Source organism: Methylobacterium carpenticola (assembly GCF_042748905.1).
Lineage (GTDB): Bacteria > Pseudomonadota > Alphaproteobacteria > Rhizobiales > Beijerinckiaceae > Methylobacterium > Methylobacterium carpenticola.
Map to the genome: position 1 here is coordinate 1401858 of NZ_JBHZEO010000001.1, position 222130 is coordinate 1623987.

Consider the following 222130-nt stretch of genomic DNA (forward strand, 5'->3'; position numbering starts at 1 on the left):
ACGGGCCCGAGCGGGTCTTCGGCGAGTGGTGGCGCAGCGACGACGAGGTCTCGGCCCTGCGCGACTATTACCGGGTCGAGGACCGCACCGGTGCCCGCTACTGGCTCTTCCGCGACGCCGCGGCCGACCAGGGCGGGCGGTGGTGGCTGCACGGCTTCGGGGAGGCGTGATCATGGCCCTGGCCGGCCCCCGCGCGGCGTCTGATACGGTTTCCGGAAGATCACTTTCGGAAACCGTATCACGAGCCCGCGCGGCGCCTGAGCGAGGCCGGTTTCCGCATCGCGAAGCGATCATCCGGAAACCGTATGAATCGAGCGGACGGATTCTGGAAGCCGCTTCATGCCTCATGCCGAGGGGGCGGGCGATCGAAGATCGCGCGCCCTCGAAGCATCCCGGGGCGGCGCTCCGGCCCTCCGGTGCCCGGGAGCGAGGGTCAGGGGTGCTTCGAGGCTGCTTCGCAGCACCTCAGCATGAGGCGCGGGGTGGGGGCCAGGGGGGCTGCCCCCCGCCATGACCGCCGAGCTTCAGGTCACCACGCATTACTCCTTCCTGCGGGGCGCCTCCTCCCCGGAGGAGCTGTTCGCGACCGCCGCCCTTCTCGGCCTCACCGCCCTCGGCGTCACGGACCGCCACTCCGTGGCCGGCCTCGTGAAGGCCCACGAGGCCGCGCGGGCGACGGGCTGCCGCCTCGTCGCCGGCTGCCGGCTCGACCTCTCCGGGCCGGACCAGGGCACGGCGCTCCTCGTCTATCCCACCGACCGCGCCGCCTATGGCCGCCTCTGCCGCCTGCTCACCCTCGGCAAGGCGCGGGCGGGCAAGGGCGGCTGCACGCTCGATCTCGGCGATGTGGCGGAATGGAGCGACGGGCTGATCGCGATCCTCCTCGCGGACAGGCCCGACGCGGCGCTGCCCGGACGCCTCGGCCGCCTGAAGGCGGTCTTCGGGCCGCGGAGCCATTGCGCCCTCACCCGCCGCTTCGGCGTGAACGATCACCTGCGGCTCGACGCGATCGCGGCCCACGCCCGCGCCGCGCGCGTGCCCACCGTGGCGACCGGCGACGTGCTCTACCACGTGCCCGACCGGCGCCTGATGCAGGACGTCGTCACCTGCATCCGCCTCGGCACCACCATCGAGGCGGCGGGCTTCGCCCGGGAGCGCCATGCCGGACGCCACCTGCAGCCGCCCGCGGAGACCGCGCGCCTCTTCGCCCGCCATCCGGAGGCGGTGGAGCGGGCGCGAGCCATCGCGGAGCAATGCCGCTTCTCCCTCGACGACCTCACCTACACCTATCCGGACGAGGCCGGGGAGGATGGCCGCTCGGCCCAGGAGCGGCTGGAGGCCATGACCCTGGAGGGCGCCGCCCGGCGCTTTCCCGGCGGCCTCTCACCGGAGGTCCGCAAGCAGATCGGGCACGAACTCGCCCTCGTCGCCCGCAAGGGCTACGCCCCGTACTTCCTCACCGTCGAGGCGATCGTGCGCTTCGCGCGGCGGCAGGGCATCCTCTGCCAGGGGCGGGGCTCGGCGGCGAATTCGGTGATCTGCTACTGCCTCGGCATCACCGCCATCGATCCGGTGCAGCAGCAGCTCCTCTTCGAGCGCTTCGTCTCGGACGAGCGCGATGAGCCGCCCGACATCGACGTCGATTTCGAGCACGAGCGGCGCGAGGAGGTGATCCAGTGGATCTACGCGACCTACGGGCGGGACCGCGCGGCGCTCACCGCCACCGTGATCCGCTATGGCGCCCGCGGCGCGGTGCGCGAGGTCGGCAAGGTGCTGGGCGTGCCCGAGGACGTGACCGGGGCGCTGGCCCGGCTGGTCTGGGGCTGGTCGCGCGACGGGGTCGGCGAGCGGGAGGCGAGCGCCCTCAACCTCAACCTCGCCGACCGGCGGCTGCGCCTGACCCTCGACATCGCCAAGGCGCTCATCGGCACGCCGCGCCATCTCGGCCAGCATCCGGGCGGCTTCGTGCTGACCCTCGGCCGTCTCGACGAACTCTGCCCGATCACCCCCGCCACGATGGAGAAGCGCCAGACCATCGAATGGGACAAGGACGACATCGAGGCCCTGAAGTTCATGAAGGTCGACGTGCTCGGCCTCGGCATGCTGGGCTGCCTGCGCCGCGCCTTCGCGCTCCTGAAGGAGCACCGGAGCGACGAGGATCCGCCGCAGGACATCGCCGCGATCGAGCACGATGATCCCGACACCTACGCGATGATCCAGCGGGCCGACACGCTCGGCGTGTTCCAGATCGAGAGCCGCGCCCAGATGGCGATGCTGCCGCGGATGAAGCCGGAGAACCTCTACGATCTCACCATCGAGGTGGCTCTGGTGCGGCCCGGCCCGATCCAGGGCGACATGGTCCATCCCTATCTGCGCCGTCGCCGGAACCCCGGCGCGGTCACCTATCCGAGCGAGACGCTCAGGGCCGTGCTGGAACGGACCCTCGGCGTGCCGTTGTTCCAGGAGCAGGCGATGCGGGTCGCCATCGTGGCGGCGGATTTCACCCCCGCCGAAGCCGACGGCCTGCGCCGGGCCATGGCGACCTTCAAGGCGAACGGCAAGATCGGCCTCTACCGCGACAAGCTGATCGCCGGCATGGTCCGCAACGGCTACGCGCCGGATTTCGCCGCGCGCACCTTCCGGCAGCTCGAAGGCTTCGGCTCCTACGGCTTCCCGGAGAGCCACGCGGCCTCCTTCGCGCTCATCGCCTACGCCTCGTCCTGGCTGAAATGCCACCACCCGGACGTGTTCGCCTGCGCGCTCCTCAACGCGCAGCCGATGGGCTTCTACGGCCCGGCCCAGATCGTGCGCGATGCCCGGCTGCACGGGGTCCCGGTCCGCCCCGTCGACGTCAACGCCTCGCGCTGGGACTGCACCCTCGAACCGGCGGAGGGCCATGTGATGGCCTTGCGGCTCGGCCTGCGGCTGGTGCGCGGGCTCGGCAACCCGGAGGGCGCCCGCATCGCGACCGTGCGCGAGGCGGATCTCTTCCGCTCCGTGGAGGATCTCTGGCGGCGCGCGGCCGTCTCCCTGAAGGCCCTGGAGAGCTTGGCCGCCGCGGATGCCTTCCGCTCCCTCGGCCTCGGGCGGCGGGAGGCCCTGTGGGCGATCCGGGGCCTCGCCCCGGTGCCCCTGCCCCTGTTCGCGGCGGCGGATGCGCGGGAGGCGGCGATCCGGCCGGAACTCGACGAGCCCGCGGTGGCGCTCGCCCCGATGCCGGAGGGGCAGGCCGTGGTGGCGGATTACCTGACGACGGGCCTGAGCCTCGGCCGGCACCCGGTCGCCTTCCTGCGCGCCGATCTCGCCCGCGACGGGATCAGCGCCTGCGCGGCCCTGAAGCGCCTGCGGGACGGGGCCCGCATCACCGTGGCGGGGCTGGTGCTGGTGCGCCAGAAGCCGGGCTCGGCCAAGGGCGTGATGTTCATCACCCTGGAGGACGAGACGGAGGTCGCCAACCTCGTGGTCTGGCCCGCCCTGTTCGCCCGCCAGCGCAGCCTGATCCTGTCGGCCGGGATGATGGCGGCGCGCGGCCGGGTGCAGCGGGAGGGCGCGGTGATCCACCTCGTCGCGGAGCACCTGATCGATCTCTCGGACCTGCTGGCCGGGGTCGGTGCGCGGGGCACGGCCCTGCCGCCGGCCGGCCGGGGCGACGAGGCGCGCTCCGGCAGCGGCGATGCCCGAGGAGTGGCCCGCCCCGGCTTGCGGATCAGGACGCGGGACTTCCGGTGAAGGGCTTGGAACCGGCGAAACGCGCTTGATCGAAGGGCCGCAGCAGCTCCGGGGTCCGGAAATCCTTCGGGACCGCGAAGTCGCGCGCCGCCCCCCGCATGGCGTTCGGGGCGCGCGGGAAGCCGCTGCGGTCGCTGAAGTCGCGATACGGGCCGCGATGGGTCTCGCGCTGCTCCTCCAGCGCCTTGGCGCAGACGATATCCGCCGCGGTCACGCCCGCCACCGCCGCGACGGCCAGCATCACGTGCGGCTTGCGGGCCTTGTCGTTGTCGAGGCCGGTGGCGAGCGTCGCGAGGTCGAGGGCGTCGCCCCCGACCCGGGTCCAGATCCAGGGCGTCGGATCGGGCGAGGCGAGGATGGCGACGCCGGTCGCGATCTCGCGCACGCCGTAGGCCTGCACCACCCCCTCGAAGCCCGGCATGCCGAGGGCGCGGGTGAGGCGGCGCGGGGCCAGGAGCTCGACGAGCCCGAGCCCGATCGAGAACAGGCCGAGTCCCTTGGCGAGGGTTTCGGCCGAGCGGCGGGAGAGGAGCGTCTGGTCGGGGCGGGTGGCGGGCATGAAGACGGTTCCTTGCAGGCTCTGAGCGGGAGGATGTCTCGTCCGCGGGCGGACGCGCATCTTCCGGATCCAGACGGCCGGGTATCGGCTAAGGCTTCAGCACGACCTTGATGCAGTTGTCCTTCTTGTCCCGGAAGGTCTTGTACATCTCCGGCCCCTGCTCCAGGCCGACGCTGTGCGTGATGACGAAGGACGGATCGATCTGCCCCTCGTCGATCCGGCGCACGAGGTCGTCGGTCCAGCGGTTCACGTGGGTCTGGCCGGTGCGCAGGGTGAGCCCCTTGTTCATCAACGCCCCGAACGGGATCTTGTCGAGGAGGCCGCCATAGACGCCCGGGACCGACAGGATTCCGGCCGGGCGGCAGACATAGATCATCTCGCGCAGCACGTGCGGGCGGTCGGTCTCGAGCATCACCGCCTGCTTGGCCCGGTCGTACATCGCGTCGAGGGTCGCGGTGGCGTGGGATTCGAGGCCGACCGCGTCGATGCACTTCTCCGGGCCCTTGCCGTTCGTGAGATCGTTGAGGCGCTCGACCACGCTCTCCTCGCGGAAGTCGATCGTGGTGGCGCCCCCCGCCCGCGCCATGCTCAGCCGTTCCGGCACGCAATCGATGGCGACGACCTGCCGGGCCCCGAGCAGGATCGCCGAGCGGATCGCCATCTGGCCCACCGGCCCGCAGCCCCAGATCGCCACCGTGTCGGTCGGCTCGATGTCGCATTGCACCGCGGCCTGCCAGCCGGTCGGGAAGATGTCGCCGAGGAACAGCACCTGCTCGTCGCTGAGGTTCGAGGGCACCTTGATGTGCGTCCTGTCGGCGAAGGGCACGCGCACGTACTCGGCCTGGCCACCCGGATAGCCGCCGGTGAGGTGCGTGTAGCCGAACAGCCCCGCCGTGGTGTGCCCGAAGACCTTGTCGGCGATGGATTTGTTGCGGTTCGAGCGCTCGCAGACGGAGAAGTTGCCGCGCCGGCACTGATCGCACTGGCCGCAGATGATCGTGAAGGGAATGACGACCCGCTCGCCCTTGCGGAGCGCGCCGTTCACGCCGCGCCCGGTCTCGACCACCTCGCCCATGAACTCGTGGCCCATGACGTCGCCCTTCTTCATGCCGGGCATGAAGTGGTCGTAGAGGTGGAGGTCGGAGCCGCAGATCGCGCAGGTGGTGACGCGGATGATCGCGTCGCGATCGTCCTCGATCACCGGATCGGGAACCGATTCACAGCGGATATCCGCCGTCCCGTGCCACACCAGAGCTTTCATGCGGGCCTCTCCCCTCCGGCCGATCCACGCGGACCGGCGACCTTTGTCCCGGGACAACGCCGCCGCGGGAAGGGGAGCCATGCGCTACATACTTGGGGGGAGTTATGAGGTCTGCGCGGGATTCAGATCTGGGACGGGGTGGCCGGACCGGGGACCGGATCTGGGCACCGCGATTCATCGATCTTGGAAACCCTCTTCTCTCACGCGCTCCGGCCGGGGCAGGAAATCTTCCACCGGTCCGTTCTACAAAAAGAACGTTTCGATTGACATGGCGGTCCATTCGCGGTTCTTGTGCACCGCGACAGACAGCCGACGGATCACGATGCTCCTCGTTCCTCCCCCCGCCACCGCGGTGCGGCCATGACGGCCCCGGTGCGCGTTCCCGCGCCGGCCGATCTCGGCGACCGCATCGGAGCGGCCGATGCGCTGGTGCGGCTCGAAGGCGTGGCCAAGACCTACCCGGCCCGCCGGGGCGCCGCCTCCGTCACCGCCCTCGACGGCATCGATCTCACGGTGCGCCGGGGCTCGGTCGTCGGCGTGATCGGACGCTCCGGCGCCGGCAAGTCGACCCTGATCCGGCTCGTCAACGGGCTGGAGCGGCCCACCAGCGGACGTGTCGTGGTGGACGGTGCCGAGATCTCCAGCCTCTCCGAGGCGGCCCTGCGCCATGAGCGGCGCGGCATCGGGATGATCTTCCAGCACTTCAATCTGCTCTCGTCGCGCACGGCCGCGGGCAACATCGCCGTCCCGCTGGAGATCGCCGGCTACGACAAGGCCGCGATCCGTGCCCGGGTGAGCGAACTCCTGGCTCTCGTCGGGCTCACCGACCGGGGCGACCGCTACCCGGCCGAGCTGTCGGGCGGGCAGAAGCAGCGGGTCGGCATCGCCCGGGCGCTCGCCACCAACCCGAAGGTGCTGCTCTCCGACGAGGCCACCTCCGCCCTCGACCCGGAGACGACGCAGTCGATCCTCGACCTGCTCGGGCGCATCAACCGCGAACTCGGCCTTACCATCCTGCTGATCACGCACGAGATGTCGGTGATCCGCGCCATCGCCCACGAGGTGGCGGTGCTCGATGGCGGCCGGATCGCGGAGAGCGGCGACGTGTTCGAGGTCTTCACCCGGCCGAAGACGGCGATCACCCGCACCTTCCTCGACCGCGAAACCGGCCGCGCCCTACCGCCGGTGCTGGCCGCCCGGCTGAAGCCGGACGGCGTGGGCGAGACCACCGTGCTGCGCATCACCTTCCGGGGCCCGCACGCCACCGATCCGGTGCTGGCGCAACTCGCGCACGAGGCCGGCATCGAGCCCTGCATCCTGTCCGGCACGGTGGACGAGATCGCCGGCCGGCCCTTCGGCACCCTGGTGGTGGGCGTCTCGTCGGCCCCCGGCATCGCCGCCCGGGCCCAGGATTTCCTGGCCGCGCGCGGCCTCGACGTGGAGGTGCTGGGCTCGCTCCCCGCCGCCGCGTGGCCGCCCGCCTCCTGAGCAGACCTGCGTTGGCGTGCCAACGCGTCGTCCGCTCAGGTTTTCGATCTGCCGCAGGGTCTCGACGCCGACCGCACGACACTCCTGCGAAACCTGCCTGGACCGCACCATGTCGCCTGAACTCCTGCGCCTCCTCCTTCTCGCCACCGGCGACACCCTGCGCATGGTGGCGATCGCCGCCTGCCTGGGCACGCTGTTCGGCCTGCCGCTGGGCGTGTTCCTCGCCACCAGCGGCCGGGGCGAACTCTTCGCCGCGCCCTGGGCCAACCGCGTGCTCGGCATCCTGGTCAACGCCACGCGCTCGACGCCCTTCATCATCCTGGTGGTGGCGATCATCCCGTTCACGCGGCTCGTCGCCGGCACCTCGATCGGCACCAGCGCCGCGACGGTGCCGCTCACCGTGGCGGCGACGCCCTTCATCGCCCGCCTCGTCGAGGGCGCGATCCGCGAGGTCGATGGCGGCCTGGTGGAGGCCGCCCGCGCCTTCGGAGCGAGCCCGCTCCAGATCGTCGTCAAGGTGCTGATCCCCGAGGCCCTGCCCGGCATCGTGCTCGGCCTGACGCTCGCGGTGGTCTCGCTGATCGGCTTCTCGGCCATGGTCGGCGCGGTGGGCGGTGGCGGTCTCGGCGACCTCGGCATCCGCTACGGCTATCAACGCTTCATGCCCGAGATGATGGCGGCGGTGGTTGCCGTGCTGATCGTCCTCGTGCAGGCGGTGCAGACGATCGGCGACCGGCTCGCGCGCCGTCTCAACAAGCGCCTGCGCCACGCCTGATCCCTCATCCTCCCTCGGAGTGTCCCGACCGATGTTGCGTATCGTCACAATCCTGGCGGCCCTCGCCGCCGCCCTGCCCGCCTCCGCCGCCGAGCGCGTGCGGATCGGCGCGACCCCGGGCCCCCACGCCCAGATCCTCGAAGCGGTCAAGCCGATCGCGGCCAAGCGCGGCATCGACCTGCAGATCCAGGAATTCTCCGACTACGTCATCCCGAACGAGGCCCTGGCGGCCGGCGAGCTGGAGGCGAATTCCTTCCAGCACCAGCCCTATCTCGACAACCAGAAGGCCGATCGCGGCTACAAGATCGAGAGCGTCGCCCAGACGGTGAACTACCCGATGGGCATCTACTCGAAGAAGCACAAGTCCTGGGACGCGATCCCCGACGGCGCGACGATCGCGATCCAGAACGACCCGACCAATGGCGGGCGCTCGCTGCTGCTGCTGCAGGACAAGGGCGTGATCACCCTGAAGGAGGGCGTGGGCTTCAAGCCGAGCGTCGCCGACATCGTGAAGAACCCCAAGAAGCTGCGCATCATCGAGGTCGACGCCGCCCAGGCCCCGCGCTCCCTCGACGATGTCGATGCGGCGGCGGTGAACACCAACTACGCGGAGCCGGCCGGCCTCAAGCCCACGGACGCGATCCTGCGCGAGGCGCCGAAGGGCCCCTACGTGAATGTCATCGCGGTGCGCAGCGCCGACAAGGACAAGCCCTGGGTCAAGGCCCTGGTCGAGTCCTACCGCTCGCCCGAGGTGAAGGAGTTCGTGGAGAAGACCTTCAAGGGCGCCGTGCTGACGAGCTGGTAAGGCCGTCGTCCCATGCCTCCGCCCCGGTGACCCCTCAATCACCGGGGCCTTCAGCCGCCATGGGCCAGGAACTGCCGCAGCCGCTCCGAGCGCGGCGCTCCGAACAGGGCCTCCGGCGGGCCCTCCTCCTCGATCCGGCCCTCGTGCAGGAACACCACCCGGTGGGCCACCTCGCGGGCGAAGGCCATCTCGTGGGTCACGATCAGCATCGTGCGGCCCTCCTGCGCCAAGGCCCGCATCACCCGCAGCACCTCCACCACCCGCTCCGGATCGAGGGCCGAGGTCGGCTCGTCGAACAGCAGCACCTGCGGATGCATGGCCAGCGCCCGGGCGATCGCCGCCCGCTGCTGCTGCCCGCCCGAGAGATGGGCCGGGTAGTGATCCCGCTTCTCGGCGATGCCGACCTTGGCGAGCAGGGCCTCGGCCTCGGCGACGCACTCGGCCCGCGGACGGCCCTGGACGTGCACCGGCGCCTCGATCACGTTCTCCAGCACCGTGCGATGGGACCAGAGGTTGAAGCTCTGGAACACCATGCCGACCCGCGCCCGGAGCTGCTCCACCTGATGGCGGTTCGCGGGCACGCGCCCGCCGCGGCGGACGCGCCACGCCACCGTGTCGGCACCCACCGTGATCTCGCCGGCCTCCGGCACCTCCAGGAGGTTGATGCAGCGCAGGAGCGTCGACTTGCCCGAGCCGGAGGAGCCGAGGATCGCCACCACCTCGCCCTCGCGGGCGGAGAGGGACACGCCGCGCAGCACCTCGTGGCTGCCGAAGCGCTTGGTCAGGTCGCGGACCGCGACGGCCTCCGAACGGAACGGGGCGGGAGCAAGCACGGGAGACTCCGAAACGGTCACGCGGCCCGCGGCGCAGCCAGCGGCCGCGGGCGAAGATCGGGGGAGAGCCACGCCTCCGCGAGCCGCACCAGGGCGATGATGGCGCTCACGATGACGAGGTAGAAGGCGGCGGCGCAGAGGAAGATCTCCAGCGCCCGGAAGCTCTGCGCGATCAGCTTCTGGGCGATGCCGGTGAGTTCGAGGATGGTGACGGTCGAGGCGAGCGCGGTCGCCTTCACCACCGAGACGATCTCGTTGCCGTAGGCCGGCAGCGCCTGGCGGGCGGCGAGCGGCAGGGTGACCCGGCGAAACAGCGTCAGCCGCGACATGCCGCAGGCCCGCCCTGCTAGCAGCGCCCCGTGCGGCACCGCCAGGATCCCGCCGCGGAAGATCTCCGCCGTATAGGCGCCGGTGTTGAGGCTGAGCGCGAGCAGCGCGCACCAATACGGCTCGCGGAAGAACCACCACAGGCCGAGCGCCTGCAGGTCGTGGCGGAACTGGCCGAGCCCGTAATAGATCAGGAAGAGCTGCACCAGGAGCGGCGTGCCGCGGAAGACGAAGACGTAGCCCCGCGCCAGGAGGCCGAGGCCGGGGATGCCGGAGAGGCGCGCCGCCGCCGCGAGCGCCGCGAGCACCGCCCCGCAGGCGACCGACCCCGCCGTGAGGCCGAGCGTCACCGGCAGGCCGCGCGACAGGGCGACCAGGGTCTCGCCGAGGAAATCCGGATCGATCACGGCGATCCCCTGCGCGCATGGGCCTCGGCCCGGGCGAAGCCCCAGCTCGAGAGCGAGGTGATGGCGAGGTAGAGGGCGCCCGCCGCGAGATAGAAGGTGAAGGGCTGGCGGGTCGAGCCCGCCCCGACCTGCGCCTGCCGCAGCAGTTCCACCAGCCCGGTCACCGAGACGAGGGCCGAATCCTTGAGCAGGATCTGCCAGACATTGCCCAGGCCCGGCACAGCCGTGCGCGCCACGAGGGGCGCCAGGACCCGCCGGAACAGCAGCGCGGGCGACATGCCGACCGCCCGCGCCGCCTCGATCTGCCCGCGATCGAGGGCGAGATAGGCCCCGCGGAACACCTCCGCCTGATAGGCCCCCGAGATGATGCCGAGCGCCGCGACGCCGACCGCGAAGGGCGGCAGGCCGATGAAGCCGGTGGCGCCGAACAGGGCGCCGATGCTGCCCAGAGCCGCGCTGCCCCCGAAATACAGGAGGTAGATCACGAGGAGGTCGGGCACGCCGCGCAGGAGCGTGGTGTAGACGTCCGCCACAGCCCGCAGGGGGACCAGCCCCGAGAGCTTGGCCGCGGCAGCACCGGTCCCGATCACGGCCCCGACGAGGAAGCCGCAGACCGCCAGCGCCACCGTGGTGCCGGCCGCGAGCAGCAGGGCCGGGCCCCAGCCGCCCGGGCCCAGGAGCGTGAGGAGGTCCACGCCGCGTCAGCCCTGGGGCGTCATGTCGGCCTTGAACCACTTGGTCGAGATGGCCTTGAGGGTGCCGTCCGCGATGACCGAGCCGATGCCCTCGTCGAGGCGGGCCTTGAGCGCCGCCTCGCCCTTGCGCAGGCCCATGGCGACGCCCTGCCCGAGGACGCCGTTGCGGAAGCGCGGGCCGGCCAGCACGATGCCGCCCTTGAATTCCGGCTTCTCGGCGGTGGTGCGCAGCACCGCGTCGTTGGCGAAGATCGCGTCGATGCGCCCGGCCGCGAGGTCGAGGTCGTGCTGCTCGGTGGTCTTGTACTCGCGGATCTCGACCGTGCCCTTGAGGTACTTGTCGAGGAAGGCCGCGTGGATGGTCGAGACCTGCACGCCCACGGTCATGCCCTTGAGGAGCGGCTTGAGCGTGTCGATGGCCTTCTGGGCCTGCGTCGCGTCGGCGGTGAGGCTGAGCTTCTGATCGGCCAGGGGCAGCTTGGCGAGGGGGCCGTTGCGGTCGACGGCGAGCCCCGAGAAGTCGCTGCTATAGGGCCGGGTGAAGTCGACCACCTTCAGGCGCGCCTCCGTGATGGTCATGCCCGACATGATCGCGTCGAACTTCTTGGCCTGGAGGCCGGGGACGACGCCGTCCCAGTCCTGCACCACGAACTCGCAGGTGAGCTTGACCCGTTTGCAGACCTCCCGGGCGAGTTCGATCTCGTAGCCGTCGAGGCTGCCGTCCGGCTTGGTGAAGTTGTAGGGCGCGTAGGCCCCCTCGGTGGCGATGCGCACGACCGCGGGGACCGTGTCCTCGGCGGTCGCCGGCCGCGCCGCGCCGAGGGCCGCGACGGCCAGGGCGGCGAGTCCGAGGAACGGCCGGAGCATCGGGGAGATGGGGAATCCTGGCATGATCGAGTCCGTGGCTGGTCCGCGTGCGGTGCTTGCAATGAACCCGCGGACGGCCCCGCTCCGCAAGTCCCGCAGGCGCGCGGTCCCCCGGGATGCCAGCCGCGTGCCAGCGACGGTTTGCACCGGACGGTCCGGCCTGCTATCGGGCGGCGCGGCTCGGAGAATCGGGCCGGAGGGGAGCCAATCCATGGGAGTCCGGCGCCGGGAAGCGCGACGACGGCCGTAACGCGGCCATCCGTCTTCCGTCCCATCGAGAGGCCATCCCGTGAGTTCCCTGCCCCTGGTCATCCGCCTCGAACGCGCGGGCGATTCCGACGCGGTCGATCGCCTGCACGAGCGCGCCTTCGGTCCCGGCCGCTATGCCCGCACCGCCTTCCGGCTGCGCGAGGGCGTGCCGCACCTGCCCGATCTCTCCTTCACCGCCGTGGTCGGTACGCTGCTCGTCGGCTCGGTGCGGGTCTCGCCCGTCCGCGCGGGCGGCGCGCCGGCCCTGGTGCTCGGCCCGCTCACCGTCGACCCGGCCTTCGGCAGCCGCGGCATCGGCGGCGCGCTGATGAGCGCCTCCATCGAGGCCGCGCGGGCGGGCGGTCACAGGCTCGTCCTCCTCGTCGGCGACGCGCCCTACTACGCCCGGTTCGGCTTCCGCCCGGTGCCGCCGCGGCGCCTGACCCTGCCCGGCCCGGTCGATCCGGCCCGGTTCCTGCTCCTCGAACTGCACGAGGGCGCCTTCGACGGCGTGGCGGGCGCGGTGGTGGGCGGCGCCTGAAGCGTCAGGCCCGCCCGCGCCGGCCCTCCGTCAGCCACATCGCCAGCACCGCCGCCGCCAGGAGGGCGAGCGCGACGAGGCCGAGGGCGAGGGGGTAGACCGAGACGCCCCGCACCACGGCGCTGTCGCTCGGCCGGAAGCCGATCCACTCGGCGCCCGCGAGGCGGCCCGAGCGCGCGACCTGGAGGCGTGGCACGGTCACGGCGTCCCCCGCCTCGGCGACGCGGCGGACGGACCCGCCCGTGGCTTCCGCTACCGGGCGCAGGCGCTCCGTGTCGCTGAACACGTCGATGAGTTCGCGCGGGTTGGCGGGGCCGACGCTCACGAAGCTGACGAGGCTGCCCGACCGCAGGGTGTGCAGGCCGAGTTCGCCCGCCTCGAAGGTCGCGGCGAACAGCCCGGGCTTGTCGGGCCCGAGGGTGAGGCTGCGCGTGGCGCCGCTCGGCGCCGTGACCGTCACGGGCTCGGCGTCGTCCGCCATGGTCTGGCGCTCGACGCGCACCTCGCGGCCGTGGCCGGTGGTCATCGCCCGCAGCGCCTCCTCCTCGAGGGCGGGCTCCTTCATCAGCCAGTGGCCGAGCCGGCGCAGCAGGTCGAGATGTGGCCCGCCCTCCTGGTAGCCGCGGGCCCAGAGCCAGGCGTGATCCGAGAGGAGGAGCGCGACGCGGCCCTTGTCCTCGCGGGAGAGCGCGAGGAGCGGTTGCCCGTCGGCGCCGCCCATGATCGGCGTGATGCCGGGCCGCACCTCCGCCCCGATCAGCCGCAGCCAGTCGCCCCAGGCCGGAGGGCTCGCCTCCGAGCCCGGCAGGTCGCGGGTGACCGGATGGCGCTGGCCGCTGCCCGTGAGCACCGCCTTGTAGGGCCGCTCGATCACGCGGCCGTTCGGCTCGCCCGGCAGGATCGCGGCGAGGCGCGTGCGCGCGAGGCTCGCCGCTGAGGCGAATTCCGGCCCCGCCGCGATCAGGAGCGCGCCGCCCTCGCGCACGTAGCGCACGATGTTGTCGAAGTAGCTCGACGGCAGCACGCTCTGGTTGGCGTAGCGGTCGAAGATGATCAGGTCGAAATCCTTGATCTTCTGCTGGAACAGCTCGCGGGTCGGGAAGGCGATCAGCGAGAGTTCGGAGATCGGGGTGCCGTCCTGCTTCTCGGGCGGGCGCAGGATGGTGAAGTGAACGAGATCGACGTTGGCGTCCGATTTGAGCAGGTTGCGCCACGTGCGCTCGCCCGCATGCGGCTCGCCGGAGACGAGGAGGACGCGCAGCTTCTCGCGGATGCCCTCGATCGGCAGCACCGCCCGGTTGTTGGCGGTGGTCAGCTCGCCGGGCAGCGCCTCGGCCTCGATCTCGACCACGTTCGGCCCGCCATGCTCGATGCGCAGGGTCAAGGCGAAAGGCCGGCCGGTGCGCACGGTCTGGCGGACCACCTCCTCGCCGTCGCGACGCACGGTGACGACCGCCGAACCGGTGCCGCCACGCTCCATCACCTCGGCGCGGATCGTCTGCTCGCGCCCGACGATGCCGAAGCGCGGCGCCTCGATCAGGTGGATCTGACGATCGCGCTCGTCGGGCCGGCCGGTGACGAGGACGTGCAGCGGCGCCTTGAAGCCGAGCGCCGCGGCATTGGCCGGAATGTCGTGGACGACGCCGTCCGTGACCATGACCACGCCGGCGAGCCGGTCCGGCGGCACGTCCGCGAGGGCGTTGGAGAGGGCGGTGAACAGCTTGGTGCCCTCGTCGCTGCCGGCCTCCGGCACCTCGACGAAGCGCGGCTCGATCTCGGCGAGGCCGCCGAAGCGCCGCTGCAGCTCGGCCTTGACCTGCTCGGTCATGGCCGGGCGCTCGCCGAGCATCTGCGAGCCCGAGCGGTCGATGACGACGGCCGCGATGTCCTTGACCGGCTCGCGCTCCTCCTGGACGAGGGAGGGGTTGGCGAGCGCCGCGAGAACGAGGGCGAGGACGAGGACGCGCAGCAGCGACACCGGCCCGCGCGCCAGGAAGGCGACCACGCCGAGGGCGGCCGCGAGCGCCAGGAGGCCCCACAGCGGAGGGACCGGGACGAGGGGCGAGAAGCTCAGGCTCAGCATCGGTGATCCTCACCGGCGGGCGACCAGGGTCCGCGGACCGGCGACGGGCCGCGCGGCGGAACCCCGCCCCCCGTGTCCCACCTCCGACGCCGCATCGCGAATCCGATCACTGCCCCAGCCGCTCCAGCAGGGCCGGCACATGCACCTGATCGGCCTTGTAGTTGCCGGTGAGCGCGTACATCACGAGGTTGACGCCGCCGCGGAAGGACATCTCGCGCTGGCGCGGATCGCCGCCCACCACCGGATAGAGCGCCTCCCCGCGCCGGCCCACCGCCCAGGCGGAGGCGAGGTCGTTGCCCGTGATCACGATGGGCGAGACCCCGTCGCCGGCCCGGGCCGGGCGCCGCTCGGCCCCGTCGCCCGCAGGCGGCAGCGCCTCCACCCAGGTCTGGCCGTTGGCGTAGCGCCCGGGGAAGCTGTCGACGAGGTAGAACGCCTTGGTCAGCACGTGGTCGCGCGGCACCGGTTCGAGTTCCGGCACTTCCAGGGTCGCCAGCATGCGCTGGAGATAGAGCGCCTCCGCGGTCGGCGGACCGCCGGAGCGGGCGGTCATGGCGTCGCGGGTGTCGAAGATCACCGTGCCGCCGTTCTTCATGAAGGCGTCGATGCGCCGGATCGCCTGCTCGCCCGGCTGCGGACGGCTCGGCACGATCGGCCAGTAGATCAGCGGGTAGAAGGCGAGTTCGTCCTTGCCCGGATCGATCCCGGCCGGTTCGCCCGGTTCGAGGGCGGTGCGGCTCGACAGCATCTGCGTGAGGCCGCTGAGCCCGGCACGGCTGGTCTCGTCCACCGTGGCATCCCCGGTGAGCACGTAGGCGATGCGGGTGACGAGGGCGGATTCGATGCCGTTCGGCCGGTTGGCCTGCGGCTCGGCGGCCCGGGCCGGATCGGGCGCACCGGCGAGGAGGAGTCCCGGCAGCAGCAGGGCGGCCGCGGCCGGGCGCCGCCAGCGGGCCGCCATCAGGCCGAAGAAGCCGCCGAGCCAGAGCGTCGCCAGGGTGTCGAGGGCGAGGAGGCCGAGGGCCGCGAGGAACAGGGGCCCGCGCAGGTCGCGGCGGTCCGCCTGCGAGAGGCCGCCGAAGCGCGCAGTCTGGAGGGCCGCGAAATCGAGGGGACGCAGCCGGTCGTCGGGCTTGAGGGCGTTCACCGCGAGCCCGCCATCGACCGGGCCGTAGAAGCCGGGCGGATGCTCGGGCGTGGCGCGGTCGGTGTAGGTCGCCGGGATCGCCCGGGCGGTGGCGGGCGGCGGATTGAGCGTGCCGAACCCGTCGAGGGCGAGCCGCGGGGCGAGCACGGGGGGCGGTCCCGCCTGGGGGCCGCCCTCGGCGGGCGGCGTGGTGCCGGCGAGGGCCACCGTTCGGCGCAGCATGTCGAGGAAGAGCCCCGACAGCGGCAGGTTCGACCATGTCGTGTCGGCGGTGACGTGGACCAGAACCACCAATCCCTCCCCGCGCTTGGCGGCCGTGACGATGGGAGTGCCGTCCTGCAGGGAGGCCCAGGTCTTGCGGGCGAGGTCGCCGTCCGGCTCGGCCAGGATCTGGCGCCGCACCCCGATATCGGCCGGTGGCTTCAGGCCGGCGAAGGGGCTCTCGGCCGCGAAGGGCGCCAGCGTCTTCGGGCTCTCCCAGGAGAGGGCGCCGCCGAGCACCCGGCCGCCCCGGCGCAGGCGCACCGGAACGAGGTCGTCGCTGCCCGCGGCGAGGCGGGGGCCGGCGAAGCGCAGGAGCAGCCCGCCCTTCTCCACGAAGCCGGCGACGCGCTCCTGCGTCGCCGGATCGAGGGCGCCGACATCCGCCAGCACCAGCACCGAGACCTGGGCGTCGAGCATCTGGCCGATCGACTCGGCCGCGCCCTTGCCGCCGCGCGGCTCCTGCACGTCGGCGAAGGGGGAGAGCGCCCGGGACAGATAGTAGCTGGGCGAGAGGAGCGGCTGCGCCTGATCGGTGGTGCCGCCGAAGACGAGGCCGACGCGCCGCCGCCGCCCGCGCTCGTCGGCGAGGGTCACCGCCCCGGCGGAGCGCTCGCCCGCGATCTCGAAGCGCGCGATGGCGTTGCGGATCTCGACGGGCAGGTCGAAGCCGGTCTCGGCCTCGGTGGCGTTCGCCGCGAAGCCGAAGGCGCCCTCGGCCAGCGGGAGACCCTTGGCGTCGAGGGCCCGCACGGTCCCGGCGTCGCGGCCGTTCGCCTCGGCCCGCAGCACCCGCACGCCGATGCGTCCGCCGGAGCCCTCGGGGCCGGCGAGCGCCAGGGCGGGCGCGCGGTCCCCCTTCAGCACGGTGAGCGCGGCCGTGCCCTTCGCCACGGCCTCCGCGAGACCGGCCGGGAAGCGGCCTTCGTCCACGCCGGCGATGCCGTCGCTGATCCAGACCACGGCGCTGCCCGGATGCTGCTCCAGGAAGCCCGCCAGTGCGGGCAGGTGCGCGTCCCGCGCGGCGAGGTGCGGCAGGGGCTGGATCGCCCGCAGGCGCTCCAGGGCCGGGCCCGGCCCCGTCGCCTCCAGGCCCGCGGGGGCGGAGGCGGTGGCGAGGAGCGCGACGGGCCGCCCCGCCCGGGCCGCCCCCTCGACCTCGTCGGTGGCGATGCGGATGCGGTCGCGCCAATCCTGGGCGGCGGTGGCGCCGTTGTCGAGGATGAGCACGAGCGGCGCCCGCCCGTCGCCGACGCGGGTGGCGGCCGGGTTCCAGACCGGGCCGGCCACCGCGAGGATCAGGCAGGCGGCGGCGGCGAGCCGCAGGAGCATCAGCCACAGGGGCGTGCGGGCCGGCGTCTCGCGCTCGGGCAGCAGGTCGGCGAGGATGCGCAGGGGCGGAAAGTCGATCCGGCGCGGGCGCGGGGGTGTCACCCGCAGCAGGTACCAGAGGGCGGGCAGCGCCAGCAGCGCGGCGAGGGCCAGCGGCGCGGCGAAGCTGAGAGGAAGTCCGAACATGGCGCGGTTGCCTCCTCAGCCCGCGCCGCGCGCGGCCACGAGCGTGACGAGGCGCAGGGCCGCCTCGCTCGCCGGCCGGTCGGTGCGGTGCAGGCTGACGGTCCAGCCATGCCCGCGGGCGACCTCGGCCAACGCGTCGCGATGCGCCTGGATCCGTGACCGGTAGGCCCGGCCCCAGGCCGCCGCGTCGCCGACCCGCAGCGAGAGGCCGGCTTCGAGATCGTGCAGCTCGGCCTCGCCCGCGAAGGGAAAGGTCTCCTCCACCGGATCGACGACGACGACGAGGTGGCCGCGCCCGCCCGCCGCCGCGATGCCGGCCACCGCCGAACGCACCTCGTCCACCGGGGTGAGGAAGTCGCCGATCAGGATCACCTCGTCGAAGCGGGCGACGGGCGCGCGGGGCGGCAGATCCTCGTCGAGGCCGCCCGTATCCGCCACCAGCGCCTCGGCGACGCGCTCCACGATGGCCCGGGAGGCCTGCGGCCGGGCGAGGCCGAGGAGCCCCACCCGCTCGCCCGCCTCCACGAAGGCGTCCGCGAGCGCGAGGCCGAGCACCAGGGCCCGCTCCACCTTCGGCGCCTGCGCCAGCGACGAGGCGAAGCCCATCGAGGCGGAGCGGTCGATCCACAGCCACACCGTGTGGGCCGCCTCCCATTCGCGTTCGCGCACGTAGAGGCGCCCGTCGCGGGCGGAGCGGCGCCAGTCGATGCGCGAGGCCGCCTCGCCGGCCACGAAGGGGCGGAACTGCCAGAAGCTCTCGCCGGGGCCCGCCCGCCGCCGCCCGTGCAGTCCGTGCGAGAGGGTGGAGGCGACCCGGCGCGCCTCCAGGATCAGCCGCGGCATCCGCTCGGCGAGCGTGAGGGCGCTCTCGGTCTCCGTCCGTCCCGGGACGCGGCCGGTCGCGTCGAGGACGCGGGTCGAGGCCATGCGGAGCCTAGAGGCGCGAGGCCAGCCGGCCGACGAGACCGGTGATGGTCTCGCCATCCGCCCGCGCCGCGAAGGTGAGCGCCATGCGGTGCTTCAGCACCGGCTCGGCGAGGGCCGCCACGTCCTCGACGGAGGGGGCGACCCGGCCCTCGATGAGGGCGCGGGCGCGCACCGCCAGCATCAGGGCCTGGCTGGCGCGCGGCCCCGGGCCCCAGAGGAGCTTCGGCGCCACGGCGGCGTCGCCCCCCTCGGGGCGCGCGGCGCGCACGAGGTCGAGGATCGCGTCCACCACGCGGTCGCCCACCGGCAGGCGCCGCACGAGGCGCTGGGCGGCGAGGAGCGCGTCGGTGGTCATCACGGGCGCGGCCCGGTGCTCCTCGGCGCCGGTGGTCTCGATCAGGATGCGCCGCTCGGCGGCCCGGTCCGGATAGCCGACGTCGATCTCGAGGAGAAAGCGGTCGAGCTGGGCCTCGGGCAGCGGATAGGTGCCCTCCTGCTCGATCGGGTTCTGGGTGGCGAGGACGTGGAAGGGGCGCGGCAGGTCGTGCCGCTCGCCCGCCACCGAGACGAAGTGCTCCTGCATCGCCTGAAGCAGGGCCGATTGGGTGCGCGGGCTGGCGCGGTTGATCTCGTCGGCCATCAGCAATTGGGTGAAGACCGGACCGCGCACGAAGCGGAAGGAGCGGTGGCGGTCCTGGTCCTCGTCGAGGATCTCGGTGCCGAGGATGTCGGACGGCATCAGGTCGGGGGTGAACTGCACCCGCCGGGCATCGAGGCCGAGCACGGTGCCGAGCGTCTCGACGAGCTTGGTCTTGGCGAGGCCCGGCAGGCCGACGAGGAGGCCGTGGCCGCCCGCCAGGATCGTCACCAGCGCGAGGTCGACCACCTGCTCCTGGCCGAAGATGACCTGATGGATCGCCTCGCGCGCTTGGCCCACCGAGGCGAGGCAGGCTTCCGCGGCGGCCACGATGCCGTCATCGAGGGAGGTCGCGGGGGCCGGCGCGCTGCCATGGGTCATGCGGGGATCCTCTGCTCGCGATGGGTCTTCGGATCCGCCCCGATCCGCACCTGAACGGGGAGTGTGGGACCCTTCCCCCCGCGTGGCAAGGTCGGCGCGACGACGCAGGGTTGCCGCGGGGTCGTGCTCTGGGCCGGAGCGTGGCCGTTGCGGCCGGTGCTCCGGCCCTGCCGGGACGTTTCCCGCCGAAGTGGATCCGGTTCGGCGGAGGGAAGCGCGTCCGGTCCCGAGCAACGAACGATTGCACCGCGATCGGGCGCTGCTCTAAGCCGCTGCCATGATCGACCTCTCCCCCGCCGCCGGCTGGCAGCCCTTCACGGATCCCGGCTTCGTCGACCTCGTCGGCCCGATCTTCGTGCGCGAGGGCGACGGCCCGGCTGCCTATGCGTTCCGCGCCGAGCCCAAGCACGCGAACCTGATCGGGGTCGTGCAGGGCGGCATGCTGATGACCTTCGCGGACCGGGCGCTCGGCGTCACCGCCATGGCGAGCGCAGACGGCGCCAACTGTGTCACGGTGCAGTTCGAGATGCAGTTCATCGCCGCGGTGCGGATGGGCGAGGTGGTGAGCCTGACGCCGCAGGTCGTGCAGCGCACCGGCACCCTCGTCTTCCTGCGCGGCGACCTGACGAGCGACGGCCGCGTCGCCGCCACCTGCACGGGCGTGTGGAAGATCCTGCGGCGCAGGCCCGAGAGCCCGGTCTGATCCGGCAAGATCCGTTCCGGCCCGTAAGAGACGGTGACGTCCACACCTGCAATAATCCCTGGAAAATCTGGTAAGCGATTTGCTTGTGCCGGAATCCGATGTCGATCGGGCATCTGGGACGGGGCCAGCCATGCCGACCAGTCTGCTTGCTTCCCTGAGCGGATTCGAGCTTCCGAAGGAAGCTGTGGTGCCGATGTTGAAGGCTTTCCGCCTGACCAACACGATGCTGGATGCGGCCTTCTACGACACCGCGATCCTCTATGGCGCTCTTCTCGAGCGAGGATCGGTCATCGTTGCGCAGGCCCAGAACAGCACGGCCGACATCTCGGCCCGAGCCGCGCTCAACAAGCTCGATCTCAGCGCTCTCGCCAATCCGGAAGATGCCATCTTGGTGGTGGACCCTCGCCGCCCCCCGTTCATCTCGCAGCCTTATCATACCGTCGAGGCGTTCCTGCGCGACAGCGCCGGGGTGCAGACGCTCTCGCTGACTGGCGTCGGCAGTTCCGCCCTCGGGTCGGCGGCCTTCGCCTGGAATATCTCCGAGGCCTTGAGCAAGCCGGTGGCCGCCATCGTCCCGGGCTACGGTCTCGCCGACGTCGTCCATCAGGCGCTCGGCGGCTGGTTCGGCTTCGGGCTCCACGACTGGATCCGTCGCGAGACGCAGGAGATCCTCGCCGCGACGGCGCCGGAACTTGCGAAGCTCGGCCGCAACCTTCTGGCGGCAGATCCCGACCGCCCGCGCAACGCTGACACCGGCGCCCCGCTCTTCCGGCAGGGCAGCGTCGGTTCCGACACCTTGCATGCGATCCTGCGCGGGTCATCCGGCATCACCCAAGTCGTCGGCCACAGCAAAGGCGCCCTCTCGATCGCCAATGCGATCCGCTCTCTGCCCGCATCCACGACGCAGCCGCTCTCGGTGGTCACCTTCGGCTGCACGATCGCTCCGGAGATCAAGGTCGCCCGATACGACCAGCATCTCGGCTGGATCGACGGGCTCGGCATCCTGAACTCGTGGAAGAACAAGCCCAACCACTGGCTGTTCTCGCATCACAGCACGAACACGCTGGTGCCGCTGTCGATGGCCGTGAAGACGCTGATGCCGCCAAGCGCGTAGGCGCCGTTCAAAACGGCGCAGGCTCGCCTATCTTACGGAGCATGGATCAGCCCCCCTCCGCAACCCTCGACCGTCTTGCCGCCGCCCTCGGAGCCGAGGGCACGCGGCGCGGCCCGCCGCCGGTCGAGCGATGGAACCCCGATTATTGCGGCGAGATCCCGATGCGGATCGCCGCGGACGGGACGTGGCACTACAACGGCAGCCCGATCGGCCGGCCGGCCCTGGTGCGCCTGTTCGCCTCCATCCTGCGGCGCGACCCCGACGGCCGCATCGTCCTCGTGACCCCGGTGGAGCGGGTCGGCATCACGGTCGAGGACGCGCCCTTCCTCGCCGTCGAGATGGCCGTCGAGGGCGAGGGCGACGCGCGCAGCCTCGCCTTCCGCACCAATGTGGACGATCTCGTGCCCGTGGACGACGATCACGCCCTGCGCTTCGAGCGCGACGCCGAGGGCGGCTTCAAGCCCTATCTCCACGTACGCCACGGGCTCTGGGCCCTGGTGACGCGCGCCCTGGTCTACGACCTCGTGGACCTCTGCGAGGAGCGCGAGGTGGACGGGGCGCGCTGGTTCGGGCTCGCCGCGGGCGGGCGCTTCCAGCCGATCCTGCCGGCCGCGGACCTGTCGTGACGGCGGCGCTCTCGCCGCATCCCTCCGCCCTCGAGGCCTTCCTGGCCCGGGCCGCGGCGGGCCTGCGCCCGGACCCGCCGGGACCGCTCGATCCGACCTCGAACCCGCGCGGCGACCACGACCTCGAACCGGACGTGCTCGGCGCCGCCCTCGCCCGCCCGCCGCGCCTCGCGGCGGTGCTGGTGCCGGTGCTGGCCCGGCCCGATTCCGTCACGGTGCTGTTCACGCAGCGCGCCGCCCATCTGCGCGACCATTCGGGCCAGATCGCCTTCCCGGGCGGCAAGATCGACCCGGCCGACCCCTCGCCGCTGGCCGCCGCCCTGCGCGAGGCCGAGGAGGAGATCGGCCTCGCCCGGGCCCATGTGCGCCCGCTCGGCTACCTCGACCCCTATCTGTCGGGCACCGGCTTCCTGGTCACCCCGGTGGTCGGGCTGGTGGATCCGGCGGCACCGCTCACCCTCAACCCGGACGAGGTGGCGGACGCCTTCGAGGTGCCCCTCGCCTTCCTGCTCGACCTCGCCAACCACGCCCTGCACAGCCGGGAATGGCGCGGCCGGCAGCGGCGCTACTACGCGATCCCCTTCGGCGAGCGCTACATCTGGGGCGTCACGGCGGGCATCGTGCGCAACCTCTCCGACCGGCTCTCCGAGGCGGCCCCGCGATGATCCGCGCCGTCGCCGACGACCTGATCCTGTTCTTCCTGCCCTTCGTCGCGTTCGCGTTGTACCTCGTGCTGCGCCAGCGCAGCCCCTTCCGCTGGATCCACTGGAGCGACCACGCCCTGCGGCTCGCCGTGGCGGGCGGGCTCCTCGTCATCGCCTCCCTCGTCGTCGCCGGGCTGTTCGCGGAGCGCCACGGCCAGGGCTTCGTGCCGACCCATATCGAGAACGGCCGGGTGGTGCCGGGGCAGTTCCGATGAGTCCGGGCCTCGACCGGGCGGCGCTTGACGCCCTCATCGCCCGCCCGCGCCTGCAACGGGTGCTCGCCGCCCTCGACGCGCCCGGCGAGGAGACCCGGCTCGTCGGCGGGGCGGTGCGCGACGCCCTGCTCGGCCGCCGCGTGGCCGATGTCGACCTCGCCACCACCCTGCTGCCGGACGAGGTGGTGCGGCGGGTCGCCGAGGCCGGCCTGAAGCCGGTGCCCACGGGCATCAGCCACGGCACCGTCACGGTCGTCGCGGAAGGCGAGCCCTTCGAGGTCACGACCCTGCGCGAGGATATCGAGACCGACGGCCGCCACGCGGTGGTGCGCTTCGGCCGCGACTTCGCCCGCGACGCCGAGCGGCGCGACTTCACCATCAACGCCCTGTCGGCGGATCCGGCCGGCGGCCTCCACGACACGGTGGGCGGCATCCCGGACCTCGCGGCGGGCCGGGTGCGCTTCATCGGGGCGGCGGCCCAGCGCATCCGCGAGGATTACCTGCGGGTGCTGCGCTTCTTCCGCTTCCATGCCCGCTACGGGCGCGGCGCGATGGATCCGGAGGGGCTCGCCGCCTCGATCGCGGCGCGCGAGGGCCTGGGCCTGCTCTCCCGCGAGCGCGTGCGCGGCGAGTTGCTGAAGCTCCTCGTCGCGCCGCGCGCCGCGGAGGTGGCCGCGATCCTCTCCGGCACCGGATTGCTGCAGCGGTTGATCGGCGGCATCGGCGATCTCGGCCGGCTCGGCCGGCTGTGCGGCCGCGAGGACGCGCCGGATGCCGTCCGCCGCCTCGGCGCCCTGGCGGTGCTGGCACCGCCCGACGCGGACCGCCTGCGCGAGGGCCTGCGGCTGTCCAAGGCCGAGCATGCCCGCCTCGCCGCCTATGCGGACGCGGCAGCGAGCCTGCACGGGGCGCCGGCGCCCCTCGACGTCGCGGCGATCCGCCGGCAGGTGGCGCGGTTCGGCGTTCAGGCGGTCTCGGATGCGGTTCTCGTCCTGGCGGGCGAGCCGACCCCCGTCCTGACAGACCCGGCCGCGCGCGCGCTCGCCGCCTTCACGGCCGGGGACGCGCAGGCCCCGGCCTTTCCGCTGACGGGGGCCGGCCTCGTCTCCCGCGGCATCCGGCCCGGCCCGGGCCTCGGGCGGGCCCTCGCCGCGGCCCGCGCGGCCTGGCTCGCCGAGGGCTGCCCGGAGGATGCGGCCGCGCGCGAGCGCCTCGCCGCTATCGCACTCGCGACGGCCTGAGACGGTTTCCGGAAGACCACTTTCGGAAACCGTATCACGAGCCCGCGCGGCGCCTGAGCGAGGCCGGTTTCCGCATCGCGAAGCGATCATCCGGAAACCGTATGAGACGGACCGCCTCTCCCTCTGCCACAGACCTCATACGATTTCCGGTTGATTGCTTCGCAATGCGGAAATCGGCTTCGCTCAAGCGCCGCACGGGCTTGCTGATACGCAATCCGCTTCGATCAAGCGGATTGCGTATCATACCGATGGATGCGCGGGATCGTGCCCCGCCCTGCGGCGCGGCTGGAGGGCCCCCGCGGCCCAGGGGTCCGGCGCCCGCAGGGCCGGAGCAGCCGCCATGACGGCGCGCAGCAACTCGGCCTGTCGCCGGGTGCCGGTCTTGTCGAACAGGCGCGCCAGATGCGTGCGCACCGTCGCGATGCCGATGCCGCAGGCCTCGGCGATCTCGCTCAGCGTGAGGTCGCGCATCAGCCCGTGCAGCACCCGCAATTCGCCCGGCGTGAGGCCGTAGAGCCGCACCAGCGCCTCGCTCGGCACCGCGCAGGGCCGCTCGGGATCCTGCACGAAGAGGGCGGCCACCGCCTTGCGCTGCGGATCCTCCTCGGCGCCGCAGACCGGGCTGCGCGCCACGGCGATGGCCTCGTGCAGAGGGATGATCTGCCCCACCAGCCCGCCGCGCGGACCGGCCTTGCGCCGCGAGGGAAACGGGATCGCCGGCCGCGGCCCGTCGCCGCCGGATCGGCAGGCCGCGAGCGCGGCCTCGAACGCCCCCTGCGACCAGGGCTCCGCCGCCGCCAGGGTGCCCGCCGGCATGCGCCGCAGCGCGTCGCCTTCGCGCAGGATCGCATCCGCGGCCGCATTGGTGCGCAGCACGCGGCCCGCGGCGTCGAGCAGGATCACGCCCGCGCTCAGGGCATCCATCGCCGCCGAGAGGCAGGCGGTCTCGCCACTCCGTTCGGCGAGCAGGCGCCCGGTCTCCACCGAGCGGCGCAGATGCGGCAGCAGGAGGCGCATCAGCTCCCGCGTCTCGGCCGCGGCGGGCCGGTCGAAGGAGACCGACAGGCTGCCGCAGCCCGCCGGCGAGCGGGACAGGATGCCGGCGATCAGATCCTCCACCCGGTGCGGGCGGCACCATTGCTCGTAGAAGGCCGTGCCGCGGAAGGCCGCGCGGTCGACGATGTCCGAGAGGGCGACGACGCCGTCCGCCGGCATGAACCGGGTCGTGAGGGCGACGGGGCTGAGGCTGACGAAATGCTCGGTGTAGCGGGCGCGCTGCTCCGGCGAGAGGCCGACCTCGACGGCGATCCGCTCCGTGCGGCGGGCGGGATCCTGCAGGCCGATCCAGCCCGCCAGGGCGCCGAGGGTCTTGACGAGCCGGGCGAGGGTGTCGGGCCACAAAGCCGGATCCTGCCCGCAATCGTAGATGCGGCCCACCAGATCGGAGAAGGCGCACTGGGTCAGCGGCATGGATGAGCCCCCCGGCAGCTGTTCCCGTCGCGCCGGCTTCCTCCCGCCCCCGGGAGACGAACCGGCCTTCGTGAACAATGACCGACCTTCCTCAAATCGGCCGGAGTGAAGATTGGTATCTTTTTGGCCTCTCTGGCAAGACCGCTTCAGGATGCTCCGGGAGCTTTTCCCGCGGCGGCGTGCGTTGGCGCACCCGACGACTTGAAATGAGCTTTTTTGACAACAGAAGGTCCGGAGAAGCCGTGGTATGGTGCGCACCGGTTCGGCTGGTTTCGACTTGTCCAAATCAGCCGGCGCGGCTTCCTGCGGCGCAGGCGGAGCGGTGCGCGGTGGCGCGCTCCGGCACCCCGCTTGACCTCGGAGCGCGAAACCCCACCTGCTCCCGGTATCCCGACTCGCGGCGCCAGGAGATCGAACGGCCGATGTCCCATTCCTCCATCCCGCGCCGCCTGGCCCTTGCGGTGACGGCGGTGGTGGCACTCGCGGCTTTCGGGGAGCCCGCCGCTGCGCAGCAGCACGATCTGTGGATCACGCTCAGCACACCGGAAGCGGGCCCGCAGCTGCGGGTGAATTTCGGTGCGCCGCGGCAACGACTGATGCCGTCGAAGCCGAAGCTGGTGGAGCTTCAGGCGATCACGCCCGACGAGACCGCGGGCCTCGCGACGGCGCTGACGCCGAGCCCGCCGGACGTGCCGCCGGCCCTGGTGGCCCCGCTGCCGACCAAGCCGAACCGCACCCTCGCCGCCGCGACCTACGACAGCGGCTACTGGGTGACCCTGAAGGACGGCAGCGGCCGCAACACCAGCCGCCGCCTCGCGCCGGACGCCGCGGCGAGCCGCTGGTCCGTGCGCTTCGCCAAGGCGGCTTTCGGGCCCGCCGCGCCCTGGCTGAAGGTGGTGGGGCACACGCTGGAGATCGTGCCGCTCGAGATTCCGGCGCCGACGGCGGGGGCGATCCGCGTGCGGGTGCTGTTCCGCGGCGCGCCGCTTCCGGGAGCGAGCATCCTCTACGGCGAAGGCAGCGCCGACCTCGATCCCACCCAGGCGCCGCACGTGGCGACGGATGCGGACGGCGTGGCGACGGTGCCCATCCGCAAGGCCGGCGCGCAGCTCCTCACCGCGCGCCACAGCGTCGGCCCCTCGGCGACGCCGGATCTCGCCGACCGCGACGATTACAGCGCGACCTTCGCGTTCCGCCTCGACGAGGTCTCGATGAACTGACATCCGCCCCGGGGATGGTGAGATCGACGGTGAGATTCATGGGGAAACGCCCCGGCCCGGCGGGCCGGCCGCCGCGCACGGCCACATCAGGCCCTTGATTTCGCTTCAATCCTTCTGCGAACCGCGGGACACGCCGCGGAATGATGCGTAGGATCCCCGTATGAGTCGCGCCCTCCTCCCCATCGTCGCCCTGTCCCTCCTGGCCGCCGCTCCGGCCCTCGCCAAGCCGAAGGCCAAGCCCGAGGCCTCGGCACCGCCGAACCTGCAGGCGAGCCCGATCGGCAGCTTCGGAGTCTGGAACGTCTTCGCGGCCGGCGAGGGCAAGGGCCGGATCTGCTACGCGATCAGCCAGCCCCAGGCGCGCCTGCCGAAGAGCCTGAAGCGGGACCCCGCCTACCTGTTCGTCACGGTGCGCAAGGGCGAGCGGGTCTCGAACGAGATCGCCCTGATGCTGGGCTTCGCGCCCAAGCCCGGCAGCAACCAGACCGGGGCCGGCGCCGAGACCGCCGCCGCCGCGCCCGCGGTGCCCACCCCCTCCGCCGCGAACGACCCCTCGCTCGCCATCGGCAGCGCCCGCTACGCCCTGGTGGTGAAGGGAGCGAATGCGTGGCTGCAGAATCCGGCCGATGAGGGCCGCGTCGTCACCGAGATGGGCCGCGGCAAGAAGCTCGTCGTGAAGGCGGTCTCGCAGCGGGGCAACCCCTCGACCGACGAGTACGGGCTCGACGGTTTCGGGGACGCGCTCAAGCGCACCCGCGAGGAGTGCAAGTAGGGGGCGACATCCCCGAATTCGCGTTTCGGCCGCAAAGCCCCTATATCGTCGGCAATCTGCACTTCCGAAGGTTTCCAGATGGCGACGGCGTCCCTCGACACCGCGCGGCCCGAGCGCCGTGGCGGTCCCTCCCTCCTGATCGAGAAGACGCCCGAGATACGGCCCGAGGCGATGGTCGCGGCCGGCCGCCCCTCCCTGGTCGGCCTCACGCGCAACGCGCTGCGCGAGCACCTCGCGGCGATCGGCGTGCCGGAGCGCGAGCAGCGCATGCGCACCGGCCAGCTCTGGCACTGGATCAACGTGCGCGGGGCGACCGCCTTCGAGGCGATGACCAATGTCAGCAAGGCCCTGAAGGCGCAGCTGGAGGAGGCCTACACCCTCGACCGGCCGGAAGTGGTGAGCGAGCAGGTCTCCCGTGACGGCACCCGCAAGTGGCTGCTGCGCATGCCGCCGACCGGGCGCCACGACCACAACCGCGGCGCCGAGATCGAGTGCGTCTACATCCCGGCCAACGATCGCGGCACGCTCTGCGTCTCCTCGCAGGTCGGCTGCACGCTGACCTGCTCGTTCTGCCACACCGGCACGCAGCGCCTCGTGCGCAACCTCTCGGCGCAGGAGATCACGGCGCAGCTCGTGGTCGCCCGCGACCGTCTCGGCGACTGGCCCGGCCAGACCCCGCCCAAGGGCACCTTCGTGCCCGTGGACGGCTCGCGCTTCGTCTCGAACATCGTGTTCATGGGCATGGGCGAGCCGCTCTACAACGTCGACAACGTCGTCGACGCGGTCGGCGTGATGAGCGACAACGAGGGCCTCGGCCTCTCGCGTCGCCGCATCACGGTCTCGACCTCGGGCGTGGTGCCGCAATTCGAGCGGCTCGGCATCGACGCGAACGCCATGCTGGCGATCTCGCTGCACGCGGTGCGGGACGACCTGCGCAACGAGCTGGTGCCGCTCAACCGCAAATACCCGATCCGCGAACTGCTCGACGCTTGCCGCAACTATCCGGGCGTGTCGAATGCGCGGCGGATCACCTTCGAGTACGTGATGCTCAAGGGCGTCAACGATTCGGATGCGGAGGCGCGCGAGCTGGTGCGGCTGCTCAAGGGCATCCCGGCCAAGATCAACCTGATCCCGTTCAATCCCTGGCCCGGCTCGAAATACGAGTGCTCGGACTGGGAGCGGATCGAGCGCTTCTCCGAGATCGTGTTCAACGCCGGCTACGCCTCCCCGGTGCGCACGCCGCGCGGCCGCGACATCCTGGCCGCCTGCGGCCAGCTCAAGAGCGAGACCGAGAAGCTGCGCGCCCGCGCCCGGCTGATGCTGGAGGACGGCATCGGCGCCGAGGGCGTCTACGGCGCCGTGGACGACGACTGAGCGCGGGAGCTTTCCTCCGATGCGCCTGATCGGCCGCCTCCTCGTCGTGGGATTCGCGCTGCTGCTCGCGATCCCGTCCGGGGCCGCCCTCCTGGGCCTCGGCGCGCTGGTCGATCCGGTCCTGCGCGACCTCATGGGCGGGCTCGGCCTCTACGCGATCGAGGCGGTCGCCTCGGAACTCGCGGCGGGCTATCCGCCGGATGCCGGCATGGTGGAGGCGGTGCTCGGCGTCGGCCGGGCGCTGCTCCTGCTCCTCGCCGTGCCGCCCGCCCTCAACGCGGTCGTCGGCGAGGTGCTCGGCTGGCGCTCCCTCGCGTGGTACGCGGGTGCGACCGGCCTCCTCACCGCGCTCCTGCCCTGGCTGATGCGCGGCGCCCGCGAGGTCGGCGCGACCGGACCGGCGGGCCTCGCCGAGGGGCGCGTCACGGCGCTGCTGTTCGTCTCCGGCGCCGCGGCCGGGCTGGTCTACTGGCTCTTCGCAGGCCGCTGGGCCGGGCGGCCACCGGTGACGATGATGGTGCCGGACCGGCGCTGACGCGTCGGGGCGGTAAACTTACTCCGTACTTTCGAATGCCGGCTGAATGGACGCCATGCGTCATTGACGTATGTGCGTCAGCGCCGCATGAAAGCGCATGGCGGGCGCGCTTCACACAGTCATAGAGACGGAGATTTACCTTCGCTCGGCAGAGCGGCTGATGACCGAAGCGGAACGGATCGCAATCGTCAACTTCTTCGCGGCCAATCCTCAGGCGGGTGACGTCATCCCCGGAGCGGGCGGTCTCCGCAAGGCCCGGGTTCCGCTAGCCGGTCGTGGCAAGCGCGGTGGAGCACGTGTCATTTCTTATTTTGCCATGAAGCATGGCGTCTACCTGCTCCTCGCCTACGCGAAGAACGATCAGGTTGATCTAACTCCGGAGCAAGCCCGCATCCTTGGCCGTTTGGTGGAGACTTTGTTCTGAGGCGTATCATGGACGACAGGACCTTCAACGACCTGATGCGAAGCATCGAGCAGGCCGGAGCCCATGCTCGTGGCGAGGCCGTGCCCGGGATGCACCTGCATATTCCGCGCGAGATCGACGTGGCAGCCATCCGCAAAGCGTCCGCCCTGTCCCAGGACGCCTTCGCGCGGGCGATCGGTGTTGCCGTTGGAACCTTGCGCAACTGGGAACAGCGGCGGCGGCAGCCGGAGGGGCCGGCACGCGTCCTCCTGGCACTGCTGGAGAAGAACCCGCGCTTGGTCGAGGAGATGCTCGGTCAGCCCGGCTGACCGCCCGTCAGCGCGCCGTTGCCAGGATCCGCGCCGCGAAGGCGCCGAACATCCCGGCGAAGAGCCAGTCCATCGCCCGCAGCACGCGCGGCCGGGCCTGGAGGGAGCCGGTGATCCGCTCGGCCCCGAGCACCAGGAGCAGGCCGAGCGGCAGCGACAGCGCCACGAAGGTCGCGCCCAGGAAGGCGAGCTGGCCGGCCGGGTTCGGCGAATCCGCCCGCACGAATTGCGGCAGGAAGGTGATGAAGAACAGGACGACCTTCGGGTTCGTCAGGTTGACGCCGACGCCCTTCCAGTAGGTGCGCCAGATCCCGCCCGTGACCCGCGCCTCGGGCCGCACGCTCAGCGCCGAGCCGTGCCGCAGGGCATCGATCGCGAGCCACGCGAGGTAGAGCGCGCCCACCACCTTCAGCACCAGGAAGGCCGTGGCCGAGGCGGCGAGGAGCGCCGAGATCCCGAACGCCGCGGCCAGCGTGTGGCCGAGGGTGCCGGTGCTGGTGCCGAGCAGGGTCGCGATCCCGGCCCGGCGTCCCGCCGCGATGGTGCGGGCGAGCATCAGGCTCATGTCCGGCCCCGGCGTCACGAACAGCACGAGGCAGGCGCCCAGATAGGCGACGAGCGTCGGGGTTTCGGGCAGGAAGGTCATGACGGCATCCGGTGAGCGCTCCACCGACCGCATGCCCCGGGCGGCGTGCCGGTGCAAGCCGAGGGTTGTGGCGGACGGCCCCGGTCCCACCTTGACCGGATGGAGGCCCGTCCCATGCCGCTGCGCCGCACCTTAGCGCTCCTCGTCGTCCTCGCTCTGGCCGGCCCGGCCGCCGCCCAGGGCGCGCCGCCCGGCATGCCGGGAGCGACGGCGATCCAGTCGGACAGCGCCCGGCTGCTGCCGGCCTTCGCCCCGCACGGCATGGTCTCCTCGCAGGAATCCCGGGCGACGCGGATCGGCGTCGACATCCTGCGCCGGGGCGGCAACGCCGTCGATGCGGCGGTGGCGGTGGGCTTCGCGCTCGCCGTGACCCTGCCGCGGGCGGGCAATCTCGGCGGGGGCGGCTTCATGCTGGTGCATCGCGCCGCCCGCAACGAGACCGTCGCGATCGACTACCGGGAGACGGCGCCCGCGGCGGCGACCCGCGACCTCTTCCTCGGCCCGGACGGCGAACCGGATCCCCGGCTCTCGACCGCCACCGGCAAGGCCGTCGGCGTGCCGGGCACCGTCCGCGGGCTGGCCGAGGCCCTGGCGCGCTACGGCTCGGGCCGGTTCGGCCTCGCCGACCTGATCGCCCCCGCCGAGGCGCTCGCCCGCGACGGGATCACGGTCGAGGAGGATCTGGCCGATTCGCTGCCCCGCGCCGCCGGGACCCTCGGGCGCTGGCCGTCGAGCCGCGCCGTCTTCTTCAACGGCGACAGGCCCTTCGCCTGGGGCGAGCGGCTCGTGCAGGCGGATCTCGCCGCGACCCTGCGGGCCATCGCCGAGCGGGGACCCGACGCCTTCTACACGGGCGCGATCGCCGGCAGGCTCGTCGCCGCCGTGCGCGAGGCCGGCGGCGTGATGAGCGAGGACGACCTCGCCGGCTACCGGGTGGTCCTTCGCGAGCCCGTGCGCGGCACCTACCGCGGCGATGCGATCGTGGCGATGCCGCCGCCGAGTTCCGGCGGCGTCCACCTCATCGAGATCCTCAACATCCTCGAAGGCTACGACCTCGCCGCAATGGGAGCGGGCAGCGCCGAGGCGGTCCACATCCTCGCCGAGGCGATGAAGCAGGCCTACGCGGACCGCGCGGCCTTTCTCGGCGATCCCGACCGGATCCACGTGCCGGTCGCGGGCCTGACCGCCAAGGCCTATGCGCAGACCCTGCGGTCACGGATCGACCCGGACCGCGCCCGGCCGGCCGAGGCGGTCCGGGCCGGCGATCCCCTGCCCTTCGAGCCGGACCAGACCACCCATTTCTCGGTGGTGGACCGCGACGGCAACGCGGTGTCGAACACCTACACGCTCAACTTCTCCTACGGGCTCGGCCTCGTCGCGGCGGGCACCGGCGTGATCCTCAACAACGAGATGGACGATTTCTCGGCCAAGCCCGGCGCGCAGAACGCCTACGGCCTCGTCGGCAGCGCGGCCAACGCCGTGGCGCCCGGCGCGCGGCCCCTGTCGAGCATGACGCCGGCCTTCGTGTTCCGGGACGGGCGGCTCCTCCTGGTGACCGGGAGCCCCGGCGGCAGCCGCATCATCTCGACGGTGCTGCAGGTGGTGACGGGGGTTCTCGATTTCGGGCTCAGCCTCGCCGAGGCGGTGGCGGCGCCGCGGGTGCATCACCAGTGGCGGCCCGACGCCCTGCTGGTGGAGGGCGGCCTGTCGCCCGACACCCTGGCGCTCCTGCGGGCACGCGGTCACCGGGTCGTGGTGGGATCCAGTTCCGGCTCGGCGAATTCCATCATGGCGGTGCCCGGCGGCTGGGTCGGCGCCGCCGATCCGCGTCAGCGCGGCACGCTCGCCGCCGGCCCGTGAGGCGGGGTCCGTAGGGATCGAGGACCTCCGAGGGATTAAATCCGCCGCCCGAACCGTTCATTCATCAGAAGCCCCTCGAACCGACCGGGATCATGAGACCTCGCAAGCGCCTCGACGTCGTGGACCTGATCGTGCCGCTGCGCCGTTACGCCCGCGCGCTCACGCGCGACGCGACGCAGGCCGACGATCTCGTGCATGATGCGCTGGTGCGCGCCCTGGAGCATCAGGGCGCGCTGAAGACCGGCACCAACCTGCGCACCTGGCTGATGACGGTGCTGCACAACGCCTTCATCGACGGCCAGCGCCGCCGTCAGGTGGAGGCGCGCTACGCCGACACGCTGGAGCATCTCTCCGACGAGGCGGTGCCCCCGGCCCAGGACAGCCACGTGCGCCTCGCGCAGATCCGCGAGGCCTTCGCCCGGCTGCCCGAGGAGCAGCGGGCGGCGCTCCACCTCGTGACCATCGAGGGGATGGCCTACCAGGAGGCCGCGGACGTCCTCGGGATCCCGATCGGCACGCTGATGTCGCGTCTCGGACGGGGACGGGCGGCGTTGCGGAATTTCGAGAGCGGACAGGGCCGCCTGCCCTCCCCGGAGCCCGAGACGCCCCGCGCCCCGCCGCGGTTGCGCGTCGTCCAGGGGGGAAGCTCGTCCGTGGAGATGGACCGATGATGGACCCGGTTACCGAGAGCGACCTGACGGCCTATATCGACGGCCAGCTCGACCTCGCGCGTCGCATCGAGGTCGAGGAGCATCTCGCCGCGCATCCCGACACCGCCGCCCGGGTGATGGCGGACCTGCGCACCCGCGACGCCCTGAGCGCCGCCTTCGCGCCCGCTCACCCGATCGTGCAGCCGGGTCCGGTGCCGGAACGCATCGCGCTGGCCGCCCGGCGGCTCGACCGCTCGCTGACGTGGCGGCGCATCGGCCAGCGCTTCCAGCGCGCCGCCGTGGTGGCGCTGCTCGTCGGGGCGGGCTGGCTGATGCATGCCGAGACCGGCGGCTTCGGGGTGCCGATGACGATCGCCTCGACGCATTCCCCGCCCTTCGTGGAGGACGCGATCCAGGCGCGCCAGACGGCGCAGCTGCGGGCACGCGTCGCCTCCTTGCGCCCGACGCCGGCCTATGACCGCAGCGGCATCGAGGCGGCGACCGGCATCCGGCTTCCGGCCCTGCCGCAGGATTGGCGGGTGCACGACCTGCAGATCTTCCCCTCCCGCTCCGGCGCCGGGGTTGAGGTCGCCATCGACGCCGCCGCCCTCGGCTCGGTCGCCCTGTTCGCGACCCGCGCCACCGACGAGGAGGCGCTCGCCCCCGAGGTGACGCGGTCGGGCGAGGCCGTGACCGTCTACTGGAAGGCGGGCCGTACCGCCTTCGCGCTCAGCGGGGGCGACGAGCTGGCGCTCGGCCGGGCCGCCGCGGCGCTCGGCGCGCCCAAGCCCTGAGCCCCGCCGCCTGAGCCGCTTCGTCTTTTTTTCGAATCCCACCGGGCCGCCCCCGCGGCTCCGGTGGATCCCACGCGAGGATCCTGATCCATGAACACGCCTTATGCTTGGCAGACCGGGGCGGCGCCGTCCGCGGCTGCCTTCGACGCCGGCCTGCGGCAGCACATGCTGCGGGTCTACAACTACATGGGGCTCGGGCTCGCCCTCACCGGCCTCGTCGCCTTCGCGGTGGCCTCGACCCCGGCCATCGCCCAGCCGCTGTTCGGCACGCCGCTCAAATACGTGGTGATGCTGGCACCGCTCGGCTTCATCCTGTTCCTGTCGTTCCGCATCGAGCACATCTCGGCCGCCACCGCCCAGACCCTGTTCTGGAGCTTCTGCGGCGTGATGGGCCTGTCGCTGGCCTCCGTCTTCCTGGTCTTCACCGGGACCAGCATCGCCCGCACCTTCTTCATCACGGCGGCGATGTTCGGCGCGACCAGCCTCTACGGCTACACCACCAAGCGCGACCTCTCGCAGATGGGCTCGTTCCTGATCATGGGCCTGATCGGCCTGGTCATCGCCAGCCTCGTGAACATCTTCCTGGCCTCGAGCGCCCTGCAATTCGCGATCTCGGTCATCGGCGTCGTGGTCTTCGTCGGCCTGACCGCCTACGACACGCAGTCGATCAAGGAGCAGTACGCCGACCATTGGGGCCAGGAGGCGAACAGCAAGCTCGCGGTGTTCGGCGCGCTGTCGCTCTACCTGAACTTCATCAACCTGTTCCAGATGCTCCTGAATCTCACCGGCGAACGCGAATAGGCGGGCCTGCGCCGACCTTTGACGCCGGTCGGACGAACGACCTCCCCCCGCCCTCACGGGCGGGTTTTTTGTTGCGGACCATCGGCCCTTCCCGCGCTGCGGGATGCGAGAGGAAAGGCCACGCTCCGGCCATCCGCCGAGCGAGCGCCGGGATGGCTCGATCTTGGCCACGGGGGCGGTCCTGGAAACTCCCTCCTTGCTTGAGGGCCGGGGCGCCACACTCATCCAAGGGCCTGGTGGCCCGCCCATCCCCGCCCTCGCCCTCCTCCCGAGGTGCCCCGAAGGAGGAGGGCGAGGGTGGGAGAGGCCGCGAGCATCGATCCAACCAGGGCTCTGAATGCGTGAAGCCCCGCCCGGCGATGCCGGGCGGGGCTTCACGATGAGACGTGAGGGCGGAGCGGCTCAGAAGGTGAAGCCGGTCTCGACCAGGTAGCGGTCCTGCGAGGTCTTGTTGCCGCCGCGGCCGAAGCCGAAGCCCGCCGTGATGTCGTAGAGCTGCACGTGGGCGTATTCGGCGCGCAGGAAGTAGCGGCCGAACGTGAAGGTCGGCGTCACCGTGACGGACAGGGCGGAGCTGCCCGGGCCGTAGAGCAGGCTGGTGGTGCCGGTGAGGCGGTTGCCGGTCTGGGTCTCGTACTCGACGCGGCCGGCGAGAGCGAAGTTCTCGTTGAAGGCGTAGCTCGCCAGGATCGCGCCGCCATAGGTCGAGGCGCTCTCGAAGATGCCGATGCGCGGGTCACGCTCGACATTCGTGAACTGGAAGTACGGCGTGACGACCCACGGCCCGTCCGCATAGGTGTAGTTGATGTTGAAGATGCCGCTGTTCTGCTGGAAGAGCGGCGTGGCGAACTGGTAGCGGAAGCTCCGGACGCCGGCATTCGTGCGGTCGACGTTGAAGCCGCCATTCACGCCGATCGTGTTCGCGTCGTTGAGCTTGTAGGTGACCGCACCCGTGAACCAGCTGATCTCGCCCGAGTAGAACCCGTCGGTGCCGGCCACCGAGACCGACCACGGACCCTCGGACCAGTTCACCTGCACGCCGTGGTTGATGATGTTCTCCTGGAAGAACAGCAGGCCGCGGGAGATGTTCAGGTTCTGGAAGGTGAAGGGCGCCTCGCTGCCGATCAGGGTCGGCATCCGGCCGCCCTGGATCGACCAGGCGTCGTTGATCTGCCACTTGCCGAAGGCGACCGGGAGCGGGCTGAAGAGCAGGTCGGTCTGGTTGAAGGCGCTGTAGTTCTGGGCCCCGAGAGTCGGGATGGCGTAGGCGCCGGCCGCGATGGTGAACTGGAGCGGGCCGTCGACCTTCTGCACCCAGGTCATCAGGTTGGAGAAGTCGATCCGCGAGGCGCGGTCGCGGTCCGGGAAGATCCCGAGCGGCAGCGCGAGGTCCCGGTTGAACTGGTTCGTCTGCGTATAGGCGTAGCCCGTGAGGGCACCGCCGACGTAGATGTCGCCGAACCCGCCGATGGTGAAGCAGGTCGGATCGGGGTTCTGCTTGATCGGACCGTTATAGGCCGGGAAGGAGAGCGTGGCCTTGCAAGGCTCCGGCGCGGCGGGCACCGGCTTCGGCGCCGCCAGATCGGCCGCCTGAGCGTAGCCCGACATCATCGCGAGTGCGGCCAAGCTGAGGGAAGTATAACGGATCGCCACGGTTCTCACGCCCAGTTGTCGGTCTGACTACGGTTAAGCTGGCAGTCTGGAGCCATTTGCGCAAAGGCATTTTCTAAGCAGGTGCCTAAGATTTATGCAGCCCAAACGGTTGGCGACGAGATGTGGCGATGATGCAACGATCTCCTTCCGACGCAAAGGGAGCGTGGCATTCGCGCGTGACGGGCTTCCGATCGGCGTGAAAAAGGAAGATCAGGAAAGATATCGCCGCTCGCTGCTACGCCCGTCCTGCGGAACCGGTCTCGGTGCGGCCAGCCGGATACATCTTGCCGCTTGTGGGAGCCGCTCGGTCCTCCGTCATGGCCGATCGTCCCGCGTCGCGAATCGGAAACCGGCTTCACTCAGGCGTCCGCAGATCGAACGGCCCTCCGGCGCCTCCCGACGACCGAATCGGCCTCTTCGGACCGGGCGGGATGCCGCATGACCGACGCCGGCTCGCGCCGTTCGCGCGTCCGGCGTCGACCGGGACGATGGGAGCTGCGGGGCGGCTCAGCCCGGCGCGCCGGGCTGCCGGAGGGGATGCGCCCTGGCGAAGGCGTCCTGCGCGAGGCAATCCTCCGCGATGCGCCGCGCGGTCGGATAGGGCGCCGTGTCGACCGAGAAGATCGTGGTGCCGACCCACAGGCTGACGAGGCAGAGATCCGCGTGGCTCACCGCGTCGCCCTGGCAGTAGCGCCCGGTCCCCGGCTCGCGGGTCAGGCGGGCTTCGAGGGTGGCGAGCCCGCTGCCGATCCAGTGGCGCAGCCAGCCGAGCATCGCCTCGCGCGGCAGGCCGAGATCGTCGGTGAGATAGGTGCGCACCCGCGGCACGTAGAGCGGGTGGGTGTCGCAGGCGACGACCTGGGCGAGGGAGCGCGCCCGCGCCCGCGCCCGCGGTTCGCGCGGCAGCAGGGCTGGCTCGGGATGCGTCTCCTCCAGGTAGTCGAGGATGGCGAGCGATTCGATGAGCGGCGGCCCGTCGCCGTCGAACACGGCCGGCACCGCGCCCTGCGGGTTGATGGCGCGGAACGCGGGCTTGTGCTGGTCGCCCGCATCGAGGTCGATGAAGCTCTCCTCGTAGGGGATGCCCTTGAGGTTGAGGGCGATCCGCACCCGGAATGCCGCGGCCGAACGCCAGTTGCCGATCATCCGCAGCATCAAGGCCTCCGGTCAGTGCGACAGGATCTTCGACAGGAAGAGCTGCGCCCGCTCGCTGCGCGGCGAGCCGAAGAAATCCTCCTTCTGCGCGTCCTCGACGATCTCGCCCCGGTCCATGAAGATCACCCGGTTGGCGACCTTGCGGGCGAAACCCATCTCGTGAGTCACCACCATCATGGTCATGCCCTCGCGGGCGAGCTCCACCATCACGTCGAGCACCTCGCCGACCATCTCGGGGTCGAGGGCCGAGGTCGGCTCGTCGAACAGCATCACGATCGGATTCATGGCCAGCGCCCGGGCGATCGCCACGCGCTGCTGCTGCCCGCCCGAGAGCTGGCCCGGGAACTTGTGGGCATGCGCCTTCAGGCCGACGCGGTCGAGAAGCGCGAGACCCTTCGCCTGCGCCTCCTCGCGCCCGCGGCCCAGCACCTTGCGCTGGGCGAGCGTCAGGTTGTCGGTGATCGACAGGTGGGGGAACAGCTCGAAATGCTGGAACACCATGCCCACCCGCGAGCGGAGCTTGGGCAGGTTGGTCTTCTTGTCGGCGATCTTGGTGCCGTCGACCGTGACTTGGCCCTTCTGGAACGGCTCGAGGGCGTTGACGCACTTGATCAGGGTCGACTTGCCGGAGCCCGAGGGGCCGCAGACCACGACGACCTCGCCCTTGGCGATCGAGGTCGTGCAGTTCGTCAGCACCTGGAAGTCGCCGTACCACTTGCTGACCTGATCGATCACGATCATGGGGCCGGTGGTCGTGGTGGCGGGCGGCGTGTCGATGAGCGGCGCGGGCGAGGACATGGCGGCGGGCTCACATTAGCGGATGATGGCGATGCGGCGCTGCAGGCGGCGCACCAGGACCGAGGCGAGAAGACAGATCACGAAATAGACCACGGCGGCGAACAGATACATCTCGACGAGACGCCCGTCGCGTTGCGCCACCTTGGACGCGGCGCCCAGGAAGTCGGTGATCGAGAGCACGTAGACGAGCGACGTGTCCTGGAACAGCACGATGGTCTGGGTGAGCAGCACCGGCAGCATGTTGCGGAAGGCCTGGGGCAGGATGACGTTGCTCATGCTCTGCCAGTAGGTCAGGCCGAGCGCCGAGGCGGCGGCGGTCTGGCCCTTCGGGATCGACTGGATGCCGGCCCGCATGATCTCGGAGAAGTAGGCCGCCTCGAACAGCGTGAAGGTCACGAGGGAGGAGGCGAAGGCGCCGACCTGGATCGGCCGGTCGGCCCCGGTGAGCCACTGCCCGATATACGGCACCAGGAAGTAGAACCAGAAGATCACCAGCACCAGCGGCAGCGACCGCATGAAGTTGACATAGGCTTTCGCGACCACCGGCAGCACCGGCAGGCCGGAGAGCCGCATCATGGCGATCAAGGTGCCGAGGATCACGCCGCCGACCGCCGCGAGGGCGGTCAGCGTCAGCGTGAAGGTCATGCCTGTGAGGAACAGGTAGGGCAGCGCATTGACGATGACGCTGAAATCGAAGTTGGCGAGCATCGGCTCTCACCCGCGGCGGGAGGGAGGAGGAGTCATCGTCAGCGGCTTCCGGGGATCGCGACCTTGCGCTCCAGGAAGCCGGCCGCGGTCACGACCACGAGGTTGATGATGATGTACAGGATGGTCGCGGCCGTGAAGGCCTCGAAGACCTGGAACGAGAATTCCTGCATCGAGCGGGCGCGGGCGGTGAGTTCGAGGAGCCCGATGGTCAGCGCCACCGACGTGTTCTTGAGGTTGTTCAGGAACTCGGAGGTCAGCGGCGGCAGGATGATGCGGTAGGCGTTGGGCAGGAGCACGTAGCGGTAGGTCTGCGCGGTGGTCAGCCCCAGCGCCGTGCCGGCCATGCGCTGGCCCCGCGGCAGGGCCTGGATGCCGGCGCGCACCTGCTCGGCCACGCGCGAGGCGGTGAAGAAGCCGAGGCAGACGACGGCGGTGTAGAACGGCGCGTCGGGCAATTGCTTCAGCCACGTGCCCCAGGCCTGCGGCAGCACCTCCGGCAGCACGAAGAACCACAGGAACATCTGCACGAGCAGCGGGATGTTGCGGAACAGCTCGACATAGCCGTTGCCGATGGCCTGCGCGGCGCGGCTGGGCAGCGTGCGCAGGACGCCGATCACCGAGCCGATCGCGAAGGCGATGACCCAGGCGCACAGGGCCGTGACGATGGTCCAGACGAGGCCCGACAGGAGCATGTCGGCATAGGTGCCCGTGCCCTCCGGCGAGAGGTCGAAGAAGATGCCCCAGTTCCAGTTGTAGTTCATCCCGAGCCCCGCTGGCCCGGCCCTCCCCCGATCGAGGACCGGCGCCGACCGACGTTACGCGATTTCCGGACCAGCCGGCGCCGGATGATCACGTATCCACGGATCCTTCTCGGGGCCGGTGCATCCCCGCATCGGGGCGGGGATGCCGATGCCGCCGCGGCGGTCCCACGCCGCGGGGCGGTGTCGCGCCGCTCGGCGGCGCGCCGTCTTCAGTAGGCCGCCGGATCCGGGCTGTCGCTCGGGTTGGCGAAGGCCTTCTTCATCGCCGCGTCCATCGGCAGGTTCATGTTGATGTTGCGCGGCGGGATCGGCTTGGTGAACCACTTGTCGTAGATCGCCGGGCCCTCCGGGCTCTTGTAGAGCGCCGCGGTGGCATCATTGACGACCTTCTTGAAGGGCGCGTCGTCCTTGCGGAGCATGATGCCGTAGGGCTCGGGCTTGGAGACCGCGTCCGTCGAGATGACGTAGGAATCCGGCTCCTTGGAGCTCGCGGCGAGGGAGGCGAGCAGCACGTCGTCCATCACGAAGGCGACCGCGCGGCCGGTCTCCACCATGAGGAACGCCTCGGCGTGATCCTTCGCCGGCAGGATCGTCATGCCGAGCTTGTTCGCCGCGTTGTACTCGTTGATCTGCCGGATGTTGGTGGTGCCGGAGGTGGACACCACCGTCTTGCCCTTCAGATCCTCGAACTTCGTGACGTTGCTCGCCTTCTTGGCGACGAACTTGCTGGCCGTCAGGAAGTGCGTGTTCGTGAAGGCCACCTGCTTCTGGCGGTCGACGTTGTTGGTGGTCGAGCCGCATTCGAGATCGACGGTGCCGTTGGCGATGAGCGGGATGCGCGTCGCCGAGGTGACCGGGTTCAGCTTGACCTCGAGATTCGGCATGGCGAGCTTCGCCTTCACCGCGTCGACGATCTTGTAGCAGATGTCCATCGCGTAGCCGACGGGCTTCTGGTTGCCGTCGAGATAGGAGAAGGGCACGGACGAATCGCGGTGGCCCAGCGTGATCGCACCGGTCTCCTTGATCTTCTTCAGGGTCCCGGTGAGTTCCTCCGCCGAGGCCGGCATCGCCGCCAGGCCGGCAACCATCAGGGGCAGCAGGCGTTTCAAGGACATCCACAATTCTCCTTTTGGGCGGGCCTTCAGTCCGCCATCGCGGGGCACGGCGTCAAGGGCCACGCCCGGGTTGTGCAATGCGCAGGAACGATCAGGGCCCGTCCATGGCCCACCCGCGGTTTGTCCGTGGGCATGGCGTGAGCGCGGTTGCGGAACGCCAAGGCCCGCGCGAGAAAGGCGGGCGCCGCTCCGCGGCACGTCCCTTGCCCGCCTCGTCCCCTGCCCTTCCTGAACGCTCCCGCGACGGAACCGCGCGCATGCAGATCGCCACGCCCTACCTGATGTTCCTCGGCGACGTCCCCGACCGGCTCGCCGCCAAGACCGCCTACGGCATCGTCGATTGGCGACCCGAATGGTGCATCGGTCAGCTGCGCCTGCCGGGCTGCGCGGCCGATCTCGGCATCCCCGACCTCACCATCGAGGAGGCGCTCGCCAAGGGCGTGCGCACGCTGATCGTCGGCGTCGTGAACGCGGGCGGCGTGCTGCCGGATCACTGGATCGCCTCGATCGTCGCTGCGCTGGAGGCCGGGCTCGACGTGGCGAGCGGCCTTCACACGCGGCTCGGCTCGATTCCCGCCATCGCCGAGGCGGCCGCGCGCCGCGGGCGCCAGCTCCACGACGTCCGCCATTCCGACCAGCGCTTCGACACCGGCAAGGGCGTGAAGCGTGCCGGCCGCCGCCTCCTCACCGTCGGGACCGATTGTTCGGTGGGCAAGAAGTACACGGCGCTCGCCCTCGAAAAGGGCATGCGGGCCCGCGGCTTCGACGCTGATTTCCGCGCCACCGGCCAGACCGGCGTGTTCATCTCCGGCCGCGGCGTCGCCATCGATGCGGTGGTGGCCGATTTCATCTCCGGCGCGGTGGAGTGGATCTCCCCCGAGGCCGCCCCCGAGCATTGGGACCTGATCGAGGGCCAGGGCTCGCTCTTTCACCCTTCCTTCGCGGGCGTGAGCCTCGGCCTGCTGCACGGGGCGCAGCCGGACGCCTTCGTGATCTGCCACGAGCCGACCCGCACCCGCATGCGCGGCGTGCAGCATCCCCTGCCCTCGATCCAGGACGTCATCGATCTCACCATCCGCTGCGGCAGCCTGACCAATCCGGAGATCCGGCCGGTGGGCATCGCGGTGAACACGCAGGAACTGGCGGAGGCCGAGGCGCGGGCGCTGCTCGACCGCCTCGCCGCCGAGCACGACCTGCCGGCGACCGATCCGGTGCGGTTCGGCGTCGAGGGCGTCGTCGCGCGCCTCGCCGCCCTCTATCCGGCGGGAGTCGCCGCGTGATCCGCCTCGCCGTCTCGGTCGAGACCTGGCCGATCGCGGGCCGCTTCACCATCTCGCGCGGCAGCCGCACGGAGGCGACCGTCGTCGTGGCCGAGGTCACGGACGGCACCCATGCGGGCCGGGGCGAATGCGTCCCCTATGCCCGCTACGGCGAGACCGTGGAGGGCGTGCGCGACCTCGTCGCGGCGCAGGGCGCGGCGGTGGCGGAGGGCGCGACTCGGGCCGATCTCCTCCGGCTGATGCCGGCGGGCGCGGCGCGCAACGCCCTCGACTGCGCGCTCTGGGACCTGGAGGCCAAGGCGACGGGCCGGCCCGCCCACGCCCTCGCCGGGATCGCCGCACCCGCACCCGCCACCACCGCCTACACGCTCAGCCTCGGCGCGCCCGAGGAGATGGAGGCGGCGGCCCGGGCGGCGGCGGCGCGCCCGCTCCTCAAGGTGAAGCTCGGCGGCGAGGGTGACCCGGCGCGGATCGCCGCCGTGCGCCGCGGCGCGCCCGCCGCCCGGCTGATCGTCGATGCCAACGAGGCGTGGCGGGCCCCGACCCTCGCCGAGAACCTCGCCGCCTGTGCGGCGGCCGGCGTCGAGCTGATCGAGCAGCCCCTCCCCGCCGACGACGACGGCGCTCTGGACGGGTTGCCGCGCAGCATCCCGCTCTGCGCCGACGAGAGCCTGCACGACACTGCCGGCCTCGACGCTCTCGTCGGCCGCTACGACGCGATCAACATCAAGCTCGACAAGGCGGGCGGCCTCACCGAGGCCCTGGCGCTCGCCCGCGCGGCCCGGGAGCGGGGGCTCACGATCATGGTCGGCTGCATGCTCGGCACCTCGCTCGCGATGGCCCCGGCCATGCTGCTCTCGGGCTTCGCCGCCTTCGTCGATCTCGACGGACCGCTCCTCCTCGCCCGGGACCGCGAGCCCGGCCTGCGCTTCGAGGGCAGCACGATCCACCCGCCGGAACCCGCCCTCTGGGGGTGACCGACCGGAGGTCCGCGATGCTGGGCTGGGATGCCACCGGGGACGCGCTGATCGCGCCCGCCGTCGCCCGCAACAAGGACGCGATCCTGGCCGTCCTGCGGCGGGTGCTGCCGGCCTCCGGCTGCGTGTTGGAGATCGCGAGCGGCTCGGGCGAGCACGCGGTGCATTTCGCGGCGGCCCTGCCCGGCCTCGACTGGCAGCCGAGCGATCCGGAGCCGGCGGCCCTGCGCAGCATCGCGGCGCATGCCCGCCGCGCGGCGCTGCCCAACTTGCGGCCGCCGCTTGCCCTCGACGTGCGGGCGGCGGACTGGCCGGTGACGGAGGCCGCCGCGATGCTGGCGATCAACATGATCCACATCGCCCCGTGGACGGCCACGGACGCCCTGATCGACGCCGCCGCGCGCCTGTTGCCGCCGGAGGGCCCCCTGATCCTCTACGGTCCCTTCACGATCGGCGGCGCCCACACCGCGCCGAGCAACGCGGCCTTCGACGCGAGCCTGCGGGCCCGCGATCCCGCCTGGGGCGTGCGCGACGTGGAGGCGGTGGCCGCGGTCGCACGCACGCGGGGACTGTGCCTCGTCGAGCGCGTCGCGATGCCCGCCAACAACCTGATTCTGGTGTTCCGCGCCCGCGCAAGGCCAACCGGTTAGACCGTCTGCTGCGGCGGGCGACACCGGCCCGTCGCGGAATTTGCCGAAGGAGACGGTGCCGTGATCCGATTCGGACATTCGTACCCCTTCCCGTCGCGCATGCCGTTGCCCACCCTCTCGGGCCGGTATCGCCCCCGCGGGGGTGCGGGCCGAGAGGTTCCGGCGTGACGACGGCAACGGATTGCTCATGATGAGGCGGCAATCCCTGCACCGGATCGTGCGTCATCGGGATCGGCAGAGGGGAAGCAGCGTGGCGGGTCTGCACAAGATCGTGGTGGTGGGCGGCGGTGCCGCGGGGCTTGAGCTGGTGACGAAGCTTGGCGACCGCTACGGCAAGCGCAAGGAAGCGGAGATCACGCTGATCGATCGCTCCCGCACGCATATCTGGAAGCCGCTGCTGCACGAGGTGGCGGCGGGCAGCATGGATGTGGGGCACCATGCGGTCGATTACCTGCACCACGCTCATGCGCATCACTTCCGCTACCGCATCGGCGAGATGACCGGGCTCGACCGCGACCGGCAGGTGGTGCGGCTCGCCGCGAGCCACGACGCGGAGGGGCGCGAGGTGACGCCCGCGCGCGAGATCCCCTACGACACCCTGATCATCGCGATCGGCAGCGCCAGCAACGATTTCGGCACGCCCGGCGTGAAGGAGCACGCCATCGCCCTCGACACGCCGGATCAGGCCCAGCGCTTCCACCGCCGGCTGATCAACGCGATGATCCGCGCCCACGCGCAGGACGGGCCGGTGCGGCCGGGCCAACTCCACGTGGCGGTGATCGGCGCGGGCGCCACCGGCACCGAACTGGTCGCCGAGTTGCACCGGACCACCCGTGCCGTCGCAGCCACCGGCCTCGACCGGATCGACCCCGACAAGGACCTCAAGCTCACGCTGATCGAGGCGGCCGACCGCATCCTGCCGGCAGTGCCGGAGCGCCTGTCGCAGGACGTCATGGCCCTGCTCGCCGGGATCGGCGTCGAGGTGCGCACCCGCGCCCGCGTCACCGAGGTGCGCCCGGACGGCGTCCAGCTCGCGGACGGGAGCTTCATCCCGTCGGAACTCGTGGTCTGGGCCGCGGGCGTGCGGGCGCCGGACGTGCTGCGCGACCTCGGCGGGCTGGAGACCACGCGCAACAACCAGCTCGTGGTTACGCCGACGCTCCAGACCACCCGCGACCCGAACATCTTCGCCCTCGGCGACTGCGCCCACCTGATCGACGCGGCGACGCAGAAGCCGGTGCCGCCCCGCGCCCAGGCCGCCCACCAGCAGGCGACGCATCTCCTCAAGCAGATGCCGAACCGCCTCGCCGGCCAGCCCCTCGCCCCTTTCCGCTACCGGGATTTCGGCTCGCTCGTCTCCCTCGGCGAGTACACCACCGTCGGCAACCTGATGGGCTTCATCCGCGGCCGCAACGTGTTCATCGCCGGACTGTTCGCGCGGATGATGTACCAGTCGCTCTACAAGATGCATCAACGGGCGCTGCACGGGACCTGGAAGGTCGCCCTCGACACCGCGGCGCGCATGCTGACCCGACACACGGTGCCGCGGGTGAAGCTGCACTGAAGCCGCGGTTGCGCCCTGGCCGGATCGGTGCTTCCGTACCGTCCGGCCCAGACGGGCCGGGGAGGACACACGAGCGATGATCCTGGTCAGTGTGATGTATCCGGGCGGCGCCGAGCCCGCCGCCTTCGATCTCGATTACTACCTCAAGCACCACATGCCGCTCGTGCGCGAGCGCTGGTCGCCGCTGGGCTTGGAGAAGGCCGAGGTCGTGAAGGCCGCGGCGACCCCGGACGGCAGCCCGCCGCCCTTCCAGATCATCGCGCTGCTCACCTTCCGCTCGCTGGAGGATTTCCAGAAGGCGGCCGCGACGCATGGCCCGGAGATCTTCGCGGACATCCCGAACTTCACGCAAGCCAAGCCCGTGATCCAGATCAACCAGCCGCAGGCGTGGTGAGCCGCCCCGCATGATCGACATCGTCAAGGTGGTGAAGGAGCAGCACCCGGACCTCGGTCCGTATTTCGTGGTGCTGCGGCCGCTTTCGGGACTGATCGCCCCGGAAGCGCCGGACGCCTTCGCGGAGGAGGTTCAGGTCTGGGCCTCCACCGAGACGCCGAGCGCCCGCCTCGCGCTCCTCGACGTGACCTACGCGCTCTTCCCCGGCTGGCCGGAGGAGACCCGGACGCTGGAGGTGGTGTCGTTCACCGATGCCACCGAACTCGCGCGCTTCGCGGCGCGCTGGACGCACTGACCGCGGCGCGGCCCGATCCGTCCGGACACGACCAGGTACGGGATTCCCTCTTCCAAGCGGGAGAGGGGGATCGCGCGATTCCGCGCCGCGATTGATCGGGCATCGCAGGATCTTGGCGCGCGGCCCGATCAGCGCAGCGCAGCGGGAATCCAGCCGCCCCAGCTGCGGGGATGGCCGGTCTCTGTCGGCACTCGAAGCACCCCGGCCCGATGATCCGTCGACCCGGAGCAGCAATCGGGGCGAGAGCCGGCCAAGGAGGCTTGCTCCGCAAGCGCCCTCGGCGTGAGGAGCGCTGCGGATTCCATCCTCGACCGACGGACGGGCCTCGGGTGGCCCGATCCGCGACGCCCGATCACACCGCTTGACGCGGGCGCTCCGGAACCTTCTCCTCGTCCTTCTTCGGCGGGAACACGACCGGGGTCGCGGTGGCGGCGAAGGGCGGGGCCGAGGTGTCGAGGCCGTTGCCGGCCGGGCGTGGGGCGGGCTTCTCCTCCTTCGCCGTCACGCTCGGCGCGGGCAGCGGGCCCGGCTCGGCGGGGAGCGCCGTCTCCTTCGCCGTCTCCTCCGGCGGAACGTCGCGGCTCGACCGGCCGAGCAGCTCCGGCGGGGTCTGCCACACGAAGGCGTCGAGCCGGCCGCTCACCGGGGAGATCGGCATCCAGCGCTCCGTGACGATCCCGTCCGCGCACCACGCCGGGTCGCGGGGCGCGTGGGTGGCGCGGGCGAGCCATTCGCGGGCCCGTCCCGAGCCGTGGCCGTGCTCGGCCTCCTCGATCTCGGCCATCGTCAGGTAGACGCGCTGCGTCGGGTTGTCCGCGAGGAGCGGGCTCAGCACGTCCCGGGCGCGGCCGAACTCGCGCGCCTCCAGGGCCGCGCGGGCGATGGCGAAGCGGGCTTCCGGATGCCAGGACGACAGCCGGGCCAGGGTCTCGGCGCGGGCGAGCCGGTCGCGGCTCGAATCGCCCGTTCGGAGGTCGAGGTAGACGCGGGCGAGATCGGGATGCGGATTGGCCTTCCAGGCCGCCTCCACCACGCGGGCCGCGCGCTTGAGGTCCCCGCGGCGGGCGAACAGCCGCCCGGCCACGGCGGCGGCCGGCACGAGATCGGGGGCGAGCTTGACCGCCTCCCGCGCCTGGGCGAGCGCCCGTTCCGGATCGCCCGCTTCGAGTTCGAGCGCGCTCGCGGTGAGCAGCACCGCCCGTTGGCGGCGGGCCGCCGCCTTGTCGGCGATGCCGAGGGAGGCGCGCCGCGACACCGTGTCGAGGGCGCTCGACCAGTCGCGGTCGGCGCATTGCGCTTCGAGCACCGCCTCGTTCGCCCAGGACACGCCGGGGGCGAGCCGCGCCGCCTCGGCGGCGTAGGCCCGGGCCGTCGCCTCGTCGCCCTGGCGGCGTGCCTCCACGAACAGGCCGCGCAGGCCGAGCACCCGGGTCTCGGGCTCGTCGGTCATGCGGCGGAAGGCGCTCTCCGCCCCGGCCCGGTCGCCGGAGATCTGCGCCGCCTGCGCGGTCAGCAGCAGGGCGAGCGGCTCGTCGCCGAGCAGGCGCTGGGCCTCGCCGGCATGGCGCCGGGCGGCGGCCGGATCACCCGAGCCCACCGCCACCATGCCGCGCGACAGGGCCTCGTAGCCGCGGGCCCGGCGGCGCGCCCGGTTGCCGACGCGCAGGCGGTGCGGGAAGTGCAGGATGCCGCGGGCGAAGGCCCAGATGAAGCCGAGCACCACGGAGAGGATCAGTACGCCGACCAGAGCCGCCGCGAGGCTGGTCGCCACCTCGTAGCCGCCCCAGGTCACGGTGACGATGCCCGGATGATCCGCGAGCCAGACCGCCCCGTAGGCGGCGATGGCCAGGAGGGCCAGGAAGGCGAGTGCGCGCCACATCGGTTCTTTCACTCCTCAGGTCCGCGCTGGGCCGCGCGGCGGGACGAGAGCGCCCCTTGGATCCCTCGGCAGAATTGCGTGAGGCAATTCTGCTGTCGCTTCTGATGCCGAACGTCGGCGCGGCCGTGCGGGGCGCACCCTGCCGCACCGCGCCGGCCGGGCGGGACCGGTGCACGGCCCCTGCCCGAAAGACCGGGCCTTCGTCCCCGTTCCTCAGCGCGCCGCGCCGGACACGGCGGCGAAGGAGGCCGCGAGCCGCGTCCGCGCCGCCTCGCCGGCGGCGGCCCGCGCCTTGAGCCTCTCGCCGAAGGACGCGGCCTCCTTGCGGGCCGCCTCCGGCATGGCGTCGAAGGCGGCCACCGCCTCGGCAAGGGCGCCGCGATCGAGGGCGTCCTGCACCTTCGCCACCGCCGCCTCGGTCGGATCGCCGCCCGCGGCCGGACCCGCAGCCGCTCCGCCCTCGTCGGCCTTGCGCACCGAGACGATCGATCCGGCCATGCTAGCGAGACGGTCGGTGATGCTGCCGCGCTCGGCCAGGGCCCGCTGCTGGGCCGCCTTCACGCCGGCGACGATCTTCGCCCCGACCGGCTGGAACTCCCGCGACAGGGCGGCGGCCGTCGGCGCGCCGTTCGCCGCGAAGGGTTCGAGCGGCGCGAGCGAGGGGCCGTCGTTCGGCCCCAGCTGCTTGAGCGCCGCCAGGGCATCCGCGTAGGGCGCGCCGGAGGCGAGCGCCGCGGCGATGCGGTCCGTCGCGACGAGGCGCAGGCCCGCCTGGAGCGCCCCGGCCTCGGCGCGGCCGGCCACCTCGCGGGCGAGGTCGGCCAGACGCTGCTCCTGCGCCTTGCCGCGCGCGTCGAAGGCCTGCTGAAGCTGGTCGAGGCGGCCGGCCAGGGCCTTGTCCGTCTCCTGCTCGGCCGCGAGGCGCCGGCCGAGATCGGCCTGAAGCATCTTCAGGCCGGAATCGAGCCCATCGAGACGCGCGCGCAGCTCGCTCGTATCGGCCTTGCCCTGGAGGCTCGCGAGGGACTGGGCGAGGCCGTCGACCTTCTGGCGCAGCTCGGGATTGTCGCTTCGCCCCTGGAGGTCGGCGATGCGCTTGTCGAGGGCGTCGAGCCGCGCCTGGAGGGGCTCGCCGGCGGCCGGAGCGGCGGGGGCGGCACCCGGCGCCGCGGCCGGGGCGGCCTGGGTTCGCCGGAGCGCCTCGGCGGCCCGGTCGGACGCGGCCTTGGCCGCCGCATCGGCGCCGCGCACGGCCTCGGGCAGCGGACGCAGGGCCGATTCCGTCGCGGCGAGGCGGCGGTCGAGGGCCTGCACGCTGTCGCGGGTCGCCAGATCGGCGAGGCGCTGGTCGAGATTCGCCGCCGGATCGGCGGGCTTCGGCAGCAGGCCGTAGGCCGGACCGTAGGTCTGGACCCCGTAGAGGAGGCCCGCGCCGATCACGCCGCCGAGCAGCGACGCGGCGAGGACGGAGCCGAACCCGGCCCCGGAGCGCGTGGGCGGCGCAGCGACGGGCGTGGGCCCGCCCGCCGGGCCGGAGCCCGGCACCGAGGTGGGACGCGGCGGCGTCACCGGGGCGGCGCTCTTCGGGGGCTCCGATTTCGGAGGCTCCGTCTTGGGCGGCTCCGTCTTGGACACGCCCGGCTTCGCATCGCTCTTGAGCAGATCGACCTTGGCAGGCTCCACCTTGGCGGGGTCGGGCTTGCCCGGCTCGAACTCTGGCCGGCTCGACCTTGCCGGGCTCAAACTTGCCGGGTTCGGGCTTCCCTGCCGTGACGGCGGCGGCCGGCCCCGTCTTCGGCACCGACGAGGGCGCAGCGCCGGGCGCGGCCGGGGCGCCTGGCTTGGCGGCACCCGGCGCGGGGGCAGTCGTCGGGGTGGCGGGCGCGGATCCGGGCTTCGCGGCGCCAACGGGGGCGGCGGCCGGTCCCGGCTCCTTCCCGGTACCGGGCGCGCCTGCGGCGGCAGGCTTCGGCGGCTCGCCGGGCCTCGGCGGCGTCGCGCCGCCCGGCTGGGTGCCCGGTCCCGGCTTCGGCGGAGTCGTCGCGGAGGGCGCGGGACCCGCCGGCTTCCCGGGGATGGTGGCGCCCGACGCTGCGGGCTTCGGGGGCTCGCCCGGCTTCGTCGGCGCGGCGGGAGACGGCCCCTTGCCGGGGGGCTCGTTCACGCGGGTGGCCTTCAGGTCGATGATCGGGCCGTCCGCCGGGTTGGGGCCGCGACCGCCGGGTCGGTTGCGGGAATCCTGGGGGTCCTTGTCGGATGGGGTCACGGCCGAAGATCCTCACGACTTGAAGCGGAACGTGAACGAGGGACCGCCCGCCGGCTGCCTCGTTCGCCGATGACGCGGCCTTGCGAGGGGCCGGCGCCGACCGCGGCTGATCTGGTGCGCCGTCCTTAGCACCGCTTCGCGTCCAGGCGCGAGCCTCCTCGCATGGGCAAGGCCGGGCTCAGGGCGGCGAGCAGCGCGTCCTCGGTCGGCTGGGCTGCGACGACATGGGACAGGATGCCCGCCCCGACCAGGGGCGCCGCGCAATCCTCCGACAGGCAGAGATGCGCGAGCCGCGCGAAGGCCGCGTCCCGGCCGGCGGCGCGGGCGAGCCCCAGGGCGGTGGCGGCGCTGCGGCGGGAATAATGCAGCGCCGCGTCGAGGCTCGCCTCGCCGAGGGCCAAGCTCACCGCCTCCGGCAGGACCGGGACCGGCCGGGCCGCATAGGCGACCCAGGCGGCGACCGCGAAACCCGCCGCGGCGAGCGCGGCGGCGGGCTCCGCCTTGCGCTCCTTGCCCGCCGCGTGGAGCAGGCGGGCGCCCGCCGGCAGCGCGGCGGCAACGAGCCGGGCGAGCGCGGCCGCATCGCCCTCCCCCTGGCGCACGTCGGAGAGCCCCGCTGCGCGCGCCGCGGCGGCGGTGCGGGCACCGACGCAGAAGGCCGGACTCCGGGTGAGCCCGGCGGCCGCCACGGCCGGCACCGCGTTGGCGCTCGTCAGGATGAGGGCGTCGAAAGGCCCGTCGGGCGGGGGAGCGTGGCTCGGGGCGAGGTCGAGCACCGGCGCGAGGAGCGGCGCATGGCCGAGACCCGCCAGACGCGCCGCCGTGCGGGCGCCGGCCGGCAGCGGGCGCGCGACCCAAACCCGCAGGGGCGTCCGTTCCAGCCTCAGCGTGTCGCCACTCACGCCGCCTCCCATCTTTGCGGGGCGCATCCCCCGGGTTATCTGAGCCTCAAGCATACCGGGCCCGGCGCTCCGCGCCATCATCCCTTACGCCTGCCTCGCGAGCGCCACCACGATGAACGTCCTCGGCATCGAGACCACCTGCGACGAGACGGCCGCCGCGATCGTGTCCGCCGCGGATGACGGGCGCGGCACCATCCGCGCCAACGAGGTGCTGAGCCAGATCGCCGAGCACGCCGCCTACGGGGGCGTGGTGCCGGAGATCGCGGCGCGGGCCCATGTCGAGGTGCTCGACCGCCTGATCGCCCGCGCCCTGAACGAGGCCGGCCTCGCCTTCGACGACCTCGACGGGATCGCGGTGGCCGCGGGGCCGGGCCTGATCGGCGGGGTGCTGGTGGGGCTCGTCACCGCCAAGACCCTCGCGCTCGTCACCCGCAAGCCGCTCCTCGCCATCAACCACCTGGAGGCGCACGCCCTCACCGCCCGGCTCACGGACGGGGTCGGCTTTCCCTACCTGCTCCTCCTCGCCTCGGGCGGGCACACGCAGCTCGTCGCCGTGAAGGGCGTGGGCGAGTATGTCCGCCTCGGCACCACCATCGACGACGCCATCGGCGAGGCCTTCGACAAGGTGGCGAAGCTTCTCGGTCTCGCCTATCCGGGCGGGCCCGAGGTGGAGCGCGCCGCCGAGAGCGGCAATCCCGAGCGCTTCGCCCTGCCCCGCCCGATGCTCGGCCGGCGCGAGCCGAACTTCTCGCTCTCCGGGCTGAAGACCGCCCTGCGGCTGGAGGCCGAGCGCATCGCGCCCCTCACCGGCCAGGACGTGGCGGATCTCTGCGCGAGCTTCCAGGCCGCCATCGTGGACGTGGTGGTGGACCGGGTCCGGGTGGCCCTGCGGACCTTCGGCGACGTGGCCGGGCACCCGACCGCCCTGGTCGCGGCCGGCGGCGTCGCGGCGAACGGTGCCCTGCGCCGGGCGCTGACCCAGCTCGCGGGCGAGGCCGGGCTGCCCCTGGTGGCGCCGCCGCTGCCGCTCTGCGGCGACAACGGCGCGATGATCGCCTGGGCCGGGCTGGAACGCCTGCGGCTCGGCCTCGTCGACGACATCACCGCCCCTGCGCGGCCCCGCTGGCCCTTCGCCGAGGCGCTGCCCGCGAGCGCCGGATGAGCGCCGTCCGGCAGGAGGCGATGGCGGGCGGGGCCGCGGCGGCGGAGGCCGCGGCCGTGCAGCGCCGCTGGCGCGCCCTGGTGGACGAGCGGCTGCCTGAGGCCGCGGCCCATCGCGGCTGGCCCGTGCGGCTCAACCACTGCTTCGCCCGCATCCTCCTCGACAATGCCTGCGGCGGGCCCTGGCGCGAGAGCGTGGCGCCCCCCGCCTGGGTGAACATGCCGCCGGCGCGCCTCGCCGCGGCGCTCGCCCTCGGCGAGGCGGTGCTGGCGGGCGAGGCGGACCTCGCGGAGCTGAACCGGCGCTCGCTGTCCTGGCGCGGCAAGCTGCGCCGCGCCGCGCCGCCGCCGGAACTGGCGGGGCCGGGTTTCCGCCTGCGGCGCTGGCGGCGCGCGGACGATGCGCCCTTCGCAGCCCTCAACGCCGATCCGGAGGTGATGCGGTTCTTCCCCTCCCTGAAGAACCGGCGCGAGAGCGAGGCCGAGGCGCGCACCCTCGACCGGCGCTTCGAGCAGGACGGCTTCGGCCCCTGGGCGCTGGAGGCGGAGGGGGTCTTCGTCGGCTTCGTGGGGTGCTGGCGTCCGGTGCGGCCCTTGCCCTTCGCGACGGTGCCGGGCAGCGTCGTGGAGATCGGCTGGCGGCTCGCCCGCGCGGCCTGGGGGCGCGGCCTCGCCACCCGCGCGGCCCGTCTCGCCCTCGCCGATGCGTTCGGGCGCTGCGGCCTGACCGAGATCGTGGCCTATACGGCGGTGCTGAACCGCGCCTCGCAGCGGGTGATGGAACGGCTGGGCATGGAGCGGATCGAGGAATTCCTGCATCCGGCCCTCGCCGAGGGCGATCCGCTGCGGCCGCACGTGCTCTACCGGCTCGGCGCGGCCACCTTCACGGGAGATCACCGATGACCCGGCCGGTCGCGGTCGTCGGCGGTGGCTCCTGGGGCACGGCGCTCGCCAATGCGGCCGCCATGGCGGCCCCGCGGGAAGTCGTGCTGTGGCTGCGCGACCCCGCTTCCGCGCGAGCGATGGCGGAGGCGCGCGAGAACGCCCGCTACCTGCCTGGCGTCCCGCTGCATCCCGGCGTGCGGCCGACCGCCGACGCGGCGGCCCTGCGGGACGCCGAAGCGGTGCTGCTCGTCACCCCGGCGCAAACCTTGCGGGGCGTCCTGACCGGCCTGCGCGACGCCCTCGACCCGGCCGCGGCCCTGATCCTGTGCGCCAAGGGCATCGAGCGCGGCACCGACGCGTTCCTCACCGACGTCGCGGCGGAGGTCGCGCCGGGGGCCGCTCTGGCGGTGCTCTCGGGCCCGAGCTTCGCCGCGGACGTGGCCCGCGGACTGCCGACGGCCGTGACCCTCGCGGCGCCGGAGCCGGGTCTCGCGGCGGCGCTCGCCGCGTCCCTGTCGGGGCCGAGCCTGCGCGTCTATCACGGCACCGACATGCGCGGGGTCGAGATCGGCGGGGCGGCCAAGAACGTGCTCGCCATCGCCTGCGGGGCCGTGATCGGCCGCGGCCTGGGCGAGAGCGCCCGGGCGGCCCTCGTCGCCCGCAGCTTCGCGGAGCTGCGCCGCTTCGCGCGGGCCTACGGCGCGCGTCCGGAGACGCTGATGGGCCTCTCCGGCCTCGGCGATCTCGTCCTCACGGCGGCCTCGCCGCAATCCCGCAACTTCGCCTTCGGCGAGCGGCTGGGGCGGGGTGCGACGCCGCTGGAGGCCGCTTGCGGCAAGCTCGCGGAGGGTGCGCTCACCGCCGCGGCGCTGGTGGGCTTGGCCCGCCGCCGGGGCGTCGAGATGCCGGTCGCCGAGGCCGTCGCGGGCGTGGTGGCGGGCGATCTCAGCCTGGACGACGCGATCATGGGGCTGCTCAGCCGCCCGCTGCGGGCGGAGGACGAGCCGGCCGGTTGAGACGGCTTCGGCGGGAAGCGCTCTCGTGCCGGGCAGGCCGGCGCAGCCCGGCGGCGTTCCACCGGGGCAGGATACCGCGCCGCATGCAGGTCTCCTGACATTCATCATTGTCGCCCGGGCGATCGACTGAGAATCTGGCGGCCGGCCGACCCGAATCCTGGAGGCTCGGATGACCAGCCCTGTCATGCGCCGTCGACGCTCTCTCGGGTATGCCTGCCTGATCACCGCGGCGATGAGCGGATCGGTCCTCGCGGGCGCTGCGGCGGCGTGCCCGCTCGGCAGCCATCACGGCCCGCGCGCCCGGCTCCTGCACAGCCTGGCCCAGACCGGCCGGACCGCCGCCGGTGCGCCGATGACGACGGCGCAGGCCGGGCATGCCCCGCATCCGGTTCCGCCGGCCCGCAACGAACTCGGGTCCTACAACCGCGACCTGCCGCGGGGTGCGGCGGCGCCGACGAGCACGCAACCCCCGCCGCTCCACGACGATCTCGGCCAGCTCACCTGGGCGGCGGCCCGCCCCGCTCATCCGCAGGCGCGCGCCTATTTCGATCAGGGCTACCGGTTCGCCTGGGCCTTCAACCACGCCGAGGCGGCGCGGGCCTTCCGGGCCGCGCAGGATCTCGACCCGAGCTGCGCCATGTGCTTCTGGGGCGAGGCCTGGGTGCTCGGCCCCCACATCAACTTCCCGCTCGAGGCGGATGCGAATGCCAGGGCGCTCGCCGCCCTGGCGGCGGCCGAGCGCCTCGCCCCCTCGGCGCCGCCGCTTCAGGCGGACCTCGTCGGGGCGCTCTCCCGCCGCTACGCGCGTGACGGGACTGCGGATCGCAAGGCGCTCGACCAAGCCTATGCGGACGCCATGACGGCGGTGCAGGCCAAGTTCCCGGACAGCCCGGACGTGGCGCTGCTGACCGCCGACGCCCTGATGAACCTGAGCCCTTGGGATTACTGGTCCGACGGGGGACGGACCCCGAAGGGCGAGACCGCGCGGATGATCGAACTCATCGAAGGCGTGCTCGGCGACAGGACAGTGGGCAGCCTCGTTCCCGCCCCCGATCATCCCGGCGCCATCCACCTGTACATTCACGTGGTCGAGGCGTCCGACCGTCCCGAGCGGGCGGCACCGCACGCGCAGCGCCTCGCCGCGCTGATGCCCGGGGCCGGCCACCTCGTGCACATGCCGAGCCACATCTGGTACCGGGTGGGACGCTGGCGCGAGAGCCTGGACGCCAACGTGCAGGCGGCGGCCGTGGATGAGGCGCTGGTTCGGCAGGGCGGGGCGAGCCTGCTCTATGCGGAGGCCTATTACGCCCACAACGTCCATTTCGTGCTCGCCTCCGCGCTGATGGGCGGCGACGGGCGGACGGCGGTGGCCGCCGCGGAGAAGCTCGCCGGGATAGTCTCGGACCGCACGAAGCGCGAGGTGCCGTGGACGCAGCCGATCGCGGCCGCCCCCTACAGCGCCCATGCGCGCTTCTCCTCGCCCGACACCGTGCTGGCCCTGCCCGCCCCCGATGCGGACTTCCCGTTCGTCCGCGCCACCTGGCATTACGCGCGCGGCGTCGCCCTGGCGCGGCTCGGGCGGGCCGACGCGGCGAGGGCCGAGGTGGCGGCCATCGACCAGCTCGCGCGAAGGCCGGAGATCGCGGCGCTCGCGGCGGCCGGCGTGCCGGGTGCCGACGTCCTCACAATCGCCGGCAAGGTGATCGAGGCACGCACGGCCCGGATTGCGGGCGACCCTGCCGCCGCAGCCACCCTGTTCGCACAGGCCGCGGAGATCCAGGACCGCCTGCCCTACATGGAGCCGCCGTTCTGGGATTACCCGGTCCACCAGTCGCTCGGCGCGGCCCTGCTCGCCCAGGGCCGGCTCGCCGAGGCGGAGGCCGCCTTCCGCACGGCGCTGGAGCGGGCGCCGAACAACGGCTGGGCCGCGGCCGGATTGCTCCGGGCCGCGGAGGCGCGCGGCGATCCCGGGGGGATCGAGGCTGCGAAGATGCTGATGAGGGCCAATTGGTTCGGGGACGCGACTCCGCCGCTCGACCAGCTCTGACCGGCAGCCGGCGCAGGTCCTCCGCCCGCCTTCACCGCTGGTCGGTGCGGGGCTGGAACGACGGCACCCGCCCTCCGCCCGCGGGCAGGACGCCGGCGAGGGCCGCGGCGAGTTCCGACAGGGCGAAGGGCTTGCGCAGCACTGCGGCCCCGTCCGGCAGGGAGGCGGCGTCCGCGTAGCCGGTCATCAGGAGCACGCGCAGGCTCGGTTGCAGGGCGAGCGCCCGTGTCGCCAGCTCGCTCCCCGTCATGCCGGGCATGGCGTAATCCGCCAGGAGGAGGTCGATCGCCCCCTCGCCGCCCAGGATGTGCAGGGCCTCGGCGCCGCTGCCGACCGCCACGACCGCGTGGCCCATCTCTTCCAGCAGAGCCTCGGCCGTGGCGCGGACCTGCGGATCGTCGTCGACGAGCAGCACCCGCCGGCGGCTCACGGCACTCGCGGTCCGCGCCCGCAAGGGCTCGACGCGCGCGGTCGCGCCCCTGGCCCGGGGCAGGTAGAGCGACACGGTCGTGCCCTCGCCGACGCGGCTCTCGACCGTCACCTCGCCGCCGAGCTGCTTGGCCGTGCCGTAGACCTGCGCGAGGCCGAGCCCGGTGCCCTTGCCCTGCGGCTTGGTCGTGAAGAACGGCTCGAACAGCCGCTGGAGCACCGCGGGCGGCATGCCCTCGCCGGTATCGGTCACTCGGATGCGGACGAAATCACCCGGGGGCAGCACGGCCGCGCGGGGCTCCGAGGCGCCGATATTGGTGGTCTCGATGCGCAATTCGCCGCCCTCCGGCATCGCGTCACGGGCGTTCACGGCGAGGTTCAGCACCGCGAGTTCGATCCGGTTCGGGTCGGCCAGGGCCGGCCACAGCTCGGCGGAGAGCCGGGTCGCGACCGCGATGGTGCCGCCGAGCGTCCGGTGCAGGAGGTCGGCCATGCCGGAGAGCACGCCGTTCAGGTCGGTCGGGCGGGCCTCCAGCCGCTGCCGGCGCGAGAAGGCCAGCAGCTGCTCGGTGAGCGTCGCCCCCCGCCGCGCCGCCTGATGGGCGTTGCGGAGCAGCCGCAGCACGCGCTCGTCCGTGACGCGGCGCTCGGCCAGCTCGACCGAGCCCATCACGGCGGCGAGGAGATTGTTGAAGTCGTGCGCGACCCCGCTGGTGAGCTGGCCGACCGCCTCCATCTTGCGGTTCTGCGCCTCCTGCTCCTCCGCCTCGCGCCGCAGCCGGGCGAGTTCGAGGTTCGTCCGCACCCGGGCCTGCAGCTCGCGCGCCGAGAAGGGCTTGACGAGGTAGTCGTCCGCGCCGGCTTCCAGCCCCTCCACGCCGGCCTCGGCGCCGGCGCGGGCCGAGAGCATGATCACCGGCACCGTGCAGAGGGCGGGGTCGCCCCGGACGGCGCGCGTGAGCGCGATGCCGTCGAGCACCGGCATCATCACGTCCGTGAGCAGGAGGTCGGCCTTGCCGCCGCGCAGGGCCGCCAGGGCCGCCCCGCCATCGGCGACCGCCACCACATCGTGGTCGGGACCGAGGAGGCGCGCGACATAGGCCCGCATGTCGGCGTTGTCGTCCGCGAGAACGATGCGGCTCCGCGCCTCGGGGCCGGCCCGCGACCCGGCGCCCCGGGGCAGCGGCACGACGTTCGCGGCCGGCAGCCAGCGCAACGCCTCCTCGACATAGGCCCGGGGGAGACCGCCCCCATCGGCCGCCTCCTGCGCCGCGACGATCCGGTCCGGCGGGAGGTGTGCGGTTCCGGTCGGGAGGGTCACCGTGAAGGTGGTGCCCCGGTCCAGCCGGCTCGTGACCGCGACGGTCCCGCCATGCATGCCGACGAGTTCCCGCACCAGCGCCAGGCCGATGCCGGTGCCCTCGTGGGAGCGGCTGCGGCTGCCCGCAATGCGGTGGAAGCGCTCGAAGACCTGCGGCAGCGCCTCGGCCGGGATGCCGACGCCGGTGTCGCTCACGGTCAGGCGGATCGCCCCCCGGACCGGCTCCAGCCGCACGGTGATGCCGCCCTGGAAGGTGAATTTCAGGGCATTCGAGAGGAGGTTGAGGACGACCTTCTCCCACATCTCGCGGTCGACATAGGTCGGCTCGGGCAGCGGCGGGCACGCGACCGTGAGCGTCAGCCCGCCCCGCTCGATCGCCGAGCGGAAGGTGCTGGCGATGTCCGCCGTGAGCGCGGCGAGGTCGGCTTGCGCGAAGCTGGCCTGGGCGCGGCCGGCCTCGACGCGGGAGAAGTCGAGCAGCGTGTTGACGAGGCGCAGGAGGCGCAGCGCGTTGCGGTGGACGACCTCCAGCTCCTCGCGGGCGCGCGTCTCCAGGCCGCCCGCCGCCAGCACCTCCTCCAGGGGACCCAGCATCAGCGTCAGTGGTGTGCGGAACTCGTGGCTGACATTCGAGAAGAACTGCGTCTTGGCCCGGTCGAGTTCGGCGAGCGCTTCGGCGCGACGGCGTTCCTGCTCGTAGGCGCGGGCGCTGCGCAGGGCCGTCGAGATCTGGCCCGCCACGAGGTTGAGGAAGCCGGCATAGCCCGCGTCGAGCGCGCGGCTCGGGCTGACCCCGACGACCAGCACGCCGAGGGGCGCCGAGCCGACCTCGCCCGCGATCGGCATGGTCAGCGCGCCATCGACGGGATCGCCCCAGAAGCCGCCCGTCATCCCGACATGCGGGGCGAGACCGGTCACCGGCACGCTCTCGCCGGCCAGCGCGCGCTCGAACGGCCAGGACGCGGAGGGGGATGCGGCCGGGTGGGCCTCGTCGATGCCGGACACCGCCGCCCGGCGCAGGCCGCCCTCGGCCTCCCTCAGGAACAGGAGCGCGAACGGCACGTCGAGGCGGTCGTCCGAGAGCGCCGCCGCGATGTCGGCGCAGGTCGTCTCGACGCTGCGGCTCTCGCCGGCCTTGGCCGCGAGGTCGCGGAGCAGGCCGAGACGCCGCTCGCCCACGACCTGGGCGGTGACCTCGCTGCACACCGCCAGCATGCCGACGATGCGGCCGTCGTCATCCTCGGCGGGCGCGTGCGAGACGCTGAAATAGGCCTCCTCGCGGTAGCCGGCCCGCTCCATCAGGAGCGGCAGGGCCGGCGTCCAATTGGCCTCGCCCGTCTGCATCACCCGGGCGATCATGGGGCCGAGCGTATCCCATCCTGCGGCGAGCGTGATGCGGATGTCGTTGCCGAGCGCGGCCGGATGCCCGGCGCCGATGAGCTTGGCATAGGCATCGTTGTAGATCTGGGTGAATTCGGAGCCCCAGGTGAGGATCATCGGGTATTGCGACGACAGGAGCGTACGCACGGTCGAGCGCAGGCTCTGCGGCCAGGCGGAGACGGGGCCGAGCGGCGTGCGCGACCAGTCGAGGGCGCGCGCCAGGGCCCGCATCTCGCCTTGCCCGGCGAAGAGGGTGAGGGCCGCGGGGTCCGGGTTGGTCATGAGCGGACCATGGCGATCGCTGCTTCCGATCGCAACAATTTAGGGCGCGTTTGGATTGGGCGAGGTCTCACCGGCGCGGAGCCGCCCGGCGCCGCGGGCCAGGGCCCGGCCGGTTCGGGACACCCGCCCCGACGACGCGATGCAGCGCTTCGAAAGGCGCGCGGGAACAACTTGTGCGGGTTGTGCGCTGATCCCCGGCTCGGATCTCTCCAACTGATCGCCGGCCGGGGCGCCGCCCCGTGCCGGCATTCTTCCGGGTCCTCGATCGCGAGGCGACCGTGCGAGGATCGGCGATCGGCCGCCGCGTCCGGCCGAGACCGTTCGCCTTCGCGATCTCGGAGCGCGTGGCCGTGTAGTTCGCCGCCATGATCGGATGATCCGCCGGCAGGCCCCACTCCCGACGGGACTGCTCCGGCGTGAGACCATCGGTCGCCACGAGCCGCTTCAACGACTTGTACCGTCGTCCGTCCTCCAGGCTGACGATGTCGCCCGGGTGATCGTCCTCCTGATCGGGACCGGGGGCGTGGGCTTGGAAGGCGCCTGCGCCGCGGGCCGACCGGGCGTCACGCGTTGGCCGTACACGCTCTGGATCAGGGCCGGCCGGTCACCCAGTGGAACGTTGTTGCGAGGGACGTGGGCCGACACCATGTCCGCGGTCAGCGTGATCTCACCATGGAGGGATATGTCCATATCGACCATGGAGAACTCCGGGATGCATGAAAATGCAATCTGAGAGTGTATTTCCAGTGGAAAGACAAGCCGCGATTTTGGAAGAATCCGGCCACGCTCCCCCGCCGACCCGGCGCAATCGATTCTCCAGGCTGGCAAGCGGATGAGCCGGTGCGGTCCGGCATTCCGCCGAAACGATCCGGTCGGACCGGCGCCGCGCCGTGGACGAGGCCGGCATCAGTCAAGACCCACCGTCCGACTGCCGGCCCGGCCCCATCAGCCGGCGAGGGCCAGACGCCGTCCCGGATGCGGGCCGTCCGGCCTGACGAGCCAAGCGACGTCGCCGGAGCGCGGCATCGCAGCCTGCGACGGCCGCTCGGGCTTCGCGATCAGGATCGCCGTGCGGAGCGCCAATTCCCGCGCCATTCGGGACACGCCCGCCCACGTCATCATCTGCCGGGTGTGGGGATCGGCATCGATGGCCGCCTTGATGTCGAGGCCGATCCCGTTCGCGATCTCACGCCAAGCCGGCCCGGGGTCGGCAATGTAGGCGTCGACCGCCGCTTGCAGATCATCCCGGCTCAGGATGTCCAGCCTCAACAGGTCGCCGATGGTCGGCCGGTCCGCCTTACCGGTCATGTTGCCCTCCCGCATGGTCTATGGAAGGGGGTATGCACCACGCATATTTCAGCAGGATTGCATGAAAGCGCGTTCATCGCTCGGTCCGGGCCGCATGGCGCGATGCGGCCGTCGAGCGGTGATCAGGATCCTCGAACCGGCTGCCGGGATCCCGCGGGAATGCATCGGGCGGAGGGCGCCGCCTCAATCGATCGAGGTGATCACCCGCCGCGAGCCCGGATCGACGATGTAGGTACCCGTCTCGGCGAGGAAGTAGCCGTAACCCTCCAGGCGCGGGTTCTGCGCGATGACGACCGTAGGCAGGGGGTCGAACGCCACATGCTTCGGAGCGACCGACCCGGCCGGTAGCGGCCGGTCGAGCCAGATCCGGTTGACGTGGTGCTGCCTGGCATATCGCTTGATGAGCGCACGGTGATGCGAAGCGATCTCGACGGCGTCGTGTTGGCGCGCGACCGTCTGGGCAGCCGCGGCGCCACTGACCAGCATCGACACTGCAACAGCCAAGGGAATGCGCTTCATCGCACGATTTCCAATTGATCTTATGCCGATAGCACCACCGTTGATTATGGTAATGCAACCATTGATTGGTCAAGCGAATCCTTTTCAGGTTGCACAGGATCGTTGCGGCTGTCGCCCACGCCCCCACCGGTGTCGGCTTCGGGAGGATCCGATCGCTGGAGCCGTGATGGGCACGACCGAGCGCCTGTCCGCGGCGCCGGATCGGCCACGGCCTTCCTGCGCCTCATTCGCCGCGGCGGTCACCGGTTCGGTGGTGGCAATGATGCGAAACCAAGAACCTCGGCAGAATCGCCCTGTGCAGTTGCGCTCAGGAGATCGGCGGTCTCCTGTGCCGCCACAGGACATCCGTGAACGGCAGGTCGGCGAGCGGTTGACCTTCGGCATCCATGATCATGAAGCCGCAGCACATCGGATCGCACTGCTCTTTGACCAGATCCGCGGCCATTCCCGGCACGGCTTGAAATGCTTCGAGATAGGCATCCTCGAAGCCGCTCAGCTGGAGCCCGAACGCGTCCCGTGCGGCACCTCCGGGTGTGCGGAGATGGAAGAAGTAAAGCGGCATCGGGACCCCGCGGATACGGTCGATGATCTTTCCTCTTCGTCAATACAGCGCCTGATGTCGCTCACGCAGGTTATCGCCCCGATGATCAGGACCCGCGCTCCTGCGCCAGGATCACCGGGCAGGGACCCTGGTGCTGCCGGCCGGGCCGACCGCCGGCGGGCCGGGATGGGTGCCGGCCAACTCGCGGAGCGCGTCGCAAACCTGTAGCAATCTTCCAAGAAACACCGATCGCGTCGGTCGAGACGGGATGGAGATGCCTCATGTCGAAGATCGGCACCTGCCTCTGGTTCGTTCGGGATGCGGAGGACGCCGTTCGCTTGTACGTCTCGCTCGTGCCCGGCTCCAGCCTCGGACAGATCCTGCGCGCGCCGGGACCCTGGCCCGGCGGCGAGCCCGGCGACGTGATCATGCTGACCTTCACCCTGGGCGGGCAGAGCTTCCAGGCCCTGAACGGCGGCATGCCGGCCGATTACGGCACGGCCGCCTCGATCTCCGTCTCCTGCGCGGATCAGGCGGAGGTCGACCGCCTCTGGGAGGCGCTGACATCCCAGGGCGGGTCGGAGATCATGTGCGGCTGGCTGCGGGATCGCTGGGGCGTTCCCTGGCAGATCGTGCCCGAGATGCTGCCGCGCCTGCTCGCCGATCCCGATCCCGCGGTGGCAGCCCGGGTGTTCACGGCCATGCAGGGCATGGTCAAGCTCGATGTCTCGGCCCTGGAGCGGGCCGCCGCCGGCACCGAGTAAGGTGGGCGCCAGATGCGCTGTGCGCGGCCCGGGGCGCTCCCGTCCCGGGCCGTCGGGTCGCGATCCGCCTACAGGGTGGCGGCGAGGGCCGCGAGCTGGTCCGCGCAGCGTCCCCAGCCCTCGTGGAAGCCCATGGCCTCGTGGGCGTCGCGATCCTCGCGGCTCCAATGCCGCGCGCGGGCGGTGTAGCGCGTGCCCCCCGCCTCGTCCGCGAAGGTGATGATCGCGGTCATGAACGGCTTCGCGGACGGCTCCCAGCCCGGCCGGTAGGCATCCGTGACGACGAGCCGCTCGTTCTCCACCACCTCCAGGTAGACCCCGTGATGCGGATGCTCGGTGCCGTCCGGCGCACGGATCACCACGAGGTTGCCGCCGCCCGGGCGCGGGTCGAGTTCGGCCCGGGCGATGGTGTAGGGGTCGGGCGCGAACCAGCGCCGCAGCAGGTCGGGATCGGTCCAGGCGCGGTAGAGCGCAGCGCGCGGCGCCGGGATCAGCCGCGTGAGCACGAGGTCGCGATCGTCCGTCGACAGGGGCGTGTCCATCCGGCGTCTCCCGCTCAGCGCTCGGGCCGGCTCTTGTTCTCGGGCTGCTTCTTGGGCTGGTTCATCGCCCAGGTGATCCCGAACGGGTCGCGCAGCTGGCCGTAGAGGTCACCCCAGAACATCTCCGCCACCGGATTCACCACCTCGGCGCCGGCCGCCACCGCGCGCTCCCACCAAGCCGCGATGTCGTCGACCGGCAGCAGGAGGTTGAAGCCCTGCGGCGTCTTCCAGGGATGGCCGTGATCCGGATAGGCGTCGCTCATCATCAGCGAGCTGCCGTTGACGTGAAGGTGCACGTGCATGGTGCGGCCCTTCTCGTCCACGGGCATGGCGGCGACGATCTCGGCGCCGAAGGCCCGCTCGTAGAAGGCGGCGGCCTTCATGGCGCCGTCGACGGTCAGGTAGGCGACCACTCCGCCCTTCACGGCCGGGGCCGGCTTCGTCTCGGTGCTCATCGCTCTCAGGTCCTCTCGCGTGCGGCCTCTTGTCGGGCCCGCCCCGAGGACGATCGGGGCGGACCGGATCCGACACTCCCCGCGAGGATTTTCTCGGCGCCGGTCCGCCCCGGGTCTCATCCGGTTTCCGGTCGATCGCCCGGCGATTGCCGAGGCAATCGCGTCACGACGCAGGACACCGGCTTCGCTCAAGCGTGCGCCGAGCCCTGCTCCGCGCCGCGCGGGCTGGTGATTCCGGTGTCCGGACGATCACGTCCGGACACCGGATCAGAGCGGCTTCTTCAGCAGACGGGCGAACAGCCCGACGATGCCCTCGCGGAACAGGAGCACGCAGATCACGAACACCACGCCCTGGATGATCGTCACCCAGGCGCCGAACTGCGCGAGGTAGTTCTCCATGGCGACGATCACGAAGGAGCCGATGATCGGCCCGAACACCGTGCCCATGCCGCCCACCAGCGTCATCAGCACCACCTCGCCCGACATCGACCAATGCACGTCGGTGAGCGAGGCGAGCTGGAACACGATGGCCTTGGTGGCCCCGGCGAGGCCCGCGAGCGTCGTCGAGAGCACGAAGACCGCGAGCTTGTACTGGTTCGCCCGGTAACCGAGCGAGATGGCGCGCGGCTCGTTGTCCCGGATCGCCTTCAGCACCTGGCCGAAGGGCGAGTGGATGATGCGGTAGATCAGCAGCATGCCGAGGAAGAAGATCGTCGCCACGAGCGCGTAGAGCACCCGGTCGTCGGCGAGGCTGATCACCCCGAACAGGTTGCCGCGCGGCACCGCCTGAATGCCGTCCTCGCCGCCGGTGAACTTCGCCTGCAGCGAGAAGAAGAACACCATCTGGGCGAGCGCCAGGGTGATCATCGAGAAGTAGATGCCCTGGCGGCGGATGGCGAGGGCCCCGAAGACGAGGCCGAGCAGGGCCGCGGTGAGCGTGCCGGCCAGGATCGCGAGTTCGGGCGTCAGGCCCCAGACCTTGGCGCCGTAGGCCGCGATGTAGCTCGCCATGCCGAAATAGGCGGCGTGTCCGAAGGACAGGAGGCCGCCGTAGCCGAGGAGAAGGTTGAAGGCCAGCGCGAACAGCGCGAAGCACAGAACCTTCATCAGGAAGACGGGATAGAGGACGAGTGGCAGCACCGCGAGGGCGACCGCGATGCCGATGAACACCATGCGGTGGAGCGCCTTGGCGTCCCTGCCCTCCGGCAGGGCGCTGGCGATGGGGGCGGCGTCGGACGCCGTGGCGGCGGAATGGGCCATCTCAGGCGGTCCTCAACAGACGGATGAGCGGGATGATAGACATCAGGCCGTGCGCCCGAACAGGCCGGCGGGCTTCACCAGGAGCACCAGCACCATGATCACGAAGATCACGGTCGAGGAGGCCTCCGGGTAGAACACCTTGGTGAGGCCCTCGACGAGGCCCAGCGCGAAGCCGGTGACGATGGAGCCCAGGATCGAGCCCATGCCGCCGATCACCACCACGGCGAACACGACGATGATGATGTCGGCGCCCATGTTGGGGTTGACCGAGTAGACCGGCGCGGCGAGCACGCCCGCGAAGGCGGCGAGCGCCACGCCGAAGCCGTAGGTGAGCGTGAGCAGGAGCGGCACGTTCACGCCGAAGGCCTGGACCAGGGTCGGGTTCTCGGTGGCGGCGCGCAGGTAGGCACCGAGCTTGGTCTTCTCGATCACGAGCCAGGTGGCGAGGCAGACCACCAGCGAGGCGACGACCACCCAGCCGCGGTAGTTCGGCAGGAACATGAAGGGCAGGCGCTGGCCGCCCGACAATTCGCCGGGGATGGCGTAGGGCAGGCCCGACACGCCGTACTGGTTGCGGAACAGGCCCTGGATGATGAGGGCGAGGCCGAAGGTGAGCAGCAGGCCGTAGAGGTGGTCGAGCTTGTACAGGCGCGCGATCAGCAGCCGCTCCAGGATCACCCCGAACAGGCCGACCAGCAGGGGCGCCAGCAGCAGGGCCCACCAATAGCCGATCCCGGCGTAGTTCAGCAGCATCCAGGCTACGAAGGCGCCCATCATGTACTGGGCGCCATGGGTGAAGTTGATGATGTTGAGGAGCCCGAAGATGATCGCGAGGCCGAGCGACAGGATCGCGTAGAACGAGCCGTTGATGAGGCCGAGCAGGAGCTGTCCGAACAGCGCCTGCATGGGAACGCCGAAGATCATGGTCATGGGGATCAGCGACTCGTGGGTGGGGAGCCGGAAGAGGCGGGGCCGCTCGGGCCCCGCCCGGGGTCAGCAGGTGCCGGGAACGACCTTGGCAGAACTGCTCTGGGCACTTCTGTTAAGGTCCTTGGTTTCGCATCATCGTCTTCGCCGAACCGGTAACCATTCCGGCGAATGATGCTTCGGTCAGCTCTTGCCGACCAGGGGGCAGTTGCCCTCGCTCAGGGGCCGGAAGGCCTCGTTGCCCGGGATCGTCGCCAGGGTCTTGTAGAGATCCCAGGGGTTCTTCGACTCGGCCGGCTTCTTCACCTCGAACAGGTACATGTCGTGGATCGTGCGGCCGTCCGCGCGGATCGAGCCCTTGCCGAAGAGCGGATCGTCGGTGGGCAGTTCCTTCATCTTGGTCACGACCTGCGTGCCGTCCTTGGCCGACTTCAGCGCCTCGACCGCCTTCAGATAGTGGAGAACGCTCGCGTAGACGCCGGCCTGCACCGCGGTCGGCTTCTTGCCGCCGGCCTGCTTGGCGAAGCGGTCCGAGAAGGCCCGGGTGCCGTCGTTGAGGTCCCAGTAGAACGGCTCGGTGAAGACGAGGCCCTGCGCCACCTTCGGCGTCAGCGAATGCACGTCGGAGGAGAAGATCAGCAGGCCGGCGAGCGCCTGCCCGCCCTCGGTGATGCCGAACTCGGCCGCCTGCTTGATGGCGTTGATGGTGTCGCCGCCCGCATTGGCGAGGCCGATCACCTTGGCGCCCGAGCCCTGGGCCTGGAGCAGGAAGGAGGAGAAGTCGGAGGTCGGGAACGGCGTCTTGACCGAGCCCACCACCTTGCCGCCGTTCTTGGTCACTACCGCCGAGGTGTCGCGCTGGAGCGCCTGCCCGAAGGCGTAGTCGGCGGTGAGGAAGAACCACGTGCTGCCGCCGCGCTTGACCATGGCGCTGCCGGTGCCGTTGGCGAGCGCCACGGTGTCGTAGGTCCAGTGCACGGTGGTCGGCGCGCATTGCGGACCGGTGAGATCGGCGGTGCCGGCGCCGGAATTGACGAAGGCCTTGTTCTTCTCGCGGCTGACCTGGGCGACCGCCAGGGCCACCGAGGAGGTCGGCACGTCGAAGATGGCGTCCACCCCGTCGCGGTCGTACCACTGGCGCGCCAGCGAGGCGCCGACATCCGGCTTGTTCTGGTGGTCGGCCGAGACGATCTCGACCTTGAGGCCCTTGTCGGCGGCCTTGAAGTCCTCGACGGCCATGCGGGCGGCGATCACCGAGCCCTCGCCCGAGAGGTCGGCATAGACGCCCGAGCGGTCGTTCAGCACGCCGATCTTCACGGGCGTCTGCGCCAGGGCGGAGCCGGCCGTGAGCGCGGCGAGCGCCGTCGCGGCGAGCAGTCGTTTCAGCATCAGTCTCTCCTCCGGTGGGCGCCCTGTGGCACCGTTGTCGTTAGCCGTGGCCGGTGGCGCGGCGTGCGGCGTCCTGCGTTGCGGCGCGGGGCGATCCGCGCCGGAGAATTGCTATGATGCCGACCGGTGGCCGGACGCGGCTCACACGCCCAGATAGGTGTGGAGCTTGTCGATGTTGGCGTCGAGTTCGGCGTTGGGGATCATGTCGATCACCCGCCCCTGCTCCACCACGAAATGCCGGTCGGCGACCGTCTGCGCGAAGCGGAAGTTCTGCTCGACCAGGATGATGGTGTAGCCCTCGCTCTTCAGCCGGGCGATCGTCCGCCCGATCTGCTGCACGATGACGGGGGCGAGACCCTCGGTCGGCTCGTCGAGCAGGATGAGCTTGGCCCCGGTGCGCAGGATGCGCCCGATCGCCAGCATCTGCTGCTCGCCGCCCGAGAGCTTGGTGCCCTGGCTGCCCGAGCGCTCCTTCAGGTTGGGGAACAGCGTGTAGATCTGCTCCACGCTCATCCCGCCCGGCTTCACCCGCGGCGGCAGCATCAGGTTCTCGTAGACCGACAGGCTCGAGAAGATGCCCCGCTCCTCCGGCACGTAGCCGAGGCCGAGCTTGGCGATGTTGCGCGAGGCCATGCCGATGGTCTCGACCCCGTCGTAGCGGATCGAACCCTTGCGCTTGCCCAGGATGCCGATGATCGCCCGCAGGGTCGTGGTCTTGCCGGCGCCGTTGCGCCCGAGGAGGGTCACCACCTCGCCGGGCTTCACGTCGAAGCTGATGCCGTGCAGCACATGGCTCTCGCCGTACCAGCCCTCCAGCCCCTGCACCGTCAGGAGGGGGGCGGTGCCCGTTGCCGGATTCGTCCTCAGCGCCGCCTCAGCCATGACCCGCTCCGATATAGGCCTCGACCACCCGGGGATCCTTCGAGACGGTGGCGTAGTCGCCCTCCGCCAGCACTTGGCCGCGGGCCAGCACGGTGATGCGGTCGGAGAGCGAGGCCACCACCGAGAGGTTGTGCTCGACCATCAGGATGGTGCGGTTGGCCGAGACGCGCCGGATCAGGGCGGCGGTGCGGTCCACGTCCTCGTGGCCCATGCCGGCCATCGGCTCGTCGAGGAGCAGCATGGCGGGATCGAGGGCGAGCGTGGTGGCGATCTCCAGCGCCCGCTTCCGGCCGTAGGAGAGTTCCACCGCCGGCACGTTGGCGAAGTCCGACAGGCCCACCGCCTCGACGAGGGAGAGCGCCTCGTCGTTGAGGGCCCGCAGCACGCGTTCGGAGCGCCAGAAGTCGAAGGAATCGCCGCGCTTGCGCCGCTGGAGGGCGATGCGGACGTTCTCCTTGACGGTCAGGTGCGGGAAGACCGCCGAGATCTGGAACGAGCGCACGAGGCCGAGGCGGGCGACGTCCGCCGGCTTCATGCCCGTGATGTCGCGGCCGTTGTAGCGGATCGAGCCGGCGGTCGGGGTGAGGAACTTGGTGAGGAGGTTGAAGCAGGTGGTCTTGCCGGCCCCGTTCGGGCCGATCAGGGCGTGGATCGTGCCGCGCTTCACCTGAAGGCTCACGCCGTTCACGGCGCGGAAGCCCTTGAACTCCTTCGTGAGCCCGTCCGTGGCGAGCACGATGTCCGGCGGCGCGGCGGTTCTGGGGGCGGTGGATTCAGCCATCGCGATGCGTCACCCCTGCGTTTCCTCTATTGCGCCTATGCGCCTTTGGTATGCCTCACAGCATGGCGCCAGGGCCCGAGTCAACCGCCGAGCCCGCGTCCGGGCCGGTTTGCGGCTCATCCGTTCGAATGAGGCCGAAACGGTGCGATCGCCGCATGGGTTGCACCGCGCCGCGCGCGGATCGGATGGTTCGAGGGTGAAACCGCGCGATCGGGCGTCGTCTCGGCAGAATTGGCCGCTTCAATCCTGCCGAGCTTCGTGCCGCCGCATCATCCGCCGGGCCCGCGATCATCCCGGGCGAAGAAGGCTTAGCCCGATCGCCGCTCCTCGAAGGCCAAGCGCGCCTCGTCCAAGCGCGCCTCGTCCAAGCGCGCCTCGTCCGCCGGGCCGCGCTCCGGCCCGGCGCCGCAGGGCGTCCCCGCCGCATCCTGGCTCCCGGGCGCGCAGCTCTCCTCCAGCCAGAGGGCGAGGCCGAGCGAGGCGAGCGCCGGCACGGCCAGCGCCAGGAAGGTCCAGGTCCAGCCGAGATGGATCGCGAGCAGGCCGCCGACCCAACCCGACAGGGCCCCGCCGATGCCCTGGACGGCCGAGACCGAGCCGAGGGCGGTCTGGGTGCGGCCCGAACCCCAGGTCAGGTCGGCCACGACCACCGGCATGGCGACGCCGATGATGCCGGAGGCGACGCCGTCGAGCACCTCCGCGAGGATCAGCCAGGCCGGATCATCAAGGAAGGCCGAGAGGAGCGCGCGCACGGGCAGGACCGCGCAGGCCGCGACGAGAAGCTGGCGCCGGCCCCGCCGGTCCGCGAGGGAGCCCGCCGCGAGCGCCACCGGGATCATCACGAGCTGGGCCACCATGACGTAGCGGGCGGTCCAGCCGGTGCCGTCCTGGCCGGCTGCGATGAGCTTCTGCCCGAGCAGGCTGAGCATCGAGCCGTTGGCGAGGTTGAACAGGGCGAGGGCTGCCGAGAGCAGCAGCAGACGCCGGTCGCCCAGCACCGCGCGGATGGCGGAGCGCTCGGGCTTGTCCTCCGGGTCGTCCTCCTTCCAGCCCACCGCCCGGCGCGGGTTCCAGGCGTCGCCCGGCGTCGTCAGCGTCGCCACGATGGCGCCCGCCGCGAGCAGGCCCAGCACCCAGAAGGCGACGCTCGGCCCGAAGAGCGGCGTGCCGAAGCTGATCGCCAGGGCGGCACCGAGTATGCCGACGTGGTTGTAGGCTTGGTTGTGCCCCTGCTGCTTGGGGAAGGCCTTCTTGCCGACGATGCCGAGGGTGAGGGCGGCCACCGCCGGGATCACCAGGGTGCCGCCGAGGGCGGCGACGAACTGCGCCGCCAGCACCGCCGGGAAGGACCGGGCGGGCAGGAGCAGCATGGTGCCGCCCAGGATCGCCGCGCAGGCGACCGCGATCAGGAGGCGCGGCCTCCCCACCCGGTCCACCAGGGCACCGAGCGGGCCGCTGAGGAAGAGGGTCGAGAAGCCGACGAGGGTGGTGACGAGGCCGATCCGGCTCGGGCTCCAATGCGCGGCCTGCGCCAGCCATGTGCCGAGGAAGGGCCCGAGCCCTCCCTGGATGTCGCCGACGAAGACGTTGATGAGCGCGAGGTGGGTGGTGGCCTGCATCGACGCGAAGTCTCCGGCGCCGCGATGCGGCATGGGTCGGACAACGCGCGAACCGTGGCCAGGGTCGCGCGCGCTCGGACCATCAGCTTGGCCGCCCACGACGGATCGCCGGGGGACAGGGATCGTCAGGGGCTCGGAATCACGCAGGCCGCGGCGATGCGGGCGAGAAGCGGATCGGCGACGCCCATGGCGAGAAGGTGCTGATAGGTGTTGCGGACGTAGTCGGGATTGGCGCCGGAACGGCCGAGGCCCTGGCGCACGAGGCGCAGGAGCTCCGGCTCCGGCAGCCGCCCGGCATATTGCGGATGGGTGCGGTCGACGAGGTAGGTCACGGCGGTGACGCGGCGGGCATCCTCCAGGGTGATGCCGAGACGGCGCTCGACATAGACCGCGGTGACCTGCTCGCGGGCGCGCAGATAGGCGAGCGTCGCCCCGGCCTCCTCCGCCGCGACCCGGAAGGCCACGCCCCGGCAGCTGCCGCCCCGGTCGAGCCCGAGCACGAGGCCCGGCCGCTCGGGCGTGCCGCGATGCACGTGCGACAGCACGCAGAGCGCCCGGTGGTAGCCGCGCAACCGCGCGTTGCGCCGCTCGACCACCGGGAAGCCCGGGTTCCACATCAGCGACCCGTAGCCGAACACCCACAGATCCGCGGGTGCGTCGCCATCGCCCACGCGCTCTCCTCCCCGCCTTTCTTGCCGGCCGCGGCCGGTAGCAGCTAGGGAGGCCGGGTTCAATCGTGAGCGGAGATCGGCCGATGACGCAGACGGACGGGAGCACGGCGGTGCCGCGGCGCGCACGCTTCGGCCTCTTCGCCCCCTTCATCCTGCTTCTCGTCGTCGCGGCCCTGTGGTCGGCCGGCTGGTTCTGGCTCCGCGGCCGGGCGGGGGAGGAGATCGATCGCTGGATCGCGCGCGAGGCGCAGGCCGGACGCCAATGGACCTGCGCCGACCGCTCCATCGCGGGCTATCCGTTCCGCCTCGAACTGCGCTGCGCCGCGCTGCGCTTCGCGCGTTCCGACGTGCGCTTCGCGGCCGGCCCGGTGGTCGCGGTGGCGCAGATCTACCAGCCACGCCACGTCATCTTCGAGGCGGCGGGGCCCTTCCACGTCGAGCAGGAGGGCAAGGTCGGCGACGTGACGTGGCGCCTGGTCGAAGGCTCGCTGCACCTGACGGGCGCGGGCTTCCAGCGCGCCTCCGTGGTGGCGGACGACCTGCGCGGCCGGATCAGCGGCGTGGCGCTGACGGAGGGCGCCGCGGAGCCGATCGCCTTCACCACCCGGCATTTCGAGCTGCATGCCCGCCCGACGCCCGGGCGGTTCGAGGCCGACGGGGCGGTCGACCTGAGCAGCCGGATCACCCAGGCGACGCTGCCGCTCCTCGATCCGCTGCTGGGCGGGCCGGAGCCCGCCGACGTCGCCCTCGACGCCACGGTCACGCGGGCGGCGGGGATCCGCACCCGGCCCATCGCCGAGGAGCTGGAGCGCTGGCGGGCGGCGGGCGGCACGGTGGAGCTCACCCGCCTCGCCGCCGAGAAGGGCCGCAGCCGCCTCCAGGCGCAGGGCAGCCTCGCCCTCGACGAGGCGCACCGGCTCGCCGGGCAGCTGGAGGTGCGGACGGCCGGGCTCGACGCGGTGATTGCCCCCCTCGTCAGCGAGCAGCTCGGCGGGCGCATCGGCGGCGCTAATGCGGCGCTGATCGGCAACCTCGTGGGCCAGCTGCTCGGCGGCGGCGGCCGGCGGCGGGAGGCGGCGCCCGCTCAGACCGACGAGGCCGCCCTCAAGCCCCTGCCCCCGGTGCGGCTCGGCGGCGGCAAGGTCGCTGTCGGGCCCTTCGTGATCCCGAGCGTGCGGCTCGACCCGCTCTATTGAGCGGATCGAGCGATTGCCCCGCAAGCCTCTGCCGGCCCCATTGCCGCGCTCGCCGGGGCGGCGTACCCCTTCGGGCATGACGCACGCCCGCTTCCAGACCTTCGACGATCCCGGCCACCGCACGGGAGCCGCCCGCATCGCCGCCTTGCGCGCCGCCATGCTTCAGAAGGGCTTCTCCGGGTTCGTCGTGCCGCGGGCCGACGAGCATCAATCCGAGTACGTTCCGCCCCATGCGGAGCGCCTCGCCTGGCTCACGGGCTTCACCGGCTCGGCCGGCACCGCCGTGATCCTGGCCGACCGGGCCGCCCTGGTGGTCGACGGGCGCTACACGCTCCAGGCGGCGGAGCAGATCGACACTGCCGTCATCGCGGCGGTGCCCCTCGCCGAGACCTCCGTCGAGGGCTGGATCGAGGCCAACCTCCCGGCGGGCGGCGTGCTCGCCTACGATCCATGGCTGCACACGCCGGACGGCGTCGCGCGGCTGGAGCGGGCCGCCGCCGCGGCGGGCGGGCGGCTCGAACCCGTGGGCCTCAACCTCGTGGATCACGTCTGGATCGACCGCCCGTCCGCGCCGCGCGCGCCGGTCGTGCCGCATCCGGAAGCGCTGGCGGGCGAGGCGGCGGCGCGCAAGCTCGACCGGGTGCGCGAGGCCCTGGCGAAGGCGAAGGTCGACGCCCTCGTCGTCTCGGACCCGCACAACCTCGCCTGGGCCTTCAACCTGCGCGGCGGGGATGTCGGCCACACTCCCCTGCCCCTCGGCTACGCCGTCATCCGCCGCGACGGCAGCGCCACCCTGTTCCTCGACGCCGCCAAGGTCACGCCCGAGGCGGCCGCCGCGATCCAGGGGCTCGCCGAGCGCGCGGATCCGGAGGCGCTGCCGGCCGCCCTCGACGCGCTGGGCGCGAGCCGGGCCCGGGTCCGGGTCGACGCGGCCACGGGCGCGGTCGCCCTGCGGCGCCGGATCGAGGAGGCGGGCGGCAGCGTCGATGTCGGGCCGGATCCGATCACCGGCATGAAGGCGGTGAAGAACGCCGCCGAGATCGCCGGGGCGCGGGCCGCGCATCGCCGCGACGGTGCCGCGGTGACGCGCTTCCTGGCGTGGCTCGCCCGCGAGGCCCCGCAGGGCGGCGTCACCGAGATCGCGGCGGTGGAGCGGCTCGAAGGCTTCCGGGCCGAGGGCGGCGACTTGCGCGACGTCTCCTTCCCGACGATCTCGGGCAGCGGTCCGAACGGCGCCATCGTCCATTACCGGGTGACGCGCGCCACCGACCGGGCCGTGCGGCCCGGCGAGCTGTTCCTGATCGATTCCGGCGCCCAGTACGTCGACGGCACCACCGACATCACCCGCACGGTGGCGGTGGGCGAGCCGAGCGCCGAGATGCGCGACCGCTTCACGCGGGTGCTCAAGGGCCACATCGCCATCGCCACGGCGGTGTTTCCGCGGGGCACGACCGGCGCGCAGATCGACGCCTTCGCCCGCCGTCCCCTCTGGGAAGCCGGGCTCGACTTCGACCACGGCACCGGCCACGGCATCGGCTCGTTCCTCTCGGTCCACGAGGGGCCGCAGCGCATCGCCAAGACCGGCACCACGGCGCTGCAGCCCGGCATGCTCCTGTCGAACGAGCCCGGTTACTACCGGGAGAAGGCCTATGGCATCCGGATCGAGAACCTGATCCTGGTGGAGGAGCGCGCGATTTCCGGCGGCGAACGGCCGATGCTCGGCTTCGAGACGCTGACGCTCGCGCCCCTCGACCGGGCGCTGATCGCGCCGGACCTGCTCATGCCCGCCGAGACCGCCTGGATCGATTCCTATCACGCGCGCGTGCGCGACGCCCTGTCGCCGCTCCTCGACCCGCAGACCCGCGACTGGCTCGACGCCGCGACCCGGCCGCTCGCCGACCCGGCGCCTTGATCGGCGCCGCGCGGGAGCCCCGGTCGGCGCTCCCGCGCGCACGAAAAACCCCTCTTCCGGGGGGAAGAGGGGTTCCGAAGGCCGGGACGGCCGAAACGTCCAGGCGCCCTTACTCGGCAGCGGCCGGGGCGGCCTTGCCCTTGTCGCCACCGCGCTCGGCGCGCTCGGCGATACGGGCGGACTTACCGCGACGGTCGCGCAGGTAGTAGAGCTTGGCGCGGCGGACCTTGCCGCGGCGGGTCACCTTGATCGAGTCGATCAGCGGCGAATAGATCGGGAAGACGCGCTCCACGCCCTCGCCGTAGGAGATCTTGCGGACCGTGAAGTTCTCGTTGAGGCCCGCGCCGGCGCGGGCGATGCAGACGCCCTCGTAGGCCTGCACGCGGGTGCGCTCGCCTTCCTTCACCTTCACGTTCACGATGACCGTGTCGCCGGGCTCGAAATCCGGGATGGTCTTGCTAAGCTTGGCGATCTCTTCCTGCTCAAGCTGCTGGATGATGTTCATCGGTCGTGCTCCTGCCGTTACGCCTTGCCGCCTCGTGCGGCCCGACGCAGGATTTCGGCGTCCTGTTGTGAGTTGGCCGGCTCTCTACAGGATGGCGCGGGGCTTGTCGATGCCCTTGCGGAGGCGGGCGCGGAACGGCAGCATCGGGTCCGGCGGAGCCCACCTGTCATGACCGAGATGAAGCGGCGCCGGTCGTTCGAGCCCGGGCATCGGCTCAAGTTCCTGGTGCTGGTCGACGAGACCCCGGAATGCGACCGGGCCGTGCATTTCGCTGTGCGCCGTGCCGCGCGGATCAATGCCCGGGTGGTGATGCTGGCGGTGGTCGAGCCGCCCGAGAGCTTCGAGTGGCTCGGCGTCGGCGATGCCATGCGGGCCGAGGCGGAGGCCGAGGTGTCGGAGCGCCTCGACGCTCTGGCGGCGGCGGCCCGGCAGGCCGCGGGCGTCGATCCGGAATGCGTGGTGCGGACCGGCGAGCGGGCCGACGAGATCCTGCGGCTGATCCGGGAGGACGAGGACATCGCGTTCCTGGTGCTCGCCGCCGCGGCGGGCACGGACGGGCCGGGCCCCCTCGTCACCACCATCGCCGGCAAGGGCGCCGGATCCTTCCCGGTGCCGGTCGTCATCGTGCCGGGCGGCCTCACAGAGGCCGAGATCACCGCGCTCGCCGGGTGAGGGCGTGGGGACGGGCGCACCCGCGCCGTTGCGGTTTTTCCGCGCCGGGTCCACATCACGGACGGCGCGACGGCGCCGTTCCCGGCCGGCCTTGAACCGGCGCTGAGAACCCGAAGGACTGTCCTCATGTTCATCCAGACCGAAGCCACGCCGAACCCCTCCACCCTGAAGTTCCTGCCCGGCCGGGTGGTGCTGACGGACGGCACCTTCGAGGCCCGCTCGCCCGATCAGGCCGCCCGCTCGCCCCTCGCCCGCGCGCTGTTCGGCGTCTCGGGTGTGGCCGGCGTCTATTTCGGCCACGACTTCATCTCGGTCACCAAGGCGGATGACGGCTCCGAGTGGCCGCAGGTGAAGCCCGCCATCCTCGGCGCGATCATGGAGCATTTCCTGTCGGGCGCGCCGGTCCTGGATGCCGGAGAGACCGGCGAGAGCACCGAGGAGGAGTTCTTCGAGGAGGCCGACGCCGACACCGTCGCCACCATCAAGGACCTCCTGGAGACCCGCGTGCGGCCGGCCGTGGCGGGCGATGGCGGCGACATCACCTTCCGGGGCTACCGCGAAGGGATCGTCTATCTGGAGATGAAGGGCGCCTGCTCGGGCTGCCCGTCCTCCACCGCGACGCTGCGCCAGGGCGTGCAGAACCTCTTCCGGCACTTCCTGCCGGAGATCCGCGAGGTGCAGGCGATCTGAGGCTTGTTCACAGCGGCCACGCTTCGCGCTGACGGCGCGGGCCGCATCGGGTAACATGCCGGCTCAAGGCCGGGCGGGCGCTGCCGCCCGGTGGGTGGAGTCGACGATCCTTGCGTATCCTGGCCATCGATACGGCGCTCGAGATCTGCGCGGCCTGCGTCTCGTCCGACGAGGAGGCCGAGCCGCTGGCGCAGGAGAGCCTCGCCCTGCTGCGCGGGCATGCGGAGGCCCTGCTGCCCCTGGTGGAGCGGGTGGTGGCGCGGGTCGAGGGCGGCTTCGCCAGCCTCGACCGGGTCGCCGTCACGGTGGGGCCGGGCAGCTATACCGGCCTGCGCGTCGGTCTCGCGGCGGCGCGGGCGGTCGGTCTCGCCTGCAACATCCCGGTCGTGGGCGTCACCACGCTCTCGGCGCTGCTCGCGCCGCTCCTCGCCTCGGCCGAGGATTTCCTCGGCCAGGGCTATCTCCTCGCCGCGGCGATCGATGCGCGGCACGGCCACGTCTACTTCCAGGCACTCAGCCCCGACGGCGGCATCGTGGTGCCGCCAACCCTGATCCCGCTCGCGGAGGCGGTGCAGCATCTCGGCACCGCTCCGGCAGCCCTCGCGGGATCCGCGGCGCCGGCACTCGCCGCGGCGGCGAACGCGGCCGGCGGGCGCGCCGTCGTGCCGGAGGGGCACACGGCGCCGGAGATCGCCTGGGTCGCCTCGCTGGGCCTCGTGGCCGATCCCGACCACGCGCTGCCCCGCCCCCTCTATCTGCGCGGTCCCGACGCCCAGCCGCAGGATCACGCGCGGCTGCCCCGGCGCTAGCGGCGGGGGCGCCGATGCGAATCCCCTTCCTCACCCCGTCGCCCTCCCACGTGGCGCCGCTGCTCTCGGCCGAGCGCGCCGCCGACCTCGCGGCCCTGCACGCCACCGGCTTCGCGCGGCCCTGGGAAACGCATGAATTCGAGCGGATGCTCTGCGAGCGGGGCCACATGGCCCACGGGCTGATGCGCGGCCGCGACCTGATCGGTTTCATCCTGTCCCGCATCGTGGTGGACGAGGCGGAGATCCTCACGGTGGTGCTGCAACCCGCCGCCCGCGGCTCCGGCCAGAGCCGCACCCTGCTCGCCACCCATCTGCGGGCGCTCGCCGAGGCCGGCGTGCGCGTCGTGCATCTGGAGGTCGACGACGCCAACGCGGCGGCCCTCGCCCTCTACCGCCGCCTCGGCTTCACCGAGACCGGGCGGCGCGCCGGCTACTACCCGCGCCCGGACGGCACCCGCGCGGCGGCGCTCACCATGCGGGCGACGCTGGCGTGATCGCTCCGGCCGTTCTCGCGCGCCACGTCAAGACGGGGCTGCGCCTCCTCGTCTACGCGAGCGCCTTCCTGATCCTGATCGGGCCGCACCGCCTCAGCCTGCGGCGGCGCGGGCGCTTCGCCGGCCTCGCGCCCATGCTGCTGCACCGGCTCTTCCTCGCCCTGTTCCAGGTGCGGGTGCGGGTCACCGGCACGCCGCCCGCCCCGGGGGAGGCGGCTTTGGTCCTCGCCAACCACATCTCCTGGCTCGACATCCCGGTGCTCGGCGCCCTGCGCCCGCTCTCCTTCGTGGCCAAGTCAGAGGTCGCCGGCTGGCCGGTGATCGGCCTCATGGCCAAGCTCCAGCGCACGGTCTTCATCGACCGGGCCCGCAAGCGCCACACGGCGGTGGTCAACACCGAGCTGAGCCGCCGCCTCGCCGTCGGCGAGGTGGTGGTGCTGTTCGCGGAGGGCACCACCGGCGACGGCAACCGGCTGCTGCCCTTCCGCACCTCCCTCGTCGGGGCGGCGCGGGCGGCCCTCACCGAGGGCGGCCTCGATGCCGTCCGGCTGCAACCGCTCTGCATCGCCTATACGCGCCGCCACGGCATGCCGCTCACCCGGCGCGAGCGGCCGGAGATCGCGTGGTACGGCGACATGGAACTCGCGCCCCACCTCGCGGTCTTCCTGGAGCGCGGGCCGATCGACGTGGAGGTGGTCTGGGCGGAGCCCGTGACCTTCGCGGCGGGCACCGACCGCAAGGTCGCGACCGCGCTCGCGGAGGCGGCGGTTCGCCGCGCGCTCCAGCAGGCGGTGACCGGGCGCGTCCCCTCCGGCACCGCGCCTCCCCTGCCGGCCGGCGTGCCGGAGGCCGCGCTCGGCCAGCCCGCGTAGGCGCGCCGTCCCCTTCAACCAAACCTTAACCCTGACGGGGTCTTAACTCGCTCGAACGCGGGCCGGCGATGGAGCGCGGCCCTTACTTTCGACAGATTCGAGCGCGATCGAGGACGAAACCGCTCATTCCAAGGACACAGCACGGGCCGGATCCGCCGCCCGCGACGTGAGGACGACTGCATGAACCCCGCCGACGCCGTCACGGCCATGCCGGTCCACGAGATCACGCTGTTCGGCCTGTTCTGGCAGGCGCACTTCGTCGTCAAGTTCGTGATGATCGGGCTTCTCAGCGCCTCGGTCTGGTGCTGGGCCATCATCGTCGACAAGACCTTGCTGTTCCGCCGCACCAAGGCCGAGATGGACGCCTTCGAGGAGTCGTTCTGGTCCGGCCGCTCGCTGGAAGACCTCTACCGCTCCTTCAACGACAAGGCGCCGACCGGCCTCGCCGCGGTCTTCGTCGCCGCCATGCGGGAGTGGAAGCGCTCCTTCGAGGGCTCGGGCCGCTCGATCCACAGCCTCGGCCAACGCATCGACAAGGTGCTCGACGTCACCATCCAGCGCGAGGTGGAGCGGCTCGAATCGCGCCTGCTGTTCCTCGCCTCGATCGGCTCGGCCGGTCCCTATATCGGCCTGTTCGGCACGGTCTGGGGCATCATGACCGCCTTCACCTCGATCGCGGCCTCCAAGAACACCAGCCTCGCGGTGGTGGCGCCGGGCATCGCCGAGGCGCTCTTCGCCACCGCGATCGGCCTCTTCGCGGCGATCCCCGCCGTGCTCGCCTACAACAAGCTGCAAGCCTCCGTGGGCAAGGCGCAAGGCCGCCTCGAAGGCTTCGCCGACGAGTTCTCCGCCATCCTGTCGCGCCAGATCGACGAGCGCCTCGCGCTCGCCGCCTGACGACCCTCCACGCGAGCCGGGACGAACATCATGGGCATGGCCACCGGAGCGGCACAGGGCGGCGGACGCCGCCGGCGCGGGCGGCGGGGCGGCGCCATCAACGAGATCAACATGACGCCGTTCATCGACGTCGTGCTCGTGCTCCTCATCATCTTCATGGTGGCGGCCCCGATGATGACGGTGGGCGTGCCCCTCGACCTGCCGCAGACCAAGGCGGCCCCCCTTAATTCCGACGCCAAGCCGGTGACGCTCTCGATCCGCCAGACCGGACAGATCTTCCTCGGCGAGGACGAACTCTCCGACGATTCCATCGTGGCGCGCCTCACGGCGACGGCCCGCGAGGGTTTCGACGAGCGCGTCTTCGTGCGCGGCGACAAGCGGGTCGATTACGGCCGGGTGGCCCAGGTGATGGCGATCGTGACCGGCGGCGGCTTCAAGCGGGTCGCCCTGGTGACCGAGCCCGACCAGCGATAGGCGAGGCGCGGCGTGGCCCCTCTCAAACGGTCGGAGCCCGGGGTCTGGATCTCGGGGATCGCCCACGCGGCGCTGCTCGGCGCCGCCCTCTACGCGGCGGCGTCGCACGAGCTGCCCCGCGCCGAGGAGGGCGTGCCCGTCGAGGTCATCACCGAGAACCAGTTCTCCGAGATCACCAAGGGCAGTCAGGACGGGGATGCGCCCGCCAAGACGCCCCGCGCCGACCGGGTCTCCGAGACCAAGCAGGAGCGCGACCCCGGCGAGGCGAAGACCGACGTGCCGACCCCGCCGACGCGCCCGCCCGAGATGAAGGTCGCCAATGCCGAGGAGCCGCTGATGCCGCCCCTGCGGCCGGCCCTGGAGCAGCCCCCGCCGATGCCGCCGAGCCGGCCCGACGAGAGCGAGGCCCGCGAGCAGGCGCGCGCCGAGGCGAAGGCCAAGGCCGAGGCGGATGCCAAGGCGAAGGCCGAGGCCCAGAAGGCCGAAGCCGCCAAGGCCGCCGCGGACGCCGCCAGGGCCGCGGCTGCGGAGGCCGCGAAGGCTGCCGCCGCCAAGGCGGAGGCCAAGGCGCAGGCGGAGGCCAAGGCCCACGCGGAGGCGAAGGCCAAGGCCGAGGCGGCCCGCCGCGAGGAACTCGCGCAGCTCCTGGCCCGCGAGGAGGCGGAGGCGAAGGAGCAGGCCGCCCGCGAGGCCGCGGCCGCCAAGGCGCGCGCCGAGGCGAAGGCCAAGGCGGAGGCGAAAGCCAAGGCCGAGGCCAAGGCGCGCGCGGAGGCGGAAGCCGAGGCGAAGGCCGAAGCGGAGGCCAAGGCTCAGGCTGAAGCGAAGGCTCAGGCCGAAGCCAAGGCGAAGGCGGAGGCCAAGGCGCGCGCCGAGGCCAAGGCCGCGGAGGCGAGAGCGGCCGCGGAGGCCAAGGCCGCGGCGGAGGCGAAGGCTGCGGCCGACGCGAAGGCCAAGGCCGACGCGGCCCATGCCAAGGCCGTGGCGGAGGCCAAGGCCAAGGCGGCCGCCGAAGCGAAGGCGCGGCGGCAGGCCGAACTCGCCAACCAGTTCAATGCCGGCTCGATCCGCGACGCGCTGGCCTCCCGCGCCCCGTCGCAATCGACCGGCGCCACCGGCCGCGAGGTGCAGCGCACGGCGGCGCTCGGCACGGCGAGCGGCTCGGCGGCGCGCCTCAACCCGAGCCAGCGCGATGCCCTCGTCGGCCTGCTGCAACAGCAGATCGAGCGCTGCTACTCGGCTCCGCCCGGTGCCCAGCAGGGCATCGTGCTGCCCCAGCTCGACATCCGCCTGAACCCCGACGGCTCGCTCGGCGCCGATCCGCGCATCCTGCGCGCGGGCGGCAGCTCGGTCGACCGCTCGATCGCCGAGGCCGCCGTCCGCGCGGTGCGCCGCTGCGCGCCCTACCGCATCCCCGCCCAGTTCGCGCCCTTCTACAATGACTGGCGGGTGATCAATGCGGAGTTCGAGCTGCCGCGGGTCTGAGGCGATGCCGAGATCACCCTGGTCAACGACCTTGCGCCGGACGCTCTCTTCCCTCACGGCAAGAGGGCTCCTCGCGCCTCGTCCCCTTCCGACCGCCTAACGGACAGACGCTCCCATGCCTCCTCGCTTCTCGCCGCGATGGCCGCACGCGCTCGCCTCCCTGCTGTGGCTCCTCCTCATCCTCGTCCGGCCGGCCGAGGCGCAGCTGAACCTGCGCGTGGGGCCCGGCGGCGCCTTCCAGCCGATGCCGATCGCGGTGGCGGATTTCTCCGGTGATCCGGCCCTGGCGCCCCTCGTCGCCGGCATCGTCACCAACAACCTGAAGCGCTCGGGCTACTTCGTCCCGGTCGAGAAGGCGCGCTTCCCCGAGAGCCCGAACTTCGATGCCGCCCCGCGCTTCGCCGCCTGGAAGGATGCGGGCGTGCAGGGCCTCGTCACCGGCCGCATCTCCCGCGACGCCTCCGGCGGCATCAAGGCCGAGTTCCGGCTCTGGGACGTGCTCTCCGGCCAGCAGATGATCGGCCAGCAATACGCGGGAAGCGCCGCCAATGCGCGCCGGATGGGCCACCTGATCTCGGATGCGGTCTACACCAAGATCACCGGCATCGGCGGCTACTTCGACACCCGGGTCGCCTTCGTGGACGAATCCGGCTCGAAGGAGCGCCGCCGCAAGCGCCTCGCGATCATGGACCAGGACGGCGCCAACGTGCGCTACCTGACGAGCGGCGAGGCGGCCGTGGTGGCGCCGCGCTACTCCCCGGCGACGCAGGACATCACCTACATGTCGCAGACCACCGGCCAGCAGCCGAAGGTGCAGGTGATCAACCTGGAGACCGGCGCCCGGCAGGTCATCCCGACCACCGCCGAGATGAGCACGAGCCCGCGCTTCTCGCCGGACGGCCGGCGGCTGGTGATGAGCGACCAGGACGGCGGCAACGCCAGCATCTACGTGATGGATCTCGGCTCCAAGGCGCAGACGCGCATCACCAACGCCAACGCCATCGACACCTCGCCCTCCTTCTCGCCGGACGGGCGCGAGATCGTGTTCGAATCCGACCGCGGCGGCCAGCAGCAGATCTACGTGATGGGCGCCGACGGCTCGAACCCGCGCCGCATCTCCTTCGGCGACGGCTCGGCCTCGCAGCCCGCCTGGTCCCCGCGCGGCGACTACATCGCCTTCACGCGCCAGCGGATGGGCTCCTTCGCGATCTGCATCATGAAGCCGGACGGCTCCGGCGAGCGGGTGCTGACGGAGGGGTTCCACAACGAGGGCCCGACCTGGGCTCCGAACGGCCAGTACCTGATGTTCTTCCGCGATCCCGGCGGGCAGGCGGGCGGCAAGCTCTACATGGTCGACATCACCGGCCGGGTGGAGCAGCCGGTGCCGACGCCCTCCTACGCCTCGGACCCGACCTGGTCGCCGCTGATCGATCCGCAGCGCTGAGGCGTGAGCCTCGGCCCGCCGGTATTCTGCGAACGCGGCGAGCCTCGAAGCACGCCGGAACGGGAATCCCGGGCGCCGAGACGTGGATCAGCGCACAGGAATGCTTCGAGGGCGCTTCGCGCCACCTCACCATGCGGATGGGGGTGAATGCCATCCATGGGAGAGGAACCGCTGCACCCTCGGGGTTGGTTCCGCTGACGCACCGGCGACCGGGATGTGTGAGCGGCACCGCCCTCTCGGGAGAGGGGATCCCGCGCCGTCCGGTCACACGCGCAACCCAGGTCCGGACGGCACAAACCCGCATCGCGCACCGATTCAGCGATGATTAACCACGCGCTGCTAATACAGAGGCAGCCGAAGTTGGCACTTCCCGGAATAACGGACCGATCCGCGGCGGCGTGAGCTTGCGTTCCGCCAGCATCTGCTGGCGCGTGCGCGGCAAAGGACCGACCGGCGGCCGTGCGGGAAGCGCGTATCCGAGTAGCGTCCCGATGGTTCAGCGCGCGTCCGCCTCCGATCGTCCGTCCCGGCGCGATCGCACCGCCTTCCCTCCGCGCTGGCCGGCTCCCCGCCGCGGGCTGATCCGCTGCCTCCTGGTGGCGGGCGGCGCGGCGTGGCTCGGGCTCGCGAGCCAGCCGGAGCCGCCGAGGCCGGCCCCGCCCGCCGAAGCCCCGGGACCGGCCGCGCGGCCGGACCCCGCTCCCGCCCCGGCGGCTCCGCGCCAGGCCTGGATGCTCGATCCGAGCCCGGCGCTCGATCCGGCCCTGCTCACGTGGCGGCAGGCCGCCCTCGACACCGTGAGCGGCTTCACGGCGCCGCAGCCGGCCGAGCCCGCCGCGCCCGAGGCGCCCTCCCCTGTGCTGACCGTCGCGGAGGCGAGCGCCGAGCCGTCGCTCGCACCCGATGCGCGGCTCATCCTCCAGCCCGTGCCGCTGCCGGTGCCGCGGCCGGCCGAGTTCCGCATCGCGGCGCGCACCCCCGAGACGCCGCGCCTCACCGCCCGGCAGACGCCGCGCCGCTCGCGGGGCACCCAGAGCACCGCCACCGCCATGGCGGACACGCGCTCGTTCTTCGAGAAGCTGTTCGGCGAATCGCCGAGCCCGGCCCAGCCCGCCCTCGCCTACGCCTCCGTGGGCAGCGGCCGGCTCGACGAGGCGCCCCGCCCGCCGCTCGGCCCATCGCCCTTCCGGCCGGTGGAGGAGGCGACCGCCGTCTACGACATCACCGCGCAGACCGTCACCCTGCCGGGCGGCGAGCGGCTGGAGGCCCATTCCGGCCTCGGCCAGCACATGGACGATCCGCGATTCGTCCACCTGCGCATGCGCGGCGCGACGCCGCCCGGAACCTACCTCCTCACCGAGCGCGAGGCCCTGTTCCACGGCGTGCGGGCGATCCGGCTCAACCCGGTCGGCGGCAGCGGCGCCATCCACGGCCGGAACGGCATCCTGGCGCATACCTACATGCTCGGCCCGAGCGGGGCATCGAACGGCTGCGTATCCTTCAAGGATTACAACCGCTTCCTCCAGGCCTTCCTGCGCGGCGAGGTCCGCCGCCTGGTGGTGGTGGCCGGACGCGGCTGAAGCCGCGGCCGCGGTCCCGCGGCGTCCTGTCGCGGGAACTTTTCCTTGTGCGGGAGATTGGCACCGCGAGACTGAACTCATGAGTTCAGTCGTACGCGAATGACCCAGCCAGTCCGCCCGCTCGACCCCGATCGCAGCCGCCGCATCCTGGAGGCCGGGATGCGGCTGTTCGCGCGCCTTCCCTATGCGGACGTGCACATGGAGGCGGTGGCGGCGGAAGCCGGCGTCGCGAAACCGACCCTCTACCGCTACGTCCCGACCAAGGAGGCCCTGTTCATCGCGGGGCTGGCCTGGACGCTCGCCGATCTGCGCGAGGCCATCTGCGCGACACGCTCGTCGGGTGGCGACGAGGCGGAGCGGCTCGAGAAGGCGGTCGCCCTGATCCTGGAGCGGATCGGGCGGCTCTCGCCCGCCCTCCATGCCATCGAGAGCCGCAGCAGCGATCTCGGCGAGCGGAGCCGGCGCGTCCTGCGCGAGGGCTTCGACGGCCTGCGCGACACTCTGGCGGCGCTCCTGCGCGACGGGGCGGGCGCCGGGCGCTTCGATGTGCCGGATGTCGACCTCGCCGTGCTGATGATGCTCGGCGGCATCCGCATGGCCGTCCACGGCACCGGCCGGCAGGCGCCCTCGCCCGCCGCGGTGGCCGCCTTCTTCCTCAATGGCCTCCGGGCCGGCGCGGCGCGGCCGCAGCCGGCGGCGCGGCGCCTGGGAGCCGTCGCATGATCCGCCTGCTGCTCATCCTCGTGGCCGCCCTCGGCGCGGGAGCCGGCGTGATGATCTACCGGCACGGGGGCGATTCCCGCGCCGCCTGGGCCACCACCCGCGCGGCTCTGCCGCCCTCGGTCGCGCAGCACCTGCCGCTCGCCTACGTGCCGCCGCCCGCGGCCCCCGCGGCGGCGCCCCGGGTGACGGTGGGCACCGTGGCGGCGGGCAGCGTGAACCTGCCGGTGACCCGCAATGCGGTCGGCTGGATCGAGCCCATCGCCACCGTGGTGGTGCGGCCCCGGATCGACGGCGTCATCATGGAGCAGCTCGCCCGCGACGGGCAGATGGTGAGGGCGGGCGAGGTGCTCTACCGCCTCGACGACCGCGAGCTGCGCGCCCAGATCGCCCGCAACGAGGCGGCGCTTGCCCGCGACGAGGCCACCCGCACGCGCACCCAGAACGACGTGCGCCGCGTCGGCGAGCTGCTCGCGCGCAACTCCGCCTCGCAGGCGCAGTTCGACCTCGCTTCCGCCGAGGCGAAGGTTGCGGCGGCCAATGTCGAGGCCGCCAAGGCGACTCTCGAGGCCGACCGCGTGCGGCTCGACTACACCACGATCCGCGCGCCGATCGCCGGGCGCCTTGGCACCGTCCGGGTGACCGCGGGCAACCTCGTGAAGGGCAACGAATCGGCCGGGACCGGCCTCGTCACCATCACGCAGATGAAGCCCCTGCGCGCGACCTTCTCGCTCCCCGAGCGCGAGCTCGACCGGCTCCGCGCCGCCCTCGCCCGGCCGGCCGCGGCGCCGGTGCGGGTCTTCGCCAGCGGCAACGACGCCGTGCTGGCGACCGGCACCCTCTCCTTCGTGGATTCGAGCGTCGATCAGGCCTCCGGCACGGTGACTGCCTGGGCGCTGTTCCCGAACGAGGACGAGCGGCTCTGGCCGGGCCAGTACGTGCGCGTCGAGGTCGATCTCGGGCGCCGGCCGGACACCGTGACGGTGCCGCAGGTGGCGGTGCAGCCGGGCCAGGACGGGAGCTTCGCCTGGGTGGTGAACCGCCAGGGCGTCGCCGAGCGGCGCAGCGTCGAGGTGCTCTCGGCCTCGGGCGGCGTCGCGGCGCTCACCCGCGGCGTGGCGGCCGGCGAGCGCGTGGTCGTCGAGGGGCAGGTGCGCGTGCGCGAGGGGCAGGCGGTGGCGGAGCGCCCGCAGGACCTCTCGCCCGAGGCGCAGGCCGCCGCGGGCCGGCCGACCCGGATCGAGTAGGACGCGCCCGTGAACATCTCGGCCCCCTTCATCCGCCGGCCGGTCGCCACGATCCTGCTCTCGCTGGCCCTCACCCTGTCGGGGTTGTTCGCCTACCGGCTGCTGCCGGTGGCGGCGCTGCCGACGGTCGACTTCCCGACCATCTCGGTGACGGCCCAGCTCCCGGGCGCCTCGCCGGAATCGATGGCCGCCTCGGTGGCGACGCCCCTGATCAAGGAATTCTCCACGATCCCGGCCATCGCCACGATCTCGGCGACGAACTACCAGGGCTTCACCTCGATCACGATCGAGTTCGAGCTGTCGCGCAACATCGACCAGGCGGCGGCGGACGTGCAGGCGGCGATCACCCGCACCCTCCGGCGCCTGCCGATCGAACTCACCATTCCGCCGAGCTTCCGCAAGCTGAACCCGGCCGACGCGCCGGTGATCCTGCTCGCGGTGTCGAGCGACACCACGCCCCTGCCGACCCTCGACGCCTTCGCGCAGACGGTGATCTCGCCCTCGCTCTCCACCATCACGGGCGTCGGGCAGGTGGTGGTTTACGGCAGCCAGAAATTCGCCGTGCGGGTCCAGCTCGACCCCAACGTGCTCGCCGCCCGCGGCATCGGCGTCGACGAGGTGCAGCAGGGGATCTCGAACGCCAACACCTCGACGCCGGTCGGCGTGGTGGAGGGCCGGGGCCAGAACCTCACCATCCAGACCAACACCCAGCTGATGAACGCGGACGCCTTCCGCGACATCATCGTGGCGGTGCGCAACGGCCGCCCGGTGCGGCTCGGCGACGTCGCCCGGGTGATCGACTCGATCGAGAACAGCCGCATCGCCTCGTGGAAGGACGGCAAGCGCGCCCTGGTGCTCGCCGTCCAGCGCCAGCCCGACGCCAACACCGTGGAGGTGGTCGACCGCGTGCGCGCCATGCTGCCGAAGTTCCAGGAGCAGCTCGGCAGCTCCGGCACGATCGGCGTCGTCAACGACCGCTCGGTCTCGATCCGCGAGGCGGTGCACGACGTGCAGTTCACGCTGGTGCTCACCATCGGCCTCGTCGTGGTGGTGATCTACCTGTTCCTCGGCCGGCTCGCCGCGACGCTGATCCCCTCGATCGCGGTGCCGATCTCGATCATCGCCACCTTCGGGGCGATGTACCTGCTCGGCTTCTCCATCGACAACATCTCGCTGCTCGGCCTCACGCTCGCGGTCGGCCTCGTCGTCGACGACGCCATCGTGATGCTGGAGAACATCGTCCGGCACGTGGAGGAGGGCATGAAGCCCTTCGAGGCGGCCCTGAAGGGTGCGGGCGAGATCGGCTTCACCATCCTGTCGATCACCATCTCGCTCATCGCGGTGTTCATCCCCGTGCTGCTGATGGGCGGGGTGGTGGGGCGCATCTTCAACGAGTTCGCCATCGTGGTGACGATCGCCATCGTCGCCTCGGCGATGATCTCGGTCACGCTCACCCCCATGCTCGCCGCCCGCCTGCCCGCCGCCGCCGCGGGCCACGGCGACCACAAGAACCTCTTCGAGCGCGGCTTCGCCCGCCTCCAGGCCGCCTACGAGCGCGGCGTCGACCTCTGTCTGCGCCACCCCTTCGCGGTGCTGATGGTGTTCGTCGCCTCGGTCGGGCTCACCGCGCACATGTTCGCGGCGATCCCGAAGGGCTTCTTCCCCTCCGAGGATATCGGCCAGCTCCAGATCGCCACGGAGGCGCGCCAGGACATCTCCTTCGATGCGGTCGCCGCTCTCCAGCACGAGGCCGAGCAGGTGCTCGCCCGCAACCCGGCGGTGGCGCACGTGGTCAACCGCGCCGGATCGAACGGCTTCACGGGCACGCTCAACCAGGGCTCGTTCTTCGTGGAGCTGAAGGACCGCGACGAGCGTCCGCCCCTCGCCACCACCATCGCGGAACTGCGCCGGGATCTCGCCGAGGTGCCGGGGCTCGCCGCCTTCATCACGCCGGTGCAGAACCTGCGGCTCGGCGGACGGCAGTCGAAGTCGCAGTACCAGTACGTGATGCAGGGCCTCGACCGGGCCGAGCTGGAGCGCTGGTCGGTGAAGCTCACCGACGCCATGGCGCAGGACCGCGCCGTCTTCACGGGCGTCACCAACGACCTCCAGAACGCCGCCCTCCAGGCCACGATCACGGTCGACACCGACAAGGCCCAGGCGCTCGGCATCAGCTCCGACCAGATCCGCCAGACGCTCTATACGGGCTTCGGCACCCGCCAGATCTCGACGATCTACGGCACTTCCGACAGCTACCAAGTCATCACCGAGTTCGACCCGCGGCTGCAATGGACCGCCGACCGGCTCGACGACATCCGCCTGCGCGCGTCGAGCGGGAAGCTGGTGCCGCTCTCCGCGCTCGCGACCATCACCCGCACCCCGGGACCGCTCTCGATCAACCAGCTCGGGCTCCTGCCCGCGGTGACGATCTCCTTCGACGTGCCGCCGGGCGTGGCCCTCGGCCAGGCGGTGGACCGCATCGCCGCAATCAAGCAATCGCTCGGCCTGCCGGGCACGCTCACGACCACCTTCGCCGGCACCGCCCAGGTCTTCCAGGACGCGCTCGCCAACCAGGGCCTGCTCCTCGCCGCCGCCGTGCTGACGATCTACCTCGTGCTCGGCATCCTGTACGAGAGCTTCATCCACCCGCTCACCATCCTCACCGGCCTGCCGGCGGCGGCGGTGGGCGCGCTGGGCGCGCTCCAGCTCTTCGGGATGGACCTCTCGGTCATCGCCATCATCGGCGTGCTGATGCTGATCGGCATCGTGAAGAAGAACGCCATCATGATGATCGACGTGGCGCTGGTGCTCCAGCGCGAGCAGGGCTGGGCGCCGGCCGCCGCGATCCGCGAGGCCTGCGCGCTGCGCTTCCGCCCGATCATGATGACCACCGCCGCCGCCGTGATGGGCACGCTGCCCATCGCTATCGGGCACGGCGCGAGCGCGGAGCTGCGCCAGCCGCTCGGCGTCGCGGTGGTGGGCGGGCTGCTCGTCTCGCAGCTCCTGACCCTGTTCATCACGCCGGTTCTCTACCTCTACATGGACCGGCTCGCCGCGGGCACGACGCGGACGCTGCTCGCCCTGCGGCGGGGACGCCGGCCCTCGGCGCGGGCGCCGGCGGAGTAGCCCCGGCGGAAACGGGTTCGCGGATCAGGGTTCGGTCACGGCTCGATGAGCCGGGGCGGACGGAGTCATACGGTTTCCGGATGATCGCTTCGCGATGCGGAAACCGGCCTCGCTGAGGCGCCGCGCGGGCTCGTGATACGGTTTCCGAAAGTGATCTTCCGGAAACCGTATCACACCGCGTCCCGCACCCGGATCAGCGCGAAGCCGTCCCAGCCCTTCTCGCCGACCGTCTGGACCACGGTGGCGTCGAGGCGCGGCTCGGCGGCGATGAGATCGAGGGCGCGGCGGACGCCCTGCACGTTGGCATCGCCCGCCGGATCGACCACGGCGCCGCGGCGGACCACATTGTCGAGGACGATCACGCTGCCGGGGCGGCTCAGCCGCAGCGCCCACGCGAGATAGTCCGGGTTCGAGGGCTTGTCGGCGTCGATGAAGACGAAGTCGAACGGCGCCTCGTCCACGAGATCCGGCAGGACGTCGATCGCACGGCCCTCGCGCAGCGCGATCACCTCGGACAGGCCGGCGCGGGCGAAGGAGGCGCGCGCGACCGCCGCGTGGCGCGGATCGGCCTCGATGGTCACGAGGCGCCCGTCCGCCGGCAAGGCCCGGGCGAGCCACAGGGTCGAGTAGCCGCCCAGCGTGCCGATCTCAAGGATGCGCCGCGCCCCCTGCATCCGGGCGAGCAGCATCAGCAGCTTGCCCTGGTTCGGCGCCACCGCGATCGGCGGCAGGCCCGCCGCCGCGCTGGCCTCGAGCGCGCTCGCGAGCGCCGCATCCGGCGCGAGCAGCCGCTCGCCGACGTAGCGGTCGACCTCTTCCCAGCGCGCGTCGTCGGTCATCGGCACCTCACTCGATCCAGCCGCGCAGCTCGCGCTGCACGACGTGCGCGATCACCCGCATGCCCTCCGGCCCGTCGTTCAGGCACGGCAGGTAGGCGAAGTGCTCGCCGCCGCCCTCCTCGAAGTAGTGGCGGTTCTCGCCGTCGAGTTCCTCCAGCGTCTCCAGGCAATCCGCCGTGAAGCCCGGCGCCACGATGGCGAGGCGCTTCACGCCCTGGGCCGCCAGCTCCTTCACGGTCTCGTCCGTGTAGGGCTTCAGCCACTCCTCGTTGCCGAAGCGGGACTGGAAGGTCACCCGCATCCGCTCCGGCGAGTAGCCGAGGGCCTCGCGGATCAGCCGGCCGGTCTTCACGCACTGGCAGTGATAGGGATCGCCCTTGAGCAGGTAGGATTTCGGCACGCCGTGGAAGGAGGTGAGGATCACCTCCGGCTCGAAGTCGAGCTTGGCGAGGTCGCGCCGGATCGCGCTCGCCACCGCCTCGATGTAGACCGGGTCGTCGTGATAGGGCGGCGAGACGCGCACCGTCGGCTGCCAGCGCATCTTCATGAGCGCCCGGAAGGCTTGGTCGCAGGCGGTGGCCGAGGTCGCGGCGGCGTATTGCGGATAGAGCGGCACCAGCAGGATGCGGTCGCAGCCCTCGTCGAGCAGCGCCTGGATGCGGCCCTCGACCTCCGGCTTGCCGTAGCGCATCGCCCAATCGACCACGACGCGATCGCCCATCGCGGCCTGAAGCTTCTCCGCCTGACCGCGGGTGATGGTCTTGAGCGGTCCCTCGTCGCGCTCGTTGTTCCAGACCGAGGCGTAGTCGCGCCCCTTCGGTCCCGGCCGCTTGGTCAGGATGACGAGGTTGAGGAGCGGCCACCAGATCGCCCGCGGCACCTCGATGACGCGGCGGTCCGAAAGGAATTCCTTGAGGTAGCGGCGCATCGGCCAGTAGCTGGTGCCCTCGGGGGTGCCGAGGTTCATCAGCAGCACGCCGACCCGGCCCCACGCCACCCGGGGATGTTCCGCGGGCAGCGTGCCGGCGGATTCCGGCGGGGCGGGCGTGGCGCCGCGCTCCAGCACCGCGGTCTTCGTCACCTCGTTCATGACCATCCAGACACGTTCGCCGCGGGGTCGCCCGCGGCCCTTCCTCACACGGGGTCTAAATAGCGCGTCGAGGGCGCGATCCAACGCGTCCTGACGCAGCAGCCCACCTCCCGAGGGTTGCCGTCCCGCGCCGTCCCGCCGAAAGCTTGGCCGCATGACGGGCGCGGCGAATCACCGGCCGCGCCGGAGCCGCGCCCGTCCCCTCCACGGTGGCCTGTGATCGCCCTCCCCTACGATGGTCCCGGCACGCTGCTCGCGGCGGCGCTCTGCCTTCCCCTGCTGCTGGCGCCGGGCGCGGTCTTCGCGCAGGGCCTCGACGCGCCCGGCTGGGCGCAGGCGCGCACCCGCCTCGATCGAATGGCGGTCGCCGCCCTGTGCAGCGTCGCCGGCCTGCCGGTGCTGCTCGATCTCGCCGGCCGGTTCGGCTCGGGGCCGATGCTCGGGCTCACCCTGGCGCTGGCGGCTCCCGGTATCCTGATCCTCGCGCGCCGGGCGCCGGAGCGGACCCCGCCGCGCGTCCTGGCGCTCACCGCCCTCGCCGTCGCGCTCGACGCGCTGTTCGTCGTCGCGATGCTGGTGGACTGGCCCGTCCCGGGCGGTGCGGTGCGCAGCCTGCCGATGGACGATTACGTCAAGCACGCGACGGCGACCTGGATCATCACCCAGACCGGCACGCCGCCGGCCAACCCGACCCTGTTCGAGCCGGGGCGCACGGCCGTCTACTACTACTTCTTCTACACGCTCACCGCCGTGATCGAGCGGGCGGGTTTCGGGCTGATCTCCGGCCGCGAGGCCTCCTTCGGCCTCGCCATCTGGACCGGACCGCTGCTCTTCGCCCTCGCCCGCGTGGTCTACGCGCAGGCGCGGCTGGGGCGCGAGGGCCCTGGTATTCCGCGCGCCGAACCATGGCTCCTCGCCCTGCTCCTCGCGACCGGGCTCGATCTCCTCGGCGTCGGGCTGATCGCGCTCCTGTCGGGCGGCAATTGGCTCGCCAATTTCGAGCAGTGGAACACGGAGGTGTCCGCCTGGCTCACCAGCGCGCTCTGGGTGCCCCACCACGTGGCGGCGCTCATCGCGGCGATGGTCGGCCTGATGGCGCTCGCGGCCGAGCACGAGGCGCCGGCCGCTCGCGGCCTGCGGCGCGTGATCCTGGCGGGGCTCGCCTTCGCGTCCCTGGCAGGCCTGTCGATCTATCTCGCCATGGGCGTCGCGGCGACGCTGCTGCTCTGGCTCGGACGCCTCGTCCTGCTGCGGCACGGGGCGAGCCTCGGCCGCGCGCTCGCATCCGGCCTCCTCGCCCTGCTGCTCGCCGGGTCGTGGCTCGCGACCATCGTGCAGGGGCGGGTTCTCGGCGGCGGTCGCGCGCCGCTCGCCCTTGAGGTGCGGCGGTTCACCATCCCCGACACCGTCATGCCGGAGGGCAGCCTGCTCCAGATGGCGGTCAACCTGCTGGCCCTGCCGCTGAACTACGCCCTGGAATTCGGCCCGTTCCTGGTGGGCGCCCTCGCCTTCTGGCGGCTGGAGCGGCGGCGCGGCCTCACGGGCGAGCTGTCCGTCCTCCTGGTGCTCGGCACCGTCGCCTCGCTGCTGGTCGGCTCCTTCCTGCGGTCGCGCATCCTGTTCAACGACCTCGGGGTGCGGGTGCTGCTGCTCGCGCAGCTCGCGGCCCTGGTCTGGACGCTCGCGGCCGTGCAACGCGGGCTCGTGCGCGGGCCGGTCCCGCCCGGCCTGGGGACGCCGCGCACGCGGATCCTGTTCCTCGGCTGCATCGCCGTCAGCCTCCTCGGGGAGGTCTACGGGTTCACGCGGTATCGCTGGAACTCGGAGATGGAGGCGCGCGACGTCGCCCTGCTGCCGCAGGAGCGCGAGGCCTGGGCCTGGCTCGCGGCGCGAAGGCCGCCCGGGACCGTGGTGCAGGAATTCCCGAACCCGCCGCTCGGCCGCGCCTACGGCTACGGCCTCTACGGACAGTTCCCGACTGCCATCTCCGATCCCTTCAACGGCCTCCTGTTCGGCGGAACGGATGCGGAGGTGAACGCCCGCATCGCTCGCCTGACGCCGATCTTCGAGGATGCGCGGCTGTCCTCCGGCGAGGCCCTGCGGCGCGCCGCGGCCGAGGGGATCGAGATCCTCGTCGTGACCGCCCGCGATCCGGTCTTCGCGGCTCCGGGCGCGTGGCCCCGCACGCTCGCGCCGCTCCACGCCAATCCCGGCGTGATGGTCTTCGCGGTACCGGACGCGGCGCGCGCACCATGATTCCCAGCCTGCCCTACGATGGTCCCGGCACGCTGCTCGCGGCGGCGCTCTGCCTTCCCCTGCTGCTGGCGCCGGGAGCGGTCTTCGCGCAGGGCCTCGACGCGCCCGGCTGGGCGCAGGCGCGCACCCGCCTCGATCGAATGGCGGTCGCCGCCCTGTGCAGCGTCGCCGGCCTGCCGGTGCTGCTCGATCTCGCCGGCCGGTTCGGCTCGGGGCCGATGCTCGGGCTCGCCCTGGCGCTGGCGGCTCCCGGTATCCTGATCCTCGCGCGCCGGGCGCCGGAGCGGACCCCGCCACGCGTCCTGGCGCTCACCGCCCTCGCCGTCGCGCTCCACGCGCTGTTCGTCGTCGCGATGCTGGTGGACTGGCCCGTCCCGGGCGGCGCGGTCCAGAGCCTGATGGCGCTCGACTACGTCAAGCACGCGGCGGCCACCTGGGCGATCGCCGAGGCCGGAACGCCCCCTTACAACCCGGCCTTCCTCGCGCCGGGCGAGCCCGCGAGCTACTACTATTTCTTCTACACGCTCACCGCCGTGATCGAGCGGGCGGGTTTCGGGCTGATCTCCGGCCGCGAGGCCTCCTTCGGCCTCGCCATCTGGACCGGACCGCTGCTCTTCGCCCTCGCACGCCTCGTCTACGCCCAGGCGCGGCTCGCCCCGCCCGATCCCGATGCGCCCCGCGCCGAACCGTGGCTGGTGCTGCTCCTGCTGACGACCGGGCTCGACCTCATCGGCATCGCCGCCCTCGGCCTCCTTCCCCGGGCGGGCGCCGGACTCGCCGGGTTCGAGCAGTGGAACACGCCGGTCGATGCGTGGCTCACCAGCGCCCTCTGGGTGCCCCATCACGTCGCGGCCCTCGCCGCCGCCCTCGTCGGGCTCATGGCGCTCGCGGCCGAGCACGAGGCGCCGCCCCGCCTCGGCCGGAGCCTGCGCCGGGTCGTCCTCGCCGGCCTCGCCTTCGCGTCGCTCGCCGGCCTCTCGATCTACGTGGCGTTGGGTCTCGGCGCCGGCCTGCTGCTCTGGCTCGGACGCCTCGTCCTGCTGCGGCACGGGGCGAGCCTCGCCCGTACGGCAGCGGCCGGGCTCCTCGCCCTCGCCCTCGCCGGATCCTGGCTCGCCACGATCGTCCGCGGACGCGTCCTCGGGGGCGGCCCCGCGCCGCTCGCCGTCGAGATCCGTCGCTTCCCGCTTCTCGACAGCCTCGTGCCCGACGACGGTCCCGCGCAGGGGCTCGTCGACCTCCTGGCCCTGCCGCTGAGCTACGGCCTGGAATTCGGCGCCTTCGCGGTCGGCGCCGCCCTGTTCTGGCGGCTGGAGGGGCGGCGCGGCTTCACGGGCGAGCTGTCGGTCCTGCTCGCCCTCTGCGCGGGGGCGGCGCTCCTCGTCGGATCCTTCGTCAAGTCGGCGGTGCTGTTCAACGACCTCGGGACGCGCGTGATGCTGTTTCCTCAGCTCGCCCTGCTGCTCTGGACGCTCGCGGCGATCCAGCGGGGCCTGCTGCAGCCCGGCCTCCGAGCCCTCGTCATCCCGCCGCGGGCGCGCGACGCCTTCGTCGCCTGCCTCGCGATCAGTCTCGTCGGCGAGGTTTTGGGGATGGTGCAGTTCCGCCGCAACGCCACCATGACCGGACAGGATGTCGCCCTGCTGCCGTTCGAGCGCGAGGCGTGGTCCTGGCTCGCCGCCCACCTCCCCCGCGGCACCGTCGTGCAGGAACACCCGCGGCAGGACTTCGACCGGGCCCTCGGCTACGGCCTCTACGGCCACTTCCCCAGCGCCGTGGCGGATCACGCCAACGCCCTGCTGTTCGGCGGGTCCGAACCGGCGATCCGCGCCCGCATCGCCCGGCTGATCCCCGTCTTCGCCGACACGGAACTCCCGGCGGGAGAGGCCATGGCGGTGTCGGCGGCGGAAAGGATCGGGATCCTCGTGATCACCGGTCGGGATCCGGTCTTCGCCGCGCCCGCGGCGTGGCCGCGAACGATCCGGCCGGTCTATGCCAATCCCGGCGTGATGGTCTTCGCCGTGCCCGGCCCGGAGGCGGCCCGCTGATGTCCCGTCTGCTCCGCGGCGTCCTCGCCGCCGCCCTCGTCTACGGCCTCGCTCTCGGCCTCGGGACGGCCCTGTTCCTCGCCATCATCCGCGCGGGCCTGTTCGCCGGGATCCCGATCCTGTTCTACCGCGGCATCGCCGCCCTCGCCCTGACCTTCGGGCTGCTCGTCGCGGGGTTGGCGGGGCTCGCACGCGTCCCGCGCCTCGGCCTCACGCCGCGCGAGACGGTCGGGGCGAGCGTCACGGCGGTGGCGCTGCTGCTCGCCGCCTTCACCCTCGGGCCCGTCACCGTCGATCGGTCGATCTCGGTCTTCGTCCTCAGCCGCTTCGCGGCGGCGCCCGGCCCCCTCGACGAGCCGGCTCTGCGCGACGCCTTCGTGCGCACCTATGTGGGCGACTGGGCGCAGATCCAGCGCCGGCTCGACGAGCAGGTCGCCTCCGGCAACCTCGTGCGCCGGGAGGGCGGCTACCGGCTCACGCCGCAGGGGGAGCGCTTCATGCGCACCGCCCGGGACACGGCGCGGCTCTTCGACACCGACCGCCGCTTCGTCGGCCTGCCCGAGGCGCCCTGACGGGATGGCGTCCGCGGCATGTCTTCCCCGTCATGTCGTCCTCAGCATGTCTTGCCCGGGACGTCTTCCCTCGGTCAACAAGCTCGGCCACAGAAGAGGCCCGCTTCGAAAACCCCGCGAGCCCTGCTGCGATGCCCCATCCCACCCGCCGCGCGACCTTCGGCTTCGGCCTCGGAGCCGGGCTGACCGCTGCGCTCGCGCCCGGCGCGGCGCAGGCGCTCGGCCCCGACACGGATTTCACCCTGGTCCTCGTCAACGACATCTACCGGATGGGCGCGCTCGACGGCCGCGGCGGCTTCCCGAAGCTGGCCGCGATCGTGCGCAAGGAGCGGGCCCGCGGCGTCCCGGTCCTCGTCTGCCACGCGGGCGACACGCTCTCGCCCTCGCTGATGTCGGGCATCGACAAGGGCCGGCACATCGTCGAACTCACCAACATGATCCAGCCGGACGTCTTCGTGCCCGGCAACCACGAGTTCGATTTCGGCCAGGCGGTGTTCCGCGAGCGGATGGCCGAGGCGACCTTTCCGTGCTTCGCCGCGAATCTGCGGCAGGCGGACGGTTCGCCGATACCGGGGGTGAAGGATTCGACCCTGCTCGATCTCGGCCCGGTGAAGGTCGGCGTCGTCGGGATCGCGCTGCCCGAGACGCCGACGAAATCCCAATCCGGCGACTGGCGCTTCGGCCCGGCCCTCGACACCCTGCGCCGGGAGGCGGGGCGCTTGCGCGCGGCGGGCGCCGCCTTCGTCGTGGCGGTGACGCATACCGACCGGCCGACCGACGAGGCCCTGGTGGCGAGCCGCCTCGCCGATGTGGTGCTGTCCGGCCACGACCACGACCTCGCCCTGCGCTACGACGGCCGCACCGTCTTCGTCGAATCGAGCGAGGAGGCCTACTACGTCACGGCGATCGACATCCGGCTGGAGATGCTCGGCCAGGGCAAGGAGCGCCGGATCGTCTGGACGCCGCGCTTCCGGGTCCATGATTCGAGCGAGATCGAGCCCGATCCGGCGGTGCAGGCGGCGGTGGACCGTCTCGAAGCCGAGCTGTCGCGGGAACTCGACGTGCCCCTCGGCCGGACCGACACCGACCTCGATACCCGCATCAGCGCGGTGCGCGCCGCGGAGACGGCGTTCGGCGACCTCGTGGCGGATGCTTTGCGCGATGCCGCCGGCGCCGAGGTCGCGATCGCCAATGGCGGCGGGATCCGCGGCAACCGGCTCTATCCGGCCGGCAGCGTGCTCACCCGGCGCGACGTGCTGACCGAACTGCCCTTCGGCAACACCCTCGTCCTCGTCGAGATCACCGGGGCGCAGCTCCGCGCCGCCCTGGAGAACGGCTTCCTCGAAGTCGGGCGGACGGCGGGGCGCTTCCCGCAGGTCTCGGGCCTCAGCGTCGCCGTGACGGCGGCCGATCCGGCGGGTCGGCGGGTCGGCGAGGTCCGGGTCGGCGGCGAGCCTCTCGATCCGGAGCGCCGCTACCGGGTCGCCGCGAACAACTTCATGCTGGGTGGCGGCAACGGCTACGGGATGCTCGCCGAGGGCCGCACCCTGATCGGGGCGACGGACGGGACGCTCGTCGCGAACGCGGTGATGACCTACATCCGCAAGTCCGCGCCGCTCACCATCGAGACCGGCCGCATCCGGATCCGCTGACGCTTCGCCGCATGCCTCAGACCGACACCGTCGCGGGGGCGCTCTCCCGCTTCCAAGCCAGCGGATCGCCCTGGCTCGCCCTGCCCTTCTTCCGGGACGGCAGCGCCGAGCGGGTCGCCGCCGCGGTCGATGCCCGCCGGGAGACCGGGGCGACGGTGCTGCCGCCGCCCGAATCGATCTTCGCCGCCCTGACCCTGACGCCCCTCGATCGGGTGCGCGCGGTGATCCTCGGACAGGATCCCTATCCCACGCCCGGCGACGCGCACGGGCTCGCCTTCTCGTACCGGGGCGGGCGGCGGCTGCCGGCTTCGCTCAAGGTCATCCTCGCCGAGATGGCCGAGGAGACGGGAAGTCCCCTGCCGGCCTCCGGCGACCTTTCGGCCTGGGCGCGGCAGGGTGTGCTGCTCCTCAACGCCGCCCTCACGGTGGAGGCCGGCAAGGCCGGCGCGCATCTCAAGCTCGGCTGGTCGGCCCTCACCGATCAGGCGGTGGCGGCGGTCTCGGCGGAGCAGCCGGCCGTCGCCTTCCTGCTCTGGGGGGCGCCCGCCCGCCAGCGGGCGGCCCTGATCGACCGCACCAAGCACCTCGTGCTGGAGGCGGGCCATCCCTCGCCCCTCAACCGGCGGGCGGATTTCCGCGGCAGCCGGCCCTTCGGTCGAGCGAATGTCTGGCTGGCAGAGCGCGGCCTCCCGCCGATCGACTGGCGCCTCGCGTGAGGCTCAGGCCGCCGGGGCCTTCGCGGGTATCCCGGTGACCTGGGCGGCGGGCTCCTCGGAGAGCCAGCGGTAGAGGACGCCGCCGATCATGCCGCCGACGAGGGGCGCCAGCCAGAACAGCCAGAGCTGGGCGATGGCCCAGCCGCCGACGAACAGCGCCGGGCCGGTGCTGCGGGCGGGGTTGACCGAGAGGTTGGTGATCGGGATGCCCACGAGGTGGATCAGCGTGAGCCCGAGCCCGATGGCCAGCGGCGCGAAGCCCACCGGCGCCTTGCCGTGCGTCGCCCCCATGATGATGAACAGGAACATCATGGTCAGCACCCCCTCGGCCAGGAGGCAGGCGAGGAGGCCGTAGCGGCCGGGCGAGTGCTCGCCGTAGCCGTTGGCGGCGAAGCCCTTGGCGAGGTCGAAGCCCGGCGCGCCGCTGGCGATGGCGTAGAGCAGGGCCGCGGCGAGGACGGCGCCGATGAGCTGGGCGGCGACGTAGGGCCCGATGTCCCGGGTCGGGAAGCGCCCGCCTGCGGCGAGCCCGACCGTGACGGCGGGGTTGAGGTGGCAGCCGGAGATGTGGCCGATGGCATAGGCCATGGTGACGACGGTGAGCCCGAAGGCGAAGGCGACGCCGAGGAGCCCGATCCCGACTTCCGGGAAGCCGGCGGCGATCACCGCGCTGCCGCAGCCGCCGAAGGTGAGCCAGAACGTGCCGATCGCCTCAGCCGCGCATCTGCGCATGATCATGATGGCCTCCCCACTCGATCGCGGCGTGGGCAGCCGTCATCGGCATGGCGCGGCGGGTCAGCGGCGCCGCCGATGTGAGGGCCAGTTCAGCCGCTTGATCACGCCTGCCAGCATACGCGGGGGCGGTCGGTTGGCAAGTCGACGGACATGAATGTACTTGCCACGACCTGGGGCGATTGCGCGTCTCCGCGGTGTTTCTCAGTCGGGCTCGGTTTCTCCGGCGACGAAGCGCAGGGTGCGCAGGCGGGCCTCCTCATCGGTGAATTGCCGCGGCGGCGACTTCATGAACCAGCTCGACGGGCCGACGAGGGCGCCGCCGAGGCCGCGGTCGCGGGCGAGCCCCGCGCAGCGCACCGCGTCGATGACGACGCCGGCGGAATTCGGCGAGTCCCAGACCTCGAGCTTGAGTTCGAGGTTGAGCGGCACGCCCCCGAACGCCGTGCCTTCGAGGCGGATATGCGCCCATTTCCGGTCGGTCAGCCAGGGCACGTAGTCGCTCGGGCCGACATGGATGTCGCCGGGGGCGAGCGGCGCATCGAGCTGGCTCGTGACGGCCTGGGTCTTCGAGATCTTCTTCGATTCGAGGCGCTCGCGTTCGAGCATGTTGCGGAAATCGGAATTGCCGCCGAAGTTCAGCTGGTAGGTGCGGTCGAGCCGGACGCCGCGCTCGCGGAACAGGTTGGCGAGCGCCCGGTGGACGATGGTGGCGCCGACCTGGCTCTTGATGTCGTCGCCGATGAGCGGCAGGCCCCGCGCCGCGAACCGCTCCCGCCATTCCGGGTTGGAGGCGATGAAGACCGGGATGCAGTTCACGAAGGCGCAGCCCGCCTTCAGGGCGGCTTCCGCGTAATGCTCGGTGGCGGCCTGCGAGCCCACCGGCAGGTAGGAGACCAGCACCTCCGCTCCGGCCCGCTCCAGGGCCGCCGCCACGTCGACGGGGGGCTCGGGCGATTCCGGAACCACGTCCTGCAGGTAGCGGCCGAGGCCGTCCAGGGTCGGCCCGCGGGCGACCGTGACCCCGGTCGGCGCCAGCTCGGCGAAGCGCGTGGTGTTGTTGGGCGCGGCGCCGATCGCCTCGGCGAGGTCGCGCCCGACCTTCGAGGCGGCGACGTCGAAGGCCGCGACCACGCTGACATCGGCCACGTGGTAGCCGCCGAGCACCACGTTCATCAGGCCCGGCACCACCTCGCCGGGATCGGCGGATCGGTAGAAGCTCAGGCCCTGGACGAAGGACGAGGCACAATTCCCGACGCCCACGATGGCGACCCGCAGAGTCCTCTGTCCCAACGCACGTACTCCCCTGGCGAGCGGTCCGGCGGCTCGGTGCCGGCCCGCGACGAAGCCGCGGCCCCGGACGACGCGCCCAGGGCCCGAATGGAAAGTAGAACACTCTCTGGGAGTATCATCCCCCGCGCCGCACACATCGCCAGCGTGGCCGGAACCCCGTAGGCTCGGCGCGGGAGGACAGCATGCGGATATTCGACCGGCCCGAGGCCCTGATGGCGGCGCTCGGCGAGGAGATCGGCGTCGGCGAGTGGATCACCGTCGATCAGGCGATGATCGACCGCTTCGCGGAGGCGACGGGGGATCACCAGTGGATCCATGTCGACCCGGAGCGGGCGGCGCGCGAATCGCCCTACGGCACCACCGTGGCGCACGGCTACCTGACGCTGTCGCTGGTGCCGCGCTTCATCGCGGACGTGCGCCGGCTGGAGGGATTGCGGCTCAGCCTGAATTACGGGCTCGACCGGGTCCGCTTCCCGGCGCCCGTCCTGTCCGGCGCACGCCTGCGCGGGCGGGTGCGGCTCGCCGCGGCGAGCCCGGTGCCGCCGCGGGGCCTGCGCGTCACCTACGGGGTCAGCGTGGAGCTCGACGGGCAGGACAAGCCCGCCTGCCTCGCCGAGGCCGTGGTGCTGCACCATTGGTGAGCCCGGCCGCTCTCAGCAGACGCGCGTCGTCGTGCCACCGCTTCGTCCGCTCAGGTTCCCGATGTAGCGCGGGTTTCGTCGCAAAACCCGACCCTTGTTGCGCAACCTGCTGAGCGGCCGGGCCGCGGCAGCCTACTTCTTCGCGTCGTCCTTCTTCGGCTCCTCGGCCTTCGGAGCCGCGGCGGTCTTCTCGATCTTCGCCTGCTCGCGCAGCTTGGTGATGATGTCCTGCTGCGTCTTGCGGGTGAGATAGGTGTCGATCTGCTCCTTCATCTCGTCGAAGCCCGGCACCGGCTTGGTGCGCTTCTCCTCGACCTTGATGACGTGCCAGCCGAACTGGGTCTTCACCGGGTCCGAGACCTTGCCGGCATCGAGCTTGAAGGCCGCCTCGGCGAAGGCCGGGACCATGCGCTCCTTGGTGAACCAGCCGAGATCGCCGCCCTCGGCCTTCGAGCCGGGATCCTTCGAGGTCTCCGCGGCGATCTTCGCGAAATCCTCGCCGCCCTTGATGCGGCCGGCGATCTTCTTCGCCTCGGCCTCGCTCTCCACGAGGATGTGGCGCGCATGCACCTCCTCCTCGGGCTTCAGCGTCTTGACGGTCTCGTCGTAGAGGCTGCGGGCGGCCTCGGGCGTCACCGCCTTCTTGGCCTCGCGCTCCAGGTACTCGTCGAGGAGCAGCTTGTCGCGGAAATAGGCGAGCTTGCGGGTGAAGTCCGGGTTCTCGCCGATCTTGGCCTTCTCGGCCGCCTGGGCGCCGAGCTTGAGGTCCACCATGTAGTCGACGAGGAGGCCCTTCTTCTGCTCGTCGCTCACGCCGGGCAGGGAGAGGGCCGGATCGTCGGCCGCCACCGCGAGGTCGCCGGCCGTTACGGGGGCGCCGTTCACGCGGGCGACCACCGCGTCGGGAGCCTGCGCGGGGGCCGCGCCGGTCTGCGCCGCGGCCGGGAGGGCGAGGCCGAGCGCGAGGGCGGCCGTGCGCCAGAGGAGGGAAAAGGTCTGCATCGGACGATCCTTGCGCCTCGTGTCGTGTCCGTCTCGGACGGAGCGCGGCGGACAGGTGGCGCAGATCGCCCGGCAACACAAGAGAGTCGCGGGAGAGTCGCGGGGCCGCGGCGGAACGCCGGGCCGCGGAATCCCGTATGATCGGCGGGGTTGATGACGGACGGGCTTGAGGAGGAGCGGATGGGCGCGAGCGATCGCCCGGCAGGGGCATCCGGGGCCGGGCGGCTCCGGGCGGGCCGCCCCGGGGAGCAGTCCCGATGAGCACCTATCGCTTCGAGCGGATCCTCGCCCCGCGCTCGGTCGCGCTCGTCGGCGCGAGCCCGCGGCCGGGCTCCTTCGGCGCGGCGATCCTGCGCAACCTGCGCGAGGCGGGCTTCCCGGGGCCGATCTGGCCGGTGAACCCGCAGCATGCCGAGATCGACGGCCTGCCCTGCATTGCGACCGTGTCGGACCTGCCGGAGCCCGCCGACCTCGTGGTGATGGTCTCCCCCGCCGAGACGGTGCCGGAGGTGGTCGCGGCGGCGGGCGCGCGCGGATGCGGCGGCGGCGTCATCGTCTCGGCGCGCCTCGGTGCCGGCGAGGGATCCGCCGCCGAGGCCGCGCGGCGCTCGGCGCGGCAATACGGGCTGCGCCTGCTCGGGCCCGAATGCATGGGCCTCGCCATCCCGGGCGCGAAGCTCAATGCCAGCCTCCTCGCCCATCTGCCGCCCAAGGGCGATCTCGCGCTCATCGCCCAGTCGCGCACGGTCGCGGCGGGCATCGCCGAATGGGCGGGCGGACGCGGCTACGGCTTCTCGGCCGTCGTCTCCCTCGGGCTCGCCCTGGACGTCGACGTCGCGGATTGCCTCGACCATTTCGCCGCCGATCGCGGCACCCGGGCGATCCTGCTCCATCTGGAGACCCTGCACGACGCGCCGAAATTCATGTCGGCGGCGCGGGCCGCCGCGCGCGCCAAGCCCGTGGTGGTCCTGCGCTCGGGACGTTCCGAGACCTGGCCCGGGAACGGGCGGGCGGCCACCCACAGCGGCACCCTGGCCAAGCCCGATGCGGTCTACGACGCCGCCTTCCGGCGCGCCGGCCTGCTGCGGGTCAACGCCCTGCACGAGATGTTCTCGGCGGTCGAGACCCTCGGACGCCAGCGCCCCTTTCCCGGCAAGCGCCTCGCCATCGCGGCGAACGGCCGGGGCCTCGGGGCCCTCGCGGTGGACCGGCTGATGGATCTCGGCGGCACGCTCGCCGCGCTCTCCGCCGAGACGCGCGAGCGGCTGGACGCGACCCTGCCCGCCACCGGACTCGAACCCGGGACCTGGAACAACCCCCTCGATCTCGGCGCCGATGCGGGTGGCGCGCGTTACGCGGCCGCCCTCGATGCGCTCCTCGCCGACCGCGAGAACGACGCCGTGCTCGTCATCAACGTGCCGACCGCCCTCTCGACCGGTCAGGCGGTGGCCGGCGCGGTGGCGGAGGCGGTGCGCCGCGGGCGCAAGACGAGCTTCCGGGCGAAACCCGTCTTCGCGGTCTCGGTCGGGGATGGCGCCGCGGCCACGGTGGCGCTCGGCGAGGCCGGCATCCCCCGCTTCGCCACCGACGCGGAGGCCGTCGAAGGCTTCATGCACCTCGTGCGCTACCGCGAGGCGCAGGACGACCTGATGAAGACGCCCGATTCGCTGCCGCAGGACTTCTCCCCGGACGTGGCGGCGGCGCGGGCGATCGTCGGGGCGGCCGTCGCGGCGGGGCGCAGCTGGCTCGATCCCCGCGAGGTGGCCGGGCTGTTCGCCGCCTACGCGATCCCGACGCTGCCGGTGCATTTCGCGGAGGATGCCGACGCGGCCGCCGAGGCCGCTTGGCCGATCATCGCCGCGGGCGGGACGGTGGCGCTGAAGGTCGTCTCGCCCGCCATCGTGCACAAGTCGGATGTCGGCGGGGTGCATCTCGACCTCACGAGCGAGGCCGCCGTGCGCGAGGCCGCGGCCGAGATCCTGGCCCGCGCGGCCCGCGACCGTCCGGACGCGGCCCTCGCCGGCTTCGTGGTCCAGCCGATGCTGCGCCGCCGCAAGGCCCGCGAGCTGATCGCGGGGCTCACCGACGATCCGGTCTTCGGCCCCGTGGTGGTGTTCGGGCGCGGCGGCACCGCGGTCGAGGTGATCGACGACCGGGCGCTCGCCCTGCCGCCCCTCGACCTGCGGCTCGCCGCCGAGCTGATCGGCCGCACCCGCGTCTCGCGCCGGCTCAAGGCCTATCGCGACGTCGCGGCGGCGGACGAGCGGGCCATCGCCCTCGTCCTCGTGAAGATCGCCCAGCTCGCCGCCGACCTGCCGGAGGTGCGCGAACTCGACATCAACCCGCTGCTCGCCGACGAGACCGGCGTGATCGCGGTGGATGCCCGGGTGGCGGTGGCGCCGCCGCAGGCCGCCCCGCGCCGGGACGCGGGGCGCGGCCCGAGCCATGCCCGCTTCGCGGTGCGGCCCTACCCGACCGAGTGGGAACGCCGGATCGCCCTCGACACCATGCGCGTCTTCATCCGCCCGGTGCGGCCGGAGGACGAGAGCCTGTTCGAGGAGTTCTTCCGGCACGTGAGCGAGACGGACCTGCGCCTGCGCTTCTTCGCGCCGGTGCGCGACTTCAGCCACGCCTTCCTCGCCCGGCTCACCCAGCTCGATTACGCTCGCGCCATCGCCTTCGTGGCCATCGACGAGGAGACCGGTGCGATGCTGGGCGCGGTCCGTCTCCACGCGGATGCCAACCACGAGACCGGCGAATACGCGATCCTGATCCGCTCGGACCTCAAGGGCATCGGGCTCGGCTGGCTGCTGATGGGCCTGATGATCGACTGGGCGCGGACCGAAGGCATCCGCCACGTGGAGGGACAGGTGCTGCGCGAGAACAGCACGATGCTCGCCATGTGCCGCAAGCTCGGCTTCACGGTGCGCACCGACCCGTCCGATCCCGAGCTGATGCTGGTGCAGCTGGCCCTGGATTCGGCGCGGCCCGCCGGCGAAAGCTGAGATCAGGACGGCTCCGACCGCTTGCTCCGCGCCGAAAACCTGCTATAGGGCGCGCCTCGCGTTCGCTCCGGCCGGGGGCTGAACGGACGGTGCCGCTCGTCGGCATGGGGGGCCGCAACGCCCCGGCGTCCCGTGTCTCCGCCTTCGAACAACCGCTCGGGCCTTTGCAGGCTCGAAGGGCTTGGCGCCGTGCGACGCGACAGAGAACCGGCCCGACCGCCAGAGATTCCTCCGGCACGACGGCTCCACTCCGACGAAAGGCCCACCATGGCTCTCTACGAGCACGTGTTCCTGGCGCGCCAGGACGTGACCTCGCAGCAAGTCGAAACGATGATCGAGACCTACAAGGGCGTCATCGAGTCGAACGGCGGCAAGGTCGAGAAGACCGAGATGTGGGGCGTGAAGTCCCTCGCCTACCGCATCAAGAAGAACCGCAAGGCCCACTTCACCCTCCTCAACATCGACGCTCCCCCGGCGGCCCTGGCCGAGATGGAGCGGCAGATGCGGATCTCGGAGGACATCCTGCGCTTCATCACCATCCGGGTCGAGGCGCTGGAGACCGAGCCCTCCGCGATGATGCAGAAGCGTGACCGCGACGAGCGCAAGGACCGCGAGCGCGGCCGGCGCCGTGACGATGACGGCTTCAGCGGCGGCGGCGGTGCTGGCGGCGACCGGAACGAGGAGAACTGATCATGGCATTCGGTGCTGGTGGCGGTGGCCGCCGTCCGTTCTTCCGTCGGCGCAAGACCTGCCCGTTCTCGGGCCCGAACGCCCCGAAGATCGACTACAAGGACGTGAAGCTGCTCTCCCGCTACGTCTCGGAGCGCGGCAAGATCGTTCCCTCCCGCATCACGGCGGTGTCGGCCAAGAAGCAGCGCGAGCTCGCCCAGGCGATCAAGCGCGCCCGCTTCCTCGGCTTCCTCCCCTACGTGATCCGCTAACCTGGATCGCAACTCCTGAACCCGGCGGTCACGAGGCCGCCGGGGTCGTTGGGGCATCAGGCCCCTAACCCTGCCATCCTGGCAGCGGGACAGCGGATGGATCGATGGCTTCCTCTCTCGGCATCGGCGTGGTCGCCGGCCTCGCCTCGGCGCTCCTCATCGGAGTGATCGTCACGGCGACGCCGCTCGCGCTCCTCCTCTACCTGCTGGCGCCGGTCCCGATCGTCATCGTGGCGCTCGGCTGGAGCCATCGGACGGGCCTCGTCGCCGCCGCGACCGGCACGCTCGCCCTGATGCTCGCCGCCTCGCCCCTGCGCGGCCTCGCCTTCCTGGTCTCCACCGCCCTGCCCGCGTGGTGGCTCGCCTATCTCGCCCTGCTCGGCCGTCCGGCCGCGGGCGGCCAGCCGGGCGCCCTCGAATGGTATCCGCTGGGCCGGCTCCTCGCCTGGACCGCGGTGACGGCGGCGGTCGCCCTCATCCTCGTCGTGCTGCTCACCTCCGGCGATCACGCGGCCTACGAGGACCGCATCCGCCGCATCGCCCGCGCGGTGATGCAGATCGAGATGCAGAGCGTGCAGCCCGGCGGCGCCCTGCCGGAGGAGGACGTGGTGCGGGTCGCCGACCGCCTCGCGCGCCTTGCGCCGGCGGTGATGGGCGTGACCTTCACGCTGCTCCTCGTGTTCTATCTCTGGGCGGCCGCGCGCATCGTGCACCTCTCCGGCCGCCTGCCGCGGCCGTGGCCGGACCTCCCCGCCACGCAGATGCCGCGGCGGCTGCTGTGGGGGCTCGCGGGCGCCGTGGTGCTCGCTCTCGCGCCCGGCTTTCCCGGCACCTTCGGGGTCGGCCTCGTCGGGGCGCTCTGCGCGGCCTTCGCCCTCCAGGGCCTCGCCGCCATCCACGACCGCAGCCGCGGCCGCCCCGGCCGCACCCCGCTGCTGATCGGCCTCTACGTGCTGCTCCTGCTCACCCAGGGCATCGCGCTGACGGCCCTGACCTTGTTCGGGCTCGCCGACACGCTGCTCGGCCGGCGCCGCGCCCCGGCGGAGGCGCCGACCGCCTGACCTCACGGCGTGCCCTCATGGGCACGCTCCCCTGTCTCCCATCATCAACAAGGAGTGACGACGATGGAAGTGATCCTGCTCGAGCGCGTGGCCAAGCTCGGCCAGATGGGCGAGACCGTGAAGGTCCGCCCGGGCTTCGCCCGCAACTACCTGCTCGCCCGCGGCAAGGCCCTGCGCGCCACCGAGGCGAACAAGAAGCGCTTCGAGGACCAGCGCGCCCAGCTCGAGGCCCGCAACCTCGAGCGCCGCACCGAGGCGCAGGCCGTGGCCGACAAGCTCGGCGGCCAGAGCTTCGTGCTGATCCGGCAGTCGGGCGAGACCGGCGTGCTCTACGGCTCGGTCTCGACGCGCGACCTCGCCGAGGTGCTGACGCAGAACGGCTTCACCGTCTCGCGCGAGCAGTTCAGCCTCAACCAGCCGATCAAGACGCTCGGCCTCCACACCGTCCCGGTGGTGCTGCACCCCGAGGTCGAGGTGACGGTGACCGTCAACGTCGCCCGCAGCCCCGAGGAGGCCGAGCGCCAGGCCCGCGGCGAGTCGACCGTGGTCCGCGAGGAACTCGACCTGGAGGAGCTCGGCCTGGAGGTCGGCGCCGCCCTGGCCGAGGCCGGCCCCGAGGCCGACGACCGCTGAGAACCGTTGCCCCGGGGCCTCACCCCGGGGGACAACCCGGGAGATCGGGGACAAGCCGGCTTGCGGGCTTGACTTGTTCCGCTTTCGTTCCAGCATAGCGGGGTCCGGTGCGCGAGCGCCGGGCCCCGTTCGCGTTCGTCGGGGCGGGATGGCGGGGCGCTCCGAGGCGCCGCACGCCCGTCAAGCTTCGGTCAACCCTGCCGGTGCCATCGTCGCCGGATCTCTGAAGGACAGCGCGCCGATTCGCGGCGCCACACACGGAGTCCCGCCGGATGGCCATTCCCAGCACCCTGACGGCGAACCTGGAGACGGTGGCGCAGGAATACCGCGTCGCCCCCCACAACATCGACGCGGAGCAGGCCCTGCTCGGCGCGATCCTGGTCAACAACGACGCTTATTACCGGGTCTCGGACTTCCTGCTGGCCGAGCACTTCATGGAGGAGGTGCATCGGCGGATCTTCGAGGTGGCGGTCAGCCTGATCAAGGCCGGCAAGCTCGCGAGCCCGATCACCCTCAAGACCTATCTGGGCGACGCGGATCTCGGCGGGCTCACGGTGAGCCAGTACCTCGCGCGGCTCGCCGCCGAGGCCACCACGGTCATCAACGCCGAGCATTACGGGCGCACGATCTACGACCTCGCCCTGCGGCGGCGGCTGATCACCATCGGCGAGGATCTGGTCAACGCCGCCTACGAGGCGCCGGTCGAGACCTCGCCCCGCGACCAGATCGAATCGACCGAGCGGCGCCTCTACGAACTCGCCGAGACCGGCCGCTACGACAGCGGCTTCCAGAAATTCTCCGAGGCGCTCACGGCCGCCGTCGACATGGCGGCCAAGGCCTACCAGCGCGAGGGGCGGCTCTCGGGCATCGCCACCGGCCTCTCCGACCTCGACGGCAAGATGGGCGGTCTCCAGCCCTCGGACCTGATCATCCTCGCCGGCCGCCCCGGCATGGGCAAGACCTCGCTCGCCACCAACATCGCCTTCAACATCGCCAAGGCCTATGCGGGCGAGAAGCAGCCGGACGGCACGCTGAAGACCGTCAACGGCGGCATCGTCGGCTTCTTCTCCCTCGAAATGTCGGCCGAGCAGCTCGCCACCCGCATCATCGCCGAGCAATCGGGCGTGGCCTCCTACAAGATCCGCCGCGGCGACATCCGGCCGGAGGACTTCTACAAGATCACCGACGCCGCCCGGGACATGCAGACGATCCCGTTCTACATCGACCAGACCGGCGGCATCTCGATCGCGCAGCTCGCCGCCCGGGCCCGGCGCCTCAAGCGCCAGCGCGGCCTCGATCTCCTGGTGGTGGACTACCTGCAGCTCCTCTCGGGCGCCTCCAAGAAGGGCGACAACCGCGTGCAGGAGATGACCGAGATCACCACCGGCATGAAGGCGCTGGCCAAGGAGCTGGAGGTGCCGATCATCGCCCTCTCGCAGCTCTCCCGCCAGGTCGAGTCCCGCGACGACAAGCGTCCCCAGCTCTCGGACCTGCGCGAATCGGGCTCGATCGAGCAGGATGCCGACGTGGTGCTGTTCGTCTTCCGCGAGGAGTACTACGTCAAGAACAAGAAGCCGCGCGAGGGCACCGAGGAGTTCTTCAACTGGGAGGCCGAGATGAACCGGGTCTACGGCAAGGCCGAGGTCATCATCGGCAAGCAGCGTCACGGCCCCACCGGCACGGTCGAGCTGCAATTCGACGCCGAGATCACCCGCTTCTCGAACCTCGCGCACGGGGACCGGCTGCCGGACCAGCACTGAGCGGGCCGGCCTGTCCTGCGAGCAGGCCCGCATGCACCGGCCACGGGGGCGCGAGGTGGCCGAGTCAGGTATGACCTACGGGGAGCGGCGGCGATCTCGAGCCGTCGAGTCTCATGATCCGGATTGCGAGGCGATGACGGCCACCTTCTCCCACGGCGCCCGCCTGACGATCGATCTCGGTGCCCTCGCGGCGAACTGGCGCCGCCTCGCGGCGGAGGCGGCCGGGGCCGAATGCGCGGCGGTGATCAAGGCCGACGCCTATGGCTGCGGCATCGCGCGGGCCGCGCCGGCCCTGTGGCGGGCGGGCTGCCGCACCGTCTTCGTGGCGCATCTGCTGGAGGCCGAGCGCGCCCGCGCCGCCCTCCCCGAGGCAACGATCTACGTCCTCAACGGCTTCCCGCCGGGGAGCGCGCCGGCCTACCGGGCGCTCGGGCTGCGCCCCGTCCTCGGCTCGCGCGACGAGATCGCCGAATGGGCCGGGATGAGCCGGGCGGCCGGCGAGCGGCTGCCGGCGGCGCTCCACGTCGATACCGGCATGAACCGGCTCGGGCTCTCCCCCGCCGAGGCCCTCGACCTCGCCGGCGATCCGGTGCTCGGCGCCTTCGCGCCGACGCTGCTGATGAGCCATCTCGTGAGCGCCGAGGTGCCGGGCGATCCCGTCACCGCGCGGCAGGTCGCCGAGTTCGCCCGGGTGCGCGCCGCCTACCCGGCCCTGCCCGCCTCGCTCGCCAACTCGGCGGGGATCTTCCTCGGTCCGGACGCGCGGCACGAGATCGTGCGGCCGGGCTACGCCCTCTATGGCGGCAATCCGACGCCGGGCCGGCCGAACCCCATGCGCCCGGTGGTGCGCCTGGAGGCGGCCATCCTGCAGCTGCGCGACGTCGCGGCGGGCGAGACGGCCGGCTACAACGCGCGCTGGGCCGCCCCCGGTCCGCGGCGGCTCGCGACGCTCTCCCTCGGCTACGCGGACGGCTACCCGCGGTCGGGGACCGGCCGGGCCGAGGCGGTGGTGGGCGGGGTGCGTTGCCCCTTCGTCGGCACGGTCTCGATGGACCTCGTCATCCTCGACGTGACGCAGGCCCCCGCCGCGGCGCTGGCGCGCGGGGCGCCGGTCACGCTGATCGGCGACGGGCTCGATCTCGACGAGGTCGGCAAGCAGGCCGGCACGATCGGCTACGAGATCCTGACCAGCCTCGGATCCCGCTACGATCGTCACTATATCGAGGACGTCTCCCCCGCCGCGTAGGCCGCGGACTCCCCTCTCCCGCCCGGGATCGCGGTTTTCCGCGGGGCCTCCGCCACGAAGGACCTCATGGCCCGATCCCACCAGACCTTCGTCTGCCAATCCTGCGGTGCGGTCTACAACCGCTGGCGCGGGCGCTGCGAGGCCTGCAACGGCTGGAACTCGATCGTCGAGGAGACCGGGGCGGCGAGCCCGGCCGCCGGCCCCGTGGCGACGCGGCCGAGCCGGGCGAAGGGCCGGGTCTTCCCCCTGGAGGGGCTGTCCGGCGAGGTGAAGGACGCGCCGCGCACGCCCTCCGGCATCGCCGAGCTCGACCGCGTCACCGGTGGCGGCTTCGTGCGCGGCTCGGTCATCCTGCTCGGCGGCGATCCGGGAATCGGCAAGTCCACCCTGCTGATGCAGGCCTCCGCCGCCCTGGCCCTGCGCGGCGAGCGCGTCGCCTACATCTCGGGCGAGGAGGCGGTGGGCCAGGTGCGGTTGCGGGCCGAGCGGCTCGGCCTCGCCCGGGCGCCGGTCGAACTCGCGGCCGAGACCAATGTCGAGGACATCGTCGCGACCCTGACGCAGGGCCGCCCGCCCGCGCTCGCCATCATCGACTCGATCCAGACCATGTGGACCGAGACGGTGGATTCGGCGCCCGGCACGGTGACCCAGGTGCGCGGCTCCGCCCAGAGCCTGATCCGCTTCGCCAAGACCACCGGCACCGCCGTGATCCTGGTCGGCCACGTGACCAAGGACGGCCAGATCGCCGGACCGCGGGTGGTGGAGCACATGGTCGACGCCGTCGCCTCCTTCGAGGGCGATCAGGGCCACCACTTCCGCATCCTGCGCGCGGTCAAGAACCGCTTCGGCCCCACCGACGAGATCGGCGTCTTCGAGATGACCGATGGCGGCCTCGCCGAAGTGCCCAACCCCTCCGCGCTCTTCCTCGCGGGGCGCGACCTCGCCGCGCCCGGCACCGCGGTCTTCGCCGGCATGGAGGGCACGCGGCCGCTCCTCGTGGAGATCCAGGCCCTCGTCGCGCCCTCGGCGCTCGGCATGCCGCGGCGCGCGGTGGTGGGCTGGGACCCGAACCGGCTCTCGATGGTGCTCGCCGTGCTCGAAGCCCATGCGGGCATCCGGCTCGGCACCCACGACGTCTATCTCAACGTGGCCGGCGGCCTGCGCATCACCGAGCCCGCGGCCGATCTCGCGGTGGCCGCCGCCCTGGTCTCCTCCCTGTCGGGCACCGCCCTGCCCTCGGACGCGGTGTATTTCGGCGAGATCGGCCTCTCGGGGGCGATCCGGCCGGTCGCCCAGGCGCCGGCGCGCCTCAAGGAGGCGCTGAAGCTCGGCTTCACCCGTGCGCTCATGCCGCAAGGACGGGTCGAGGGCGGGGAACGGGGGATCCCGGCCGAATCCCTGCGCCACATCACCGATCTCGTCGCGGGCGTCGCGGCGGGCCGCATGGCCAAGCGCAACCAGAAGCGAGAGCGGCTGCCGGCCTACGACGAGGACGAGTAGGGTGGCGGGCGCACGGGAGCGCCCGGGTGACGGATCGGCTCCGGGCAGGTATAGGTCTGGAGCGGCGCGGGGCAGCCGCACCCCGAACCCAACGCCGTCCGCTCCCGGTGCGTTCCTGCGATGCCGTTTTCCGTTCTCGATCTGGTCGTCCTCGGCGTGGTGGTCATCTCGGCCCTGCTGGCCGCGGTGCGCGGCTTCACGCGCGAGGTCCTGGCGATCGTCGCCTGGGTCGCCGCCGCCGCCGTCGCCTGGAAACTCCACCCGCTGCTCCAGCCGGTGCTGGCGCAGCACGTCTCCAGCGAGACCGTCGCCCGGGTCGGGTCGATCGCGGCGATCTTCCTCGGCACGCTGCTCGTGGTCTCGATCATCACCGTGAAGATCTCGGACCTGATCCTCGATTCCCGCATCGGGGCGGTGGACCGCAGCCTCGGCCTCGCCTTCGGGGCCGCCCGCGGCTTCCTGATCTGCGTGATCGGCTGGGTCTTCCTCGCGTGGCTGGTCCAGGGCAAGGTGCCGGACTGGGCCCAGCAGGCGCGCTCGAAGGACATCCTCGACAATACGGGGCAGAAGCTGGTGGCGATGCTGCCGGGCAACCCGGACGAGCTGCTCAAGCAGTTCCGCAAGCCCAAGCCCGAGGGCGATCCGGGCACCGACGTGCCGGCCGAGGCGGACACCACTCCGCAGCGCCGGACGGATGCCACCCCTGCGCGCCGGTAGCCTCTCGGCGTCTTGGCTCCGCCCCACTCCTCGCTTACATGACAGTCGCGACACCGGACCAGTTCCAAACTGGCCCGGCCTATGCGTCGTGGACGAGTGTTTGATCGGCCTCGCGCCGGGGCGCAGGGTCGGATAGCCAGGGCCGTGGCAGGACCGGCCGCGAGGATCTTGACATCATGGCAGCACGAGCGGGTTCGGGCCGGTTGGCGTCCGCGGGCAGCGCAGACTATTCCGGTGATCTCGACCTCGATGGCGACACGCTCCGCGAGGAGTGCGGCGTCTTCGGAATCCACGGCCATCCCGACGCCGCCGCGATCGTGGCGCTCGGCCTGCATGCCCTGCAGCATCGCGGGCAGGAAGCGGCCGGCATCGTCTCCTTCGACGGGCGGGTGTTCCATTCCGAGCGCCGGCTCGGCCTCGTCGGCGATTCCTTCTCGGATCTCGCCACGATCGAGCGCCTGAAGGGCGACTCCGCCATCGGCCACGTCCGCTACTCGACGACCGGCGAGACCATCCTGCGCAACGTGCAGCCGCTCTTCGCCGAGCTGGAGACCGGCGGCCTCGCGGTGGCGCATAACGGCAACCTCACCAACGGCCTGCTGCTGCGCCGCCAGCTCGTGCGCGACGGCGCCATCTGCCAGTCGACCTCCGACACCGAGGCGATCCTCCACCTCGTCGCCCGCAGCCGCCACGTGCGCATCGTGGACCGGGTGATGGACGCCCTGCGCCAGATCGAGGGCGCCTACGCCCTCGTGATGATGACGAACAAGAAGCTGATCGGCGCCCGCGATCCGCTCGGCATCCGTCCCCTCGTCATCGGCGAGTTCGACGGCCGCTACATCCTCGCCTCCGAGACCTGTGCCCTCGACATCATCGGTGCGCGCTTCGTGCGCGACGTCGCGAACGGCGAGATGGTGGTGATCGACGAGGAGGGCCTGCGCTCGATCCGCTTCGCGCCCGAGGCGCCGATGCGGCCCTGCATCTTCGAGTACATCTACTTCGCCCGGCCGGATTCGGTCGTGAACGGCAAGAACGTCTACGCGGTGCGCAAGAGCATCGGCGTCGAACTTGCCAAGGAGGCCCCGGCCAAGGCCGACATCGTGGTGCCGGTGCCGGATTCCGGCGTGCCGGCGGCGCTCGGCTACGCGCAGGAGACCGGCCTGCCCTTCGAGATGGGGATCATCCGCAACCACTATGTCGGGCGCACCTTCATCCAGCCGACGCAGTCCGTGCGCGAACTCGGCGTGCGGATGAAGCACTCGGCGAACCGCGCCGCCATCGCGGGCAAGCGCATCGTGCTGGTGGACGACAGCCTCGTGCGCGGCACCACCTCGGTGAAGATCGTGCGGATGATGCGCGAGGCCGGCGCCACCGAAGTTCACTTCCGCATCGCCTCGCCGCCGATCACCCATCCCGACTTCTACGGCATCGACACGCCCGAGAAGGAGAAGCTCCTCGCCGCGACGCACGATCTCGAAGGCATGCGCCGCTACATCGGCGCGGATTCCCTCGCCTTCCTGTCGATCGGCGGCCTCTACCGGGCCATGGGCGAAGTGGAGCGGGATGCGGCCTGCCCGCAATACACCGACCATTGCTTCACGGGCGACTACCCGACCCCGCTGACCGACCTCGCCGTCGCCTCGCCTCGGCGCATGGCGATCCTCGCCGAAGCCGACTGAGCGCCGATGTCCGACACGCCAGACCTGCGGGGGGCCAAGCCCCTCGCCGACCGCATCGCCGTGGTGACGGGCGCCTCGCGCGGCATCGGCCGCGCGGCCGCCCTGGCGCTCGCCGAGGCGGGCGCCCACGTCATCGCGGTGGCGCGCACGCAGGGTGCCCTTGAGGAACTCGACGACGCCATCCGGCAATTCGGCGGCGCGGCGACCCTCGTGCCGCTCGACGTGACCGACTACGACGCCATCGACCGCCTCGGCGCGGCGATCCACGAACGCTGGGGCAAGCTCGACATTCTGGTCGGCAATGCGGGCGTGCTCGGACGGCTGATGCCGCTCGGCCACGTCGATCCCAAGCTGTGGGCGAGCGTCATGGACGTGAACCTCACGGCGAACTGGCGGCTGATCCGCTCCCTCGATCCGCTGCTGCAACGCTCGGATGCGGGCCGGGCGATCTTCGTGAGTTCGGGCGCCGCGTCGAGCTGCCGGGCTTATTGGGGTCCCTACGCGGTCTCGAAGGCGGCTCTGGAGGCGCTGGTGCGCACCTACGCGGCCGAGACCGCGACGACGCCGATCCGGGCGATGCTCGTCAATCCCGGCCCCTTGCGCACGGAGATGCGCCGGGCCGCGATGCCGGGTGAGGATCCGGAGACGCTGCGCACCCCCGAGGAACTCGCCCCCCACATCGTGCGGCTGGCAAGCCCCGCCTGGAACGGGAGCGGACTGATCTACGATTTCCCCACGGACCGCGTGCTGACGCCTCGGAAGCCCGTCTGACTTGCGCGCATGGCCCCGGCGATGGTCTCACCGGGGCCATGCGCCGGCTCACGCCGCCTTCACGTCGGCGAGGAAGCGCCCGATCTCGCGCGCGAGATCCTCGGACTGGCGCGACAGGTCCTGCGCCGCATGCAGCACCTGGCCGGCGGCCTCACCCGTGGTGCCGGCCCCGTCGCGCAGATCGACGATGTTGGCGGTCACGAGTTCGGTGCCGCGCGCGGCCTCCTGGACGTTGCGGGTGATCTCCTGCGTGGCGGCGCCCTGCTCCTCCATCGCCGCCGCGATGCCGGTCACGTGACGCGACATCTCACCGATCACCGCGCCGATCCGCTGGATGTCCTGCACCGCTTCGCGGGTCGCGGCCTGGATCTCGCCGATCTGCGCCGTGATCTCGTCGGTTGCCCGCGCGGTCTGGCCGGCGAGGTCCTTGACCTCCGCCGCCACCACGCCGAAGCCGCGGCCCGCGGCGCCCGCCCGGGCCGCCTCGATCGTGGCGTTGAGGGCGAGCAGGTTGGTCTGCGCGGCGATGTCGGCGATCGCCGCGACGACGCTGCTGATGCGCTCCGCCGTGCCTGCGAGACGCTGCACCGTCGCGTCCGTGCGGCGGGCGTCCTCCACCGCCTGCCCGGCGATGCGCGAGGATTGCGCCACCTGATGCACGATCTCCCGGATCGAGGCCGACATCTCCTCGCTCGCCGCGGCGACCGTCTGCACGTTGGCGGAGGTCTGCTGCGCGGCGCCCGCCACGGTCATCGACTGCCGGGCGCCCTGCTCGGCGGTCGCGGCCATCGAAGCGGCGGTGACCTGCATGGTCTCCGCGGAGCCGAACAGGGATCGGCTCAGGGTCGCCACCGTCGCGTCGAGCGAGCGGGTGAGGTGATCGAGGTGGCTGGCGCGGCGCAGCTTCGCCTCCGCCTCTGCCTCCTGCGTGGCCGCGATCTCGCGGGCCCGCAGCGCATTGTCCTTGAACACCTGCAACGAGCGGGCGAGCGAGCCGACCTCGTCGCGCCGTTCGGTGCCGGTCACCTCCACGCCCAGGTCCCCGGCGGCGAGACGGTTCATCGCCGCCGTCATCCCGGAGAGCGGCTGCGAGACGCCGCGGACCACCACCCAGGCGAGGAGACCGAAGGCGAGGGTGAGGCCGCCGACCGCGAGGCCGGTCAATGTCCGCGAGGCCGAGACGGCCAGCGCATCGGCCCGCTCCTCGGCCGCCGCGAGGTCGTGCAGATTCGCCTCGACCCGCTTGCCCGCGGCCTCGACCACCGCCTGCCGGGCCTCCCGCCCCGCGAAGCCCGAGATCTCGTAGGCCGCCACGGCCTCGCCCTTCAGGGCGAGTTCGACTGCCCGATCACCGTGCGCGAAGTAGGCGCTCAGCCGGCGCTTGACTTCCTCAAGGATCCCGCGCCGCTCGAGAGTATCGGCAAGCGCGATCAGCTGGTCGATGCGCTCGGCCGCGATGCGCTGCGCCCTGCGGTACTGCGCCTGGAAGACGCCGCGCGCATCGGCGCGTGTCTCGATGATGAGGTTCTTCTCCTGGATGGTCGCCTCGTTGAGCGCGCTCTCCATCTGCAGGGCGAGAGCGACCCCGGCCACCTGGATCTCCACCATCCGCTGCGTGCCGTGGCGTAGATCCTCCAGGCTCCCGCGCGCCTGCATCACCAACCCGACCGTGACCGCCAGTACCAGCATGATCGGGATCCCGATCTTACCGATCAGCGGCAAGTGATTCAGATACTTCATGACCCTCAAGCCCCATCGAACCCAATCGCGTTGCCTCCGGTTTTCCCGGATTATCTGGCGGTCCGAATGTCCGGTCGGGTCGTTAACAGTAATTGGACAACGGAATGAAATGACGTGACGGCAGGCGTGGAATTCTCGCGAGTCGGGTTCTCGGATGGCGATGGCAGGTGAGGCGTTGGTCGAGGTTGGCGCCACCGCGGCCGAGCCGCTATGAGGCGCCCGACACGAGGAGTCGCGATGATCGACGTCAGGGCAATGTGCGCCATCGGGCAGCGGGGCCAGCTCGGCCTCAACGGCCGTCTGCCATGGGAGGGCAACACCGATCCGCTCTACGTGGAGGACGTCACCCGCTTCTTCGCCGAGACGCAGGGCCATGTCCTGATCGCCGGCCCGAAGACCATCGAGGCAGTGCCGGACTTCGCCTACAAGGATCGCACCATCCACATCATCCGCTCGCACGAGGACCCGCGGGCGGTGCTCGCCCGCTATCCCGGCCGGCGGATCTTCGTGGGCGGGGGCATCGCGGTGTGGAACGTCTACGCGCCCTACATCCAGCAATGGGACATCACCCGCCTGCCCTATGACGGCGAGGCCGACCGCTGGTTCGATCCGGCTTGGCTCGTCGGCGGCAAGCTGCGAGGGTAGCCGCCGCCAGAGGGGGCGATTCGATGACCGACAACGCGGATCAGTTCAAGCGCAAGCCGCGCCGCAAATCCGAGCGCGGCCGCACGCTGACGGTGTCGGCGGAGCAGAAGGCGGCCTACGAGGCCCTGCTCCGCGAGAAGGAGCAGCGCGAGGCCTATACCAAGCACCTGCCCGCGGATCCGAAGCTGCGCTGAACCGGCCTCATACGGTTTCCGGATGATCGCTTCGCGATGCGGAAACCGGCCTCGCTCAGGCGCCGCGCGGGCTCGTGATACGGTTTCCGAAAGTGATCGTCCGGAAACCGTATCACTCGCCCTTGTCGAACGGGTTCTTCGAGGTGCGCAGCGACAGCCGGATCGGCACGCCCGGCAGGTCGAAGGCGTCGCGCAACCCGTTCACGAGGTAGCGCGTGTAGGATTTCGGCAGCGCGTTGAGCTGGTTGCCGAACAGCGCGAAATGCGGCGGGCGCGCCTTCACCTGCGTGGCGTAGCGGATCTTGATGCGCCGGCCCGACACGGCGGGCGGCGGGTTGGCCTGCACCGCCTCGGACAGCCACTGGTTGATGCGCGCCGTCGGCACCCGGCGGTTCCAGACCTCGAAGGTCCCGACCACCGCCTGCATCAGGCGGTCGATGCCGTCGCCTGCGAGGCCCGAGAGGGGCACCACGGCGGCGCCGCGCACCTGCGGCAGGAGCCGCGTCGCCTTCTCCTTCAGCTCCTTCAGCAGGCCCGGCTGGTCGGCGACGAGGTCCCACTTGTTGAGGCCGATCACGAGGGCGCGGCCCTCCTGCTCGACGAGATCGACGATGGTGAGGTCCTGCTTCTCGAACGGGATCGTCGCGTCGAGGAGCACCACCACCACCTCGGCGAAGCGCACCGCCCGCAGGCCGTCCGACACGGCGAGCTTCTCGAGCTTGTCGTCCACCCGGGCGCGGCGGCGCATCCCGGCGGTGTCGTGCAGCTTGATGCGCCGCCCGCGCCACTCCCAGTCGAGGGAGATTGAATCGCGGGTGATGCCGGCCTCCGGCCCGACGAGGAGGCGGTCCTCGCCGAGCATCCGGTTGATCAGGGTGGACTTGCCGGCATTGGGCCGGCCGACGATGGCGACCTTGAGCGGCTTGTCCGCGCCTTCCGCGTCGTCGTCCTCGTCCGGCTCGGGCAGCACCTCCGCCAGGGCGTCGAGGAGCTGGCCCATGCCCTCCCCGTGCTCGGCCGAGACCGGCACCGGATCGCCCAGGCCGAGCCCGAAGGCCTCGTAGGCGCCCGACAGGCCCGCTCCGCCCTCGGCCTTGTTGGCGAGCAGGATCACCGGCTTGTCCGAGCGCCGGACCAGCTCCGCGAAGGGCTGGTCGGCGGGAAGCAGGCCCGCGCGGGCGTCGATCACGAACAGCACCGCGTCCGCCTCGGCGATCGCCGCCTCGGTCTGCGCGCGCATGCGCCCGGCGAGGGATTCGGAATCCGCCTCCTCCAGGCCCGCCGTGTCGATGATGGTGAAGTGCAGGTGGCCGAGCCGCACCTCGCCCTCGCGCCGATCGCGCGTGACGCCGGGACGATCGTCCACCAGGGCGAGCTTGCGGCCGACGAGCCGGTTGAACAGCGTCGACTTGCCGACATTCGGACGCCCGACGATCGCGACGGTGGGCATCGGCATGGATGAGGATTCCTGATCGTGAAGGTCGGACGGGCGCCGGACGGAGCGCGCCGGACCCGATGATAACGCGAGAACCCCTCTCCCGTGCAGGGACAGGGGCCCGCGCGAAGAACGTTCGGCCTCAGCGCGTGACCTGCGGCGGCGGCGGTGCGGCCGGAGCCGCGGGAGCGGCGTCGCTCACCTGCACCGGGCCGCCCGCCACCAGGGCGATGTAGACCTCCAGGCGCTGGCGCAGGCCGGGCGGCGTCTCGCGGTCGCCGGCGATCTGATCGAACCAGCGGCCGGCCCCCTCGAGATCACCCTTGCGCAGGGCCGTCAGTCCCAGCATCTCGCGGGCCGTGTGCCGGAAGGCGTTCGTCGGCGTCGCGAGACCCTGGAGCGTGTTGAGTGCCTCCGGATCCTCCGCGTCCAGGCGCAGCAGCGCCCCACGCAGGCGGGCCACGTCCCGCAGGCCCTGTCCGATCGCGGTGTCCTGCGCGATCGCCGCGTAGGCCTTGGCGCCGGCCGCCGCATCGGTCTTGCCGGTCTCGGCCGCCGCTCGCAGGCGGGCGAGCACGCGGTAGCCGCCCGGCGCCTCCGCGGCCACCGCCTCGAAGCTCTTGACCGCCTCGGCGCCCTTGTCCTTGGCGCTGCGCACGGCCTCGTCGAAGCGCCGGCTCGCCGTCTCGGCCTGGACCTGCTGCTCGTGCTGCCAGAAGCGCCAGCCGCCGACGCCGAGCACCACGAGCACCGCGATTCCGATGAATACGCCGCTGTAGCGCTTCCAGACCTCGGCGGCCCGGTCTCGCCGGTATTCCTCGTTGACCTCGCGGATGAACTCGTCTTCTTTCATCTCGGACTCGCTCGCCGGAAACGTGCCGCGCGCGCCCGCGACAGGGCGGCCCGCGTAGCACAGACCTGCGGCGAAGGCGAGCGCGTCACGCCTGCCCCGGCCAGACCGGAACGCCGATCAGCCAGGGGTGCAGCACCCGGGCGAAGACCAGCCACGCCGCGACGCCGACGCCCACCGCGAGCGCGTCGTTGCGCCAGCCCGCCGGAGCGGCGGCCGGGCCGCTATGCGGCTTCGCCACGTCGCGCCTCTTGGCGCTGATGCGCGCCGCCACCGCCCAGGCGAGAAAGCCGCCGAACAGGAGGATCGAGCCGAGATCGCCGTTGGCGAGGAGATGCGCGCTCGCCCAGATCTTCACGCCCGCCAGCATCGGGTGCTTGAGCCGGCCCTTGATCCGCCCCGGCAGGTAGGCGGCGGCGAGGCAGATGAAGGCGAGGAGCGTGAGGAGCAGCGCGAGATGGCGCGTCCAGAGCGGCGGCGACCAGAGCTCGATCATGCCGTTCGCACGGTACTGGCCGTAGCCGAGGCCGATCACGACCAAGCCCGCCGCCGCGAGGAGCGAATAGCCGATCTTGTAGGGCCCCTCCCCGATCCGCGCGATCAGCCGCTCGCGCGGCCCGCGCAGCATGGTGAAGGCGTGGGTGCCGAGGAACAGCACGAGGCCGAGCACGAGGACCAGCATGGGGACGACCCGGGGGTTCGGGAGGAATCGGCGGTCCGCGCAAGCAAGCCGCAATCACTTGGTGAACAGGCTCGCGCGGAAAGTCCAGGTTCGCCCGATGCGTTCACTCCTCCTCGCACGCCTCCTCGCCGCTTGCCTGTGCGCCGCGACCCTGGCCGGAGCGCAGGCCGAACCCGGCCCGCCGCTCTCGGCCCTGACCCTGGTCGGAGCGCCGCGTGTGGTGTTCAAGGCGGGGCGCGACGCCTGCGACGGGCACGACGTGCCGGACGCGCCGGCCCGCGCCTTCCGGGACGCCACGGGCGCCCTCGCGATCTTCGGCATGCATTACCGCAACCGCGCCCTGCGCGGTCCGGACGCTGACAGCCTGACGCTCGATTGCCGGATCGTCCTCGATTCGGGGCTCGCAGCGGAACCGGAGCGCTACGACGACCGCACCTGGATCACCGCCACTTGGACCGAGGACGGCCGCACGGTCGTGGCCCTGCTCCACCACGAGTATCACGCCGAGGCGCATCCCGGGCGATGCCGCTCGGCCGAGATGATGGCCTGCTGGTACAATACGATCCTGGCTGCGCGCTCGCCGGATGGGGGGCTGAGCTTCCAGCGCGCGGTGCCGCCCGCCGTGGTCGCCGCCCCGCCCTTCCGCCAGGAGGCCGAGCAGGGCCGCCACCGGGGATTCTTCAATCCCTCGAACATCGTGCATGACGGGCGCCACTGGTACTTCCTCGCCTCCAACACCGGCTGGGCGGGGCAGCCCTTCGGGGTCTGCCTGTTCCGCTCGGACGACGTGCGCGATCCGGGCCGCTGGCGGGCTTGGGACGGGCGGGATTTCGCGGCGCGCTTCCCCGATCCCTACCGCAAGGGGGAGAAGCCGGCGGGCGCCTGCAAACCGGTCGCACCCTTTCCGGCCCCGGTCGGCTCGGTGAGCCGCCATCGCGGCACCGGCGCCTGGATCGCGGTGTTCCAGGCCGCGGCCGGCGGGGCTTTTCCGCGCTCGGGCTTCTACTGGACCACCTCCCGCGACCTCCTGACCTGGGACGCGCCGCGCCTGCTCCTCGCGGGCCCGACCCTGTACGACGATCCCTGCCAGGCGGGCGGCGACCTGATCAGCTATCCGTCGCTCATCGACCGGGAGGCGAAGGGCCGCAACTTCGACGACGTGGGCGACCGGGCGGACCTCTACTACGCCACGCTCGCAGTGAAGGGCTGCAAGGTCACCTCGGACCGTGACCTTCTGCGCCGGCCCGTGGCCATCGAGGTTTGGCCGTGAGGCAGAGCCCCGGCATCAGGCGATCAACCCACCTCTCCGCCTCGGAGAGCGCACCGCGCGCTCACTCCGCTCCCGGCAGGAGCAGACGCTCCGCCGTCTCCCGCGCCGCCCCGTCCACCGGGCGCGGCCGGCGGGTCGCGGCGTCGATGAGGACGCAGGTGGCCTCCGCCTCGCCGACGAGGCGCCCGTCGCCGACGATGCGGTTGCGGAACCCCAGCGAACTCCGCCCCAGCCGCCCGAGCCACGTCCCGGTGCGGACGCGCCCCGGGAAGTGCAGCTCCGCCCGGTAGTCGATGACGAACCGGGCGATCACGAGGACGCTGCCCGGCGGCAGCACCGGCGTGAGGTGCGCGGCGAAGAACTGCACCCGCCCGCTCTCGCAGAATCCGGCGAAGACCGCGTTGTTCACGTGGCCGTTCGCGTCGGTGTCGCGGTAGCGCAGGACGTCCTCGGTCCAGAGGATCCGCGGATCGTCGTCGGGCGGCCGCTCAGCCATGGCGCGGCGCGGCCGTGCCGCCGAGATGGAAGACGCGGTGCGGCACCAGCTCGCCGCGTTCCACATCGCCCACCGCCACCAGGATGCCGTTGCAGGTCGCGTAGGCCTTGCCGCCGAGGGGCGCATCGCGCCCGCGCAGGATCACCGGCTGGCCGCGCATCAGGCGCAAGGCCATGTCGCGCGAGACCGGCACGCAGGGCACCGCGTCGAGGGCCACCTCGACCGGGCGCAGCACGGCCGGGATCTCGACGCCCTCGGCGGCTTCCAGCGCCCCGATCGTGCAGGACTGGTCCTCGAAGAAGGGGCCGACGCGGGTGCGGCGCAGGGCCGAGACGTGGCCGAGGCAACCGAGGGCGCGGCCGAGATCGCGTGCGATCGCCCGCACGTAGGTGCCCTTGCCGCACTCGGCCTCGATGATGGTGCGCTCCTCGCTGTGGGCCACCACGGCGAGCCGGTCGATCTGCACCGGGCGGGCGACGAGTTCGACCACCTCGCCGTCGCGGGCGAGGTCGTAGGCGCGCTCGCCCTGGATCTTGATGGCGGAGTAGCGCGGGGGGACCTGCTCGATCGCGCCGACGAAGCGCGGCAGCACGGCCTCCACCTCCTCGCGCGTCGGACGCTTGTCGGAGGTCGCCACCGGGCGCCCTTCCGCATCGTCCGTGTCCGTCTCGGTGCCCCAGGTCACGGTGAAGACGTAGGCCTTGCGCCCGTCCATCACGAAGGGAACGGTCTTGGTCGCCTCGCCGAGCGCGATCGGCAGGATGCCCGACGCCAGCGGATCGAGCGTGCCCGCATGGCCGGCCTTCTTGGCGTTGAGCGCGCGCTTCACCGCCGCCACCGCGTGGGTCGAGGTCATGCCGACGCCCTTGTCGAGGATGACCCAGCCGCTGATCTCGCGGCGCTTGGGACGATCGCCCTGGGGGCGCCGGCCGCGCGGCGGCCGGCCCTCGCGCGGCGGTGCAGCCGGCATCGTCCCGGCGGCCTGGTCCTCGTGCATCATCGGTCCCTGTCCCCAATAGGAGATCGACGGCGCCGACGGATGCATCCGCCGGGCCGACTCTCGTTGTCAATCAATCGCTGCGGAAGCGCGTCGTTTCAGGCGACGCGATGCCTCATTCGTCCGACGCCCCGTCCGGGTGCTCGGAATCCCGCTCGGGATCGAGGTCCCGTTGCACCTTGTCGCTGCGCAGGAGCTGATCGATCCGCGCGGCTTCGTCGAAGGTCTCGTCGCGGCGGAAGCGCAGGTCGGGGGCGAACTTGAGATTCACCCGCCGCGCCACCTCCTGGCGGATGGTCTTGCGGTTGCGCTCCAGCGCCTCGATCACGGGCGTCTCGTCCTGGCCGCCGAGCGGCATGACGTAGGCCGTGGCGAGCTTGAGATCCGGCGACATACGGACCTCGGGCACGGTGATGACGTGCCGGCTCAGCACCGGGTCCTGAAGGTCGCCCCGGCTCAGCACCTCCGCGATGGCGTGGCGCACGAGTTCGGCCACGCGCTGCTGACGCTGCGAGGGGCCGGCGGTTTCGGTGGGTTTGCGCATGATCTTCACATCCGGGCTTGAACCGGCGCCGCACGGTGGGCGGCAGAGGGTGACGCCTCACGGGCCTTGAACCGACGAGCCCGGGACGACGGGCGTCCCGGGCTCGGCAGAAGTGGGGCCGCCCGGCGAGGCGGCCGAACGGCGTCAGGCGTGGACTCAGAGCGTCCGCCGCTCCTCGTGAACGATGTAGCACTCGATCACGTCCCGGACGCGCATGTCCTGGTAGTTCTCGAACGCCATACCGCATTCCTGGCCGGCGCTGACCTCGCGCGCATCGTCCTTGAAGCGCTTGAGCTGCGAGAGCTTGCCCTCGTGGACCACCACGTTGTCGCGGATGAGGCGAACGTGGGCGCCGCGCTCGACGCGGCCGTCCTCGACGCGGCAGCCCGCGATCTTGCCGACCTTCGAGACGTTGAAGATCTCGAGGATCCGGGCTTCGCCGAGACGCTCCTCGCGGAGCGTCGGCGGCAGCAGGCCCGACATCGCCGCCTTCACGTCATCCACGAGGTCGTAGATGATGTTGTAGTAGCGGATCTCGACGCCCGCCCGCTCGGCGGCCTCGCGGGCCTCCTTGTGGGCGCGGACGTTGAAGCCGATCACCACCGCCCCCGAGGCCTGGGCCAGGGTGACGTCCGACTCGGTGATGCCGCCCACGCCCGTGTGCAGGATGCGGGCCGCGACCTCGTCGTTGCCGAGCTTCTCCAGCGCGCCAGCGATGGCCTCGACCGAGCCCTGCACGTCACCCTTGACGACGAGCGGGAACTCCTTGCGGCCAGCGCCCTCCTTGAGGTCGCGCATCATGTCCATCAGCGAACGTCCGGCACCGGTGCCGGCCGCCGCCGCGCGCTCGCGCTTCACGCGGGCCCGGTACTCGGTGACCTCGCGGGCCCGGGCCTCGTTCTCGACCACCGCGACGCGGTCGCCCGCCTCCGGCGTGCCGTTGAAGCCCAGCACCTCGACCGGAACCGAGGGACCGGCCTCCTTGGTGTTGCGACCGGTATCGTCGATGAGGGCACGCACGCGGCCCCACTCGGCACCCGCCACCACGATGTCGCCGGTGTGCAGCGTGCCGCGCTCAACGAGCACCGTCGCCACCGGACCGCGGCCGCGATCGAGCTTGGCCTCGATCACCGTGCCTTCCGCGGAGCGATCCGGGTTGGCGCGGAGGTTGAGGATCTCGGCCTGAAGGGCGAGGCCCTCCAGCAGATCCTCGAGGCCCTGCTTGGTCTTGGCCGAGACCTCGAATTCGAGGGTCTCGCCGCCCATCGACTCCACCTGCACGTCGTACTGGAGGAGTTCGGTGCGCACCCGCTGCGGGTTGGCGTCGGGCTTGTCGACCTTGTTGATCGCCACGATCAGGGGCACCTCGGCCGCCTTGGCGTGGGAGATCGCCTCGATCGTCTGGGGCATGACGCCGTCATCGGCCGCCACCACCAGCACCACGATGTCCGTCACCTTGGCGCCGCGGGCGCGCATGGAGGTGAAGGCCGCGTGGCCGGGGGTGTCGATGAAGGTGATCTTGCCACCGGAGGGCGACGTGACCTGATAGGCACCGATGTGCTGCGTGATGCCGCCCGCCTCGCCGGAGACGACGTTGGCGTTGCGGATCGCGTCGAGCAGCGAGGTCTTGCCGTGGTCGACGTGGCCCATGATGGTCACGACCGGCGGACGCGGCTGGGTGTCCTCGTCGATGTCCGGCTCGTCGAACAGGCCTTCCTCGACGTCCGACTCCGCCACGCGGCGCACCGTGTGGCCGAGTTCCTCGGCGATGAGCTGGGCCGTGTCCGAGTCGATCACGTCGGTGATCTTGTGGATCTGGCCCTGCTTCATGAGCAGGCGGATCACGTCCACCGCGCGCTCGCTCATGCGGTTGGCGAGTTCCTGGATGGTGATCGTCTCAGGAATGACCACGTCGCGCGACAGCTTCTCCTTCTGCTCCATCTGACGATGGCCGGTGAGGCGCTGCGTCCGGCGGCGGAACGAGGCGAGCGAGCGGGTCCGCTCGTCCTCGCCGGACGTCGCGGTCGCGATGGTGAGACGGCCGCGGTTGCTGCGGTCGGCACCCGGCGACTTCGGCGTCTTCGGCGGGGTGATGATCTTGAGCGGCATGCCGGGCCGCCGGATCACCCGCTTGGTGTCCGCCTCGTCATCCGCCGCAGCCGGAGCCGCGGCCGGACGGCCGGTGGTCGAGCGCGCGGTCGTGGCGCCGGGCGCGGGCTGCGCGCTGGCGGCCGGCTTCGGCTCGGGCTTGGGCTCCGGCGGCTTGGGAGCCGGGCGGGCCATGAAGTTGAGGTCGCGGGGCTTGCGCGCGTCGGCCGTGATGACGCGGCGCGGCTCGGCGGGCGCCGTCGGGCGCTGCACCGGACCGGCCGGACGGGCCGGCGAGCCGGCCGGTCGAGCGGCCGTTGCAGCCGGGCGGGCCGCCGCGGGCGTAGCCGGACGGGCTGCGGCGGGAGCGGCCGGACGGGCCGCCGCCGCCGGAGCAGCGGGGGCCGCGGGCTGGGCCGGAGCCGGAGCCGGCGCCGGGGCGGCGGCCGGAGCGGCAGCGGCCGAGGCGGCACGCGCCGCCTCCTCGTTCATGCGGCGCTCGGCCTCCTCGGCGGCCCGGCGCTTGCGGGCATCCTCCTGGCGGCGGCGCTCCTCCTCCTCGCGCTTGCGCGCTTCGGCGGCCTCCTTCTCGCGGGCCTCGGCGGCCTCGCGCTCGACGCGGCGGCGGGCCTCATCGGCGGCGCGGCGACGCTCATCCTCCTCGCGGCGGCGGGCATCCGCCAAGGCGGCGAGGCGTGCGTTCTGCTCCTGATCGCTCAGGGTGCGCAGCACCACGCCCGACCGCGCCGGGCGCGATTCGGCACGGCTCGGCGAGGCGCCCGCGGCAGGCCGGCTCTGCGCCGGGGCGGGTGCCGTCTCCTTCGGGGAAGCCGGCGCCTGTGGAGCACCGACGACGCGACGCTTCACCGTCTCGACCACGACCGACTTCGAGCGGCCATGGGAGAAGCTCTGGCGTACGATGCCCTGCTCCACCGGACGCTTCACGGAGAGCGTCTTGGCAGAGCCGGCATGCAGCGTCTTGTCGCCCGGATTTTTCGTCTCACTCATTCAGTTCAGATCCTGGGGGTTCTCATCATCCCGGGATCCGGCCTCCCGGAGGCCGCCTCCCACCTGCATCCCGGGAGCGGGCCCGCGCTCGGGCCGATCCCATTTCGTCAATCACCGGCCGTCCGGGGACCGGTCATGACCTACGTTCCATCATCCTGAACGTCGTCCGGGAGGGTCGTGTCGGCGTCGCCATGCGGCGCCAGTCCGACATCCCCGGTTTCGGCCCCTGCACCGCGAAATGTGCGGAGCCGACGCCAACGCGCGAGCAAGCCGGTCGTGCCGGCTCCCGCGACGAGGGCAGCGTGTATCACATGATCCCGGCCCAAGGCCATGTCCAATTCTTCACTGGACAGGTCGTCCACCACCGGAATGCGCGATATGGCATCCCCATGCCGCCGGCGCAATGCCTGGGCGAGCTTGCGGCGCCCGTCGGGGCTCGCGTCGCTGGCATGCACGATGGCGGCGACTCCCCCTGCGCTCGCGATGGCGCTCTCGACCTTCGTGAACCCGGTGATGACGCACCCCGCCTTGTTGGCCAGGGAGAACGCCTGCCGGAGATCCTGCCGCAGGCCGGTCTCGATCACATCCGCGAGATCGGCCGGGACCTCGGCCGTCTTGCTCTTGAAAGCACGCTGGAACAGCCGCTTGCGCGATGCTTCCGCGACGGCCGCGCGGGTCGCCGTCACCCAGGCGCCGCGTCCGGGCAGGCGGGCCTTGAGGTCGGGCACCACGGTGCCGTCCGGCGTCAGCGCGAAGCGGATCAGGCCGGAGGGATTCTGCGCCTGGCGCGTCACGAGGCAGGTCCGCTCCGCATTCGCGCGACCGCGCCCGATCCCGGCATCGAGGATGTCGGGGGGCAGTTCGTCGGTCTCGGAAACGGGGTCCTGCATCGGGCGCATGGGCTCCGGCGAGAGGAAGGGCAGAGGACGGAGGCAGGGCCGCTCTCGCCAAGCGGTCCTGCGGGCTCACCCGTCGTCCGGGTCACCGTTCAGGAGCGGGTCGCGATTTCCCCTCCCCCGAGGGAGGAGGGGATCCCGCCCCTGAGACGTCGAATCGTTCGTCCGCTCGGATCAGGTCGGCTGACCCTCGGTCTCTTCCCGGGCCTGTTCGCCCTCCGCCCGCTCGCCTTCCCCAGGCTCACCGTCCGCCAATTCGCCGTCCTGGTCGTCCTCGGCCGGCTCCTCGGGCTCCGGCGCCGCCTCGATCCAGCCGGCATGAACGCGGGCGGCGACGATCATCGCCTCCGCCTCGGCGCGGGAGAGATCGAACCCGTCGAGATAGCCCGCATGGCGCACGGCCTCGGCGCCGCGGCCCTCGGTGTAGCCGACGAGATCGTCCGTGGCGCAGCCGGCGAGGTCCTCGATGGTCCGCACCTCGTTCTCGCCGAGGGCCACCAGCATCGGGGTCGTGATGCCGTCGATCTCGCGCAGCTCGTCCTCGACGCCGAGTTCCTTGCGGCGGGCGTCGTTCTCGGCCTCGATGCGGGCGAGGTACTCGCGGGCGCGCTCCTGGATCTCGGCCCCGGTCTCCTCGTCGAGGCCCTGGATGTTGGCGATGTCGCCGGTCTCGACGTAGGCGATTTCCTCGACCGAGCGGAAGCCCTCGGCGGCCAGGAGCTGGCCCACGGTCTCGTCGACGTCGAGCGCCTCCATGAAGGCGTTGGTGCGCTCCACGAATTCCTTCTGGCGGCGCTCCGATTCCTCGGCCTCGGTGAGGATGTCGATGTCCCAGCCGGTGAGCTGCGAGGCGAGGCGCACGTTCTGGCCGCGGCGGCCGATCGCCAGCGAGAGCTGGTCGTCGGGCACCACCACCTCGATGCGGTCGGCCTCCTCGTCGAGCACGACCTTGACCACCTCGGCGGGCTGCAGGGCGTTGACGATGAAGGTGGCCTGGTCCTGCGACCACGGGATGATGTCGATCTTCTCGCCCTGGAGCTCGCCGACCACCGCCTGGACGCGCGAGCCCCGCATGCCGACGCAGGCGCCGACCGGATCGATGGACGAATCGCGGGAGATCACCGCGATCTTGGCGCGCGAGCCCGGATCGCGGGCCACCGCCTTCACCTCGACGATGCCGTCGTAGATCTCCGGCACCTCCTGGGCGAAGAGCTTCGCCATGAATTGCGGGTGCGAGCGGCTGAGGAAGATCTGCGGTCCGCGCACCTCGCGGCGGACGTCGAACAGGTAGGCGCGGATGCGGTCGCCCGGCCGGAAGGTCTCGCGCGGGATGCTCTCGTCGCGGCGCACGATGCCCTCGCCGCGGCCGAGATCCACGATGACGTTGCCGTATTCGACGCGCTTGACGAGGCCGTTCACGATCTCGCCGATGCGGTCCTTGTACTCCTCGTACTGGCGGTCGCGCTCGGCGTCGCGGACCTTCTGCACGATGACCTGCTTGGCCGACTGGGCGGCGACGCGGCCGAAATCGAAAGGCGGCAGGGTGTCGGCGATCACGTCGCCGACCTGGGCCGCCGGGTTGTGGCGGCGCGCCGTGTCGAGGTCGATCTCGCGGGCGTCGTTCTCCACCTGATCGACCACCAGCAGATGGCGGGAGAGCCGCAGCGCGCCGGTGCGGGGATCGATCTCGGCGTGAACGTCGGTCTCGGCGCCGTAGCGCGAGCGCGCGGCCTTGGCGATGGCCTCCTCCATCGCGCCGATGACGATGGAGCGGTCGATGACCTTCTCGCGGGCGACGGCGTCGGCGATCTGCAGGAGTTCGAGCCGGTTGGCGCTGACGACGGCCATGGGGTCTGATCCTTCCCTGAACGGAGGCGCGCCTCGCGGCGCGGAACGGTGGTGTTTGATTCCAGCATCATGCGCCGAAGGGATCACCGGTTCGGCGGCGAAATGATGCGAAACCAGAGGCTTGAGCAGAATTGCTCGGTGCGATCCTGCTCAGGGGGACGTGGCCGCGTCGTCGGCCGCGTCCCCGTCATCCTCGGCGGGCGCGGAGCCGCGGCGGAGCGATTCGCGGATGAGCTCGTCGGTCAGCACGAGATGCGCCTCGCCGATGTCGCGCAGCGACAGGGCGTAGGAGGACGGCGTGCCCTCCTTGGCGTCGGGCAGGTCGATGCGGACCGTGTCGCCCTCCGGGGCCCGGATGATGCCGCGGAAGCGCTTGCGGCCCTCCAGCGGCACCGCGAGCTCGACCTTGGCCTCGTGCCCCGCCCAGCGGGCGAAGTCGCCGGCACGCACGAGCGGCCGGTCGATGCCCGGCGAGGAGATCTCCAGGTGGTAGGCCCGGCCGATCGGGTCGTCCACGTCGAGGAGCGGCGAGATCGTGCGGCTCACCGCCTCGCAATCCTCCACCGTCATGGTGCCGTCCGGGCGCTCGGCCATGATCTGGACCGTGCAGCCGTTCTGGCCGGAGACGCGCGCCCGCACGAGGCGGAAGCCGAGCCCTTCGAGGGAGGGCTCGACGATCTGCGCCACGCGCGCGGCGACGCCGGTCTCGGTGATGAGCCGCTTCTCGACCGCGTCGGCCGGAGGATGATGGGGAACGTCGCTCATGAATGCTTCAGGGCCAAGGCGTCCCGATGGGACGGGGCTGGCGTTCGGCTCGCTCTTCCAGGCTCGCGGCAATAAAAAAGAGCGGGCCCCGGGGGACCCACTCCCGCACCGCAGCCTAGTGACCGCGAACAGAACTGTTGGCGAACAGATAGTCCCGCGGGGCACGGAATGCAAGGTCTTGTGCGGGGCGCGCGGAGCGGCGGCGCCCCGTCCGAATCACACCGACAGCCAGCGCCGGACCTGCGCTTCCACCATCGTCGCCTTCGCGCCGGCCTCGACCACCTGCCCCCGGTCCATCACCGCGTAGGTATCGCAGAGGTCGCGCGCCCACTCGAAATACTGCTCGACCAGCACGATCGCCATCTCGCCCTTCGCGCGCAGGTAGTCGATGGCCCGCCCGATATCCTTGATGATCGAGGGCTGGATGCCCTCGGTCGGCTCGTCGAGCACGAGGAGCCGCGGGCGGGTGACGAGCGCGCGCCCGATGGCGAGCTGCTGCTGCTGGCCGCCCGAGAGGTCGCCTCCGCGCCGGCCCAGCATGTCCTTGAGCACGGGAAACAGGTCGTAGATCTCGGCCTGGACGTAGCGGTCGCGGCGCTTGAGCGGCGCGAAGCCGGTCTCCAGGTTCTCCTTCACGGTGAGGAGCGGGAAGATCTCGCGGCCCTGCGGCACGAAGGCGACGCCGCGGCGCGCCCGGTCGTAGGGGGCGAGCCGGCTGATGTCCTGCCCGTCGAGCCGGATGGCGCCCTTCGAGACCGGTTGCTGTCCGGTGATGGCGCGCATCAGCGAGGTCTTGCCGACCCCGTTGCGGCCGAGCACCGCCGTCACCTTGCCCGTCTTGGCCTGGAGGGAGACGCCGCGCAGGGCCTGCGCCGCGCCGTAATGGAGGTCGATCGCCTCGACGTTGAGCATCGCGCGCAGGTCCCTTCAGCGGCCGAGATAGACCTCGACCACCCGCGGGTCGGCCGAGACGGAATCGATCGAACCCTCGGCCAGCACCGCGCCCTCGTGCAGGCAGGTGACGCGACACTGGAGGGCGCGCACGAAGTGCATGTCGTGCTCCACGACGATGACCGCGTGGTCGCGGGCGATGCGGCGCAGGAGCGTCGCGGTCGCCTCGGTCTCGGCATCGGTCATGCCGGCCACCGGCTCGTCGACGAGCAGCAGCTTCGGGTCCTGCGCGAGCAGCATGCCGATCTCCAGCCACTGCTTCTGGCCATGCGAGAGGTCGGCGGCGGGCCGCGCCCGGTGCGCGAGGAGCCCGGTGGTGGCGAGGATCGCGTCGATGCGCTGCGCCTCCACCCGGTTGCGCCAGCCGAACAGCGAGGCGGTGGCACCGCGCGCCCCCTTCAGCGCCAGCAGGATGTTGTCGGCCACGGTGTGGCTCTCGAACACGGTCGGCTTCTGGAACTTCCGGCCGATGCCGAGTTCGGCGATGTCGGCCTCGTCCATGCGGGTGAGGTCGTGCACGCCGTCGAACATGACGGTGCCGGTATCCGGCCGCGTCTTGCCGGTGATGCAATCCATCATCGTGGTCTTGCCGGCGCCGTTCGGGCCGATGATGGCGCGCATCTCGCCGGGCATCAGCGTCAGCGAGAGGCCGCGCAGGGCCCGGTAGCCGTCGAACGTCACCTTGATATCGTCGACGTAGAGGAGCGCGTTGGTGAGACGGCGGTCCGGCGCTGCCGCGGGCTCGTGGGCGATGGCGGCGCTCATGACCCGCGTCCTTCCTCGGCGAGGGCGGGCGCGATCTCGCCCGGCGCCGGTCCGGGCAGGGACGCCTGCGTGCGGCGGCTGCCGAAGCGCTCGGCGAGCGTTCCGACGATGCCGCGCGGCAGGAACAGGGTGACGACGACGAAGAGCGCGCCGAGCATGAACAGCCACGCGTCGGGCATCGCGCCGGTGAGCAGGGTCTTGGCGTAGTTGACGAGGATGCCGCCCAGCGCCGCCCCGACCAGGGTGCCCCGCCCGCCGACCGCGACCCAGATCACCGCCTCGATGGAATTGGCGGGGGTGAACTCGGACGGGTTGATGATGCCGACCTGCGGCACGTAGAGGGCGCCGGCCACCCCCGCCATCATGGCCGAGACCGTGAAGGCCAGCACCTTGAAGTGGGCGGTGCGGTAGCCGAGGAAGCGGGTGCGCGATTCCGCGTCGCGGATCGCGATCAGCACCTTGCCGAAGGCCGAGATCGTCATGAAGCGGGCGATCAGGTAGGCGAGCGCCAGCGCCGCGGCGGTGAGGACGTAGAGCGTCACCCGGGTGCCCTGTGCCTGCACGTTGAAGCCGAGGATGTCCTTGAAGTCCGTGAGCCCGTTGTTGCCCCCGAGCCCCATGTCGTTGCGGAAGAAGGCGAGCATCAGCGCGAAGGTCATCGCCTGGGTGATGATCGACAGGTAGACGCCGGTCACCCGCGAGCGGAAGGCGAGCCAGCCGAACACGAAGGCAAGGAGCCCCGGCACGGCCAGCACCATCACGGCCGCGAAGGGAAACCAGTCGAAGCCGTGCCAGTACCAGGGCAGTTCCTTGTAGTTCAGGAACACCATGAAGTCGGGCAGGATCGGATGGCCGTAGACGCCGCGCGGGCCGATCTGGCGCATCAGGTACATGCCCATCGCGTAGCCGCCGAGGGCGAAGAAGGCGCCGTGGCCGAGCGAGAGGATGCCGCAATAGCCCCAGACGAGATCGAGGCTGAGCGCCAGGATCGCGTAGCAGAGATACTTGCCCATCAGCGAGACCGCGTAGGTCGGCACGTGGAGGGCCGAGCCCGGCGCGGTCACGAGGTTGAGGACCGGCACCGCCACCGCGAAGGCGGCGAGCACCGTGAGGAAGATCCAGCCCTTGCGGTCGATGAGGCGGGTCATGGTCAGGCCTCCACCGCGCGGCCCTTGAGCGCGAACAGGCCGCGCGGGCGCTTCTGGATGAACAGCACGATGAAGACGAGGAGCAGGATCTTGCCGAGCACCGCGCCCGCATAGGGCTCCAGGAACTTGTTGGCGACGCCGAGGGTGAGCGCCGCGACGAGCGTGCCCCACAGGTTGCCGACGCCGCCGAACACCACGACCAGGAACGAGTCGATGATGTAGCTCTGGCCGAGATTGGGCGAGACGTTGTCGATCTGCGAGAGCGCGACGCCGGCGATGCCCGCGATGCCCGATCCCAGGCCGAACGTGAAGGCATCGACCCAGGGGGTGCGGATGCCCATGGCCGCGGCCATGCGCCGGTTCTGCGTCACCGCCCGGGTCTTCAGGCCGAAGGAGGTCGCCTTGAGGATCAGGTTGAGGCCGACGAAGACGGCGAGCGCGAACAGCACGATCCAGAGCCGGCCCCAGGTGATGGAGAGGCCGAACACGTCCACGGCCCCGGCCATGTAGGAGGGCGCGCCGACCTCGCGGTTCGTCGGCCCGAACAGCGAGCGCACCGCCTGCTGGAGGATCAGGCTGACGCCCCAGGTGGCGAGCAGCGTCTCCAGCGGCCGGCCGTAGAGGTGGCGGATGATGCCGCGCTCGATGACGACCCCGACCGCGCCCGCCACCAGGAAGGCGAGCGGGATGGCGATGGGCAGCGACCAGTCGAACAGGCCCGGCATCCGCTGGCGGATGACCTCCTGCACCAGAAAGGTCGTGTAGGCGCCGAGCATCACCATCTCGCCATGCGCCATGTTGATGACGCCCATCACGCCGAAGGTGATGGCGAGCCCGATGGCGGCGAGCAGCAGGACCGAGCCGAGGGAGATGCCGTACCACGCGTTCTGCAGGTTCGAGACGACGGCGAGGCGCAGTTCCACGCTCGCGATCGCCTTCGCGGCGGCGTCGCGGACGCCAGCCGAGGCGTCGGTCGAGAGGCCGCGCAGCATCGCGAGCGCGTCGCCGTCCCCGCGTCCCTGCAGCACCGCCACGGCGGCGATCCGCACGCCCTCTCCCGCATCGGGCTTGGCGAGGAGCGCCGCGGCGCGCGCCTCCTCGAGGGCGCGCTTCACGCCCGCATCCTTCTCGCCCGCGATGGCGGCTTCGAGGGCCGGCAGGGCGGCCACGTCGCGGGCCTTGAAGACCGCATCAGCCGCCGACCGGCGGGTGGCGGGATTCGGGGAGACGAGGTTGAGGCTACCCTGCGCCGCGTCGATCGCCCGGCGGACCCGGTTGTTCACGCGCACGGGCTTGAAACCGTCGCTGGTCGGGAGCGCCGCTCCGGTGCGGGCGTCGGTGGGGCCGCCGGCGCCCTGGATCGCCAGGACCTTGTCCTCGGGGCGGTAGAGGAGCTGGCCCTCGGCGAGGGCGCGCAACGTGGCGCCCGCCTTCGCGTCGCCGCTCGTCGCGAGCGCGGCGATGCCGGCCTCGATCTCCGAGTAGCTGTCGCTCGCGAGCCGGGCATAGGCGGCGTCGGCCGGGGACTGGGCCTGCACGGCGACGGCGCCGAGCGCGCACCAGGCCGCCAGGGCGAGGACGAGGGTGATCCAGCGGAGCATTCGGTTTCGTCCGAGGGGGCAGGAGGCAATGATCCGAGCGGGCATGGCCCGGAGCGGGATCCCCTCTCCCGGGCGGGAGAGGGGAAGCGCGCTTCATTCCCGGTTGGCGCGGGCGCGGGCGAGAAAGCCTGCGCCCCTGCGGCCACCGCTCACGCGCCGCCGCACTTCTTCGTCTTGGTGTTGTAGTTGCCGCAATTCAGCTTGACCCAGTCGGCTTCCAGGTCCTTGGAGCCGTCGAGCTCCTTCGACCACGCGTCGCCCGGGACCAGGCCTTCCGTCTTCCACACCACGTCGAACTGGCCGTCACCCTTGATCTCGCCGATGAAGACCGGCTTGGTGATGTGGTGGTTGGGCAGCATCTCCGAGGTGCCGCCGGTCAGATTGGCCTGCTTGGTGCCCGGGAGCGCCGCGATGACCTTGTCCGGATCGGTGGTTCCGGCCTTCTCGACCGCCTTCACCCACATGTTGAAGCCGATGTAGTGGGCCTCCATGGGGTCGTTGGTCACCCGCTTCGGGTTCTTGGTGAAGGTCTGCCACTGCTTGATGAACGCCTTGTTGTCCGGCGTATCGATCGACTCGAAGTAGTTCCAGGCGGCGAGATGGCCGACCAGCGGCTTGGTGTCGATGCCCGCGAGTTCCTCCTCGCCGACCGAGAAGGCGACGACCGGGATGTCGGTCGCCTTGATGCCCTGGTTCGCCAGCTCCTTGTAGAAGGGCACGTTCGCGTCGCCGTTGACCGTCGAGACCACCGCCGTCTTCTTGCCGGCCGAACCGAAGGCCTTGATCGCCGCGACCCGGGTCTGCCAGTCGGACTGACCGAACGGGGTGTAGTTGATCGAGATGTCCTCGGCCTTCACGCCCTTCGACTTCAGGTAGGCTTCGAGGATCTTGTTGGTGGTGCGCGGATAGACGTAGTCCGTGCCCTCCAGCACCCAGCGCTGGACCTTCTCCTCCTTCATCAGGTAGTCGACGGCCGGGATCGCCTGCTGGTTCGGGGCGGCGCCGGTATAGAACACGTTGCGCTCGCTCTCCTCGCCCTCGTACTGGACGGGGTAGAACAGGATCGAGTTCAGCTCCTTGAACACCGGCAGCACGGACTTGCGCGACACGCTGGTCCAGCAGCCGAACACCGCCGAGACCTTGTCCTTCGCGATCAGCTCGCGCGCCTTCTCGGCGAAGAGCGGCCAGTTCGAGGCCGGATCGACCACGACCGCTTCGAGCTTCTTGCCGAGCACGCCGCCCTTCTTGTTCTGCTCATCGATGAGCATGAGCATGACGTCCTTGAGGGTCGTCTCGGAGATCGCCATCGTTCCCGAGAGCGAGTGCAGGATGCCGACCTTGATGGTCTCCTGCGCCGAAGCGGCGGTCGCCGTCAGGGCACCGAGCGCCATGCCGCCCGCCACCGTCGCGCGCGAGAGCCATGCCTTCCAGGACATCGTCATGTTTTCCGTTCCCCCGACCTGTTGTCCGGTCGTTCCCGCTTGCGCAAGCGATGTGCCAATTCCGCAAGCATTCAGGGCCGCGATCGCCCAAGGGGGAACCGGCCTCTGCGGGCGAACTGAGCAGTCGCGCGCCGGCTCCAGCCCACTTTCACGGCATCATGCCTGCATGCGCGGCAGAGGCGCAGCCCTCAGGCCCAGCCCAGGGCCCGGCTGATCGCCTCGGCGGTCGCCCGGATCTCGCCGGCCAGCCGCGGCACCCGCTCGTCGTCCAGGTATTGCACGGTGCTCGACACGCTCAGCGCCGCCACGATGGCCCCGCTCGCGCCGCGGATCGGCGCCGCGATGCAGCGCACCTCCGGCTCGTTCTCCTCCTCGTCGAAGGCGATGCCGTCGGCCGCGTAGCTCCGCATCCGGCCGAGCCAGGTCGCGAGATCGCGGTCGTGATGCGCGCCGCGGGCCTCGCCCACTTGGAAGAAGCCGCGCCAGCGCTCCTCGTCGAGGTCGAGGATCAGGGCCTTGCCGAGCCCCGTCGACCAGACCGGCTGGCGCTCGCCCACCCGCGAGCTGACCTCGATGCGCCGCCGCCCGGGGATCTTGTCGAGGTAGAGCGTCCAGTCGCCATCGAGCACGCCGAGATGGATCGTGTCCTCGCAGATGGCGGAGAGACGTTCGAGATGGGGGCGGGCGACCCGCGTCACCGTCACTGATTGCTGCGCCCGGAAGCCCAGCTCCAGGAGCTTCGGGCCGAGGCTGTAGCCCTCCCGCGGCACGAAGTTGAGGTAGCGCCGCTCGACCAGGGCCGCTGCGAGCCGGTGCGTGGTGCTGCGCGTGGTGCCGAGCGCCGCGGACAGGGCCGGCAGGTCGACGGCGCCCGCGGCCACCGCCTCCAGGATGTCGAGGCCGCGCAGCAGGGTCTGACTGCCGGAGGCGGACTTCTCCTCCGCCACGATTGACGGCTTCTCACCCATCCGCGTATGATCCCATATAAAGAAACACAGTCCCAATATATGGGATTTTGATCGCCCGACAACGGGCATCGGGGAGGACGGCGCGACGATGGAGTCTCGCGCGAGCACACCGGATCCAGCCGGCTCCGCTTCCGGAGCGACGGCATCCGGCCGCCTTCCTCCCTCTTTTTCCCGCAGCGCCGCGGCAGCGGCCGCGCGCAGCGTTCGCGGCGCGTCAGCGCCCTCCCTCCAGAGAGGATTGTGACTTCCATGAAGCTTCTGCGATACGGACCCGTGGGCCAGGAGCGGCCCGGTCTCCTCGATGCGGAAGGCCGCATCCGCGACCTCTCGGCTCACATCCCCGATATCGGGCCGGCCAGCCTCGATCCCGCCGCCCTCGCCGGCCTCGCCAAGCTCGCGCCCGAATCCCTGCCCGTGGTCGCGGGCGAGCCGCGCCTCGGCACGCCGGTGGCGCAGGTCGGCAAGTTCATCGCCATCGGCCTGAACTACGCCGATCACGCGGCGGAATCGAACCTGCCGATCCCCAAGGAGCCGGTCGTGTTCACCAAGGCGATCAGCTCGCTCAGCGGGCCGAACGACCCGGTGATGCTGCCCCGCGACTCGGTGAAGAGCGATTGGGAGGTCGAACTCGGGATCGTGATCGGCCGGCGCGCCTCCTACGTCGAGCAGTCCGAGGCGCTGAGCTTCGTGGCCGGCTACTGCCTCGTCAACGACGTGAGCGAGCGCGAGTACCAGATCGAGCGCGGCGGCACCTGGGACAAGGGCAAGGGCTGCGACACCTTCGGGCCGGTGGGGCCCTGGCTCGTCACCGCCGACGAGGTGGGCGACCCGCAGGCCCTCGACATGTGGCTCGACGTCAACGGCCGCCGCATGCAGACGGGCAACACCCGCACCATGATCTTCAGCTGCGCGGAGATCGTGTCCTATGTCAGCCGCTTCATGACGCTGATGCCCGGCGACATCATCACCACCGGCACGCCGCCCGGCGTCGGCATGGGCATCAAGCCCGAGCCCGTCTTCCTGAAGGCCGGCGACGTCATGACCCTCGGCATCGAGAAGCTCGGCACGCAGCGACAGGACGTCGTCGCGTGGCGCCGGGAGGGCTGAGGCGATGGCATCGCTCAACCGCTTCCAGGGCCGCAAGGCGATCGTCACCGGCGGCGCCTCCGGCATCGGCCTCTCCGTCGCCGGGCGGCTCGCCGCCGAGGGCGCCGCGGTCAGCCTCTGGGACATGAACGCGGAGGCCCTGGAGCGGGCCAGGGCCGAATCCGGGGCCGCGGACGTGCAGGCCCTCGACATCACCGATCCGGACCGCGTCGATGCCGCCATGCAGGCGAGCGTCGCGGCCCTCGGCGGGCTCGACGTGCTGGTTTGCAGCGCCGGCATCACCGGCCCCAATACGACGGTGCGGGACTACCCCACCGACGCGTGGCGGCGGGTGGTCGACGTCAACCTGAACGGGCTGTTCTACTGCAACCGCGCCGCCGTGCCGGTGATGGAGAAGACCGGCTACGGGCGGATCGTGAACGTCGCCTCGATCGCCGGCAAGGAGGGCAACCCGAACGCCTCGGCCTACAGCGCCTCCAAGGCCGCGGTGATCGGACTGACCAAGTCCCTCGGCAAGGAACTGGCCAAGACCGACATCCGGGTGAACTGCGTGACCCCGGCCGCCGTGCGCACCGCCATCTTCGACCAGATGACGCAACAGCACATCGACTTCATGCTCTCGAAGATCCCGCTCGGGCGCTTCGGTGCCATCGAGGAGATCGCGGCGCTGATCTGCTGGCTGTCGAGCGAGGAGGCCTCCTTCTCGACCGGCGCGGTCTTCGACGTGTCGGGCGGCCGCGCGACCTACTGATGGTCTCCGGGGCGGGCACGCCGTGCCGCTCCGGACCGGCCCACGGCCCGAACCATCACGGCTCGGCCTGCCGACGCGCCGCCTCCCGGCGGCGCGATCGGGCGGTTGCGCCCATCAACCGGCCACGAGCCGGATCCCGGAGGAATTCCCCCCAATGAGTGCGGCTCATCTCAGTGTCGCGGTCGCCGACGAGGCCGGCGCGGACGATACGATCCGGCGGCGCGTGCTCGCCAAGCTGCGGACGCGCATCGTCCTCTACTGCTTCGTCCTGTTCATCATCAACTATCTCGACCGCGTGAACGTCGGCTTCGCCGCGCTTCACATGAACCAGGATCTCGGCTTCACGGCGAAGATCTACGGGTTCGGGGCCGGCATCTTCTTCCTCGGCTACATCGCCTTCGAGATCCCGAGCAACATGATCATGCACCGGGTCGGGCCCCGGCGCTGGATCGCGCGGATCATGGTGAGCTGGGGCATCGTCTCCTGCGGCATGGCGGCGATCCAGGGGGAGTGGAGCTTCTACCTGATGCGCTTCCTGCTCGGGCTCGCGGAGGCGGGCTTCGTGCCCGGCGTGCTGCTCTACCTCACCTACTGGTTCCCGGCCCGCGACCGCGCCAAGGCCACCGCCGGCTTCATGACCGCGACGGTGCTCTCGACGGTCGTCGGGGCGCCGCTCTCGGGCTGGATCCTCTCCGCCAACCCGACGTGGTTCGGGCTCGCGGCCTGGCAGTGGCTGTTCATCCTCGAAGGCGCGCCCGCGGTGATCCTCGGTGTCGTCACCTACTTCTATCTCGTGGACCGGCCGCAGGACGGGCGCTGGCTCGACGCGGAGGAGCGGGCGTGGCTGATCGCCACCCTCGACCGCGAGAACCGCGAGGTCGCGCGCTCGGGCTCGCACGAGTTCGGCGTGATCTTCCGCGACTACCGGGTCTGGCTGCTGACGCTGGTCTACCTGTTCAACGCGGTCGCCGTGTACGGGGTGGTGCTGTGGCTGCCGCAGATCGTGCGCAGCATCGGCGGTCTGTCGGACTTCCAGACCGGGCTCGTGACGGCGATTCCCTTCGTGGCGGCGGCCGTCGGCCTCGTCGTGGTGGCGCGCAGTTCCGACCGCACCGGCGAGCGCAAGCTTCATACCGCCTTCGCCGCCCTTCTCGGCGGTCTTTTCCTGGGCTTGAGCGCGCTGGCGCCGAACCCGCTCGTCGGGCTCCTGCTGCTCTGCGTGGCGGCCTTCGGGGTCTGGTCGGTGCTCGGGGTGTTCTGGACCCTGCCGACGCAGTTCCTCACCGGCGCCGCGGCGGCGGGCGGCCTCGCGATGATCAACGGCTTCGCGCAGGTCGGCGGCTTCGCGGGCCCGTACCTCGTCGGCTGGATCAAGGACACGACCCAGAGCTTCACGCCGGCGCTCCTCACGCTGGCCGCGGGCCCGGTGATCGCCGCGCTCCTGTGCTTCGCGATCCGGCTGAGGCCGGCCGCGAAGGCCTGAATCGCCGGGCGAGGCGCGGGAGAACCCGCGCCTCTTCCGGCAAGGGGCGAATGGTGCGGCCCGGATGGGAGTGGGCCTCCCACCGCGATGAACCCGCCTGCGGTCACGGCGCTCAGCGATCCGACTTCGCCCCCCTCGCCTCCCGCTCGAGGTATCCCGGGGTCACGGGCACGATCTGCGCGAAGACGGCCTCGGCGGCCTTCTCCTCCTTAAGCGACTGCTTCAGCAGCGCGACGTCCTGGATGTGGCCCGCCGCCTCGGCGATCGCGATCAGGGAGGTGTCGGCGGCGATCGCGGAGGTCTCGACCGAGTAATCGGTGTAGAGGTTCTTCAGAACCTCGTCCGTGGTCACGCTGTGAACCAGCGCCGCGACGTTGCCGGCCGTCTGCGTCACCACGTCCTTGAGGAGGGAGCGGTCCTCGCCGTGGTTGTGCAGGATGTCGGCGAGCGGCATGATCTGCTGGTCGGTCTCGCTCGTGTGCAGGCGCAGGGCCTGGATCAGGTCCGGATCATGCCGGTAGCGCTCGATCTGGCGCTCCAGCATCTGCACCGCCTGCTTCTCCAGCGCGTGCGTGTTGCGCAGGGCCGCGATGTCGGTGGTCTGAACGGCGTCGTTGCCGGCGAGGCTCGCCTGCGCCTACGTCACGGTCTCGGCCATGACGGAGTTCCGGTTCGGTTGGCTTCGGGGCCAGTACCGGCCGGACAACCGTTCGAGCTTGGCGCCCGGATGGGCACCGTGACGAAACCGCGCGCAGGCGGGATCATCCGGGAGTGGCGGCGGCGGCCGGATCGTGTATAGGAAAGGCCACCCTGCCGTGCATGGCGGGGCTTTTCGCTTTGGACGACCGCGCTGGACGACATCCCGGCCCGGCCGCATCCGAGGCGGGAGCGGCCGACCGGGCCGCATCCCATTCCACCATCGAGTCAGAAGGACACGCGATGTCGATCACGGCGGAGCGCAAGACCGCGCTCATCAAGGAATATGCCCGCGGCGGTGACGATACCGGCTCGCCGGAGGTGCAGGTCGCGATCCTCACCGAGCGGATCGCCAACCTCACCGGGCACTTCAAGTCCCACACGAAGGACAACCACTCGCGCCGCGGCCTGCTCAAGCTGGTCTCGCAGCGCCGGTCGCTCCTCGACTACCTGAAGCGCAAGGACGAGGCGCGCTACCGCACCCTCATCGAGCGCCTCGGCATCCGCCGCTGAGAGCGACGGCACGCGCGGTCCGGATTCCGGGCCGCGTTTTCGCTTGAGGGACCGCCGCGGCGGGTCCTCGAGCGCGGTGCGCCCGCCTCCGAGGCCGGGACGCGCCCCGAGTGGGCCGGAATGGGTCCGGCCGCTCATTTCCGGGGACCCTGCGGGCGTCACCGCCAGGGCAGGATCGCCAGGGGCTTCGACCCGGCCGCACACGGCCGCTGAGCCTCTCGCCGTCTTGCACTGGCGCCGCCCCTCCCCGGACGACCGCATGAAGGCATGACGACATGTTCGACGTACAACGTGAAGAGCTGCTCTGGGGTGGACGCAAGCTGGTTCTGGAGACCGGCAAGGTCGCCCGCCAGGCGGACGGAGCCGTGGTCGCCACCTACGGCGAGACCACCGTGCTGGCCACCGTGGTGTCGATGAAGGAGCCCAAGCCCGGCATCGATTTCCTGCCCCTCACGGTGAACTACCAGGAGCGCGCCTACGCCGCCGGCCGCATCCCGGGCGGCTACTTCAAGCGCGAGGGCCGTCCCTCCGAGAAGGAGACCCTGGTCTCCCGCCTCATCGACCGCCCGATCCGCCCCCTCTTCGTCGAGGGCTGGCGCAACGACACCCAGGTCGTCGTCACCGTGCTCTCGCACGACCTTGAGAACGATCCCGACATCGTCTCGATGGTGGCGGCCTCCGCCGCGCTCACCCTCTCGGGCGTGCCCTTCATGGGCCCGATCGGTGCGGCCCGCGTCGGCTACATCGGCGGTCAGTACAAGCTGAACCCGGTCGTGCAGGAGATGGAGGGCTCGACCCTCGACCTCGTCGTGGCCGGCACCGAATCCGCCGTGCTGATGGTCGAGTCCGAGGCGAAGGAACTGCCCGAGGACGTGATGCTCGGGGCCGTGATGTTCGGCCACAAGCACTTCCAGCCGGTCATCGAGGCGATCATCCGCCTCGCCGAGAAGGCCGCCAAGGAGCCGCGCGACTTCCAACCGACCGACCTCTCCGCCGTCGAGAAGGCGGTGCTCGAGGTGGGTGAGGCGGAACTCCGCGACGCCTACAAGAAGACGATCAAGCAGGAGCGCTACGCCGCGGTCGACGCCGTGAAGGCGAAGGTGACGGCGGCGCTCGCCCCCGAGGGCGGCGAGGCGAAGTTCGAGCCCGAGAAGATCAAGGCCGCCTTCAAGGAGGTTCAGGCCAAGGTCGTGCGCTGGAACATCCTCGACACCGGCTCGCGCATCGACGGCCGCGACGTCCGCACCGTGCGCCCGATCGTCTCGCAGGTCGGCGTGCTGCCGCGCGCCCACGGCTCGGCCCTGTTCACCCGCGGCGAGACGCAGGCCCTCGTGGTGGCGACCCTCGGCACGGGCGATGACGAGCAGTTCATCGACGCGCTGGAAGGCACCTACAAGGAGACGTTCCTCCTTCACTACAACTTCCCGCCCTATTCGGTGGGCGAGACGGGCCGCATGGGCTCCCCGGGCCGCCGCGAGATCGGCCACGGCAAGCTCGCCTGGCGCGCGGTTCACCCGCTCCTGCCGGCGGCGCACGAATTCCCCTACACGATCCGCGTCGTGTCGGAGATCACCGAGTCGAACGGCTCCTCCTCGATGGCGACGGTCTGCGGCTCGTCGCTGGCGCTGATGGATGCGGGCGTGCCCCTGCGCCGTCCGGTGGCGGGCATCGCCATGGGCCTGATCCTGGAAGGCGAGCGCTTCGCGGTGCTCTCCGACATCCTGGGCGACGAGGACCACCTCGGCGACATGGACTTCAAGGTGGCCGGCACCGAGGAGGGCGTCACCTCCCTCCAGATGGACATCAAGATCGCCGGCATCACCGAGGAGATCATGCGGGTCGCCCTCGACCAGGCGAAGGAGGGCCGCGCCCACATCCTGGCCGAGATGGCCAAGGCGCTGACCGCGGCCCGGCCCGAGCTCGGCGAGCACGCGCCGCGCATCGAGACCATGCAGATCCCGACCGACAAGATCCGCGAAGTCATCGGCACGGGCGGCAAGGTCATCCGCGAGATCGTGGAGAAGACCGGCGCCAAGATCGACATCCAGGACACCGGCATCGTCAAGATCGCCTCGTCCGACGGCAAGGCCATCAAGGCAGCCTACAACTGGATCCGCTCGATCGTGGCGGAGCCGGAAGCGGGCATGATCTACGACGGCACGGTCGTGAAGACGATGGAGTTCGGCGCCTTCGTCAACTTCTTCGGCGCCAAGGACGGCCTCGTCCACATCTCGGAACTCGCCGCCCAGCGCGTCGCCAAGGTCACCGACGTGGTGAAGGAGGGCGACAAGGTGAAGGTGAAGTTCCTCGGCCAGGACGAGCGCGGCAAGATCCGCCTCTCGATGAAGGTCGTCGACCAGCAGACCGGCGAGGACATCACCGAGAAGCTGAAGGCCGAGCGCGACGCCGACCGCAACCGCGAGCGGCAGTCCCGCCAGGGCGCGGGCGAGTAAGCCTCCGCCTCTAAAGGACCGGTATGATGCGAGCGCGGCCCGAAAGGGCCGCGCTTCGCGTTTGGGGCCCATCGGGAGTCGCGGTTCTCGTCGGCCCCCTTTTCAGCGGTCCCTTGGCCGCAGGGACGGAACGGCGCCGCTTCCGCCGCGTTCGCCCCTCGAACCCCGACAGGATCCCGCAGAAAGGAGCCCATCGCCCATGTCGAACGCGATCACGGACGTCTTCCACGGCGACGTCAATCTGAGCACCAAGGAGCGGGCGATCTCCGTCGTGCTCGGCCTCGGCCTCGCCGCGGCGGCGGCCCAGCCGCGCCCGAACAAGTGGCTGAGCTTGGCCGTGCTGGTCGGCGGGTCGCTGCTGGCGATCCGCGGCGCCACCGGCCATTGCGCCGCGAAGGCCCTGCTGGAGCACCAGCCGGACCGCGGCTACCAGGCCTGACGGTCCCGCACGATCGAGGTGAGGTAAGGGCGCCCGCGGGCGCCCTTACCGTTTCAGGCGTAGGTGGTGAGGGCGACGCCGCCCACTTGGAGCGCCACAGAGCGGTCGATGTGCTCGCGCACCGCCGTGAGGCGGGCTTCGATGGCGAGGCGGCGGGCCTCCTCCTCGCCGTGGATCGAGACCGAGAACTTGCGCTGGATCTTGCGGCCCTCGGCATCGTCCCAATAGGCGACCCAGAACGCGGTGCCGCTCGGCTTGCGTACGAAGCGCGAGACGCCCGGCAGCCCCGAGCGGCAATTCCGGCGCGGACGCAGGCGGCGCATCAGCGCCAGCCCCTCGCGTCCGCACACGGCGGAGCCGGCGGCGAAGCGCTCGGCCTCGCTGCGGGAGCCGGCCGAGCCGCCGTGATGCTCGTCCGCGAAATGACGCGTGACGACGCCGCCGTCGCGCAAGGCGGTGACCATCCACCCGGCGCCCTGGCCGTGGGAGGGATCCTCGATGCGCAGGATGGAGGCGGGCGGTGCCGCCGGGCCGAGCGCCTCGCGCGCAGGGCGACGGTGCCGGGACGACGCCCCGGTGGAGACAGGTGACATGCGGGATCTCCAAGGCGGCCGTCCGATGTCTCTCGGACGCGCCGGCCGATCAGGTTTCGTGCGGAGGACGGGTCACGAAACCTGCGGAGGCCCGCGGGGGGACGCTGCGGAGAGGAAGGGACGGAACGACGGCCGCTCGACCGCGAGGGCGATCCGCCACCAGCGCGGGCAGGATCCCGGCAGGGCGACGGACGCCAGATCGACCCAGGCCGACGACGTCCCGGCCGAGAGACAGCCGGGCGCGGAGCGCTCGTCGTCATCGGCGAAGATCAGGCCGCCGAGCGCGGCCCACGGCGGCGTGCCGCCATGGTGGCGGCCCGCCGTGGTCGCGTGGCCGGGCGGGCTGCCGATCGGTGCGCCAGACCAGCCGTCCGCCGCCGCCACAAGGGCGGCGAACAGGAAGAACAGCTTCAGGAGCAGAGAGATTCGCCGCACCGACGGACACCCTTGGCGGATCGCCAGATTAGCATCGCCCCTGCCCCGGTGTCACCCGAAGCGGAAGAGCGACGCGGCTGCCGGGCCCTGGCTGGCAGCCGCGTCGGGACCCGTCAGTAGGTCGTGGTGCGGCGGCTCTGGATGAAGCCCCAGATCGCCAGGACGACCACGGCGCCGACCACGGAGGCGATCAGGCCCGCGCCCTGGTTGGGTCCGTACCAGCCTACGGCCTGACCCAGAAAGGTGGCGACGAAGGCCCCCACGATGCCGAGGACCGTGGTGAGGATGAACCCGCTCGGCTCGTTGCGGCCGGGCATGATGAACTTGGCGATGACGCCGGCGATGAAGCCGATGATGATGGTCCAGAGGATCGACATGAGGGGATCGCCTTTCGGCCTCGCTTGAGGATTTCCCGAGCAACGCGCGGGAAGCGCGAGGGTTGCGTGGCCGTAAGCTTGTCGGCGGAGGTCGCAGCGTGAGATGACGGCCGCCCATCGCCCAGGGAGGCCCGCATGTCCGACCCCGCGCACACCCTCACGAGCCTCGACGCGCTCGAGGCTCTGTACGGCCGCCCCGACCAGCGCTCGGTGGTCAAGGAAACGCGCGAGCTGACGGCGCCCTACCGGGCCTTCGTGGAGGCGGCGCCCTTCGCCGTGCTGGCGACGCGGGGGCCGGAGGGGCTCGATTGCTCGCCCCGGGGCGACGGGCCCGGCTTCGTGCGGGTCGCCGATTCGCGGACACTCCTCCTTCCCGACCGGCGCGGCAACAACCGGATCGATTCGCTGCGCAACATCCTGGCCGATCCGGCCGTGGCGCTGCTCTTCATGATCCCGGGCATCGGCGAGACCCTGCGGGTGAACGGCACCGGGCGGATCTCCGTCGATCCGGACCTCATCGCCGCCTGCGCGGTTCAGGCGCGGGCGCCGCGCTCGGTGCTGGTGATCCGGGTCGAGGCCGTCTTCTTCCAGTGCTCGCGGGCGGTGGTGCGGGCGGATCTGTGGAACCCCGCGGCGCGGGTGCCCCGCGCAGCCGTGCCGACGGCCGGCACCATGCTGGCCGCCGCGAGCGGGAATCACCACGGCGGGGCCGCCTACGACGCGGATCTGGCGGATCGGGTGCGCGCGACGCTCTACTGACTCTTTACGGCAGCCCCCCGGCGACGGCACAAGGCGGGCGGCGCCGCGCCCCGCGGCCCACGACCGAGAGATCAGGACGACACGATGAGCATCCAACGGATCGAGACCGGCACGCGGATGAGCCAGGCTGTGGTTCACAACGGCACGGTCTATCTCGCCGGGCAGGTCGGAGAGGCGGATGGCGTCGCGGCCCAGACGCAGGAGATCCTCGGCGAGATCGATGCCCTGCTCGCGCAGGTCGGCTCGGCGAAGGAGAAGATCCTCTCGGCCACGATCTACCTCGCCGACATGAGCACCTTCGCCGAGATGAACCGGGTGTGGGACGCCTGGGTCCCGGCCGGCCACGCCCCGGCCCGCGCCACCGTCGAGGCCAAGCTCGCCGGCCCGCAATACAAGGTCGAGATCTCGATCATCGCCGCCCTGGAGGCCTGAGAGATGGGACGATCCCTCCTCCGTCGCAGCCTGATCGCCGCGGCCTGCCTCATGGCCGGATGGGCCGCGGCATGGCCGGTCGCGGCGGAGGAGCGGGTCGTCAACATCTACAACTGGTCGGACTATATCGACCCCAAGATGCTCGACGCGTTCACCCGCGAGACGGGCATCAAGGTCGTCTACGACACCTACGACACGAACGAGATCGTCGAGACGAAGCTGCTCGCCGGCAAGTCGGGCTACGACATCGTGGTCCCGTCGGGGCCCTTCCTGCAACGCCTGATCCGGGCCGGCGCCTTCCAGCCCCTCGACAAGGCCAAGCTGCCGAACCTGAAGAACGCGTGGCCGGAGATCACCGCACGGCTCGCCGCCTACGATCCGGGCAACGCCTTCGCGGTCAACTACATGTGGGGCACGACGGGGATCGGCGTGAATGCCGCGCAGGTGCGCGAGCGGCTCGGCCCCAACCAACCGCTCAACACCTGGGACATCGTCCTACGGCCCGAACTCGTCGCCAAGCTCAAGGATTGCGGCGTCACGATGCTCGATGCCCCCGAGGACCTGTTCCCGAACGTGCTCGCCGCCCTCGGCCTCAAGCCCGATTCGAAGCGGATCGACGACCTGAACCAGGCCGGCGAAGTCCTGTTCCGCATTCGCGGCGCAGTGCAGAAATTCCACTCCTCCGAGTACATCAACCAGCTCGCCAACGGCGACGTCTGCCTCGCGGTGGGCTATTCGGGCGATGTGCTGCAGGCTCGCAGGCGGGCCCAGGAGGCCAAGAACGACGTCGACGTCGTCTACCTGATCCCCCAGCAGGGCGCGCTGATGTGGTTCGATTCCTTCGCGATTCCGAAGGATGCGGCGCATCCGGCCGAGGCCCACGCCTTCATCGACTTCATGCTGCGCCCCGAAGTGGCGGCGGCCAACACCAACTTCGTGTCCTACGCGAGCGGCAACCTCGCCGCCAAGCCGCTGGTCAAGCCCGAGATCCTGTCCAATCCGGGCATCTACCCGGACGAGGCGACCTTCAGGCGGCTCTTCACCAACACCGCCTACGACGACCGCACCCAGCGCGTCGTGACCCGGCTCTGGACCCGGGTCCGCACCGGCAAATGATCTCCGGCAAATGATCTCCGGCAGATGATCTCCGGCAGATGATCTCCGGCAGATGATCTCCGGGGAGAGCGCGGCGCCCGGGACCCGGTCGTCCCCGGACCAAGGGGCAATGCTGCCCTTCATGGGCCTGTGCTAAGCATCTTATGCCGAACCGGTCGCCGGTTCGGCAGCGGCGATGCTGCAGAAGCAAGAAACTCGGCAGAATCGCCTCATGCGGTTGTGCTGAACAGGGAGACGACGAAGTGCGCCGAAGCGGCGGGCCGATCCCGCCGAACGACGTCTTCGCCGGATTGCGCTGGAGCGTGCCGGCCATGCTTGACGCCTGCGAACCCGTCCTGCTGGTCCTGAGAACCGCCGAGGAAGGGCCGCTCCGCATCGGCGGCCTGCTGCGCGGCCTCGGCTATCGCGTGCTCGACGCGATCGAGCCGCATCGTCTCGCAGGTCCGGCGCGGCCGGGCTTCGGGCTGGCGATCATCGACCTCGTGCTTGTGAGCCCGGCGATGGGCCGCTCGCCCGGCCTGTCCGGGATCCTCACCCGCCTCATGATGGCGTGGCCCGACCTGCCGGTCATCGTGCTGCCCAGCGAGCCGCCAAGCCCCCCGCCCTGCATCCACGGCGACGCGCTGGATGCGCTCTGCAACGGGGTCGACGCGATCATCCTCGCCTCGGCGGAGCGCCGTGCGGCCTCGGCCCTGCGGATGCGCGCGTCCTGACTCCATGGCGACCGAAGCCGCGACGGCCCCGCCCCCCGACCGCCAGCACCTTGCGGCGAGGCGGCGCTTGCGTCCAGGAAGGTGGTCGTCCCGCCCAACGCCAGGGAGAAGCCGGCCGTGAACGTGCTCGTCGTCGACGACCATCCCATCGTGCTCCAGGGTTGCCGCCGCGTGCTGGAGGATGCGGGCGTCGAATCCGTCCACGAGGCGACCGGCATCGTCGCCGGCTACCGCAGCTTCCACCGCCACCGGCCGGACATCGTCGTCGCCGACCTGACCTTCCAGGGCGCCGCCCTGAAGGGCCTCGATCTGATCCGCCGCATCCGTGCCGTCGCGCCCGCAACGCGCATCCTCGTGTTCAGCATGCACGATGACCCGGTCATCGTCGCCCGGGCGCTCGACAGCGGCGCGATGGGCTACGTGCTCAAGGATACCGCCTCCGCGGAGCTGCACCGCGCCTTCGAGCGCGTCCAGGCCGGCGAGCCCTATCTCGATCCCGCCCTCGCCGCCGAGGTGGCGCTGGTCCGCACGGCACCGCGGGCGGATCCGCTCGCCGGCCTCACCCCGCGGGAGCGCCAGATCCTCGCACTCCTCGGCGCGGGGCGCTCGCATGGGGCGATCGCCGAGGATCTGGCGGTGAGCTACAAGACCGTGGCGAATGCCTGCTCGCAGATGCGCCACAAGCTCGGCGCCCGCAGCCTCGCCGATCTCATCCGCATCGCCGTCCAGGCGACCGAGCGCGCCCGCTGACCCCCCTGCCGGCGCCCCACGTGGGTTCTTGAAAAATCAGTTAACCGAAGATTTCCGCCTCCTATCCTCCAGTTAAACCCGAGAATCAATACAGTCTATATCCGCCCCGTTTCGCGATCATATTCCTGCCTTGTTCGGCCCTATGTTGCGCCGCCTCAACGAACAAAAACGGGAATGCGAAATGGTTTCGAAGGCCAAGCTGGCGCTCATCTGTCTCACCGCGGCCTGCGGCATCGGTGCGACGCTACAAGCCAGCACGCCTGCCTCGGCTCAGTCCGGGGCCGCCTCGTGGTACGGCCCGGGTTTCCAGGGTCGGCGCACCGCCAACGGCGAGCGCTTCAACACCCACGCCTACACGGCCGCGCATCGCAGCCTGCCCTTCGGCAGCCGCGTGCGGGTCACCAACACCACCAATGGCCGGTCCGTCGTGGTGCGCATCAACGACCGGGGTCCCTATGTGGGCGGCCGCGTGATCGACCTCTCGCAGGCCTCCGCCCGGGCGATCGGCATCCAGGGCGTGAGCCGGGTCCGCCTCAGCCGGCTCTGACGGCATCCATCACTGTCCCGCCACGGGAACAGCCAGAAAACGCCAAGTTTTGGTGCGCGGCATCGGAACTGTTCGGGCGCAGTCGAGGTTGAGGGAGCACATCTTCATCATACGGTTGCGTCCGAAGGGGGTTCCATGCCGTCGAACGACACGCGTAGGCGCCGTCGCGGATTGATGCTGGCCCTGGCGTCGGGATGCGTGCTGATCTCCACGGCGGCGGGCGTGCAGGCCGCCGACGAGGGCGGACTCGGCGGTCTCTTCCAGTCCCTGTTCGGCGGCGGGCCGGCCCAGACCGCCGCGCCGGCGCCGATGGCGGCGCCCGTCCCGATGAGTGAAGCCGCTCCGCGCCTGCGCCGCCGCTGGGCCACGCGCAACCGCTCCGCGGAAGCGCGGGCCGCCCTGCGCAACCGGGCCCGCTACGTGGCACTGCCGAAGGCCGGTCCGGTCGAGAAGGTCGATCCCACGAAGCCGGTCGCCATCGAGCGGATCACCAGCCCCTCCCAGGCCCGCGCCGCGCTGATGCGCGACCCGACCCTGCGCCCCGGCGACATCGTCATCCTCCCCGAGGGGCCGCGGGTGTTCATGGGCGAGGCCGGCACCACCAAGCACCGCGCGAGCGAGTTCGAGGATGTGCGCCACTCCCGCCTCGTGAATGCCCAGACCCGGCGCCAGCTTCTGGCGATGACCACGCCCGCCGGCGCCCTGCCGGCCGATGAGGCCCGCAAGGTGATGGCCCGCCTCACCCGCCGCGGCGCGAAGCCGTGGAGCCAGCCCGCGGAGGCGCGGACCGAGACCGCGATGCGCGTCGTCTACCCGGCGCGCTGAAGGCCCGGCCTTACGGGCGAGTGCGGCGGCGCGCCGCGCTGCGGCAATGCGGCTGGGGGATTGCCGACCGTTGGTTGCGTCAAGCCCGCCCGCCCTTGCTAGGGTGCCCGACCGGTCCCGCGTGGTCGACACCTCCCAGAGTTCATCGATGGTCAAATGGTTGCCGGTCGTTGCCGTCGCGGCCTTCCTTGCGGCGTCGCCTGCCTCCGCCGCGGAAGGCAGCCAGCTCGTGGCGCAGTGCAAGAGCCTCCTGCGCAATGCCAAGCAGCGCGGCGACACCCTCGACTACCGGCAGGATCCCGACACGGTGAGCTGCTTCTCGTTCATGAGCGCGGTCCAGAACCTCGCCGTGGTGGCCGAGGGCCCGGGCGTGCCGCCGCTGCTCGGCACCTGCCTGCCGCCGGACGGCACGCTGCTGCAGCTCATCCAGGCGGTGGTGAACTACGGGACCAAGCATCCGCCGGCCCAGCGCGAGACCGCGGGCGTTCTCGCCCTGCTCGCCCTGCGCGACGCCTATCCGTGCAAGAAGGGCTGACACCAGGGGCTGAGCCTCCGCGCCCGATCGCGCAGGGTGCGCGAAAGTTCCCGACCAATATTTCGCCTCGCCACGCTTGCCGCCCGGGCCCTGCCTGCTCATGTCAGGACACTCTGCGGGAGTATAAGCCCCGCTTGCCAACCGGAGGACGCGCATGGCCAAGGCCGACAAGCATCACATGGGTCCGGGAACGCAGGGCAAGGGCTCGGGCACTGGAGCGATGACCGAGCTTCCGGACGGAATTCTTCCCGAGAACATGGTGCTCAAGAACCGCGACAAGTCCCAGCACAGCGATGAGCGCGGCCTCGACAGCAAGTACGTGCAGACCGAGCAGTACCAGGACCACGCCGCCAACCGGCGCGACTTCGACGAGAACGGTGCGCCGCGCGGGGGGCGGTCCACGGGCGGTGACAACACCAGTGGCACCGGGGCTCCGATGACCACGGTCTCGGGCGACGACAGCAGCCTGACGAGCCAGCACCGGCGCTGAGGCGCCCAACGAGAACCGGAATGTCCGCCCGGCCATGCGCCGGGCGGATGCCGGCTCCCCGCCCCAACCCGTGGCGGCTCCCGGCACTCTGAGGCACAAGGCCGCAACCGCGGCGCTCGCCGCGGGGGCATCGCGGGAGGACGCGGCCGGTGGGACTGCTCTACGCGCTCGGCGCCTACCTGAGCTGGGGCCTGCTGGTCCCCGTGCATTTCCGCCTGCTCGACGGCGTGTCCCCCTGGGTGATCCTCGCCCATCGCATCCTGTGGTCGGGCGTGTTCGTGCTGGGGCTGCTCTGGCTGCTTCGCCGCCGCCGGACCCGCTTCGTGCCCGGATGGCGCCACGCGCTGCTCGCGGTCTCGGCGCTCGTGATCGCCATGAACTGGTCGCTCTATCTCTGGGCGGTGCAGAACGGCCGGATGCTTGATGCCAGCCTCGGCTACTTCATCAATCCCCTCGTGGCGGTGGCGCTCGGCGCCTTGTTCCTCGGCGAGCGGCTGCGCCCGCTCCAGGCGGCGGCGGTCGGGATCGCGAGCCTCGGCGTCGTGATCGCGGTGGTCGCGGCGGGCACCTTCCCGTGGATCGCCCTCTCCCTTGCGGTGAGCTTCGCGGTCTACGCGCTGATCCGCAAGCTGGTGCCGATCGACCCGATCCTCGGCTTCTGTGCCGAGACCTTCGTGCTGCTGCCCGCGGCTCTCGCCTATCTGACGGTCTTCGCGCCCGGTTCCGCCTCCCTCGGGGTCCTCGACGGGCGGACGGTGGCGCTGCTGCTGCTGACCGGCCTGACCACCTCGGTGCCGCTGATGTGGTTCGCGGCCGCGGCGGGGCGGCTCAAGCTGTCGACGCTCGGGCTGATGCAGTATCTCGCCCCGTCCTGCCTGCTCGGTCTCAGCGTGCTCGTCTACGGCGAGACCCTGGAGCCGGTTCGCATCGCGGTGTTCGCCCTCACCTGGGTCGCGCTCGCCCTCTACGCTTTCGATGCCGTGCGGCCGGTGCGCGGACCGATTACGCCGACGCCCCGACGCTGCCCGGGCTGAGCGCGTCCCATCGCGAATGCGGAGCGGCGTCCGCTTGCAGGCCGACCGGGCGCCGCTCCGAACCGGTCAGCGGCGCCCGCCCCGCTTGGCGCGCCTGACCTTGCGCTTGGCCGGCGCCGTGGCGCGCTGCATGCAGGCCATGTAGATCTGGCGGCCGATGACATAGGGGCCGAGCGCCTGCGGATCCGGCGTCGTGAACACGCGCGCCCGCGCCTCGTCGCGGCAGGCCTTGTCCTGGGGGCTGGTGATCGGCTGCGCCTGGAGCGCCCCGGCTCCCGCCAGCAGCAACCCGGCTGCGATTATCCCTCTCGCGAGTACCCGCACACGCCCCTCCCCCGATGGCGCGAAGCCGCGCGATGGCGCGGTCTGCGCGTCAACCCATGGGCCATCGGTCCGGGCCGGATCAACCCCGGCCGCGGACCAATCCCCGGCCCTCTGCGCACCGGCATCTTTCGCCGAGGCGGGACGCCGAACGGCACCGCCTCATGCGGCGCTGCTCAAGGCAGCAGCGCGCCCTGCGTCTCCACGTAGACGGCGTAGACGGAGGTGCTCGCGGTCATGAACAGCCGGTTGCGCTTGACGCCGCCGAAGCAGAGGTTGGCGCAGGTCTCGGGCAGGTGGATCTTGCCGATGAGGTCGCCGTTCGGGGCGTAGCAGCGCACGCCGTCCTCCGCCGGGTCGGCCCAGCCCATGCTGCACCAGACGTTGCCGTCCTCGTCGATGCGGACCCCGTCGGTGAAGCCGGGCGCGAAATTCTCCGCGAAGACCCGGTTGCCGGTGAGCCGCTCGCCCTCCACCGTGAAGACCCGGATGTTCGCCGCCCCGCCATGGGTGGCGCCGCTGTCCACGACGTAGAGCAGGCGCTCGTCGGGGGAGAAGGCGAGGCCGTTGGGCCGGCCCATGCCCTCGACCACCACGCTCGCCCGGCCGCTGCGCGGATCGAGGCGGTAGACCCGCGTGGGCAACTCGGCCGGCGCCCGGTGGCCCTCGTAGTTGCCGTCGATGCCGTAACCCGGATCGGTGAACCAGATCGTGCCGTCGGAGGAGACGACGACGTCGTTCGGCGCGTTGAGCGGTTTGCCCTCGAACGCGTCGATGAGGGTCACGATGCGGCCGTCATGCTCGGTGCGCGTCACCCGCCGGGCATCGTGCTCGCAGCTGATGAGCCGGCCCTCCCGGTCGCGGGTGTTGCCGTTGGTGTAGTGCGAGGGCGTGCGGAACACGCTGACATGCCCGTCCTCCTCCAGCCAGCGCATCAGCCGGTTGTTGGGAATGTCGCTCCAGATCAGGTAGCCGCCGTCGCGAAAATAGACCGGCCCCTCCGCCCAGCGGAATCCGGTGGCGATCCGCTCGATGGCGGCGTTCCCCACCTTCGCCTTGAAGCGCTTGTCGAGGACCTCGACGCGCGGATCGGGATAGCGGGTGCCGGGCAGGTTGCCGAGCGGAAGCCGCTCGGCGCGGGCGGGCGCCGGGATCGAGGCGGCCGTGAGCGCGCCGGCGCATGCGGCAGCGCCCGCGAGGACGTCGCGTCGGTTCATCATCGTTCTGTTTCCTCCCGTCCGTGTCGGACGGGAGAGACATAGATCGGGGCGGCGGCGCGTCCCGCCCCGGATCACAGAAGCCCGAGAGCGGCGAGTTCCCGGCGCATCGCCTCCGGCATCGCCGCGAGCCCGGCCTCCGCACCGGAGCCGCCGAGATCGCGCGGTGCATCCGCGGCCGGGAGGTAGCGCCAGCCCTGAAACGGACGGCAGGGGCGCGGCTGCACCGGGGTCACGCCGGGATCGAGAACGAGCCGGCAGCGTCCGACGCCGTCCGCATCCACGAAGGGCCGGATCGCCAGGATCGGCTGGCGGCAGGCGACGTGCCCCTTGATCACCCAGTAGAGCGAGCCCGCTCCCGCGATCTCGCCGGCCCGCTTCGGGATCATGCGGGTGGTGTGGACCTGCTCGAAGGGCGTGCCGGCCCGGGCCGCCAGTTCGCGCCGCTCCGCGATCCAGGTCTCGAGATCGCGGATGGATTCGCAGCCGACGCAGAGCTTGAGAAGATGGAGGGCCATGACGCTGTGGCTCGGGCTCCGGGCCGCATCGGCCCGCAAGGCGGGGTTTTCCGTGTCGCCGGGCCGATGCAACGGGCCCCGATGCCCTTGGCCCCGGATCGTGGCGGCGGCGAGGCGGCCGCCGCGCGATCAGCTGAACCGGAGGAGCCTCTCGCGGACGGCAAGCGCGTCGATATCGGCGAAGACGTCGGAGAGGGAGGCCGGCGCGGAGTCGCGGACCTCGGGCTCGTCGTCCTGCGGCGGGGCGACCGGTCGGAGGGCGGTCGGCGGCGGGCTTGGCACGAAGGCGAGATCATCCCCGACCGGCGGGCTCGGCACGAAGGCGAGATCGTCCCCCACCAGGGCCGTATCCGCCAGGATGCGCCGCGGCGGCGCTGCGGGGATCGACGGGAGCACCGCCGTCGCGATCATCGCGTCCACGTCGCTCTGCGCGAGATCGACGCGCGCGGGGACCGGCTCGGGCGCGGGCGCCACGGCGTCCTCCTCCGCCCCCCAGATCTCGATCATCGCCGTCAGGCGCTGCTCCAGGTAGCGGAGCGTGTTGACGATGCGGCTTGTGCGCTGGGCGGTGAGGTCCTGGAAGGAGCAGGCCGTGTAGATCTGCGTCGCCTTGTGGTCGAGGGCATCGCAGACCCGCGGGTCGGCGCCGCCCTCCCGCAGGGTCCAGGCGACCTCCTGCACCTCCTCGGCCGCCTCCAGGATGTCGGAAGTCGCCCGCTCGGTCGCCCGCACGATGGCGTCGAGGGCCTCCGAGGCGGCCTCCAGGCGGCTCTGGTCGTGGTCCGGGGCCTGGATCGCGGCGATCTCGACCTTGGTGCGGCTGATGGCCTTGACCATCTCGACGAGGTCGACCCGCATCCGGTCCATCTCGGGCGCCGGCCGCTCGGCGGTGATCAGGGATTCGATGCGCCCGATCGCCGTGAGCAGCCGCTCGGTGTCGTCGCCGCGGTTGCGGCGCGCGAACTCGGCGAGGAACCACCGGCCACGGGCCGTCTCCATCAACGCGGATTCGATGATGCCGTACTCTTCCGCGCCGGCCGTCGGGAGCGAGGTGAACCCTGCCATCGTGTCGTGTCCCGGGGCTGAAAGGGGGCTCGGCGAAGCAACCGAACCCTTGACATCCCGGTGTTAAGATCGGCTTACGCGCGCTCCGCCCGAATCGCCCGAAGGTCCCTCCCCGCCGATGCATCCGGTTTCCCTGGCTCCCGGCCTGCGGCTCGGCCTGCTCTATGCGGTGATCTTCGCGGGCATCGGGGTGGCGATGCCGTTCCTGCCCCTGTGGCTGGCGAGCCTGTCCCTCGGGCCCGACCTCATCGGCGCCCTCGTCGCGCTGCCGATCGCCGTGAAGATCGCTGCGACCGCGCCCCTGATGGCCCTGATCGACCGCGGGGTGACGGCCCGCGCGCTCCTCGTGACGGGGAGCCTCGGCCTCGCCCTCACCTACGGCGCCATGCCGGCGGCGGCGGCGACCGGCTGGCCGGTCCTGGCGCTCCTCATCGCACTCAACGCGGTGGCGGCGGCATCGCTGGTCCCGGCGGTCGATTATCTCAGCCTCGCGGCGGTGCGCCGCGACCCGTGCCTCGCCTATGCGCGGATCCGCCTCGGCGGTTCGCTCGGCTTCCTCGCCGCCAGCCTCGCGGGCGGCTGGCTTCTCGGCCTCGTCGGCGAGCGGGCCGGGGTCACGGCCTTCCTGGCCGGGCTCGGCCTCGTCTCGGCGACGGGCAGCGCCCTGCTGGCGACCGGCGCGGGGGGCGAGCGTCCCCCGGAGCGGCGCCCGGCCGCCGGGATCCGGCTGCCGGCGGCGCTCCGGCTCGCCATCGCGGCCGGGGCGAGCATCCAGGCGAGTCATGCGGCGGTCTACGCCTTCGGCAGCATCCACTGGGCGGCGCTGGGCCTCTCCGCCCCGATGATCGGCACGGCCTGGGCGGTCGGCGTCGTCGCGGAGATCGCGTTCTTCGCCCTGGTGAGCCGCATCCCGCCGCTGCGCGACGCTCCGTTCCGCCTCCTCGCCCTCGGGGCCGTGGCGGCGCTCCTGCGCTGGGCCGGCCTCGTCGGCCTGTCCGCCGCACCGGCCGCCGTGCTGCCGCTGCAGGTGCTGCACGGGCTCACCTTCGGGGCGACGCAGCTCGGCGCAATGGGCGCCCTCTCGCGCCTCGCCCCCGAGGGCGCGCGGGGCCGCGCGCAGGGCTCCTACGCGGCGGCCTCGGCCCTCGCCTCGGCCTCCGCCACCCTCGCAAGCGGCGCGGCCGTCCAGGCGGGCGGGCCGCTCCTCGCCTTCGCGTTGATGGTCCCGGCCGCCGGCCTCGGGCTCGGTCTCGCGCTGGCGGCCGCGAAACGGGCCTGAGCTGGCAGCGCTGACGCCGCCGATGCGCTCCCCGAGCAAAGTTCCGCCCGCCTTCCCGCGCGACGGGAGTGAAGCGGACGGAGATCCGGGGCCCCGCACGCCAGGTCGCGGAGCGTCCGCCTGTCCGCAACGGCGCGAAGATTGCGCCACTTTGCTGGTATTTATTTGTGTCCGATCCCGGATGCAATTCCTGTGACGCTCTGGTTGTCCGCGACATCGAGGGGGATCGACAGGCGATGATGCGACGACAACTGCCGATTCTGCTTCGGCGATGCGGCAAGCAGAGTATCCCCAGCGCGGTTTGTCACACGGGTCCCGGCCGGTTTATAATCCTGCGCAAGGGGACGTTGCGAGAAGGAGGGCCGGCCCGTGTCGAACGAGGCCAGCACGCGCCTGCCTGAAGCCGCCTCCGCCGCCCTCCTGCGCACCAGCGACGGCGTCCAGGCGCGTCTCTCCGGCCGCTGGACTGCCGATCAGGCGCCCGCCGTGGAGACGGCCGCGGCGGAGATCGCGGCCGCACAGGCCGGGCGGATCCGGATCGACCTGGCGGGTCTGACCCGCCTCGACACGCTCGGCGCCTGGGTGCTGGAGCGCACCCGCTCCGAGATCGAGGCCACCGGCCGGGCCGTGGATTATGCGGGGGCACTTCCCGAGCACCGCATCCTGCTGCGCGAGGTCGCCTACCGCGAGCCGGACGTGTCCCCGGCGCGGCGGCGACGCGTCAACCCCATCGACCTCCTCGATGGGATCGGCGCGGGCGTACGGCGGCTCGGAGGGGAGGGCCTGTCCTGGCTCGGTTTCCTTGGCGAGGTGGTGGCCGCCTGCCTGCGGGTGCTGTCCCGCCCGCGCAGCTTCCGGAGCGCCGCCTTCGTCAACCAGATGGAGCAGATCGGCTTGCGCGGCACGCCGATCATCATGCTGATCTCGTTCCTGGTCGGCTGCATCGTCACCCAGCAGGGCATCATCCAGCTCCAGCGCTTCGGGGCGCAGTCCTTCGTCGTCAACATGATCGGCATCCTCACGCTGCGCGAACTCGGCGTGCTGCTGACGGCGATCATGGTGGCGGGCCGCTCCGGCTCGGCCTTCACGGCGGAGATCGGCTCGATGCGCATGCGCGAGGAGGTCGACGCGCTGCGCGTCATGGGCCTCGATCCGATCGAGATCCTGATCGTGCCGCGCATCCTCGCCCTGATGCTGGCGCTGCCGATGCTCGGCTTTCTCGCCGACCTCGCGGCGCTGATGGGCGGGGCGCTCACCTCGCTCGCCTACGGCAATCTCTCCCTCGACGCCTTCCTGTCGCGGCTCCAGGCCGCGGTGTCGTTCCGCCACGCCCTGGTCGGCATGCTCAAGGCGCCGTTCATGGCGCTGATCATCGGCATCATCGCGACGAGCGAGGGGTTCCGGGTGGAAGGCTCCGCGGAATCCCTCGGCCGCCACGTCACCGCCTCAGTCGTCAAGTCAATCTTCATGGTCATCGTGCTGGATGGCGTCTTCGCCATCTTCTTCGCGGCCATCGACCTGTAGAGACGGCTTCCCGTGCAGGCTCAGCGCCATTCTCCGCCGTCCGAGCGACGCGACGCGATCATTCGCGTGCGCGACCTCGTGGTCGGCTTCGGCGACCGGACGGTCCTGAAGGGGCTCAACCTCGACATCATGCGAGGGGAGATCCTCGGCTTCGTCGGTCCCTCGGGTCAGGGCAAGTCGGTCCTCACCCGCACGCTCCTCGGCCTCGTGCCCAAGCGCTCCGGACTCATCGAGGTGTTCGGGGAGGATGTGGATGGGCTCTCGCCCGCGCGGCGGCGCCTGATCGAGCGGCGCTGGGGCGTGCTGTTCCAGCAGGGCGCCCTGTTCTCGGCGCTCACGGTGAAGCAGAACATCCAGGTGCCGATGCGCGAGCACCTGAACCTGTCCGAGCGGCTCCTCGACGAGTTCGCGCGGCTCAAGATCGAGCTGGTCGGCCTCAAGCCCGACGCCGCCGACAAGCTGCCCTCCGAACTCTCGGGCGGCATGATCAAGCGGGCGGCGCTCGCCCGGGCGCTTGCCCTCGACCCGGAGGTGCTGTTCCTCGACGAGCCGACCTCGGGTCTCGATCCGATCGGCGCGGGGGAGTTCGACGAGCTGGTGGCCACCCTCCAGCGCACGCTCGGCCTCACCGTCTTCATGGTGACGCACGACCTCGACAGCCTCTACACCGCCTGCGACCGCATCGCGGCCCTCGGCGACGGCCAGATCATCGCGGCGGGGCCCCTCGACGACATGCTCGCCTCGGATCACCCCTGGCTGCGCTCCTACTTCCACGGCAAGCGGGCGCGCGCGATCGTCCCCGGCGAGGGACGGGCCGTCTCCCCGTGACGTGCGCCGCCGCACCCCGCCCGGGAACGGTCGCGCTTAAACCGTCCCGCTTGCGCCCGGCCGCCGCTTCCGGCGGCCGTCGTTTCCCGCCCGACAGAGGAGTTGCGTGACGGCATGGAAACCCGCGCCAACAACGTCCTGATCGGCACGTTCACGCTCGCGGTGATCGCGGCCGCCTTCCTGTTCGCCTATTGGATGCGCGGCACGGTCTCCAACGAGGGCCGGATGCCGCTGCGCATCGTGTTCTCGGGCGGGGTCGGCGGCCTCGCCAAGGGCGCCATCGTCACCTTCAACGGCATCCGGGTCGGCGAGGCCATCGACGTGCGATTGCTGCCGCAGGATCCGCGCCGGGTGACGGCGCTGGTCGAGGTCGAGCGGACGACGCCCCTGCGCTCGGACACGCGGGCCCGCCTCGACCTGACCATGCTCACCGGCGTCGCCTCGATCGCGCTGGTGGGCGGCAGCGCCGACGCGCCGCCGCTGAAGGCCCCCGAGGGGGAGCGGATGGCGACGATCTTCGCCGATTCCTCCGACATCCAGGACCTGATGCAGAGCGCGCGGGCGATCGCGCAGCGCGCCGACGACATGCTCCAGCGGCTCGACCGGGTCGTCGCCGGCAACGAGGGCGCGATCAATCGCACGCTCGCCAATGTCGAGCAGTTCTCCAAGACCCTGAACGACAGCGCGCCCGCCCTCGACGCCCTGGTCAAGGCGGTGGACGGGCGCAAGCTCGGCAGCCTGATCGACAATGCCGACCGATTCTCGGCGGCCCTCGCCTCGGCCTCGCCGGACATCGAGGCCGGGCTGCACGACGCCCGCCAGCTCGCCGCCAAGCTCAACGCCTCGGCCGACCGGATCGACGCGGTGCTGAAGGGCGCCGAGGGCTTCCTGGGCTCCGCCTCCGGCGAGGCCGGCAAGAGCACCTTCGGGGAGATCCGCGACGCGGCGATCTCGATCCGCGAGGCGGGCCGCGCCTTCCGGACCATGTCGGAGAACCTCGACAAGCGCACCGCGACCATCACGACGAGCTTCGGCCGCCTCAGCGGCGCCGGCCGGCGCGAGGTGCAGAGCCTCTCCACCGAGGGCCAGCGCACCCTCAACAGCCTCAACAGCGCCGCGCGCAGCCTGGAGCGCGACCCCTCGCAGGTGATCTTCGGCGGCAAGCCGTCGTTGCCGGAATACAACGGTCGCTGATCGCGTCGCACCGCACCCCTGGCCCGGGGTGCGGGATCGCACCCGGCACGGCCTCTGGTCCATGTCCGGTCAAGGTTCCCCGCCTATATCGACCGGACCGGAAACGCGCTTGCAGTCCATCATGATGCCCGTCCTCCCCCGGCCGTCGCGCGCCCTGATCCTGGGCGCCCTGCTGCTCGCCCTCGGCGGCTGCGGGGGCGCGGTGCCGACGACCTTCGACCTGACGGCCCTGCCGGGTGCCGCCCGGGCCGGTGCGGCCCGCCGCTCGCTCGTGGTGGCCGAGCCGGTGGGCTTGCAGCCCTTCGAGGCGGACCGCATCATCGTGCGGGAGCCGGGCGGCTCGCTCTCCTTCCTCGGCGGCGGCCAGTGGGCGGACCGGCTGCCCCGGCTGATCCAGACCCGGCTGATCCAGAGCCTGGAGAACGCGAACCGCCTGCGCTCGGTGAGCCGGCCCGGCGACAAGATCGTGGCCGACACGCTCCTCAGCACCGAGATCCGCGCGTTCGACATCGTGGCCGGCTCGCGGGAGGCGGTGGTGGACCTGTCGGCGAAGCTCATCAGCGACGCCACCGGCACCGTGGTGGCAGCCCGGGTCTTCCAGGCCCGCGTCCCGGTGCAGGACGTCTCGCCGGGAGCGGCCGCGAACGGCCTCGACCGCGCGCTCTCGATCGTGCTCGCCGACGTGGTGCGGTGGATCGGGCGGGGGACGTAGAGCGGGCCCCCTCGTCCGACGCGCCGAGTGGCTATGACGCTCGTGCAGCGCAGAGCAAGCGATGAGAGGAACCGGCAAGGCCATTGCCGAGATCAGATCCCCTGCATGGCATTCACTGCCGCGCCCCATGCTGAGGGGCTGGGCGATCTTCGATCGCCGGGAGCGAGCCTCGAAGCACCCCTGAAGGATGTGTCCGAGGCGCCAATCTGTCGGATGAACGGTCCGGGGGGCTTCGAGGGCGCTGCGCGCCACCTCAGCATGGGGAATGGTGCGCCCACCGGATTCGGTCCGCTGACGAACCGGCATCCAGGCTGGGTGAACGGCGTCGCCTGAGAAGGATTCCGTGCGGCCGACGCCGCCCCTACTCCATCACCGCGGCCTTCATGATCACCACCATCGTGGCCCGCCCGATCCGGTCGCCGATGCAGCGCACGGTGTGCGGGCGATCGCAGCGGTAGCGCAGGGTCTCGCCGGTCTTGGCGCGCTGCACGGCGCCCGCGACGTCGATCTCGAACTCGCCGTCCAGAACCGACAGGCACTCCACCGAGCCGCGCTGATGCGCGTCCGAATCGAGTTCGCCGCCGGGCTCGGCGGTGACGTCGTACCATTGCAGCCACTCGACCGTCTTGATCCAGCCGGTGATGGCGAGCTTCACCTTGCCGTCCTCCGACATCAGGATCGGCGTGTCCGCCCGGGAGGACTTCTCGATGAAGGGCTCCTCGTCCCCCGTCGCCAGCACCCGCTCGATCGAGACGTCGAGGGCCTGGCTCAGGCGCCAGATGGTGGCGAGCGTCGGGTTGGTCTCGTTGCGCTCGATCTGGCTGATGATCGACTTCGCGACCCCCGATTGCTCGGCGAGTTCCGACAGCGACAGGTTGTAGGCTTTGCGCAGGCGCTGAATGGTCTTGCCGAGCTGGCCCGACAGGACCTGCGCGCCCGTCATCAGATCCCTGGTCCGCTCGCGTCCCCGCTCGACACCCATCGATCGCCCGTTCGTTATCCCGCCGTCGTTCCGCATTCCGAACGACCGTACGCTCCATCAAACGCAATCATCGCGCCAGGGCAAGGGGGAATGGACGGGAGCGGGGCGTTTATCGGGGGCCCTTCTCACCAGACCGCGTGGAAGTGATGGACGGGTCCGTGGCCGCGCCCGATGCTCAGGCGGTCCGCCGCCGCGAGCGCCGCAGCGAGATAGGCCTTCGCCGCCCCGGCCGCCTCCGGCAGGGCGAGACCGCGGGCGAGACCTGCGGCGATCGCGGCCGAGAGCGTGCAGCCCGTCCCGTGGGTGTTGCGGGTCGCGAGACGCGGCCCGCCGAGCCGCATCACGGTCTCGCCGGGGCCGATGAGCAGGTCGACGCTCTCGGCCCCCGCCCCGTGGCCGCCCTTCATCAGCACCGCGCCGGGACCGAGCGCCAGCAGCCGCCGGCCCTGGGCCAGCATGGCGGCCTCGTCCGTGGCCACCGCCTCGCCGAGGAGCACGGCCGCCTCGGGAAGGTTCGGCGTGATCAGCGCGGCGCGGGGAATGAGGTCGACGCGCAGGGCCGCCACCGCATCGTCGGCGAGCAGCCGGTCGCCGCTCGTCGCAACCATGACCGGATCGAGGACGACCGGCACGCCCGGTGCGTGCCGCGCCAGCCCCGCCGCCACCGCGGCGATCACGGCGGCCCGCGACAGCATCCCGATCTTCACCGCCGCCACCGCGAGATCGTCGAACACGCTCGCGATCTGCCGCGCGACGAAATCCGGCGGCACGTCGTGGATGCCCTGGACGCCGAGGGTGTTCTGCGCGGTGAGCGCCGTGACGACGCTCGCCCCGTAGACGCCGAGGGCCGAGAAGGTCTTGAGATCCGCCTGGATCCCCGCCCCGCCCCCCGAATCCGAGCCGGCGATGGTGACGGCGATCGGCGTCACGCGGCGCCCCGGGCCGCGAGGGCGCCGTCCACCACCGCCCGCAGGTCGCGGGCGCGCGCCTCCACCACCTCGGGCGCGCCGAACAGGGCCGAGATCAGCGCGATCCCGTCCGCGCCCGCGCCGATCACCGCCGCGGCGTTGCTGCGGTCGATCCCGGCGATCGCGCCGAGCGGCAGGGCGCCGCCGCGGGCGAGCCGGGCCCGGAAGGCGATCCGCGCCAGCCCCTCCAGGCCGACCGGCGGATCCGGGTTGACCTTGCTCGCCGTCGAGAAGACGCCGCCGATGCAGGCGTAATCGACGGGCAATCGGTAGAGTTCGTCCGCCTGAGCGGCGGTCTTGAGCGTCAAGCCGATGATGGCGGTCGGCCCGAGGAGCCGGCGCGCATCGGCCGGATGCAGATCCTCCTGGCCGAGATGCACGCCCTCGACCCCGGCCGCCAGGGCGAGATCGACCCGGTCGTTGATGAGGAGCGGCACGCCGGTGCCGGCGAGCGCCGCGTGGATCGTGCGGATGCGGGCGAGGCTCGCGCGGGCGTTGGCGATGGCCTTCTCGCGGTATTGCAGCAGCGTGCAGCCGCCCGCCGCCGCCTCGCGCGCCATCCCGGCGAGGAGGCTGCCGTCGCCGCCGCTCACGCCGACATCGAGGATGCCGTAGAGGCGCAGGTCAACGGGAACGGGCGGGCAGGTCTCCACGGTCGGCGTCTCCTCCGGTGCGCGTCATCGGGAGTACGCGTGGCCTCCGCCCGGCGTCAACACGGGCGCGCTCAACCCGCCCGGGCGCCTCCGGCGGCGGCCTCGCGGGCGCGCTCGACGACGAGACGGCGCTCCCGCCACACCGTGAACACGCCGGCCGCCGCCACGATGCAGCCGCCGACCGCCACCGCCGGCTGCGGCAACTGGCCGAACATGAACCAGCCGATCAGCAGGGACCACAGCATGGTGGTGTATTCGAACGGCGCCACCAGCGAGGCATCCCCGTAGCGGTAGCTCTCGGTCAGCAGGATCTGGCCGATGCCGCCGAGAATCCCCACCAGCACGAACATGCCGAACTCGCCGGGCGTCGGCAGGTGCCAGCCCAGCACCAGCGTCGAGAGGCCGAGCAGCGACGTGAACAGGAAGAAGTAGAGGACGATCGCCCCGGTGCGCTCGGTCCTGGTGAGGCGCCGCACCTGGATGGTCGCCGCCGCGGAGCAGACCGCGTTCAGGATCGCGAACAGCGCGCCGACCGATCCGTCGCTGCCCGCGGCGCCGAGTTCGAGGTGCGGCGCGAGCATGATCAGCACGCCGAGAAAGCCCACCACCACCGCGGCCCAGCGATAGGCCTGGACGCGCTCGTGCAGCACCACGGCCGCCAGCACCACCACGAGGAGCGGCGAGGCGTAGCCGATCGCCACCGTGTCGGACAGCGGCAGGAAGGACAGGGCCGCGAAGCCCGCGAACATCCCGCAGGCACCGATCAGGCTGCGCAGGATGTGACCGCGGAGGTTGGAGGTGCGCACCGCCGGGATGATGCCGCCCTGCCAGCCGAGCCAGATCAGCAGGGGCAGGATCGCGAAGGACGAGCGGAAGAACACGATCTCCCCGGTCGGGAACTGGCGATCCGCCAGCCCCTTCACTCCCGCCGACATCAGCGTGAAGGCGAGCGCCGACAGGACCTTGAGCCCGATGCCGAGATAGGGCCTGCCGGAGGAGGCCGGGCGTCCGTTGGCGGAATGGGCACCGCTCCCGGGCAGGGGACGCTCGGGGAGGACGACAGGGGCTGCCATGGGATTCGCGCGCCGGAGAAGGGATTTCTCTCAAACCACGCCGCGAATGGTCCAGCCACCCGCCGCGGCGACGTTCAGACCTGCATCATCCGCATACTGTCCTTAATCGAACCACAACGATGATCGGATCCGGGCATCGGCGCCGCGTCCCGGCCTCACTCCCCCCGGGCCGGCTCCCGTCATCAAAGTGATACGCGAATGAGGTTTGGCTGGACGGCGATGACCGAAAGGAGATGGACGTGGCCGACGACGCCGATGCGCTGCGTGTGCGCTCGCTCTTCCTGTCCGACATCCATCTCGGCACGAAGGGCTGCCAAGCGGAGCTTCTGCTGGACTTCATGCGCGAGTTCGACGCGGACGAGATCTATCTCGTCGGCGACATCGTGGACGGCTGGAAGCTCAAATCGGGCTGGTATTGGCCGCAGGCCCACAACGACGTGGTGCAGAAGCTCCTGCGCAAGGTGCGCAAGGGCGCGCGCCTGGTCTACGTGCCCGGCAACCACGACGAATTCCTGCGCGACTTCCTCGATCTGAATTTCGGGGGAATCGAGGTCCACGACCAGATCCTGCACGAGGCGGCGGACGGAAAGCGCTACCTCGTCATCCATGGCGACCAGTTCGACCTCGTGGTGCGCCACGCCAAATGGCTCGCCCTGCTCGGCGACGGCGCCTATACGGCCGCGCTCTTCGTGAACACGCATCTCAACTGGGTGCGCCGCCGTCTCGGGCTGACCTATTGGTCGCTCTCGGCCTGGGCGAAGCTGAAGGTGAAGAACGCCGTCAACTTCATCAGCCGCTTCGAGGAGCTTCTGGCCGCCGAGGCCAAGCGCGTCGGCGCGGACGGCGTGATCTGCGGCCACATCCACCATGCGGCGAACCGCGAGATCGACGGGCTGCGCTACCTCAATACCGGGGACTGGGTCGAATCCTGCACCGCGATCGTCGAGCATTACGACGGACGCATGGAAGTGATCCGCTTCGCCGACGCGGCGACGCGGCGGGCCGGCTCCGTCGAGCCGCTTCTCCGCCCCGAACCGGCCGCGCCCGTCGAGGCCCTCCCCGCTCCCCGGCCCGCGGCCGAGGCCAACACGCGGGCGGTGGCGTGAAGCTTCTCATCGCGACGGATGCGTGGCATCCCCAGGTCAACGGCGTGGTGCGCTCGCTGGAGCATATGGCCAAGGCGGGGCCCGCCCTCGGCGTGACGCCGACCCTGCTCACGCCCCAGCTCTTCCGCTCGGTGCCGCTTCCCGGCTACCGCGAGATCCGGCTGTCGCTGGTGACGGCGCGCGGCATCGCGGCGCGCTGGCCCGATCTCGCGCCAACGCATGTCCACATCGCCACCGAGGGGCCGATCGGGCTCGCCACCCGGCGGGTCTGCCTCTCCCGCGGTCAGCCCTTCACCACGAGCTATCACACCCGCTTCCCCGAATATCTCGCGGCGCGCGCGCCCGTGCCGCCGGCCTGGAGCTACGCGTGGCTGCGCCGCTTCCACGGGGCGGCAAGCGGGACGATGGTGAGCACCCCGTCCCTGGAGCGCGACCTCGCCGGCCGCGGCTTCCGCAACCTGATGCGCTGGACGCGGGGAGTCGACACCGACCTGTTCCGCCCGCGGGACGAGCCGGAGCCGGAGGCGCTGAAGGGGCTGCCGCGCCCGCTGTTCCTGTTCGTCGGCCGCCTCGCGGTCGAGAAGAACGTGGCGGCGTTCCTCGCCCTCGACCTGCCGGGCACCAAGGTGCTGGTCGGCGACGGGCCGGACCGGGTGCGACTCGAAGCGCTCGACCCAGCGGCCCGCTTCCTCGGCACCCTCACCGGCGAGACCCTGGCGCGGGTCTACGCTGCCGCGGACGCCTTCGTGTTCCCGAGCCTCACGGACACTTTCGGCATCGTGCTGCTGGAGGCGCTCGCGAGCGGGTTGCCGATCGCCGGCTACCCGGTCACCGGCCCGCTGGACGTGGTGGGGGACCGGGGCGTCGGCATTCTCGACCACGACCTGAAGGCGGCGGCTCTCGCGGCCCTGACGGTGCCCCGTGACCGGTGCCGGGCGGAGGCGTTGCGCTATACCTGGGCCGAGAGCGCGCGCCAGTTCTACGGCAACATCGAGATCGCGCACGCGAAGGGCCCGACCGGACTCGCCGCGGGACACAGGCCCCTGCCGCAGGGCGCCTTTCCGCACGCCGCCCACGACAATCTCTCCCGGATCGGCGAGGGATGACGCCACCGCTGGAATGACGGGTGTCGCCGTGTCCGGATCGACCTCGCCCTCCGCACGCTCCATCCGGTTGCACGGGGCGAGCCGACCGGTCGCGGCGCGGTCACCGTTCCGTACGGACCGTTCACCGCGATCTGTGGACAGGCCTGCCGCCCACCATTTTCGTCAACACCCCGGCTCTATTGGGTTGGACTGCAAGTCGGGGTGCTTCGATGGTGGCGTTGCTGGTGCTGATTGGTATCAACCTGCTGATCGCGCTCGCCTTCGCGCTCGTGGCGCTGGCCGGGGATTGACCGCCTCACGCGGACTTGCGCGACCGGCTGCGCTTGACCGGATCAGCCGGCGCGGTGGCCGCCGCAGCCGCCCGCTCGCGCCGCACCTGGCCGAGGCCGTGGGTCTTGGCGAGTTCGGCGCGCTGGGCCGCGTAATTCGCCGCCACCATCGGATAGCCCGGCGGCAGGCCCCACTTCTCGCGATACTGATCGGGCGTGAGGCCCCGGCCCGACAGGTGGCGCTTGAGCGCCTTGTAGGGCTTACCGTCCTCCAGCGAGATGATCGCGTCCGGCGTCACGGTCTTGCGGATCGGAATCGGCGGAACTGGCTTCTCCGGCGCAGGCCGCGGCGGGGATGCGGCCGTCGTCAGCGAGGTGTGGACCGCGACGATCAACCCGGCGAGGTCGACCAGCGGCACCGAGTTGCTGGACACGTAGGCCGACACGATACCGGCCGAAAGATTGATCAGATCCGGCTGCGCCGTTGCAGCTCTATCGGTCATCGGGCTCACCCCACCAGATATATCCCGGTCGAGGTTTCGAAAAAATACAGAACCGGTCAATAAACAATAGTTTCATCTGCCATATAAATCGCATTCGCCGGTCGTCGCGAAACTCTGGAAATCAGGCCCGCCAAGTCAAATTAAAGTTGTTTGTTTCCAATGGCATACGTTCAGGAAACATGAGCCCGATGAAGGCGGGTGTTTTGGCGGCGACGGGGGACGAAATGGTCGTCCAGGTGCGGGACGGACGCTCACGCGCGGCGCCAAAGGCTCAATCCGGCAACGATTTACCGCCCGGCGCGGCGGGCCGCCCGCCCCATCGCGAGCGGAGGGCTGCTCGGCCGCGCCGGTCCGGCCCGGTCCGGCAGCGGCGCCGCCGCTCACAACCATTGAGCGAGTACGCGGATCGGGGGCCCGGGGCGCCCGATCCGTCGCGGCACGGCCGTGGCCCGGGGCGCAGCCGCCTGTGGACAAGTCGGCGGCGCTCGGCTCAGGGCTTGGCCGGCTCGTCCTTCTTGGCCGTTGCGGGCGTCCCCGGGCTCGCCGTCGTGGCGGGCTTGGGCGCGGGCGGCGGCTTCGGGGTCCATTCGGCGTCGGGGCGAGGACCGCCGGGCCCGTTGGTCGGCCCCGTCAGCTGCCCCGGCAGGATGTCGGTGGTGCGGGTCCAGGTCTGCGATCCGCACAGGAAGCCGAGCAGGCAGCCGCGCACGCTGAGCTCGCCCGGCTCGTCCACCCAGATCGAGACGTCGTAGTTCTTGCCGTCCTCGGAATTGTAGATCTGGCCCTCGTAGCGGTCCTCCGCATTCGGCTTCAGCCCCATGATGAGCTGATGACCGAGCGAGGGACGGGTGCGCTTCTTCGGGTCCGTGTTCTTGAAGTCCACCCGCGCCTCGCCCTTGTCGTTGAGCGGGGTCTTCAACCAGACGACGTAGCCACAGACGCGGTCGTTCCGGGTCAGGCACTTCTCGATGCGGATCCGGGCCCGGCCATCCTCCGTCAGCCAGACGCCGCTCGGATCCTTCGGCGCGGCCAGGGCGACCGTGGGGACAACGAGGCCGAGAGCGGCGAGGCCCCGGGCAAGCCCCCGGGTCATGGGCGTCATCATGCAGGAATCCTCCGGTGCGGCCGTGCGCGGAAGTACGACGCGCCTGCTCCTGCCGCAACCCGGCCGAGCCCGGACCCGCCGCATCCCCTATGCCGCATCGGTGTCACGGCGCGATGTCACATGGCCGGATGTCACATGGCCCCTGGTGCAGCCGGCGCGATAGAGCGACAGGGCCGGGGGCGAGCACCCGCGGCGTGCAGGACTGCCACTTTGCGACCTGCGCGTGTCCCGCCCGCACCGTATCAAGGCAGCCGCATGATCCCGATCGAGATCCTGGTGATGACCTCCGGTGCGGTGGGCGCCATCGCGATCGTGGTGGCGGCCCGGCCGGACCGCCGCCGCCTGTTCCGGCTGCCCCGGATCTGGACCGATGCGTCGGGCGGGTCGGCGACGCACGGGGCGAACGCGCCGCGATCCGACGCCTCGTTGCCGCCACGCTGAACTTAAGGCATCGCGATCCCACCAACCGGGTGCGAAGCTGCTATCCTGACCCAACGCCCCCCGCTCGTCAGGAGACCCTCGCCCCGTGCCGCACGCCACCGAGCTGATCGCCATCCTCGCTCTCGGCCTCGTCTTCGCCTTCGCCGGGGGCATGCTGGCGCAGCGCCTGCGCCTGCCCCCCCTCGTCGGCTACCTGCTCGCGGGGATCGCGATCGGACCGCACACGCCGGGCTTCGTGGGCAATGCCGACCTCGCCGGACAGCTCGCCGAGATCGGCGTGATCCTGCTGATGTTCGGGGTGGGCCTGCACTTCTCGATCAGCGACCTGATGGCAGTGCGTGCCATCGCGCTGCCCGGCGCCATCGTGCAGATCGCCGTCGCCACCGCGATGGGGGCGGCGCTGGCCCTCGCCTTCGGGTGGGGCCTCGGGGCGGGCCTCGTCTTCGGCCTCGCGCTCTCGGTGGCCTCGACCGTGGTGCTGCTGCGCGCCCTGGAGGAGCGCGGCCTGCTCGACAGCGACAAGGGACGGATCGCGGTCGGCTGGCTCATCGTCGAGGATCTCGCGATGGTGCTGGCGCTCGTTCTGCTGCCCGCCCTCGCCACGCCGCTCGGCGGCGAGGGCGCCGGCGTCGCGCACGCGGCCGGCGGCAACCTGTGGGTCACGCTCGGCCTCACCCTCACGAAGGTGACGGCCTTCGCCGGGCTGATGCTCGTCGGCGGCCGCCGGCTGGTGCCTTGGCTGCTCAACCAGGCGGCCCGGAGCGGCTCGCGCGAACTCTTCACGCTCGCGGTCCTGGCGCTCGCCCTCGGCATCGCCTTCGGCTCGGCCGAACTCTTCGGCGTCTCTTTCGCGCTCGGCGCCTTCTTCGCCGGCATGGTGCTGGCGGAGTCCGATCTCAGCCATCAGGCGGCGGCGAACTCGCTGCCGCTGCAGGACGCCTTCGCGGTCCTGTTCTTCGTCTCGGTCGGCATGCTGTTCGATCCGGGCATCCTGTTCCGCGAGCCTCTGGCGGTGCTGGCGGTCCTGGCCATCATCCTGATCGGCAAATCCATCGCGGCGGTGGCCATCGTGCTGGCCTTCCGGCACCCGCTCGGAACCGCGCTGACCATCGCGGCGAGCCTCGCGCAGATCGGCGAATTCTCGTTCATCCTCGCGAGTCTCGGCATCGGCCTGAAGCTGCTTCCGCCCGAGGGGCGCGACTTCATCCTGGCCGGCGCGCTCCTGTCGATCACCCTCAACCCGCTGTTCTTCGCCGGGATCGAGCGGCTGGTCGCCTTCCTGGCGGCGCGCCCGCACATCGCCGCGCGCTTCGAGCGCCGGGGCGCCGCCACGCTGCCGGTGGCAACGGCGGGGCGGCACGGGCGCACGGGCCACGCGGTGCTGGTCGGCTATGGCCGGGTGGGCAGCAGCATCGGCCGGGCGCTCCAGGCCTGGGACCTGCCCTTCGTGGTGGTCGAGCGGGATCGGCGCCGGGTCGAAGAATTGCGGCAGGCGGGCCTCGAGACGGTGTTCGGGGACGCGACGGCTCCGGGCATCCTGGAGGCGGCCGATATCGGACGCGCGCGGCTGCTCGCCGTGGCGAGCCCCGACGCGCATCAGGCCCGCCAGCTCATCGCCATCGCCCGCGAGGCCAATCCCGGCATCGACACCCTGGTGCGCACCCACAGCGATACCGAGCGCCGCCACCTGGAGCAGGAGGGCGTCGGCCTCGTGCTGATGCCGGAGCGGGAACTCGGCTTCGGCATGACGCTCTATGCCCTGCGCAGCCTCGGCATCAGCGAGGGCGAAGCCCGCATCTTCGTCGATACGAGCCGGGCGGAGAGCCGCGCCGACCCGGCGCCGGAGGCCGAGCCCGCCTTGGGCGCGCCGGAACTGCGCCCGCACCGGGAGGCGCTGGGCGAGGAATAAGCCGGTTTCGCGACAAGGGCCGCCGCATCGCGACGGGAACCGGCGACACCCGGAACCTCAGCGGAACGAGGCGGTGGCGCGCCACCGCCTCGTTCCGCTGCGGCCGCGACATTACGGGATCGCAATGCGGCGGCCATGTTGGCCACAACCCCGCCGCGCCATCCTCCGCGGGACCGCGGAGGATGAAACGATGTCGCAGATGGATCGTCCCGCCGAGCTGATGATCTGGCACGCCGACCGGGCCGCGCCTCCCGGCGAGGCCTGCCTCTATCCGACCCTCCGGCAAGCGCTCCTCGCCGCCGCGGATTGCGCGGGCAATCCGGACAGGCTCCCCTGGATCGTGACCGAGGACGGCGAGATCCTGAGCCCCCACTGGATCGACCAGCATCTCGGTGCGGCCAGGATCATGAACCACGCGCCGCGCAGCGTCTCGCGCCTGCGCACGTGGCTCACGCAGTGGTCGTGAGCCGTCGCCGCGAAATCGCCGGATCGGGACGGCACGAAAGCCCTCCCGTTCCGCGCGCGCCGTGGTAAGCTCGCCCCATGTCCAGCCTGCGCAAGTCCGCCCGCCCGCGCCGCGATCCCGTCGCGACGACCTACGGCTACGGGTCCCTGCGCGGAAAGCTGCCCCGCCCGAGCAACGACAACCGCCGCTCGTCCCGGCGCCGCTCCGTCCCGCTGCTCCTGGGCGCGTGGTTCATGATCCTGGCCGCCATCACCGCCCTGTTCTGGCGATCCGCCGGCCTCTGACACGCCGCGGCCCGGCCGCCGCGCCTGTCCCGGAAAGGGACGCGGGCGCGTCTTTGCATTTCATCAAGCATATAGTTTCTTAAGACTCGGTTCACCGCGCCCGTTAGGAGGGTAGGCGCAACTCCCGCCTAGACATGTTCCGGAGAGGTCGAGCGGCTCAGCAGAAACCGCCGGCCTCCCAAGGCATCTCGCAGTGTGGAATTGGAGTCATGCGTCCGGCGATCCTGACGATCGGTAATGTGAGTCAACTCACACTCAGCACGGGCAGGCGAAGACCCGGCCGGCCCCAGACTGACGAGACCTTCGAGGAGGCATCGCGACTGCAGGCCTTGCAGGCGCAGACGCGCCCGATGGTCCGAGCCCTCGCCCTGGCGAGCCCGACGAGCCAGGCAGCCCTCGCCTTGTTCCGCTGATCCGGCCCTCGCCGACCGATTCCGACACCAGAAGGGCCGCGCCTCCCCGGGCGCGGCCCTTCTGGCGTTTCGGGCCAGCGCCCGCTGAACGGCCCGTGCTCCGGCCGATCCCGACGGCTCATCGTGAGTCCTTCTTAACGCCCTTCGGTCGAATTTTTCGATTAATGTATCCTCAGTTGAATCCAAGAACATCGGCTCGATCTCCCGCGGATCCGATCTGTAAAATTGTATATATTTTAGCCCGCAGCCCGCAATACCTCGGACGTACAAAGGTCCTCGAAAGCAACACAGCTTGCGGGGACAGACAATGGTCGGCATCAGCAGCAACTCTCAGAGCTCCTACATCGTTGCGAACCTGCGCCAGATCAACAACGAACTCGGCGTCGCCCAGCTCCGGATCGGCACCGGCAAGAAGATCAACTCGGCCTCCGACAATCCGACGATGTGGTCGGTGGCGAACAACCTGAAGACGGCGATCAAGACGCAGGGCGATCTGTCCGACTCGATCGCGGTGGCGAAGGGCAAGACCGACACGGCCTCGAAGGCTCTCGACACGGTCAGCGATCTGCTCACGCAGATGAAGCAAATTTCGGATCAGGCGACCAACAGCCCGCCGAGCAACGACGACTACACCACCTATGCCAACAAGATCACTGCCCTGCAGAAGCAGGTCACGGCGGTGATCAATGGCGCCTCCTTCCAGGGCACGAACCTGCTGAAGACCACGACGGCACTGAAGACCGTGATCGGCAACGACGGCTCGGCCAACGTGACGCTCGATCTGACGACGCAGGACATCAGCAGCGGCGCCACCGCCTCCGCCCTGGCGGCCCCGGCCGAGAGCAGCGGCGACAAGTTCAAGGCCAGCGTGCAGGGCATCAGCGCCCTCGCCCAATCCGCCCTCGACCAGGTCTCCGGCTATCAGGCGACGGTCTCCGCCTACTCGGCCGGCCTGGGCGCGCAGATGGATTTCCTCAAGACCATGCAATCGGTGCAGCAGAGCACGCTCGACTCGCTGGTGAACGCGAACCTCGAGGAGGAATCGGCGAAGGTCACGGCGCTGCAGACGCAGCAGCAGCTCGCCTATCAGGCTCTGTCGATCGGCAACTCGTCGTCGGCGAGCATCCTGCGGCTCTTCCAGTAAGCGGGCCCGTCCCCGCGGGACGGAGAGGCGGCGCCCCCGGGTGCCGCCTTCGGCATCACGGGTCTTCGCGGTTCGCGGCGCCGCGACCACCCCGTGGGCGGGGCAGATTTTGTGCCTTGACGCGAGCCCGCCCAGAGGGTCTAAAAGCCGCCGGAGCACCACCGAGTCTGCTTTGTTTTCAAGGACTTTGCGGTGCTGGCCGGTGTAGCACAGCGGTAGTGCAGCGGTTTTGTAAACCGAAGGTCGGGGGTTCGATCCCCTCCGCCGGCACCAGCAAAGTCAATGACTTACGGGACAATCAGGTTCGCCGCGGGGGCCGGCAGGGCCGGCGCGTGGAGCTGAATGCCGCCATCCCGCAGCACCAGCACGTTCGAGGCTCGCCGTCCGAGATTGCGGGCTCCGTGGAGCGGACCGATGTCCGGCGAGGCTGACATCGCGACCCCGCTCCGGCCGCAGGCCTGGCCTGGGAGATCTGGTGGCGCGCCGCCTGGCAGGTTCCGGCCGCGCTGGTGCGCGCGACAGCCGCGGCAGTGCCGTTTCAGGCCTGATGGCCTGCTCGTGGTCTTCGGTTGGCCGATGGTCCTATCCGCCTTGATCGCTCTCGGCGGTGCCCGTGAAGCCATCGAACCTCCGCTACAGGCGCGACAACCTCTCGGCTTCAGCCGCATCGAGGGCTGCCAAGCGCGCAACGATCAGGTTGCGGTGCTCCCGCCACGTTGTCATGATTTCCTCGAGTGTCGCCAAATACTTCTCTGCAGACTCGATATTGACGCCGTTCCGGCGCGCCTCTTCGATACGGAGGCGCTGATCATCAACCCGCTGTTGACCCTCGATGAGGTGCTTTTCAGCTAAGCTCAGATGGGCCTCTGCCTGCACCCTAGCTTGGTCGGCGCTCATGAGAGCTTCCTCGCCATGCGTGATGACGATACGTCGGCGAAACCATACTTCATCGCTCGCTGGAAGTCGCGATGCCCTGTCGTCCGCCGCAGCTACCGGGCAGCCGGATGGCAGCCGCCGGCGCAGGCTCGTGTGAGCGCAACCGGCGATGCCGAGCGGCGCCGCACCAGCCCTCGGCGGGGCTGCTACGGCCTCAGCGCATGGGCGGTGGCCGAGAGGCTCAGCTCGCTCGTGAGCCGCTGTGCGAGCGCCGCGAGGTCAGCGGCGAGATGGCCCCGGCGACGGCGGTGAACCATCGCCGGCCGCAAGGCGGCGACTGGCCCCCGTCCATCGACCCGGCCAACCACGGGAGCGTCTGCGTGCACGGCCACAACCGCGAGATCCAGCGCGAGGAGCGGCAGGCGCCGCGGCTCGATGGTCGGCCTTGAGACCTCGAGCATGCGCATTGTTATCGGAGCAAGGCAGGCACATTGTTTTCGATTTTTGCCTTGGAACAGAAATTAGAATGAAAGCTTGTTGTCGATGTACCGTCCAATTCGGACGATAACATAGATTAATTCACATGGCCCTGACTCTGCAACCCGCTTATGTGCCAGCAAGTACTTTACTGGGCGACGCACAAATCTATCTCGTCTTCGCGGAAGAGCATTTTGTCTGCTCGCTCACACGCTTCGACGATCACACCAACGAAGGCGAGGCGCCGTGCCAGTACTGGTTTCTGGAGGCCGGACTCGGCCCCTGCATCGTGACCTCGGCTGAACAGCCTGTGTTCACAACCATCGATGATGCCAAGACTTGGCTCGTGCAGCGCCTCAAGCAGTAGCCCGGTCGCTCGGTCGTGTGTCGGCAGGCGGCATTGAACCATCGCCCGCCGCACCACGGCGATCGGGCCCTGTCCATCGACCCGACCAGCACGAGAGCGTCTGCGAGCGCTGCCACGACAGCGAGATCCGGCGCGCGGAGCGGCAGGAACGATGTGTCAGGGCTGGGCTTCGGGGGATGGGAATAACCTTTGATCCAAAGGCTTAGTGTCCCGCAGACTTGGACTATGGTCCAAAGCACACCCGGATGACGCAACCGACTGCGCCATCTGCGATTTATTTTTGATCGCAATGGCTTTCGGATGATTTATGCATTTAGTCATGCATCCCATTCAAGTTCTACTGGAAGCGGAGGCAGACACCGGTCATGGATTTCTCGTCTACGAAGCAAATCAGCTCGTCTGCGTCCTCACTCGCCTCGACCCTGAGGAGGATGGAAGCAAACCCCGGCACGGGCACTGGTTTCTGGAGGCCGGCTTCGGCCCGTGTTATGTGCCGCCCGCTGCACAGCCCGTGTTCGCAACCATAGATGATGCCAAGACCTGGATCGTTCAGCGCCTTGAGCAATAGCAGGGCTGGAGCATTTTCGGACTAAGTGAATCCCGGTTCGTCGCAGACAAGGCGGTAAAATCGAAAATCTAGAGCAGCGCCCGATTGCGACGTGCTCGGGCGCTGCTCTCGTGATCTGAGTTAGAAATCTGTTTGCAGAAGCGGGAGGCACTGGCCAAGATTGCGTCGGCTGACTTGGCCCACGCGAAGGGCTTGGGATGGGCCTTGGTGTCGGCGATGTAGTCTCGGATCGCTGCCTCCGGATCCTCTGTTCCACCAGGTTGAGCCACGACCGGCTCGTCGGCGTGAAATGAAGATGAAACCGGGGATGCTGAGCCAGCCAGTCGTGCACCAACGTCGTCTTGCGCGTTTTCATGTTGTCGAGAACCGAGTGTACTTCCAGATCCGGTGCAACGGATCGCTCGACTTGATCCAAGAAGGCGCGAAACGTGGCACTGCGAGGGTGGCCCTCACACCGGCCGATGACCGTGCCGGCCTTGACGTCGAGGGCGGCAAACCGGTCGCACCCGGCTGGACGAGCGCTACGGCGTGATCCCCGGGTGCGTGGAGAGTCTGACGCGCCACGGGCCTGCTGCGGGAGATCCGCCAGCCGCAGCGACGCCGAGGTCCTCTCGGACCATGCACGCGATCAAGCGCCCCGGGCTCCGGCCCGCGGCGCTTCCGTTTCGCCCCTCGAAAAGCGGTGGGACAAAGCGCTGAAATCGGCAAACGAACGCGTCACGGTTCATATCGCCTATTGAACTCCTCCGCCGGCACCGTTCGGGCGATCCGCCTTGCGTCCGGCCCCACCCGCCCTCGTGTCCGGGCGGCTTCACCGAATCTCAAGCCGGCCGCGGAACGATCGCGTCCCTGACGAGGCCGGTGACCATATCGATCATGCGCAGCAAGGCCGCCCTGACGCCCGAGGCCGGGACGACCGTCGCGCCGCATCTCGTGCCCCGGGACCGCGACCCGGATGTTCTCCGGTTCCGCCGGGCGCTCCTGTCCACCGCCTGGGCGCTCGTGGTGATCGGCCTCGCGGGAATCGTCGGCCTGCGTCGCGACGCCACGATCACGAGCTTCTACTTCGCCCGCGATCTGATCGGGCTGGCCGCCCTCGCCGCGATCCTGGTCGCGGCGGCGCTGCTGCGGGCGCCGCCGGCCCTCGGCGGCTGGCTCGGCCTCGCCGCGCGGCCGCGGGCGACCGCCGTCGTCCTGGCGCTCGTCGTCGCCGTCGCGGCGCTTGCCGGCACGGCCCTGGTCTTCGACGGCACGCCCATCGCCTACGACGAGGTCATGGCGGAGTTCGACGCGGCCATCTTCCGCAGCGGCCGCCTGATCGTCGCGCTGCCCGCGGAATGGCGCGCCTTCCTTCCGGCCCTTCTCCCCTATTTCAATCTCCCGGTGCCCGGAGACGGGGCCTGGGTCTCGGCCTACCTGCCCGTCGCCGCGATGCTGCGGGCCGGCCTCGGCGCCGTCGCGCATCCCGCCGTCACCAACCCGCTCCTGGCCGCGGTCGCGGTCGTCGCGCTGATCGCGGTGGCGCGGCGCCTGTGGCCCGGGCGGCCGGACGCGGCCATCCTCGCGGGGCTCCTTCTCGTCACCGCGCCGCAGGTGCTGTTCACCGCCATGACGGCCTTCGCGATGACGGCGCACCTCGCCCTCAACCTCGTCTGGCTGCGGTGCTTCCTGCGCGGCGGGCGGCTCGGGCATGGCGGCGCGGCGGTGATCGGCTTTCTCGCTTGCGGCCTCCATCAGGTGGTGTTCCATCCCCTCTTCGCCTTGCCCTTCCTCGTCGGCATCGTGCTCCGGCGGCACTGGGGGCTCGCGGCCTTCTACGCGGCGATCTACGCCGCGAGCGGCGCCGTCTGGATCCTGTACTGGCAGGGGGTGCTGACCCTCGCGGGCCTGGGCCGCGAGGGTGCGGCGACGGTCGGCGGGGGCTACCTGCTGGCCCGCCTCGCCACCATGGTCGAGGGCTTCGGCTGGGTCGGCCTCAACCTGATGATCAAGAACCTCCTGCGCTTCGTCGCGTGGGGAAGCCCGCTCCTGCTGCCGCTCGCCGCCCTGTCCTGGCCGGCCCTGCGGCGCGGCGAGGGCGTCGCGCGCCCTCTCGCCGCCGGGATCGGCCTGACCCTCGTCGCCATGCTGGTCTTGATGCCGCTCCAGGGTCATGGCTGGGGCTATCGCTACCTGCACGGCTTGGTCGGGAGCGCCTGCTTGCTCGCCGCGCAAGGGTGGGTGAGCCTGACGGCCCGCTGCGACACCGGGCGACGGCGCGAGATGGCGGCGGCCTTCGGTGCCGCCTGCGCGGCGTCCCTGCTCCTGGTCGTTCCGGCGCGGGCGCTGGAGATCCGGGCTTTCGTTCGCCCCTACGCTTCCGCGATCCGCGCCATCACGACCACCGATGCGGATTTCGTCGTGGTGGACGACCGCGGGCTGATGGCCTACGGCGCGGATCTCGTGCGCAACGACCCGTTCCTGCGGAACCGGCCCATGGTGCTCCTCCTCGACAGGCTCGACGCGGCGGCCCGGGCGGAATTGTGCCGGCGCGGCTCCGTCGCGATCTTCACGCCGGTGGATGGCGCCCGCCTCGGCATCATGACCGCGGATCGGCCGCTGAACCGGGATCAGGCCCCGCCCCTGCCCTGCGCGAGCCGCCCGGTTCTCGAACCCTGAGCCGAGCACCGGCCTCGCTCCGTCGACGGCGCGGGCTGCTGGCGTGGTGGACCGCTCATCCGGCCCGGTCGGGTGGCGTCTCCGGAAGGGCGGCCCGGCCGGCATAGGCAACGAGATCGTCGAGCACGGACGCGTGGGCGGCGGCGGCTCTCGCCCAGTCGTAGAGGGTCGCGCAGGCCGCGGCGCGGGCCTCGGCGGCGGCGGGATCGTCGGCCCGGGCGATGCAGGCGACGAGAGCGGCCTCGAAGGCGGCGGCGGTTCGCCCGGGATCGTCCACGGTGACCGGCAGGCCGGTGACGAGCCGGGAGAGCCCCTCGTCGGCCGCCGCGCTCTCGGCACCGCACAGGACCGGCAGGCCGCAGGCGAGCGCCTCCTGCACGACCAGCGGCAGGCCCTCCCCGCAGCTCGGCAGCACGAAGATGTCGCTCGCCTGATAGAGCCGCGCGAGATCCGCTCCGGCGAGATCGCGCCGGACATGCACGTTCGGCAGCGTCCAGGCGGCGGGATCGAGCGGCCCCCGGCCGGCGAAGGCGAAGGTGATCTCCGGCCGGGCCCGGGCGAGGCGCTCCAGTACCGCCAATCCCTTCTTCTCCACGAAGCGGCCCACGAACAGGGCGATCGGACGCTCCGGAGGGAGTCCCAGCGCCCGCCGCAAGGCCGCGCGCGGCAGGTCGCGGGGGCGCGGCCGGAAGATCCCGGCATCGACGCCGTTGGTGATGAAGCCGGGCGCGCGACGCAAGCGCAGGGAGGCGAAATGCGCCGCGCTGGTGCGGCTGATGAAGACCACGCGGTCGGCGGAGGCCAGCACCGGTCGGGCCACGCAGCGGTTCGCCACGGCCATCAGCAGGCGCAGCAGGCGGCTGCGATAGGGCACGGCGCCGATGTGCTGCACCACGACCACGGGCTTGGCCCGCAGGCGGGCCGCGATCAGGATCGCGACGTTCGTAGGATAGAGGCTGTCATGCAGTTGGACCACGTCCGCCCGGCCGACCGCGCGCCAGATCCGCCCGAAGGCGGCCGGCAACGGGAGCGGCATCGGCAGACCGGACCGGCGTTCGAGGATGGTGCTGGCGGGCAGCGGCACCGCCTCGCCGCATGCCGCCGGGGGCGACGGGTCGGCGTCGCTCGCCAGCCACGTGACCGCGATGCCGCGCTGCCGGAACTGACGGGCGAGTTGGCCGGCCACGATCTCGATGCCGCCGCGGCGGCTCTCGAAATAGTGGGTGCCGATGAGGACGCGCATCGCCCGTCAGGCCGCCGGACGCTGCGCGTCGGACCCGGCCTCCTCGGCCGCGATCGCCGCGGGCTCGCGCCGGGGCTCGCTTGGCCGGCGCAGGAACGCGGCCTCGTTGCCGTTCAGGACGGCGAGCAGGAAGCCGCCGAGGGCGTTCTGCGTGCCGATCACCAGGAGGGAGGTGCCAAGAACGGCCGGCAGCACGCTGCCGATCGGCCCGAAGCCCTGGAGCGACCAGTATCCGACGACGAGCCCGAGCAGGGTGAGACCGGCCAGCACGGCTGCGAGACCGGCCGCGAGCATCGTTTCCAGGGAGACGATGCGGGACAGGCGTGCCAGGCCCCGCCCCGCCGTCCGGTAACCCTCCCGCACGCCGTAGAGCTGCGCCGCGACGGCGAGGAGCGCCGCGTTGTGGCCGAGCCCCAGCATCGCCCCGGCCAGGATGATCCAATAGTTGCCGATGAAGCCCGGCGCCGCGCCGCGGGTGAGCGCGGCCAGGATCAGCAGGGCGAGACCGCCGCCGGCGAGGAGCAGGGCCGGCAGCGCGAACAGCCAAGCCGGGCTCAGCATCAGCAGGAAGCGCAGGTGCCGCCAGCCGTCGCGCCAGGGCCGCAGATGGGGCGGGCGGCCGCGCAGGTCTGGCGACAAGCGGGCCGGCACCTCGGCGATCCGCTCGCCCTTGAGGGCGGCCTTGATGATCATCTCGCTGGCGAATTCCATCCCGGTGCCGTTCAGGCGCAGCCGCTTGAGGCAGCCCTTGGTGAGAGCCCGGATGCCGCAATGGGCGTCGCTCACCCCGGCGCGGAACAGCAGGTTGAGGATCCCGGTCAGGACCGGGTTGCCGATGTAGCGGTTCTTCCAGGGCATGGCGCCCCGGGCGATCGCGCCCCGGAAGCGCGAGCCGAGGCAGAGATCGGCCCCCGCCCGCAGGCTCTCGACCATCGCCACCGCGTCGCGGAAATCGTAGGAGCCGTCCGCATCGCCCATCACGAGGTAGCGGCCCCGCGCCGCCGCGAAGCCTCCCATCAGGGCGGTGCCGTAACCCCGTTCGGCCACCGGGACGACGCGGGCGCCGAGGCGCTCGGCGATCTCGCGGCTGGCATCGGTGCTGCCGTTATCCGCGATCAGGATCTCGCCCACGAGGCCGTGCCGCTGCCGCAGGAGGGCGAGCGCCGCCTGCGCGGTCGCGATCGCCGCCGGCAGGGCCCGCGCCTCGTCGAGGCAGGGCATCACGATCGAGACGTCGATGGCGTTGCCAGGGCCTGCGGACGAGATACCGCTCTTCTCGCTCATCATCCGCCGATGCCCCGTCCCGGCGCATGGTTAAGAAACGCGGCTTGCGATCGCGTTAACACCTGGATGGCGAACGGGCCTGCCCCCGATCTACGGCGGAGGGGTGCAGGTCGATCGAGCCGCGACGAGCGGAGGCCGGGGTGACGCCGGAGCATCGGACCGCGCGGCCGTCCCGGCAATGCAGGATCCGGACTTTCGGCGGCTCCATGCGGGGGATTGCCCGCCATGATCGTCTTGGGATCAGTAAACGGCTCGCGAGCGTGAAGCAGCCCTGGGCTCGCAGCCTCCGCGCAGGCTACGGGCATCCGCCGCGCGCGAGGCGAGAACGGTCGATTATTCCAGCGGAGCCGCGATCAGCATCAGACGATCTTGGCACCAACGCAGACATACACTCAAGTATGACTAATCCAGAAACACGCACGGCTCCGGTATGTCTGATGTGGGCGGCGCTTGCCATTCACCATTCACTCGACTAGATTGCGCGGCGTCATGTCTCATAACGACACCGCGCGAGACGCACTGACGGCGCAAGTCGAATCGGCGCGTTCAAGCGTCAGAAAAAGACGAGTCGATCTGCACGTCTTGATAACCGGCGCGGTGCTCGCGTTCGGATTGTCGATCACGATCGCATGGATCGGCTTCTGCGGGTGGGCGGCCTTTCACCTGCTGAAATTCGTGCTCGGCGTCTTGTTCTAAGGATGCCAAGGAAGCTCCGGCGCACGATCGACTGCATCCAGAACGATGGCCGCGCAGGCCAGATATCCGATCATCATCCAGATCATGATTGTATCAGCCCTCGTTCCGCTTGAACGCGGCTGGAGCGGCTGCCTCCCGTTATTGTTCAACGAGAGTAACCACGCGCGGAACGCGCCGCCAGTCCCCTTTCGGGCTTAACCCGCCGGCATTGATTATTGATTTTTGTTTGAATGGGCACGGACAGAATGCCCGGATCGGCGTTTTGCTTGGACCTTTTCAAGGCGCGGCGGGATCATCGCGCCTTCATTTACCGGACCGGGATGGCGGGAATCGTCAGCGGAATCCGCGCGAGGCCCGCCACAGGCGAAGGACCCGCCGCCACCGGGGCAGCTCGATCACGCTGCGCAGCGGATCGTAGCCCGGGCGCTCCATCGCCCGCAGGTAGTCGGTCGCGAGGGAGGCCGGCAGGTAGGCCGCAGCCGTGGCCGGAGCGATGGCGCCGCGCGCCTCGTGGAAGGCCTCGAGATGGCGCCGGGCGAGCGCGCGCAGATCCGCGCAGGCCCCCGCGAGGCCGGGCCCGCCGCGACCGCTGACGATATCCTCCCGGGTGACGCCGTGCGACGCCAGGGTGTCGGCCGGTAGGAAGACCTGCCCCCGCCGCGCGTGCCAGGGCAAGGCGCGCAGGAGCCCGGTCACCGCCTGCGCAACGCCCGCATGCCCCGCCGCCGCGGCTCCGCCCGGCTCCCCGCCCTCCGCTAGGACCAAGGCCCCGAGGCGGATCAGGCTGGAGGCGGTCTCGCCGCAATAGCCCTCCAGATCACCCGCGGAGGGCATCAGATCGTCGTAGAGATCGAACACCCGGGCGTCGATCAGATCGACCAGCGGCTGGCGGGGCAGACGTCGGCGCACGATGGTGTCGTCGAGGGCCGCGACCACCGGGTTCGCCCGCACGTCGCCGCGCGCCTCGCCCTGGAGAACGTCGCGCCACCATTGCAGGCGGATCTCCCCGGGCATCGGGCTCGACACCGCATCGCGCACCCGCGCCACCTCCAGGCTGAAGGCTGAGAGGGCGAAGAGGTGCCGGCGCCCCGCCGCCGGAGCGAAGAGCGCGGAGAAGTAGCGGTCCGGGTCGCCGTCGCGGACCAGCGCTTCGCAATGCGCATAGGCCCAATCGAGCCCGCCGCGGGCCGCCTGGGTCAGGTCCGTGGTCATGACACCGCGATCAACGCCGCCGCGACCTTGCGGTTCTCCGCCGCCAGGATGTTGTAGGTGCGGGCCGCCGCCCCGGTCTGCATCACGTCGAGACCGATGCCAGCCGCCTTGAGGCGCTGGCGCAGGGCATCCGGCAGGAAGACGATCTCAAGGCCGGTGCCGATCAGCAGGAGGTCCACCTCCTTCGCCGCCGCGAGCACGGGCGCGAGGCTCGCCGCCGTGATGGCGCCGGGCTCGGCGACGTCCCAGGCGTGGATGCCGGAGGGCAGCGCCAGGATCGAGCCGCGATGCGACATCTCGGCGAAGCGGAAGCCGCCGCTCCCATAGGCGTCGATGAGGTGGCGCCCGGGAACGAACCCTTCGTGGATGCGGCCCTCGCCGCTCATTCGGCCGCCTGTGGCAGGGCGGCGGAGTCGCGGCCCGTTGCCCGCATCCCGCTCCCCGTCTGCAGGCCGATATAGATCAGGAAGGGCGAGGACACGAAGATCGCCGAGTAGGTGCAGATCACCACGCCGATCAGCATCACCACCGAGAAGCCCTTGATCGCCTCGCCGCCGAACAGCACCAGCGCCACCAGCGACAGGGCGGTCGAGGTCGCGGTCATCACGGTGCGCGACATGGTGGTGTTGATCGACAGGTTGAGGAGTTCCTCGGTCGGCATGGTCTTGTAGCGCCGCATCAGCTCGCGCGTGCGGTCGAACACTACCACCGTCTCGTTCAGCGAGTAGCCGACGATGGTGAGGATGGCGGCGATCGAGGTCATGTTGAACTCGATGCGCGAGATCACGAAGACGCCCACCGTGAGCACGATGTCGTGCAGGGTGCCGACAATGGCGCCGAGCGCCAGTTCCCGCTCGAACCGGAACCACAGGTAGAGCAGCACCGCCACGACGGAGAGCACCACGCCGATGGTGCCGGACTGGACGAGTTCGCCCGAGACGCGAGGGCCGACGGTCTCGACGCGATCGAAGACGTAATCCTTGTCGAAGGCCGCATGCGCCTTCTGCATCACCAGGGTCTGGCCGGTCTCGCCGCCCGCCTGAAGCGGGAAGCGGATCGAGATCGAGCCCTGGTTGCCGAATTCCTGCACCTCCGTCTCGCCGAAGCCGAAGCTGTTGGCGGTGTGGCGGACGGCGGCGACGTCGGACTGCCCGGCCTTCGGTCGCAGCTCGATCAGGGTGCCGCCCTTGAAGTCGATGCCGAAATTCAGCCCGATCATCAGGAACAGCACCACCGTTCCCACCGAGATCAGCGCCGAGAGCGGGAAGCTGATGCGCCGGAAGCGCATGAAGTCGAAATGGGATTCGTCGGGCCAGAGGCGGAGGAGGCGCATCGCGGGTCCTGAGGGATTCGTCGGGCGGGGCGGGCTCACGCCCCGGCGGGCGCCGCCGGAGCGGCGCGGGCGAGGATCAGATCGGCAGCACCTTCGGGCGGAAGCGGCTGTACCAGACCGCGATCATCATCCGGGTCAGCGTCACGGCCGTGATCACGGTCGTCAGGATGCCGAGGATGAACACCACCGCGAAGCCGCGCACCGGACCCGATCCGAGGAAGAACAGGATGATGGCGGCAATGGCCATGGTCGAGTTCGAGTCGACGATGGTGGCGAAGGCCCGGTCGAAGCCCGCCTGGAGGGCCGAGGGGATCGAGCGGCCGGCCCGCACCTCCTCGCGCACGCGCTCGTAGATCAGCACGTTCGAATCGACCGCGGTGCCGATGGTGAGCACGATGCCGGCAATGCCGGGCAGCGTCATCGTCGCCTCCAGCACCGACATCAGGCCGAGGATGAGGCCGACATGGACCATGAGGGCGATGTTGGCGAAGAGGCCGAACACGCCGTAGCAGGCGAACATCATCGTGATCACCAGCACGGTGGCCGCGATGGTGGCGAGCTTGCCGGCCTCGATCGAATCGCGGCCGAGGCCCGGGCCGACCGTGCGGCGCTCGATGATGTTGAGCTTGGCCGGCAGCGCGCCGGCCCGCAGCAGCACCGAGAGGTCGTTGGCCTGCTGGACCGTGAAGCGGCCCGAGATCTGGCCCTGACCGCCGGTGATCGGCTGGAGGATGCGCGGCGCGGAGACCACCTCGTTGTCGAGGACGATGGCCATCGGCCGGCCGACATTCTCGCTCGTCGCCTGGCCGAAGCGCTGGGCGCCGCGCAGGTTGAACTTGAAGTTGACGATCGGCTCGTTGGTCTTCTGGTCGAAGCCGGGCTGGGCGTCGGTGAGGTCGGCACCGTCCGCCATCACGCGGCGCTCCACCGGAACCTTCTGGCCGGCGGAATCGCGGGAGGGCAGCATGTCGACGTCGCCGGCCGGGCTGTCGGCCAGCATGCGGAATTCGAGCTTGGCGGTCTTGCCGAGCTGCTCCTCCAGGCGCTGCGGATCCTGAAGACCCGGCACCTGGACGAGGATGCGGTCGGCGCCCTGCTGCTGGATCGAGGGCTCGGTGGTGCCGCCGAGGTCGACGCGGCGGCGCACCACCTCGATCGCCTGCGAGACGGCGCGGCGGACGCGGGCGTTGATGCCGGCCTCCGTGAAGGCGAGCTGGATCGTCCCGTTCGGCTCGTCGCGCACGTCCAGGGTACGGGCACCGGTCTGGCCGAGCACCGCGTCGGTCACCGGCTGCGACAGGGCCTGGAGCTTCGGCATGGCCTTGGCGCGGGCGGCCGCGTCGCCGATGCGCAACTGCACGCCGCGGGGCGTGAGCTGGATGCCGCCATCGGCCTGGACGCCCTCCTCGCGCAGGGCCCGGCGCACGTCGTCGCGCAGCTGCTGCGACATGGTGCGCTGCAGGTCGGAGCGATCGACCTCCAGCACGATCTGCGAACCGCCCTGCAGGTCGAGGCCGAGCACGATCGCCCGGGTCGGGACGATCGCGGTCAACCAGGAGGGCGCGGAGGCCACGAAGGCCTTGCGCTGCTCGGGGGAGAAGAAGCTCGGGATCGCGAGGGCGAGACCGATGATGATCACCGCCAGCGTGCCGACGATCTTCGAGGTGGAGAAACGGAGCATCGGCGCGATCCTACCCGTGCGTCTGGCAATGAGGGCTCGGCGGTCAGGCCGCCTTGACCGGCTCGCCCTTGGCGCGGACTTCCGAGATCATGGTGCGGACCACCTTGACGCGAACGCCCTCGGCGATCTCGACCTCGATCTCGCTCGCCTCGTCGGTCACTTTGGACACGCGGCCGACGATACCCCCGGTTGTGACGACGGTGTCGCCCCGGCGGACGTTCTTGACCATGTCCTGATGCTCGCGCGCGCGCTTCTGCTGCGGGCGCAGGATCAGGAAGTACATGATCACGAAGATGAGGACGAAGGGGACCACCTGCAAGATGACGTCCATGCCGCCGGCGGCGGCCCCCGTTCCCTGCGCGAAGGCGGGCGTGATCACTCTGGCGGTCTCCCGTACAAGACGAAAACGGGCCGCGCGGGCACCCGGCGGCCTTGCAAAAGCGCGCGGACTATAGCCAGGGGCGACCCGAAAGCAACGGCGGCGAGGGACCCGCGACGGATTGGCCGCGGTTGCGCCGGGACGCGAAATCCGAGGGAATGCCCTGCCTTGGCGGGGCTTCTGCTGGGAGCGCGCTTCTGCTAGCTCGCCCCCATGACCGCCGCCGACCCGACCCTCACCGCCCTCCTGCCGCTCCTCACCCGGATCGCCGCCGCGCTGGAGCGCGCCGCGCCCGCGCCCGCGGGTGCCCCGGATCTCAGCGTGGCCGACGCCTTCGTGTGGCTCGCGGAGCGGCGCCTCCAGCCCGTGCCGAAGGTGAACCGGGTGGCGATGGGGCTGCTGCGCGGCATCGACCGCATGCGCGACACGCTGTTCGACAACACCGACCGCTTCGCCCGGGGCCTGCCCGCCAACAACGCCCTGCTCTGGGGTGCCCGCGGCATGGGCAAGTCCTCGCTCGTCAAGGCGGTGCATGCGGAGATCAACGCGCGCCGCGCCGGGGGCACCCGTCCCCTCAAGCTGGTGGAGATCCACCGGGAGGACATCGAGGGGCTGCCGGAGCTGATGGGCCAGCTGCGGGCCGATCCGCACCGCTTCATCGTGTTCTGCGACGACCTCTCCTTCGATGGGCAGGACACCTCGTACAAGTCGCTGAAGGCCGCCCTCGACGGCGGCATCGAGGGCCGGCCGGACAACGTGCTGTTCTACGCCACCTCCAACCGCCGCCACCTGCTCGCCCGCGAGATGGTGGAGAACGAGCGCTCCACGGCGATCAATCCGGGCGAGGCGGTGGAGGAGAAGGTCTCGCTCTCCGACCGCTTCGGCCTGTGGCTCGGCTTCCACAAGTGCTCGCAGGACGAGTACCTGGCGATGATCGACGCCTACGTGACCCGCTACGGCCTGGACCTCGACGCGGCGCAGCTGCGGGCCGAGGCGCTCGAATGGGCGACGACCCGCGGCTCACGCTCGGGCCGCACGGCGTTCCAGTACATCCAGGATCTGGCCGGGCGGCTCGGCAAGCGGCTGGACGACGAGGTCTGAACCGGCGCTGCGGGCGCGGGGCCCCCGCTCCCGCACGCACGGCTCGCGGAGTTGCGCTTCGCCGCGCGGGTCACCATCCCGAGGCGGGACGCGCGCCTTCGTCCGATCCTCTGTCGATGGCATCCGCTGCGCGCCACCTCGGCATGCGGAGCGGTGCAGCCTCCGGGGCCGGCGCGAGGGAGCGCTCAGATCCAGAGCTTGAGAGTCCGCCCCCGATGGCACCGCGATCGGGCGCGACGCCGGCCTCACTCCGCGGCGGCCTCGCTGCGCGCGCGGCGCTTCTCCATCATGCGGACGGAGATCACCGAGGCCTCGTAGAGGATCAGCATCGGCACCGCCAGGGAGAGCTGGCTGATCACGTCGGGCGGGGTCAGCACGGCGGCGGCCACGAAGACCAGCACGATCGCGTAGCGCCGCCGCTCGGCCAGGAACTTCGCGTCGATCAGCCCGATCTGCCCCAGCAGGGTCAGGATCACCGGCATCTGAAAGGCGATGCCGAAGGCGAAGATCAGGGTCATGATCAGCGAGAGATACTCGTCCACCTTCGGCAGCAACTCGATGGTGGCCTCGCCCGGCTGGCCGATCTGCTGCAGGCTGACCGAGAACTTGATCAGGATCGGCATCGCCACGAAGAAGACGACGAGGGCGCCGAGCACGAAGAAGATCGGCGTGGCGATCAGGTAGGGCAGGAAGGCCCGGCGCTCGTTGCGGTAGAGGCCCGGCGCCACGAAGGCGTAGATCTGCGTGGCGACGATCGGGAAGGACAGGAAGCCCGCCCCGAACACGCTTAGCTTGATGTTGGTGAAGACCTGCTCGAGGAAGTGCGTCGCGATCAGCCGCGCCTTCTCGGCCCCCACGACCTGCACGTAGGGATAGACAAGCACGTTGTAGATGTGCTGGGAGAAGAAGAAGCAGACGAAGAACATCACCCCGAAGGCGAGGAGCGACTTGATCAGCCGCGCCCGCAACTCGATGAGGTGGTCGATCAGGGGTGCGCGCGAGGCCTCGATCTCGGCTTCGTCGGCCTCGGTGGTCATGGTGTCTGGCCTGTGGTGGATGGGCTCGGCGCGGCGGGAGCCGGGGTCTCGCTCGGGCGGGGTTCCGCCGCCCCGTCCGGCAGGGTCTCGCCCGCAGCGCTGTCGGTCTCGTGACCGGTGATCGCGGACGCGGCGTCCTTGGGCGGCAAGGCGGGCGAGGCCGCAGCCTCCGCCTGGAGCTGGGCGGTCGCGGCCGCGAGCGTCTCGTTGGAGGGCGGCGGGGCCGGCGGGGTCTCGACGGCGCTGCGGATCTCGTCGCGGATCGACTGGATCGGATTGAAGGACCCGGTCGCCGACGAGACGGAGCGGTTGAGGCCGTCCACCTCGCGGCGAACCTCGTCGAGTTCCGCCTCGCGCATGGCCTCGTTGAACTGGGCCTGGAACTCGCCGGCCATCCGCTTGAGCCGGGCCGTCATCTGGCCGACCGTGCGCAGTGCCCGGGGCAGGTCCTTCGGGCCGATGACGATCAGCGCGACGCCGCCGATCAGCATCACCTCGCCCCAACTCATATCGAACATGGCGTCACGGCCCTGCAGCTTGCGCGACGGCCCGGCCCGGGCGCGGCGCAGCGGGCTCTCTCAAGCACGGATCGCAGCGCGACGCCACGGCCCCGGGCCGAGATCACCTCGATCCCCGCACTCACTCTCCGGCGCTCGCGCGCCGCTGCCGGCCCCCGGGGCGGATCAGCCGACCTTGCGGTCCACCGGCGTGGTGGAGGCCTGGACCGGCTCGCCCGGATGCGGGGGAAGGGTCCGGACCGGCTCGGTCGCCGACACGGGCGGAGGCGGCGATTGGTTGGCGACGGGCGCCTGGGGCTGATCCTCGTCCGCCATGCCCTTCTTGAAGGCCTTGATGCCCTTGGCCACGTCGCCCATCAGCTCGGACACCTTGCCGCGTCCGAACAGCAGCATGACGATCACGCCGACGACGATCCAGTGCCAAATGCTTGCGCCACCCATGGCTGTCTCCTGCACCGCACCCGGTTGACGGCGCGGCGTGGTCTCTTGAAGCTGGCCGGAACCTAAGGACCGCCGGGAGTGAAAACAAGCGCTTCCTCGGACCGCCAACAACCGGAATCGCCGCTCAGGCCTCGTCGGCGGTGTCGCCGAGCGGATCCTCCTCCGCCCGCAGGGCGACGTCGTCGGAGGGCACCGGGATGCCGAAGCCGGCGGGCAGGCGCCCGTCCATCAGGCCGAGGCCCTTGAGTTCGTCGAGGCCTGGCAGGTCGGAGACCGCGTCGAGGCCGAAATGCTCGAGGAAGGCGGGCGTCGTCCCGTAGGTGACCGGGCGGCCCGGCGTGCGGCGGCGCCCGCGCAGGCGCACCCAGCCGGTTTCCAGGAGCAGGTCGAGAGAGCCCTTGGAGGTCGAGACCCCGCGGATCTCCTCGATCTCCGCCCGGGTCACCGGCTGGTGATAGGCGACGATCGCCAGCGTCTCGATGGCGGCGCGCGAGAGCTTGCGGGGTTCGGGGGCATCGCCGCGCAGGACAGCCGCGAGATCGGGCGCCGTGCGGAAGGCGTAGCCGCCCGCCACCCGCACGAGGTTGATGCCCCGCGGCAGATAGAGCCGCCGCAGCTCGGCCAGCACCGCCTCGACGTCGCTGCCGGGCGGCAGGCGCGCGGCCAGCGCCGCGGGTTCGAGCGGGCGGCTCGCCGCGAAGATCAGCGCCTCGGCGAGACGCATGGTCTCGGCGGCGGGCGCGGGGGCGGCCTCCGGCAGAAGGACGAGCGGGGTGCGCCGGGCCATCGGCTCAGCCGGCCTCGATCGGGCGCAGCCAGAGCGGCGCGAAGGGCGCGTCCTGGCGCAGGGCGATGCGGCCCTCGCGGGCGAGTTCGAGCACCGCCGAGAGCGACGAGGCCCGCACGCTCGCCCGCCGCCCGGGCTCGTCCAGATAGGCCGCAAGATAGGTGTCGAGGCTGGTCCAGTCGTCGCGCGGGCCGATCAGCCGCTCCAGCGCCGCGCGGGCCTCGACCAGGGACCAGACCTCGCGCCGGCGCACGGAGACGCGGGCGAGCGCCCGCTCCTGGCGCTGGCGCGCATAGGCGGCGAGCAGATCGTGCAGGGTCGCCGCGTAGGGGCCGGCGGTGGCGGGACGCGGGGCGGCCTCCGCCTCGCCGCGCGGAAAGATGTCGCGGCCGAGCTGGCCGCGGGCGAACAGCCGGTCGGCGGCGCCCCGGATCGCCTCAAGCCGGCGCAGGCGCAGGGCCAGCACGCCGGCGAGGTCGTCGGCGCTCGGCTCCGGGCCGCGGGGCGGCGCCGGCAGGAGCAGGCGCGACTTCAGGTAGGCGAGCCAGGCCGCCATCACGAGGTAATCGGCGGCGAGTTCGAGCCGCAGGCGCCGCGCCTCCTCCACGAAGGCGAGGTACTGCTCGACCAGGGCCAGGATCGGGATGCGGGCGAGGTCGATCGTCTGGCGGCGGGCGAGGTCGAGCAGCAGGTCGAGGGGACCCTCGAAGCCGTCGACGTCGATGACGAGCCTCGGCCCGTCCACGTCGTCGACGGCGCCCCCCTGCCCTGCGGCCATCGGCCGGGATCAGGCGGCCGAGCGCGCGAGGCCGGCCTCGAAACGGGCACGGGCCTCCGCGGCGTCGAAGCCGCCGGCCGGCCGCAGGCGCGCGAGGGCCGCCTCGGCCCGCCGCAGCGCCTCGCCCGCGAGAGCCGGCGTCCCCGAGACGACGCCCTCCATCTCCGCGCGGTCGCCGTTGCAATGCAGCGCCACGTCGATGCCGGCTCCGAACGCCGCCTCGGTGCGCTCGCGGAAGCTCCCGGTGAGGGCCTTCATCGAGAGGTCGTCGGTCATCAGCAGGCCGTCGAAGCCGATCGTCCCGCGCACCACCTCGCGGATCACCCGCGCCGAGGTCGTCGCCGGATGGTCGGGATCGAGGGCGGTGAAGACGATGTGGGCCGACATGGCGAGCGGCAGGTCGGCGAGGGCCCGGAAGGGGCGGAAATCGTGCGCGGCGAGGCTGGCGTAATCGGCTTCGACCACCGGGAGCGCGAGGTGACTGTCGGCATTGCCGCGGCCGTGGCCGGGCATGTGCTTCACCACGGGCAGCACGCCGCCCTCCATCAGGCCCTCGGCGACGGCGCGCCCGATCGCCGCCACATCCGCCGGATCGGTGCCGTAGGCGCGGTCGCCGATCACCGCGTTCGCCCCGGGAACCGGCACGTCGAGGACGGGCGCGCAATCGACGTTGATGCCGACGCTGGCGAGATCATGCGCCATCAGCCGGGCGCCGAGCCGGGCGAGCCCGGGGCCGTGCTCGCGGCCGCCCGCCCGCAGGTAGCTGCCGCCGGACGGGTAGGCGCGCCAGTGCGGCGGGCCCATGCGCTGCACGCGGCCGCCTTCCTGATCGATCAGGATCGGCGCGTCGGCGCGGCCCACGGTGTCGCGCAGGGCGGCCGTGAGCGCGCGCACCTGCTCGGGCGACACGACGTTGCGCTTGAACAGGATGAAGCCCCAGGGCCGCACGTCGCGGAAGAAGGCGGCCTCCTCCGCGCTCAGGGTCGGTCCGGCACAGCCGAGGATCAGGGCAAGGCTCGTCATCGACGGCGGTCTCGTCGTTCGCGGTGGATTCGGCACCGTCCGGAGAGGACGCGGCCCGGGCCGCGCCTCCGTCGAGGCTGGGATCCGCCCGGCATCGCCGGGCGGTCGGGATCACGCGCGGCGGATCAGTTCTTCGCCACGAAGCAGGTGCCGCCGGCCGCTTGCAGCTTGCTGCACAGGCCGTTGGCGCTCTCCTTCGACATCGGGCCGACGCGGACGCGGAAGATCGTCTTGCCGTTCACCTCGGCCTGCCGGATCAGCGGCGACTGGCCGGCGAGTTCGGCATGGTAGCGCTCCTGCGCCTGGACGAAGGCCGCGCGGGCCTCCCGCTCGGTCGCCCGCACCGAGAGCTGCACCGAGAAGCCGCCGACCGGCGCCTGGGTCTCGGGGGAGGCGGCGGGCGCGGGCTTGATCGGCGGCTGCTCCGCCGAGGCGACGCGCTGCGGGGCCGGCTTGGCCTTCGGCGCGCCGACGGTGGTCGAGGCGACGGTATCGGCGGCCTGCGGCTCGGGGGTCGCGACGGGAGCCGGAGCCGGCGTGGTCGCGGCCGAGCGGGCCGCCGAACGCGGCGTCGCGGCGGCCGGGGTCGGGTCGGGCAGCGTCATGGTCGGCACCGGCGCGGCCGGGGCCGGACCGCCCTGCGTGCCCTGCTGGGCGGCGCGCTGCGCCTCGAAGGGCGGCGGCTCGGGCCGCACGCTCACCGTGCGCACCCGGCGCGGCTCGCCCAGGGATTCGGTGAGGAGGCTCACCGGCGCGCCCGGCGGCGGCGCGGGTGTCCCGGCGGTCGGGGCCTCGCTGGTGAGCGCGCGGGCCGCCTGCTTGACGTCGAGGGGCTGCTCCTCGCGGTTGACGATCTTGATCTGACCGTCCTTGGCGTTGCGCTCGTAGATCTGCTTGTTCTGGTCCGGAATCTCGACGCCGCCGGCATTCTGCGGCGCGATCTTCAGCGGCGCCGGATCGGCCGCCACGACGATGGGAGCGCCCGAGCCGCGATGGGGATGCAGGGCCTTCCAGGTGAGCGCTCCGCCCGCCGCGACGGCCACGATCCCGAGCGCGCTGCCGACGAGGGCGAGGCGGCGGCGTCCGCGCGGAGCCTCCGGGGCGGGCTCGCCGACCGGCGCGGCCGGGGCTTCCGCCTGCGGCTCGAGGTCCGGCTCGGGCTCCGGCACCGCTTCCCGCTGCACCGCCGAGAGATACTGGTTGAAGGCGTCGAGCGACGGGCCGGAGCCGCGCTCGGTCTGCGCGCCCGCGTAATCCGGCACCTGCGGCTCGACCCGTCCGCGCGCCGCCTCCGCGGCGCCCGCCCGGCGCGTGTCCTTGGCGGCGAGCAGGGCCCGGAACGGGTCGTCCTGCCCGACGATGCGGGCGAGTTCGGCCAGCGGGTCGCTGCGCGCGGCATCGCCCTTGGCCTGGCTCTGGCGCTCGGCTGGCTGCTGCTGGTCCGGCTCGTACCCGTCGTAGTCGACGGGGATCCGGGAAGCGTTGGTCGTCATGGCAGCCCCATCCTGTTCACGCCTGCGTCACCTCGCCGCGATCCTTCGATCCCGGCGCGACGCCACAGGCCGCCGCTCCGCTCCGGGGTGGCGCATCCTACCACGCCGGCGGCAGGCCCGGCATCGCGGCGGGGAGCGCCTCCGGGTCACCGCATCTCGTCGGGTGCGGTGACACCGAGGATCCCGAGGCCGGAGGCGAGAACGCCCCGCAGCGCCGCGACGAGGGCCAGCCTCGACAGGGTCAACTTTCGGTCCGTCTGATTAACAAACCGTAATTGCGGCAAGTCTTTGCCCTTGTTCCAGAAACTATGGAAGGCGCTTGCCAGTTCGTAGAGGTAGAAGGCGAGCCGGTGCGGCTCATGGGCGCTGCCCGCCGTCTCGACCACGCGCGGATACTGGGCCACGAGCCGCATGATCTCCGCCTCCCCCGAATCGGAGAGCAGCGACAGGTCGGCCCCGGCGAGCGCCTCCGGCGACAGGTCGGCATCCGGGAACGCCTCGCGGGCCTGCCGGAACACCGAGGCCGCGCGGGCATGGGCGTACTGAACGTAGAAGACCGGATTGTCCTTCGACTGCTCCACCACCTTGGCGAGGTCGAAATCCAGGGTCGCGTCGTTCTTGCGGTAGAGCATCATGAAGCGGACGGGATCGCGCCCGACCTCGTCGATGACCTCCCGCAGGGTGACGAACTCGCCCGCCCGCTTGGACATCTTCACCGGCTCGCCGCCGCGCAGGAGCCGCACCAGCTGGCAGAGCTTGACGTCGAGTTCGGCGCGGCCGTTCGAGACGGCGCGCACCGCCGCCTGCATGCGCTTCACGTAGCCGCCGTGATCGGCGCCGAGGACGTCGATCAGCTCGTTGGCGCCGCGCGCCACCTTGGAGGCGTGGTAGGCGATGTCCGAGGCGAAGTAGGTGAAGGAGCCGTCCGACTTCAGCAGCGGCCGGTCGATGTCGTCGCCGTAGGCGGTGGAGCGGAACAGGGTCTGGTCGCGGTCCTCCCAATCCTCCGGGAGCTGGCCCTTCGGCGGGGGCAGCCTGCCCACATAGACGAGGTCGCGGGCGCGCAGCGCGTCGATCAGCCGCGCGACGGCGCCGCCGTTGCCGTCCTGAAGGGTGCGCTCGGAGAAGAACACGTCGTGCCGGATGCCGAGCGCCGCGAGATCCTCGCGGATGCGGTCCATCATGGCGTCGATCGCCGTGTCGCGCACGAGGGGCAGCCACTCGCGCTCGGACATGTCGAGGAGCGCGCGGCCGTGCCGCTCGGCGAGGAGCTGGCCCACGGGCTTCAGGTAGTCGCCCGGATAGAGGCCCTCCGGGATGGTGCCGATGTCCTCGCCTAGCGCCTCGCGGTAGCGCAGGAAGGCCGAGCGGGCGAGCACGTCCACCTGGGCCCCCGCATCGTTGATGTAGTACTCGCGCACCACGTCCCGGCCGGAGGCCGCGAGGAGGTTGGCGAGGGCGTCGCCGAACACGGCGCCGCGGCCGTGGCCGACATGCATCGGCCCGGTCGGGTTGGCCGAGACGTACTCGACGTTGACGAGGCCCGGGCGCTTGGCCCCGCGGCCGAAGGCGTCGCCGGCGCGGAGCGCCGCCCGCACCACGTCGCCGTAGACCTCCGGGGCGAGGCGCAGGTTGAGGAAGCCCGGCCCGGCGACGCTCGCCTCGGTGACGCGCGGATCCTGGCGCAGCTCGGCCGCCAGCACTTCGGCCAGCGCCTTCGGGTTGGCGCGTGCCTCCTTGGCGAGGACCAGGGCGGCGTTGGTCGCGAGGTCGCCGTGGCTCGGATCGCGCGGCGGCTCGACCACGACGCGGCCGAGATCCAGCCCCTCGGGCAGGTGCCCGGCGCGTGTGAGGGTGGCGAGCGCCTCGCCGATGCGCTCCTCGAAAGCGGCGAAGATGTTCATGGTGCGACCGAAGATGGGACCGGGCCGTGCCGGCGCGCGCGGGAAGACGCGGCGTCGGCGCCGAAGCCGGGCTCATCTCACGGGGCGGCCCCTTCCCGCAAGCGTGAGGGGACGGGGCATTTTGATGGCGCCTCGCTTCAGGCCCCGCGGCTCATCGCGCGCAGATGCCGGATGATGCCGGAGAAGTCGGTGCCGCCCTCGCCCGCCGCCTCGAAGGCCGCGTAGAGCGCCGCGGCCTCCGCCCCGAGCGGGGTCGCGGCGCCGGCGGTCGTGGCCGCCTCCTGCGACAGGCGCAGATCCTTCAGCATCAGGGCGGCGGCGAAGCCGGGCTTGTAGTCGTTGTTCGCCGGCGAGGCCGGCACCGGCCCCGGCACCGGGCAGTAGGTGGTGAGCGACCAGCACTGGCCCGAGGAGGTCGAGGCGACGTCGAACAGGGCCTGGTGCGACAGGCCGAGCTTCTCGGCGAGCACGAAGGCCTCGGCGACCCCGATCATCGAGATGCCGAGGATCATGTTGTTGCAGATCTTGGCCGCCTGCCCCGCCCCCGCCTCGCCGCAATGCACGGCCTTGCGGCCCATGGCGGCGAGGATCGGCTCGGCGCGGGCGAAGGCCGCGGCGCTGCCGCCGGCCATGAAGGTGAGCGTCGCCCCCCGGGCGCCGCCGACCCCGCCGGAGACCGGCGCGTCGAGGCTCGCCAAGCCCCGCTCCGCCGCCCGGTCATGGGCGGCGCGCGCGCTCGCCACGTCGATGGTCGAGCAATCGACGAGGAGGGCGCCGGCGGGGACCTGCGGCAGGATCTCGTCAAGCAGCGCGAGGACGTGGCGGCCGGCGGGGAGCATGGTGATCACGACCTCGGCGCCCGCGAGGGCCGCGACGGCGGATTCCGCCACGCGCACCCCCTCCGCCTGCGCGGCGTCGCGGGCCGCCGGAACGAGGTCGTAGCCGGATACGGCATGCCCGGCCTTCACGAGGTTGGCGGCCATCGGCCCGCCCATGTTGCCGAGGCCCAGGAAGGCGATCTGTGTCATGCTCGATCCTCCCCCGATCGATCGTCGGTGGTCTGGAATGTGAGATCCTTCGTTACGGCGTCGCAGGCCCTGCATCCGCGCTCACGGCTGCACCAGTCCCCGCGCCACGATGAGGCGCATGATCTCGTTGGTGCCTTCGAGGATCTGGTGGACGCGCAGGTCCCGCACGATCTTCTCGATTCCGTACTCGGCGAGGTAGCCGTAGCCGCCGTGGAGCTGGAGCGCCTCGTTGGCGACCTTGAAGCCGATATCGGTGGCGAAGCGCTTGGCCATGGCGGCGCGCTGGGTCGCGTCCGGCTCCTTGCGGTCGAGGCTGGCGGCCGCCGCGTAGATCATCAGCCGGGCCGCCTCCAGCTCCGTCGCCATGTCGGCGAGGCGGAATTGCAGGGCCTGGAACGCGTCGAGCCGCTTGCCGAAGGCGCGGCGCTCGCGGGTGTAGGCCAGGGCCTTGTCGAGGGCGCTCTGGGCGCCGCCGAGCGAGCAGGCGCCGATGTTGAGCCGCCCGCCATCGAGCCCCGCCATGGCGATCCTGAAGCCGATTCCCTCCTCGCCGAGGCGGTTCCCGACCGGCACCCGGCACTCCTCGAAGATCACCGGCCGGGTCGGCTGGGCGTTCCAGCCCATCTTGCGTTCGTTCGGCCCGAAGGAGAGGCCGGGCGCATCCGCCGGCACGACCAGCGTCGAGATCCCCCGTGGCCCCGGCTCGCCGGTGCGCACCATCGCCACGTAGAGGTCGACGGCGCCCGCCCCCGAGATGAACTGCTTGCTGCCGTTGAGGACGTAATCGTCCCCGTCGCGGCGGGCGCTGGTGCGCAGGGCGGCGGCATCCGAGCCCGAGCCCGGTTCGGTCAGGCAATAGGCGGCGAGGCTCCGCGCGCGGCAGAGATCCGGCAGCCATCGCGCGCGCTGCGCCTCCGACCCGAAGCGGTCGATCATCCAGGCCGCCATGTTGTGGATCGACAGGAAGGCCGAGACGGTGGGGCAGCCCGTCGCCAGCGCCTCGAAGATCAGGGTGGCGTCGAGGCGGGTCAGGCCGGACCCCCCGTGCTCCTCGCGCACGTAGATTCCGCCCATGCCGAGGTCTCCCGCCTCGCGCAGCACATCGACCGGGAAGTGCTTGTCGGCATCCCAGTCGAGGGCGCGGGGGGCGATCCGATCCGCCGCGAAGCCGCGCGCCATCTCGCGGATGGCGATCTGGTCATCGGGCAGCATGAACAGGCTCACGGCGGCCTCTCCTCGTCTGGCGTTTCCGTCCCGAATTGCCTTGGACGTCACCGCGCCGGTTCACCGGCGCTGGGCAATGGCCGTCCGGCGACAAGACCGGCACCGGGAACCCCTCTCCCGCTCGGGAGAGGGGAAGGGCTCCGTCTTTTCGCCCGGTCCGCAAGCCCGCGTGGGAGCGGGATGCGCCTCACTGCATGATCGGCATGGAGAACTGCGCGCCCTCCTTCACGCCCGAAGGCCAGCGCGCGGTCACGGTCTTGGTCTTGGTGTAGAACCGGATCGAATCCGGGCCGTGCTGGTTCAGGTCGCCGAAGCCCGAGCGTTTCCAGCCGCCGAAGGTGTAGTAGGCGAGCGGCACCGGGATCGGCACGTTGACGCCCACCATCCCGACATTGACCTTGGCGGCGAAGTCGCGGGCGGCGTCGCCGTCGCGGGTGAAGATCGCGACGCCGTTGCCGTATTCGTGCTCGGAGGGCAGCCGCAGCGCCTCGGCGTAATCCTTCGCGCGCACCACCGAGAGGACCGGTCCGAAGATCTCCTCCTTGTAGATGCGCATCTCCGGCGTGACGCGGTCGAACAGGCAGCCGCCGAGATAGAACCCGTTCTCGTAGCCCTGCATCGTGAAGCCGCGCCCGTCGACCACCAGATCGGCGCCCTCGCGCAAGCCGATCTCGACGTAGTTGCGCACCCGCTCCAGCGCCGCCCGGGTGACGAGGGGGCCGTAATCGGCGCTCGGATCGGTCGAGGGGCCGATCTTGAGGGATTCGACCCGCGGGATCAGCTTGCTCATCAGCAGGTCGGCGGTCTTCTCGCCCACCGGCACCGCCACGGACACGGCCATGCAGCGCTCGCCCGCCGAGCCGTAGCCGGCGCCCATCAGGGCGTCCACCGCCTGATCCATGTCGGCGTCGGGCATGATGATCATGTGGTTCTTGGCGCCGCCGAAGCACTGGGCGCGCTTCCCCGAGGCCGTGGCCCGGGCATAGACGTACTGGGCGATGTCGGAGGAGCCGACGAAGCCCACCGCCTGGATCAGGTCGTCGTCGAGGAGCGCGTCCACCGCCTCCTTGTCGCCGTTGACGACGTTGAGGATGCCGGCGGGCAGCCCCGCCTCGATCATCAGCTCGGCGAGCCGCATCGGCACGCCCGGATCGCGCTCCGAGGGCTTGAGGATGAAGGCGTTGCCGCAGGCGATGGCCGGCGCGAACTTCCACATCGGGATCATCGCCGGGAAGTTGAACGGCGTGATGCCGGCCACGACGCCGAGGGGCTGGCGCATCGAGAACATGTCGATGGCCGGGCCCGCCCCCTCCGTGTACTCGCCCTTGAGCAGGTGCGGGATGCCGCAGGCGAACTCCACCACCTCGACGCCGCGCTGGATGTCGCCCTTGGCGTCGGGGATCGTCTTGCCGTGCTCGCGGGCGAGCAGCTCGGCGAGGCTGTCGATCTCGCGGCCGATGAGGTCGAGGAAGCGCATCATCACCCGGGCGCGGCGCTGCGGGTTGGTGGCGGCCCAGGCCGGCTGGGCGCGGGCGGCGTTCTCGATGGCGGCCCGCACCTCGGCGGCGCTGGCGAGGGACAGACGCCCCACCACCTCACCGGTCATCGGCTGGAAGATCTCGGACTGGCGGCCGGAGCGGCCGGCCACGTGCTCGCCCCCGATGAAATGCCCGACCTCGCGCATCGCGCGTCCTCCCGTGGATCGTTGTTTGCACCGACCTTGCCCTGCTTTTATGCGGGGAGGAATGGGCAGACGCGCGGAACGGATGTGCGCAAATGCGGGAACCCGACGGCGGCCACTGGGACGATTACCGCTATGCCCTCGCCGTGGCCCGGACCGGGACGGTCTCGGCGGCGGCCCGCCAGCTCGGCGTCGACCACGCCACGGTGATCCGCCGCATCGACCGGCTGGAGAGGCAGCTCGGCGAGCGCCTGTTCCACCGCCGCGCCTCGGGCTACGTGCCGACCGAGGCGGGGCTGGCGGCGGCGGCGACGGCGGATGCGGTGGAATCGGCGATCATCAACGGCCAGACGATCATGGGCCGCTCGGCCGCGCGGCTCACCGGCACGGTGCGGATCGGCGCGCCGGACGGGTTCGGCAGCACGTTCCTCGCCCCGCGCCTCACCGGCCTCGTGGAGCGGCAGCCGGATCTCGACATCCAGCTCGTCGCCACCGCCCGCCTGTTCAGCCTGTCCAAGCGCGAGGCGGACATCGCCATCGGCCTCTCCCTGCCGCCGGAGGGGCGCATCGTCGGCCGCAAGCTCACCGATTACGAACTCAAGCTCTACGCCTCGCCGCTCTACCTTCGCCGGGCGCCGCTGATCGCGAGCCGGCGCGATCTCGCGCAGCACCGCTTCGTCGGATACATCGAGGAACTGCTCTACACGCCCGAACTCGACTACCTGAGCCAGGTCTCGCCGGAGATCGGCGCGCGGCTGCGCAGCGCCAACGTGAATGCGCAGCTCCAGGCGGTCGCCGCGGGGATCGGAATCGCGGTGCTGCCCTGCTTCATGGCGGCGGAGCGGCGGGACCTCGTCTGCGTGCTGCCCGACGAGGTGACGCTGACGCGCAGCTTCTGGCTGCTGATGCACGCCGACAGCCGCGATCTCGCCCGCATCCGGGCGGTGGCCGAGCACATCTACGCCGTGGTCGAGCGCGACCGGGCCGTGTTCTTCCACGGCCGGCGACCAGGTTGAGCCCGCCCCTTCCCTAGCAGGAGGCAGGCCGGCCGCGCCGGATCCCGGCCGGGCGCGTCGCGAGGGTTGCGCCTCCTGCGCGGGCGGTGCAGGACATCGCCAGGCGGAGGTGCAGCGGGGTGCGGCCACGCGCGCCGGGAGCGCCATGCAGGGGAGAACGCGGTGAGCGGGACGATTTCGGACGATCTCAAGAACGGCGCGCTGTTCTACCACCGCAACCCGCGGCCCGGTAAGCTGGAGATCCAGCCGACCAAGCCGCTCGGCAACCAGCGCGACCTCGCCCTCGCCTATTCCCCCGGCGTCGCCGCCGCCTGCGAGGCGATCGCCGCCGACCCGGAGGAGGCCGCCAACCTCACCTCCCGCCAGAACCTCGTGGCCGTGGTCTCGAACGGCACGGCGGTGCTCGGCCTCGGCGCCATCGGCCCGCTCGCCTCGAAGCCCGTGATGGAGGGCAAGGCGGTCCTGTTCAAGAAATTCGCCGGCATCGACGTCTTCGACATCGAGGTCGCCGAGACCAACGTGGCCAAGCTCGTCGACGTGGTGGCGGCGCTGGAGCCCACCTTCGGCGGGATCAACCTGGAGGACATCAAGGCGCCGGAATGCTTCGAGGTCGAGGAGCAGTGCCGGGCGCGGATGAACATCCCGGTCTTTCATGACGACCAGCACGGCACCGCGATCATCGTGGCCGCCGCGGTGCTGAACGCGCTGGAACTCGCCGGCAAGCAGCTCGCGGATGTCCGCATCGTCACCTCGGGGGCGGGCGCGGCGGCTCTGGCCTGCCTCAACCTCCTCGTCTCGCTGGGCGCGCGGCGCGAGAACATCACCGTCACCGACATTGAGGGCGTGGTCTACGAGGGCCGCGAGGCGCTGATGGACCGCTGGAAGGCGGTCTACGCGCAGAACACCGCGGCCCGCACCCTCGCGGAGGTCATTCCCGGGGCGGACATCTTCCTCGGCCTCTCGGCGGGCGGGGTGCTCAAGCCCGAATACCTCGACAAGATGGCCGAGAAGCCGCTGATCCTGGCGCTCGCCAACCCCTATCCGGAGATCATGCCGAACCTCGCCGAGGAGCGGCGACCGGACGCGATGATCTGCACCGGGCGGTCGGACTTCCCGAACCAAGTCAACAACGTCCTGTGCTTCCCCTACATCTTCCGGGGGGCGCTCGACGTGGGCGCGACGACGATCAACGAGGAGATGAAGGCGGCCGCCGTGAAGGCGATCGCCGGGCTCGCCCGCGAGACCCCCTCGGACGTGGTGGCGCGCGCCTATGGCGGCGAGGCCCGGCCCTTCGGCCCCCATTCGCTGATCCCGAGCCCCTTCGACCCGCGGCTGATCCTGCGCATCGCCCCCGCGGTCGCGAAGGCCGCGATGGAGACCGGCGTCGCCAAGCGGCCCCTGCCGGACATCCAGGCCTACGCCGAATCCCTCGACCGCTTCGTCCACCGCTCGGGCTTCATCATGAAGCCGGTCTTCACCCAGGCGAAGCAGGATCCCCGCCGCGTCGTCTACGCGGAGGGCGAGGACGAACGGGTGCTGCGCGCCGTGCAGGCCATCGTCGAGGAGGGGCTGGCGAAGCCGATCCTGGTCGGGCGCCCGAACGTGGTCGAGACGCGCCTGAAGCGCTTCGGCCTCTCGATCCGCCGGGACGTCGATTTCGAGCTGATCAACCCCGAGGACGATCCGCGCTACCGCCACTACGTCCAGACCTATCTGGACCTCGCCGGGCGCCGCGGCATCACCCCGGACGCCGCCCGCACGCTGGTGCGCACCAACACCACGGTGATCGGCGCCCTGATGGTGCAGCGGGGCGAGGCGGATGCGCTGATCTGCGGCCTGGAGGGCCGGTTCGAGAGCAAGCTGCGGGCGATCCGCGACATCATCGGCCTCGCGCCGGGCTCGAAGGACTTCGCGGCGCTGAGCCTGATCGTGACCGCACAGGGCGCCTACTTCCTCGCCGACACCCATGTGCGGCCGGATCCGGGCGTCGAGGAGATCGCGGACGTCGCCATCGCCTGCGGCGACACGGTGCGGCGCTTCGGCCTGGAACCCAAGATCGCCCTGGTGAGCCATTCCGATTTCGGCTCGTTCGACACACCCTCGTCGCGCAAGATGCGCAACGCCCTGGCGCTGATCCGCGAGCGCAAGCCCGATCTGGAGATCGACGGCGAGATGGGCGCCGATACCGCCCTGTCGCAGATGGTGCGCGACAAGGTGCTGCCGAACTCGCGCCTGAAGGGCGAGGCGAACGTCCTCATCATGCCGAACCTGGACGCGGCCAACATCGCCTTCCAGATGGCCAAGATGCTGGCGAACGCCCTGCCGGTCGGGCCCCTGCTGATCGGCCCGGCCAAGCCCGCCCACATCCTGACCCCCTCGGTGACGGCGCGCGGCATCGTCAACATCACGGCCGCCGCCGTGGTGGAGGCGCAGGCGAGCATCGGTGCGGCCCCCGCCCCGGCGGAGACCACCGCCGAGACCGGCACGGCGCTCACCTCGGGCTGACGGCTCGCTTCTCCGGCCTCCCGCTTGCATCCTCCCGTCGCCGATCTGGCGGCGGGAGGGAACGAGCATGTGCCGGGGCGACGATCCGAACTGCATCCACTACGAGGCGCATCGGCAGCGGTTCCGGGCCGCGCTGGAGCCCGAGCGGCGCGCCTTCCTGAAGAGCGGCTTCGTCGCCACCGGCGGGGCCGCGGCCCTGGCGGCCGGGGGCCTGTCCCTCGTCACGCCGGCCCTCGCCGAGACCGCGCAGAGGCGCCAGCCCGCGCGGCTCTCGCATTACCACCTCCCGGCCAGCGCCGAGACGGTGCATTGGGGCTTCTTCAGCCGGCTGCTGAAGCCTCAGGTCGAGGTCGAATCCGGCGATCTCGTCACCATCGAGACCCTGACCCATCACGCCAACGACGATGCCGAGCGGATGGTCGCGGGCGATCCCGGCGCGGAGAGCGTCTTTCTCTGGACCCGTGAGCGAAAGGGGGTCGACCGGCGCGGGGCCGGCCCGATGGACGCCAAGATCGGCGCCGGCGGCGGTCTCGGCGTGCATATCTGCACCGGTCCGGTGGCGATCCGGGGCGCCGAGCCGGGCGACGTCCTGGAGGTGCGCATCCTCGACGTGGCGCCGCGGCCCTGCGCGAATCCCAAGTTCAAGGGGCTCGCCTTCGGCAGCAATGCGGCCGCGAACTGGGGCTACCACTACAAGGACCTGCTGACCGGCGACAAACCCCGCGAGGTGGTGACGATCTACGAGATCGACGCCACCGGCGGCCGCGACTGGGCGCGGGCGGTCTACAATTTCCGCTGGCCGGGCGTCACCGATCCGTCCGGCGTGCATCACCCGATCATCGACTATCCGGGCGTCCCGGTGGATCACGCCAGGACGCAGCGCAACTTCGACGTCCTCAAGGGTATCCGGGTGCCGGTGCGACCGCATTTCGGCGTGATGGGCGTGGCGCCCAAGGAGGCCGACACGGTCAACAGCATCCCGCCGAGCTACACGGGCGGCAACATCGACAACTGGCGCATCGGCAAGGGCGCGACCCTCTACTATCCGGTGGCGGTCCCGGGCGCCCTGTTCTCGGTGGGGGATCCGCACGCCTCGCAGGGCGATTCCGAACTCTGCGGCACCGCCATCGAGTGCTCGCTCACCGGCACCTTCCAGCTCGTGCTGCACAAGGCCGCCGACCTACCGGGCACACCGCTGGAAGGGCTCGACTTCCCGATGATCGAGACGGCCCAGGATTGGGTGGTGCACGGTTTCAGCTACCCGAACTACCTGAAGGACCTCGGGCCCGAGGCGCAGTCCGAGATCTTCGCGAAATCCTCGGTCGACCTCGCCATGCGCGACGCCTTCCGGAAGATGCGCCGCTTCCTGATGACCGCGAAGGGCCTCACCGAGGACGAGGCGATCTCGCTGATGTCGGTGGCGGTGGATTTCGGCGTGACCCAGGTCGTGGACGGCAACTGGGGCGTCCACGCGGTGGTCCGGAAGAGCATCTTCCCGGCGCCAGCCTCCGCCTGACCGGGCTCATCGCCGGCGGCGGCGCCTCTACTCCGCCGTCGCCGTCACGTTGAGCCGCTCGAACACCTTGCCGGGGCTCGCGGCCGTGCTCACGTCGAGGAAGCCGAGCCCGCCCGGATCCTTGGCGGCGGCGGTGACGGTGAGGCGGCCGGGCTTCGTCACGAAGCGCGACACCGCCTGCCCGAGCGCCTTCGCGCCGGTGGAATTGCCGAGCACCGCCGGGATGCCGAGCAGGGCCGCCGCGCTGTATTCCTGCTGCAGCTCCGCCGGCTTCAGGCTCTGGGCCTTGGCCTGATCGGCCACGAAGCGCTCGAACAGGCCGCTGTTCTCCACGGTCAGCGCCAGCGCCTTGGCGGTCGCGCCGAGGAGCGCGAGGGAGGACACCGCCACGTCCGGGTTGAACAATTCGCTGCCGACCCCGCCGAGCGTCGCGGTGAGCCGCGCGCGGCCCATATCCTTGCCGGTGAGCGAGAACTCGCGCACCGACACCTCGCGGGTCTCCTCGTTCCAGCTCGAATCGAGCACGCCGGAGAGGTCGACCGCCGTGTAGCCGAGCCCAGCCAGGGCGGCGAGCGAGGGATCGCTGGCCGAGACCGGGAAGGCGAGGCCGTCGAGGTTGAGACGGGCCGCGGTCGGGATGCCGTCGCGCGGCGCGCTCATGTCGAGGGAGGCGGAGCGCAGGGCGACGTGGACCGGCGCCTCGGCCTTCAGCGGGTCCTTGGCCAGGGGCTTGCCAGGGTCCTTGGCCGGCGGGACGTCCACCTCCAGGCCATCGAGGGCGACGCGGCCGATCAGCGGCGCGTAGCGGCGCATCTCCGCCGGGTCGAGGGGCCCGGCCGCGCTGCGGCGCAGGCCCGCGAGGGTCGGCTTGAGGGACAGGCCCGAGAGGGTCAGCGTCTTGAGGCCGAAGCGCAGCTCCGGCCCGTCGAGGGCGAGCGCCTCCGTGCGCACCATGCCCGCCCCGCCATCGGGGCCGAAGGCGAGGCGCGCCAGGGTGAAGCGGGTCGGCGCGCCCTCCCCCGGATCCATCACCGAGAGATCGCGCAGCTCGACGGGACCGACCGAGACCGCATCGAGGAGATCGGCGGCGAGCGCCATCACCCGCGCCCGCTCCTCCGGCGAGGCCTTGGCGGGATCGCCCGCGGAGAGCCGGTTCGCGGCCTCGCCCCACGGCATCGCGGTCGGCCGCCCGCCGAAGTCGCGGCCCTCCAGATGGCCGATGCGGAAGGCCTCGCCCCGCGGCCCGCTCACCGCGATGTCGTCGATGGCGATGGAGCCGTAGACGCGCACATTCGGCGCCTCGGGCCCGCCGGCCTCGGTGAGGAGACGGGCGAGACCGGTGAGGTCGAGGTCGCGGGCGGCCATGCGGCCATAGGCGCCCGCCCCCGCATTCGCTCCGCCACTCCTGCCATCACCCTTGCCGCCGCCCTCGACGGTGAGCACCGCCCCGGCGACGTCGAGGCTGCCGATGCGGCCCTCCGTGAGGGAGCGGGCGACGAGGTCGCGATAGACCACGACCTGAACCGTGTCGCCGAGCGCCTGCTCGACCCGCAGCAGCGGGATCGCGAGGCTCTCGGCGGAGAGCCGCCGCAGCCGTGCAGGCCAGGGCTCCGCGCTCGCAGGATCGAGAATCGCCTGGAGATCGGCCCGCGAGAGTGCCGTGCCGCGCAGTTCGAGGCGCGGCACCTTCACCAGCGTCGCGCCGAAGCGGAACGAGAGGTCGTCGAGGGCGACCGTCCCGTCCTGCGCCAGGGCCGGCGCCACGAGGGTGGGAAGACCGGGTGCGGCGGCCGGGCCGAGCAGGGCGGCGCACAGCAGGGCTCGGGCCACGCCCGTTCGAGTGCAGCGGGTCATGACGTCGGTTCCTGCGCGAGGGCGGGCGGGATCAGAGCGAGAAGGAGGTGCCGCAGCCGCAGGATGCGGTGGCCTGCGGGTTCTCGATCTTGAAGGATTGGCCGATCAGGTCGTTCACGAAGTCGATGGTCGACCCGCGCATGTATTCCAGGGACAGCGGGTCGACCAGCACGGTCGCCCCGTCCCGCTCCACGGCGACGTCGTCGCCGGTGCGGTCCCGGGCGATGTCGAACGCGTACTGGAATCCGGAGCAGCCGCCGCCGTTCACGCTGATCCGCAGCATGGAACCGGGCGGCTCGGCGCCCATGATCTCGTTGATGCGCCGGGCGGCGCGCGGCGTAAGGGTGATCTCGGTCATCGACAGCCCTAGCTAAAAGGCCGGTTTGGTGCTTCGCAAGATAGGAACCGGGAGCCCCGGCCGCAACCGGAACCGTGCGGGGCATCGGCGGAGGGACTGATCGTGCGGGGACGGAACGGTGAGCGCTGGCGGGCCCCCTATGCCAGCGATCCGGCGGGGTCGCGCGGGCGCCTGATCGGCGAGCCGCCCTCGCCGACCCGATCGGATTTCCAGCGCGACCGCGACCGCGTGGTGCATTCGGCGGCGTTCCGGCGCCTCAAGCACAAGACCCAGGTCTTCGTGCACCACGAGGGCGACCATTACCGCACCCGCCTCACCCATACGCTGGAGGTGAGCCAGATCGCGCGGGCGCTGGCCCGGGCGCTCGGCCTCGACGAGGATCTGGCGGAGGCCCTGGCGCTGGCCCACGACCTCGGCCACACGCCCTTCGGCCATACGGGCGAGGACGCCCTGAAGACCTGCCTCGCGGGCCATGGCGGCTTCGACCACAACGCGCAGGCCCTGCGCCTCGTCACCCGCCTGGAACGGCGCTACGCGACCTTCGACGGGCTCAACCTGACCTGGGAAACCCTCGAGGGGCTCGTCAAGCACAACGGCCCGCTGCTCACCCCCGAGGGCCGGCCCATGCCCCGCTACGCCGCGAGCGGCGTGCCGGTGGCGATCCTCGAATACACCGCGATCCAGGACCTCGCCCTCGACACCTATCCGGGTCCGGAGGCGCAGGTGGCCTCGCTCGCCGACGACATCGCCTACAACGCCCACGATCTCGACGACGGCCTGCGCGCCGCGCTGTTCGACCTCGGCGACCTGCGCACGGTGCCGTTCCTGGCCGAACTCCTGGACGAGATCGACGCCCGCCACCCGGGCCTGGAACGCTCGCGCGTGGTGCACGAGCTGACCCGGCGGGTGATCACCCGCTTCGTCGAGGACGTGGTCGCCGAGACCGAGCGGCGGCTCGCCGCGCTCGCCCCCGCCGACGTCGCGGCGATCCGCGGAGCCGGCGCTCCCGTCGCGGCCTTCTCGGAGCCGATCGCGGCGGCCGACCGGGCGATCAAGGCCTTCCTGTTCGCCCGCATGTACCGGCATCCGGGGGTGATGGCGGTGCGGGCGCGGGCCGCGCAGATCCTGCACGACCTGTTCGCGGCCTTCACGGCCGATCCCTCCCGCATGCCCGAGGAGTGGCGGGCGACCTTGCACGGGCCCGGCGATCCGCGCACGCCCCGGCGCGTCGCCGACTTCATCGCCGGCATGACCGACAACTACGCGGTGAGCCAGCACCGGCGGCTGTTCGACCACACGCCGGACCTGCACTGGGTGATGTGGCCGGACGGGCCGGCGTGAGGCGGCGGCCTTACCCGGCCGGCCCGATCACCTTCTGGAGGCAGACGGTGCGGGTGTCGCGGTAGCCGAGGCGTTCGTAGAACCCCACGGCAGCGGCGTTGTCCGCCCGCACCAGGAGCTGCACCTTCCAGACGCCGCGGGCGGCGAGCCAGATCTCGGCCGCCTGCATGATCGCCCGGCCGAGCCCGGATTTCTGCCGTCCGGGCGCCACCGCGACGTAGTAGGTCCAGCCCCGGTGGCCGTCCTCGCCCACCATCGCCGAGGCGACGATGGCGCCGTCCGCCTCCGCCACCAGGATGGTCGCGTGCGGGCCGGAGCGCGCGAAGGCGATGTCCCGGTGCGGGTCGTTCCAGGGGCGCGAGACGCCGGCGGCGTGCCAGAGGGCGATCAGGCCCGGCTCGTCGCCGTCGCGGATCTCGCGGATGAGGCTGGGTTCGGTCATGCGCGCAGCGGGTTGGGACCGTCGCGGCGGTCCGGACGCGACGGTCCGACGGGTGCCGAGCGTCCGCGCAGGGCGGCGAGGGCTCCGGCGGCGGCGCCGCAATCGGCGGCGATCCGCTTGCGGTCGAAGGTCGGGAGGGCGATGAGCGCCCGCGCGGCATGCGTCGCGAGCAGGCTCGGCGCCGGATCCGGCAGGCCGTGCTTGCGGGCGACATAGGCCTGCGACCACGCGCGATGCCAGCTCAGCCGGTAGAGGAGGCTCGGCCGGGGACGATCGGGCCGCGCCCGCCGCACCACCGCCTCCGGCACGGCGATGCAGGCTCCGGCCCGCCGCGCCAGCCGGCGCCGGAGATCCTCCTCCTCGTGGAACTGCACGATCATCTCGTCGAAGCCGCCATGGGCGAGGAACAGGTCGCGCCGCGCCATCAGGCAGGTCCCGGGCCGCAGGACCGGATCCGGCGCGACGATGCGCGGCGCGAACAGGATCGCCTGAGGGTGCCGGGCTGCCGCGGCGAGCAACGCGTCGGCGGCACCGGGATCGAGGGTCGCGTCGGGCGGAACCAGCAGCACGAACCGGGCCCCTCGCGCCGCGCGCACCCCCGCATTGCAGGCCTGGGCGAACCCTTCGTGGCACGCGAGGCGGATCACCCGCGCGCCCTGCGCCTCGGCGACGGCCGCCGAGCCGTCGCGGCTCGCCGCATCGACGACGAGGGCCGGGACGTGGCTCGCCGCCAGCGCCCCGATGCAGGCCGGGAGCAGCGCGGCGCTGTCCTCGGCCACCACGACCGCGACGAGGCTCGGCACGGATCGACCGTCAGGCCTGCTTCTCGGGCAGGTTCAGGCGGATGTGCAGCTCGCGGAGCTGCTTGGGCGTCACCTCGGAGGGCGCACCCATCATCAGGTCCTCGGCCCGCTGGTTCATCGGGAAGAGCACGACCTCGCGGATGTTCGGCTCGTGGCAGAGCAGCATCACGATGCGGTCGACGCCCGGCGCGATGCCGCCGTGGGGCGGAGCCCCCATGCGCAGCGCGTTCAGCATGCCGCCGAACTTCTGCTCCAGCACCTCGCGGCCGTAGCCCGCGATGGCGAAGGCCTTCTCCATCACGTCCGGGCGATGGTTGCGGATCGCCCCCGAGGACAATTCGATGCCGTTGCAGACGATGTCGTACTGGAACGCCTTGATGTCGAGGATCGTGTCCGCATCGGCCGGGTCGAGGCCGAGGAACGCGTCGTGCGCGAAGTTCGGCATCGAGAACGGGTTGTGCGAGAAGTCGATCCGCTTCTCGTCCTCGTTCCACTCGTACATCGGGAAGTCGGTGATCCAGCAGAAGGCGAACTGGTCCTTGTCGCAGACGCCGAGATCGTCGCCGATGCGGATGCGCGCCTTGCCGGCGAGCCCGGCCGCCTTGGCCTCGGTGCCGGCCGAGAAGAACACCGCGTCGCCGGCCTTCAGCCCCGCCTTGGCGGCGATGGACGCCTGCACCTCGGCGGGCACGAACTTGGCGATCGGGCCGCGGCCGGAGAGCTGGCCGCCCTCCTCCTCGAACACGATGTAGCCGAGCCCCGGCGCGCCCTCGCCCCGGGCCCAGTCGTTGAGCTTGTCGAAGAAGGAGCGCGGCTGCGCCCCGGCGCCGGGCGCGGGAATCGCCCGCACCACGCCGCCCGCCTTGATCACGTTCTTGAAGGCGTTGAAGGTCACGGCCTCGGCCGAGAAGTCCTCCGTGACGTCGACGATGACCAGCGGGTTGCGCAGGTCCGGCTTGTCGACGCCGTATTTCAGCATCGCCTCGGCGTAGGGGATGCGCGGGAAGCTCGGGGTGACGCGCCAGCCCTGCGCGAATTCCTCGAACACGCCGCGCAGGACCGGCTCCACCGCCTGGAACACGTCCTCCTGGGTGACGAAGCTCATCTCGATGTCGAGCTGGTAGAACTCGCCCGGCGAGCGGTCGGCGCGGGCATCCTCGTCGCGGAAGCAGGGCGCGATCTGGAAGTAACGGTCGAAGCCCGCGATCATCGTGAGCTGCTTGAACTGCTGGGGCGCCTGCGGCAGGGCGTAGAACTTGCCCGGATGCAGCCGCGAGGGCACCAGGAAGTCGCGCGCGCCCTCCGGCGAGGAGGCGGTGAGGATCGGGGTCTGGAACTCGAAGAACCCGCCCTCGCGCATGCGGCGGCGCAGCGAATCGATGATCGCCCCGCGCTTCATGATGTTGGCGTGCAGCTTCTCTCGGCGCAGGTCGAGGAAGCGGTAGCGCAGCCGCGTCTCCTCCGGGTAGTCGAGATCGCCGAAGACCGGCATCGGCAGTTCGACCGCCTGCCCCAGCACCTCCAGATCGTCGATGTAGACCTCGACGGCGCCGGTCGGCAGCTCGGGGTTCTCGGTGCCGGCGGGCCGCTGGCGCACGCGGCCGTCGATGCGGATCACCCATTCCGAGCGCACCGTCTCGGCCGCCTTGAAGGCCGGGGAATCGGCGTCGACCACGCATTGCGTCAGGCCGTAATGGTCGCGCAGGTCGATGAACAGCACGCCGCCATGATCGCGGACGCGGTGGCACCAGCCGGAGAGCCGGACCGTCGAACCGACGTCGGACGGGCGGAGCGCGCCGCAGGTATGAGTACGATAGCGATGCATGGTTGGCTTCTTCGGGCGGTGTCTGGATCGAGTGCCGCGGGGGCGGCCGGCGACGGCCCCGCCCCCCGAACGGAGTCGGCGCACCCAGTCACGCGTGCCCGCGCAAGTCAAGCGCGGGCTGCCGCCGGAGCCCGCCCTGCGGATCCCCCTTCAGCGGCCGGACCCCGGCAGCCGGCTGGCCGCGATGCAACCGACGATGACGGCGAGGCACAGCACCTTGGTGATGGCGGCGGTCACGCCGAGGCCGATCGATCCGAGATTGAACAGGAGCGCCAGCAGCGCATAGGCGATCAGCAGCGCCAGGCTCGCGAGGACCGAGACGACGAGCGAGACGGCGAAGGTCGTGGCGGTGCGCAGCGGCGCCGCGGCCCGCGCGATGACGGTGTTCGACATGGGACAACCCCCGTGTTGGCTCGTCCGGTCATCGGCCTGCAGGACGGGAGGCGTCCTTGCGCTGAATCAAGGGCGGGCGTGGAACCGGCGAATGATCCTCCCTCGAGTTGGTGGTTCTCCCGCACTTTGCGTGGAACGGTCGCGGTGACGAAGCTGGCGCTGGCTGATTCACGGACGGGATGATCGTCCCCTCATCCCTGCCGGGCTGCGCCATCGAGAGCGTCACTCGGAGCGCTGATCACCTCGTCATCCTCGCCCATGTGCGCCGCGCTCATGCGCAATGTCCGGCCTGTGGCACGCTCAGTTCCGCCGTTCACAGCCGCTACGATCGCCGTCCCGCCGATCTGCCGAGCCTCGGCCAGCCCGTGACGCTGCGCCTGCGCATCCGACGCTTCTACTGCCGTCATCCCACCTGCTACCGCCGCACCTTCGCCGAGCCTCTCCCACGGCTGGTGCCCCCACGAGCCCGACGGACGCGCCGCCTCGCTCAGGCCCAGACCCGGATCGGGCTTGCAGCGGGCGCGGAGGCCGGTGCACGCCTGACCGGCCACCTGGGGATGCGGACCAGCCCCGATACGATGCTGCGCCTCTTGCACCGCCTCCCGCTGCCGCGTGCGGATCCACCACGAGCCGTCGGCATCGACGATTGGGCCATCCGCAAGGGACGGACTTACGGCACCCTCCTCGTTGACCTCGAACGCCGACGCCCGATCGACCTGCTGCCCGACCGCTCGGCTGTGACCGTCACCGCGTGGCTGCGTCGCCATCCCGGTATCCAGATCATCGCCCGCGACCGCTCGACCGAGTACGCCCGAGCGGCCACGGCGGGCGCCCCCGCTGCTCTCCAGGTCGCCGATCGATGGCACCTCCTCCTCAACATGCGCCAAGCCCTCGAACGCTGGCTTGGCCGTGCTCACGGCCGGCTGCGACAGCTTCCCGTCCTTCCCACAGGTGACGGCCGACAGCCGGGGGAACGCCCGCATGCCTATTGCCGCAGCGCGGCCGAGATTGCCATCAGCCGCGACAGCCGCGCTCGCCGGCTTGCAGCCTACGAGGACGTGCGCCGGCGTCATCTCGCCGGCGAGACGCTGCTGGCCATCGGGCGCGCGACGGGTCTGGCGCGTGCGACGGTACGCAAGTACGCCCAGGCCGAGAGCTTCCCGGAGCGCGCCAGGCGCCGACCCAATCCGTCTCGCCTCGACCGCTACCTCGCTCATCTGGAGCAGCGCATGGCTGAGGGGTGCGAGAACGCCATGGCGCTCTGGCGCGAGATCCGTGCCCAGGGCTTCGCGGGGACCCATCGGCAGGTGCACCGCTTCGTCGCCGAACGTCGCACGAGGCCGGCGCGGCGCACGGCCCGCAAATGGCTGTCGCAAACCGCCTCGACGAACGCCGAGGCGATCAGCGCCGTGCCAATCCCCTCTCCGAAGCAGCTGGCCTGGATCCTGGTGCAGCCCCTCGCGACACTGCAGCCGCGCGCCGCGGCTGACCTCGCCCGCATCCGGCAGGATCCTGAAGCCGCACGGATCGCCGATCTGGCGCAGCGGTTCACGATGCTCGTGCGGGCCTGTGGCCTGGGTGGCGACCGCCCGGCGGACCCTGCCGGCGAGTTCGACAGGTGGCTGCTCGACACCCAGACCTGCGGTGTCGCTGCGCTGGAGACCTTCGCGGCCGGTTTGACGCAGGATGGCGCGGCCGTTCGGGCCGCGCTAACGACGTCGTGGAGCAACGCTCAGGCGGAAGGGCAGATCAGTCGGCTCAAGATGCTCAAGCGCACCATGTACGGTCGCGCCAGCTTCGACCTACTGCGACGGCGCACCCTCATCGCGGCCTGATCCACGCAAAGTGCGGGAGAACCACCAACTCGAGGGAGGATCATACATCGAGGCCTTCAACGGCCGCCTGCGGGCGGAATGCCTGAATGCCTCATGGTTCCTGTCGCTGGCCGATGCCCGCGAGCGCATCGAAGAATGGAGGTGCCACTACAACGAAGACCGGCCTCATACGGTCCTCGGCGGCTTGACGCCCCGAGCCTTCGCCAACCAAGCTGTCACAGCCCGAGAACTTGCATAGGCCTTGGACCACAAACCGGGGCAGGACCACGTCGGCTCAGAGCCATACTTCAGGCCGGACCACTCCAATGGGGGCTGACCAATGTCACCGACCCAGAGCTGGTTGGGGCCTTCGGCTCGGAAGTTGCGGTCCACGAGGTCGGGGGCTGGTCGAGCGTCCTTGTCCCGCCGGGTGGTGATGATGCGGTCTCGCCGCCGGCTGGCGCCGACGAGGCCGCCTGCGCGCATCAGGCGCGCGACGCGCTTGCGCCCATGTGATCCTTCGGCTGCCAACTCTGCATGACCGCGTGGAGCCCCGTAGGCCTCGCCCGAGCCCGCGTGGATCGTGCGGATCCGCTTCAGCAGCGCGGTGTCGGCCTGCGCGTGGGCAGAGGGCTCCCGCTGCCGCCAAGCATGGTAGCCTGCTTCCGAGACGCCGAGCACGCGGGCCATGACGGCGATGGGAAAGGGGGCCTGGTTGGCGCTCATGAACCGGACGATCCCGACGGCACCGCGCCGATCTCCCGCGCGAACCAGGCCGCGGCTTTCGACAGGATATCCCGCTCCAGCCGCAGTTGGCGCACCTCGCGGCGCAGACGGGTTAGCTCTTCACGCTCGGCGGCCGTGAGGGTCTCGGCCTTTGCCGCACGGCCGCCCTCGGTCCGATCCGCCTGAGCAACCCAGTTCCGGATGGCCTGGGCCGAAGGCTCGAACTCACGGGCAAGGTCCCTGCGGGCAAGATCCCTGGGATCGCGTCCGGCGCGGACCAGTTCGACTATCTGACGGCGGAACTCAGCCAATTAGGGCGGACGTGTGTGGGGCATCGAAGGCACCGCGTGGGAAAGCCTGATGGGCTCCACGAGAGCGGGTCAACATCATTCAATCGACGTGCGATTTTTACGAGATCCAATCTCAACCCCCATCCTGATCAAGCAGCCGCTCTGCCGTTCGCTCATCGGTAACCAATACGGACGGCTTGATGATTCGGATGGCGGCCCGCACCGCTGCGAATTTTGACCAACCGCCCGAGGCAAGTATCACTTGCTTGGCGCGCTGCAGCTGGTCGGGATGAACCGCGAGCACCCGGTCATTGACCGAGTGGTCGAGGATGCGCCCCTCGGCGTCAATAAACCAGCACAGAATGTCTCCGATTGCGCCCGCTCGTTCCAGCGAAAGAAGATCAGCCCGATCAAGGAGTCCATACTGTGCAAAGATCGAATTCGGCGTAAGTTCGCCAACGCTCAGGAGGGCGAGGTCGAGCCGCTGCGTCCGCTGGAAGACCTCTGCGATGCCGCTGTGGTTCTTCAGCGTCTCGCGCGTGATGTGATCGGGGGCAAAGACCGGCCCAGCCAGCATGTAACAGTCACCGCCGAGGCGGTCGGCGAAGCGCCACGCAAATTCGGACGGGTTCGAGACACTGACATGCGTCAGCCCCCCAAGCATTGAGACAACGGTCGTCTGCGTCAACCGCATCTGCGACAGGACAGGCAGGCTGGCCGAGAGAGTGCGCCCCCAGCCGAGCCCGATCGTCATCCCGTCCTGCAGTATATCGGTGAGCAGGTGGCCGACCGCCGTGCCGATCAGGCGCGGGATCTGTGCCTCGTCCTGCGGCTGCGGCACCACCACCACGCGGTGCATGCCGAAGCGCGTGCGGACCGCGCGCTCCAACTCGACGCAGCGCGCGATCGGCGCGACGATGCGAATCTGAACAGTTCCATCCTCCCGGCCGGCGGCCAGCATGCGCAGAACCCGAGCCCGGGTTATGCCGAACACCTGAGCAATCTGGTCCTGCGTCAGCCCCTCCATGTAATAGAGCCATGCCACCCGTGTCTTGAGGTCATCCTCGACGCCCGACAACCCTGCTCGTCCTCCCGCTCGCTTGAGACCCCGTCATAAGTGGCGGCGGGCGCTCCTGTGAAGTAAATTCCGGCCGTGGTTCTTGGAGAGAAGCCGAATGAGAGCCGCCCTGCTGCGTGCGCCCAACGACCTCGTCCTCGCGGATATCCACGATCCAGCCCCCGAGCCGGGCGGGCTCGTCGTCCGCGTGCGTGCGGCGACCATCTGCGGGACGGACATCCGGATCCTCACCGGCCGCAAGACCGCAGGGGTGCGCTTCCCTTCGGTCCTCGGCCACGAATTCTCTGGCGTCGTCGCGGAGAGTCGCTCGGAGCGCTTCGTGAGAGGCGACCCGGTCTGCGTCAACCCGGCCATTGCCTGCGGCGCCTGCGAGGCTTGCCAGCGCGGGCGGGAAAACCTGTGCATGCGCCTCACCGCTATGGGCTACGAACTCGACGGTGCTTTCGCGGAACTCGTCAGCGTGCCGGCCCGCGCCGTCGCCGCGGGCAACGTGCTGCCACTGCCCGAGGGGCTCTCCTTTGCAGAGGCGGCTCTGGCCGAGCCCCTTGCCTGCGTCATCAACGGCCAGGAGAAGGTGTCCCTGGGCCGGGGGGACGGAGTCGTGGTGCTCGGGGCCGGACCGATCGGGCTCCTGCACGTCGCCCTGGCTCGGCATTCCGGCGCGCGCCGGATCGTGGTGTCGGAGCCGAACCCGGCGCGGCGCCGGGCCGCCCTGGACCTCGGCGCCGACGCGGTGATCGACCCGGGGGCGGAGGACGTCTCGGCCGCCGTGCGGGCACGGTGTGGCGGGTCCGGTGCCGATGTGATCATCGCGGCGATCGGGGTTCCTCACCTCGCCCAAGACGCGGTGCGCCTCGCCCGGCCGGGCGGCCGGGTCAGCCTCTTCGCCGGCTTCACGCGTGGCGAGACCGCAGCCCTCGACGTCAACGCGATCCATTACGGCGAGCTGATCGTCACCGGCGCCTTCGGGCTCATGCGCCGGCAGTTCGGCCAGGCGCTCGACCTGCTGGCGTCGGGCCGGATCGGGGCCGCTCCCCTCCTCAGCCACCGCTTCCCGCTCGACGGGGCGGCGGACGCCCTGCGGCTGGCCGCGTCCGGCGCAGCCCTCAAAGTCGCGATCGAGGGCTGAAGCGCTTTCTGGGCGACGCTGCTCGCACCACAGCTCACGAACCCGTGGGGACTACGTCCCGCGGGTTCGAGTGGCGCCGATGTCTGAACGGCGAGAGCGATCGTGTCCCGATCGCCCGACGCGCTCCGTGGGTCATCGCGCGACTCGACGCTTCAGGCACGGGCGAGTTCGGCCAGAAGCCGGGCAACTTCGGCCTTGCGCTCGAGCTGAGGCATGTGACCGACCTGCGGGAAAACGTGCAGTGCCACGGATCCGGGCAGGCCGAGGGCTTGGCGTGCGGGAACGATGCGATCCTCGCTGCCGACCACGACCTTGACCGGCATGGCGAATTGCGGGAACAGCGCGCGGGTCGAGAAGAGCTGCGTCCCCGGTGCGAACAGCGAGCGGGCGAGCCGCTCCTGCGCCGCGGTGAGCCGTCCGTCCGTCCGCGCCCGGGCCGCCGCACCGACGAGGCTGTCGGTGAGCACGGCCGGATCAGCCACCAGTTCGCCCATCCAGGCCCGCACGGCGCGCACGTCGGTCGCGGCGGCGAAGCCGTCGATGAAGGCGGTGTTGATCTCCGGTCCGAGACCCGCCGGCGCGAGGAGGAAGAGTGAGCGTGCCTCGATCGTACCACCGGCCGCGATCGCCGTCGCGACCGCGCCGCCGAGCGAATGCCCGACGAGGTGCGCGCAGGACACGCCCAGCGCCACGAGGGCCGTCTCGGCCGCAGTGACGAGATCGTCGAAGCCGAGGGCCGGCACGTCGACGGAGCCGCCGTGGCCGGGCAGGTCGAGGCCGAGGATCGGCACGGCGCGGTCGAAGGCAGTGAGCATCGGGCGCCAGCCCGCGAGGTCGGCGCCGAACCCGTGAAGCAGGACGACCGGGATGCCGCTGCCCTGGCGCAGCCAGACGGCATGGAGCGGGATCCCCGCGCCCAAGCCCGGCAGCGGAGATTGGGTCCCGGCGGGCTCGTACGGCGCCCGGCCGGTCAGGTCCGGAGACGGTTGCGCAACCGTGGGCGCGCGGCGGGATTTCGCCTCGACCGGGCGCGCGGAGGGAGCCTCCGCCGCGGGGGCCGGTGCGTGCGCCGCCGCCACGTGCCGCGCGGGAGCGGATTCGGGCCGCGCCGCCGCGAGATGCCGGTCGACGTCGCGGCGCTGGATCCGCCCCCGGGGCCCGGACCCGGCCAGGGACGGCAAGGCGATGCCGTTCATGCGGGCGAGCCGCCGCGCCAGCGGGGTCGCCCGCACCGGGGCATGGCCCGCGGCGGGTTCGGGTGTGAACTCCGCGGGGACCGGCTTGCTGCCGTTTGCGGAGGCCACCGCAGCGCCCTCCCCCTCCGCGGGATCCGCCTCCCGGCCGGCCGCCGCCGCCGCCGCCACCGTCTCGGCCTCGCCATCGGCGTAGATCCAGGCTACCGCCTGGCCGACCGGGATGTCGATGCCTTCCGCGCCGGAGACCCGGCGCAGTGTGCCGGTCGCCGGAGCTTCGACCTCCATCGCCGCCTTGTCCGTCTCGATCTCGAACAGGACTTCGCCCTTGCGGACCGGGTCGCCCTCCCGCGCGAGCCATCGCGAGATGCGGCCGGTCGCCATGTCCATGTCGACCTTGGGGAGAATGACTTCCATCGCCATGGCTCAGCGCTCCCGCGCGGCCAGGGAGCGGACCGCCGCGACGATGTCGGGCACCTGCGGAACCACGGCCTTCTCCAGCTCCGGGTTGTACGGGATCGGGCACTCGGCCCCGCCGAGGCGCACGATCGGTGCGTCGAGGTAGTCGAAGGCCTCGCTCTCGGCGATGAGCGCGCTGATCTCGGCACCGATGCCGAGTGTCTTGACTCCTTCGTAGACGCAGACCAGACGGCCGGTCTTCGCCACGCTCGCCACGAGGGTATCGCGGTCGAGAGGGCGGATGCTGCGCAAGTCGACGACCTCGACCGAAATGCCGTCCTCGCGCAGGGCCTCGGCGGCCGCGAGAGCCTTGTGCACCATGATGGCGGTCGCGACGATCGTCACGTCCTCGCCCTGCCGGCACACTCGCGCCTTGCCGATCGGCACCGTGTAGTGTCCCTCCGGCACCTCCCCCTTCATCTTGTAGAGCAGCTTGTGCTCGAAGATCATGACCGGATCGGGATCGGCGATCGCGGCGAGGAGAAGGCCCTTGGCGTCGTGCGGCGTGGCGGGCTGCACGACCTTCAGGCCCGGAACGTGGCCGAGCCACGCCTCGAGGCTCTGGCTATGCTGGGCCGCGGCGCCGGTGCCGGAGCCGGCCGGGAAGCGCATCACCAGCGGCACGGAGACCGCGCCGCCGAGCATGAAGCGGATCTTCGCCGCCTGGTTGACGATCTGCTCCATCGCGAGGGTCGCGAAGTCGGAGAACTGGAACTCGTAGATCGGGCGCATGCCGGTGAGCGCAGCGCCCACCGCGACGCCCGCCCCGCCGAGTTCGGCGATCGGCGTGTCGATCACCCGCTCGGCCCCGAACCGGTGAACGAGATCGCCCGTCACCTGGAAGGCGCCGCCATAGACCCCGATATCCTCGCCCATCACGAAGACGCGGGAATCGGCCTCCATGGCGAGTGCCATGGCCTCGTTGATCGCCTGAGCGTAGCTCAGTTCGCGCACGGTATCCCTCATGTCGTCTTGTCCATCTGATTGACGTCGGGCCGCGCGGCTCAATCCGTGTAGACGAAGCGGGTCGCTTCCTCAGGGCGCGGGGACGGGCTGTCCTTGGCGAAGGCGATGCCCTCGGCGATGGAGCGCTCGACCTCGTCGCGCAGGCGGGCGAGGCCGGCTTCGTCGATCACGCCGTATTCCTGCAGTTGCACCTCGAAGCGCACGATCGGATCCCGGCTGATCCAGTCCTCGATCTCTTCCTTGGTGCGATAACGGTTGCGGTCGCTTTTCGAATGCCCGCGATGACGGTAGGTCTTGCACTCGACGAGGCTAGGCCCTTCCCCTCGCCGCGCCCGCTGGACGGCGGTGACCGCAGCCTCGGCGACTGCCGAGAGGTCGTTGCCGTCCACCGTCACGCCCGGCATCGCGTACGCGGCGGCCCGCTCGGCGATGTTGCGCACCGCCGTCGAGCGCTCGGTCGAGACCGACATGCCGTACTGATTGTTCTCGCAGACGAACACGACCGGCAGCTTCCAGATCGCCGCCATGTTGAGCGCCTCGTGGAAGGCGCCCTCGTTGTTGGCGCCGTCGCCGAAGAACGACATCACCACGTCGGGCCGCCGCTGCATCTTCAGGGAGAGTGCGGCGCCGACCGCGATCGGGATGCCGCCGGCCACGATGCCGTTGGCGCCGAGATTGCCCTTCCGGACATCGGCGATGTGCATCGAGCCGCCGCGGCCGCGGCAATAACCGGTCTCCTTGCCGAAGAACTCGGCGAACATCCGCCCGACCTCCGCCCCCTTCGCGATGCAGTGGCCGTGCCCGCGATGGGTCGAGGTGATCTGGTCGGTGTCGGAGAGCGGCAGGCACATGCCGACCGCGCTGGCCTCCTGGCCGATCGAGAGGTGCATCGTGCCGTGGATGAGGCCGCGCATGTAGCTCTCCTCCGCTCCCTCCTCGAAGCGGCGGATCAGGTACATCTTGCGGAGGGCCTCGACGAGCACCGCCTCCGGGTAGGCCCGAAAGGCGAAGGGGCGGTTGTCGGCCATTCCGTCACGGGCGGGAGCGGCCGAGGGCGCAGCGTCGGACATGCCTGACTCCAGTCTTCAGGGGAGAGGGACGAGGGGAGCGCTCAGGCGCTCAGGCGGCGCTCGATCGGCCACTGGCGAGCATCGGCCTCGTCGAGGCGGCGTCGGATCTGCGTGACGAGCAGGCTCTCGTCGGGGGCGCAGTCGGCGTAGGTGAGCCGCTCGCCGGCCTTGACCGGGCGGACCACCTGGGCGCCCTCGGCGAGGCCGAGCGGCAGCGCACCTTCGCTGCGCGCGTCCTCCCAGGTCATGGCGAAGCCGCGGTAATCGGTCTCGCCGATCTTGCCGAGGCGATCGCCCGGGGCGAG

General features: G+C 71.4%; 212 protein-coding genes, 1 tRNA gene and 2 pseudogenes (2 of these 215 only partly in view). 109 read left to right on the forward strand and 106 right to left on the reverse strand.

Annotated elements, in window-relative coordinates:
• Positions 1–170 carry the end of a DUF6504 family protein gene (locus ACE101_RS06770; RefSeq protein ID WP_379127074.1) on the forward strand. 1336 nt of this gene lie to the left of the window's left edge, so only the last 170 of its 1506 coding nucleotides appear in the window; its start codon lies off the left edge, out of view; it ends in the stop codon at positions 168–170.
• Positions 171–510: 340 nt separating this feature from the next.
• Positions 511–3729: an error-prone DNA polymerase gene (locus ACE101_RS06775; protein WP_379127076.1), complete on the forward strand. Its 3219-nt coding sequence runs from the start codon at positions 511–513 to the stop codon at positions 3727–3729.
• Here ACE101_RS06775 and ACE101_RS06780 read toward each other — a convergent pair.
• Complete coding sequence (locus tag ACE101_RS06780; protein WP_379127078.1) at positions 3707–4288, reverse strand: DUF4267 domain-containing protein; 582 nt, start codon at positions 4286–4288, stop codon at positions 3707–3709. The genes ACE101_RS06775 and ACE101_RS06780 overlap by 23 nt on opposite strands.
• A gap of 88 nt (positions 4289–4376) precedes the next feature.
• Positions 4377–5549: a zinc-dependent alcohol dehydrogenase gene (locus ACE101_RS06785; protein ID WP_379127079.1), complete on the reverse strand. Its 1173-nt coding sequence runs from the start codon at positions 5547–5549 to the stop codon at positions 4377–4379.
• A gap of 360 nt (positions 5550–5909) precedes the next feature.
• On the opposite strand from ACE101_RS06785, the gene ACE101_RS06790 reads away from it, so the two are divergent.
• From ACE101_RS06790 to ACE101_RS06800, 3 genes are all read left to right on the forward strand, one after another.
• The gene (locus tag ACE101_RS06790) at positions 5910–7037 is read left to right on the forward strand and encodes a methionine ABC transporter ATP-binding protein (protein WP_379127081.1); all 1128 of its coding nucleotides are present in this window, start codon (positions 5910–5912) and stop codon (positions 7035–7037) included.
• 109 nt (positions 7038–7146) lie between these two features.
• Positions 7147–7812, forward strand: a complete 666-nt coding sequence (locus ACE101_RS06795; protein ID WP_379127083.1) for a methionine ABC transporter permease — start codon at positions 7147–7149, stop codon at positions 7810–7812.
• A 31-nt stretch (positions 7813–7843) separates the two neighbouring features.
• Positions 7844–8617: a MetQ/NlpA family ABC transporter substrate-binding protein gene (locus ACE101_RS06800; protein WP_379127085.1), complete on the forward strand. Its 774-nt coding sequence runs from the start codon at positions 7844–7846 to the stop codon at positions 8615–8617.
• A 50-nt stretch (positions 8618–8667) separates the two neighbouring features.
• Here the strand turns inward: ACE101_RS06800 and ACE101_RS06805 are convergent, their stop codons facing one another.
• The 4 genes from ACE101_RS06805 to ACE101_RS06820 are packed head-to-tail and all read right to left on the reverse strand — an operon-like array spanning position 8668 to position 11770.
• Entirely contained in the window at positions 8668–9450 is a 783-nt protein-coding gene (locus ACE101_RS06805) for an ABC transporter ATP-binding protein (protein ID WP_379127087.1), read from the reverse strand.
• 17 nt (positions 9451–9467) lie between these two features.
• Positions 9468–10184 (reverse strand): ABC transporter permease, encoded by a 717-nt coding sequence (locus ACE101_RS06810; RefSeq protein ID WP_379127089.1) that lies wholly within the window; start codon positions 10182–10184, stop codon positions 9468–9470.
• Positions 10181–10879 carry an ABC transporter permease gene (locus ACE101_RS06815; RefSeq protein WP_379127091.1) on the reverse strand — a complete coding sequence of 233 codons (699 nt, stop codon included), beginning with the start codon at positions 10877–10879 and terminating at the stop codon, positions 10181–10183. Before ACE101_RS06815 ends, ACE101_RS06810 begins: the two co-directional genes overlap by 4 nt.
• A gap of 6 nt (positions 10880–10885) precedes the next feature.
• Positions 10886–11770: a transporter substrate-binding domain-containing protein gene (locus tag ACE101_RS06820; protein ID WP_379127093.1), complete on the reverse strand. Its 885-nt coding sequence runs from the start codon at positions 11768–11770 to the stop codon at positions 10886–10888.
• A gap of 265 nt (positions 11771–12035) precedes the next feature.
• Here ACE101_RS06820 and ACE101_RS06825 point away from each other — a divergent pair, with 265 nt between their 5' ends.
• Positions 12036–12536 carry a GNAT family N-acetyltransferase gene (locus tag ACE101_RS06825; RefSeq protein ID WP_379127095.1) on the forward strand — a complete coding sequence of 167 codons (501 nt, stop codon included), beginning with the start codon at positions 12036–12038 and terminating at the stop codon, positions 12534–12536.
• A 4-nt stretch (positions 12537–12540) separates the two neighbouring features.
• Here ACE101_RS06825 and ACE101_RS06830 read toward each other — a convergent pair whose 3' ends face one another.
• The 4 genes from ACE101_RS06830 to ACE101_RS06845 all read right to left on the reverse strand — a co-directional run bounded on the left by ACE101_RS06830 (position 12541) and on the right by ACE101_RS06845 (position 19490).
• Positions 12541–14619, reverse strand: coding sequence for a hypothetical protein (locus ACE101_RS06830; RefSeq protein WP_379127097.1), 2079 nt, complete (start codon positions 14617–14619; stop codon positions 12541–12543).
• A 106-nt stretch (positions 14620–14725) separates the two neighbouring features.
• A complete protein-coding gene (locus tag ACE101_RS06835) occupies positions 14726–17545 on the reverse strand; it encodes a DUF4159 domain-containing protein (RefSeq protein ID WP_379127099.1) in 2820 nt (939 codons plus the stop codon).
• 15 nt (positions 17546–17560) lie between these two features.
• The gene (locus tag ACE101_RS06840; RefSeq protein ID WP_379127101.1) at positions 17561–18472 is read right to left on the reverse strand and encodes a DUF58 domain-containing protein; all 912 of its coding nucleotides are present in this window, start codon (positions 18470–18472) and stop codon (positions 17561–17563) included.
• A gap of 7 nt (positions 18473–18479) precedes the next feature.
• A complete protein-coding gene (locus ACE101_RS06845) occupies positions 18480–19490 on the reverse strand; it encodes an AAA family ATPase (protein ID WP_379127103.1) in 1011 nt (336 codons plus the stop codon).
• Positions 19491–19767: 277 nt separating this feature from the next.
• Here ACE101_RS06845 and ACE101_RS06850 point away from each other — a divergent pair, with 277 nt between their 5' ends.
• The 6 genes from ACE101_RS06850 to ACE101_RS06875 all read left to right on the forward strand — a co-directional run bounded on the left by ACE101_RS06850 (position 19768) and on the right by ACE101_RS06875 (position 24093).
• Positions 19768–20193 carry a PaaI family thioesterase gene (locus ACE101_RS06850; RefSeq protein WP_379127105.1) on the forward strand — a complete coding sequence of 142 codons (426 nt, stop codon included), beginning with the start codon at positions 19768–19770 and terminating at the stop codon, positions 20191–20193.
• 130 nt (positions 20194–20323) lie between these two features.
• Positions 20324–21307, forward strand: a complete 984-nt coding sequence (locus ACE101_RS06855; RefSeq protein WP_379127107.1) for a hypothetical protein — start codon at positions 20324–20326, stop codon at positions 21305–21307.
• A 41-nt stretch (positions 21308–21348) separates the two neighbouring features.
• Positions 21349–21933 (forward strand): DUF1285 domain-containing protein, encoded by a 585-nt coding sequence (locus tag ACE101_RS06860; RefSeq protein ID WP_379127109.1) that lies wholly within the window; start codon positions 21349–21351, stop codon positions 21931–21933.
• Complete coding sequence (locus ACE101_RS06865) at positions 21930–22598, forward strand: CoA pyrophosphatase (protein WP_379127111.1); 669 nt, start codon at positions 21930–21932, stop codon at positions 22596–22598. The genes ACE101_RS06860 and ACE101_RS06865 overlap by 4 nt, the downstream gene beginning before the upstream one ends.
• Positions 22595–22852 (forward strand): DUF6111 family protein, encoded by a 258-nt coding sequence (locus ACE101_RS06870; protein WP_379127113.1) that lies wholly within the window; start codon positions 22595–22597, stop codon positions 22850–22852. The genes ACE101_RS06865 and ACE101_RS06870 overlap by 4 nt, the downstream gene beginning before the upstream one ends.
• A complete protein-coding gene (locus ACE101_RS06875; RefSeq protein WP_379127115.1) occupies positions 22849–24093 on the forward strand; it encodes a CCA tRNA nucleotidyltransferase in 1245 nt (414 codons plus the stop codon). Before ACE101_RS06870 ends, ACE101_RS06875 begins: the two co-directional genes overlap by 4 nt.
• A gap of 240 nt (positions 24094–24333) precedes the next feature.
• Here ACE101_RS06875 and ACE101_RS06880 read toward each other — a convergent pair whose 3' ends face one another.
• On the reverse strand, positions 24334–25563 hold the full coding sequence (locus tag ACE101_RS06880) for a helix-turn-helix transcriptional regulator (RefSeq protein WP_379127117.1): 1230 nt from the start codon (positions 25561–25563) through the stop codon (positions 24334–24336).
• A 422-nt stretch (positions 25564–25985) separates the two neighbouring features.
• On the opposite strand from ACE101_RS06880, the gene ACE101_RS06885 reads away from it, so the two are divergent.
• From ACE101_RS06885 to ACE101_RS06910, 6 genes are all read left to right on the forward strand, one after another.
• A complete protein-coding gene (locus ACE101_RS06885; protein ID WP_379127118.1) occupies positions 25986–26783 on the forward strand; it encodes a DUF4198 domain-containing protein in 798 nt (265 codons plus the stop codon).
• A gap of 160 nt (positions 26784–26943) precedes the next feature.
• The gene (locus ACE101_RS06890; protein WP_379127120.1) at positions 26944–27555 is read left to right on the forward strand and encodes an invasion associated locus B family protein; all 612 of its coding nucleotides are present in this window, start codon (positions 26944–26946) and stop codon (positions 27553–27555) included.
• A 78-nt stretch (positions 27556–27633) separates the two neighbouring features.
• Entirely contained in the window at positions 27634–28929 is a 1296-nt protein-coding gene (gene rlmN / locus ACE101_RS06895) for a dual-specificity RNA methyltransferase RlmN (protein ID WP_379127122.1), read from the forward strand.
• Positions 28930–28948: 19 nt separating this feature from the next.
• On the forward strand, positions 28949–29464 hold the full coding sequence (locus tag ACE101_RS06900; protein WP_379127124.1) for a hypothetical protein: 516 nt from the start codon (positions 28949–28951) through the stop codon (positions 29462–29464).
• A gap of 160 nt (positions 29465–29624) precedes the next feature.
• The gene (locus ACE101_RS06905; protein ID WP_379127126.1) at positions 29625–29888 is read left to right on the forward strand and encodes a type II toxin-antitoxin system RelE/ParE family toxin; all 264 of its coding nucleotides are present in this window, start codon (positions 29625–29627) and stop codon (positions 29886–29888) included.
• A gap of 8 nt (positions 29889–29896) precedes the next feature.
• Positions 29897–30196, forward strand: a complete 300-nt coding sequence (locus tag ACE101_RS06910) for a helix-turn-helix domain-containing protein (protein ID WP_379127128.1) — start codon at positions 29897–29899, stop codon at positions 30194–30196.
• Between the two features lie 7 nt (positions 30197–30203).
• Here ACE101_RS06910 and ACE101_RS06915 read toward each other — a convergent pair whose 3' ends face one another.
• Positions 30204–30842 (reverse strand): LysE family translocator, encoded by a 639-nt coding sequence (locus ACE101_RS06915; protein ID WP_379127131.1) that lies wholly within the window; start codon positions 30840–30842, stop codon positions 30204–30206.
• Positions 30843–30956: 114 nt separating this feature from the next.
• Here ACE101_RS06915 and ggt point away from each other — a divergent pair, with 114 nt between their 5' ends.
• The 4 genes from ggt (at position 30957) to ACE101_RS06935 (ending at position 34947) form a co-directional block, all read left to right on the forward strand.
• Positions 30957–32702, forward strand: coding sequence for a gamma-glutamyltransferase (ggt, locus tag ACE101_RS06920; RefSeq protein WP_379127134.1), 1746 nt, complete (start codon positions 30957–30959; stop codon positions 32700–32702).
• A 92-nt stretch (positions 32703–32794) separates the two neighbouring features.
• On the forward strand, positions 32795–33373 hold the full coding sequence (locus tag ACE101_RS06925; protein ID WP_379127136.1) for a sigma-70 family RNA polymerase sigma factor: 579 nt from the start codon (positions 32795–32797) through the stop codon (positions 33371–33373).
• Positions 33370–34146, forward strand: a complete 777-nt coding sequence (locus ACE101_RS06930) for an anti-sigma factor family protein (RefSeq protein WP_379127138.1) — start codon at positions 33370–33372, stop codon at positions 34144–34146. The genes ACE101_RS06925 and ACE101_RS06930 overlap by 4 nt, the downstream gene beginning before the upstream one ends.
• A 90-nt stretch (positions 34147–34236) precedes the next feature.
• Complete coding sequence (locus ACE101_RS06935) at positions 34237–34947, forward strand: Bax inhibitor-1/YccA family protein (RefSeq protein ID WP_379127141.1); 711 nt, start codon at positions 34237–34239, stop codon at positions 34945–34947.
• A 402-nt stretch (positions 34948–35349) separates the two neighbouring features.
• Here ACE101_RS06935 and ACE101_RS06940 read toward each other — a convergent pair whose 3' ends face one another.
• The 6 genes from ACE101_RS06940 to ACE101_RS06965 all read right to left on the reverse strand — a co-directional run bounded on the left by ACE101_RS06940 (position 35350) and on the right by ACE101_RS06965 (position 41137).
• Complete coding sequence (locus tag ACE101_RS06940; RefSeq protein WP_379127144.1) at positions 35350–36600, reverse strand: outer membrane beta-barrel protein; 1251 nt, start codon at positions 36598–36600, stop codon at positions 35350–35352.
• Positions 36601–37107: 507 nt separating this feature from the next.
• Positions 37108–37752, reverse strand: coding sequence for a maleylacetoacetate isomerase (gene maiA / locus ACE101_RS06945; protein WP_379138509.1), 645 nt, complete (start codon positions 37750–37752; stop codon positions 37108–37110).
• A 15-nt stretch (positions 37753–37767) separates the two neighbouring features.
• Positions 37768–38496, reverse strand: a complete 729-nt coding sequence (locus tag ACE101_RS06950; protein ID WP_379138511.1) for an amino acid ABC transporter ATP-binding protein — start codon at positions 38494–38496, stop codon at positions 37768–37770.
• A gap of 72 nt (positions 38497–38568) precedes the next feature.
• The gene (locus tag ACE101_RS06955) at positions 38569–39261 is read right to left on the reverse strand and encodes an amino acid ABC transporter permease (protein ID WP_379127147.1); all 693 of its coding nucleotides are present in this window, start codon (positions 39259–39261) and stop codon (positions 38569–38571) included.
• 38 nt (positions 39262–39299) lie between these two features.
• Positions 39300–40022: an amino acid ABC transporter permease gene (locus tag ACE101_RS06960; RefSeq protein ID WP_379127150.1), complete on the reverse strand. Its 723-nt coding sequence runs from the start codon at positions 40020–40022 to the stop codon at positions 39300–39302.
• A gap of 209 nt (positions 40023–40231) precedes the next feature.
• Positions 40232–41137: a transporter substrate-binding domain-containing protein gene (locus tag ACE101_RS06965; protein WP_379127153.1), complete on the reverse strand. Its 906-nt coding sequence runs from the start codon at positions 41135–41137 to the stop codon at positions 40232–40234.
• A gap of 257 nt (positions 41138–41394) precedes the next feature.
• Here ACE101_RS06965 and dgcN point away from each other — a divergent pair, with 257 nt between their 5' ends.
• The 6 genes from dgcN (at position 41395) to ACE101_RS06995 (ending at position 46297) form a co-directional block, all read left to right on the forward strand.
• On the forward strand, positions 41395–42417 hold the full coding sequence (dgcN, locus tag ACE101_RS06970; protein WP_379127156.1) for an N-acetyltransferase DgcN: 1023 nt from the start codon (positions 41395–41397) through the stop codon (positions 42415–42417).
• The gene (dgcA, locus tag ACE101_RS06975; protein WP_379127158.1) at positions 42414–43394 is read left to right on the forward strand and encodes an N-acetyl-D-Glu racemase DgcA; all 981 of its coding nucleotides are present in this window, start codon (positions 42414–42416) and stop codon (positions 43392–43394) included. Before dgcN ends, dgcA begins: the two co-directional genes overlap by 4 nt.
• Before the next feature lie 17 nt (positions 43395–43411).
• Positions 43412–44044 (forward strand): DUF938 domain-containing protein, encoded by a 633-nt coding sequence (locus tag ACE101_RS06980; protein ID WP_379127161.1) that lies wholly within the window; start codon positions 43412–43414, stop codon positions 44042–44044.
• Positions 44045–44234: 190 nt separating this feature from the next.
• Entirely contained in the window at positions 44235–45608 is a 1374-nt protein-coding gene (locus ACE101_RS06985) for an NAD(P)/FAD-dependent oxidoreductase (protein WP_379127164.1), read from the forward strand.
• 76 nt (positions 45609–45684) lie between these two features.
• The gene (locus ACE101_RS06990; protein WP_379127166.1) at positions 45685–46002 is read left to right on the forward strand and encodes an EthD family reductase; all 318 of its coding nucleotides are present in this window, start codon (positions 45685–45687) and stop codon (positions 46000–46002) included.
• Between the two features lie 10 nt (positions 46003–46012).
• Positions 46013–46297, forward strand: a complete 285-nt coding sequence (locus ACE101_RS06995) for a hypothetical protein (RefSeq protein WP_379127169.1) — start codon at positions 46013–46015, stop codon at positions 46295–46297.
• A 352-nt stretch (positions 46298–46649) separates the two neighbouring features.
• Here the strand turns inward: ACE101_RS06995 and ACE101_RS07000 are convergent, their stop codons facing one another.
• The 3 genes from ACE101_RS07000 to ACE101_RS07010 form a co-directional block, all read right to left on the reverse strand.
• Complete coding sequence (locus ACE101_RS07000) at positions 46650–48176, reverse strand: heme biosynthesis protein HemY (RefSeq protein WP_379127172.1); 1527 nt, start codon at positions 48174–48176, stop codon at positions 46650–46652.
• 213 nt (positions 48177–48389) lie between these two features.
• Positions 48390–49859 carry a COG4223 family protein gene (locus ACE101_RS07005; protein ID WP_379127174.1) on the reverse strand — a complete coding sequence of 490 codons (1470 nt, stop codon included), beginning with the start codon at positions 49857–49859 and terminating at the stop codon, positions 48390–48392.
• Between the two features lie 708 nt (positions 49860–50567).
• The gene (locus ACE101_RS07010) at positions 50568–51356 is read right to left on the reverse strand and encodes a uroporphyrinogen-III synthase (protein WP_379138513.1); all 789 of its coding nucleotides are present in this window, start codon (positions 51354–51356) and stop codon (positions 50568–50570) included.
• A gap of 100 nt (positions 51357–51456) precedes the next feature.
• On the opposite strand from ACE101_RS07010, the gene tsaD reads away from it, so the two are divergent.
• From tsaD to ACE101_RS07030, 4 genes are all read left to right on the forward strand, one after another.
• Positions 51457–52506 (forward strand): tRNA (adenosine(37)-N6)-threonylcarbamoyltransferase complex transferase subunit TsaD, encoded by a 1050-nt coding sequence (gene tsaD, locus ACE101_RS07015; RefSeq protein ID WP_379127177.1) that lies wholly within the window; start codon positions 51457–51459, stop codon positions 52504–52506.
• Entirely contained in the window at positions 52503–53408 is a 906-nt protein-coding gene (locus ACE101_RS07020; protein WP_379127180.1) for a GNAT family N-acetyltransferase, read from the forward strand. The genes tsaD and ACE101_RS07020 overlap by 4 nt, the downstream gene beginning before the upstream one ends.
• Entirely contained in the window at positions 53405–54406 is a 1002-nt protein-coding gene (locus ACE101_RS07025; RefSeq protein WP_379127183.1) for an NAD(P)H-dependent glycerol-3-phosphate dehydrogenase, read from the forward strand. The genes ACE101_RS07020 and ACE101_RS07025 overlap by 4 nt, the downstream gene beginning before the upstream one ends.
• Before the next feature lie 232 nt (positions 54407–54638).
• Positions 54639–56453, forward strand: a complete 1815-nt coding sequence (locus tag ACE101_RS07030) for a tetratricopeptide repeat protein (RefSeq protein WP_379127186.1) — start codon at positions 54639–54641, stop codon at positions 56451–56453.
• A gap of 31 nt (positions 56454–56484) precedes the next feature.
• Here ACE101_RS07030 and ACE101_RS07035 read toward each other — a convergent pair whose 3' ends face one another.
• The 5 genes from ACE101_RS07035 to ACE101_RS07055 form a co-directional block, all read right to left on the reverse strand.
• The gene (locus tag ACE101_RS07035) at positions 56485–59865 is read right to left on the reverse strand and encodes an ATP-binding protein (protein ID WP_379127189.1); all 3381 of its coding nucleotides are present in this window, start codon (positions 59863–59865) and stop codon (positions 56485–56487) included.
• A 67-nt stretch (positions 59866–59932) separates the two neighbouring features.
• Positions 59933–60301, reverse strand: a complete 369-nt coding sequence (locus ACE101_RS07040) for a MucR family transcriptional regulator (RefSeq protein ID WP_379138516.1) — start codon at positions 60299–60301, stop codon at positions 59933–59935.
• A gap of 509 nt (positions 60302–60810) precedes the next feature.
• Complete coding sequence (locus ACE101_RS07045; protein WP_379127192.1) at positions 60811–61173, reverse strand: hypothetical protein; 363 nt, start codon at positions 61171–61173, stop codon at positions 60811–60813.
• A gap of 183 nt (positions 61174–61356) precedes the next feature.
• The gene (locus ACE101_RS07050; RefSeq protein ID WP_379127195.1) at positions 61357–61692 is read right to left on the reverse strand and encodes a DUF1236 domain-containing protein; all 336 of its coding nucleotides are present in this window, start codon (positions 61690–61692) and stop codon (positions 61357–61359) included.
• Between the two features lie 307 nt (positions 61693–61999).
• Positions 62000–62254: a DUF6894 family protein gene (locus tag ACE101_RS07055; protein ID WP_379127198.1), complete on the reverse strand. Its 255-nt coding sequence runs from the start codon at positions 62252–62254 to the stop codon at positions 62000–62002.
• Positions 62255–62514: 260 nt separating this feature from the next.
• On the opposite strand from ACE101_RS07055, the gene ACE101_RS07060 reads away from it, so the two are divergent.
• A complete protein-coding gene (locus ACE101_RS07060) occupies positions 62515–62997 on the forward strand; it encodes a VOC family protein (protein ID WP_379127200.1) in 483 nt (160 codons plus the stop codon).
• A gap of 68 nt (positions 62998–63065) precedes the next feature.
• Here the strand turns inward: ACE101_RS07060 and ACE101_RS07065 are convergent, their stop codons facing one another.
• From ACE101_RS07065 to ACE101_RS07105, 9 genes are all read right to left on the reverse strand, one after another.
• Positions 63066–63539 (reverse strand): SRPBCC family protein, encoded by a 474-nt coding sequence (locus ACE101_RS07065; protein ID WP_379127202.1) that lies wholly within the window; start codon positions 63537–63539, stop codon positions 63066–63068.
• A 14-nt stretch (positions 63540–63553) separates the two neighbouring features.
• The gene (locus ACE101_RS07070) at positions 63554–63994 is read right to left on the reverse strand and encodes a VOC family protein (protein WP_379127204.1); all 441 of its coding nucleotides are present in this window, start codon (positions 63992–63994) and stop codon (positions 63554–63556) included.
• Between the two features lie 267 nt (positions 63995–64261).
• Entirely contained in the window at positions 64262–65254 is a 993-nt protein-coding gene (locus ACE101_RS07075; protein WP_379127207.1) for a branched-chain amino acid ABC transporter permease, read from the reverse strand.
• 42 nt (positions 65255–65296) lie between these two features.
• On the reverse strand, positions 65297–66184 hold the full coding sequence (locus tag ACE101_RS07080; RefSeq protein WP_379127210.1) for a branched-chain amino acid ABC transporter permease: 888 nt from the start codon (positions 66182–66184) through the stop codon (positions 65297–65299).
• A gap of 180 nt (positions 66185–66364) precedes the next feature.
• Positions 66365–67570: an ABC transporter substrate-binding protein gene (locus ACE101_RS07085; protein WP_379127213.1), complete on the reverse strand. Its 1206-nt coding sequence runs from the start codon at positions 67568–67570 to the stop codon at positions 66365–66367.
• 141 nt (positions 67571–67711) lie between these two features.
• Positions 67712–68452 (reverse strand): ABC transporter ATP-binding protein, encoded by a 741-nt coding sequence (locus ACE101_RS07090; RefSeq protein WP_379127215.1) that lies wholly within the window; start codon positions 68450–68452, stop codon positions 67712–67714.
• A complete protein-coding gene (locus ACE101_RS07095; RefSeq protein WP_379127218.1) occupies positions 68445–69233 on the reverse strand; it encodes an ABC transporter ATP-binding protein in 789 nt (262 codons plus the stop codon). The genes ACE101_RS07090 and ACE101_RS07095 overlap by 8 nt, the downstream gene beginning before the upstream one ends.
• Positions 69234–69541: 308 nt before the next feature.
• Entirely contained in the window at positions 69542–70852 is a 1311-nt protein-coding gene (locus tag ACE101_RS07100; protein WP_379127221.1) for an MFS transporter, read from the reverse strand.
• Between the two features lie 125 nt (positions 70853–70977).
• A complete protein-coding gene (locus tag ACE101_RS07105; RefSeq protein WP_379127223.1) occupies positions 70978–71523 on the reverse strand; it encodes a gamma-glutamylcyclotransferase in 546 nt (181 codons plus the stop codon).
• A gap of 83 nt (positions 71524–71606) precedes the next feature.
• On the opposite strand from ACE101_RS07105, the gene ACE101_RS07110 reads away from it, so the two are divergent.
• Together ACE101_RS07110 and ACE101_RS07115 are read left to right on the forward strand one after the other, a co-directional pair.
• Entirely contained in the window at positions 71607–72719 is a 1113-nt protein-coding gene (locus tag ACE101_RS07110; protein WP_379127226.1) for a DUF2125 domain-containing protein, read from the forward strand.
• Positions 72720–72795: 76 nt separating this feature from the next.
• A complete protein-coding gene (locus ACE101_RS07115; RefSeq protein ID WP_379127228.1) occupies positions 72796–74631 on the forward strand; it encodes a M24 family metallopeptidase in 1836 nt (611 codons plus the stop codon).
• A 109-nt stretch (positions 74632–74740) separates the two neighbouring features.
• Here ACE101_RS07115 and rplS read toward each other — a convergent pair whose 3' ends face one another.
• Positions 74741–75136 carry a 50S ribosomal protein L19 gene (rplS, locus tag ACE101_RS07120; protein WP_379127231.1) on the reverse strand — a complete coding sequence of 132 codons (396 nt, stop codon included), beginning with the start codon at positions 75134–75136 and terminating at the stop codon, positions 74741–74743.
• A 168-nt stretch (positions 75137–75304) separates the two neighbouring features.
• On the opposite strand from rplS, the gene ACE101_RS07125 reads away from it, so the two are divergent.
• The 13 genes from ACE101_RS07125 to ACE101_RS07185 all read left to right on the forward strand — a co-directional run bounded on the left by ACE101_RS07125 (position 75305) and on the right by ACE101_RS07185 (position 89643).
• Positions 75305–75808 carry a universal stress protein gene (locus ACE101_RS07125; protein WP_379127234.1) on the forward strand — a complete coding sequence of 168 codons (504 nt, stop codon included), beginning with the start codon at positions 75305–75307 and terminating at the stop codon, positions 75806–75808.
• A gap of 126 nt (positions 75809–75934) precedes the next feature.
• Positions 75935–76498: a NifU family protein gene (locus ACE101_RS07130; protein ID WP_379127236.1), complete on the forward strand. Its 564-nt coding sequence runs from the start codon at positions 75935–75937 to the stop codon at positions 76496–76498.
• A 110-nt stretch (positions 76499–76608) separates the two neighbouring features.
• Positions 76609–77307: a tRNA (adenosine(37)-N6)-threonylcarbamoyltransferase complex dimerization subunit type 1 TsaB gene (gene tsaB / locus ACE101_RS07135; RefSeq protein WP_379127239.1), complete on the forward strand. Its 699-nt coding sequence runs from the start codon at positions 76609–76611 to the stop codon at positions 77305–77307.
• A 14-nt stretch (positions 77308–77321) separates the two neighbouring features.
• On the forward strand, positions 77322–77801 hold the full coding sequence (gene rimI / locus ACE101_RS07140) for a ribosomal protein S18-alanine N-acetyltransferase (RefSeq protein ID WP_379127242.1): 480 nt from the start codon (positions 77322–77324) through the stop codon (positions 77799–77801).
• Positions 77798–78673 (forward strand): lysophospholipid acyltransferase family protein, encoded by an 876-nt coding sequence (locus ACE101_RS07145; RefSeq protein WP_379127245.1) that lies wholly within the window; start codon positions 77798–77800, stop codon positions 78671–78673. The genes rimI and ACE101_RS07145 overlap by 4 nt, the downstream gene beginning before the upstream one ends.
• A 180-nt stretch (positions 78674–78853) precedes the next feature.
• Positions 78854–79570, forward strand: coding sequence for a protein TolQ (gene tolQ / locus ACE101_RS07150; protein ID WP_379127248.1), 717 nt, complete (start codon positions 78854–78856; stop codon positions 79568–79570).
• Positions 79571–79600: 30 nt separating this feature from the next.
• Entirely contained in the window at positions 79601–80044 is a 444-nt protein-coding gene (locus ACE101_RS07155; RefSeq protein ID WP_379127251.1) for an ExbD/TolR family protein, read from the forward strand.
• Between the two features lie 12 nt (positions 80045–80056).
• The gene (gene tolA, locus ACE101_RS07160) at positions 80057–81526 is read left to right on the forward strand and encodes a cell envelope integrity protein TolA (RefSeq protein WP_379127254.1); all 1470 of its coding nucleotides are present in this window, start codon (positions 80057–80059) and stop codon (positions 81524–81526) included.
• A 115-nt stretch (positions 81527–81641) separates the two neighbouring features.
• A complete protein-coding gene (gene tolB / locus ACE101_RS07165) occupies positions 81642–82970 on the forward strand; it encodes a Tol-Pal system beta propeller repeat protein TolB (protein ID WP_379127257.1) in 1329 nt (442 codons plus the stop codon).
• 491 nt (positions 82971–83461) lie between these two features.
• The gene (locus ACE101_RS07170) at positions 83462–84550 is read left to right on the forward strand and encodes a DUF2778 domain-containing protein (RefSeq protein WP_379127259.1); all 1089 of its coding nucleotides are present in this window, start codon (positions 83462–83464) and stop codon (positions 84548–84550) included.
• 99 nt (positions 84551–84649) lie between these two features.
• The gene (locus ACE101_RS07175) at positions 84650–85273 is read left to right on the forward strand and encodes a TetR/AcrR family transcriptional regulator (protein WP_379127260.1); all 624 of its coding nucleotides are present in this window, start codon (positions 84650–84652) and stop codon (positions 85271–85273) included.
• On the forward strand, positions 85270–86517 hold the full coding sequence (locus ACE101_RS07180) for an efflux RND transporter periplasmic adaptor subunit (protein ID WP_379127263.1): 1248 nt from the start codon (positions 85270–85272) through the stop codon (positions 86515–86517). The genes ACE101_RS07175 and ACE101_RS07180 overlap by 4 nt, the downstream gene beginning before the upstream one ends.
• A 9-nt stretch (positions 86518–86526) precedes the next feature.
• On the forward strand, positions 86527–89643 hold the full coding sequence (locus ACE101_RS07185) for an efflux RND transporter permease subunit (protein WP_379127265.1): 3117 nt from the start codon (positions 86527–86529) through the stop codon (positions 89641–89643).
• Positions 89644–89813: 170 nt separating this feature from the next.
• Here the strand turns inward: ACE101_RS07185 and ACE101_RS07190 are convergent, their stop codons facing one another.
• On the reverse strand, positions 89814–90482 hold the full coding sequence (locus tag ACE101_RS07190) for an O-methyltransferase (protein WP_379127268.1): 669 nt from the start codon (positions 90480–90482) through the stop codon (positions 89814–89816).
• A gap of 7 nt (positions 90483–90489) precedes the next feature.
• On the reverse strand, positions 90490–91572 hold the full coding sequence (gene hemH, locus ACE101_RS07195; RefSeq protein WP_379127270.1) for a ferrochelatase: 1083 nt from the start codon (positions 91570–91572) through the stop codon (positions 90490–90492).
• 216 nt (positions 91573–91788) lie between these two features.
• Here hemH and ACE101_RS07200 point away from each other — a divergent pair, with 216 nt between their 5' ends.
• From ACE101_RS07200 to ung, 5 genes are all read left to right on the forward strand, one after another.
• Positions 91789–93828 (forward strand): hypothetical protein, encoded by a 2040-nt coding sequence (locus ACE101_RS07200; protein WP_379127273.1) that lies wholly within the window; start codon positions 91789–91791, stop codon positions 93826–93828.
• On the forward strand, positions 93825–95876 hold the full coding sequence (locus ACE101_RS07205) for a hypothetical protein (protein WP_379127275.1): 2052 nt from the start codon (positions 93825–93827) through the stop codon (positions 95874–95876). The genes ACE101_RS07200 and ACE101_RS07205 overlap by 4 nt, the downstream gene beginning before the upstream one ends.
• Positions 95876–96448: a hypothetical protein gene (locus ACE101_RS07210; protein ID WP_379127278.1), complete on the forward strand. Its 573-nt coding sequence runs from the start codon at positions 95876–95878 to the stop codon at positions 96446–96448. The genes ACE101_RS07205 and ACE101_RS07210 overlap by 1 nt, the downstream gene beginning before the upstream one ends.
• Before the next feature lie 131 nt (positions 96449–96579).
• Positions 96580–98100, forward strand: coding sequence for a bifunctional metallophosphatase/5'-nucleotidase (locus ACE101_RS07215; RefSeq protein ID WP_379127281.1), 1521 nt, complete (start codon positions 96580–96582; stop codon positions 98098–98100).
• Positions 98101–98111: 11 nt separating this feature from the next.
• The gene (gene ung / locus ACE101_RS07220; protein ID WP_379127283.1) at positions 98112–98816 is read left to right on the forward strand and encodes a uracil-DNA glycosylase; all 705 of its coding nucleotides are present in this window, start codon (positions 98112–98114) and stop codon (positions 98814–98816) included.
• A gap of 3 nt (positions 98817–98819) precedes the next feature.
• Here ung and aqpZ read toward each other — a convergent pair whose 3' ends face one another.
• A complete protein-coding gene (aqpZ, locus tag ACE101_RS07225; protein WP_379127286.1) occupies positions 98820–99554 on the reverse strand; it encodes an aquaporin Z in 735 nt (244 codons plus the stop codon).
• A 198-nt stretch (positions 99555–99752) separates the two neighbouring features.
• Complete coding sequence (locus tag ACE101_RS07230; protein ID WP_379127289.1) at positions 99753–100841, reverse strand: inositol-3-phosphate synthase; 1089 nt, start codon at positions 100839–100841, stop codon at positions 99753–99755.
• A gap of 182 nt (positions 100842–101023) precedes the next feature.
• Here ACE101_RS07230 and ACE101_RS07235 point away from each other — a divergent pair, with 182 nt between their 5' ends.
• Entirely contained in the window at positions 101024–101482 is a 459-nt protein-coding gene (locus ACE101_RS07235; protein WP_379127292.1) for a MaoC family dehydratase, read from the forward strand.
• Positions 101483–101614: 132 nt separating this feature from the next.
• On the opposite strand, the gene ACE101_RS07240 is transcribed toward ACE101_RS07235, so the two are convergent.
• The gene (locus ACE101_RS07240; protein ID WP_379127295.1) at positions 101615–102484 is read right to left on the reverse strand and encodes a peptidylprolyl isomerase; all 870 of its coding nucleotides are present in this window, start codon (positions 102482–102484) and stop codon (positions 101615–101617) included.
• Between the two features lie 257 nt (positions 102485–102741).
• Between ACE101_RS07240 and ACE101_RS07245 the strand changes: the two genes are divergently transcribed.
• The 11 genes from ACE101_RS07245 (at position 102742) to ACE101_RS07295 (ending at position 115797) form a co-directional block, all read left to right on the forward strand.
• On the forward strand, positions 102742–105489 hold the full coding sequence (locus tag ACE101_RS07245; RefSeq protein ID WP_379127297.1) for a bifunctional acetate--CoA ligase family protein/GNAT family N-acetyltransferase: 2748 nt from the start codon (positions 102742–102744) through the stop codon (positions 105487–105489).
• Between the two features lie 267 nt (positions 105490–105756).
• Positions 105757–106179, forward strand: coding sequence for a 30S ribosomal protein S6 (gene rpsF, locus ACE101_RS07250; protein WP_379127300.1), 423 nt, complete (start codon positions 105757–105759; stop codon positions 106177–106179).
• Between the two features lie 2 nt (positions 106180–106181).
• A complete protein-coding gene (gene rpsR / locus ACE101_RS07255) occupies positions 106182–106430 on the forward strand; it encodes a 30S ribosomal protein S18 (protein ID WP_015931139.1) in 249 nt (82 codons plus the stop codon).
• Between the two features lie 104 nt (positions 106431–106534).
• On the forward strand, positions 106535–107491 hold the full coding sequence (locus ACE101_RS07260) for a DUF2232 domain-containing protein (protein WP_379127303.1): 957 nt from the start codon (positions 106535–106537) through the stop codon (positions 107489–107491).
• Positions 107492–107554: 63 nt separating this feature from the next.
• Positions 107555–108124: a 50S ribosomal protein L9 gene (gene rplI / locus ACE101_RS07265; RefSeq protein WP_379127306.1), complete on the forward strand. Its 570-nt coding sequence runs from the start codon at positions 107555–107557 to the stop codon at positions 108122–108124.
• A gap of 272 nt (positions 108125–108396) precedes the next feature.
• Positions 108397–109884, forward strand: a complete 1488-nt coding sequence (locus ACE101_RS07270) for a replicative DNA helicase (protein WP_379127309.1) — start codon at positions 108397–108399, stop codon at positions 109882–109884.
• Positions 109885–110017: 133 nt separating this feature from the next.
• Positions 110018–111130, forward strand: coding sequence for an alanine racemase (gene alr, locus ACE101_RS07275; RefSeq protein WP_379127312.1), 1113 nt, complete (start codon positions 110018–110020; stop codon positions 111128–111130).
• Positions 111131–111196: 66 nt separating this feature from the next.
• Positions 111197–112630, forward strand: coding sequence for a DNA repair protein RadA (radA, locus tag ACE101_RS07280; protein ID WP_379127314.1), 1434 nt, complete (start codon positions 111197–111199; stop codon positions 112628–112630).
• A 120-nt stretch (positions 112631–112750) separates the two neighbouring features.
• Complete coding sequence (locus ACE101_RS07285) at positions 112751–113347, forward strand: CvpA family protein (RefSeq protein WP_379127316.1); 597 nt, start codon at positions 112751–112753, stop codon at positions 113345–113347.
• Between the two features lie 176 nt (positions 113348–113523).
• The gene (gene purF, locus ACE101_RS07290) at positions 113524–115026 is read left to right on the forward strand and encodes an amidophosphoribosyltransferase (protein WP_379127317.1); all 1503 of its coding nucleotides are present in this window, start codon (positions 113524–113526) and stop codon (positions 115024–115026) included.
• 6 nt (positions 115027–115032) lie between these two features.
• The gene (locus ACE101_RS07295; RefSeq protein WP_379127320.1) at positions 115033–115797 is read left to right on the forward strand and encodes an SDR family NAD(P)-dependent oxidoreductase; all 765 of its coding nucleotides are present in this window, start codon (positions 115033–115035) and stop codon (positions 115795–115797) included.
• 48 nt (positions 115798–115845) lie between these two features.
• Here ACE101_RS07295 and ACE101_RS07300 read toward each other — a convergent pair whose 3' ends face one another.
• On the reverse strand, positions 115846–117537 hold the full coding sequence (locus tag ACE101_RS07300) for a methyl-accepting chemotaxis protein (protein WP_379127322.1): 1692 nt from the start codon (positions 117535–117537) through the stop codon (positions 115846–115848).
• Between the two features lie 237 nt (positions 117538–117774).
• On the opposite strand from ACE101_RS07300, the gene ACE101_RS07305 reads away from it, so the two are divergent.
• Together ACE101_RS07305 and ACE101_RS07310 are read left to right on the forward strand one after the other, a co-directional pair.
• Positions 117775–118182 carry a dihydrofolate reductase family protein gene (locus tag ACE101_RS07305; RefSeq protein WP_379127325.1) on the forward strand — a complete coding sequence of 136 codons (408 nt, stop codon included), beginning with the start codon at positions 117775–117777 and terminating at the stop codon, positions 118180–118182.
• Between the two features lie 23 nt (positions 118183–118205).
• Complete coding sequence (locus ACE101_RS07310) at positions 118206–118376, forward strand: hypothetical protein (RefSeq protein WP_379127328.1); 171 nt, start codon at positions 118206–118208, stop codon at positions 118374–118376.
• 112 nt (positions 118377–118488) lie between these two features.
• On the opposite strand, the gene der is transcribed toward ACE101_RS07310, so the two are convergent.
• The 3 genes from der to ACE101_RS07325 form a co-directional block, all read right to left on the reverse strand.
• Entirely contained in the window at positions 118489–119832 is a 1344-nt protein-coding gene (der, locus tag ACE101_RS07315; RefSeq protein ID WP_379127330.1) for a ribosome biogenesis GTPase Der, read from the reverse strand.
• A gap of 121 nt (positions 119833–119953) precedes the next feature.
• Positions 119954–120664, reverse strand: a complete 711-nt coding sequence (locus ACE101_RS07320) for a tetratricopeptide repeat protein (RefSeq protein WP_379127333.1) — start codon at positions 120662–120664, stop codon at positions 119954–119956.
• Between the two features lie 85 nt (positions 120665–120749).
• On the reverse strand, positions 120750–121343 hold the full coding sequence (locus tag ACE101_RS07325; RefSeq protein ID WP_379127336.1) for an NnrU family protein: 594 nt from the start codon (positions 121341–121343) through the stop codon (positions 120750–120752).
• A gap of 97 nt (positions 121344–121440) precedes the next feature.
• Here ACE101_RS07325 and ACE101_RS07330 point away from each other — a divergent pair, with 97 nt between their 5' ends.
• Positions 121441–122613, forward strand: coding sequence for a hypothetical protein (locus tag ACE101_RS07330; protein ID WP_379127339.1), 1173 nt, complete (start codon positions 121441–121443; stop codon positions 122611–122613).
• 61 nt (positions 122614–122674) lie between these two features.
• Here the strand turns inward: ACE101_RS07330 and ACE101_RS07335 are convergent, their stop codons facing one another.
• From ACE101_RS07335 to ACE101_RS07395, 13 genes are all read right to left on the reverse strand, one after another.
• Complete coding sequence (locus tag ACE101_RS07335; RefSeq protein WP_379127342.1) at positions 122675–123109, reverse strand: acyl-CoA thioesterase; 435 nt, start codon at positions 123107–123109, stop codon at positions 122675–122677.
• Complete coding sequence (truB, locus tag ACE101_RS07340; RefSeq protein ID WP_379127344.1) at positions 123102–124109, reverse strand: tRNA pseudouridine(55) synthase TruB; 1008 nt, start codon at positions 124107–124109, stop codon at positions 123102–123104. The genes ACE101_RS07335 and truB overlap by 8 nt, the downstream gene beginning before the upstream one ends.
• Before the next feature lie 112 nt (positions 124110–124221).
• Positions 124222–124650 (reverse strand): 30S ribosome-binding factor RbfA, encoded by a 429-nt coding sequence (gene rbfA / locus ACE101_RS07345; RefSeq protein ID WP_379127347.1) that lies wholly within the window; start codon positions 124648–124650, stop codon positions 124222–124224.
• 156 nt (positions 124651–124806) lie between these two features.
• Complete coding sequence (infB, locus tag ACE101_RS07350; protein ID WP_379127350.1) at positions 124807–127746, reverse strand: translation initiation factor IF-2; 2940 nt, start codon at positions 127744–127746, stop codon at positions 124807–124809.
• A 140-nt stretch (positions 127747–127886) separates the two neighbouring features.
• Positions 127887–128636 (reverse strand): RNA-binding protein, encoded by a 750-nt coding sequence (locus ACE101_RS07355; RefSeq protein ID WP_379127353.1) that lies wholly within the window; start codon positions 128634–128636, stop codon positions 127887–127889.
• A gap of 180 nt (positions 128637–128816) precedes the next feature.
• Positions 128817–130490 carry a transcription termination factor NusA gene (gene nusA, locus ACE101_RS07360; RefSeq protein ID WP_379127355.1) on the reverse strand — a complete coding sequence of 558 codons (1674 nt, stop codon included), beginning with the start codon at positions 130488–130490 and terminating at the stop codon, positions 128817–128819.
• A 150-nt stretch (positions 130491–130640) separates the two neighbouring features.
• On the reverse strand, positions 130641–131255 hold the full coding sequence (gene rimP / locus ACE101_RS07365) for a ribosome maturation factor RimP (protein WP_379127358.1): 615 nt from the start codon (positions 131253–131255) through the stop codon (positions 130641–130643).
• A gap of 216 nt (positions 131256–131471) precedes the next feature.
• On the reverse strand, positions 131472–132167 hold the full coding sequence (urtE, locus tag ACE101_RS07370; RefSeq protein WP_379127361.1) for an urea ABC transporter ATP-binding subunit UrtE: 696 nt from the start codon (positions 132165–132167) through the stop codon (positions 131472–131474).
• A 15-nt stretch (positions 132168–132182) separates the two neighbouring features.
• A complete protein-coding gene (gene urtD / locus ACE101_RS07375) occupies positions 132183–132971 on the reverse strand; it encodes an urea ABC transporter ATP-binding protein UrtD (protein ID WP_379127363.1) in 789 nt (262 codons plus the stop codon).
• On the reverse strand, positions 132968–134119 hold the full coding sequence (urtC, locus tag ACE101_RS07380) for an urea ABC transporter permease subunit UrtC (RefSeq protein WP_379127365.1): 1152 nt from the start codon (positions 134117–134119) through the stop codon (positions 132968–132970). The genes urtD and urtC overlap by 4 nt, the downstream gene beginning before the upstream one ends.
• Positions 134120–134121: 2 nt before the next feature.
• Positions 134122–135720, reverse strand: a complete 1599-nt coding sequence (urtB, locus tag ACE101_RS07385) for an urea ABC transporter permease subunit UrtB (RefSeq protein WP_379127367.1) — start codon at positions 135718–135720, stop codon at positions 134122–134124.
• A 149-nt stretch (positions 135721–135869) separates the two neighbouring features.
• Positions 135870–137156, reverse strand: coding sequence for an urea ABC transporter substrate-binding protein (gene urtA / locus ACE101_RS07390; protein ID WP_379138518.1), 1287 nt, complete (start codon positions 137154–137156; stop codon positions 135870–135872).
• A gap of 194 nt (positions 137157–137350) precedes the next feature.
• On the reverse strand, positions 137351–138130 hold the full coding sequence (locus tag ACE101_RS07395) for an IclR family transcriptional regulator (RefSeq protein ID WP_379127369.1): 780 nt from the start codon (positions 138128–138130) through the stop codon (positions 137351–137353).
• 249 nt (positions 138131–138379) lie between these two features.
• Here ACE101_RS07395 and ACE101_RS07400 point away from each other — a divergent pair, with 249 nt between their 5' ends.
• The 3 genes from ACE101_RS07400 to ACE101_RS07410 all read left to right on the forward strand — a co-directional run bounded on the left by ACE101_RS07400 (position 138380) and on the right by ACE101_RS07410 (position 141471).
• A complete protein-coding gene (locus ACE101_RS07400; RefSeq protein WP_379127372.1) occupies positions 138380–139237 on the forward strand; it encodes a 2,4-didehydro-3-deoxy-L-rhamnonate hydrolase in 858 nt (285 codons plus the stop codon).
• 4 nt (positions 139238–139241) lie between these two features.
• Entirely contained in the window at positions 139242–139988 is a 747-nt protein-coding gene (locus ACE101_RS07405) for an SDR family NAD(P)-dependent oxidoreductase (RefSeq protein ID WP_379127375.1), read from the forward strand.
• Positions 139989–140142: 154 nt separating this feature from the next.
• A complete protein-coding gene (locus ACE101_RS07410; protein ID WP_379127377.1) occupies positions 140143–141471 on the forward strand; it encodes an MFS transporter in 1329 nt (442 codons plus the stop codon).
• A 112-nt stretch (positions 141472–141583) separates the two neighbouring features.
• On the opposite strand, the gene ACE101_RS07415 is transcribed toward ACE101_RS07410, so the two are convergent.
• The gene (locus ACE101_RS07415) at positions 141584–142063 is read right to left on the reverse strand and encodes a DUF892 family protein (RefSeq protein ID WP_379138521.1); all 480 of its coding nucleotides are present in this window, start codon (positions 142061–142063) and stop codon (positions 141584–141586) included.
• 347 nt (positions 142064–142410) lie between these two features.
• Between ACE101_RS07415 and rpsO the strand changes: the two genes are divergently transcribed.
• The 3 genes from rpsO to ACE101_RS07430 all read left to right on the forward strand — a co-directional run bounded on the left by rpsO (position 142411) and on the right by ACE101_RS07430 (position 145572).
• Positions 142411–142680: a 30S ribosomal protein S15 gene (rpsO, locus tag ACE101_RS07420; RefSeq protein WP_379127380.1), complete on the forward strand. Its 270-nt coding sequence runs from the start codon at positions 142411–142413 to the stop codon at positions 142678–142680.
• Positions 142681–142955: 275 nt separating this feature from the next.
• A complete protein-coding gene (gene pnp / locus ACE101_RS07425; protein ID WP_379127383.1) occupies positions 142956–145133 on the forward strand; it encodes a polyribonucleotide nucleotidyltransferase in 2178 nt (725 codons plus the stop codon).
• A 199-nt stretch (positions 145134–145332) separates the two neighbouring features.
• Positions 145333–145572, forward strand: a complete 240-nt coding sequence (locus tag ACE101_RS07430; protein WP_379127386.1) for a YgaP-like transmembrane domain — start codon at positions 145333–145335, stop codon at positions 145570–145572.
• A gap of 53 nt (positions 145573–145625) precedes the next feature.
• Here ACE101_RS07430 and ACE101_RS07435 read toward each other — a convergent pair whose 3' ends face one another.
• The 3 genes from ACE101_RS07435 to ACE101_RS07445 form a co-directional block, all read right to left on the reverse strand.
• Positions 145626–146165 carry an AP2/ERF family transcription factor gene (locus tag ACE101_RS07435; protein WP_379127389.1) on the reverse strand — a complete coding sequence of 180 codons (540 nt, stop codon included), beginning with the start codon at positions 146163–146165 and terminating at the stop codon, positions 145626–145628.
• 72 nt (positions 146166–146237) lie between these two features.
• Positions 146238–146600: a hypothetical protein gene (locus tag ACE101_RS07440; RefSeq protein ID WP_379127392.1), complete on the reverse strand. Its 363-nt coding sequence runs from the start codon at positions 146598–146600 to the stop codon at positions 146238–146240.
• A gap of 113 nt (positions 146601–146713) precedes the next feature.
• Entirely contained in the window at positions 146714–146977 is a 264-nt protein-coding gene (locus ACE101_RS07445) for a GlsB/YeaQ/YmgE family stress response membrane protein (protein WP_379127394.1), read from the reverse strand.
• Between the two features lie 135 nt (positions 146978–147112).
• On the opposite strand from ACE101_RS07445, the gene ACE101_RS07450 reads away from it, so the two are divergent.
• The 10 genes from ACE101_RS07450 (at position 147113) to rarD (ending at position 154178) form a co-directional block, all read left to right on the forward strand.
• Positions 147113–147736 carry a pyridoxamine 5'-phosphate oxidase family protein gene (locus ACE101_RS07450; protein WP_379127396.1) on the forward strand — a complete coding sequence of 208 codons (624 nt, stop codon included), beginning with the start codon at positions 147113–147115 and terminating at the stop codon, positions 147734–147736.
• A gap of 84 nt (positions 147737–147820) precedes the next feature.
• Positions 147821–148168: a RidA family protein gene (locus ACE101_RS07455; protein WP_379127399.1), complete on the forward strand. Its 348-nt coding sequence runs from the start codon at positions 147821–147823 to the stop codon at positions 148166–148168.
• Between the two features lie 3 nt (positions 148169–148171).
• Complete coding sequence (locus ACE101_RS07460; RefSeq protein ID WP_379127401.1) at positions 148172–149284, forward strand: polyamine ABC transporter substrate-binding protein; 1113 nt, start codon at positions 148172–148174, stop codon at positions 149282–149284.
• 242 nt (positions 149285–149526) lie between these two features.
• Complete coding sequence (locus ACE101_RS07465) at positions 149527–149997, forward strand: hypothetical protein (RefSeq protein WP_379127403.1); 471 nt, start codon at positions 149527–149529, stop codon at positions 149995–149997.
• 117 nt (positions 149998–150114) lie between these two features.
• Positions 150115–150747, forward strand: coding sequence for a response regulator (locus ACE101_RS07470; RefSeq protein WP_379127405.1), 633 nt, complete (start codon positions 150115–150117; stop codon positions 150745–150747).
• A gap of 181 nt (positions 150748–150928) precedes the next feature.
• Complete coding sequence (locus ACE101_RS07475) at positions 150929–151294, forward strand: septal ring lytic transglycosylase RlpA family protein (protein ID WP_379127407.1); 366 nt, start codon at positions 150929–150931, stop codon at positions 151292–151294.
• Positions 151295–151429: 135 nt separating this feature from the next.
• Positions 151430–152119 (forward strand): hypothetical protein, encoded by a 690-nt coding sequence (locus ACE101_RS07480; protein ID WP_379127410.1) that lies wholly within the window; start codon positions 151430–151432, stop codon positions 152117–152119.
• Positions 152120–152267: 148 nt separating this feature from the next.
• On the forward strand, positions 152268–152654 hold the full coding sequence (locus ACE101_RS07485) for a Rap1a/Tai family immunity protein (protein WP_379127412.1): 387 nt from the start codon (positions 152268–152270) through the stop codon (positions 152652–152654).
• Positions 152655–152808: 154 nt separating this feature from the next.
• Positions 152809–153144: a hypothetical protein gene (locus ACE101_RS07490; protein WP_379127415.1), complete on the forward strand. Its 336-nt coding sequence runs from the start codon at positions 152809–152811 to the stop codon at positions 153142–153144.
• 149 nt (positions 153145–153293) lie between these two features.
• Positions 153294–154178 carry an EamA family transporter RarD gene (rarD, locus tag ACE101_RS07495; protein WP_379127418.1) on the forward strand — a complete coding sequence of 295 codons (885 nt, stop codon included), beginning with the start codon at positions 153294–153296 and terminating at the stop codon, positions 154176–154178.
• Between the two features lie 66 nt (positions 154179–154244).
• Here rarD and ACE101_RS07500 read toward each other — a convergent pair whose 3' ends face one another.
• The 4 genes from ACE101_RS07500 to ACE101_RS07515 form a co-directional block, all read right to left on the reverse strand.
• Positions 154245–154466, reverse strand: a complete 222-nt coding sequence (locus tag ACE101_RS07500) for a hypothetical protein (protein WP_379127422.1) — start codon at positions 154464–154466, stop codon at positions 154245–154247.
• A gap of 209 nt (positions 154467–154675) precedes the next feature.
• Entirely contained in the window at positions 154676–155719 is a 1044-nt protein-coding gene (locus ACE101_RS07505; protein ID WP_379127425.1) for an SMP-30/gluconolactonase/LRE family protein, read from the reverse strand.
• A 71-nt stretch (positions 155720–155790) separates the two neighbouring features.
• A complete protein-coding gene (locus ACE101_RS07510) occupies positions 155791–156234 on the reverse strand; it encodes a DUF1489 family protein (RefSeq protein ID WP_379127427.1) in 444 nt (147 codons plus the stop codon).
• A gap of 129 nt (positions 156235–156363) precedes the next feature.
• Positions 156364–157299, reverse strand: coding sequence for a hypothetical protein (locus ACE101_RS07515; RefSeq protein ID WP_379127429.1), 936 nt, complete (start codon positions 157297–157299; stop codon positions 156364–156366).
• Positions 157300–157417: 118 nt separating this feature from the next.
• Between ACE101_RS07515 and ACE101_RS07520 the strand changes: the two genes are divergently transcribed.
• From ACE101_RS07520 to ACE101_RS07540, 5 genes are all read left to right on the forward strand, one after another.
• Positions 157418–158578, forward strand: a complete 1161-nt coding sequence (locus ACE101_RS07520) for an MFS transporter (RefSeq protein WP_379127431.1) — start codon at positions 157418–157420, stop codon at positions 158576–158578.
• 393 nt (positions 158579–158971) lie between these two features.
• The gene (locus ACE101_RS07525) at positions 158972–160102 is read left to right on the forward strand and encodes an ABC transporter permease (protein ID WP_379138523.1); all 1131 of its coding nucleotides are present in this window, start codon (positions 158972–158974) and stop codon (positions 160100–160102) included.
• Between the two features lie 57 nt (positions 160103–160159).
• A complete protein-coding gene (locus tag ACE101_RS07530) occupies positions 160160–160930 on the forward strand; it encodes an ABC transporter ATP-binding protein (RefSeq protein ID WP_379138526.1) in 771 nt (256 codons plus the stop codon).
• Positions 160931–161044: 114 nt separating this feature from the next.
• Complete coding sequence (locus ACE101_RS07535) at positions 161045–162124, forward strand: MlaD family protein (RefSeq protein ID WP_379127434.1); 1080 nt, start codon at positions 161045–161047, stop codon at positions 162122–162124.
• 121 nt (positions 162125–162245) lie between these two features.
• A complete protein-coding gene (locus ACE101_RS07540) occupies positions 162246–162836 on the forward strand; it encodes an ABC-type transport auxiliary lipoprotein family protein (RefSeq protein WP_379127437.1) in 591 nt (196 codons plus the stop codon).
• Positions 162837–163197: 361 nt separating this feature from the next.
• Here the strand turns inward: ACE101_RS07540 and ACE101_RS07545 are convergent, their stop codons facing one another.
• The 4 genes from ACE101_RS07545 to ACE101_RS07560 all read right to left on the reverse strand — a co-directional run bounded on the left by ACE101_RS07545 (position 163198) and on the right by ACE101_RS07560 (position 166512).
• Complete coding sequence (locus tag ACE101_RS07545) at positions 163198–163818, reverse strand: helix-turn-helix domain-containing protein (RefSeq protein ID WP_379127440.1); 621 nt, start codon at positions 163816–163818, stop codon at positions 163198–163200.
• 125 nt (positions 163819–163943) lie between these two features.
• Positions 163944–164747: a bifunctional hydroxymethylpyrimidine kinase/phosphomethylpyrimidine kinase gene (thiD, locus tag ACE101_RS07550; RefSeq protein ID WP_379127443.1), complete on the reverse strand. Its 804-nt coding sequence runs from the start codon at positions 164745–164747 to the stop codon at positions 163944–163946.
• Positions 164744–165439: a thiamine phosphate synthase gene (gene thiE, locus ACE101_RS07555; RefSeq protein WP_379127446.1), complete on the reverse strand. Its 696-nt coding sequence runs from the start codon at positions 165437–165439 to the stop codon at positions 164744–164746. Before thiE ends, thiD begins: the two co-directional genes overlap by 4 nt.
• A gap of 71 nt (positions 165440–165510) precedes the next feature.
• Positions 165511–166512 carry a DMT family transporter gene (locus tag ACE101_RS07560; RefSeq protein ID WP_379127448.1) on the reverse strand — a complete coding sequence of 334 codons (1002 nt, stop codon included), beginning with the start codon at positions 166510–166512 and terminating at the stop codon, positions 165511–165513.
• A 233-nt stretch (positions 166513–166745) separates the two neighbouring features.
• Here ACE101_RS07560 and ACE101_RS07565 point away from each other — a divergent pair, with 233 nt between their 5' ends.
• Positions 166746–167618: a UDP-2,3-diacylglucosamine diphosphatase gene (locus ACE101_RS07565; protein WP_379127451.1), complete on the forward strand. Its 873-nt coding sequence runs from the start codon at positions 166746–166748 to the stop codon at positions 167616–167618.
• Positions 167615–168724 carry a glycosyltransferase family 4 protein gene (locus ACE101_RS07570; RefSeq protein ID WP_379127454.1) on the forward strand — a complete coding sequence of 370 codons (1110 nt, stop codon included), beginning with the start codon at positions 167615–167617 and terminating at the stop codon, positions 168722–168724. Before ACE101_RS07565 ends, ACE101_RS07570 begins: the two co-directional genes overlap by 4 nt.
• Before the next feature lie 295 nt (positions 168725–169019).
• Here ACE101_RS07570 and ACE101_RS07575 read toward each other — a convergent pair whose 3' ends face one another.
• A complete protein-coding gene (locus ACE101_RS07575; protein WP_379127457.1) occupies positions 169020–169496 on the reverse strand; it encodes a Ros/MucR family transcriptional regulator in 477 nt (158 codons plus the stop codon).
• 490 nt (positions 169497–169986) lie between these two features.
• On the reverse strand, positions 169987–170589 hold the full coding sequence (locus tag ACE101_RS07580; RefSeq protein WP_379138529.1) for a DUF2147 domain-containing protein: 603 nt from the start codon (positions 170587–170589) through the stop codon (positions 169987–169989).
• 267 nt (positions 170590–170856) lie between these two features.
• On the opposite strand from ACE101_RS07580, the gene ACE101_RS07585 reads away from it, so the two are divergent.
• The 6 genes from ACE101_RS07585 to ACE101_RS07610 all read left to right on the forward strand — a co-directional run bounded on the left by ACE101_RS07585 (position 170857) and on the right by ACE101_RS07610 (position 175531).
• Positions 170857–171042: a hypothetical protein gene (locus tag ACE101_RS07585; protein WP_379127460.1), complete on the forward strand. Its 186-nt coding sequence runs from the start codon at positions 170857–170859 to the stop codon at positions 171040–171042.
• A gap of 85 nt (positions 171043–171127) precedes the next feature.
• Positions 171128–172951 (forward strand): cation:proton antiporter domain-containing protein, encoded by a 1824-nt coding sequence (locus tag ACE101_RS07590; protein ID WP_379127463.1) that lies wholly within the window; start codon positions 171128–171130, stop codon positions 172949–172951.
• Between the two features lie 190 nt (positions 172952–173141).
• Positions 173142–173417 (forward strand): hypothetical protein, encoded by a 276-nt coding sequence (locus tag ACE101_RS07595; protein ID WP_379127466.1) that lies wholly within the window; start codon positions 173142–173144, stop codon positions 173415–173417.
• Positions 173418–173494: 77 nt separating this feature from the next.
• Positions 173495–173701: a hypothetical protein gene (locus ACE101_RS07600; protein ID WP_379127469.1), complete on the forward strand. Its 207-nt coding sequence runs from the start codon at positions 173495–173497 to the stop codon at positions 173699–173701.
• Between the two features lie 720 nt (positions 173702–174421).
• A complete protein-coding gene (locus ACE101_RS07605; RefSeq protein ID WP_379127472.1) occupies positions 174422–175258 on the forward strand; it encodes a flagellin in 837 nt (278 codons plus the stop codon).
• A 198-nt stretch (positions 175259–175456) separates the two neighbouring features.
• Positions 175457–175531 (forward strand) — tRNA-Thr (locus tag ACE101_RS07610).
• A 14-nt stretch (positions 175532–175545) separates the two neighbouring features.
• Here the strand turns inward: ACE101_RS07610 and ACE101_RS07615 are convergent.
• Positions 175546–175692 (reverse strand): hypothetical protein, encoded by a 147-nt coding sequence (locus ACE101_RS07615; protein ID WP_379127475.1) that lies wholly within the window; start codon positions 175690–175692, stop codon positions 175546–175548.
• A gap of 199 nt (positions 175693–175891) precedes the next feature.
• A complete protein-coding gene (locus tag ACE101_RS07620; protein WP_379127478.1) occupies positions 175892–176155 on the reverse strand; it encodes a hypothetical protein in 264 nt (87 codons plus the stop codon).
• Positions 176156–176424: 269 nt separating this feature from the next.
• On the opposite strand from ACE101_RS07620, the gene ACE101_RS07625 reads away from it, so the two are divergent.
• Together ACE101_RS07625 and ACE101_RS07630 are read left to right on the forward strand one after the other, a co-directional pair.
• Positions 176425–176583, forward strand: a complete 159-nt coding sequence (locus ACE101_RS07625) for a hypothetical protein (RefSeq protein ID WP_379127481.1) — start codon at positions 176425–176427, stop codon at positions 176581–176583.
• A gap of 134 nt (positions 176584–176717) precedes the next feature.
• Positions 176718–176978, forward strand: coding sequence for a hypothetical protein (locus ACE101_RS07630; protein ID WP_379127484.1), 261 nt, complete (start codon positions 176718–176720; stop codon positions 176976–176978).
• 636 nt (positions 176979–177614) lie between these two features.
• Here ACE101_RS07630 and ACE101_RS07635 read toward each other — a convergent pair.
• Positions 177615–178063, reverse strand: a pseudogene (locus ACE101_RS07635) (transposase); the annotation flags it as partial.
• 344 nt (positions 178064–178407) lie between these two features.
• On the opposite strand from ACE101_RS07635, the gene ACE101_RS07640 reads away from it, so the two are divergent.
• Positions 178408–180204 carry a hypothetical protein gene (locus tag ACE101_RS07640; RefSeq protein ID WP_379127487.1) on the forward strand — a complete coding sequence of 599 codons (1797 nt, stop codon included), beginning with the start codon at positions 178408–178410 and terminating at the stop codon, positions 180202–180204.
• A 55-nt stretch (positions 180205–180259) separates the two neighbouring features.
• On the opposite strand, the gene ACE101_RS07645 is transcribed toward ACE101_RS07640, so the two are convergent.
• Together ACE101_RS07645 and ACE101_RS07650 are read right to left on the reverse strand one after the other, a co-directional pair.
• The gene (locus ACE101_RS07645; protein ID WP_379127489.1) at positions 180260–181447 is read right to left on the reverse strand and encodes a glycosyltransferase family 4 protein; all 1188 of its coding nucleotides are present in this window, start codon (positions 181445–181447) and stop codon (positions 180260–180262) included.
• A 6-nt stretch (positions 181448–181453) separates the two neighbouring features.
• Positions 181454–182731: a glycosyltransferase family 2 protein gene (locus ACE101_RS07650; protein WP_379127491.1), complete on the reverse strand. Its 1278-nt coding sequence runs from the start codon at positions 182729–182731 to the stop codon at positions 181454–181456.
• 489 nt (positions 182732–183220) lie between these two features.
• On the opposite strand from ACE101_RS07650, the gene ACE101_RS07655 reads away from it, so the two are divergent.
• The gene (locus tag ACE101_RS07655; RefSeq protein ID WP_379127493.1) at positions 183221–183427 is read left to right on the forward strand and encodes a hypothetical protein; all 207 of its coding nucleotides are present in this window, start codon (positions 183221–183223) and stop codon (positions 183425–183427) included.
• Between the two features lie 333 nt (positions 183428–183760).
• Here ACE101_RS07655 and ACE101_RS07660 read toward each other — a convergent pair whose 3' ends face one another.
• From ACE101_RS07660 to yajC, 5 genes are all read right to left on the reverse strand, one after another.
• Positions 183761–184639, reverse strand: coding sequence for a phytoene/squalene synthase family protein (locus ACE101_RS07660; protein WP_379127496.1), 879 nt, complete (start codon positions 184637–184639; stop codon positions 183761–183763).
• Entirely contained in the window at positions 184636–185025 is a 390-nt protein-coding gene (locus ACE101_RS07665; RefSeq protein ID WP_379127499.1) for an Mth938-like domain-containing protein, read from the reverse strand. Before ACE101_RS07665 ends, ACE101_RS07660 begins: the two co-directional genes overlap by 4 nt.
• Entirely contained in the window at positions 185022–185972 is a 951-nt protein-coding gene (gene secF / locus ACE101_RS07670; RefSeq protein WP_379127502.1) for a protein translocase subunit SecF, read from the reverse strand. The genes ACE101_RS07665 and secF overlap by 4 nt, the downstream gene beginning before the upstream one ends.
• Before the next feature lie 76 nt (positions 185973–186048).
• Positions 186049–187653: a protein translocase subunit SecD gene (gene secD / locus ACE101_RS07675; RefSeq protein WP_379127504.1), complete on the reverse strand. Its 1605-nt coding sequence runs from the start codon at positions 187651–187653 to the stop codon at positions 186049–186051.
• Between the two features lie 43 nt (positions 187654–187696).
• Positions 187697–188032, reverse strand: a complete 336-nt coding sequence (gene yajC / locus ACE101_RS07680) for a preprotein translocase subunit YajC (protein ID WP_379127506.1) — start codon at positions 188030–188032, stop codon at positions 187697–187699.
• Between the two features lie 213 nt (positions 188033–188245).
• Between yajC and ACE101_RS07685 the strand changes: the two genes are divergently transcribed.
• Positions 188246–189133 carry an ATP-binding protein gene (locus ACE101_RS07685; RefSeq protein WP_379127509.1) on the forward strand — a complete coding sequence of 296 codons (888 nt, stop codon included), beginning with the start codon at positions 188246–188248 and terminating at the stop codon, positions 189131–189133.
• 245 nt (positions 189134–189378) lie between these two features.
• On the opposite strand, the gene tatC is transcribed toward ACE101_RS07685, so the two are convergent.
• The 11 genes from tatC to ACE101_RS07740 all read right to left on the reverse strand — a co-directional run bounded on the left by tatC (position 189379) and on the right by ACE101_RS07740 (position 201050).
• Positions 189379–190170, reverse strand: coding sequence for a twin-arginine translocase subunit TatC (gene tatC, locus ACE101_RS07690; protein WP_379127512.1), 792 nt, complete (start codon positions 190168–190170; stop codon positions 189379–189381).
• On the reverse strand, positions 190167–190688 hold the full coding sequence (tatB, locus tag ACE101_RS07695) for a Sec-independent protein translocase protein TatB (RefSeq protein WP_379127515.1): 522 nt from the start codon (positions 190686–190688) through the stop codon (positions 190167–190169). The genes tatC and tatB overlap by 4 nt, the downstream gene beginning before the upstream one ends.
• Before the next feature lie 165 nt (positions 190689–190853).
• Positions 190854–191129 (reverse strand): twin-arginine translocase TatA/TatE family subunit, encoded by a 276-nt coding sequence (locus ACE101_RS07700; RefSeq protein ID WP_379127517.1) that lies wholly within the window; start codon positions 191127–191129, stop codon positions 190854–190856.
• Positions 191130–191253: 124 nt separating this feature from the next.
• The gene (gene scpB, locus ACE101_RS07705) at positions 191254–191916 is read right to left on the reverse strand and encodes an SMC-Scp complex subunit ScpB (protein WP_379127520.1); all 663 of its coding nucleotides are present in this window, start codon (positions 191914–191916) and stop codon (positions 191254–191256) included.
• Between the two features lie 4 nt (positions 191917–191920).
• Complete coding sequence (locus ACE101_RS07710) at positions 191921–192694, reverse strand: segregation and condensation protein A (RefSeq protein ID WP_379127523.1); 774 nt, start codon at positions 192692–192694, stop codon at positions 191921–191923.
• Positions 192695–192703: 9 nt separating this feature from the next.
• Positions 192704–193717, reverse strand: a complete 1014-nt coding sequence (gene nagZ, locus ACE101_RS07715) for a beta-N-acetylhexosaminidase (protein ID WP_379127526.1) — start codon at positions 193715–193717, stop codon at positions 192704–192706.
• Between the two features lie 125 nt (positions 193718–193842).
• Positions 193843–195210: an SPOR domain-containing protein gene (locus ACE101_RS07720; RefSeq protein WP_379127529.1), complete on the reverse strand. Its 1368-nt coding sequence runs from the start codon at positions 195208–195210 to the stop codon at positions 193843–193845.
• A gap of 146 nt (positions 195211–195356) precedes the next feature.
• Positions 195357–197114, reverse strand: coding sequence for an arginine--tRNA ligase (gene argS / locus ACE101_RS07725; protein ID WP_379127532.1), 1758 nt, complete (start codon positions 197112–197114; stop codon positions 195357–195359).
• 137 nt (positions 197115–197251) lie between these two features.
• A complete protein-coding gene (gene mmsB, locus ACE101_RS07730) occupies positions 197252–198142 on the reverse strand; it encodes a 3-hydroxyisobutyrate dehydrogenase (RefSeq protein ID WP_379127534.1) in 891 nt (296 codons plus the stop codon).
• Positions 198143–198223: 81 nt separating this feature from the next.
• A complete protein-coding gene (locus ACE101_RS07735) occupies positions 198224–199354 on the reverse strand; it encodes an isobutyryl-CoA dehydrogenase (RefSeq protein ID WP_379138532.1) in 1131 nt (376 codons plus the stop codon).
• A 199-nt stretch (positions 199355–199553) separates the two neighbouring features.
• Complete coding sequence (locus ACE101_RS07740; protein WP_379127536.1) at positions 199554–201050, reverse strand: CoA-acylating methylmalonate-semialdehyde dehydrogenase; 1497 nt, start codon at positions 201048–201050, stop codon at positions 199554–199556.
• 92 nt (positions 201051–201142) lie between these two features.
• On the opposite strand from ACE101_RS07740, the gene ACE101_RS07745 reads away from it, so the two are divergent.
• The 3 genes from ACE101_RS07745 to ACE101_RS07755 all read left to right on the forward strand — a co-directional run bounded on the left by ACE101_RS07745 (position 201143) and on the right by ACE101_RS07755 (position 206084).
• A complete protein-coding gene (locus tag ACE101_RS07745; RefSeq protein WP_379127539.1) occupies positions 201143–202063 on the forward strand; it encodes a LysR family transcriptional regulator in 921 nt (306 codons plus the stop codon).
• Positions 202064–202225: 162 nt separating this feature from the next.
• Complete coding sequence (locus ACE101_RS07750; RefSeq protein WP_379127542.1) at positions 202226–204568, forward strand: NADP-dependent malic enzyme; 2343 nt, start codon at positions 202226–202228, stop codon at positions 204566–204568.
• A 67-nt stretch (positions 204569–204635) separates the two neighbouring features.
• A complete protein-coding gene (locus ACE101_RS07755) occupies positions 204636–206084 on the forward strand; it encodes an acetamidase/formamidase family protein (protein ID WP_379127545.1) in 1449 nt (482 codons plus the stop codon).
• Positions 206085–206111: 27 nt separating this feature from the next.
• Here ACE101_RS07755 and ACE101_RS07760 read toward each other — a convergent pair whose 3' ends face one another.
• Positions 206112–207938: an aq_1923 C-terminal domain gene (locus ACE101_RS07760; RefSeq protein WP_379127548.1), complete on the reverse strand. Its 1827-nt coding sequence runs from the start codon at positions 207936–207938 to the stop codon at positions 206112–206114.
• 31 nt (positions 207939–207969) lie between these two features.
• On the reverse strand, positions 207970–208296 hold the full coding sequence (locus tag ACE101_RS07765; RefSeq protein WP_379127549.1) for a HesB/IscA family protein: 327 nt from the start codon (positions 208294–208296) through the stop codon (positions 207970–207972).
• A 102-nt stretch (positions 208297–208398) separates the two neighbouring features.
• Here ACE101_RS07765 and ACE101_RS07770 point away from each other — a divergent pair, with 102 nt between their 5' ends.
• Positions 208399–209637 carry a deoxyguanosinetriphosphate triphosphohydrolase gene (locus tag ACE101_RS07770; protein WP_379127551.1) on the forward strand — a complete coding sequence of 413 codons (1239 nt, stop codon included), beginning with the start codon at positions 208399–208401 and terminating at the stop codon, positions 209635–209637.
• A gap of 10 nt (positions 209638–209647) precedes the next feature.
• On the opposite strand, the gene ACE101_RS07775 is transcribed toward ACE101_RS07770, so the two are convergent.
• From ACE101_RS07775 to ACE101_RS07790, 4 genes are all read right to left on the reverse strand, one after another.
• A complete protein-coding gene (locus tag ACE101_RS07775; protein WP_379127554.1) occupies positions 209648–210079 on the reverse strand; it encodes a GNAT family acetyltransferase in 432 nt (143 codons plus the stop codon).
• Positions 210076–210882, reverse strand: coding sequence for a glycosyltransferase (locus ACE101_RS07780; protein ID WP_379127557.1), 807 nt, complete (start codon positions 210880–210882; stop codon positions 210076–210078). The genes ACE101_RS07775 and ACE101_RS07780 overlap by 4 nt, the downstream gene beginning before the upstream one ends.
• A 10-nt stretch (positions 210883–210892) precedes the next feature.
• On the reverse strand, positions 210893–212707 hold the full coding sequence (gene aspS, locus ACE101_RS07785; RefSeq protein ID WP_379127560.1) for an aspartate--tRNA ligase: 1815 nt from the start codon (positions 212705–212707) through the stop codon (positions 210893–210895).
• Positions 212708–212857: 150 nt separating this feature from the next.
• The gene (locus ACE101_RS07790; RefSeq protein WP_379127562.1) at positions 212858–213100 is read right to left on the reverse strand and encodes a hypothetical protein; all 243 of its coding nucleotides are present in this window, start codon (positions 213098–213100) and stop codon (positions 212858–212860) included.
• 179 nt (positions 213101–213279) lie between these two features.
• Between ACE101_RS07790 and ACE101_RS07795 the strand changes: the two genes are divergently transcribed.
• Together ACE101_RS07795 and ACE101_RS07800 are read left to right on the forward strand one after the other, a co-directional pair.
• Complete coding sequence (locus ACE101_RS07795; RefSeq protein WP_379127565.1) at positions 213280–214935, forward strand: ISL3 family transposase; 1656 nt, start codon at positions 213280–213282, stop codon at positions 214933–214935.
• 40 nt (positions 214936–214975) lie between these two features.
• A pseudogene (locus ACE101_RS07800) lies at positions 214976–215173 on the forward strand (integrase core domain-containing protein); the annotation flags it as partial.
• Here ACE101_RS07800 and ACE101_RS07805 read toward each other — a convergent pair.
• From ACE101_RS07805 to ACE101_RS07815, 3 genes are all read right to left on the reverse strand, one after another.
• Positions 215101–215640, reverse strand: a complete 540-nt coding sequence (locus tag ACE101_RS07805) for an IS3 family transposase (protein WP_379127567.1) — start codon at positions 215638–215640, stop codon at positions 215101–215103. The pseudogene ACE101_RS07800 and the gene ACE101_RS07805 overlap by 73 nt on opposite strands.
• Positions 215637–215951: a transposase gene (locus tag ACE101_RS07810; RefSeq protein WP_379127570.1), complete on the reverse strand. Its 315-nt coding sequence runs from the start codon at positions 215949–215951 to the stop codon at positions 215637–215639. Before ACE101_RS07810 ends, ACE101_RS07805 begins: the two co-directional genes overlap by 4 nt.
• Before the next feature lie 112 nt (positions 215952–216063).
• Positions 216064–217008, reverse strand: coding sequence for a sugar-binding transcriptional regulator (locus tag ACE101_RS07815; protein WP_379127573.1), 945 nt, complete (start codon positions 217006–217008; stop codon positions 216064–216066).
• Between the two features lie 97 nt (positions 217009–217105).
• Here ACE101_RS07815 and ACE101_RS07820 point away from each other — a divergent pair, with 97 nt between their 5' ends.
• On the forward strand, positions 217106–218137 hold the full coding sequence (locus ACE101_RS07820) for a zinc-binding dehydrogenase (protein WP_379127576.1): 1032 nt from the start codon (positions 217106–217108) through the stop codon (positions 218135–218137).
• 152 nt (positions 218138–218289) lie between these two features.
• Here the strand turns inward: ACE101_RS07820 and ACE101_RS07825 are convergent, their stop codons facing one another.
• The 4 genes in view from ACE101_RS07825 to ACE101_RS07840 are tightly spaced (at most 41 nt apart) and all read right to left on the reverse strand, a layout consistent with a single transcriptional unit that may run on beyond the window.
• A complete protein-coding gene (locus ACE101_RS07825; protein ID WP_379127579.1) occupies positions 218290–219753 on the reverse strand; it encodes an acetoin dehydrogenase dihydrolipoyllysine-residue acetyltransferase subunit in 1464 nt (487 codons plus the stop codon).
• A 3-nt stretch (positions 219754–219756) separates the two neighbouring features.
• Positions 219757–220755 (reverse strand): alpha-ketoacid dehydrogenase subunit beta, encoded by a 999-nt coding sequence (locus ACE101_RS07830; RefSeq protein WP_379127582.1) that lies wholly within the window; start codon positions 220753–220755, stop codon positions 219757–219759.
• 38 nt (positions 220756–220793) lie between these two features.
• On the reverse strand, positions 220794–221825 hold the full coding sequence (locus ACE101_RS07835) for a thiamine pyrophosphate-dependent dehydrogenase E1 component subunit alpha (RefSeq protein WP_379127584.1): 1032 nt from the start codon (positions 221823–221825) through the stop codon (positions 220794–220796).
• A 41-nt stretch (positions 221826–221866) separates the two neighbouring features.
• Positions 221867–222130, reverse strand: partial view of an NAD(P)H-dependent oxidoreductase gene (locus tag ACE101_RS07840; protein ID WP_379127586.1) — the 3' end only. The gene runs 1068 nt beyond the window's last position; only the last 264 of its 1332 coding nucleotides appear in the window; the start codon falls outside the window, past its right edge — the gene reads right to left on this strand; it ends in the stop codon at positions 221867–221869.

What these genes read in the sequence shown, in the direction of transcription:
- rplI (WP_379127306.1), top strand. Translation starts at nt 107,555, where the DNA reads ATGGAAGTGATCCTGCTCGAGCGCGTGGCCAAGCTCGGCCAGATGGGC.
- ACE101_RS06990 (WP_379127166.1), top strand. Translation starts at nt 45,685, where the DNA reads ATGATCCTGGTCAGTGTGATGTATCCGGGCGGCGCCGAGCCCGCCGCC.
- ACE101_RS07735 (WP_379138532.1), bottom strand. Translation starts at nt 199,354, where the DNA reads ATGCTGCCCGATGACCAGATCGCCATCCGCGAGATGGCGCGCGGCTTC.
- secF (WP_379127502.1), bottom strand. Translation starts at nt 185,972, where the DNA reads ATGCGCCTCCTCCGCCTCTGGCCCGACGAATCCCATTTCGACTTCATG.
- ACE101_RS06930 (WP_379127138.1), top strand. Translation starts at nt 33,370, where the DNA reads ATGATGGACCCGGTTACCGAGAGCGACCTGACGGCCTATATCGACGGC.
- ACE101_RS07545 (WP_379127440.1), bottom strand. Translation starts at nt 163,818, where the DNA reads ATGGGTGTCGAGCGGGGACGCGAGCGGACCAGGGATCTGATGACGGGC.
- ACE101_RS06860 (WP_379127109.1), top strand. Translation starts at nt 21,349, where the DNA reads ATGGATCAGCCCCCCTCCGCAACCCTCGACCGTCTTGCCGCCGCCCTC.
- ACE101_RS07210 (WP_379127278.1), top strand. Translation starts at nt 95,876, where the DNA reads ATGTCCCGTCTGCTCCGCGGCGTCCTCGCCGCCGCCCTCGTCTACGGC.
- ACE101_RS07170 (WP_379127259.1), top strand. Translation starts at nt 83,462, where the DNA reads ATGGTTCAGCGCGCGTCCGCCTCCGATCGTCCGTCCCGGCGCGATCGC.
- pnp (WP_379127383.1), top strand. Translation starts at nt 142,956, where the DNA reads ATGTTCGACGTACAACGTGAAGAGCTGCTCTGGGGTGGACGCAAGCTG.
- ACE101_RS07605 (WP_379127472.1), top strand. Translation starts at nt 174,422, where the DNA reads ATGGTCGGCATCAGCAGCAACTCTCAGAGCTCCTACATCGTTGCGAAC.
- ACE101_RS07025 (WP_379127183.1), top strand. Translation starts at nt 53,405, where the DNA reads ATGACCCGGCCGGTCGCGGTCGTCGGCGGTGGCTCCTGGGGCACGGCG.
- ACE101_RS06840 (WP_379127101.1), bottom strand. Translation starts at nt 18,472, where the DNA reads ATGGCCTCGACCCGCGTCCTCGACGCGACCGGCCGCGTCCCGGGACGG.
- ACE101_RS07450 (WP_379127396.1), top strand. Translation starts at nt 147,113, where the DNA reads ATGTCCGACCCCGCGCACACCCTCACGAGCCTCGACGCGCTCGAGGCT.
- ACE101_RS07010 (WP_379138513.1), bottom strand. Translation starts at nt 51,356, where the DNA reads ATGGGAGGCGGCGTGAGTGGCGACACGCTGAGGCTGGAACGGACGCCC.
- ACE101_RS06885 (WP_379127118.1), top strand. Translation starts at nt 25,986, where the DNA reads ATGTCCCATTCCTCCATCCCGCGCCGCCTGGCCCTTGCGGTGACGGCG.
- rimP (WP_379127358.1), bottom strand. Translation starts at nt 131,255, where the DNA reads ATGAGCGACGTTCCCCATCATCCTCCGGCCGACGCGGTCGAGAAGCGG.
- nagZ (WP_379127526.1), bottom strand. Translation starts at nt 193,717, where the DNA reads ATGACGAGCCTTGCCCTGATCCTCGGCTGTGCCGGACCGACCCTGAGC.
- ACE101_RS07595 (WP_379127466.1), top strand. Translation starts at nt 173,142, where the DNA reads ATGTCGCAGATGGATCGTCCCGCCGAGCTGATGATCTGGCACGCCGAC.
- ACE101_RS07125 (WP_379127234.1), top strand. Translation starts at nt 75,305, where the DNA reads ATGACCGAGATGAAGCGGCGCCGGTCGTTCGAGCCCGGGCATCGGCTC.
- rpsF (WP_379127300.1), top strand. Translation starts at nt 105,757, where the DNA reads ATGGCTCTCTACGAGCACGTGTTCCTGGCGCGCCAGGACGTGACCTCG.
- urtC (WP_379127365.1), bottom strand. Translation starts at nt 134,119, where the DNA reads ATGACCCGCCTCATCGACCGCAAGGGCTGGATCTTCCTCACGGTGCTC.
- ACE101_RS06870 (WP_379127113.1), top strand. Translation starts at nt 22,595, where the DNA reads ATGATCCGCGCCGTCGCCGACGACCTGATCCTGTTCTTCCTGCCCTTC.
- ACE101_RS07190 (WP_379127268.1), bottom strand. Translation starts at nt 90,482, where the DNA reads ATGACCGACGACGCGCGCTGGGAAGAGGTCGACCGCTACGTCGGCGAG.
- hemH (WP_379127270.1), bottom strand. Translation starts at nt 91,572, where the DNA reads ATGAACGAGGTGACGAAGACCGCGGTGCTGGAGCGCGGCGCCACGCCC.
- ACE101_RS07585 (WP_379127460.1), top strand. Translation starts at nt 170,857, where the DNA reads ATGATCCCGATCGAGATCCTGGTGATGACCTCCGGTGCGGTGGGCGCC.
- ACE101_RS06965 (WP_379127153.1), bottom strand. Translation starts at nt 41,137, where the DNA reads ATGTCCTTGAAACGCCTGCTGCCCCTGATGGTTGCCGGCCTGGCGGCG.
- ACE101_RS07430 (WP_379127386.1), top strand. Translation starts at nt 145,333, where the DNA reads ATGTCGAACGCGATCACGGACGTCTTCCACGGCGACGTCAATCTGAGC.
- ACE101_RS07835 (WP_379127584.1), bottom strand. Translation starts at nt 221,825, where the DNA reads ATGTCCGACGCTGCGCCCTCGGCCGCTCCCGCCCGTGACGGAATGGCC.
- ACE101_RS07395 (WP_379127369.1), bottom strand. Translation starts at nt 138,130, where the DNA reads ATGGGTGAGAAGCCGTCAATCGTGGCGGAGGAGAAGTCCGCCTCCGGC.
- ACE101_RS07030 (WP_379127186.1), top strand. Translation starts at nt 54,639, where the DNA reads ATGAGCGGATCGGTCCTCGCGGGCGCTGCGGCGGCGTGCCCGCTCGGC.
- ACE101_RS07630 (WP_379127484.1), top strand. Translation starts at nt 176,718, where the DNA reads ATGGCCCTGACTCTGCAACCCGCTTATGTGCCAGCAAGTACTTTACTG.
- ACE101_RS07325 (WP_379127336.1), bottom strand. Translation starts at nt 121,343, where the DNA reads ATGCTGGTCCTCGTGCTCGGCCTCGTGCTGTTCCTCGGCACCCACGCC.
- ACE101_RS07045 (WP_379127192.1), bottom strand. Translation starts at nt 61,173, where the DNA reads ATGACCGGTAAGGCGGACCGGCCGACCATCGGCGACCTGTTGAGGCTG.
- ACE101_RS07100 (WP_379127221.1), bottom strand. Translation starts at nt 70,852, where the DNA reads ATGCAGGCCACCACCCACCTCGCGCTCATCAACGTCTTCGTCGGCGAC.
- alr (WP_379127312.1), top strand. Translation starts at nt 110,018, where the DNA reads ATGACGGCCACCTTCTCCCACGGCGCCCGCCTGACGATCGATCTCGGT.
- ACE101_RS07285 (WP_379127316.1), top strand. Translation starts at nt 112,751, where the DNA reads ATGCCGTTTTCCGTTCTCGATCTGGTCGTCCTCGGCGTGGTGGTCATC.
- ACE101_RS07505 (WP_379127425.1), bottom strand. Translation starts at nt 155,719, where the DNA reads ATGATGAACCGACGCGACGTCCTCGCGGGCGCTGCCGCATGCGCCGGC.
- tsaD (WP_379127177.1), top strand. Translation starts at nt 51,457, where the DNA reads ATGAACGTCCTCGGCATCGAGACCACCTGCGACGAGACGGCCGCCGCG.
- argS (WP_379127532.1), bottom strand. Translation starts at nt 197,114, where the DNA reads ATGAACATCTTCGCCGCTTTCGAGGAGCGCATCGGCGAGGCGCTCGCC.
- ACE101_RS07650 (WP_379127491.1), bottom strand. Translation starts at nt 182,731, where the DNA reads ATGAGCGAGAAGAGCGGTATCTCGTCCGCAGGCCCTGGCAACGCCATC.
- ACE101_RS07620 (WP_379127478.1), bottom strand. Translation starts at nt 176,155, where the DNA reads ATGAGCGCCGACCAAGCTAGGGTGCAGGCAGAGGCCCATCTGAGCTTA.
- ACE101_RS07205 (WP_379127275.1), top strand. Translation starts at nt 93,825, where the DNA reads ATGATTCCCAGCCTGCCCTACGATGGTCCCGGCACGCTGCTCGCGGCG.
- ACE101_RS06845 (WP_379127103.1), bottom strand. Translation starts at nt 19,490, where the DNA reads ATGACCCATGGCAGCGCGCCGGCCCCCGCGACCTCCCTCGATGACGGC.
- ACE101_RS07065 (WP_379127202.1), bottom strand. Translation starts at nt 63,539, where the DNA reads ATGGACACGCCCCTGTCGACGGACGATCGCGACCTCGTGCTCACGCGG.
- ACE101_RS07560 (WP_379127448.1), bottom strand. Translation starts at nt 166,512, where the DNA reads ATGGCAGCCCCTGTCGTCCTCCCCGAGCGTCCCCTGCCCGGGAGCGGT.
- ACE101_RS06880 (WP_379127117.1), bottom strand. Translation starts at nt 25,563, where the DNA reads ATGCCGCTGACCCAGTGCGCCTTCTCCGATCTGGTGGGCCGCATCTAC.
- urtB (WP_379127367.1), bottom strand. Translation starts at nt 135,720, where the DNA reads ATGCTCCGCTGGATCACCCTCGTCCTCGCCCTGGCGGCCTGGTGCGCG.
- rpsO (WP_379127380.1), top strand. Translation starts at nt 142,411, where the DNA reads ATGTCGATCACGGCGGAGCGCAAGACCGCGCTCATCAAGGAATATGCC.
- ACE101_RS07805 (WP_379127567.1), bottom strand. Translation starts at nt 215,640, where the DNA reads ATGAGCGCCAACCAGGCCCCCTTTCCCATCGCCGTCATGGCCCGCGTG.
- ACE101_RS07175 (WP_379127260.1), top strand. Translation starts at nt 84,650, where the DNA reads ATGACCCAGCCAGTCCGCCCGCTCGACCCCGATCGCAGCCGCCGCATC.
- ACE101_RS07410 (WP_379127377.1), top strand. Translation starts at nt 140,143, where the DNA reads ATGAGTGCGGCTCATCTCAGTGTCGCGGTCGCCGACGAGGCCGGCGCG.
- ACE101_RS07020 (WP_379127180.1), top strand. Translation starts at nt 52,503, where the DNA reads ATGAGCGCCGTCCGGCAGGAGGCGATGGCGGGCGGGGCCGCGGCGGCG.
- ACE101_RS06955 (WP_379127147.1), bottom strand. Translation starts at nt 39,261, where the DNA reads ATGCTCGCCAACTTCGATTTCAGCGTCATCGTCAATGCGCTGCCCTAC.
- ACE101_RS07655 (WP_379127493.1), top strand. Translation starts at nt 183,221, where the DNA reads ATGTCTCATAACGACACCGCGCGAGACGCACTGACGGCGCAAGTCGAA.
- tolB (WP_379127257.1), top strand. Translation starts at nt 81,642, where the DNA reads ATGCCTCCTCGCTTCTCGCCGCGATGGCCGCACGCGCTCGCCTCCCTG.
- ACE101_RS07355 (WP_379127353.1), bottom strand. Translation starts at nt 128,636, where the DNA reads ATGCAGGACCCCGTTTCCGAGACCGACGAACTGCCCCCCGACATCCTC.
- ACE101_RS07575 (WP_379127457.1), bottom strand. Translation starts at nt 169,496, where the DNA reads ATGACCGATAGAGCTGCAACGGCGCAGCCGGATCTGATCAATCTTTCG.
- ACE101_RS07565 (WP_379127451.1), top strand. Translation starts at nt 166,746, where the DNA reads ATGGACGTGGCCGACGACGCCGATGCGCTGCGTGTGCGCTCGCTCTTC.
- ACE101_RS07600 (WP_379127469.1), top strand. Translation starts at nt 173,495, where the DNA reads ATGTCCAGCCTGCGCAAGTCCGCCCGCCCGCGCCGCGATCCCGTCGCG.
- purF (WP_379127317.1), top strand. Translation starts at nt 113,524, where the DNA reads ATGGCAGCACGAGCGGGTTCGGGCCGGTTGGCGTCCGCGGGCAGCGCA.
- ACE101_RS07095 (WP_379127218.1), bottom strand. Translation starts at nt 69,233, where the DNA reads ATGGCTGAATCCACCGCCCCCAGAACCGCCGCGCCGCCGGACATCGTG.
- ACE101_RS07625 (WP_379127481.1), top strand. Translation starts at nt 176,425, where the DNA reads ATGGCCCCGGCGACGGCGGTGAACCATCGCCGGCCGCAAGGCGGCGAC.
- ggt (WP_379127134.1), top strand. Translation starts at nt 30,957, where the DNA reads ATGCCGCTGCGCCGCACCTTAGCGCTCCTCGTCGTCCTCGCTCTGGCC.
- ACE101_RS06910 (WP_379127128.1), top strand. Translation starts at nt 29,897, where the DNA reads ATGGACGACAGGACCTTCAACGACCTGATGCGAAGCATCGAGCAGGCC.
- ACE101_RS07455 (WP_379127399.1), top strand. Translation starts at nt 147,821, where the DNA reads ATGAGCATCCAACGGATCGAGACCGGCACGCGGATGAGCCAGGCTGTG.
- ACE101_RS07710 (WP_379127523.1), bottom strand. Translation starts at nt 192,694, where the DNA reads ATGGCCGCAGGGCAGGGGGGCGCCGTCGACGACGTGGACGGGCCGAGG.
- ACE101_RS06780 (WP_379127078.1), bottom strand. Translation starts at nt 4,288, where the DNA reads ATGCCCGCCACCCGCCCCGACCAGACGCTCCTCTCCCGCCGCTCGGCC.
- ACE101_RS06775 (WP_379127076.1), top strand. Translation starts at nt 511, where the DNA reads ATGACCGCCGAGCTTCAGGTCACCACGCATTACTCCTTCCTGCGGGGC.
- rpsR (WP_015931139.1), top strand. Translation starts at nt 106,182, where the DNA reads ATGGCATTCGGTGCTGGTGGCGGTGGCCGCCGTCCGTTCTTCCGTCGG.
- rbfA (WP_379127347.1), bottom strand. Translation starts at nt 124,650, where the DNA reads ATGCGCAAACCCACCGAAACCGCCGGCCCCTCGCAGCGTCAGCAGCGC.
- ACE101_RS07485 (WP_379127412.1), top strand. Translation starts at nt 152,268, where the DNA reads ATGGTCAAATGGTTGCCGGTCGTTGCCGTCGCGGCCTTCCTTGCGGCG.
- ACE101_RS07130 (WP_379127236.1), top strand. Translation starts at nt 75,935, where the DNA reads ATGTTCATCCAGACCGAAGCCACGCCGAACCCCTCCACCCTGAAGTTC.
- ACE101_RS07700 (WP_379127517.1), bottom strand. Translation starts at nt 191,129, where the DNA reads ATGGGTGGCGCAAGCATTTGGCACTGGATCGTCGTCGGCGTGATCGTC.
- ACE101_RS07090 (WP_379127215.1), bottom strand. Translation starts at nt 68,452, where the DNA reads ATGGCTGAGGCGGCGCTGAGGACGAATCCGGCAACGGGCACCGCCCCC.
- ACE101_RS07510 (WP_379127427.1), bottom strand. Translation starts at nt 156,234, where the DNA reads ATGGCCCTCCATCTTCTCAAGCTCTGCGTCGGCTGCGAATCCATCCGC.
- ACE101_RS06995 (WP_379127169.1), top strand. Translation starts at nt 46,013, where the DNA reads ATGATCGACATCGTCAAGGTGGTGAAGGAGCAGCACCCGGACCTCGGT.
- ACE101_RS07520 (WP_379127431.1), top strand. Translation starts at nt 157,418, where the DNA reads ATGCATCCGGTTTCCCTGGCTCCCGGCCTGCGGCTCGGCCTGCTCTAT.
- ACE101_RS06915 (WP_379127131.1), bottom strand. Translation starts at nt 30,842, where the DNA reads ATGACCTTCCTGCCCGAAACCCCGACGCTCGTCGCCTATCTGGGCGCC.
- rimI (WP_379127242.1), top strand. Translation starts at nt 77,322, where the DNA reads ATGCGAATCCCCTTCCTCACCCCGTCGCCCTCCCACGTGGCGCCGCTG.
- der (WP_379127330.1), bottom strand. Translation starts at nt 119,832, where the DNA reads ATGCCGATGCCCACCGTCGCGATCGTCGGGCGTCCGAATGTCGGCAAG.
- ACE101_RS07240 (WP_379127295.1), bottom strand. Translation starts at nt 102,484, where the DNA reads ATGCAGACCTTTTCCCTCCTCTGGCGCACGGCCGCCCTCGCGCTCGGC.
- ACE101_RS07755 (WP_379127545.1), top strand. Translation starts at nt 204,636, where the DNA reads ATGTGCCGGGGCGACGATCCGAACTGCATCCACTACGAGGCGCATCGG.
- ACE101_RS07260 (WP_379127303.1), top strand. Translation starts at nt 106,535, where the DNA reads ATGGCTTCCTCTCTCGGCATCGGCGTGGTCGCCGGCCTCGCCTCGGCG.
- ACE101_RS07760 (WP_379127548.1), bottom strand. Translation starts at nt 207,938, where the DNA reads ATGACCCGCTGCACTCGAACGGGCGTGGCCCGAGCCCTGCTGTGCGCC.
- ACE101_RS07515 (WP_379127429.1), bottom strand. Translation starts at nt 157,299, where the DNA reads ATGGCAGGGTTCACCTCGCTCCCGACGGCCGGCGCGGAAGAGTACGGC.
- urtA (WP_379138518.1), bottom strand. Translation starts at nt 137,156, where the DNA reads ATGTCCTGGAAGGCATGGCTCTCGCGCGCGACGGTGGCGGGCGGCATG.
- urtD (WP_379127363.1), bottom strand. Translation starts at nt 132,971, where the DNA reads ATGAGCGCCGCCATCGCCCACGAGCCCGCGGCAGCGCCGGACCGCCGT.
- ACE101_RS06985 (WP_379127164.1), top strand. Translation starts at nt 44,235, where the DNA reads ATGAGGCGGCAATCCCTGCACCGGATCGTGCGTCATCGGGATCGGCAG.
- ACE101_RS07720 (WP_379127529.1), bottom strand. Translation starts at nt 195,210, where the DNA reads ATGACGACCAACGCTTCCCGGATCCCCGTCGACTACGACGGGTACGAG.
- ACE101_RS07480 (WP_379127410.1), top strand. Translation starts at nt 151,430, where the DNA reads ATGCCGTCGAACGACACGCGTAGGCGCCGTCGCGGATTGATGCTGGCC.
- ACE101_RS07740 (WP_379127536.1), bottom strand. Translation starts at nt 201,050, where the DNA reads ATGCGCGAGGTCGGGCATTTCATCGGGGGCGAGCACGTGGCCGGCCGC.
- ACE101_RS07615 (WP_379127475.1), bottom strand. Translation starts at nt 175,692, where the DNA reads ATGTCAGCCTCGCCGGACATCGGTCCGCTCCACGGAGCCCGCAATCTC.
- ACE101_RS07035 (WP_379127189.1), bottom strand. Translation starts at nt 59,865, where the DNA reads ATGACCAACCCGGACCCCGCGGCCCTCACCCTCTTCGCCGGGCAAGGC.
- ACE101_RS07305 (WP_379127325.1), top strand. Translation starts at nt 117,775, where the DNA reads ATGATCGACGTCAGGGCAATGTGCGCCATCGGGCAGCGGGGCCAGCTC.
- nusA (WP_379127355.1), bottom strand. Translation starts at nt 130,490, where the DNA reads ATGGCCGTCGTCAGCGCCAACCGGCTCGAACTCCTGCAGATCGCCGAC.
- ACE101_RS07745 (WP_379127539.1), top strand. Translation starts at nt 201,143, where the DNA reads ATGCGGGAACCCGACGGCGGCCACTGGGACGATTACCGCTATGCCCTC.
- ACE101_RS07460 (WP_379127401.1), top strand. Translation starts at nt 148,172, where the DNA reads ATGGGACGATCCCTCCTCCGTCGCAGCCTGATCGCCGCGGCCTGCCTC.
- tatB (WP_379127515.1), bottom strand. Translation starts at nt 190,688, where the DNA reads ATGTTCGATATGAGTTGGGGCGAGGTGATGCTGATCGGCGGCGTCGCG.
- dgcN (WP_379127156.1), top strand. Translation starts at nt 41,395, where the DNA reads ATGCAGATCGCCACGCCCTACCTGATGTTCCTCGGCGACGTCCCCGAC.
- ACE101_RS07665 (WP_379127499.1), bottom strand. Translation starts at nt 185,025, where the DNA reads ATGAGCGGCGAGGGCCGCATCCACGAAGGGTTCGTTCCCGGGCGCCAC.
- ACE101_RS07085 (WP_379127213.1), bottom strand. Translation starts at nt 67,570, where the DNA reads ATGCTGAAACGACTGCTCGCCGCGACGGCGCTCGCCGCGCTCACGGCC.
- ACE101_RS06830 (WP_379127097.1), bottom strand. Translation starts at nt 14,619, where the DNA reads ATGCTGAGCCTGAGCTTCTCGCCCCTCGTCCCGGTCCCTCCGCTGTGG.
- infB (WP_379127350.1), bottom strand. Translation starts at nt 127,746, where the DNA reads ATGAGTGAGACGAAAAATCCGGGCGACAAGACGCTGCATGCCGGCTCT.
- rplS (WP_379127231.1), bottom strand. Translation starts at nt 75,136, where the DNA reads ATGAACATCATCCAGCAGCTTGAGCAGGAAGAGATCGCCAAGCTTAGC.
- ACE101_RS06935 (WP_379127141.1), top strand. Translation starts at nt 34,237, where the DNA reads ATGAACACGCCTTATGCTTGGCAGACCGGGGCGGCGCCGTCCGCGGCT.
- ACE101_RS06820 (WP_379127093.1), bottom strand. Translation starts at nt 11,770, where the DNA reads ATGCCAGGATTCCCCATCTCCCCGATGCTCCGGCCGTTCCTCGGACTC.
- ACE101_RS07535 (WP_379127434.1), top strand. Translation starts at nt 161,045, where the DNA reads ATGGAAACCCGCGCCAACAACGTCCTGATCGGCACGTTCACGCTCGCG.
- tatC (WP_379127512.1), bottom strand. Translation starts at nt 190,170, where the DNA reads ATGACCACCGAGGCCGACGAAGCCGAGATCGAGGCCTCGCGCGCACCC.
- ACE101_RS07235 (WP_379127292.1), top strand. Translation starts at nt 101,024, where the DNA reads ATGCGGATATTCGACCGGCCCGAGGCCCTGATGGCGGCGCTCGGCGAG.
- ACE101_RS06850 (WP_379127105.1), top strand. Translation starts at nt 19,768, where the DNA reads ATGATCGACCTCTCCCCCGCCGCCGGCTGGCAGCCCTTCACGGATCCC.
- ACE101_RS07775 (WP_379127554.1), bottom strand. Translation starts at nt 210,079, where the DNA reads ATGACCGAACCCAGCCTCATCCGCGAGATCCGCGACGGCGACGAGCCG.
- ACE101_RS06950 (WP_379138511.1), bottom strand. Translation starts at nt 38,496, where the DNA reads ATGATCGTGATCGATCAGGTCAGCAAGTGGTACGGCGACTTCCAGGTG.
- ACE101_RS06890 (WP_379127120.1), top strand. Translation starts at nt 26,944, where the DNA reads ATGAGTCGCGCCCTCCTCCCCATCGTCGCCCTGTCCCTCCTGGCCGCC.
- ACE101_RS07155 (WP_379127251.1), top strand. Translation starts at nt 79,601, where the DNA reads ATGGGCATGGCCACCGGAGCGGCACAGGGCGGCGGACGCCGCCGGCGC.
- ACE101_RS07000 (WP_379127172.1), bottom strand. Translation starts at nt 48,176, where the DNA reads ATGTGGCGCGCACTCGCCTTCCTGGCCCTCCTGGCCATCGCCGCCTAC.
- ACE101_RS07055 (WP_379127198.1), bottom strand. Translation starts at nt 62,254, where the DNA reads ATGCCGCTTTACTTCTTCCATCTCCGCACACCCGGAGGTGCCGCACGG.
- ACE101_RS07645 (WP_379127489.1), bottom strand. Translation starts at nt 181,447, where the DNA reads ATGCGCGTCCTCATCGGCACCCACTATTTCGAGAGCCGCCGCGGCGGC.
- ACE101_RS06855 (WP_379127107.1), top strand. Translation starts at nt 20,324, where the DNA reads ATGCCGACCAGTCTGCTTGCTTCCCTGAGCGGATTCGAGCTTCCGAAG.
- ACE101_RS07270 (WP_379127309.1), top strand. Translation starts at nt 108,397, where the DNA reads ATGGCCATTCCCAGCACCCTGACGGCGAACCTGGAGACGGTGGCGCAG.
- ACE101_RS07335 (WP_379127342.1), bottom strand. Translation starts at nt 123,109, where the DNA reads ATGGCTGAGCGGCCGCCCGACGACGATCCGCGGATCCTCTGGACCGAG.
- ACE101_RS07300 (WP_379127322.1), bottom strand. Translation starts at nt 117,537, where the DNA reads ATGAAGTATCTGAATCACTTGCCGCTGATCGGTAAGATCGGGATCCCG.
- ACE101_RS07050 (WP_379127195.1), bottom strand. Translation starts at nt 61,692, where the DNA reads ATGAAGCGCATTCCCTTGGCTGTTGCAGTGTCGATGCTGGTCAGTGGC.
- ACE101_RS07660 (WP_379127496.1), bottom strand. Translation starts at nt 184,639, where the DNA reads ATGACCACGGACCTGACCCAGGCGGCCCGCGGCGGGCTCGATTGGGCC.
- ACE101_RS06905 (WP_379127126.1), top strand. Translation starts at nt 29,625, where the DNA reads ATGACCGAAGCGGAACGGATCGCAATCGTCAACTTCTTCGCGGCCAAT.
- ACE101_RS07320 (WP_379127333.1), bottom strand. Translation starts at nt 120,664, where the DNA reads ATGAAAGAAGACGAGTTCATCCGCGAGGTCAACGAGGAATACCGGCGA.
- ACE101_RS07330 (WP_379127339.1), top strand. Translation starts at nt 121,441, where the DNA reads ATGCGTTCACTCCTCCTCGCACGCCTCCTCGCCGCTTGCCTGTGCGCC.
- ACE101_RS07435 (WP_379127389.1), bottom strand. Translation starts at nt 146,165, where the DNA reads ATGTCACCTGTCTCCACCGGGGCGTCGTCCCGGCACCGTCGCCCTGCG.
- ACE101_RS06800 (WP_379127085.1), top strand. Translation starts at nt 7,844, where the DNA reads ATGTTGCGTATCGTCACAATCCTGGCGGCCCTCGCCGCCGCCCTGCCC.
- ACE101_RS07245 (WP_379127297.1), top strand. Translation starts at nt 102,742, where the DNA reads ATGAGCACCTATCGCTTCGAGCGGATCCTCGCCCCGCGCTCGGTCGCG.
- ACE101_RS07475 (WP_379127407.1), top strand. Translation starts at nt 150,929, where the DNA reads ATGGTTTCGAAGGCCAAGCTGGCGCTCATCTGTCTCACCGCGGCCTGC.
- ung (WP_379127283.1), top strand. Translation starts at nt 98,112, where the DNA reads ATGCCTCAGACCGACACCGTCGCGGGGGCGCTCTCCCGCTTCCAAGCC.
- ACE101_RS06835 (WP_379127099.1), bottom strand. Translation starts at nt 17,545, where the DNA reads ATGTTCGGACTTCCTCTCAGCTTCGCCGCGCCGCTGGCCCTCGCCGCG.
- ACE101_RS06925 (WP_379127136.1), top strand. Translation starts at nt 32,795, where the DNA reads ATGAGACCTCGCAAGCGCCTCGACGTCGTGGACCTGATCGTGCCGCTG.
- ACE101_RS07790 (WP_379127562.1), bottom strand. Translation starts at nt 213,100, where the DNA reads ATGTCGAACACCGTCATCGCGCGGGCCGCGGCGCCGCTGCGCACCGCC.
- ACE101_RS06785 (WP_379127079.1), bottom strand. Translation starts at nt 5,549, where the DNA reads ATGAAAGCTCTGGTGTGGCACGGGACGGCGGATATCCGCTGTGAATCG.
- ACE101_RS07405 (WP_379127375.1), top strand. Translation starts at nt 139,242, where the DNA reads ATGGCATCGCTCAACCGCTTCCAGGGCCGCAAGGCGATCGTCACCGGC.
- ACE101_RS07795 (WP_379127565.1), top strand. Translation starts at nt 213,280, where the DNA reads ATGATCGTCCCCTCATCCCTGCCGGGCTGCGCCATCGAGAGCGTCACT.
- radA (WP_379127314.1), top strand. Translation starts at nt 111,197, where the DNA reads ATGGCCCGATCCCACCAGACCTTCGTCTGCCAATCCTGCGGTGCGGTC.
- ACE101_RS06875 (WP_379127115.1), top strand. Translation starts at nt 22,849, where the DNA reads ATGAGTCCGGGCCTCGACCGGGCGGCGCTTGACGCCCTCATCGCCCGC.
- ACE101_RS07820 (WP_379127576.1), top strand. Translation starts at nt 217,106, where the DNA reads ATGAGAGCCGCCCTGCTGCGTGCGCCCAACGACCTCGTCCTCGCGGAT.
- ACE101_RS06790 (WP_379127081.1), top strand. Translation starts at nt 5,910, where the DNA reads ATGACGGCCCCGGTGCGCGTTCCCGCGCCGGCCGATCTCGGCGACCGC.
- scpB (WP_379127520.1), bottom strand. Translation starts at nt 191,916, where the DNA reads ATGGCCCGGCGCACCCCGCTCGTCCTTCTGCCGGAGGCCGCCCCCGCG.
- ACE101_RS07830 (WP_379127582.1), bottom strand. Translation starts at nt 220,755, where the DNA reads ATGAGGGATACCGTGCGCGAACTGAGCTACGCTCAGGCGATCAACGAG.
- ACE101_RS07310 (WP_379127328.1), top strand. Translation starts at nt 118,206, where the DNA reads ATGACCGACAACGCGGATCAGTTCAAGCGCAAGCCGCGCCGCAAATCC.
- ACE101_RS07400 (WP_379127372.1), top strand. Translation starts at nt 138,380, where the DNA reads ATGAAGCTTCTGCGATACGGACCCGTGGGCCAGGAGCGGCCCGGTCTC.
- aqpZ (WP_379127286.1), bottom strand. Translation starts at nt 99,554, where the DNA reads ATGATCATGCGCAGATGCGCGGCTGAGGCGATCGGCACGTTCTGGCTC.
- ACE101_RS07115 (WP_379127228.1), top strand. Translation starts at nt 72,796, where the DNA reads ATGACGCACGCCCGCTTCCAGACCTTCGACGATCCCGGCCACCGCACG.
- ACE101_RS07215 (WP_379127281.1), top strand. Translation starts at nt 96,580, where the DNA reads ATGCCCCATCCCACCCGCCGCGCGACCTTCGGCTTCGGCCTCGGAGCC.
- ACE101_RS07080 (WP_379127210.1), bottom strand. Translation starts at nt 66,184, where the DNA reads ATGACCATGATCTTCGGCGTTCCCATGCAGGCGCTGTTCGGACAGCTC.
- rlmN (WP_379127122.1), top strand. Translation starts at nt 27,634, where the DNA reads ATGGCGACGGCGTCCCTCGACACCGCGCGGCCCGAGCGCCGTGGCGGT.
- truB (WP_379127344.1), bottom strand. Translation starts at nt 124,109, where the DNA reads ATGATGCACGAGGACCAGGCCGCCGGGACGATGCCGGCTGCACCGCCG.
- ACE101_RS07490 (WP_379127415.1), top strand. Translation starts at nt 152,809, where the DNA reads ATGGCCAAGGCCGACAAGCATCACATGGGTCCGGGAACGCAGGGCAAG.
- ACE101_RS07110 (WP_379127226.1), top strand. Translation starts at nt 71,607, where the DNA reads ATGACGCAGACGGACGGGAGCACGGCGGTGCCGCGGCGCGCACGCTTC.
- ACE101_RS07060 (WP_379127200.1), top strand. Translation starts at nt 62,515, where the DNA reads ATGTCGAAGATCGGCACCTGCCTCTGGTTCGTTCGGGATGCGGAGGAC.
- ACE101_RS07685 (WP_379127509.1), top strand. Translation starts at nt 188,246, where the DNA reads ATGACCGCCGCCGACCCGACCCTCACCGCCCTCCTGCCGCTCCTCACC.
- ACE101_RS06795 (WP_379127083.1), top strand. Translation starts at nt 7,147, where the DNA reads ATGTCGCCTGAACTCCTGCGCCTCCTCCTTCTCGCCACCGGCGACACC.
- secD (WP_379127504.1), bottom strand. Translation starts at nt 187,653, where the DNA reads ATGCTCCGTTTCTCCACCTCGAAGATCGTCGGCACGCTGGCGGTGATC.
- ACE101_RS07765 (WP_379127549.1), bottom strand. Translation starts at nt 208,296, where the DNA reads ATGACCGAGATCACCCTTACGCCGCGCGCCGCCCGGCGCATCAACGAG.
- tolQ (WP_379127248.1), top strand. Translation starts at nt 78,854, where the DNA reads ATGAACCCCGCCGACGCCGTCACGGCCATGCCGGTCCACGAGATCACG.
- ACE101_RS07295 (WP_379127320.1), top strand. Translation starts at nt 115,033, where the DNA reads ATGTCCGACACGCCAGACCTGCGGGGGGCCAAGCCCCTCGCCGACCGC.
- ACE101_RS07825 (WP_379127579.1), bottom strand. Translation starts at nt 219,753, where the DNA reads ATGGCGATGGAAGTCATTCTCCCCAAGGTCGACATGGACATGGCGACC.
- ACE101_RS07580 (WP_379138529.1), bottom strand. Translation starts at nt 170,589, where the DNA reads ATGACCCGGGGGCTTGCCCGGGGCCTCGCCGCTCTCGGCCTCGTTGTC.
- ACE101_RS07070 (WP_379127204.1), bottom strand. Translation starts at nt 63,994, where the DNA reads ATGAGCACCGAGACGAAGCCGGCCCCGGCCGTGAAGGGCGGAGTGGTC.
- ACE101_RS07540 (WP_379127437.1), top strand. Translation starts at nt 162,246, where the DNA reads ATGATGCCCGTCCTCCCCCGGCCGTCGCGCGCCCTGATCCTGGGCGCC.
- ACE101_RS07075 (WP_379127207.1), bottom strand. Translation starts at nt 65,254, where the DNA reads ATGGCCCATTCCGCCGCCACGGCGTCCGACGCCGCCCCCATCGCCAGC.
- urtE (WP_379127361.1), bottom strand. Translation starts at nt 132,167, where the DNA reads ATGCTCAACGTCGAGGCGATCGACCTCCATTACGGCGCGGCGCAGGCC.
- aspS (WP_379127560.1), bottom strand. Translation starts at nt 212,707, where the DNA reads ATGCATCGCTATCGTACTCATACCTGCGGCGCGCTCCGCCCGTCCGAC.
- ACE101_RS07180 (WP_379127263.1), top strand. Translation starts at nt 85,270, where the DNA reads ATGATCCGCCTGCTGCTCATCCTCGTGGCCGCCCTCGGCGCGGGAGCC.
- ACE101_RS06900 (WP_379127124.1), top strand. Translation starts at nt 28,949, where the DNA reads ATGCGCCTGATCGGCCGCCTCCTCGTCGTGGGATTCGCGCTGCTGCTC.
- mmsB (WP_379127534.1), bottom strand. Translation starts at nt 198,142, where the DNA reads ATGACACAGATCGCCTTCCTGGGCCTCGGCAACATGGGCGGGCCGATG.
- ACE101_RS06980 (WP_379127161.1), top strand. Translation starts at nt 43,412, where the DNA reads ATGCTGGGCTGGGATGCCACCGGGGACGCGCTGATCGCGCCCGCCGTC.
- ACE101_RS07445 (WP_379127394.1), bottom strand. Translation starts at nt 146,977, where the DNA reads ATGTCGATCCTCTGGACCATCATCATCGGCTTCATCGCCGGCGTCATC.
- ACE101_RS06960 (WP_379127150.1), bottom strand. Translation starts at nt 40,022, where the DNA reads ATGAACTACAACTGGAACTGGGGCATCTTCTTCGACCTCTCGCCGGAG.